Here is a 230,686-nt window from a genome sequence, read left to right on the forward strand (position 1 = left end):
TGCCGCTTGCGGCGAGCGGCTCGCCGATCACGTCACGCTCACGAAGCTCGACCCGCAATACCACGTCGTCTTCGAAGATGGCGGCAATGTTCGCGCCACGCCTGATCTCACGCGCCTTGCGGCAGAGATCGCGCGGATGGCGCCGCAGGATGCGGCCAATGTCGAACGGTTCTTTTCGGAGAATCGTCAGAAGCTCGATCTCTTCCGCCCGATCCTGGAGCGTCCCTTCGGCAAGCCGACCGACGTGATCTCCCCGGCCATGCTGCAGGCTTTGCCGATGCTGCGTCCGTTCTCCAGCGTCGACAAGGATCTGCGCCGCTATTTCTCCGATCCGCGCGTGCGGCTGACCTTCTCCTTCCAGACCAAATATCTGGGCATGTCGCCCTTTCAGTGCCCGAGTCTGTTCACGATCCTGAGCTTCCTCGAATACGAGCACGGCGTGTTCCATCCCACGGGCGGCTGCGGGGCGGTGTCGGAGGCGATGGCCAGGGTCGCGCGGCAACTCGGCGCCGATATCCGCCTCGGCAGCGGGGTCGACCGCGTGATCTACGAGAATGACCGCGCGGTCGGCGTGGAGGTGAACGGGGAGCACATCGCCGCTGATGCGGTGGTGATCAACGGCGATTTCGGCCATGCGGCGCGCAAGCTCATACCGGAGCAGTATCGCCCGCGCTGGAAGGATAAAAAGATCGAGAAGGCGCGCATCTCCTGCTCGACCTTCATGATGTATCTCGGCATCGAGGGCGATGTCGGCGATCTCGAACACCATACGATCTATCTCTCGAAGGATTACGCCAAGAACATCCGCGACATCAGCAATTGCCGCATTCCGGAGGATTTCTCCTTCTACGTCCAGAATCCCGGCCGCAATGATCCGTCGATGTCACCGCAAGGCCATACCAGCCTGTACGTGCTGGTGCCGGTGCCCAATCTGCGCTCGGGAACCGACTGGGCAACCTTCGCGTCGCAATTTCGTGCGAAGACGCTGGAGCGGCTGAAGCAGCTTGGTCTGGCCGATATCGAACAGCGCATCCGCTTCGAGCGGATCATCACGCCGGCGGATTGGGAGAATGATTTCGGTGTGAACGAGGGCGCGACCTTCAATCTTGCGCATGATCTGGGCCAGATGCTCTACTTCCGCCCGCATAACCGCTTCGGGCACGGGGTCTATCTCGTCGGCGGCGGCACGCATCCCGGTTCCGGCTTGCCGGTGATCTACGAGGGTGCGCGCATCAGCGCCAAGCTCCTGCTCGAAGATCTGGCGGAGCGTCGCGGGCGGACGGGCAAGGGAGCGGAAGGCGCGGCGACGGATCAAGCGCGCGCTGAAGCCGCTGAATGACGGTGATCGAAAGGATTGGCATGCAGGGACGGATTTCGACTTCGACGGCGAAGAGTGCACGCATTGCGGGCGTTGCGGCCCTCGCACTCGCAACGCTGATCGGCAGCGCCATGGCCGGACCCGCCTTCGCGCAGAGCGGCGAGCCCCGCACGGTGACCGTCACGGTCCGGGTCAGCGATGTCGAATCCGCCGAGGGTCAGGTCTATGTCGGGCTGTGCGATCGCGGTTTCTCGGAAGATCGCTGTCTCGACGGGCGTTTCCAGCCGGCGAGCCCGGGCACGATGCGCTTCACCTTCGAGAACGTTCCCGTGGGCATGTATGCGGTGGCTGCCTATCACGATATCAATATGGATGAGCGGATGGATTCGAATTTCATCGGCCTTCCGCGCGAACCCTATGGCTTCTCCAACGATGTCGGGCGTCGGGCGCCGCCGAATTTCTCGATGGCACGGGTGCCCGTTACCCCGCAGGAGGCCACCATCGATGTGCGCCTGGCGCGGATGGGCGGCAATTGAAGGCTCGATGCCGTCGATTTTGCGGCATCGTATCGATCGAACGGCCCGCTGCGGGCCCTGATATGACGAGGAGTGCGCCGTGAGCGGATCGACGAAGACAGTGGCGGTGATCGGTGGTGGTCTGGGCGGGCTCGCATCCGCCTGCGTGCTCGGGGCGCGCGGCCACAAGGTGACACTCTACGACAAGAACGACTGGATCGGCGGCAAGGCAGCCGTGTTCACCGAAGACGGTTTCCGCTTCGACATGGGGCCGACCATCCTCACCGTGCCGCGCGTGCTGGAGCGGATCTTCGCCGAGGCCGGGCGCGATCTGAACGATTACCTCGACCTGCGCCGCCTCGACCCGCAATGGGGCTGCTTCTTCGATGACGGCACCCGCTTCGATCTCGCCGAGAATGTCGAGGAGATGGCCGTCGCCATGGACAGGTTCGCGCCCGGGCGCGGCAATGGCGAGGGCTATCGCAAGTTCCAGGCGATGTCGGAAAACCTGCACGGCGTGTCCGAGCGCTTCTTCTTCTGGAAGGCGGTGGAGGATCTGTTCGACACGATCGACGTGCGCGCCAATCTCAACCCCGACACCCTGCGCGACGTGATGAGCCTGCGCATGGGCAGGACGGTCGCCGGCACCATCCGTTCCCATGTCAAGGACGAGCGCCTCGCCCAGATGCTCGATCATTTCACGCAATATGTCGGCTCCAACCCCTATGGCTCGCCGGCGGTGCTGTGCGCCATCGCGCACATGCAGGCGGCGGAGGGGATCTGGTATCCGATGGGCGGCACCCGCGCCGTGGCGGAGGCGCTGGCCAAGCTCGCCGGCGAGCTCGGCGCGACGCTGAAACCCTCGACCGAGATCACCGGCCTCGATATGGAAAACGGCGCGGTCAGGGGCGTGAAGCGGGCCGATGGCGGCATCGAACCCTTCGACTGCGTCGTCTCCAACATGGATTCGATCCGCACCTATCGCGAGCTCGTCGGCGGCGATGTCGGGGCGCGCTACGATCGCAAGGGCTTCGAACCAGCCTGTTCGGGCGTGGTGCTCTATCTCGGCCTGAACAGGCGCTACGACCACATCCTGCACCACGATTTCGTCTTCTCGCGCGATGCGCATGAGGAATTCGACTACATCTATAATAAAGGCGAGCCGGCGCCGGATCCAACCGCCTATCTCTGCGCGCCGAGTTCCACCGACCCCTCGGTCGCCCCCGAAGGTGGCGAAGCGCTGTATGTGCTCGTTCATACCCCCTATCTGCGCCCGCATCACGACTGGTCGCAGATGTTCCCGGCCTATCGCCAGGTGATCCTCGACAAGCTCAAGCGCACTGCCGGAATGGCGGATATCGAGGAACGCATCGTGGTCGAGCGCCACCTCACGCCGCAGGATATCCACGACCGCTACAAGGTGCTCAACGGCGCGATCTACGGGCTTGCCAGCCATGGCCGCTTCCTCGGCGCTTTCAAGCCGGGCAATCGCTCGCGCGATGTGAAGGGGCTTTATCTCGCCGGCGGCGCAGCCCATCCGGGGCCGGGCATGCCGATGGTGATGATGTCGGGCTGGATCGCCGCCGACGCGCTCGACCAGGACGCACGCGGGCCTGCTTTGCAGCAAGCGTCCTGAGGGCGCCATGGCGGCGGATGAACCAACCCGCGCGCGGCTGGATCGCCTCGCCGCGCGGCTGCCGGAGGCCACGCGCCCGACCCGGCGCCGCAAGCCGCGCGTGGTCAGTTTCTTCACGCGCCATTTCGACCGCTATTTCCGCCGCCACATGAACGCCCTGCGCCTCGCGCAATGGGGCGCACCGCCCGATCTGCGCGACGATGCGCCGGTGGTGCTCTATACCAATCACCCCGCCTGGTGGGATGCGGCGATCTATGTCCTGCTGTCCGAGCAACACTTCGGCAGGCGGGCGAGCTATGCGCCGATCGATGCTGAAATGCTGGAGAAATACGGATTCTTCGGGCGCATGGGCGCCTATGGCGTCGATCTGGAGAGCCGCAGGGGCGCGCAGGATTTCCTTGCCGCGAGCGCGGATATCCTCGCCCATGACGACGCGGTGATCTGGGTCACGGCGCAGGGACGCTTCATGGATGTGCGCGTGCGTCCGCTCGATCTCAAACCGGGAATCGCCCACCTCGTCGAGATCGCCCCGCATGCGCAATACGTCCCCGTCGCCCTCGAATACGGCTTCTGGGAGCAGCGTGGCGGCGAGGCTTTCGTGGCCTATGGCGAGGCGCTCTGCGGCGCCGATCTCGCCGGCATGGAGCGCGAGGCGCGTCTTGCGTATCTCCAAGACGCGCTGACACGGATCGCGGACCGGCTGAGCGAAGACGTGATCTCCCGCGATCCGGCGCGCTTCGATGTGCTCATCGAAGGCAAGGCGGGGGTTGGCGGCGTTTTCGATTTCACCAAGCGGATTCTCGCCCGCCTCAAGGGCGAGCGCTATGATCCGGCGCATGGAAGGCGCGATAAATGACATTCCTAAGCCATGTTGCGCTGACCCTCGCCGCCCTCTCGGCCCTGCTCGGTGCGCTGAATCTCCTGCTCCTGCGCAAACCGGCAGCGCGCAAACTCACGCCTGGAACGCAGGTCTCGGTTCTCATCCCCGCCCGCAACGAGGAAGCCCATATCGGTGATGCGGTGGAAGCGGCGCTGGAAAGCGTGGGCGTGCCTGTCGAAATCATCGTCATGGATGACGGCTCGAGCGATACGACGCCGCAGATCGTCACGGAGATCGCCGCGCGTGACAACCGTGTGCGCCTCGTATCGGCCCCCGCACTCCCCGCCGGCTGGACCGGCAAGGTGCATGCCTGCCATCGGCTCTCGGAAGAGGCGCGCGGCACGCATCTGCTCTTCATCGATGCGGATGTGCGGCTTGCCCCCGATGCCGCCGCGCTGCTGGTCGCCCATGCGCAGGGCAAGGGCCAGGCCATGGTGAGCGGGGTGCCGCGCCAGATCACGCGCAGTCTCGGCGAAGTGCTCACCGTGCCGATGATCAATTTCCTGATGCTCGGCTACCTCCCCTTCATCGGCATGCGCCTGACCAGACGCCCCAGCTTCGGCGCCGCCTGCGGCCAGCTGCTCATGACCAAGCGCGAGGCCTATCGTGCGGTGGGCGGGCACGGGGCGATTCGCGACAAGCTGCATGACGGCATCCAGCTCGCGCGCCTGTTTCGCCGCAACGGATACCGCACCGATCTCGTGGCGGGGCACGATCTCGCCGCATGCCGGATGTATCGCGGTTTTGCCGAGAGTTGGGAGGGCTTCATCAAGAACGCCCATGAGGGCATGGCAACGCCGGTGCAGCTTCCGGTCTGGACGATCCTGCTCGGCGGTGGCCACATTCTGCCGGTGATCCTCCTGCCCTTCGCGATTGCCGGCATCGCGCCTCCGGGGACCGTGCTGGCGGCCCTCGCCCTCTCCTTCGGCCTGCGCGCGGCGATCACGCTGCGCACCCGCGAGCGCGCGCTCGCGATCGCGCTCCACCCGGCCTGTATCGCCGTCGCACTTTCGATCCAATGGGCCTCGCTTCTGCGCACCAGCCGGGGCCGTCCTGCGGGTTGGAAGGGGCGCGTCTATCCGGCAGAGTGAGGCCATGAGCCGATCCGCTGCCATTGCACCGACAAAAACCCATCGCGACGAGAATTTTCCCGTCGCCTCGCATCTCATCGCCAGGCCCCTGCGGCGGGCGGTTCTGGCCTTCTACCGCTATGTCCGCGCGGCGGACGACATTGCCGATGACGGCGCACTTTCGAGCACGGAAAAGCTTGCCCGGCTCGACGCCTTCGAACGCGCGCTGGTCACCGGCGATGATAGTGAGCCCCTCGCTCTGGCGCTCCACGATGCCGATGCGCGTTTCGGTTGCGGCATCGAGGAAGCGCGCATGCTGCTCGACGCCTTCCGACAGGATGCGGTGAAGGCGCGCTACGCGGACTGGGCCGAATTGCGCGACTATTGCCGCCGCTCGGCCGATCCGGTCGGGCGGTTTCTGCTGCGCCTGCACGGCGAGCAGCGCCATCCCGATGGCGCGCAGGCGCAGGAAGCCGCAGATGCCTTGTGCACTGCCTTGCAGATTCTCAACCATTTGCAGGATCTGGAAAAGGACCGTGTCGTTCTCGGTCGTATCTACCTTCCCACCCCCTGGCTCGACCTTGCCGGCGGCGAGGCCGCCTTTTTCGATCCCGCCAACGGGGACGCGCGCCGCGCCTTGATCGATGCCGCGCTCGATCGCGTCGACCGACTGATCGACGAAGCCCGCTTTCTCCCCGGCCTGGTGCGCAGCCGCAGGCTCGCGGCGGAAAGCGCCGTGACACTGAAACTCGCGGCGCGACTCGCGGCCAGGCTGCGCCGGGGCGATCCCGTCATGACGCGGATCGATCTCGGCAAACCGGATTTTCTCGTCGCCGCCACCACTGCCCTCGCCTCGCTGCCCCGGCGCCGTCGCGACCCCGCCCCCGCCATCACCCGGCGGATCGTCGCCGCCTCGGGCTCCTCCTTCCGCATCGGCATGGCCGCCCTGCCGGGCGCACGCCGCCGCGCGATCCATGCCGTCTACGCCTTCTGCCGCGTCATCGACGACATCGCCGATGGCTGCGCTCCAATGGCGGAGAAACGGGTTTTCCTCGATGCATGGCGCCGGGAAATCGACGCGCTTCCCGATGCGCCCACCACAGCCATCGGGCGCGAGCTCGCAAGCGCCATGCGCGCTCATCATCTGCCCTGCGCGGAATTCCACGCCCTGCTGGACGGGATGGAGGCGGATGCGCGCCCCCGCGTGCGAATCGCCGACGATACCGCTTTCGACCTCTATTGCCGCCGCGTTGCAGGCGCTGTCGGGGTGCTTTCGATCCACATTTTCGGCGCCCCGCAGGCGCGCGATTTCGCGCTGACGCTCGGGCATACGCTGCAGATCGTCAACGTGCTGCGCGATGTCGCCGACGACGCCGCGATGGAGCGCGTCTACGTGCCGCTCTCGCGCCTCGCGGCGCACGGCCTGAGCGATGCGCCCGCGCGCGAACTCATCCGTGATCCGCGTTTCGGGCAGGTCTGCGCCGAACTCGCCGGTGAGGCCGAGGCCGGTTTCGTGCAGGTGGATGCCATGCTGGAGACGCTCGATCGGGCACGGCTGAAACCTGCGATCCTGATGATGGAGGGCTATCGCGCGCTGTTTGCACGCATGCATGCGCGCGGTTTCACCCAGGGCGGCGAGCGCCTGCGGCTCGGCTGGCGCGACAAGCTCGCGCTCGCGGCCAGGGCCCTGCGCCGGGCGCCGTCATGAGAAGCACGCGCGGATGACCGGCATCGTCCACATCGTCGGCGCCGGCATGGCCGGGCTCTCCGCTGCGGTTGCGGCGACAGAGGCGGGACGCACCGTACATCTCTACGAAGCCGCGCCCCAGGCAGGGGGGCGCTGCCGCACGGTGACCGGCGCTGACGGGTTCACCCATGATAACGGCGCGCATGTGCTGCTCTCGGCCAACCGCGCTGCGCGCGGTCTGATCGATCGTATCGGCGCGCAAGACGGCTGGATCGAGCCGGAACCGCGCGGCCTTCCCGTCTATGATGCACATGCGCAGCGGCTTTCGCGCATCGGCCTCTCGCCCTGGTCCTGGATGGCGCGCGACAAGCGTCCGCCCGGCATGGCGCTCGCCGATCTGCCGCGCCTCGCACGCCTCGCCGCACCGCTTGTCCCACCACTTGCCGACCGTCCGATCGGACCGATCTTCGCGGGAAGCGCGCTGCATGATCAGCTGATCGAACCGCTCACCGTCGCCGTGCTCAACACCCCCGTATCGCGTGCCTCCTCGGCCCGGCTCGGGCGGGCGCTGCGCCGCGTGATGCGCCCCGGCGGTGCGCGGCTGCTCATCGCCCGCAACGGCCTCGGCCCCGATCTCGTCGATCCGGCCATCGCCTGGCTGGCGCAACGCGGCGCGCATCTGCGCACGGGGATGCGCCTGCGCGCAGTGGAAGCGCAGGACGACCGGGCCGCAGCCCTCGTCTTTGCCGGTGGGACGATCCGGCTGAGCGGGGATGACCGCGTGATCCTTGCCCTGCCCCCCGCCGAGATCGCCCGGCTTTTTCCGCAAATCCACGCGCCGACGCGCTTCGAGCCGATCATCAACGCGCATTTCGCCCTCGCTGAACCGCTCCCGGCCGAGGCCGTGCCGCGCTTCATCGGCCTCGTCGGCACGCTCGCACAATGGGTTCTGGTGCGCGCTGATCATCTCTCGGTGACGGTCTCTGCGGCAGAAGATCGCATCGCCGACAATCCGGAGCCCCTGCTCGCGCGTATCGAAGCGGAGATTACGCCCGCGCTCGAAGCGGCGGGCGTGGCATGCGGGATCGGGGAGCGGCGTCGGCTGGTGAAGGAAAAACGCGCGACCATGACGCAGGATGCCGGTGGTGCGGTGTATCGCCCGCGCCCGCCCCTGCGCGGGCTTGCCTTCGCCGGCGACTGGATCGGCCCTCTTCCAGCGACCATTGAGGCGGCAATGCTTTCCGGGCGGGATGCGCTGGCGCAGATCGCGGAGGAGCGCCCATGAGGCGTCCGCTCACCGTCCTCCTGGCCAATCCGCGCGGCTTCTGCGCCGGGGTCGATCGCGCCATCGCGGCGGTGGAAGATCTGCGCGTGATGACGGAGAGACCGGTCTATGTCCGCCACGAAATCATCCACAACGCCCGCGTCGTCGACGACATGCGCCGGCGCGGCGTGCATTTCGTCGATGCAATCGCACAAATCCCCGACAATGCCGTGACGGTCTTTTCCGCGCATGGCGTCTCGCGTGCGGTCGAAGAGGAAGCGCAGGCGCGCGGGCTCGACGTGATCGACGCCACCTGCCCGCTGGTGCGGCGGGTTCATGTCGAGGGCCGCCGCCATGCCCGCGAAGGGCGCGCGGTGATCGTCATCGGCCATCGCGAGCATGTCGAGGTCGAGGGCATTCTGGGGCAGATCGCGGGGGAGACGCATGATGCAGAAACCCATGTCGTGGCGGGGCGCGCGGATGTCGCCGCGCTCGACGTGAGCGACCCGCTGCGTCTCGCCTATGTGACCCAGACGACGCTCTCCGTGGATGATACACGCGACATCATCGCCGCCTTGAAGGAACGCTTCCCCGCGATCATCGGCCCCGACATCAAGACGATCTGCTATGCGACGCAAAACCGCCAGGGCGCGGTGCGCATGCTCGCGGAGCGGGCCGAACGCTTCATCGTCTGCGGCGCGCGCAACAGTTCCAATACCAACCGCCTGCGCGATGTCGCCCGCTTCCTCAACCGCCCGGCCCTCCTGGTCGAGGAAGCGCATGAGCTCGACGCGGATTTCATCGCGCAGGCCGATACGATCGGCGTTACCGCCGGGGCCTCCGCGCCGGAGGTGATCGTGCAGGAGGTGCTGGAGAGGCTCGCCGACTGGCGGCAGATACATGTGGAAGAAGTGACACTGACGCGCGAGACCACGCAATTCGCGCCGGTCGAACTCCAGGGGCTGCGAAGCGATCCGGCGTGAACGCGCATGGCGCAGCTTTTCCCTGCGCGAAAAACTCATTCGCCGACACTCGTGCTGCGCCATGCGCGCGAGGCATTAGACTGGTGCGGGAATCAATACCATCCAGGCGAGGAAGAGCCCCATGTCCGAACTGAAATCACGCATCGCGCAGCGCATGGTCGCCGCGACGCTGAAAGCCGCCCGCGAAGCCTCGCTCAAGCCCGTGGCGGTCGCCGTCTATGATGCGCGCGGCGCGCTCAAGGCCTTCCAGGCGGAGGACGGCACCAGCCTCAGGCGCGGCGAGATCGCCATGGGCAAGGCCTATGGCGCGATCGCGCTCGGCGTACCCTCACGCACCGTCGGTGCCATGGCGGTGGAGCGCCCGCATTTCATCGCGGCTGCGAGCCATATCGTCGACGGCCCCCTCGTGCCCGCCCCCGGCGGCGTGCTGATCCGCGACAAGCGCGGGGCCCTGCTCGGCGCGGTGGGTGTCTCGGGCGATCTCTCCGACAAGGATGAAGCGGCGGCCCTGGCCGGCATCACCGCCGTCGGCCTCGCGGCGGATGCCGGGACCTGAGCGGACGGAGATTGCGTGATCCGTCCGGCGCAAATGCGTCTTCCCCACGGGTGAACCCCGGCCCAGTATGATGCGATCGCCTCTGGCGGCGGTATCGGGCGGGGCGAGGATGAGCGCGCAGGTTTCACGACCGGACGATCTGAACAAGGCCGTGCTCTACATGGTCTTCGCCGCGTCGCTGATCCCGATGCTGAATGCCAGTGCGAAATATCTGACCGGTGATTACAGCGTGCTGCAGATCACCTGGGCACGCTATGCCGGGCATTTCGTCTACATGCTGATGGTGTTCGTGCCCTATCGCGGGCTCGCACTCCTGCGCTCGCAGCAGATCCCGCTGCAACTCCTGCGCTCGAGCCTGCTCTGTATGGCGACGCTGATCTATATCACCGCGCTCGCCTTCGTGCCGCTGACCACCGCTGCGGCGATCAGTTTCACCGCCCCTTTCATCGTCACCGCCTTCGCGCCGTTCATTCTGGGCGAGCGGGTCAGTCTGCGCCGCTGGATCGCGATCACGGTCGGATTTGCCGGCGCGCTGATCGTGATCAGGCCGGGCGAGGGCATGAATCTGGCCGCGCTCCTGGTCTTCGGCAGCGCCGCCTCGGCTGCGTTCTATCAGCTGCTTTCGCGCAAGCTCGCCGCCGGCGATCCGGCGGATACCTCGATCACCTATATCGCCGTGACGGGATTCCTGCTCACCAGCCTGCCATTGCCTTTCATCTGGCAGACACCGGGAAGCCTCCTCGACTGGGTGCTCTTCGCCAGTCTCGGCTTCTTCGGCGGGTTCGGACACTACTTCCTCGTGCGCGCTTTCGAGGTTGCCCCCGCGCCCTTCGTCTCGCCCTTCAACTATCTCCAGCTCGGGGGCGCGGTGCTGCTGGGATGGGTGGTTTTCGGACAATTGCCGGATCTGTTCGTCTGGCTCGGCTCGGCCATCATCATCGGCAGCGGCGTCTATATTCTCTATTCCGAGCGCGCCAGGGGCATCCCGGTGCGCACCGGGCCGCTGCGCTGATCGGCGGCGCGGCGCACGATCAGGCCTTCACCTAAGGCAGCCATGCTGATCAGCAGAGTTCGCGGCAGGTACTGCTAAGACTGACTTAACGGAAAACATGCTTGGTTTACGCTTGTGAAAGCAATGACGCGAATCAGCTGCGGTCGATCGCCTGATCAGAACCGCATAATCAGGCCAGAACCGTGTGGAGCCCCAAAAAATGGATGCCTTGATTACAGCCGGGACCGGCAGCGCTACCGGAAAGCGCGAAGTGGCACCTGAAATGCTGGAGCAATCTTCGGATGCACTACCAGTCATGCGCTCCATCATACGCCGGATGAACGGCTTCCTCTATCGCTGCCGCAACGATGCGGATTTCACCATGATGTTCATGGAAGGCGCGGTCGACCGTGTCACCGGCTATGATCGTGATGTCTTTACCGGCCCGGAAAGACGTTCCTATGCCGGCATCATCCATCCCGATGATGCGCGGATGGTGGACGATGCCGTCGCCGCAGCCGTGGAATCGCGCGGTAACTGGGAGGTCGATTACCGGATCCGGCGCGCCGATGGCGGCGAACAATGGGTGCACGAGAGCGGGGGCGGCGTCTATGGGCGGGACGGGGCACTGTCGCATCTCGAGGGCGTCGTGATCGACGTCAACAGCAAGAAGACGCGCGAGCTCGAGAATTCCACCGTGCTGCTGGAGCGCGTCGGCCAGACCAGCCAGGAGATCATCACCAATACCGGTTCGATCCTGCGTATCCTGCACACTTTGCAATTGCTGGCTCTGAATGCACGCATCGAGGCCGCGCGCGCCGGCGAATACGGGGCCGGCTTCACCGTCGTCGCCACGGAAATCAAGGCGCTCGCCGATGAGAGCGGCGTTTCGGCGGGCCGCATCACGGAACTCTCCGAGGAACTCCAGAGCATCCTGCGCCAGAAAGCCTGATCGCAGGCAATGGTGGAAGGCTGCAACGAACGGGGATGAACGACGGTGCATTGATGCGGGAATCATTATAGCGTGCGCCTCAGGAAACCTCATGAGGCCGGGCAGCGTTTTTGCGCGGCGACCGGTCGCATCCCGCGCCACCCTTCATTGCGTCTTCATGATCAGCCCGCCACCTCCATCGAGATCACAGGCATGACCCAGGACCAGGGTATCTTTCTCGCCATTCTGGTGGCGACCGTCACGTTGTTCATCTGGGGGCGCTGGCGCCATGACATGGTGGCCGTCGCCGCGCTGCTGGCCTGTGTGGCGTTCGGCCTGGTCGACAGGGACACCGCTTTCGAGGGCTTCGGCCACCCGGCGGTGGTGACGGTCGCCTGTGTGCTGATCCTGTCGCGCGCCCTGCAGACATCCGGGGCCGTGGATGCGATTGCGCAAAGGTTCATTCCATCGGATGCAGGCATCTTCCTCACCCTCGCCGCCTTGACGACGCTCGGCGCGGTCTTGTCCGCCTTCATGAACAATGTCGGAGCGCTGGCGCTCCTGATGCCGATCGCCATCCAGATGGCGGCGAAGCACGACATCGCGCCCGGCAAGGTCTTGATGCCACTCTCCTTCGGCTCGATTCTCGGGGGGATGACCACGCTGATCGGCACGCCGCCGAACCTGATCGTGGCGGGCTTTCGCCGCGAGACGGGCGAAAGCGCCTTCAGCATGTTCGCTTTTACCCCGGTCGGCGTCACCGTCGCGGCCAGTGGCCTGATCTTCCTGCTGTTGCTGGGACGCCAACTCGTCCCGCAGCGTGGTGGTGGCAACGCAGAAGGCTTCGAGACCGATGCCTATCTGACCGAAGCGCGTGTTCCATCGAAGTCGAAAGCGGTCGGCATGACGCTCAAGCAGATCGAGAAGGAGCTCGACGAGGTCGATGCGATGGTGGTCGGCCTGATCCGCAACGAGGTGCGCATGCGCACCCCCGATCCCTGGCGCAAGCTCCGCATCGACGACATTCTCGTGATCGAGGCCGAGCCGGAGGCTCTCGCCGGGATCCTCTCGATGCTGGAACTCAAGCTCGAAGAGGACAAGCCGCGCGATCCCGATTCGCCGGAGGCGCAGGCCGATAAAGAGGATGAAGAGCAGCGTGACGACGAGATCACCATAAGCGAGATGGTGGTGCTGCCCAATTCGTCGCTGATCGGGCGCTCCGCCGCCGATATCCATCTGCGCACGCGCTTTGCCATCAACATGCTCGCGGTCTCGCGTCAGGGTCAGCGTTCGCGGGCGCGGCTGCGCACTCTTCGATTGCAGGCGGGTGATGTCCTTCTGTTGCAGGGCGCCCCGCAGCGTTTGTCCGAATTCGCGGCCCAGTTCGCGCTCGTGCCGCTGGCCGAGCGGTCCGTGCGTATCCCCGATACACGCCAGGCACTGATGGCACTGGGTATCATGGGCGTGGCCATTGCCGCTGCCGCCTTCGGGCTGTTTCCCGCCGCGATCGCCTTCGCCTTCGGCGTTCTCGCGGTCATGGCCCTGCGCATCATCCCCGCGCGCAACATCTACAATGCCGTCGACTGGCCGGTGATCGTCCTGCTCGGGGCGCTGATTCCCGTTGCCGGGGCGATGGCCACGACCGGCGCGGCGGAACTGGTCGCGCAGACACTGCTGGATTGGGGCGGCAGTTCGAGCAATGTAGCGGCGCTCGCCATATTCCTCGTCATCACGATGACGATATCGGCCTTCGTCAACAACGCAGCCACGGCTGCCGTGATGTGTCCGATCGCGATCAGCACGGCAAATTCCCTCGGCATCAGCGCGGATCCCCTGCTGATGGGGGTCGCGGTCGGCGCGTCCTGCGCCTTCATGACCCCGATCGGGCATCAGAACAACACCATCATCCTCGGCCTCGGCGGCTTCCGTTTCGGCGATTACTGGCAGCTCGGCTTGCCACTCCAGGCCGTTGTCGTGGCCGTCGCCGTACCGATGATTCCCCTGGTCTGGCCATTCTAGGGCTTGTCTTATTCTCGATTATGAGAAATATTCTCGTATATGAGAGAACGCACACCATATATCACCATGGACAGCCGCATTGCCACGCGGCTGCGTCAGCTTCGCTACGCCGCCAATCTGTCGCTGGAACAGCTCGAAACCGCCAGCGGCGTAAGCCGCTCGACGCTCTCGCGCCTCGAAAAGGCGCAGACCAGCGCCACGGCGGAGATGCTTGGGCGGCTTTGCGCCGTGTTCGGCCTGCCCGTATCGCGGCTCCTGCAGGAGGTCGAGGACACGCCCTCCCCGCATATTGCGCATGACGCGCAACCCGTCTGGCACGACCCGGCCACCGGCATGGTGCGGCGCGTGATCTCGCCGCCTGCGGATGGGCTCACCGGCGAGATCATCGGCTGTACGCTGCCGCCTGGAACGGTGATCGCCTATCCGGCCCCGCCACGACCGGGGCTGGAGCATCACCTCGTCCTCCAGGAAGGGGCGCTGCACGTCACGCTCGGCGACGAGGATCATCGTCTCGCCCCCGGCGATTGCCTGCGCTACCGGCTGCGCGGTTCGAGCCGGTTCGAAACACCGCCGGATCAAGGCGCCACCTATCTGCTCTTCATGCTCTGAGGCTGCCCCATGACCAACGCGCCCATACCACCCGCATCCGGGTTCAGCCTCATGCGGATCGAGGCTGCGGCGATGTCCGATGCGCTCGATGACCTCGCCGGGATCCTGCATGCCTGCGTAGCCGACGGCGCCGCCGTCAGCTTCATCCTGCCCTTCGCGCGCGACGAGGCCCGCGCCTTCTGGCGCGACAGCGTCCTGCCGCAGGTCGAAGCGGGCGCGACGATCCTGCTCGCAGCCCGAGACGAGGCCGACGGGGGCCTCATCGGCACGGTCCAGCTCGGCATCGACACACCGCCGAACCAGCCTCACCGCGCCGATCTGAAGAAGCTGCTCGTGCATCCGCGCGCACGCCGGCGCGGCATCGCCCGGGCCCTGATCGCGCGACTGGAAGGCGAAGCGCTCGCCTGCGGACGCAGCATGATCACCCTCGACACCCGCACCGGGGACATGGCGGAGCCGCTTTATCGGGCCATGGGCTACGAAGAAGCAGGCGTCATCCCCGATTACAGCCTCGACGTCACCGCAACGCAGCTGGACGCCACGACTGTGTTTTACAAGCGGTTGAGCGGGAAATAGTTTTCGCGAGCGCGCCATTCATGCCCGGACATGCATGGCCGGACATATGGCATGCATCCGCGAAGAAGGGGTATTGCGGCAAGGATTCATGGAAAACCAGGCCGCCGGATCCAGCCATAAGCAGCAGCTGTATCGCCCTGAATTTCGAGGATTTCGACGTTTTCAAGATGGTGGGCGCGGCTGGGATTGAACCAGCGACCCCTACGATGTCAACGTAGTGCTCTCCCGCTGAGCTACGCGCCCATCTTGGCCCGGCGTTGCGGCGCCGTCTGTGCAGCGCTGCCGTGGGAGCGCGTATAGCGAACCCGCTTCGGCGGCGCAAGCGGCTTGATCAGGAAATCTTCACGCGGCGAGGAGTTTTTCGACTTCGCCGACGAGATCCTTCAGATGGAAGGGCTTCGACAGCACCTTGGCATCCTTGGGGGTCTCCGCATCGGCATTGAGCGCGACCGCCGCAAAGCCGGTGATGAACATCACCTTGATATCCGGATCGAGCTCCGTCGCCCGGCGGGCGAGCTCGATTCCGTCCATCTCGGGCATCACGATATCGGTGAGCAGCAGCTCGAACGGCTCCTCGCGCAGCCGGTTATAGGCCGACAGCCCGTTATCGAACGAGGCCACGTCGTAGCCCGCATTCTGGAGCGCCTTCACGAGGAAGCGGCGCATGTCGTTGTCGTCTTCGGCGAGTAGAATTTTCATGGTGTCCCGCATTGCCGATCCCGGCTTACCTTCCATCTTTCCCATAAGGCCCTGCCCCGGTAAACATCGCGTGAAAGCAAATGTCGCGGCAGCAGGAAAACGGCGCAAAGACGCACATGCGCAGATGAACACGGCGCAGGCGCGGTGATATGGTTGCGACCGATATCGCAAAGATACGCTCTTGCCATCGGCGCGCTCGCGCGAAACATTGGCAGTGTTGATCAACAGGGCAAATGCTGGCGTGACGATACGGGCGAAGGGCTGTGCGCATTGAAGGACGCGACTGACATGACGGGCATCGAGGCTGGCGAGGCTGCCGGTGGCGACAGCGGACCCGCCGCCCTGTTCGATCCGCCTTTCGCGGTCGCTCTGCCCGACCGACCGGTCGGCGGCTTCGTTTTCGATTCGCCCCATTCCGGCGCGGTCTATCCGCAAGCCTTTCTCGAAGACGGGCGCCTGACCGCACATACGATACGCCGCTCGGAAGATGCCTATGTCGACAGGCTGTTCGCGCCGATGGTCGCCCATGGCGCCCCCCTGATCCGCGCGCTGTTTCCACGCGCCTATCTCGATCTCAACCGCGAGCCCTACGAGCTCGATCCGCGCATGTTTGAAGGCCGCCTGCCCGCTTTCGCCAATACCCGCTCGATCCGCGTCGCCGGCGGACTCGGCACGATTCCGCGCATCGTCGCGGACGGGCACGAGATCTATACCGGGCGCATCCCCGTGCGCGAGGGGCTGGCGCGGATCGAGACGCTCTACAAACCCTATCACCGCACCCTGCGGCGGCTGATCACCAGAACCCAGAACCGGTTCGGCTATGCCTGCCTGATCGATTGCCATTCGATGCCCTCGACCAGCCTCTCTGCCGAATCACTCGGCCAGGTCGATATCGTTCTCGGCGACCGCTACGGATCGAGCTGCAGTCATGTGCTGACGGATCTGGTCGAGGTGGCGCTCCGGGCACGCGGTTTCGGCGTGATGCGCAACAAGCCTTATGCCGGCGGCTTCATCACCGAGCATTACGGCGAGCCCTCAGGCCACCGCCACGCGCTGCAGATCGAGGTCAACCGCGCGCTCTACATGCACGAAGCGACGCTGACACCGCATGCCTGGTTCGACGAGATCTCACACGCGCTCTGCGCGGCGCTTGCCGAGGTGCTCGCTGCGGGCGGGGTTTTCGCCGCACGCCCCTTCGAGCCGCCGGCCATCGCGGCGGAGTGATCTGCCCCCATGCTGCAACAAAAAGCGGGACCAGCTGCCGCCGGTCCCGTCGAAGGTGGTACGGCATCCGCTCGGATCGGCTGCGGATGCCGCACGAGGGTCCGCCTCGAAACTTCCGATTAGAGCATCATGCCGTCAGGTGGATACTGGCTGACGGATTGATGCATCGAACAATGACCTGGAGCGCCCGGCCTGACTTTCGTCAGGTCGGAACGCGCTAAGGGATCACTTCTGCTTGACGATGATCGGCGTCAGCAAATCGCCCCAGTAGCCATCCTGGTGGTGATGGCGCGAGGCGCGCTGCAATTCGATGGAGAGGCCGGAATTCACGGCCTCCGCGACGGCTGCATTGAGGCGGTGGAGCTGGTTGGCGAGCATGCGGATCGCCGCCTGCTGCTGCTCGTCCATGGTGGTGGCCAGATCTTCGGCGCGTTCCTTGACGTTGGGCATGATCGTATCTCCCTGAGGATTGTTGCGGATGGCGGGCGGGGCTCATCCCCCACCCGACCGGAATGCTCACTCGGCTGCGTGCAGTTTCGGCTCGTCCTTGGCGAACTGGGCCGTCTCGGTGGAGGCGCCCATCGCCGTGGTCGAGGAGCGCCCGCCCGTGATCGTCATCGAGACCTGGTCGAAATAGCCGGTGCCGACTTCGCGCTGGTGGCGGGTGGCGGTGAAGCCGTTCGCCTCGGCAGCGAATTCCGCCTGCTGCATCTCGGAATAGGCGCCCATGCCGCGATCGCGGTAACCGCGGGCCAGCTCGAACATCGACAGGTTGAGCGAGTGGAAACCCGCCAGCGTGACGAACTGGAACTTGTAGCCCATCGCTCCGAGCTCGCGCTGGAACTGCTCGATCGTGTCCGGATCGAGATTCTTGCGCCAGTTGAACGAGGGCGAGCAGTTATAGGCCAGCAGCTTGCCGGGATATTGCGCGTGGATCGCCTCGGCGAAGCGGCGCGCCTCGTCGAGATCCGGCCGCGACGTCTCCCACCACAGGATGTCCGCCGTCTCGGCGAAGGCGAGGCCGCGCGCGATGCAGTGATCGACGCCGGTGCCTTCCTTGAGGCGGTAGAAACCCTCCGGCGTGCGGCTGTCGGGTTCGATGAAGGGGCGGTCGCGCTCATCGATATCGGAGGTGATCAGCCGGGCCGATTCCGCATCGGTGCGGCACATGACCATGGTGGGCACGCCCATCACGTCGGCGGCGAGGCGCGCAGCATTCAGATTGCGCTCATGCGCAGCGGTGGGGATGAGGACCTTGCCGCCCAGATGCCCGCACTTCTTCTCCGAGGCGAGTTGATCCTCGAAATGCACGCCCGCAGCGCCCGCCTCGATGAAGGCCTTCATGATCTCGTAGGCGTTGAGCGGCCCGCCGAAACCGGCCTCGGCATCGGCCACGATCGGGGCGAACCAGTCGCGCTGGGCACCACCTTCCGCATGCTCGATCTCGTCGGCGCGCTTGAGGGTGCGGTTGATCCGCCGACACAGTTCCGGGGCGCCGTTGGCCGGGTAGAGCGACTGGTCGGGATACATCTGCGAGGCAGTGTTGGAATCGGCGGCGACCTGCCAGCCGGAGAGGTAGATCGCCTTGAGCCCGGCGCGCACCTGCTGCATGGCCTGGTTGCCGGTCATCGCGCCCAGGGTGTTGATGAAGGGCTCGTCATGCAACAGCTTCCACAGCTTCACCGCACCACGCTCGGCGAGCGTGTGGGCGATGGGGAAGGAGCCGCGCAGCCGCAACACATCCTCCGGCGCATAGGGCCGGCGAATACCGTCGAAGCGGCCTTCCGGCGCGGCGGGAACGAGGTCCTGGAAGGTCGGCTTGCTCATCTGTGTCTCCTCAACATTCTCGACATGTTTTTTACAACTTTGGTCGTAGCGATCTGATTTCGTCTCTATTGACCGCTGGAACCTGTCTCAATTGATGCTATGTTGCGCTGCGATGGGCAAGACAGACAATTTTCGGAAAAAGTCGCAGTGTCGAAATGCGACTGCTGTTGATCTGTAAAATTGTCAAAATTTGTAAAAAGGCGACGCTGATGAGCGACGATGCAGCACGCAAGATCATGGCCGGCGGGCGCCTGCGCCGCCTGCGCCAGGAGCTCGGTCTCTCCCAGACCGGGATGGCGACGGAGCTCGGCATCTCGGTGAGCTATCTCAACCTGATCGAGCGCAACCAGCGCCCGGTGACGGCGCAGGTGCTGATCAGGCTGGCCGAGGTCTACGACATCGACCCCCGCGAATTCGCCCGCGAGGAGGAATTGCGCATTGTCGGCGAGCTGGAGGAAATCTTCGCCGATCCGCTGTTTCGCGATTCCCCCGTCCCGCGCGGCGCGCTGCGCGAGATCGCCGATACGACGCCGACGCTCGCCACCGCGATCCAGCGGCTCTACGCGGCCTATGGGCAGTTGCGCGAAGGCGGCCCGCTGGCGCACGGGCCCGGCGATGCGGACCGCGCCGAGGGCGCGGCGCCGGAGCAGCCCGTCGAGCGGGTGCGCGATTTCCTGCATGCGGCCAACAACCATTTCCCCGAGCTCGAGGCAGCAGCCGAGCGGGTGGCGCAGGAACTGGGCGAATCCGGCCCGAACCTGTTCTTCGCCCTGTCGGAGCGCCTGCGCGAGCGCCACGGCCTGCGCGTGCAGATCCTGCCCGTTGACGTCATGCAATCGGCCCTGCGCCGCTTCGACCGCCACCGCCGGCGGCTGATGATCTCGGAGCTGGTCGAGCCATCCGGGCGCACCTTCCAGGCCGCCTACCAGCTCGCCTTCGCGGAATGCGCCGAGACCATCGCGCGCATCGCCGATACGCTCGAATCACGCGACGGGTCGGTGCGGCGGCTGGTGCGGATCACGCTGGCGAATTACTTCGCCGCCGCCGTGATGATGCCCTATGCCCCCTTCCTGCAGGCGGCGGAAGCGCTCGCCTATGATGTCGAGGTCTTGTGCGCGCGTTTCGGGGCGAGCTTCGAGCAGGTCGCCCATCGCCTGACCACGCTGGCGCGCCCGAGCGCGCGCGGCGTGCCGTTCTTTCTGGTGCGGGTCGATACGGCCGGAAACGTGTCGAAGCGGTTTTCGTCGGGCTCCTTCCCGTTCTCGCGCTTCGGCGGCACCTGCCCGCGCTGGAACCTGCATCACAGCTTCCGCGCGCCGGGGCGCGTTTTGTGCGACGTGGTCGAACTGCCCGACGGCGCACGCTGGTTCTCGCTCGCGCGCACCGTGCGACGCAATGCACAGGCCTGGGGCGAGCCGGAGGCGCAGTTCACCATCGGGCTCGGTTGCGAACTGAAATATGCCAGCCGCCTGGTCTATGCGAAGGGGATGGACTGGAAGTTGCGCGAGCCGACACCGATCGGCGTCAATTGCCGGCTCTGCGAGCGGCAGAACTGCGCCCAGCGCGCCGCGCCGCCGATCCTGCGACAGCTTAGCGTCGACGAAACCACGCGCGGCGTCTCGCCCTTCGCCTTCGAGAACTGAGGCCGCAACGCGCGTGCCCGTGCCGCCTTGCACGAAAGGGCCTTTACCTGCCCGCCCGTGCGGGCATCATGACCCGATAACGAAGGAGCCCCGCATGGCGGCGGCAAATAACGGGGAGGATTGCATGCATGTTCTCGTGACCGGCGCCGCCGGAATGATCGGTCGTAAACTCGTGGAGCGCCTCGCCGAAGAGGGGCGCATCGGCGGCGCCGAGATCACCAGAGCCACCCTCCACGACATCGTCGCGCCGCAAGCCCCCTCCTTCGCGCCGTTCACGGTGGAGAGCATTGCCGCCGATTTCGCCGATCCCGCCGTGCCGGCGCGGCTGGTTTCCGGCAAGCCCGATCTGATCTTTCACCTCGCCGCCATCGTCTCCGGCGAAGCGGAGACCGATTTCGACAAGGGATACGCCATCAATCTCGACGGCACGCGGCGTCTGTTCGATGCGCTGCGGGCGCTCGGCGATGATGGCACATATCATCCACGCATCGTCTACGCCTCCTCCGTCGCCGCCTTCGGCGCGCCGCTGCCGGATCTGATCGACGACGAATTCCTGCAGGCTCCGCTGACGAGTTACGGCACGCAGAAGGTCATCGGGGAACTGCTCCTGACCGATTACACCCGCAAGGGCATCTTCACCGGCATCGGCATTCGCCTGCCCACGATCTGCGTGCGCCCAGGCAAGCCCAACAAGGCGGCATCCGGCTTCTTCTCGAATATTATCCGCGAGCCGCTGGCGGGCCATGAGGCGGTGCTGCCGGTGGATGAGAGCGTGACGCACTGGCACGCCTCGCCACGCTCGGCCATCGGCTTCATGATGCATGCCGCGACGCTGGACAGCGAGAAGATCGGTCCGCGCCGCAATCTCAACATGCCGGGCGTGCGCGCCACCGTCGGCGAGCAGATCGAGGCCCTGCGCAGGATCGCCGGCGAGAACGTCGTGGCCCGCATCCGCCGGGAGCCCGACGAGATGATCCGCGCCATCGTCGGAAACTGGGCGCGCGGCTTCTCGCCAAAGCGTGCGCTGGCGCTCGGTTTCACGGCGGATGAGAGCTTCGAGGCGATCATCCGGACCCATATCGAGGACGAGCTCGGCGGCGAATTCGTGCGCTGAGCATCACGCCGCAACGGCAGATTTTTTCGCCACTGCCCCTTGCCGTATGCCCGGAATTCGGCAACCTCCCGCATATCCGCCGGTCACGCCGGCACTCGACCGGATCCGCGCGCATCAGTCACGCGCAGGATCCGGCTGCGGAAAAGGTGCGATGGACGAAACAAATACGATCTGCCCGGTGATCCTGTGCGGCGGCGCGGGTACCCGTCTGTGGCCGTTATCCCGCAAGAGCTATCCCAAGCAGTTTGCACAATTGCTCGGGCGCGAGAGCCTGTTCCAGGGCACGGTGCGGCGCATGGCCGAGGCCGGTTTCGCGGCCCCGCTGGCGATCACGGGGGAGGATTTCCGCTTCATCGTCACCGAGCAGCTCGCCGCCGTCGAGCAGGTTGCCCGCGCCACCCTGATAGAACCGCAACCGCGCAACACCGCGCCCGCCATCCTCGCCGCCGCTTTTTGGCTGCGTGAGAGCGATCCCGATGCGCTGATGCTCGTCGCCCCGTCCGATCACGTGATTCCCGACACCCCCGCCTTCCGCGCGCGCGTCGAGGCTGCCATCCCGGCGGCGCGCGCGGGGACGCTCGTGAGCTTCGGCGTGACGCCGACGCGCCCGGAAACGGGCTACGGTTATCTGGCCCTGACGCCGGAGGCGGATCCGCAGGGGGTTGCGCCGCAGCCGCTCGCGGGTTTCGTCGAAAAGCCGGATGCCGCGCGTGCGGCACAGATGCTGACCGAGGGGCGTTTTCTGTGGAATGCCGGCATCTTTCTGTTTTCGGTCAAGGCACTGATTGCCGCATTCAGCCGCCACGCGCCCGATCTCATGGAGCCGGTCGCCGGCGCCGTGGCGCAGTCACAGGCCGATCTCGGCTTCACCCGCCTCGCTGCGGAGCCGTGGGCGCAGGCGCGCGATATCTCGGTCGATTACGCCATCATGGAAAAGGCGGAGAATCTCGCCGCCGTGCCGCTGACGGCGCATTGGTCCGATCTCGGCGGCTGGGAGGCCGTCTGGCAGGAAAGCGGGCCGGACGGGCAGGGTAACGTCGTCTCCGGCCATGCGCTCGCTCAGGATTGCCGCGACACGCTCTTGCGCTCCGAGGCGGAAGGGCTCGAACTCGTCGGGATCGGCCTCGACAATATCGTCGCGGTGGCAATGAAGGACGCCGTCCTGGTCGCACGCAAGGACCGGGCGCAGGAGGTCAAGGATGCCGTCGCAACGCTCAAGGCGCAGGGCGTGGCACAAGCCACCGCCTTTCCGCGTGATCACCGCCCCTGGGGCTGGTTCGAAAGCCTTGCCGTGGGAGAACGTTTCCAGGTGAAGCGCATTGTCGTCAAACCTGGCGGCGCCCTGTCGCTGCAAAGCCATATGCACCGCTCGGAACACTGGATCGTGGTTGCCGGTACCGCCCGCGTCACGATCGACGGGCAGGAAAGCCTCCTCGGGGAGAACCGGTCGGTCTATATTCCCCTCGGCTCCGTGCATCGCCTCGAGAATCCCGGCAAGCTGCCGATGGTTCTGATCGAAGTGCAGACCGGGGCCTATCTGGGTGAGGACGACATCATCCGCTACGAAGACATCTACGCGCGTCGCTGACGCCAACGGGAGGAAAGATCATGGACGAAGATCGTTTCAACATGGAAATGCGCAAGTTTCTCAAGGAAGTCGGCGTCACCTCTCAACGCGAGATCGAGCGTCTCGTGCGCGACGGCGCGGTCAAGGGCGGCGAATTGCGCCTGCGCATGACGCTGACGGCGGAGAATGCCGATCTCGAACATGTCGTCGAGCGCACATTGCCGGTGCCCGACGAATCGTGATCGCGCGCAGCGCCATCGTCGCCTCAGCGGTCCTGCGGCGGGATGTGCCTGATCCGCTCGACATGGGCCTTGATATCCTCGCAACTGAACTTGCTGTGGACCCGTCTGGTGGAAGCGGGATGGTATTGCAGGCCGAGGTTTCTGTCGGCGCGCCAGGCCCTCATCGGGCGAATCGGGCGCGGCACGAAACCGCCGCCGCAGGTCGGGCAGACATTATGAAGCACGTTCTCGACGCAATCGGCGCAGTAGGTGCATTCATAGGTGCAGATGCGCGCCTCGGTCGATTGCGGCGGCAGATCCTTGTCACACAATTCGCAATTCGGGCGCAATTCGAGCATCGGAACCTCCATCCGGGACATCTGTGCCGGTGATCTAACGGCTTGCCGGCATAGGCTTGTCATCATACGGCGCAATCTTGCATGAGCGAATGCAAAGATTGCGTGCCTTAAGTTTCGCAATGCATGCAACAGCAGATGCGCCATCCCATGTGGAATTTCGTCACCTGCGCGCTCGCGGGCGCTATCACGGCGGGCACGGACCGGCTATGCATTGAAATATGCGTGACAGCAGACGAGTCGATCATCAGGCGCTGACACAGGGCGCATTCTCGGGCGCGGTGGCCTTCGCGAAGGCCGCCCCGCTCGTCGTGCTCGACACGGTGATCCTCGCCGCGCTCGTCGATCTCGCCCGGCGGCTGCTGCTGCCGACGGGCTCCACCTCGCCCTATCTGGTCGGCACGGTCGAGGCGGTGCTTGGCGTCTTCGTCTTTGCGCCGATGATCATCGCTGCCCATCGCTACAGCGTGGCGGGGATGCTCACGCCGCGCCTCACCGGATCTCTCGCCGGGCCGATCTTCGGGCGCTTCGTCAAGACCTCGCTGATCCTGTCGCTGATCACCGTGGCGGGTTACGCGGGTGGCGCGTTTCTCTCCGAGGCGCTGGACCCGCCGCTCGGCACCGCCGTCTTTTTCATGGCCTTCGCCGCGACCATCGCCCTGTCGGTGCGTTTGGGCCCGCTGTTTCCCGCCATCTCCGTGAACGCGAACGGCGCGGGCTGGGGCGCCGCCTGGCGCGATACAGCCGGGTACGGCTGGCGGATCTTCTTCGTGCTCGCCATATGCAGCCTGCCCTTCATCCTTCTCGGCCTGCCGCTCGAAACCGCCATGCGCGAGGTGGAGATTCTGCGCGTCGCCGGGCTGATCCTGACCCTCTTGCGCGCCGTGATCGAAACCGGCTGGACGCTGGTACTCGCCTGCGCGGCGGGACTGATCTACAAGGAACTCGCGCGCGAATTGCTGCTCGCACCGCCCTCCGGGGGCGCATCGGGAGGCAATCATGGCTGAGGCGTCCGAGAAGACGGTGATGCAGGATTTTCCGGCAAAGCCTGATCTGGCCGAGTCGATTCGCGCCTGGCTCTCGCGCCTGGCGTTTGAGCGCCGCGCGGCGCCGAAGACGCTGCAGGCCTATGCGCGCGATCTGCGCCAGTTCACGCAATTCCTCGTCGAACATCTCGGCGAGCCGGCGGATCGCGCAGCCTTTGCCGCCCTCGCCCCCATGGATGTGCGCGCCTTCCTCGCCGCAAGGCGTCGCTCCGGGATCGAGAGCCGCTCGCTGATGCGCCAGCTCGCGGCGTTGCGCGGCTTCGCCCGCCATCTCGCGCAGGAGGGCTATGGCGACGCCGCCGCGTTCTTCGCCGTGCGGGGGCCGCGCACCGCCAAGACGCTCCCCCGCCCCATCGGTGCGGAAGACGCCCGCGCCACCGCCTCGACCGCGACGCGGGCCGGCTCACCCCGCGAACCCTGGATTCTCGCCCGCGACGCCGCCGTGCTCGGCCTGCTCTACGGGGCGGGGCTGCGCATTTCCGAGGCGCTCGGCATCCGCGCCGGTGATGCGCCCGTGGGCGATCGCGACAGCATCCTCGTCACGGGCAAGGGCGGCAAGCAGCGCGCCGTGCCGGTGATCGTGCCGGTGCGCGCGGCGATCGCGGATTATCGCGCGCAATGCCCCTATGTCCTGAACGATGACGAGCCGCTTTTCGTCGGCGCGCGCGGGGGGGCGCTTTCGGCGCGTGTCGTGCAGCTCGCCATGGCGGAACTGCGCGGCGCCCTCGGCCTGCCCGACAGCGCCACGCCGCATGCTTTGCGCCATTCCTTCGCGACCCATCTGCTGGCCGGCGGCGGCGATCTGCGCGCCATCCAGGAACTGCTCGGCCACGCCTCGCTTTCCACCACCCAGATCTACACCCGCATCGACGCCTCGCGCATCATGGAGAGCTACAACGCCATGCATCCGCGTGCGCGGCGCGGTGAGAGCGGCTGAGGGGCGGTGGCTGATCGTGGCTCGATGGGAGAGCGGGTGACTTTTGAATCAGGCCGAATGAAACGCTTTTCTGGCAAAATTCGCACCTGTACTCGGCCGGCCTTGGTACTGCCCACCGATGAGACCGTTCACGTAAACCTCGCGATGAAACCGCGTCTTGCTTGTATTCGCGATTTCCGGATTTTGCGATAGCGCCATACCAATAAGCGTCGTTTCCAGCCAATCGACGTAGCCATCGGAGTTCGCACGGCTTTTTGAAAGACGCCATGTATCAGAAACAAGGGGAAAAAGTAATATACACGGCTTTCCACGTCGATATGATTTTTCTTTGTCCTGCGGATTCAATATTTCAGTGTAATGCAAAATCTTATGAGGTGTAAATACTTCATCACGGAACCCGCCTTGGGCGAGCGTTTTTCCGACGTACCACGGCCTAACTTTCTGTCCATTGCTAATGCAGAAGGCGTAGCAACCAATACCCAAGTTGAACAGTTGAATTGGACGAAGCGGGAACATTTTTCCGTAAGCCATTGATGTTATTGAGGTGGGGTCGGTGGGCGTCAGTTTGTGTGGTGCTAAATAATGTAAGAATAGGCGTTTCATTGCTTGACGAATGGAGGTTTCTGAGATGCTAATTCGGCATGTTCGTGCGCGAGAAGACCATCAATGGCTACACCTACATCTACCTTGTGGAGAATGTCCGCGAGGGTGGCCGCACGAAGCAGCGCATCATCCGCAATCTCGGACGCAAGGAAACGGTTCTCGCCAGCAAGGATCTCGATCGCCTGGCCGCCTCGGTCGGACGGTTCACGGAACGGGCCATGGTCCTGGATGCCATCAACAACGGTGATGTGGCGCGATACGAAGCTCGTCGCATCGGCGGGCCGCTGCTCTTCGGGCGCCTGTGGCAGCAACTCGGCATCGATCAGGTGATCGCTGATCAGCTTGGGGAACGCGGCTTCGAATTCCCGGTGGAGCGGGCCGTGTTCACCGCGACGCTGCACCGTCTGTTCGTCTCCGGCTCGGATCGCGACTGCGCGTCCTGGATGCAGGATTACGACATTCCCGGTGCCGACGATCTGTCGCTGCACCATTTCTATCGGGCCATGGCCTGGCTCGGAGAAGATCTGCCAAAGGACGAGCAGAAGGATGCGACGCCCTTTTCGCCGCGTACCGTCAAGGACGTGATCGAGGAGGCGCTGTTTGCGCGCCGGCGCGACCTGTTTACCGATCTCTCCATCGTCTTCATGGACACGACCTCCCTGTCCTTCCACGGCGAAGGCGGCGAGACGCTGGGGGCACGGGGCTATTCCAAGGACCATCGCCCTGATCTCAACCAGATGATCCTCGCCGTCATCGTCGATGCCGATGGCCGCCCGGTCTGCACCGAGATGATGCCAGGTAACACCGCCGATGTCGCCATCCTGCTGCCGATCGTGCAGCGGCTGCGCAGCCGTTTCGGTATCACCCGAGCCTGCATCGTGGCGGATCGGGGCATGATCTCGCAGGCCACGATCACGGCGCTAGAGGAACAGGGTCTGGAATATGTGTTGGGTGTGCGCGAGCGCACCGACGCACGCATGCGCCGGGTTCTCGACGATCCGCAACCCCTCACGCCGCTCCTCGTCGAGCGCAGCCAGGGCGAGACGCAGCTCTTCGCCAAGGAGGTCGTCGTCGACGGGGTCCGCTACATCGTCTGCCGCAACGAGGCGCAGGCCGAGAAGGACCGCGAGGACCGCCAGGCCATCATCGCTGCCCTCGATACGCAGTTGAAGAAGGGCGACAAGGCCCTCGTCGGCAACTCCGCCTACAGGCGTTATCTCAACACCACGACGCGTGATGCCTTCGAGATCGATGCCGGCAAGATCGCCGAGGAAGCCCGCTATGACGGGATCTTCGTCCTGCGCACCAACGCGAGGATTTCTCCGCTTCAGGCGATGCTGCGCTACCGGGACCTGCTCACCGTCGAGACGCTGTTTCGTGTCGCCAAGGCGACGCTCTCGACACGTCCGATCTTCCATTCATCCGATGCCGCCATCCGCGGCCACGTCTTCTGCTCCTTCCTCGCCCTGATGCTGCACAAGGAGCTGTTCGACCGCTGCACCGAAGCCGGGATCAAACCCGAGTGGCGCCCGCTCCTGCGTGATCTCGACCGCCTGCAGAGCGGCAAAATCGAAAAGGACGGACGCAGCATTGCCATCCGTACCCCGGTAAGCGGTCAGGTCGGGCCGGTATTCCGCGCCGTCGGCGTGGCGCTGCCGCCGAACATCGCCGAAACCGAAGCTGCTTGACCGCACGACCCTCCGACCGTGGTGCTAAAAGCGCGAAGGCGCCCCCTATCCCATTGAAAATTCATAATTATCGGAAATCAGGTGTTTAAGTTGGGCAATAGCGTTACTTAGACCCTCCCAATAATTCTCTACAACCTGCCAGAACTCTTTCTGCCATTGACCAGTCCGCTCCCTCGGAAAAAGAAATGGTCCGCAGCTTTCAAAATTCATTCGTCCAGTCCTGATTGGCTCTCGGTGAGCTCGTTCACGCGACGCCCACGTTCCGCAGTTTCGTACCCGAACCACTTCACAATCGAATCATGCGAGTGCCCACTCATATTAGCAATCCAGGATAATTACGCAAGCATAATGTCAAACAAATCAAGCATTTTTGGTTGCGCCACAATTGTTTGCATAAAAGCATCCATGTTCGTCCGACGCCCGGCGCAGCCGAAGCTGCTGACGATCACACTCTCGACGCACGCCGCGTCGGCGCTATCTCATGATGCGTGAGCCACTTCGTGAGTGACGCCGTGACCGACGCCGAAACCGCCCCTCTCCCCGAATCCACCCGCGAAGCCGCCCTCGCGCGGCTCGACGCCTTCCTCCCGCGCGCCGGCAAGGCCTATGCGGCGGCGCGCAATACCGATCCCGGCCCTGAGAACCGCGACAACGTCTCCATGCTCTCGCCCTTCCTGCGCCATCGCCTGATCGGCGAGGACGAGGTGGTGGCGCGCGTGCTGTCGCAGCACAGCTTCGCGGCCAGCGAGAAATTCGTGCAGGAGGTGTTCTGGCGCACCTATTGGAAGGGCTGGCTGGAACTGCGCCCGGCGATCTACACGCGCTATCATGAGGGTCTGGCGCAGGCGCGCACGGCGCAGCACGCGGATCCGCGTCTCGATGCGGCGATCCGCGCCGCGACATCCGGCGAGACCGGAATCGAGGGGTTCGACGACTGGGCGCGCGAGCTCGTCGCGACGGGCTACCTGCACAACCATGCCCGGATGTGGTTCGCCTCGATCTGGATCTTTACGCTGAAGCTGCCCTGGGAGCTCGGCGCCGATTTCTTCATGCGCCACCTGCTCGACGGCGATCCGGCCTCCAACACCCTGTCCTGGCGCTGGGTGGCGGGCATCCAGACGCGCGGCAAGACCTATCTCGCGCGCCGCGACAATATCGAGCGCTTCACGCAAGGACGCTTCTCCCCCGACGGCCTGAGCCCCACAGCCGAACCCCTCGACGACGCACCCCCGCCGGCGCCGCAAGGAGCGCCGCGCGGCGATGATCCGCCCACGGGCAAGGTTGCGCTGCTCATCACCGAGGAGGATTGCCGGCCGGAGACGCTTGCCCTCGGCACAGCGGAAGTCACGGCGATCGGAACGGTGCAGGCCAGCGAAGGGCGCTCCCCCGGCATGGTCGACGACAAGGTGCACCGCTTCACCCATGACGCACTCGCCGACGCGCTCGCCCGCGCGAAAGCGCATTACAGCGCGCCGGGCGCCGCCTTCGCCTTCACCGCCGCCTCCCTCACCGAACTCGCCCGCGAAGCCGGCTCCGACACCATCGTCACCGCCCACGCCCCCATCGGCCCCGCCCGCAGCCGGCTTGATGCGCTGGAGCCGGAACTGAGGGAGGCCGGCCTGCGGCTGGTGCGGGTGCTGCGCCCGCTGGACAAAGCCGCCTGGCCCCATGCGACGCGTGGGTTCTTTCCGTTTCGGGAGAAGATTCCGCAGTTGATTGGGGAGTTTGGGTTGGTTTGAGGGGGGATGTGGGTCGCCCGCGTTGCCGAGCGCACCCGTTCCGCTTATCGAACGCATTCGCAATGCGCGCTAAGAGATGGTCGCGCAGTCCGACAAGGAGAGAAAGGACGTGCTGCGCAGGCTTAGGTTCTCGGAGGTGGAGGCAGGCCGGATCTTCGAGACACTACTGTGAGAAGACGGCCGCTAACCGGAAAGCATCTTCGAGCTTTGCACAGGAGTTCACCGTGGTGGTCTGGTCGAAGCCGCAGCCGAACCCGGCTGCCCATCAAGGGGAAGGCTAATGGTGTGTTGGAGATGCCAGTGCAAATTTAATCGCATGATTCCTCCCAAGCGAAGGGGCCGAACGATAGAAATGTCCAAGCCAGCCCGAACAGATCAACGTACGTCTCCGGGTAGCGATCGGTCTCATATACAAAATGAAGCGCAACAGAGTTGCGTGAGTCAGAGAACACAGCCTGCGGAGATTCGGCAAAATGGATACTAAGGTTCCGCGCATGGATAATACCATTGAGCGCCCGCCATAGATCTTTTTCGATCTTTTGCGAACCGTTCATTTGGTACTTCCAACGCCTCGCCACAATCTCGGCAGGCTCGCTGGCTACTTCGAAGCACCTGCGTGCATTTACCGCGAACGCAACCCCGATTTCCAGGATTTTTGCGGAAACTAAGTCATGAATTTCGTCAGGGTAAACCGCGCTAGAATATGCCAATAAATCGATCGCATTTCTTTGTGCCTCGGCCCTTGCCATTCGGAGTATTGCGTTCGGTTCCGGCATTTCTAGCCCCCGCATCGTTCAAATTACGCTTACTCTAAATTCCCTCAACCGTAAACTCCGGCGCACCCCGCCAAACCAGCCTCCACCCCGCCCCCGGGCGGACGTTCTGGATGATGCCGGGATCGAAGGCGACGAAGCATCGCCCGCCCGCATGGCGCACGGAGGGATAGATCAGGCCGCGATGGCCCTCTGATCGCAGGTCTGCGGCAAGGCGCTGCCCGGCCGGGTAGCCTCGGTCCGGGTCCGGATCGAGCGCGGGGTGCGCCATTCCGTGCAGATCAGGAAAATCGCCGATGAAATCCGCGAGCAATTCCACATAGCGCGCCTCGTCCTCATAGCGCCCGATGAAGCCGAGTTCGCGGGTTCGGTGGAAGCCCACCTCCTGCGCGCTCGTCAGCATATCCCAGGCGCAATACCACGCGCCGCGCGCGCCGGTGTTGAACCGGTTGCCGCTGGGGCGGGTATAGGTGAAAGCCGCGTTGATATGGCTCTGGCCATAGAGTTGCAGATCATGCGCCCGTCGCGCAAAGGCCAGTTCGCGGCGGTCGAGCGCGGGGCTGCCCTCGCGTTCCGCGATCAGGCGGGCGCTGGTCTCGCCCTCGATCCCGGCGAGAATCTGCGCCTCCTCGTCGCTGTCCACCAATCCCCGCAATACCGGGGGCTTGTGGCGAGTCTGCGGAATCAGCCGGACAAGCGCCCGGTCATTGACGGAGGTGATCCTCAAACCCCGCCCCGCAGCGCATCGACATAGCCCCGCACGCGCAGGATCTTCGGCAACCCGCCCGCGACCATGGCGTCCAGGGGCCGCGCGCCGTCGAATTCGGGGCCCCGGTTGGGCAGCTTCACCCAGTCCCGCGAGATCGGCTCGTTGAAGTAAAGCGCGAGCGACTTGTAGAGACCGACCAGCGCGCTCAGGCGCAGCATCTGGTCCCGCGTCAGATCCCCCGGAAAGCCAGGCTTCCTGGCCCGCTTCCAGGTGGAGTCCGACATATCCGCCAGCGCCGCCGCCTCCCGCAGCGTCAAGGACCACGCATCCGCGATACGCGCAAAGGCCTTGAGGGCAACACCCTGACGATCCGGTGCGGGGCGCTCCAGAACAGGCTCTTCCATCAGTTCGCGCTCCTTCATGAACTGCGCGATAAGATAAGACCACATGACATGTATTACAAGTCCATATGGTCACATCTGGCACCCTTGGGATGGCACCACCCCTCCACATTCCCACACCAAAACGCCCCGAATTTCATCATTTCCGCCCCCCCTCCCCGAAACCAATACGGGTTTTGCGGGGTTATCCAGCTGTTAGCGACGCGATAGCATCGCAGCGAATCATGCATTGCAGCACGCGCAGGAACGGAACCCTCCATGGCGAAGATCGTCACGCTGACCCTCAATCCCTCGATCGACGGCTCCGCCGAGGCGGAGAAGGTGCGGCATACCAACAAGGTGCGCACCTCGAACGAGCGGTTTGATCCCGGCGGCGGCGGGATCAATGTGGCGCGGGTCATCAAGGCGCTCGGCGGCGACGTCTGCGCGCTCTATCTCGCCGGCGGGGTCACCGGGGATGTGCTCGACAACCTGATCGACCAGCAGGGGGTCACCCGCAAGCGCATCCCGATTGCGGATGATACGCGGCTGTCGCATGTGGTCTATGAGCGCGAGAGCGGCAAGGAATACCGCTTCACGCCGGAGGGGCCGAAGCTCGCGCCCGATGAAATCTCGGCCTGTCTTGATGCCCTGCACGGGATGGATTGCGACTATCTTGTCGCCTCGGGCAGCCTGCCGCGTGGTGTCGAGGCTGATTTCTATACCCGCGTCGCCGATATCGCCCGCGAGAAGGGCGCGCATTTCGTGCTCGATACGTCGGGCGAAGCGCTGAAAGCCGCGCTGGAGCATGGCGGCATCCATCTGGTCAAGCCGAGCCATGGCGAGTTTCGCAATCTCACGGGTCAGGATTGTCATCACGCGGACGAGATCAGCGCGGCAGCAAAGCGCATGATCGATGACGGCCAGGCGGAGATGATTGCGGTGACGCTGGGCCACGAAGGCGCAGTGCTGGTCGATCGCGACGGCGCGTACGAGCAGGCGGTGCCCGAAGTCGAGGTCAGGAGCGCCGTCGGCGCCGGGGACAGTTTCGTCGCCGGCATGACCCATGGCCTGAGCACCGGCCTGTCCAACCGGGACGCCTTCCTGCTGGGAATGGCTGCCGGCAGCGCCACCGTGATGACGCCGGGGACGCAATTGTGCCGGCGCGACGATGTCGAGCGGCTCTACGCCCGATTGCACGAATCGCGGAAGGATGCAGCGCAATGAAAATCGGTTTCTTCTCTACCAAACCCTATGACCGCACCTATTTCGACGCGGCGAACCGCGAGGCGGGGCACGAACTGTCCTATTTCGAAGCGCCCCTGCGCGCCGAGACGGCGGTGCTGGCCGGCGATGCGCAGGCCGTTTGCGGCTTCGTCAACGACACGCTGGACCGGGCGGTTCTCGAAAAACTCGCTGATCAGGGGATCAGGCTCGTCACCCTGCGCTCGGCCGGGTTCAACCATGTCGATCTGGAAGCGGCCGAGGCACTCGGCATCACCGTGGCGCGGGTGCCGGCCTATTCGCCCCATGCGGTGGCCGAGCATACGCTGGCCCTCGTGCTTGCGCTGAACCGGCGCATCCACAAGGCGCATAACCGGGTGCGCGAGAACAATTTCAATCTCGACGGGCTGATCGGCTTCGATCTCAACGAGAAAACCGTCGGCATCATCGGCACCGGCCAGATCGGCGCCATCACCGCCGGGATCTTCCAGGGCTTCAACTGCCGGGTGATCGCTTATGACGTGGCGCCTGATCCCGATTGCGAGGCGCGCGGCATCGCTTATGTCGATCTCGATACGCTGTTTGCGCAATCCGACATCATCTCCCTGCATTGCCCGCTCACGCCACAGACGCGGCACCTGATCGGCACGGAGGCGATCGCGAAGATGAAGCCCGGTGTGATGATCGCAAACACCTCGCGCGGCGCGGTGATCGACACGCCCGCCGTGCTCGAGGCGCTCAAGGATGGCAGGATCGGCGCGCTCGCCCTCGATGTCTACGAGGAAGAAGGCGATCTGTTCTTCCGGGATCTGTCGAACGACATCCTCAGCGACGACGTCTTCGCCCGGCTCCTCACCTTCCCCAACGTGCTGATCACCGGCCACCAGGCCTTCTTCACCCACGAGGCTCTGACCAACATCGCCGAAACCACCCTCGGCAATGTCACCAGCTTCGAGAAGACCGGCGCGGCGGAGCATACGGTGTCGGTGGAAAATGTGGTCTGAGGGGATGGCGGAGGTGCTGCCGGCAATGTTGCGCGAATATGGATATTGCCGCATGAGCCGATGACGTTGCGGGCACAATTGATGCGGGAATTGCACAATTGAAGATTCTGTATACCATAGGGTTGTGCGGGGTCGGTGATCAGGACGCGAGCGACCCCGATGGGGGGATCACGCATGACCCGACAGATCGCGATCTTGCACGGCTGGGGCGACACATCCGCCTCGTTCCGCAAACTCGAGCGCTTTCTCGCTGCAGAAGGCTACGATATCACCCGGATCTGGCTGGGTGATTACATCTCGACCGATGACGATGTCCGTATCGAGGATGTGGCGCGGCGCATGCAGGCCGTCATCCGCGAGAAGCAGGATGCGGGCGAACTCGGGCCGCATTTCGATCTGATCGGGCATTCCACGGCGGGTCTCGTCATGCGCGAATGGGCCGTGCGCTATTATCCCGACGGCCAGAACTGTCCCGTCCGGCGCATGCTGATGCTCGCACCCGCAAATTTCGGCTCGCGGCTGGCGACGGTTGGTAATTCCTTCATCGGGCGCGCCACCAAGGGCGCCCTGAACGGCTTCCAGACCGGGCGCGAGATGCTCAATGCGCTCGAACTCGGCTCACCCTACCAGCGCAGCCTCGTCACGCGCGACCTGCTCGATCCCGACGGCGCCGGTACGGGTCCTTACGGCCCCGGCGGCATCTGGCCCTTCGTCATCACCGGTAGCCGCGGCTATCGCACTATCAGCCGCCGCCTCGTGAACGAGGACGGCAGCGACGGGACGGTGCGCGTGCCGGCCGCCAATCTGAACACTGCCGGCATCACCGTCGACTTCACCGGGAATATCGACATCCCGGAGGTTCGCGCCTGGGGCTCGCGCACGGGCGGCATGGCCCTTCCCTTCGCGGTCCTGCCCGATCGTGATCATACCCAGATCAAGTATCCCGGCGATTCCAGCGGCGCGGTGGCGGATCTCTCGAGCCGCCTCGGCGCCCTGATTCTCGAAGCCCTGGCTTGCGAGACCGCCGACGAGCATCAGCAGATCGCCGCACGCTGGCGGGAGGTTTCGGAGGAGACGGCGGCCCTCGCCGCCGATACCGCGCGCCGGCGCGGGCTGTTTCGCAGCCGCGCACCGCTGGCGCAGGAAATCCATCGCTATCTGCAGGTCATCACCCGTGTACGCGACGATCAGGATGAGCCGGTGAACGACTATTTCATCGAGTTCTTCTCGCCGGATGCCAGGAGCGACGCCAGCCTGCTGCGCTTCCAGAACGATGTGCTCGATCATGTCCACGTGAACAAGCTCGACCCGTCGGTGCGCTGCTTCTACATTGATCGCGACGATCTGATGGCGCGCTTCTACCGGCAGCGCGCAGGGAGCCGGGGCGACCGCCAGCTCGCTGCGAGCATCGTCGCTGCCAATCCGGGCCGCAACATCCGCTATTTCGACAAGGAGGTCGAGGGCGCGCGGGGGCACCTGCTGCTGCATTCCGACAGCGAACCCGAGCGCGCCGCGCTGGGCGCACGCCGCCTCCACCGCAACGCCACCCATTTCATCGACATCATCATCCCGCGCAAGGCGCTGGACCGGGTGTTCAGGTTGGGGAGATAGGTCTACCATGATCCGTATCGTCAAATCGGCAGAAGGGCTTTTCTGGATTAAGTGTCTAGCGGTAATCGCACTGGCAATTAATCCTGTTTCTGCAGTCGCGGACACATGCAACGATAGCATATTATCAAAAAACCCAGTCAATGGAGATGTATTTTTAAATTCTTCAAGAAACAAACTTCAAAAAATTGAAGAAAATCAATTATTACGTATAGAAAGAGATAAAGAAATTGAAATAACATACGTAATAAAATCAGAATCTCTCACAGTATATCGCGCAATTGCATTTCTTCGCAAAACAAGATCTTCGAATGAGGATGTTTTTCATCGCAATATCAGAATATACAACAATATTGTGCCGGGTGAAGAGAGAACAAGCAAAAAAGATTTTTATAAGCATCATAGAGACAGAAATGAAGTAACAAAGATTACGCGGCATTTTCATGTGCCATATAGCTTTTACCGCATAAATTCCTTTCAAAATTTAGAAGACACAAGCTCGTTTCAGGGATTCTTCGATGATTCCTCAATAAATTTTTATGGGAGAATTCAGAGATATAAAGGAATGAAATCAAATATAATGTGCGCGACAACAGTATTTTTTTCAGAAATTCCAGCTCAAGGAGTGGTTGATAAGGTATATTTTCGAGTTATCAACCTGTCAGAGGAAAATACGATTCCAAACTGGCATGATTTTGAACTGACCTTTGAGATTACACAATGATATTAAAATCCATTGATTATATAAGAAATATAAAAATATTTACAAATGTAAATCATGGCGCCAATGGACTTTTATCCATTGAGGGTTTTATTATCGTCCTTATTTCCGCATTAATGCTAAACGAAACAGATCAGTTTGCTGACGCAATGCGAAGCGCACTACAAAAAGATTTCATGAATTTGTCGGAAATATCGGTAATATTTTCATCAATCTCGCTTGGCTTAATGATTTTTATTTATCTCATAAATGCTTTCGCTGCACCAGACAAGGATCATGCTATCAATATTTTCTCTTGGAATATAATTATAATATTCCTTAGTTCATCTGCAGTATTTTTTACAACAGTGTTTGATGGCACATTAAGGAATTATTTTATCTATAATACAAAAACTTATGTTTTAATTTTTATTTTTTTAATATTGTCTATAATTATTGCTTGTGCAAAAAAGATAAATTTTTCAGATACTACTATATTTTATTTTATAAAATCCAATTTTAAGAGCATTTTAGCAATTTATGTGTCATCTGCACTACATATGCTAATATTTGTGCGCTAGCCGCCTTTATGCATCGCAGCCTGATCATGGGCGCGTGTCGCCGGGTGGTTGGATTTTTCGAGAAGCCGGCGCAGCGTGATCCGCCCCGCCGCTTTTCGGTGGCGGAGATGGTGTAAGGGGCGGGGTTTGCAGGTTGCGGTCGCGGGGTTCAAAAGGGGCGCCAACGTCCCCGGTGGCTACATGGCGAGACGTGGTATCCGGCTCAGCACGATGCGCAGGATCGCATGGTCGGGACATGATGTCGGCAGATGCAGGCAGATCCGCGTCTTCATTTCGACCACGCGGGCGGCGATCTTGATGAGGCGCACACGCAAGGTGTCGAACTGCGCCAGGCGCAAGGCCGCACGTTTCGGCATCGCCGCACGCAGCCCCCACATGAGCCAGTAGGCCCCCGCATGCAGGAACAGCCGGAACTGGTTTGCCGTCGCCTTGCTGCACGAGGTCCGGTCGGCGGCGAGATGGGTCTTCCAGGACTTGATGTGGTTCTCGGCCATGCCCCGGCGGCAATAGACACGCTCATACAATGTCCTGGCGCGTCCACCCGGGAGATTGGTCACGATGAAGCGCGTGTCGCAACCCTGCGACCCCACCTCGACACGGGCGATGATCCGCTCGGTACGGCTCCAGCTCGCCGCCCCGTCATGGAATTCCTTGAAGCGCCGGACCTTGGTCTTCGTCTTCGCCCTCTCGAAGCGCCGGGTCGTGCTGGCCTCGACGGTTGCCACGCGTTTGCGCAGCGTGCTGGTTGTCGCCACCCCGAAGATGAAGGCAATGCCGTTCGCCCGGCACCAGTCGAGCACCTCGGGAGCGCATGTTTGGATGCCCCCTTTGATGCAAGGATTTTTTTGCCTGTCTGAGCGCGTGATCGGGTGCGGTCATGTTTCAGGCCTCACAAGTGCGGCTTTCGCACGCCGCGGGCCGGGATGGTGATACGCGGATCAGGTACCAAATCAATAGGGCGAGCTCGAGGCTCGTTGCACTCCACTGGTTTACCCGACCCGGATCTGATCGATCATTTGCCCATTCAGGTCATTGCCCTCCTCACATCCCCGAGGCTCCGACAGCCGCGTTCAGCAGATCGCGCCGGTCGGATCCCTGTAATCAGTCTCGCCGGCGAGCATGGCCCAGATCATACGCGCCATTTTGTTCGCCAGTGCGATGGCGACCAGTTTGCGTGGTTTGCGTGCGAGCATGCGCGATAACCACGATCCCGGTCGGCCACCGTGCCGGCCCCTCCAATGCACGACAGACATGGCGCCGATGATCAGCAGGCGTCGAATATCGCGCTGACCCATCTTGGAAGTGCGGCCAAGCTTCTGCTTGCCACCGGAGGAGTGCTGTCGTGGAACGAGGCCAAGCCACGCTGCAAAATCGCGACTACGGCGGAATTCCCGCATCGCCGGTGCAAAGGATGCAATCGCCATGGCGCAGACCGGGCCGATTCCCGGCATGGTCTGCAGCCGGCGTGCTGTGCTGTTTTCCCTGGCTGCAGTTGTGATCCGCTTGTCCAGCTTGCCGATCTCGTCGCTGATCTGAGCAATCTGATCGAGGTAAAGCCGCCCGAGATCGCGAACCAGGTCCGGAAGCGTGTCCTGATCGAGACAGGCAGCAAAGCGAGCGATATTCCCAACGCCTTGACCGATGATGATGCCGTGCTCAGCAAGATGCCCGCGTAGTGCATTCACCAGACGGGTTCGCTGGCCGACCAGCAGGTCCCGGGTGCGGAACAGCATCGCCCGGGCTTGTTGGTCCGCGGTCTTCACCGCAACGGTACGCATGGTCGGACGCTGTGCTGCTTCCGCCACGGCCTCAGCATCAGCGGCATCGTTTTTTTGCCGCTTGACGAAGGGCTTCACGTAAATGGGCGGGATCAGCCGCACTTCATGACCCAGACGGGAGAGCTCACGACCCCAATAGTGCGCCGTTGCGCATGCCTCCATCGCCACCACACAAGGCGGCAGCGACGCCATGAACTTCGCAAACTGCGCCCGTGACAGCTTCTTGCGGAACAGCACCTGTCCATCAGCCGTTGCCCCATGAACCTGGAGAACCTGCTTTGCCAGGTCGACGCCAACGATGCTAATCTCACCCATGGATGCCTCCTCCTTCTGTGATGACTTCAGCATCACCATTTTGGCACATTGCGATGCCGTCGGGTGGGGGCATCCACTCCATCAATAGTGACTGTCACCCCTGATCAGGATCCGGGTATGGGGCCAGTGCCGGCGGATTGACCGGACGAAACGACCCTCGTCATCGAACACCACGATCGGCTGGAAGCCGTATGCATCGTGATGCGCGTTGAACAGCCGCAATTGCTGCTCCCCGTGAACGGTATCGAAGGTGTCGTCGATATCGAGCACGATCTGCGACGGCACTGTCCGGAACGAGCGGCAATACAGGCCGATCATGGCATGACCCATGGCCAGAAGCATGCGCCGGTCGGGCCGGTTCTCCAGGCGGCAGATTGTTGATTGGGAAGCAAGATCCTCATCACAGGGAAGTCTGCCCCCGGCCATCTTGAAGAGGGGATCGGTCCGCAGGCGGGAGGCGTCATTGGCATCTTCATAGCCGGCGGCGATCATGCCCATCCGGAAGCCGATCATCTCGTCGAGCCTGTGGGAGATCATATCGGGGCGCCGCGGATCATCGATACATGCAGCCAGCGTCGCGGCAACACGCAAGCGCTTGTCCACCTCCGCCAGAGCGATCAGGCCGCTATCCGATGACAGGCTGCCGCCGTCAAACCGGGCGACGATGGCCTTGCCATTCACGGGTGACAAACCCTCCAGCGGCAGCGTAGGATCATTCATGGCGGATGTGGCCTCCGTGAAACTGCAAGATTCGGCGTTAGCACCCAAATCTTACGCTATTTCAACGGCTTGCGCTACATCCGCCAGACCTCCGTGCATAATGCGGGCTAGCAGCCAGGGATTTTTTTGACCACCTCCCGGAACACATCCCCCCGGTGCTCGAAACTCCGGAACTGGTCGAATGATGCGCAGGCTGGAGAGAAAAGAATGACCGGCGCCTCATCCGCGCTCGCCTGCGCATCGGCCGCAGCGCGGGCCACCGCTTTCTCGAGGGTACCACAGCGCTCATAGGGCACGCGGCCCTCCAGCGTCTGCGCGAAGGCGTCGCTCGCCTCGCCAATCAGATAGGCGCGGGCGACCCGCGGGAAATATTCCGCAAGACTGTCAATGCCGCCTTCCTTCGGCTTGCCGCCGAGGATCCACCAGACGCGGTCGAACGAAGCCAGCGCGCGGGCGGTGGATTCCGCGTTGGTCGCCTTGGAATCGTTGATGAAGGTCAGCCCTTCCGGCCCCGGCACCTCTTCCATGCGATGCGGCAGGCCGGGGAAGGACGGCAGCGCCTGCGCGATCGCAGGCGTGCTCACCCCCGCATGCCAGCAGGCGGCGCAGGCGAAGGCCGTGTTCTGCGCGTTATGCGCCCCGCGCAGCGTCGATATCCCCTCGAGATCGCCCAGAGCCAGCGCCGTCTCGACATCCTCGCCGGCATTGCGCGCGAGAACCAGCCCGTCATGCACGAAATAGCCCCAGGGCAGTTCGCGCGTGGCGGATACGGGATAGACATCCGCGCCCTCCAGCTGCGACAGTCGGCGCCCGATATCCTCGCAATGTTCGTCGTCACGCCCGATCAGGGCGAGCTTCGCCTTTGCGACGAGCCGCTCCTTCACGTCCGCGTAGTGCTCCATGGAGCCGTGGCGGTCGATATGGTCCGGCGAGAGATTGAGCAGCAGACCGATCGTCGGGGCGAGAGAGGGCGTCAGATCGATCTGGTAGGAGGAGATCTCGACCACGTGGAAGCGCGCATCCGCCGGCGGCTCCAGCGAGAGGATCGCCGCGCCGATATTGCCGCCCATCTGCACGTCGCGGCCCGTCTCGCGCAGGATATGGGCGATCAGCGCCGTGGTGGTGGATTTGCCGTTGGTGCCGGTAATCGCGATGAAGGGCGCATCCGGCGCCAGCTTCGCCCGCTCGCGGCAGAACAGCTCGATATCGCCGATGATCTCGACCCCCGCCGCCTGCGCCTTCGTGACGCTCCAATGCGGCACGGGATGGGTAAGCGGCACGCCGGGCGAGAGTATCAGCGCGGCAAAACCCGCAAAATCCGCCTCGCGCAGATCCGTGATCGGGACGCCTTGCGCCCGCACGGCCTCGACCCGCTCGGCATTGTCGTCGAAAGCGTGCACCCGCGCGCCGCCGGCGATCAGCGCGCGGGCGGTGGCGAGCCCCGATCCGCCGAGGCCGAACAGGGCGACGTCGCGCCCGGCGAAGACGGTCGAGGGGGTCATGCCGATCTCCTCATCTCAGCTTCAGCGTCGCCAGCCCGATCATCGCGAGCACCACGGCGATGATCCAGAAGCGGATCACGATCTGCGGCTCGGTCCAGCCCAGCTTCTCGAAATGGTGGTGGATCGGCGCCATCTTGAAGACGCGTTTGCCCGTGAGCTTGTAGGAAGCGACCTGGATGATCACCGAGGAAGCCTCCAGCACGAACAGGCCGCCGACGATGGCGAGCACGATCTCGTGCTTCGTCGCCACCGCAATGGTGCCGAGCATGCCGCCGAGCGCCAGCGAACCGGTATCGCCCATGAAGACCTGGGCGGGCGGGGCGTTGAACCAGAGGAACCCGAGCCCGGCACCGATCAGCGCTCCGCAGATGACGGCGAGCTCGCCGGTACCGGGCACGAAATGGATCTGCAGATAATTGGCGAAGATCGCATTACCCACGAGATAGGCGATGAAGCCGAAGGTTCCTGCGGCGATCATCACCGGCACGATGGCCAGCCCGTCAAGACCATCGGTCAGATTGACGGCATTGCCTGCGCCCACGATCACCAGCGCGCCGAAGACGATGAAGAACCAGCCGAGATCGATCAACACATCCTTCAGGAAGGGCAGGGCCAGGCTGTTGGAGAGCGGTGGCGCGGCAATCTGCGCGATCGCAATGCAGGCGATCGCGGCGATCGCAGCCTCGATCGAAAGCCGGTACTTGCCGGAAAAGCCCTTGTGCGATTGCTTGGTGACCTTGAGGTAATCGTCATAGAAGCCGATCGCGCCAAAGCCCAGCGTGACCAGCAGCACCACCCAGACATAGGCATTGGCGAGATCGGCCCAGAGCAGGGTTGAGACCAGCAACCCGGCGAGAATCATCAAGCCGCCCATGGTCGGCGTGCCGCGCTTGGTCAGCAGATGTGATTCCGGCCCGTCATCGCGGATCGGCTGACCATGCCCCTGCCTCAGGCGCAGGGTGGCGATGATGGCCGGGCCGAACCAGATCACGAACAGAAACGCCGTCGCCGTCGCCATCCCGGTGCGGAAGGTGATATAGCGCAAGACGTTGAGAACATTCACATAAGCGGCAAAATCCGCAAGCCAGGTCAGCATCGCTCAAACTATCCCTCTTGCGCGAGCGCACTGCCTGTGCCCGCGCGTTTCTTCACCGCCTCGACGATGCGCTCCATGCGGATGCCGCGCGATCCCTTGACCATCACGACATCCCCGGCGCGCAGGGCGGCGACCACCACCCCTTCGAGCCCGGTCGCAAGGTTGGCGTAGCCGCCACGGCGCTCCGGGGGAAGGGCCGCCATCAGATTTTTCATCAGGGGCCCCGCCGCGAAGACGAGATCGACCCCGTTCCCGATCACGGAATGCGCGAGTTCGCCATGCGCGGCGGGGCCGGAATCGCCCAGTTCCAGCATGTCCCCGAGCACGGCGATGCGCCGCCCGCGAAAGCCGATCTCGGTCTGGCCGAGCGTTTCCAGCGCGGCGCGCATCGAGGCCGGATTGGCGTTGTAGCTCTCATCAACGAGCAGGAGCTCACCGCCATTGAACGCAAGAAGGTCACGCGCCCCGCGCCCCGTCGGCGGCGTCAGATCGCCCAGTGCCAGGGCCGCGAGCGCCAGATCGAGCCCCAGCGCGTGAATCGCCGCGACGAGGCCGAGCGAATTGATCGCCACATGCCGCCCGACCATGCCGACGCGATAGGTCAACGGCGTCTCGAAGACACGGGCATCAACGATGGTCATGTCCTGCTTCGCGATGATGCGCAAGGCACGCACATCCGCCCCCTCGCTCTCGCCGAAACAGACGACGCGCCCGGCATCGGAGGCGAGCGCATGCGCGCGCAGGCGCTCGAAATGCGGATTGTCGCGGTTGATCACGGCGACACCGCCCGGTTCCAGCCCGAGGAAGATCTCGCCCTTGGCGTCGGCGATGCCCGAGACGGAATGAAAATGCTCGATATGCACCGCCTCCACGGTCGTCACGATGGCCACATCCGGGCGCACCATGCGCGCCAGCGGGGCGATCTCGCCGGCATGGTTCATGCCGATCTCGAACACGCCGTATTGCGTATCACGCGGCATGCGCGCCAGCGTCAGGGGCACACCCCAATGGTTGTTGTAGGAAGCCGCAGAGGCATGCGTCCTGCCCGAGCGCGACAGCAGCAGCCGCATTGCCTCCTTCGAGCCGGTCTTGCCGACGGAGCCGGTAATGGCGATGATCCGCGCATCCGAGCGCGCCCGCGCCGCCCGCCCGAGATCCTCCATCGCGGTGAGCGTATCGGGCACGACGAAGAGCGCGCCGGGAAGGCTCTCGCAGGCGGTAGCCAGCGCCTCGGCCCTGTCGCGCGCGATCACGGCGGCAGCAGCGCCTTTCTCCAGGGCCTGGACCACGAAGTCATGTCCGTCGCGCGCGTCACCGGTGATGGCGAAGAACAGATCACCCGGTTTCAGGCTGCGCGTGTCGATGGAGATACCCTCGATGCGCGCAGGCAGCGGACCGATGCTGCGCGCCTGCATCGCCGCGCACGCTTCCTCGCCTGTCCATAGCGGCATCGATTGGGCATTCATCATCTCAACTCCGCGACAGCCTCTTGGCTATGAAAGGTTTGCGGCAATGGCCTGCCGGATGGTCTCCTGATCGGAAAACGGCAAGACCTGTTCGCCCACGATCTGGCCCGTTTCATGACCCTTCCCGGCCACCACGAGCACGTCGCCTTCGCCAAGCATGGCGACGCCCGCCCGGATCGCCGCGCCGCGATCACCGATCTCTTGCGCATCCGGCGCCTCGCTGCGAATGGCGGCGCGGATCAGCGTCGGGTCCTCGCTGCGGGGATTGTCATCGGTGATGATGACATGATCGGCGCGTGCGGTCGCGATCCGCCCCATGATCGCGCGCTTGCCGGGATCGCGATCACCGCCGCAGCCGAAGATGCAGATCAGCCGCCCGCGCGCGAAGGGACGCAAGGCGTCGAGCGCATGGGCCAGCGCATCGGGCTTGTGGGCGTAATCGACGACGCAGAGCCCGCCATTGACCTCCCCTACCCGTTCCAGCCGCCCGCTGACGCCGGTGAGCTGCGCAAGCGCCGCGAAGACGCGTTCAGGATCGCCGCCCGTGGCGATGACGAGGGCGGCGGCGACGAGGGCGTTCTCGATCTGGAAAGTCCCGATCAGCGGGATCGCCAGATCATGGCGCCGCCCCGCATGGACGAGACCCACGCCCTGCGCGAAGCCTTGCGTCTCATGCCGCTCGAGCCGGATGAAATCACCCGCAGTGCCCACCGTGAGCGGGAGGTGGCCAGCGGCGCGGATGGCGGTCATCGCCTCGCGGGCGTAATCGCCATCCGTATTGACGATGGCCGGCGCGCCGATCGGCAAGAGGCTGTCGAACAGGCGCATCTTGGCCGCGAGATAGGCGTCCATCGTGGGATGATAGTCGAGGTGGTCGCGCCCGAGATTTGTGAAGGCGGCGGCGGCGAGCCGCACGCCGTCAAGGCGGTGCTGGTCGAGCCCGTGCGAGGAGGCCTCCAGGGCAAGATCGGTAATGCCGCGATCCGTGAGATCCTGGAGCATGCGATGCAGGCCGACGGGATCGGGCGTGGTCAGCGCGCCATACTCGGCCCCCTGCCCCGTCACAACGCCGAGCGTGCCCAGGCTCGCCGCCGCATCGCCGAGGGCAAGCCTGATCTGGCGCACGAAATCCGCCACCGAAGACTTCCCCGCCGTCCCCGTCACCGCCACGATCCGCTCCGGCTGGCGCGGATAGAAGGCGCAGGCGGCACGCGCCAGCGCGAGGCGCGGATTGGCGACGCGGCGCCAGGCGATGTCATGGGCAAGATCATCCGGACGCGGCCCCGCCGCCACGATCGCCCGCGCGCCCCGCGCCAGCGCCTGCGGCACGAAACGCGCGCCATCCGCAATCACGCCGGGTATGGCGAAGAAGGCGAAACCGGGCGCCACGACGCGGCTGTCGGGGGTCAGGCCGGTGATCTCCAGGGCGTCGAAAGCGTCGCCCGCCGGGCCGAGGAGATCGGCGAGGCGGCGTGATTTCTCTTTCATATGCGCGCCATGCGACGCCGATTCGCTCATTGCGTACCCCAGGCCCCCAGCCGGGTCATCAACGGGAAAGGTTGCTCGGGAGGGTTAAACCGCGGCGGGATATCGAGCAAGTGCGCCGTGCGCTTGATGATGTTGCCCGCCGTCGGCGCCGCATTCCAGCCCGCCGTGTTGAAGCCGTGCGTGTCCGGCGTCGCCTTGGGCTCGTCCAGAATGGTGAGGAAGAGGTAACGCGGGTCGTCCGCTGGCGCGACGGCGAAGAAGGTCGTCAGCAGAACCCCCTCGACATAGCGCCCGTCCACCACCTTCTGGGCGCTGCCCGTCTTGCCGCCGACGTAAAATCCCGCGATCGCCGAATTGCCGGCGGAGCCGCGTTCGGCATTGAGGCGCATGACATAGCGCATCGCCTCGCTGGTCTCCTCGCTGATCACCCGGGTGGCGTCGCGGCGCGCTTCCTCTTCGGAGCGCTTGATGAAGGTCGGCGGGATCATCATGCCGCCATTCACCAGCGCCGCCGTCGCCATGGCCGCCTGGAGCGGCGCCACCGCGAGCCCGTGCCCGAAGGCGATCGTCGCGGTGTTGATCTCGGTCCAACGGCGCGGCACCAGCGGCGCGGCGTTTTCGGGAAGCTCCGTCTCCAGCCGCTCCAGCTGGCCGGTGCGGCGCAGGAATTCGCGGTGATGCTCCACCCCCAGCTCCAGCGCCATGCGCGCCGTCCCGATATTGGAAGAATGCACGAAGACTTCCGGAACGTTCAGAATACGGTCCTGGCCGCGATAATCGCGAATCCGCTGACGTCCGAATTGCAGTGGAGCGCGGGCATCGAAGGTCGAATTGATGTCGAACTCGCCGGATTCGAGGGCCATGGCGACCGTCAGCGCCTTCAGGGTCGACCCCATCTCGTAGACGCCGACATTGATGCGGTTGATATTGTCCGCTTCCTGCGCCTCGACCGGGTTGTTCGGGTCGAAATCGGGAAGCGAAACCAGCGCGACCACCTCACCAGTGCGCACATCGAGCACCAGCCCTGCCGCCGCGATGGCACTGAACGCCTCCATGGCCTTCAGGAGCTCGTCGCGCATGGCGTGCTGCACACGCAGATCGAGCGAGAGCTCGACAGCCCGGAGATCAGCCGCACTCTTCAACAGGCCGACACCTTCGAGATCCTGCAGACCCTGGCCGTCGACCCATTTCTCGATGCCGGCAATGCCCTCATTGTCAATATTCGCATAGCCCAGAACATGCGCCGCCGCGAATCCGTTGGGATAGACGCGTTTGTGCTCGGGGAGGAAGCCGACACCGGGAATGCCGAGCCGGTGAACTTCGGCACGCTGACGCGGCGAGATCTCGCGCTTCACGTAAATGAAGCCACGATCGGTGCTCAGCTGTTCGCGCAGGCGCCGTGAATCGAGATCGTGGAAGACAGTGGTGAGGAGCTCGGTGGCTTCGTCGGGATCAATGATGTTGCGCGGCTCGGCGAAGACCGAATAGCTCATCACGTCGGTCGCCAGAATCTCGCCGTTGCGATCAACGATATCCGGCCGTGCCGTGCCGAGAGACGAAACGGATGCGCGCCGCATCGCCTCCTCATCGTCGGCTGCAATTCCGAGCTGGACCAGCCTGCCGGACAAGGCTGCGAAGAGGATGGTGAATGCGAAAGCGGCAAGGCCGATCCGGGCACGCCCCTTGTCGCCGCGCAGGCGAAACAGTTCCCGCAATCCGGCAATGAACCCGCCGAACAGGCCACCCGGCGGCTCGCCCTCGGCAAGCGCCTCGGATTCGCTCTGGTCACGATCGGGACTGGACACGGGAGATCACCTCGTCGAACCGGTGGTGGTGGGAGTGGAGACCGCAGGGCGCGCTGTCCGGCCGGGCGTTGCGGTGGGCTCGGCGAGACCGAGCGCCTCGAGCTTGAGGGCGATCCCGTCATCGCGTTCACCGCGCTCAGGCAGGTCCGAGAAGCGGGTGATGCGGCGCGGATCCATCTCGACGATATCGTCGAGATGGCGCTCGGCCAGCGCCTGTACCCGGTCGGGCCGGTTGAGCAGGGTCCATTCCGCGCGCAGTACCGCGATGGCCGCACGCTCGCGGTCGACATCGGCCTGCAGGCGCGCGAGCTGCTCGGCCTGGACGATCGATTCATACTTGATCGTATAGGCATAACCCGCCGATCCGATCAGCGCCGCAATCGCCACGACATGGCTCAGACGGATCATCGCCGCCCCTTTTCTCGCGCCGTGCGCGGCAGGCTGGCAAGGGTGGTGATCGTATCCGATTCCGGCTGGGCCGGCGCATCGAGCCGCTCGCCCGCGCGCAGCTTGGCCGATCGCGCACGCGGATTGGCCGCGTTCTCCGCCGTACCGGGCTTCACCGGCCCCTTGGTCACGAGGCGGAAGCTCGGTTGCGGGCCGGGGCCGGCAACGGGAACATGCCGCGAGAAACCGCCGCCGCGCCCGGCACGCTGGGCCAGATATTGCTTGACGATACGGTCTTCCAGCGAATGGAAGGTCACGACGACGAGCCGCCCGCCGGGCGCGAGCGCCGCTTCGGCGCCGTGCAGCGCCCGGGCGAGTTCGCCGAGTTCGTCATTCACCGCGATGCGCAGGGCCTGGAAGGTCCGGGTCGCCGGATGCGGGCCATTGGGCTCGGCACGCACGAGGCCGGAGACGAGCTCGGCAAGATCGCGGGTGGTCTCGAAGGGGGCGCGGCGCCGGCGCTCGATGATGGCGCGGGCGATGGCGCGGGCGCGACGCTCTTCGCCGTAATGATAGATGATGTCGGCCAGAAGCGATTCGTCAGCCCCGTTCACGAGATCGGCCGCGCTTTCGCCCTGCCCCTCCATGCGCATGTCGAGGGGGCCGTCGAGCCGGAAGGAGAAGCCGCGCGCGGCCTGGTCGAGCTGCATCGAGGAGACGCCGATATCGAGCACGATGCCATCCAGCATACCGCATGTCCCCGTCTCGCGGGCAATCTGGACACAATCGCCGAAGCGCCCCGCGACAAGTTGCAGCCGCCCGCCCGATGCGGCAACCATTTCCTGCCCCGCCGCGATGGCGGACGGGTCGCGGTCGATGCCGATGACACGGTTATCGGGATGCGCGTCGAGAATGGCGCGCGCATACCCCCCGGCGCCGAACGTGCCGTCGAGGAAGATACCGCCCTCGCGGGCTCTCAGCGCCGTCAGCACCTCCTCCAGAAGCACGGGAACATGAGGGGCCGGTCCGCCAGCGGCAGGATTGTCTCCTTCACCGCGACCACTCATGATTCCCGCACCTCCGGCGAAGCTGGCTGCGCAATGGCTGCGCCCGTCATCGGCGCGCCGATGCCCTGCTTGAGGGCGCGCACCTTCGCGCGCGCCGTATCCAGATGCGCGCGAAAGCGTTCCGGCTCCCAGATCTGGAATTTCCGGCCGAGCCCCACGAAGGTCACGTGGTCGCTGATCCCGGCATGGTTCTTGACCATATCCGTCAGGACCACGCGGCCCTCCGCATCGATCCTGAGAATTTCGCTGGTTCCGAACAGGGCGGTGGAGAGCTGGTCGTGCTCGTCCGAATAGGGCGACAGCCCCGACAGCAGCGCGTCGATCGCCCCCAGAAGCGCGTTGCCCCCGGCATCGAGCGCCGGTGCATCCAGCGCCGGATGCACGTAGAGCCCCTCGAATCCATCCCGCGCGAGCACGGCACGAAAGGTCGCGGGGATCGATACGCGACCCTTCGAGTCCAATCGGTTGGTAAAATTGGACACGAAGCGGTTCATCGTCGGTGCCACAGCCCCCATGGATCGGTCGCCGGGCAGCGAAGCCCGCGCGGCGCGTCACTCCGTCGGCAGCGCAAATGCGCAGGAAGACACGATCACGGTTCTGGTAACCGCAACCGTTACGCATCGCTCTCGGCGCCGTGAACGGGATGATTTGGGATACCATGGGCTCTTTTGGGCGTCAACGGATTCCACGGGCAACGGGCGGAGGCTCCCCCACCTGCCATGACCACCATCAGAGCGCGTCCTGGTTAACGAAGCGTCAACGCGATGCGGTCCCGACAGGTTCATCCGCAGCATCGCACGCCCCGTTGCGATCGTTTCCGCAGGGATAAGCAGCGCCTGCCCCTTGCGCGCGGCTGCGCGCTCGGTGATCCTGTCGCCATGTTGCTCAACCTCTTTCACACCCTGCGCTCAGCCGGTGTTCCCGTCTCCCTCAGGGAGCATCTCGCCCTGATCGAGGCCATGTCGCATGATCTCGCCGAGAAACGCGTCGAGGATTTCTATTTTTTTTTCGCCCGCGCCGCTCATGGCGATCGGCGCGCCTCCTCACCTTCAATGTGGCTTTCGTAATAATATTCTGGTCAGCCCATTCCCAGCCAGCGGTATACTGGACTATCCTGATTGCGGAGAAGATTCAGCGCCATGGCGATGCACGTGACCACCAATAGCGGTCGAATGATCTTCGCTCCTCTCTTGATGGCAAGGCGAGAACCCAGAAGCGAACCGCATATCTGGCCGACACCCATGATGAAACCGACTTTCCAGAGAATTGCGCCGCTCACCAGAAACACCAACAATCCGCCTACATTGGAAGCGAAATTCACCACTTTGGTGTGGGCTGTCGCCTTGAGCATGTTGAAGCCGGCGAGCGAGACGAATGCGAGCATGTAGAACGATCCTGCTCCTGGCCCGAACAGCCCGTCATAAAAAGCAATCGCCGGAATAAAGGTCGCGCCGAAGACAGTGAAGGACAGGCGGCGCTGGCGATCGATGGCCCCGGCATCGGGTTTCACAGCAAAATATACCGCAATCACCACAAGAAGCAGCGTTAGACCGCCCTCCAGAAATTCGACAGGCAAGACAATTGCGAGCAGGGCGCCGAACACCGCCCCGACAAATGACAGGCAAGACATAGGAAAGACGGACTTGAACTCTACATAGCCCTTGCGCCGATACGCATATGCTGCGGAGCCGGAGCCGAACAACGCTTGAAGCTTCGCGGTTCCAAGGGTTTCAAGCGGCGGCAATCCGGCAAGCAGCAAGGCAGGAATGGCAATCAAGCCGCCACCGCCTGCAATCGAGTCGATGAACCCCGCGAGAAAGGCCGCAGCAAACAAGAAGAGAATCAGGTCCGGAGCAATTTCTGTCAAGGGAATGTCTCGCCAGAGAGAGGCAGGCAACTGCGATCAAGTTTTATATCTACCAATCAAGCAAAGACGTGACAGCCAACGGTGATTAAAGCGCTACACGCTCTAATGTTACTAAGTAGTTTGTCGTCGCTGGTGTGCCGGATAGCATCCGAGAATATGGATTTCGTCTGAATAGAAGGAAAGCTCTTCCAGTGCCTGGATGAAACCTTCGTCCTCGACATGGGCGGCAACATCGACCATGAATTGGGTGTTCTCGAAGTGTCCGTCGACCATATAACTTTCGATGCGGGTCAGGTTCAGCTTGTTGGTCGCAAACCCGCCAAGTGCTTTGTATAAAACAGCAGGAATGTTGCGTACTTTGAAGAGAACTGTAGCCATGCACTCCCCCCCCCCTCTCCGGCATGACCGGTTCCCGTGCGAGGATGACAAAACGCGTCGTATTGTGGGCCTCGTCCTCGATACATTCAGCGAGGATTGACAATCCGTAGATCCTGGCGGCTAACTGCGGTGCGATTGATGCTCGACGGAGATCCCCGCTTGACCAAACCTCTCGGGCCGAGCCTGCGGTGTCTCCGGTAACCACTGCTCGCAATCTGTGTTTCTGAATAAAGGTTCTGCATTGCCCAAGTGCATGAACGTGACTGTACACTGCCTCGAGATTCTCCATGGATGCGCCTGGGACTCCCATCAAATAATGGTGAATCCTCAAAAAATGCTCGCCTACTATGTGCAGGCCCGACCTCGGCAAGAGATGATGGACGTCCGCAACCCGACCCGCCACCGTGTTTTCGATTGCGATCATTGCATAGTCAGCGCGCTCCTCGCGAACCGCTGCCAGAGCGTCTTCAAAAGTTGCGCATGGTTGCGTTCTCGAGGTTGGGAAAACCTCGCCGCAAGCGATCTCAGAATTGGCTCCACGTTCACCTTGAAAAGCAATCATAGGGTCGGATATCCCAAATCTAGTCTGGACGCGTCGCATTCGAGGCGGGGTCAATCATGCTTGATCAAAGCTGGATCGGCGACTTGCCCAGTGTGTGTGCGTTCCCATTCCGGACCGTATTTGCCGCGCGACCATTCGATGAAGCCGATTGCAAAAATGTCTCTGTGACCATCACTTCCGCTGTCCTGAACCAATACCTGCGAGGCATCATGAAACAAACGAGTGTCGTCAATGATAATCGCTTCGCCTTCCTGCAGAGTTTCGCGAAAAACTATGGACTTGTTTTTATCGAATAACGTAGTTTCACCACCTACGACATTATTGCGCCGAACGCAAATCATAAGAATATAATTTGCGCCGTCACGGTGCGGGCCCTCCGGGACCGGGCTGCCGGGAATGCCAGGTTTAGCCACGACGCGGTACTGGTGTACGTTGATCTGCCAGTCGATGCACGCGTCCGGCTTGATGACATCGACTGCTTTTTTTAAAAATGGCGACACATCAACCTTGATCCCCCGAAAATACCGCAGGATGCCGCCAGCTAAAGGGTTGTTTAGCTTTGGTTGCAGAAATGGACGAAGCGGTAGTTTTTCGAAATTCCAAGCGTCGCCAGAATGAGACATCTTCAACTGACAAAATCGACGCTTGCGGATCCCGTTTGCGAAATACTCATCTCGATCGAGGTCATCGAAACTATTGGCGACTTCAGGAGAAACATTGATAGAAACCTTCTCAAATAATTTAGAATCAAACATTATATTTCCTTTCGTCCTTTTCTTGCTCTGCATTTTGAACACGCAGCCAATCGCGTCAAGCTGCAGAAGTGTTCCATCAATAATCTACTTTGCTGTTTTCCATTCTAAAGGCATAATAGCTGATGCGGAATTGGCGACTCGCACGAATTCCTTGTATCGGTCAAGGCCGTCTATGCGATGCGGCTCATTTTTGTAGCCTTTTTCGCGGGTAATCTGTCTTTGTCCAAGCTCGGAGAGATACCTTGCAAAGTCCGGATTTACAGGCAGGTCCAACCAATTCAATATTGCTGTCGTGGTTCCCTCTATATCTTCGACAAAGCGCTCGTAGGCAACCAAAAATTTCCGGTTTTTGGGAAGCTTTTCGTAAAATACCATCATTTTCTTGCACTCCTCCAGCCGAAACAGGTTGTTGGCTTCTTGCCAACCAGCGAGCGCCGTGGGGTCTATCCCGGTCTTTGCATGCGTCGAGTTGAGGGATAGGGATTGATAGGAACTGATGGACAGATCGGGGTCGCGAACGACAAAGATGAAGCGTGCGTCGGGTTGCCGCTCATAGAGTGCTTCGTAGAACTCGACACTCTCGTTTTCCTTCAGTAGAACAGGCTTCTCCATTGCACCGTTGAGATATTTTGACTTGTTGACAACATCTTCAAAAACTCTTTGAAGCCTTCTTGTCTCTGAGGCGGTTACATTCACAAAACTCAAGACACTTCTAAGAAGCTCGGGGATTGGAATCTAAGAAGCTCGGGGATTGGAAAACGCCGAAATACAAAGAAGTGATGATACATGCGCTCTTCGAGGAAAATGCCGTGCTCTTCGTAATCACCCAACTTGTGACTGTGAAGTTTTGAAGCAAGCGCGCCGGAGTCCGTCTGTGGCCAATAGTCGCGACGATGGACCCAGGGTTCGAGGCCGGTGAACCTCAGGCCCTTCCAGAGCCAGACGAAGGGATAACGCATTTCACAATGCCGAATTGAATGAAGATGCTCACAATTTGATAGAGTACGGTGTATGAAAGTCGTTCCGGAGCGTGGCTGCCCGACTAGGCAGACAGGGGCCGTATCCGCTTTATTTATGGCTCGGCCTACAACTAATTTATCCAGGTACCATGCAAGTGAAAGAAACGGGAAGGCTGCAAAATCCGAAAGGAGATATTGGATAAGCCTTGCCTTCGGACGACGACCAATTTCGCGAGAGGTGGCAACGCTTCGGAATACCGCGAAATAGCTTTTCCAGACAGGGAAGGGCGAACAAACGTAAAGCAACGCGATGCACGCAATGGCTCCAATAAAAATCATCGGAAGGCCTCCATACTTAGCTCTTTGCGACCTTTAAAAATGCCCAGCAAATGTCTTCATCAGGATTGCCAGTGACCAATTCGCGTCCCGTCGGTGCAACAAGTTTGCCCTCCGGGATCTGCTGAAAGGTAGGACTGTAATAAACAATTTCGACGATCTTCAGTCCTGCCCGTCGAATGGTCGTTTCCAGATCCTCTATGCCATAGAGTCGGCGGCCTCCGATTTTGAAAACGCCAGATCCCGGGACGACAAACGTTATGAACAACCCGATACCGTCGGCTTTCATCACTCTTGCTATCTCGGAGAGCACAGCATGATCAGCGTTGACATCGATCTCTCTACCATAGGCTGCAGTTCCCATCCAATGAAGAAGTTGGGGGAAGGTAACCGCGTCAAAACTATTGTCTTCAAACGGAAGTGACACGGCATCTCCGATGGTCATTTTAAACGGGAAATAATCCGCAAGCGGATGATCGCGCACATCCACCATATCCACCTCGTAATTAGAAGCTATACCAATTAACCAAAATATATTTGAGCCTATATCTAGAATACGTTTCGTATTTTGTTTATCACGAAGATTCCTGCTTATCCATCCGAGCCAAAACATTTGACGTTTTATTGTTTGAGATGGGTCGTATGACACAAAATCGATTTCTGTTTTTTCGTCTAAAATAGAAAAACTTCGTTCTTGAGCGTAAATCTCTTGATCCGCTGGTAATTTATTCATTGCAGAATACCCATTTCTTAAGAAGTCAGTTTTTTGGATCCTATTTTGTGAATCTGGCGAAATCAACCCATGAGTGCTTCACTTCGTGCTTCACATGACGTCGCAGATTGGCATTGGCGGCACCTCGTAAGGCGCTGATCAGAGCGGCGAGGGAATATGCGCGAATGGGGCCCGTCATCCGGGAGCAGCCATCCGCGGACCTTTCGGTTGCGCCCTTCAATCGGCTTGACGTCCGCGCGCCCGTGGCCAACACTGCCTCCATGCTGCTCGATTTCTTCACCACCCTGCGCGCCGCCAAGGTGCCTGTGACGCTACGGGAATACCTCTCGCTGCTGGAGGCGCTGGATCATGATCTGGCGGAGAAGCGCGTGGAGGATTTCTACTACCTCGCGCGCGCCATCATGGTGAAGGACGAGCGCAATCTCGACAAGTTCGACCGCGCCTTCGCCACCTGCTTCGAGGGGTTCGAACTGATGAGCGAGGCGCTTGAGGCGCAGGGCATCCCGGAGGAATGGCTGCGCAAGCTCGCCGAAAAGCATCTCAGCGAGGAGGAGCGGCGCGAGATCGAGGCGATGGGCTGGGACAAGCTGTTCGAGACGCTCAAGCAGCGGCTGGAGGAGCAGAAGAAGCGCCATCAGGGCGGCTCGAAATGGATCGGCACCGCCGGCACTTCCCCCTACGGCGCCTATGGCTACAACCCGGAAGGCATCCGCATCGGCCAGGACGGCAACCGCAATTTCCGCGCGGTGAAGGTCTGGGACAAACGCGAATTCCGTGATCTCGACGATACCCGCGAGCTCGGCACCCGCAACATGCGCGTCGCGCTGCGCCGCCTGCGCCGCTTCGCCCGCACCGGCGCGGCCGAGGAGCTCGATCTCGAGGGAACCATCCGCGGCACGGCGGAGAAGGGCTATCTCGACGTGAAGATGCGGCCCGAGCGGCGCAATGCGGTGAAGGTGCTGCTCTTTCTCGATGTCGGCGGCTCGATGGACTGGCATATCGAGCGCGCGGAGGAGCTTTTCTCCGCCGCGCGGGCGGAATTCAAGCATTTCGAGCATTTCTACTTCCACAACTGCCCCTATGAGGGCGTGTGGAAGGATAATCGCCGCCGCCGCACCGCGATCACGCCGACCCTCGACGTGATCCGCACCTATGGCGAGGATTACCGCCTCGTCTTCGTCGGCGACGCCGCGATGAGCCCCTACGAGATCGTCATGGCCGGCGGCTCGGTGGAGCACTGGAACGAGGAGGCCGGCCAGGTCTGGATGGAGCGGCTGCTGGGCCATTTTCACAAGGCGGCCTGGCTCAACCCGGTGCCGGAGGCGCATTGGGGCTACACCCATTCCATCGGCATCATCCGGCAGCTGATGGAGGGCCGGATGTTCCCGCTCACCGTCGCGGGGCTCGACCGGGCAATGAAGGCGTTATCGCGCTGAGGCGATCTGGCGCGCGCTCTCGCGTTGAGAATTTCGCGCATTGGGAATTCGGCACGCCGGGAATCAGCGTCCCGCGATCGGATCGGCGCCGAATCGGTTCGCGCCGGACGTCCCTTCGATAATGCCGAGATCGACGATGGCCCAGATCAGGCCGAGAACGGGCACGAACAGGATCAGCACCCACCAGCCGGACTTGTCGCGATCATGGAAGCGCTTGATGTGCAGCATGATGCCGGCGACCAGCAGCAGAATGCTGAGAATGAACGGGATCAGCCCGTCCACGCCGAACAGCGCGTTCAGAACGAGCCAGGCGCCGAACAGGATGACGACGCCGATCCACCAGCGCTGCCGCTCGATGCGCCCTTCCGGCGACGTGAAAAGATAAGCGAAATCCAGATTGCCCATGAGGCCCCCTGCTGTCCTCGTGCATTGACCGACATTCGTAACGCGATTCGATCACGGCGCGAAATGCCCGACGGAAATGCACGACAGGCAATTTTGTTCACAGGCCTGGATCATGTCCTGGAAGAAACGTCTCGGCCCGACCCGCCTCAATACTGCGCCGGACGCGGGCGCAAGCCGGCGAGGCGGAGATACCCGCGCTTCATCCGGCCGAAATCATCGGCGATGCCGAGCATGGCGGGGACGACGAAGAGAATCACCAGCGCCGCGACCGCCAGACCGAAGCTGAGCGTGATGGCGATGGGGATGAGGAACTGCGCCTGCAGGCTCTGCTCCATGATCAGCGGCGCCATGCCCCCCGCCGTGGTCAGCGAAGTCAGCAACACGGCGCGGAAGCGGTCCACGGAGGAGCCCACTGCCGCCGATTCATGCGCCTCGCCCTGGCGGACGCGCTCATTGTAGCGATCAACCAGCACGATCGAGCCGTTCACCAGAATGCCTGACAGCCCCAGCAATCCGATCATCGAAAGGAAGGCAAACTGGAAACCGAGCAACCAGTGACCGAGCACGGCCCCGATAAAGCCGAAGGGGATGATCGCCATCACCAGAAGCGGCTGCGTCCAGTTCTGGAAGACGAGCGCGAGGATCACGTAGATGGCCGCCAGCGCGATGATGGCGCCGAGACCGAGATCGGCAAAAGCGCGACCCTGCGTCTCCGCCTGGCCACCGGTCTGCGTCTGCACGCCGAAGCGCTCGCGGATTTCGGGGAGGATCTCCTCTTCGAGCGAAGCACGCACCTCGCCGGCGGGCGTGATGTCGGAATTGACGTCCGCAGTCACGGAAACCGCAATCTGTCCGTCGCGGCGCTGGATCAGGCCGAAGGCTTCGCGCTCCTCGATCGCCACGACGTCTCCCAGACGCACCATGGCGCCGGAGGGTGTGCGCAGGGTCATGTCCAGCAGGCCGGCAATATCGCCGATCCGATCGGGCTGTCGCACGCGGATGGTGACTTCCTCGTCCCCGGCGGCGAATCGCATCGCGACGACCCCCTGATAGGCGGCACGGACCTGTGAGGCGATCACCTCGGGATCGAGGCCGAGCGCCATGCCGCGCGGGGTCTGACGCAGAATCAGCTCGTTCTTGCCGAGCGGCGTATCATCCTTGATGCCCGATGCTGCGGGGTAATCGGCCAGACGGTCTTTCAGCAGATCCGCAGCCGCCTTGAGCGTCAGGAGGTCGGCGCCCGTCAGGCGGATATCGACATCCGAGCCCGGCGGGCCGGATGCGCGGGCACCGATGGAGAACTCGTCGAGACCGGAAAGCGGCGGAACCCCCTCGCGCAGATAGCGTATCACCTCGGGCGTGCGCAATGTGCGCTCCTCGCCGGGCGTGAGCTCGATATCGATCATGGCGAGATTGGAGCCACGGTCCTGCCCCGCCTGGCCGAGCCGCGCGTAATGGAAGACCACGACGCGCTCGCCATACTCCTCGCCGAGCCGCGCATCCGTCTCGTCGATCGCCTGTTCGAGGCTGCGCAGATGCGCGCGCATCCGCTCTTCCGACATGCCCGGCGCGAAGCGCATCTCCGCACTGACGAACTCGGCTTCCGGCGTCGGGAAAAAGGTGAACTGCACCCGCCCGCCGGCAATCAGCCCGACGGCCAGGATCAGCGCGCCGACGACCAGCGCGACAGTCGCGTACCGCCAGCGTAAGGCAATTGTCGCCAGACGGCGCACCGGCCCGTTACGGAAGCGATCGACGCCGCGCTCCATGCCCTTGCGGATACGCGCCCAGCGCCCGTCAGGCCCGGATCGTGCCCGTTCCTGCGCCGTGAGCGCATGGCGCAGATGGGTCGGCAGGACGATGAAGCTCTCGACCAGCGCCGCGCCCAGCGCCACGACCACGACCAGCGGAATCGCCATGATGATCTGCCCGACCACGCCGGAAATCATGAAAACGGGCAGAAACGCCGCCTGGGTCGTCGTGGTCGCGGCGATCACGGGGACCAGCATGCGCATGGCCGCACCCTCGGCCGCCTCCATGGGCGACTTGCCCTGCTCGTGCAGGGTCACCGCATGTTCGCCGACGATGATCGCGTCGTCGACGAGAATGCCCAGCACCAGGATCAGGCCGAGCAGCGAGATCGCGTTGATGGACTGCCCCGTCGCCCACATCAGGACGAAGGTCGCCAGCAGCGCCACCGGTATCCCCGCCGCCACCCAGAGCGCGACGCGCGTATTCAGGAAAAGCAGCAGCACCAGAACGATGATCGCCATGCCCATCAGCGCATTCGAACTCAGCGTGGCGATGCGCTGGTCGACCACCTCGGCGCGCACGTCGAACAGTTCCGCCGTCACGTTGGGCGGGAGGCCGGCGCGCAGGGTCTCGACGTAATCACGGGCCGCATTCATCGATTCGAGGGTATCGGCACTCTCTGCACGCTGGATATCGAGCAGAATGGCGGGCTGCCCGTCGTGAAAAAGCCGTACACCGCCGTCACGCATGGCGCTGCGCACCTGCGCGATGTCACGCAACAGGATGCGCTCGCCGTCGGGCCCTGCGCGGATCTCGATTTCGCCGATACCCTGGGGCCTGTCGGTTCGCGACAGCGTGCGCAGGGTGCGCTCCGCCCCGCCTTCCAGATTGCCCAGAGGCTGGTTCTGATTGATCGCGGCGATGCGGCGCGCGACCTCGTCGCCGGTCAGGCCGAGCCGGCGCAATTCCCGCGAATCCGCATCGACCCAGACCTCGCGGGCGCGTTTGCCGACAAAGCTGATCTTGTCGATCCCGGCATTCAGGAATCCGTCACGCGCTTCACGCGCCACCTCCTGCAGCGCGCGCTCTTCGATATCGCCATAGATGGCGAGCATCGCCACCGTTTCGAAGAATTCCACACGCGTGATCACCGGGCTCTCGGCGGCGCTGGGCAGGGTGGTGATCCCCGCCACCGCCTGCTCGACATCGGAGAGCGCCTTGGACATGTCGGCGCCCTCCTCGAATTCGAGGACGATGCGCGCCGAGCCCTCCACCGCATAGGAGGAAATGTTGTCCACCCGGTCGAGGAAGCGCAGTTCCGGCTCCATCACATCGAGAACGCCGGAGGAGATGTCGTCGGGGCTCGCCCCCTGCCAGGCGACCGTGACGAAGATGGTCGGGATCTGGACCGTGGGGAAGAACTGGGTGTTGAGCCGGCCCAAAGCCAGCAATCCCAGCAGACAGACCGAGATGGCGAGCAGATTCGCCGCGACGCGGTGATGCAGGAAACCGCGAATGATGCTCTGGAGGAAGCCGCCGCTCACTCACGCACCTCGACGAGCTGGCCGGAAGCCGCCGCACCGAGGCGCGACACCAGCACCGAAGCGCCATCGGGAATATCGCCCGCGACGATCACCCCCTCGGCGGCAAAGCTGAGCACGGTAACCGGCATGCGCTCCAGCCGGTCGTCGACAATCAGAAAGACGCTGTCTTCATACAGCGCATCAGGCGGGAGCAATATCGCATCCTCACGCAGGAGATCGGGCATCTCGACCTCGATGAAGGTGCCGGGGCGCAGAACGTCAAGCGCAGGGTCGTCGAGGGCTGTATCCTCGATATCGATCTTCGCAAAGGCGGCGAAACTCGCATCCGCGACCTGTGGCGCCACGCGTGTCACGGTCGCCTCGCGCGTGAGCATGCTGTCACCCGCGCGCCAGATCACCATCACGTCGCTTCCGGTGATCTCGTCATCCGCCGCAAGACGCGCATATTGGCTATCCGACAATGAAAAACGCGCTTCGAGGCGCTCCGTCGCGACCAGCGTGGCGATGCGTTCATTGCTGCCGATGATCTTGCCTTCCTCGGCCTGCGGCGCCGAGATCAGCGCGTCGAACGGCGCGCGCAGGACCGTATCGTCGAGATTGCGCTGCGCCTGGGCGACACCGAATTCCAGCCGCGCGATCGCCGCATCGAGCTGGTCACGCTGGGCTTCGAACACGGCGAGCTGGCTTTCACGGGCCTCCAGCGCCGATTCCGCCTGGGAGAGGCGCAGCAACGCATCGTCGAGTTGGCGCTCCGGCGCTGCGCCGCGCTCGGTGAGGGTGCGCAGCCGGTCGATTTCGCGTTCGGTGATCGTGAGCTGCTCGCGCGCCCGGGACATTGCCGCCTCTTCCTGAAGCACACGCGCATCCAGTTCCGCGATGCGGGCCCGGGTCTCGGCGAGATCGGCATTCGCGCGCACGAGCGCGCCCTCGAACGCGAACGGATCGATGCGCAGGAGTTCTTCCCCTTGCGCGATGCGCCCGCCCTCGACCAGCTGGTCCGACACCGAAACGACCTGGCCCGCCACCAGCGCGCGCAGGTCGACGCTGCGGCCCGCGACGATTTCGCCGTAAAGCGTCAGTGTCGGGCGCAGATCAGCCCGCGCGACCGTTACCGCATCGACGAAACGCGGCTGTTCCGGCTGACGCTCCACCGGCACCGTCGGACGCGTGGCCTGCATGTAGGCAAAGCCGGCAAATGCGCCGGCCAGCAGCAGCAGCGGCAGGACGATCATCACGACAAGCCGCGTCAGTCTCCGCATGCGCTTGCCGAGACCGGCACGCGGTGCACGCGTGTTCGCCAGAAAGGGAGGCTCTTCGCCCGGCCGCGCATCCATCTTCATCGCATCCAAATTACAAAGGGCGCCTGCCCCAGGGTCGCCGTTTTATGTAACCGCTTCGCCCAGTCTTCGCACCTGCAAAATCACGTAGCTCTACGCAGATGCGGGCCGCCCGGATCAATCTGCTCATATCGTCTGGTCGCGACAGAATGCAAGGCTTCGGCATGCGGGCAAGCGCTGGCGGCAAATGCCGCGCTGATGCGCGTCGTTCAGGGCCGCGAAAGTGTCCGATGCAGCGGCGCATCAACGCGCCCAGCGATATCCTTGACAATTTTCAGCTGTTTCATTCAAAATGAGTTTTTAGGTTTTTCATTTTTGGATTTTCACACTCATGAGTTTTTTTTTGCTTTAATGTCGACGCCGCTGCCGCAAAAGCGCGATACCACATACGATGCTACCGGTCGCGGCGCCCCCGCTTTCACCAATGCAATGATGACGAAGGGCGCGACCGGTGTGGTGGGGCCGATCCCCCTGCCCTCGCGGTCGGATGTCGATCGCGCGGCAGCACAGATGTATACCGTGTTCTTCGGCGATGGCGCCGATCATCTCGGCAATGCCGCGCGCCGCAGCTTCGAGCTGCCCTCGCCCCATATCCATCTCGACGGCGCCATTGTCGGGGTGGCCATCCGCTACCGCGATGAACTCGCGCACATGCGCGCGCAGCATTCCGATGAGGAATTGCGCGCCGTCACCCGCGCCGGGGCGCAGGCTGCGCTCATTGCGCTCGATCGCGGCGACACCATCGGATTCCTGGCCTCGTTCCAGGCCAACATCTTCACCGCCATGAATGGCAAGAGCGGCGAGATCCTGCACGATCGGAACATCGCCGCAAGCGGCAACCTGGTCGGGCCGGACAGGCTGTTCCCGGAATGGGACCCGGAAAACCGCACCCTCGGGCCGCAATCCCCGGGTCTCGATTTCGAGCCGGGCGGCTGGCAACCGGGTGATCTGCGGCCCGGTGAACTGCAGTCTGATCCGAGGCGGGAAAATCCCATGCCAGACAATTTCATGCAGATCGGCCCGTCGCAGTCGCCTCCGCAGAACGGTCTGCAATTCGATCCGCAGGAATTCCAATGGCCCGCGCCGGACGGCCTGACATGGCAGGATCCCTCACAAGGGCTGATGCGCCCTATGGAAGCAGCCGCGCGTGACACGCTCGAGCAACACTTCAGGCACATGGAAGACGCGGCGCGCGAGGCCATCGAACGCAGCCTCGGCAATTCGCCTTTCCTCACCGGCACCGATCCGATCGCGGAGGCAATCGAGGAGCACGGTCCCCTGATCGAGATCTTCCTGCACGCCCGGCGCGCGCAAGTCGCGCCCGGCCCGACCGGCGGCGCGCTCCCCACGCTTCCCGCTCCGTCGAGCGCGACGGCGAATGTCCTGCGCCGTCTGCAGCCGGCCATGGCGGCCATGGTTGTCAACCGGCTCGGGACGAGCCTCGGTGACGTTCCGCATATCTACCGCGAAGCACTGGCGCAGGCCTTGGTGAAGGGGGACCCGGAGGATCCGTTCATCGCGCGCGCATCGAAACTCCTCATCGCCACAGCCCGTGCCGCCACAGCCCCCGCATCCACCGCCCGGGACGCTGCGAACAGCGCGCCTCTCGACGAAGCCGAAACCGCTTTCCTGGATATCCAGATCCGCGAAGGCAGGCTGACGATGGAGCAATTCGCGCATTTCAGGGCCATGAATCCGGACCTGCGCCCCGCGATCCTGATTCACAGGATCGTCCGTTTCAATGCGGGGGAGGACGTCCCGGGCCTGCGCCTGACGGAGGCCGACCGCCTCCCGGAGATTGACCCCTCCGCCGATATCGCGCAGCCGGCCGATCTGGTGCATTCCTGGGGGGATATCCGGAGGGTGCTGGACGAACGCTATGGCATGCGCCTCACGGATGCCTCTCGCGATGCGGTCGTGCGTGGCCTCGCACGCCATTCCGAAGCGGAAATGTGCGCCATCGTCAATGCCGCGATCCCGTATCTGGACCGGATCGAGGCCGCTTATCCCGGCCTGCTGGGCGGGCTCTCCTTCACGCCCTATGCACCGAATCCGCCGGCGCCCTACCCGGAAGAACTGGGCCCCTATAATGGCCTCTCGAACACACGGAACGGTACCATCTTCCTGATGACTGTGCTCGATTTCTATCGACGCTCGGCAGATCACGAGACCGATGGTGAGACGAAGTTCATGCTCACGCTGTTTCACGAGATCGGGCACGCGATTGCCTCGAAGGCACCTGCCGAGGTGCAGGATTTCGGCCTCAATCTGAGTCCGGTCCTCGAAATCCGCAGTCTCGCCTCGACCAATGCGGGCGAAGACGCCATGCCGAAGGACGAGGCGCTGGAACGCCTGTTCCCGCATCTGCCACCGGAAAACCGGCTTGCACGGCTGTTCATGCATTACCACGTGCGCATCGACGATGCCGAGCGGCTCGCCTTCGAGCATGCCGGCCAGCCCATCCCGGATGCCGTGAGCTACGAGGGCACCTTGCAGGTCTATCGCGCGCTGCCTGTGGAGGTGACCGAGCTGTTGCCGATGCTCATTTCGAAATACTCGGGCACGAACAACGACGAGGCCTTCGCAGAGGCAGTTGCGCATCATTTCGCCGACCGGGGCTATGCCTCCTACCCGGACACCATTCTCCCACATTCGACCGAGCGCCCGCGCGGTCCGTTGCCCGGCAATCTGCAGATGCTTCTGGAGCGCACATTCTTCGTGGCAAGCCGTCGCGAGGGCGTGGCAGGCGCAGCCGCCTATCCGGAATTCTCCGGCGACCACGAGTGAGCCGACACCGCCAGCGCGCGCACGAAAAAGCGCCCCGGGATCGGTCCGGGGCGCTTTTCGTCGTGCTCAACCAGCCGGGACAGGCTTCACTGCGCCTCGTCGGGCTGCCATTCCGGGGCCCAGGATGATGTGGGACCGGTATTCCCTCGAGCTTCCCCCATGACATCCCCCGCCCGCTCGCGCAGAAAATCGGGCAGCGGGGCCCCGAGCGTGGTCGAGATGAAGGGCGCTCCCACCTCGGAGCGTGGTTCAACGGGTTCCCCGCGGAGGAAGAATGCCAGAGTCTCGGCCGCGAATTCGTTATCATTCGTGCGCGCATAGAATGTCGCGTATTCGTCTGCGCTATCGCGCGGCGCTTCACTCGGGCGCTGCATGATCCGAAGCGTGCCGGGATGCTCTCGCCATGTCTCCGGAATCCCCGACGCGTCAGTGATCTCCCCGGGATGCGGGCGCACGATATAATCGCGCCCCAGTCGCTCATATGCCTCGGCCATTGACAAGTCCGGGTAAAGGAAAGCAAGAGCCACATCGAGCGTTACCGCATCCTCGGAGGCATGGGTACTGAATTGCGTACCGACCTCGATGACGGTTTCGAGGCCTGCCTTGAGATCCTGCATGGCCGCAGGGGCAACAGAGGTCAGGGCGTGCCCGATTTCATGCGCATACGCATGCTCGGCCATATCGGGATGCGCTTCGCTCGTACCGCTAAGAATCTGCTGTATCCGCGTCGGTGTTTCGAGGAACATCAGCCCGATATCCGATGCCGTCAGTCCCAGATTGTTGCCCCGCTCCGACAGATCCGCCGGATTGGAGCCGCTCACGTCGATCTTGAGATTTCTGAGCGCGCCCGGAAACTGCTCTTCGATCCTGGAAAGCAGCGGGAGTAAGGCATTGCCCATCTCGATGACCTGCTCTTCACTGCGCGGGAAGACGATCTCGCGCCATTCATCGGGCAGATCCGGATTGCTGAGTATGTCGGTCAGAATGATACCGTATTCCCGCAGTGCCTCCTGGAGTTCGCCGACCGACTCGACGGTACGGGTCCCGTCCGCCCGTGAGGCATCGGAAACCGCGCCGGCGGGTCTAGCGGGTTGGGTCTCGACGGGCGGGAACGTCGTGCCCGGGGCAAAAACGCCCGGATCCGGCGGGATTTGTCGCTCTGGCTCGAATGACGGCGTATGGGGCTCGCGGTTAGCGGTATTGTTGTATGGTGGGACGCCTTGTGCCGTTTGCGGGAAACCCTCTGCATCCGCCGTCCGCCGCCCGTCAGGGCTGCTCGGCGTATCCGGCCCGAGCAGGCCTTCGCGGGTTTCTTCCATCGGAGGCGGCATGACGCTGCCATCACGCAGGATGGCGCGCAGTTCCTGCGGCACGCCCTCCAGCTCTCCGGCGTGCCGCAGGATGGCGCGCAGTTCCTGCGACACGCCGGAGAGCTGGAGGGCGGTCAGCAGCCCCATCGACTGACTCGCCGCCGTGTCTGCGTCGAAGAATCCGGCTTCATGCAGGTTTGCGTATTCCTCCCTGACCTGCGCGAGGGTCCCTTCGATGGTCAACAGCTGTGGCGCGCCGTCGGGATCGGTCGCCAGTGTCATGACCCGGATCCTGTCCTCCGGCCCGGCCCCGGCGTTGAAATCGGCGACATCGCGAAATGCGGCGCTGATCGCGGATGTCTCGGTCGGTTGACCGCCGCCAGCGCGGGTCTCGCGATCATATCCGGGCAGATCCGGAATGGTCAGGATGACACCGGGCGTCGTGGCGGGGAGGGTGTCGCCAAAACGATAATTCCCCAGGGTTTGCGGGGTCACGGCCGGGCGCGCCCCGGCTTGCGCGCCATCCGGGAGAAAGTCCGGATTGATGAAGAGGCTGCCGTCTTCGCGCAAGATGGCGATAATGACGTTGGGATCATCCGCCAAGACCATCATGCGCCGTCCGTCGGGGAGGGTCTCCCAGGCAATGTGACCGTCGAAGGTCACGCCCTCCTCGGCCAGGGCGCGCATCAGCGCGGCCATGTCATCCGGATTGGCGGTCGATTGCGCCATGGCGAGTTCGGTGAGAAGCGTCGCAACGCCGCCCGCGAGGCGCGCCGCACCGGCACCGAGCGGAACGGCCATGCCCTCCATGCCCAGCCGCCGCAGTGCTTCCAGAACGCCCTGCCCGACGAGTTCGCCCGCAGGCGCCGCAGCCTGAGCGACGAGCGGCTGGCCAGCCGTCGGGCTGGTCAGCGATGTTGGCCCTGCTGCCTTGGTCATGGATGAGGCAAACGCAGCATGAGAAGCACCGGAAGCGTCGGAGACCTTGCCGCCGGCAAGCGGGGAAAACGAAACGGATAATGTCATGAGTCTAACCAATTCAATGAATAAATAGTAGTATGAATTATAATTAATATAAAATCAAGAGATTCAATATGCTTTTTGAGCATGCATCAGAAAATTTCGAACCTCAGAAAATTTCGAACGGACGCGTCCTATCCGGCGCCGTGACGATCAATTGCCACGAAAATGGATATTTATATCTTAATTATATAATTAAAAATCATAGTTGATATTCTCTAATTATATTTTTATAGTTAACCAATTGCTATTTTTGAGTTCATGCATCCCGTTGATTCAAGCATTGCCCGGAGTTGCGACCATGGTGAGTATCGACCAGTCTATTTTTTCCCCCCATTCGCCCCATCGTCAGATGAACGGCCCTGACGAGGCGCCCTTCGGTCTTCCAGGGTCGACCGGGAAGGAGTTGTCGGGACCCGTTTCAGATCAACATCTGGCATTTGTCGGGCCCGGGGAACGCGCAACGAATCCCAATCTGTTTCATGGTCTCCTGAATCTGCTCGAGGCGGGGGCTCGGCTCACGGGTGCGCTTGCCGGCTACGCGACCGGCATCGGCTCGCAACTCCTGGAACAGCTTGTGTCCAATCCCACGGCGGATACCCGTGAGCTCGTCCGGATCATACGCGATCTCGAGGCGCGCGGGCTGGATATCGACAGTGCCGTCGCCCTGCGCGAGTTGCCGAACGGAGATATGGGCGTCTACGCCATACGCGACCCCGATGATCCGTTCCCGGAACTCCTCGCCACCATCAACGGGCAGACTGGCGAGATTACGGCGCAGCAGCCCGCCTCGGACCCTTCCGACCGGCTGGAGTGGAACCCCGACGACCGACCCGATCTCACATGGCAAGGGCTCGGTGTCCGGGGCGATGGCTGGCCACTCGACGAGATGCCTCCAATCGATTTCCCGCCAATGGACCCTAGGCCCCGATTTGATACTGCGGATTGGGAACGGCAATTCCCGGAAAGGTGGGACAACTTCTCACGGGACACCCGGACCTTCTCCGAAGACGCAGCTTCCTTCTTCGACCCGAAAACACGCGTCTTTGCCGGCGGTGGCGACTTTAACGTCTCTGGCGCTCCCGAGCTCCCCGGCTCAACACCACTGCATGGCGGATCCGCACAGAACGACGATGCGGTCGAGCGCCTGATGGAAGCTCTGGAAGCGGCACGGCGCATCACTCTCGATCCGGGCGGGTTCTTCGGCAACGGGGTCGATCCGCGCGATGCCATGTACGAGCGCTACGGCTATATCGGCCTCTTCGCCTATGATGTCGTGCAGGCGCAGAACAGCCCGCAGGACGGCTCGGGCGGCACTGCTGCGGCGGCCGGCGCATCCGCAGCCGTCGCGAATTATCTGCGCGTCCTCCCCGCAGAAATCGCCGCCGCCATTGTCAATAACCTCGCAGATCGCCTGGGCACGGTTCCGGACCTCTACCGCGACGCCCTCGCACAGGCCCTCGAGAAGGGTGATCCGGAGGATCCCGCGATTCAGCGGGCAAGACAGCTCCTGAGCGAAGCGGGCGCAGCCGATGATGCGCCCGCTGATGCCCTCCCGGCGCTCACGCCGGACGAAGAGGCCATCGTCACGCGTGAAATCCGGGCCGGCACTTTCACGCGCGAGGTCTTCGACGCGTTCCGTGAAGCCAATCCGGACATGCCCGTCGTGGAATTGGTGATCGAACTCTCGATGCTCATGCAGGGATACGATTCGCAACTGAACATGCCCGATCTCTATGGGCAGACATCGGAAGCGGGCGCCCCTGTCAATATCCGCGTATTCGGAGCGGATCCCGCTCTCGACGCCCGGACCATTGAAGAACTCGACCGCCTGATCGCACTCGGTGAATCCGGCGTTCCGCTCGATCCGCGCACCGAGGCTGCGGTGATGATCGCCGACCAGATTCGCAAGAATCTCGACACCATCGACCAGGCTCTGGTGATAACGGATGCACAAGGCCAACCGCTGGGCATGATGGTCTATACCACCTACCCCAATCCCGACGATCCGACAGGCCCGCGCGTCCTGTTCATTGAAGACATCGTCAGCTTCGCCCCGGGACAGGGTATCGGCCTCAAGCTGCTGCAGGAGGGATTCGCGCGCAGCGAGGGTATCCTCGAGCTGATCTCGCTGCCGGGCGCGGAAGAATACTATCTGAGCCTCGGTGCCGAGATCGTGCCGCCGGATCCCGATGCACCGTTCGCGACAAATTTCTATCCGCATCTGCGCTGGACGGATCGCCCCGAGCGTCGAGATGATGACGCCGGCGGCGCGTCCTCCACACAGGGCGCACCGGCTCCGGCTCAGGCAACAGGCGGAACCGGAACCGTCCGTCAGTATGGACAGGATCCTGCGTTGGATGCAGCGCTGATGCAGATGCTGGAGCAAGAGATCGCGATGGGCGACCCCACCGACCCCGACGTCACCGAATATGAGACGGACAGGGCAGAGATCGCCGCACAGATCATGACCAGCTTGCGAGGCAACGGCTCCGACGGGGCGCTGGTGCGCATGGATGACGATGGCCGACCGACGGGTGTCCTGCTCTACAGCCGTATCGCTCACCCCGATGAGTCCGGGCGCCCGAGCACCCTGATCGTGGACGACGTCATCAGCTTCTCCCCCGGCGCCGGCCTTGCCCTTTTGCAAGAGGCGTATGATCGCAGTGAAGGCTTCATGATGCTCTACGCCCTGCCTGGCGCTCTTCCCGCCTATCTCAGATATGGCGCGCAGGAGAGATCCGCTTCACCGGAGAACAACCAGCAGCTCCCCGCCGATTTCCGGGACAGCGATGATCCCATGCTCCTGTTCTGGCGACAGCGTCCGCAGCGAGCCGAGCAAGGTCAGTAACGAATGACGCTGACCGGCATGCCGGCCGACGCGGCAGCAACCCGCGCCGGTCGCAGCCGGGCAGCGTGATCCGGCGAGATGAGCAGATCATTTTTTCGAAGTGGACAAATCAATGGATTTCCCGGGCGTCCGGAACATGCAGGCAATTCAATCATCCGAAACACGCTCCCATGGAGCCGGGACTGCCTTCGCCGGTGCGCTGGGCGCGCCTGATGCGACGATGACCAAGGGCGCAGCCGGCGGCGCGACGATCATCCCCGGGATACTGCCCGCGCAGTCGCGGGTCGACTGGTTCACGGATCAGATCTACACGGTTTGCTTCGGCGATGCCGGCGACCATTTCGACAATGTCGTGCGCCGCACCGTCCAGCCACCGTCGCTCCGTTTCCATATTGACGGGGCGATCGCGGCAATGAGCATACGCTACCGCGATGAACTGGCCAGCATGCAAGAGCAGCATGCCCCCCGGGAGCTGCGCGACATCGCCCGTGCGGGCGCCGAGGTCGTCGACGAGGCCATTAGGCGCCGCGACATCATCGGATTCCTGGCCCAGTTCCAGGACAACATCTTCAGCGCCATGAATAAGAAGAGCGACGAGATCCTCCACGATCGCGGCATTGCCGAAAGCGGCAACTTCGTCGGACCGGACAGGCCGTTCCCGGAATGGGACCCGGAAAACCGCACCCGCGGGCCGCAACCGGGCGATCTGCAACCCGGTAATCTGCGGTTTGATCCGATGCCGGACATGCCGGACATGCCCGACGACTCCATGCAGAACGGCACGTCACTGCCGTTCTCACAGGGCAGCCCGCAATTCGACCTGCAGGGTTTGCAGGGTTTCCGGGAGCGTTACGACAACTGGGAACCGCCTCCCATCGGCACGCAGGATCCGAAGACTCGCTCCGCCTTCCCGGATAATGCCGTTGAGATCATGCGCAGTGACGGCGCCGGCGCCCCTGCCTTGCCCGGAACCATTCCGGTCGCGGGCACCGCGTCAGGCAGCGCTCCGGGCAATCCCCTCGAACAGGCCGAGCGGGCCGCGCGCGAGGCCATCGAGCGCAGCCTCGGCAATTCGCCCTTCGTCACAGGCACCGATCCGATCGCGGAGGCGATCGAGGAACACGGACTGCTGGCCGAGCTCTTGCTGCATGCCCTGCGCCCGCAATACACGCCCGGCATTCTCGGCGGTGCGCCCGGTTCACGGCCCGGCGTCTCGAGTGCGACGATCAACGCGTTGCGCAATCTCGATCCGCGTGCCGCAGCCGATCTGGTCAATGAGCAACTCGCCGACACGATCCGGAACGTACCGCCGAATTATCGCGATGCCATCACCGAGGCGCTGCAAAAGGGCGACGCGCAGGATCCCGACATCGCTCAGGCGCTCGCGCGTCTCGACGCACTGCGCAAGGCGGCAGGCCCCGATGCCGCCGACGGGCCGCCGGTGGTCACCAATGTTCCTGACGCCATACGGCTGCTGCAGGATCGTTACGGCATGAACGTCACCGATGATCTCGCGAATGTCGGCTCGGACCGCACCTATCACACCGAACAGACATTTCTGGAGGTCGTGAACCATGCCGTCCCGATCCTTGATCGCATCAATGAGCAATTTCCCGGTTCTCTGGCGGGGCTGGGACTCGCCGTCAAGAGCCCGAACACACGTGACGCGGAGCGTGGAGGCTACCTGCCGCTGGGCGTTTCATCGGGGCAGACCGGTGTGATCTCGTTGACCGCACCGTCCGAAATCGCCGGACACAACATCGCACAGGATCCGCATCTGGTCTTCCAGGGCACCGTCGCCCATGAGGTAATGCATGCCCTGATCGCCAAGGCCGACCCCATGCTCGTCAGGCGGTTCATGGAGAATTACCAGCCGGTCGCCACTGCATACGGACCCGGTACCGAAAACCCGTCTCCGGGCGCAATGAGCCGTCAGGATATGATCGATGAAATGTATTTCCCGGGGGCAAGCTGGGAACAGTTCCTGGACTGGGCACAGAGTCAGGGATACGTTGTTCAACCAAGCGGTCGGGAAATTCTCGAAAGCTGGGAAGAGACCGGCTACTCACCATACTTCGTTCCAGCCCGTTACGAAGGTGAAATAACGGTTCTGGAGGATGCGGGAGAGGCGATTGAAGAGATCATCGGCGAAACCGTGTCGCGATACGGTGGTTACGATGAGCACGAGGCTCTGTCCGAGACTTTCGCGGCAATGATTCTGGGTACGGTCGAACAGGGCGCTGCCGACGGAGCGATTCCCTACAATACAACCGGCATCAACCCCGACAACCCGCCACCGCGCTATCTGCTGGAGCATGTAAGGCATATCGCGCAATCCGCGATGCACGCACCCGCGCCCGACAGCTACTACATGCCGGAGGTGATTGATCCCGACACCTACGGGCGGGAGGAGTGACAAAGCACCACCGGGCTTATCGCTTGGCTTGTCGCCTGACCCCTGCTATGCCCGATGCATGATCAGAGAGGATCCCGCAGCCATGCGGGATTCCGTTCGTGCTCCGGGACACCATGACCGCCGAAACCCTCGACAACATCCGCAATTTCTCGATCGTCGCCCATATCGATCATGGCAAGTCGACGCTGGCCGATCGCCTGATCCAGCTGACGGGCGCGCTGACCAGCCGGGAGATGCAGGAGCAGATCCTCGATTCGATGGATATCGAGCGTGAGCGCGGCATCACCATCAAGGCGCAGACCGTGCGGCTGGAATATCCGGCCAAGGATGGCAAGACCTATATCCTCAATCTGATGGACACGCCCGGCCATGTGGACTTCTCCTACGAGGTCTCGCGCTCGCTCCAGGCCTGCGAGGGCTCGCTCCTTGTGGTCGATGCCAGCCAGGGCGTCGAGGCGCAGACGCTGGCCAATGTCTACCAGGCGCTCGACCAGGATCACGAGATCATCCCGATCCTCAACAAGGTCGATCTTCCCGCCGCCGAACCGGCGCGGATACGCGAGCAGATCGAGGAGGTGATCGGCCTCGACGCCTCGGATGCCGTCGAGATCTCGGCCAAGACCGGGCTGAATATCGAAGCCGTGCTCGAAGCCATCGTCACCCGCCTGCCCCCGCCGAAGGGTGATCGCAAGGCGCCTCTCAAGGCGATGCTGGTCGATAGCTGGTACGATCCGTATCTGGGCGTGGTCGTGCTGGTGCGCGTCATGGACGGCGTGCTCAGGAAGGGCATGGGCATCAAGATGATGGGCACCGATGCCAGCTACACGATCGACAAGGTCGGCGTGTTCCGCCCCAAGAAATTCGACGTCGCGGAGCTCGCCCCCGGCGAAGTCGGCTTCATCACCGCCGCGATCAAGGAAGTGGCCGATACCCGTGTCGGCGACACCATCACGGAAGAGAAGCGCCCCTGCGCGCAGATGCTGCCGGGCTTCAAGCCGGTCCAGCCGGTGGTGTTCTGCGGCCTGTTCCCGGTCGATGCCGGCGAGTTCGACGATCTGCGCAACGCCATGGGCCGCCTGCGGCTCAACGATGCCAGCTTCTCCTTCGAGATGGAGAGCTCCGCCGCGCTCGGCTTCGGCTTCCGCTGCGGCTTCCTCGGATTGCTGCATCTGGAGATCGTGCAGGAGCGGCTCTCGCGCGAATTCGATCTCGACCTGATCTCGACCGCGCCGTCGGTCGTCTACAAGCTGATCATGCGTGACGGCAGCGAGCAGGAATTGCACAACCCCGCCGACATGCCCGACGTGATGAAGATCGAGCATGTCGAGGAGCCCTGGATCCGCGCCACGATCCTGACGCCCGACGAATATCTCGGCGCCGTGCTCAAGCTCTGCCAGGAGCGGCGCGGCCTGCAGATCGATCTCAATTATGTCGGCAAGCGCGCCATGGTCGTCTACGATCTGCCGCTGAACGAGGTCGTCTTCGATTTCTACGACCGGCTGAAATCGATCTCCAAGGGCTATGCCTCCTTCGATTACCAGATCACGGATTACCGGCAGGAGGATCTCGTCAAGATGTCGATCCTCGTCAATGGCGAGCCGGTGGATGCGCTCTCCATGCTGGTCCACCGCACGCGGGCGGAGAGCCGCGGGCGGGCCATGTGCGAGAAGCTCAAGGAGCTGATCCCGCCGCACATGTTCCAGATCCCCGTCCAGGCGGCGATCGGCGGCAAGGTCATCGCCCGCGAGACCATCCGGGCCTTGCGCAAGGACGTGACCGCCAAATGTTATGGCGGCGACGCCACCCGCAAGCGCAAGCTGCTCGAGAAGCAGAAGGCGGGCAAGAAGCGCATGCGCCAGTTCGGCAAGGTGGAGATCCCGCAGGAAGCCTTCATCGCCGCGCTCAAGATGGACAGCTGAGGCCGGCCATGGCTATCCCCGGCGCTCCGCAGATCGGCGTCGAGACGGTCGCTGCAGGCTTCGCTGCCGACTTCCACACCGGCATGGTGATCGTCGGCGCTGGCGCCTGCGGCATGGTTGCGGCGCTGGCCGCCCGTGAGCGGGGCGCAGATATCCTCGTGGTCGAACGCGATGCCGCGCCATCCGGCTCGACGGCGCTCTCGGCCGGGCTTATCCCCGCCGCCGGCACACGCTTTCAGCGCGCAATCGGCATCGACGACGACCCGGAAACCTTCGCCGCCGATATCCAGCGCAAGGCCCATGGCGAGAATGATCCCGCGCTGGTCGAGAGTCTGGCACGCGGGTCTGCGTCGCTGATCGAATGGCTGTCGGATCGCTACGATCTGCCCTTCAGCCTCGTCGCCGATTTCGATTACCCTGGCCATTCACACCGGCGCATGCACGGCCTGCCGAGCCGCTCGGGCCGGGAGCTCGTCGACCGGCTGCGCACGGCCTGCGAGGATACGGGAATCGACATCATCACCGAACGGCGTGTCACGCATCTGCATGCGGATGTGTCCGGACGCGTCGCGGGCGTCACGATGCGGCGCCCCGACGGTGTGATCGAACGTGTCGGCTGCGACAAGCTCGTGCTCGCCTGCAACGGTTTCGGCGGTAATTCCGACATGGTGCGCGCATATCTGCCCGATATCGCCGATGCGCTGTATTTCGGTCATGGCGGCAACCAGGGCGAGGCGATGCTCTGGGGTGAGGCACTTGGCGCACGGATCCGCCATCCGGGCGCCTATCAGGGACACGGAAATGTCGCGCATCCCCACGGGATCCTGATCACCTGGGCGGTGATCGGCGCAGGCGGGTTTCAGATCGATCGCACGGGAAGGCGTTTCTGGAATGAGGCGCAGGGCTATTCGGAAGCCGCGCGCGCCGTGCTCGCCCGCCCCGGCGGCGAGGCTTTCAGCATCTTCGACGAACGCATCGCCGGCATCGCCGCACAATTCGCCGATTTCCGCGATGCTCAGAGCCAGGGCGCCATCCGCGAGGCCGCGACGATCGCGGAGCTCGCGCAGATCATCGGCGTGCCACGGGATGCTCTGGAGCAAACCTTCGACGAGGTCACACGGGCCCGCGAGGGTGGCAGCGATGTTTTCGGGCGCGATTTGAGCCACGTGCCGCCACTCGCGCCGCCCTATCGGGCCGTAAGGGTGACGGGGGCCCTGTTTCACACGCAGGGCGGGCTGGAGACCGATGGTGAGGGCCGCGTCCGCCATCGCGACGGCGGCTTCCTGCCCAATCTGCGCGCCGCAGGCGGCGCTGCCTGCGGGGTCTCGGGTACCGGTGATGCGGGATATCTCTCCGGCAACGGGCTACTCGCAGCCACCGTGCTCGGGCGCGCAGCCGGGACATGGCGGGATGCCTGAATCCGGAACCGGTGCCCGGAATCGCACGCGCCTTCGTGATAATCGCCATTGAATGCGCGCGCGAGCCGGGTACCCTTCATGTGTTCCGTCGAAGGAGGTTCCCGTGCTGTCCAATCTCGCCACCCGCGATGTCGAAACCCTGATCCATCCCTATACACAGCTCGCGGCCTTCCGCGAGACCGGGCCGCTCATCCTGGAGCGCGGCGAGGGTGTCTGGGTCTACGATACCGAGGGCAAGCCCTATCTCGAGGGCATGGCCGGGCTCTGGTGCACCTCGCTCGGCTATTCGAACCGGGAACTGGCCGAAGCGGCCTACGAGCAGATGCTCAAGCTGCCCTTCCAGCATCTGTTTTCCGGGCGCAGCCATGATCCTGCGATCGAGCTCGCGGAGAAGCTGAAGGAGATCGCGCCGGTGCCGGTCTCGAAGGTGTTCTTCACCTCGTCCGGCTCGGAGGCCAATGACAGCCAGGTCAAGCTGGTCTGGTATTACAACAACGCGCGCGGGCGCCCGCAGAAGAAGAAGATCATCGCCCGGCTCAAGGGCTATCATGGCGTTACCGTCGCCTCCGCCTCGCTGACGGGGCTGCCGGCCAACCATACCGATTTCGATCTGCCCATCGCCAATATCCTGCATACTTCCTGCCCGCACCATTACCGCTTCGCACATGAGGGCGAGAGCGAGGAGGAATTCTCCACCCGTCTCGCCGCCGAGCTCGAGGAGCAGATCCTGCGCGAGGGCCCCGATACGGTCGCCGCCTTCATTGCCGAGCCGGTGATGGGCGCGGGCGGAGCCGTGGTGCCGCCGGCGGGGTACTTCCCGAAGATCCAGGCGGTGCTTGATCGCTACGATGTGCTTATGATCGCCGACGAGGTGATCTGCGGCTTCGGGCGTCTGGGCGAGATGTTCGGCTCTACCGCCCTCGATATCCGCCCCGACAGCATCTCCGCCGCCAAGGCGATCACCTCAGCCTATGCCCCGCTGGGCGCGGTGATGCTCAACGAGGACATGTATCAGGCCATGCTGGACGAGAGCCGCAAGATCGGTGTGTTCGGCCACGGCTTCACCTATTCCGGCCACCCGGTTTCCTGCGCGGTGGCAATCAAGACGCTGGAGATCTACCAGCGTGAGGATATCGTCGGGAAGGTGCGTGCCCGCGCGCCGCATTTCCAGAACCGCGTCACCGCGCTGGAACAGCACCCCCTGATCGGTGAATCGCGCGGCATGGGACTGATCGCCGGGATGGAGATCGTGGCCGACAAGGCAACGAAGCGGCAATACGATCCGAAGAAAGGCGTCGCGGCGAAGACGGTGACCTTCGCCCAGGAGGAAGGCCTGATCGTGCGCTCGCTCGCCGGCGACCGCATCGCGCTCTGCCCGCCGCTGATCATCACCGAGGAAGAGATCGACGCCCTGTTCGACCGGCTCGAACGCGCCCTCGACAAGACCCTCGACTGGGTGACGCGGGAAGGTCTCACCTGAGCGGCACCGGGATTCCGACCCCACATCGCGCTTCGTGAAGCGCGCGGGCACGCCCGCGACGCCATCGCTGCACGCGTCGGGAAAGCGACAGCGGGTCGCATGGCCTTTTTTCGCCGCCTTCCGATATTTCAGAAATAACTGAAATTCCGGAAAGGCGTGAAACGCAAAAGGCCATGAACCTTCCCCCGCTGGTACAGACATTCGTTCTGCATTTCGGAGAAATGGGCTCGCGCTGGGGTGTGAACCGCACCGTCGGCCAGATCTACGCCCTGCTCTTCGTCTCCCCCGAACCGCTCAATGCGGACGAGATCGTCGAGGCACTTGGCGTGTCGCGATCCAACGTCAGCATGGGGCTGAAAGAGCTCCAGGCCTGGAACCTCGTGCGCCTGCGCCACAAGCCGGGCGACCGGCGCGAGTATTTCGGCACGCCCGAGGATATCTGGGTGATCGTGCGCACGCTGATCGAGGAGCGCAAGAAGCGCGAGATCGATCCGACGCTCTCGCTCCTGCGCGAAACCCTGATGGAGCGCCCGGAATCGGAATTCGAGCGGCATGCACAGGAGCGCATGCGCGAGATGCACGATCTCATCGACATGCTCACCGACTGGTATGCCGACATGCGCGCCATCGAGACCGAGCGGCTGGTGCAACTCATGAAGCTCGGCTCGAAGATTTCCCGCGTGCTGGAATTCCGGGACCGTCTCGGTTTTTCCGGCAAACGCAATGATCCCCCCTCCTCCGATGACGAGGAGCGTTCACGATGATGGACACTCTGATCCTGTCCCGAATCCAGTTCGGGGCGAACATCACCTTCCACATTCTCTTTCCGACGATCACCATCGCGCTCGGCTGGGTGCTGCTCTTCTTCAAGCTGCGCTACAACCGCACCGGCGAGATGGCCTGGATGGATGCCTACAAGTTCTGGGTGAAGGTCTTCGCCCTGACCTTCGCGCTCGGCGTCGTCTCGGGCGTGACCATGTCCTTCCAGTTCGGCACCAACTGGCCGGGATTCATGGAGAGCGTCGGCAATGTGGCCGGGCCGCTGCTCGCCTACGAGATCCTGACCGCGTTTTTCCTTGAGGCGACCTTCCTCGCGGTAATGCTGTTCGGGTTCAACCGGGTCTCGAACCGCATCCACACCCTCGCCACCGTGCTTGTCGCCTTCGGCACGACCATGTCGGCCTTCTGGATTCTCGTGCTGAATTCCTGGATGCACACGCCCCAGGGTTTCGAGATGCGCGACGGCGTGGCGTTCGTGACCGACTGGTGGGAGGTGATCTTCAACCCCTCCATGCCCTATCGCCTGACGCATATGCTGCTCGCCTCGGGCCTGACCGTCGCCTTCCTGGTCGCGGGCGTCTCGGCCTATCGCCTTCTGCGCGGGGACCGCTCGGAGGGCGTCGGCAAGGCGCTGCGCACCGGTGTTGTCATGGCCGCGCTGCTGATCCCGGCCCAGATCTTCGCCGGCGACATGCACGGTCTCAACACGCTGGAGCACCAGCCCCAGAAAATCGCAGCAATGGAGGGCAATTGGGAGACGCGCGGCAATGTGCCTCTCGTGCTGTTCACGCTGCCCGATGAGCAGGCCCGCGAGAACCGGTTCGAGATCGCGATCCCCAACGGCGCGAGCCTGATCCTCAAGCATGATCCCGCCGGCGTGGTGCCGGGGCTGAATGACTTCGTGCGCGAGGACGGCTCGGTCGCGCATCCGCCCGTGGCCCCCGTCTTCTTTGCCTTCCGGATCATGGTCGGGATCGGCATGCTGATGCTGGTCGCTTCCTGGTATGGCGGCTGGCAGCTCTATCGTCGCGGCACGCTCCCGCCCTGGATGCTGCGCGGCTTCGTGGCCATGACCTTCTCCGGCTGGGTGGCGACGGTGGCCGGCTGGTATGTGACGGAGATCGGGCGCCAGCCCTGGCTGGTCAGCGGTGTCCTCACCACGGCGGAAGCCGTCACCACGACGCCGGTCGGCATGGTGGCCTCGACGCTCGCCATGTATCTCGCCATCTACGCGGCGCTGACGGCGGCTTATGTCTGGACGCTGTTCCACCTCGCCCGCCGCGACGGCGCCTCGGCCACTCTCGGCCAGGCGGTGACCCCGGAGGTCCGCGTCGCAAAGGGCGGCGGTCGCATCGCCGGACCGGTTCCGGCGGAGTGAGCGTCCGATGCAATGGCCGGCAGACGCTTTTGGCGTCGCAATTGATGCCGGGGCTCCCCTCTCCCATGCGGAGAGGGGAGAGCGCGCTGCAGCAGACGGCCGGCCTGAATACGAATGTGAGAGGATGCAACAATGGACGCGTTATTCGGAGGTGAATCCTGGCTGCCCGTGGCCTTTGTCGGGCTGATGGGTGCCTCGATCCTGCTCTATGTTATCCTTGACGGATACGATCTCGGTGTCGGCATCCTGTCCGGGCTGACAAGCCAGCACAAGGACAGGATGATCGCCTCGATCGGCCCGTTCTGGGATGCCAACGAGACCTGGCTGGTGCTGGCTGTCGGGCTGTTGCTTGTCGCCTTTCCCTTCGCGCAGGGCGTTATTCTCGGGGCGCTCTACCTGCCGGTGGCGGTGATGCTGCTCGGGCTGATCCTGCGCGGTGTCGCTTTCGATTTCCGCGCCAAGGTCGATCCGGCGCAGAAAGTCTGGTGGGATCGCGCCTTCTTCGGCGGGTCGCTGCTGACCGCGCTCTCGCAGGGTTACATGCTGGGGCTCTACATCCTCGGCTTCGAGCGCACGCTGGTCAATGTCGCATTCGCGGGGCTCGTCGCAGTGGGGCTGGCTGCGGCCTATGCCTTCATCGGGGCTGGCTGGCTGATCCTCAAGAGCGAGGGCGCGCTGCAAGAGCGTGCGGTGGGCTGGGCCAGAGTCTCGCTGTGGCTGAGCGCCATCGGGCTTGCCGCCGTCTCGATCACGACGCCGCTCGTCTCCGAGCGCATCTTCGAGAAGTGGTTCGCCATGCCCTATCTTCTGATGCTCGCGCCGATCCCGCTGATCACGGGAGCGCTGATCATCGCCCTGCACCATGTGCTGAAGGTGCTGCCCAACCATACCGACCAGCTCAGCTGGGCACCGTTTTCCGGGGCGATCGCCGTGATCTTTCTCGCCTTCTACGGGCTGGCCTATTCGTTCTACCCCTATGTGGTGCCCGAGCAGATGACGGTGTGGGAGGCCGCTGCCGCCGATGAATCGCTGATGATCATGTTCATCGGCGCCTGCATCGTGCTGCCCCTGATCGGGCTCTATACGAGCTTCATCTACCGGATCTTCTCCGGCAAGACCCAGGATCTGCGCTATTACTGAGCCCCGCCATCATAGCGTTTGCCGTCGGCGAGCAGACCCGGCGTGCCGATGCGCTGGTTGAGCTCTGCGAAATCGAACATGTGCTCCGTGAAGGGCCGGTTCGAGCCGTTGGCCATCAGGCTGGCATAATACTGCTCCGCCGTGCGGGCCAACGCGCGCACGATGCCGCCGGGGAAGATCACGAGATCGAAGCCGAGCTTTTCGAGATCGGGGGCGGCGGTGATGGGGGTGTGCCCGCCCTCGACCATGTTGGCCATCAGTTTCGCGCGGCCCTTGAAGATATCGCAGATGCGCTGCAGTTCCTCGCCGGAGCGCGGGGCCTCGATGAAGAGCATATCGGCGCCTGCCGCCAGATAGGCCTCGGCGCGTTCGATCGCCGCCTCGAACCCCTCCACGGCGATGGCATCGGTACGTGCGATGATCAGCGTCTCGTCGCTTGCCCGCGCATCAGCCATGGCGGCGATCTTGCCGGCCATCTCCGAGGTCGCGATCAATGTCTTGTCGGAGAGGTGGCCGCAGCGTTTGGGATAGCTTTGATCCTCCACCTGCAGGGCGGAGGCGCCGGCGCGCTCATAGACGCGCATGGTGCGCTGGGCGTTGAGCGCATTGCCGAAACCGTTATCGGCATCGATGATCACGGGCAGCGCCACCCGGTCGCGGATCAGCGCCATGGTATCGGCCATCTCGGTCATGGAGGTAAGCCCGATATCGGGGCGTCCGAGCCGGGTATAGGCGACGGCGGCGCCCGACAGATACAGGGCCTGCGCCCCTGCCGCTTCCGCGAGTGATGCGGTGAGGCCGTCATAGACGCCCGGGGCGATCAGGATATCGGGCTGTCCCAGGCGCGTCTTCAAAGTGGGCGTGGTCATGGTTCATTCCCCAGCATGGCGAGCGTATCGACGCAGCTCATCACCTGCGTGACGCTGTCCAGCGAAACCAGCGTGGCCCCGTGCACCTCCTCGCGGAAGGCGGCGCAACCATCGCTGAGGAGAATCGTTGCGATATCACGCAGATGCGCGTCGCGCACGGTGCTGGCGACGCCGCCATTGGTGACGATGCCGCCGATGATCAGCGTGTCGATTCCCGCCTCGCGCATCACGAATTCAAGGCGGGTCTGGTAGAACGCGCTGTAGGCGACCTTCTCGATGGTGAAATCGGCGGGCGCGAGGGTCGCGACAAGATTGTGCCCGAAGGCGCCCGGCAGAAAGTCGCCCTTGCCGAGGAAGGGGCGCAGTTCCTTCAGATGGGCCGAGATCAGCGGCTCGCCGTCGCGTCCCGGCACCAGGGTGAACTGGGCCGAGATGTAGTGTCCGCCCGCCTTGCGCAGGCGATCGGCCAGCGGGCGGATGCGTGCCGGCAGGGCCGCGATCGCTTCCGAGCTCTGGCCGGCCCGGCCATAGGCGCCTTCCGGATGCAGGAAATCGTTCTGCAGATCGATGGTCAGGAGCGCCGTGCGGCGCGGGTCGATCGCGCTGATCCGTGCCATGGTCAGGCTCCTTGTGTATCGCTATCCGCCGCATCCGCGCGGCTGATCACGACATTGCCGAAGGTATCGACGCGCCCGCGATGATCAGGCTCGATGAAGATGGTGGTATCGGCCTGTTCCAGAATGGCCGGGCCGGTGATCACCGTGCCGACGGGCAGAGCCAGGCGATCGAGGATCGTCGCCTCGTGCCAGGCGCCTGCGGCAAAGACCGGTCGCGTGCCGCGCTGCGCCTTCCCGGCATCGGCATTGGGCCCGGGCGCAAGGGTGGCGAGATCGAATTTCGGGCGCTGCCCGATCACCGCGCTGCGCAGATTGAGCACCCGCGTCACCCCGCCGGGGAGGAGCCGCCCGTAGACGCGCTCGTAGGCCGTATCGAAGGCCGCCTGGATCGCCTCGCGCGTGGTCGGGGCGACGTTGTGAGCGGCATCGAGGGCAACCGGCAGCGGCACGGCGACGGTGTGGGTCTGGCCGAGATAGGCCATGTCGAGCTCGAAAATGATCTCGCGCCCGGCAAAGCTGATTCCGGCGGAATCGATCAGCCGCAGACCCGCATCCACATGCGCCTGCATCAGCGCGGCGAGCCCGTCCACATCAACCTGCGTGGTGAGCGCATTCACCGTCTGCACGAAATCCTGGCGCATATCGGCGATGACGCAGCCCATGGCGGAAGTCACGCCCGGATAGCGCGGCACGATGGCCCTGGCGAGCCCGACTTCGCGGATCAGCGCGCAGGCATGCAGCGCACCGCCGCCGCCGAAGGGCATGTAGGCGAATTGCTTGGGGTCGAAGCCGCGTTCGATGGAGACGAGGCGCATGGCGCCGGCCATGCGGGAATTGGCCACCGTGATGATCGCCTCCGCCGCCGCCTCGATATCCAGCCCGAGCGGCTTGCCGACATGTTCGGCGATTGCCGCGCGCGCCGCTTCGAGATCAAGCCTGGCGAGGCCGCCGCCGATCGGGCGTTGCGAATCGATGCGCCCCAAGACGATATTGGCATCCGTCACCGTGGGGCGGGTGTTGCCCCGTCCATAGGCGACGGGGCCCGGATCCGAGCCGGCACTTTCGGGGCCGATATTCAACAGGCCGCCCTTGTCCACCGAGGCGATGGAGCCGCCACCGGCGCCGATCGTGGCGATCTCGATCATGGGCGTGCGCACCACGAGGCCGAAATCGATGCTGGTCTGCGGGCTGAGCACGCTCTTGCCCTCGGCGATCAGCGAGACGTCAAAGGAGGTGCCGCCCATATCACCGGTGATCACATTGGGAAAACCGGCATTCTGCGCAATGTATCCCGCGGCGATCACCCCGGCGGCGGGGCCCGACAGGGCCGTGCGCACCGGCAGGCGGCAGGCGGTATCGACGGCCATGACGCCGCCATTCGATTGCACGATCAGGAATTCACCGCCGAACCCGCCCTCGTCGAGCGCCCCGGCGAGCCGCCCGAGATAGCCGGCGACCTCCGGCTGCAGATAGGCGTTGAGGGCGGTCGTGGAGAAGCGCTCGTATTCGCGGATCTCCGGCAGGATCTCGCTCGATGCCGAGACATGCGGGTTCGGCCAGAAGGCGCGAAGAGTCTCCACCGCCGCCTGTTCATTGGCCGGATTGGCGTAGGAATTGACAAAGAGCACGGCCACAGCCTTGCAGCCCTGCAACAGCAGTTGCTCGCCCGCCGCGCGCACGGCGTCGAGATCGACCACCTGCTCGATCGTGCCGTCGGCGAATGTGCGCTCGGGCACCTCAATGCGCAATTCGCGCGCCACCACCGGCTCGAAATTGCCCCGCAGGCCCCAGGTGCGCGGACGGTCGCGCCGGCGCATCTCGAGCACGTCGCGGAAGCCCTGCGTGGTGATCACGCCGATGCGCGCGCCCTTGCGCTCAAGCAAAGCATTCGTCCCCGCCGTGGTACCGTGGACGACGCTGGCCACCCCTTCCAGATCCTCGCCATGGGCGCGGATCCCGGCGAGGAAGCCACCGGACTGGTCGGGCCGTGTGGTCGGAACCTTCGCGACCCGGGCCTCGCCGCTGGCCTCGTCGAGGAAGAAGACATCGGTGAAAGTGCCGCCGACATCGACGCCGATCATGCGCGTGCGCTTCATTTCGCATACTCCCGCCAGCCGCGTCCGTAATCCGCATCGGCCCGTTCTTCGCTGACGAGCCCGCGCGCCACGTCGCGGGCGATGGCCTGCGGCTCGCGCTGACCGGGCGGGCCGTAGCCGCCCCCGCCAGGTGTTTCGAGCCGCACGCGCTGGCCGCGTTTCAAGGCGATACCGACGATCTTGGAGGCGAGCGGCGGTGTATGGAACCCGTCATCCTGCTGGTAACTGAACCGGTTGAGCGCTGCCTCGCCCCCGCCCGCGACGCCCTTGGGCGCAAAGCGCCCGCGTTCACCGAAGAGGAAGGCCTCGGCGCTCTGCTCCAGCAATTCGATTTCATAGATCGCCCCCATACCGCCACGATGGCATCCCGCGCCGGCGCTGTCGGGACGCAGCGCCCATTGCCGGAATGCGACCGGATAGGCCGCTTCCAGGATTTCCGCCGGCGGGATCGTCGCGGTCGAGATCGGCGCATTGCCGTGGTTGAGCCCGTCGCCCTCCGGCGTGCCGCCATGGCCGCCACCATAGAAGCTGAACATCACCCAGCGCCGCCCGTCGCCGCGATGCCCGGCAATGGAGAGCGCGTTGATCGTGCCATAGGCATTGGCGACGACGCGCTCCGGCGCGGCCTGCGAAGCGGCGGTGAAGATCACGTCGATCATGCGCAGGATGGTCTCGGTATAGCCCCCCGTCGGTGCGGGGAATTCCGCCGCGAGGATCGAGCCCTGCGGGATGGTGATGTCGAGCGGTCGCATCACCCCGGCATTGGCGGGCAGGTCCGGGAAGATATGCTTGATCGCCACATAGACGCAGGCGATGGCGGTGCCTTCCGAGATGTTGATCGGCCCCGCCGCAGCCGGGGCGGAGCCGGTGAAATCGAGGCTCAGCCTGTCGCCGGCGATCTCCAGCGCCACGCGGATCGGCAAAGCCGTGTCCTCGATCCCGTCATTGTCGAGGAAATCTTCCGCTTCCCAGCGTCCATCGGGGAGGTTTTCCACCTCCGCGCGCATCAGCGTCTCGGCCCGGTCGCTGAGCGCCGCGAGGGCGGCGCGCACCGTTGCGGCGCCGTATTCGGCCAGCAACGCATCAAGGCGCTTGACGCCGAGATCGAGGGCGTTGATCTGGCCGTTGAGATCACCCGAGGCTGATTGCGGCAGGCGGGTATTGCGCATCAGGATGTCGATCACGTCCTGCTGCATCACGCCGGCGCGGGCGAGCTTCACCGGCGGCAGCACGAAGGCCTCCTGAAAGGCCTCGCGGGCAGAAGGGTTGTAATTGCCCGGCACCGCGCCCCCGACATCATGCCAGTGCCCCACCGAGGCGAGATAGCAGAACAATTCGCCTTCATGGAAATACGGGCGCACCAGCCGCATGTCGGAGAGATGCGTCCCGCCCAGATGCGCATCGTTGAAGATATAGATGTCGCCATCCGCGAGATCGCCGTCACGCGCCGCCTTGTCGATCACGGCCTTCACCGCGAAAGCCATGACGCCGACGAAGATCGGCAGGCCGGATTTGCCCTGCACCAGGGTGTCGCCTGTGGCGGCGTGATAGATCCCGTGGGAGGCGTCATGCGCCTCGGCGATGATCGGGTTGAAGGCCGAGCGGAACAGCGTCGCATCCATCTCGTCGGCGATCTGCTCCATGCGCCCGGCGAGGACGGCGAGCGTGATCGGGTCGATATCGCGGCTCATGCGCCCGCCCCCTTGCCCTGATGCGCGACCACTTCCGCAATATCGTTCCAGACCTGCTGGCGGGCGATGCGCCCCTCCGAGATCTCGAACCGGTCGATGAAGCGGATCCCGGAAAACGCCTCGCCATCCGGCCATTCGCCGTGGAGCGTGCCGAAGCAATAGACAATCGCGACATCGCCGCCCGGCACCGGATCGAAGCGCTCGTAGGTCTTCTTCACGAACCGGTAGCGCGGTCCGGCAAAGGCGACGAGTTCTTCAAGCGTGGTCATGCGTGCATCGCCGGGAAACACCATCTCGAAGCCTTTTCCGAGAAAGCCTTTCGCCCGATCGAGATCGCGCGCCTCCATGGCGGCGAGAAAATCGTGGACGATCTGTGCCGGATCGGGGCGCGGCGGGCCGGGATTGCGATGCTCGCCGCCGCGCAGATAGTTCTCGCGCGCCACCTCGTCGATGATCACGGTGACGGCTTCCGCCGGTGCGGCGACGACGGAGCGCACCGCATCTGTCGTCGCCTTGCCGAGACGACGACGCGTATCCGCGTCATAGCCTTCGAGCACGGTCACGGTCACAATCGGCATGGCTGTCTCCCTCGTCACCGCCGGCGCGGCGTTATCCTGTCTGGTTTATAATACAGATCATATCGTGATAAAAAAGACATTTTACGCAAGTCGGATGATACAAGATACTTGCATTCCTGCTTTTGCGGGATACCATGAGCGTTGCGAAATCCATGTCGGGCAGACGAGCGCGAGGGTGTCAGGTGGAGCAGGCAGGGGCGATTCTCACGCCGGATGGCGGCAAGGCGCAGCGGGTCTACCTGCTCCTGCGCGACGAGATCGTCAGCGGCACGCATGCTGCCGGTGCGGCTCTGCCGGGTGAGTTGAAGCTCGCCGAGCTCTTTGCCGTCTCCCGCGTCACCATTCGCCGCGCCCTTGACGGGCTGGTGGCGGACGGGCTGGTCGAGCGGCGCGCGGGCAGCGGAACGATCGTGCGCGCACGCGAGCCTCATCAGGCGATCACGGCGGATTTCGCCACGCTGATGCCGCAGGTCGTGGCCATGGGCCAGGCGACGACGGCGCGGCTTCTCGCCTTCTCCTATTGCACGCCGCCGCCCGCCATCGCCGAGGCGCTGCATCTGGGGCCGCAGGAGCGGGTGCAGCGGGCCGTGCGCGTGCGCATGATGGAGGGCGCGCCGTTTTCGCATCTCACCACCCATGTCCCCGAGGATGTGGCGCAGAATTATTCCGAGGCCGATCTCGCCACGACGCCGCTGTTTCGCCTGCTTGAGCGCTCCGGCGTGCGGGTCGATCACGCGACGCAATCGATCTCGGCGACGCTCGCCACGCCGGATGTCGCCGAGGCGCTCGATCTCGCCACCGGCGCCGCGCTGATCGCGCTCACCCGCGTCGTGCATGATGCGCAGGGCCGCGGCGTCGAACATCTGAGCGCACTCTACCGGCCCGATCGCTACCGCCTCGAAATGACCCTCGACCGGGTCGGCGAGCCCGGCGCACGGCGCTGGTTGCCCGTCACCACGCCGCAGCAGGGGATGAGTGCTGCCGGCAAGTCATCGATACAGAGCGGGGAGGCTGCCGAATGACTGCCCCTCTGACCCTGTTCGACAAGATCTGGCAGGCGCATGAAATCCATGCCCGCGAGGATGGCGCGTCGCTGCTCTTCGTCGATCGGCATTTCGTGCATGAGGGCTCCCACCACGCGTTCCGCAAACTGGCCGAGCGGGGCCAGGGCGTGGCGCAGCCGGATCTGACCTTCGGCGTGGCCGATCACTACGTCCCCACGCGCGGGCGCGGTCGGACGATCGCCGATCCCGCCATCGCGCGCATGGTCTCGACGCTGGAGGAGAATGCCCGCCGGCATGGATTCCGGCTGTTCGGGCTCGACGATCCGCGCCAGGGCATCGTGCATGTGGTGGGGCCGGAACAGGGGCTGACCCTGCCTGGTCTCGTGATCAATTGCGGCGACAGCCACACGGCCACGCACGGCGCTTTCGGCGTGTTCGGCTTCGGCATCGGCGCGACGGAAGTCGCCCATGTGCTCGCCACCCAGACGATCTGGCAAAAGAAACCGGCGCGCATGCGCATTCGTTTCGAAGGCGCGCTGTCGCCGGGCGTCGGGGCCAAGGACATGGCGCTGGCCTGGATCGCACGGCTCGGCACCGATGGCGGGCGCGGCGCGGCGATCGAATATGCCGGCTCTACAGTCCGTACGCTCTCCATGGAAGGCCGCATGACCCTGTGCAACCTCTCCATCGAGGGCGGTGCGCGCTGCGGCATGGTGGCGCCGGATGCCACCACCTTCACCTATCTGGAAAACCGCCCCTTCGCCCCGCAGGGCGCGGCGCGGGAACAGGCGCTCGCGGATTGGGCCGCGCTTGTCTCAGATCCCGATGCCGTCTTCGACCGCGAGGTGGTGATCGATGCGCAGGACATCGCTCCGATCGTCACCTGGGGCACCAGCCCCGAGGATGCGCTGCCGATCACGGAATCGGTGCCCGATCCGGCGCGGGCCGGTTCCGCATCGGAGGCGCAGCGCATTCGCGCAGCACTCGATTACATGGCTCTGCGCCCGGGCATGAACTTGTCCGAGATCGCCGTCGATCAGGTCTTCATCGGCTCCTGCACCAATGCCCGGATCGAGGATCTGCGTGCGGCTGCCGCCGTGCTGTCAGGGCGCCGGGCGCAGGTGCCCGGGATGGTCTCGCCGGGTTCGAGCCTCGTCAAGGCGCAGGCCGAGGCGGAAGGGCTCGACCGGATCTTCACCGAGGCCGGGCTTGAATGGGTCGCGGCGGGGTGTTCGATGTGCGTGGGCATGAACGGCGATATCGTCGCACCCGGCAAGCGCTGCGCCTCCACGACCAACCGCAATTTCCGCGGCCGTCAGGGGCCCGGCGCGCGCACACATCTGATGTCGCCGGTCATGGTCGCTGCTGCCGCCGTGACCGGGCATCTCGCCGATGTGCGCCCGATGCTCGCAGGGAGGTTGTGATGGCGGGATGGACGCGGCATCAGGGCCTTGCCGTCGGGCTGCCCTTCGAGAATATCGATACCGACCAGCTCATCCCCGCGCGCTTCATGTCTGCGCCGCGCTCGGAGGGCTACGGCAAGTTCCTGTTGCATGATCTGCGCCACGATGGCGATGGGGCGACGATCCCGGATTTCCCGCTCAACCACCCCGCCGCGACGGGCGCCTCGATCCTCGTCGCACGGCGCAATTTCGGCGGGGGCTCCTCGCGGGAGGCGGCGGTCTATGCGTTGGTCGATGGCGGCTTTCGCGTGGTGATCGCCCCGAGCTTCGGCGATATCTTCGCCGGCAATGCGGTCAATAACGGGCTCCTGCCCGCCCGCCTCACCGAGGCGGATGCGGATGCGCTGCTGGCGGCGATGCCGGGTGATCTCGCAATTGATCTGGATCGCTGCACCGTCACGGCGGGCAACATGGTCATCGATTTCGAGATCGATCCGGTCTGGCGCACCAAGCTGATCAATGGCTGGGACGATATCGATCTGACCCGCGCCCATGAACGCGAGATCAGGGATTTCATCGCGGCGCGGCGCGCAGCCCGGCCCTGGGCCTGGCCGCGCGAGGTGGGTGCGTAAGGGGATTTCGACCGGGGCCACGGCTCCGGCGCGGACGGGGAGCGCGATGGGCGCGTTCCTCATCAAGAACGGGGCGCAAAGCCCCTGACTGGGAGTAGACCATGAAACACGTTCTTGCAGGCGCCGCCGTCGGTATGGCTGCGCTGATGACTTCCGGAGCCATGGCCGAGCAGCGCATCAGCGCCGTGCACGCCTTTCCCGAAACCCTGATCTACACACAGAGCTTCCTCTCCTTCGTCGACATGGTCAACGAGCGCGGCGAGGGCGTGATCCAGATCGACGTGCGTGGCGGTCCCGAGGCGATCGGCATGTTCCAGCAGGCCGATGCGGTGCGCGACGGGATCGTTGATATGGCCTATTCGCCCGGCAGCTTCTATGCCGGCGCCTTCCCCGAGCGCGATGCGCTGGTGGCTTCCAACGTCACCGCGATCGAGGCGCGCGAGAATGGCGGCATCGATCTGGTCAACGAGATCCATCAGGAGAAGATGGGGGTCTATTATCTCGGCTGGTTCGATTCGGGCGTGACCTACAATCTGTGGACCGTCAACGAGCCCGCGCTCGATGCCGAGGGCAATCTCGACGTCTCGGGCATCCGCCTGCGCGGCAACCCGGTCTACAACGCCTTCTTCACCAACTATCTCGGCGCACAGGTGATCGATATCCAGACCACGGATGTCTATTCGGCGCTCGAGCGCGGCACTGTCGATGCCACGGGCTGGACCCAGATCGGCCTCGTCGATCTGCGCTGGGACGAGTTTCTGAACTACCGCATCGAACCCTCCTTCTTTTCCACCGATCTCGGCGTGATCGTCAATCTGGAGAGCTGGAACGAACTCACCCCGGAGGCGCAGGAAATCCTGCAGCAGGCGGCGATCGAGCACGAGCGCGCCAGCGTCGAGGCCCTGCGCGAGAAACGCGACGAGGACTTTGCCATTCTCGAGGAGCGCGGCATGACGACCTTCTCGCTCGAGGGCGACGCGGCGGCGCGCTATCTCGAAGCGGCCCGCGAGGAGACCTGGGCGCGCATGCGCGAGCAGATGGAAGAGCATCCGATGGGGCTCACCCATTACGATACGCTGATCGAGCGTTTCTACGATCTCGAAGCGGCGCAGTGAGCCGCGCCGGTATTTATCGCTGGGCACGCCTTGTGCCCGGCGAATTCCCCTGACAAATCTTCGAGGTGTGTTTCATGTCGGGCGCCTTGCGATGGGTCGTGCGCGGCTATGATGCCTTCGTCACGCTGATGGCGCTTGTGGCCGCCGCCATGCTCACATGGCTGATGATCTCGATCATCGTCAGCGTCGGCATGCGCAATCTCGGCCTCCAGCCGATGGCCTGGCTGTTCACCTCCTCCGAATACGCGCTGCTCTACATGACCATGCTCGGCGCGCCCTGGCTGGTGCGGCGCAAGGGGCATGTGCATATCGAACTCGTCACCGCCGCCCTGCCGCCAAAGCTGCGGCGGGCCCTGAGCCGGCTGGTCGCCTTCGGCTGCCTCGTCGTCTGCGCGATTCTCACCTGGAAGGGAATCGACCTCGTTCAACTCAACCTTGCGCGCAACGATTTCGACGTGCGTGCCTATTTCTTCCCGCGCTGGCTTCTGACCATCGCCTTTCCAATCAGTTTCGGCCTGATGGCCGTGGAATTCGCGCGTTTCGCCTTCGGGCGGGAATTGCTGCATTCCGGCGAAGCGGGGATCCACGAATGATGGAATGGTACGAGGCGCTCGCCCTGCTTCTCGGCACGATCATCGTCCTGATGGCGCTCGGCATGCCGGTGGCGCTCGCCTTTCTCGCTGCGAACATCTTCGGCGCGTGGATCTTCATGGGCGGCGAACGCGGCGTCATCCAGCTGCTCAATAACGGGCTGGGTGCGCTGACCTCGTTCGCACTGGTGCCGATCCCGCTGTTTCTCCTGATGGGCGAGGTGTTCTTCCATACGGGACTCGGCCGGCGCATGTTCAACGCCATCGACGGTCTGCTCGGGCGTCTGCCGGGGCGCCTGTCCTATGTGACGGTTCTGGGCGGGACGGGCTTTGCCACCCTGTCGGGATCATCGATGGGCGCCACCGCCCTCCTCGGCTCGCTGCTGGTGCCGGAGATGAACCGGCGCGGCTACAAGAACAACATGTCGATCGGGCCGATCCTCGGCACGGGCGGGCTCGCCATCATCATCCCGCCCTCGGCGCTCGCGGTGCTGCTGGCGACGCTGGCCAAGATCGATATCGGCGCGCTTCTGATCGCGGGAATCATACCGGGTCTCCTGCTCGCGAGCCTCTATCTTGCGACGATCTGGATCCAGACGAAGATCGACCCGAGCGCCGCGCCGCCCTATGAGGTGGCGCCGCTCACGGGTCGCGAGAAGCTTGTGCTGATCGCCCGCGACATCCTGCCGATGGTCGGCGTGATGATCGTGATCGTCGCGATGATGATGGGCGGGATCGCCACGCCTTCGGAGGCGGCCGCCTTCGGCGCACTTGGCGTGATGATCCTCGCGGCGATCTTCCGCAGCCTGACCTGGCAGGCCCTGAAGCGTTCCCTCGAAGGCGCCCTCAGGGTCACGCTGATGGCCTATCTGATCGTCTTCGGCTCGGCGACGTTCAGCCAGCTGATGGCCTTTTCAGGCGCCTCGCGCGGGCTGATCAACTGGGCGACGGGTTTCGATCTTGAGCCGGTCTTCATGCTTTTGGCGATGTTCGCGGTGCTGCTGGTGCTGGGCATGTTCATGGAGCAGATCTCGATGATGCTGCTCACGGTGCCGATCTTCTTCCCGCTGGCGCTGAGCCTCGGTTACGATCCGATCTGGTTCGCACTGATCATGCTGCTCGCGCTGGAGATCAGCTTCACCACGCCGCCTTTCGGGCTGCTGCTCTTCGTGATGAAGGGCGTCGCTCCCGCGGGCACGACCATGCGCGACATCTATCTCGCGGCAATCCCCTTCATCTTCTGCTCGCTGATCCTGGTTGGCCTCCTGATCCTGTTTCCGTGGATCGCCTTGTGGCTTCCGCAGGGATTCTAGCGCGACGCCCTTCCTTGTTGAATCGCGGTGGGGGATTCCCAAATCGGTGATGAACTGATCCATTGTCGCCACGACGGAAATCGGGACGGCGATGATGGGAAAATCACTTTCGATGGATTTGCGGGCGCGGGCGCTTTCGGCGGTTGATGGCGGCCATAGGGACATCCCCATGGCTCGCACTTCAACAGGCTGGCTGACAAGGCGGCGCTCACCCTAGGCGTACGGGCAAAAATCGCATCATGTGAATTCTAGACGTTATGACCGTGGTGCGAGGGGCGGCCCGCCCTTAGCCTTTGCGCGCTTGAGCATACGGGGGTTGCTCGAATGGCCGAGCCGAGCCCCAAGCAAAGGAGGGCGGACCATGGGAGAGGATAGCATCGTCTACGTCGGTGTCGATGTTTCGAAGAACAAGCACGCCATCGCGGTTGCGGAGGGCGGTCGCACAGGCGAAGTGCGGTATTTCGGCGAGATCGAGACAACGCCGGCCTCTGTCGAGCGCCTCGTGCGCAAGCTGGAGAAGAGGTACGGGCGCCTGCACGTCTGCTACGAAGCGGGCCCGACGGGCTATGGCCTGCATCGGCAGATCACCGCTATGGGGCACGTCTGCGAGGTCGTCGCACCCTCGTTGATCCCGAAGCGGGCTGGCGAACGGGTGAAGACGGACCGGCGGGACGCGGTCACCCTCGCGCGGCTGCTGCGTGCGGGCGAGCTGACGGGCATCTGGGTGCCCGACGACGTGCACGAGGCGATGCGCGATCTCGTGCGCGCCCTTGAAGCGGCGAGCGATGACCTGCGCAAGAAGCGCCAGCAGCTGCAGTCCTTTCTCCTGCGCCACGGCCGGATCTTCACGGGCCGGAAGCACTGGAGCGCCGCCCACATACGCTGGCTTGCCGCCCAGAAATTCGAGCCTTCGGCCCAGCAGATCGTCTTCCAGGATTACGTCGACGCCGTGCGCGACGCCCGCGAGCGGCTCGAGCGCTTCGACACTCACATCGAGGAGCTGGTGCCGGCATGGTCAATGGCGCCGCTGGTTGCCGCCTATCAGGCCATGCGCGGCGTCTCAATCCTCGTCGCTGCTACTTTCGCCGTCGAGGTCGGCGACGTCCGCCGCTTCGATAGTCCACGCCAGCTCATGGCCTTTCTCGGCCTGGTGCCCTCCGAGCGCTCGACTGGCGAGAGCGTCAAGCGCGGCGGCCTCACGCTCGCCGGCAATCGTCGGGCCCGCCGCGTTCTTGTCGAGGGCGTCTGGAGCTATCGCCATCCGGCGCGCGTCACCGAGACGATCCGCAAGCGCCTGGAGAACCTGCCCAAGGCCGTGCGCGACATAGCCTGGAAGGCGCAGGTCCGTCTGAGCAAGCGGTATCGCCGGATGACGACAGGTGGCAAGAAAGGCCCGGTTGTAATCGCCGCGATCGCCCGCGAGATGGCCGCCTTCCTCTGGGCGATTGGCCGCGAGGTCGAGCCGCGCCCGATTGCATAACGGAGGACCCGATGGTCACAGCACCGATCGCTCAGTCGACAACATCGGTGTCTCGGGCCCCACCGGGATTGTGACCGCTGATGCCAATTGCGGCAGCGAGGCGACGGGACGTCCACGGTGGGGAACTCCCGTATCCACTATGTGGCCGAGCACCAGCTCGACGCCCGACGCTAGACAGGGATGGCCCGAGACGGATTACGGAAGTGCGGTAACCAACCTGCGGATAAGAGCTTGATCGACCGTCGTCTTCAGGACCGTCCCGTCACCTCGCTGCCGATCAACGACGATCAGATCCTGCGCAGGGACGCGGGGCACGAGCCGCTTGATCTTTACCCTTGACCACGGTCATAAGAGTGGATTGACCGATACATATGCGTCCTGAATCAGGAATCCATTTGAGCGTGTCGCGTGCGAGTCTGCGGCATGCTAACAGGAATTTCCATCACGCTCAGCGACGACGACAGACGCCGTCCTGAGGCCATCACCGCAGACCGCAACGCGCCGCAGAAGCATGTTTGGCGCGCCCGGATCGTGCTGCTGAGCGGGGACGGCGCCGGCACGAACGCGATCATGGCCGCGACCGGCACGGCGAAGACCACGGTCTGGCGGTGGCAGGAGCGATATATGGCGGAGGGCCTCGACGGCCTTCTCCGCGACAAGACCCGACCGCCCGGCAAAGCGCCGGTCCCGGACGAGCGCGCTGCGAAGGTTGTCGAAATGACGCTGAAGCCGCCACCACACGAGGCCACCCACTGGACTGCGCGGGCGATGGCGAAGGCCACCGGCCTCGCTGTCTCGACGGTGCAGGGGATCTGGAAGTCGCATGGTCTGGCGCCGCACCGCTGGCGCAGCTTCAAGCTCTCCAACGATCCCGCCTTCGCCGGGAAGCTTCACGCCATTGTTGGGCTCTACGTCGCACCGCCCGCCCATGCCGTCGTCCTCAGTTTCGACGAGAAGTCCCAGATCCAGGCGCTTGACCGCACACAGCCGGGCCTGCCGATCAAGAAGGGCCGCGGCGCGACCATGACCCATGACTGCAAGCGCCACGGCACGACCACGCTCTTCGCCGCGCTGAACGTCCTGACCGGCGAGGTGTTCGGCCGAAACATGCAACGCCACCGGCATCAGGGGTTCATCCGCTTCCTCAACGCCCTCGAACGCGACATCCCGGTCGGGAAGGTCATCCACGTGATCATCGACAATTATGCCGCTCACAAGCACGCCAAGATCCGCGAATGGCTTGCGCGCCATCCCCGCTGGACCTTCCACTTCACGCCCACCTCCAGTTCCTGGCTCAACGCCGTCGAGGGGTTCTTCGCCAAGCTCACCCGCAGGCGCCTCAGGCATGGCGTATTCCGCTCAGTCACCGAATTGCAGGCCGCCATCAACCGGTTCATCGCCGAGCATAACGAGCAGCCCAAGCCGTTTGTCTGGCGAGCCGACCCGAACGCCATCATCGCGGCACGCTCACGAGGGTTCCAAGCGTTGGAGTCAATGCAGTAGTATACGTGTCAAAGGGTTACCCCCTTCTCATCGTGACGGCGGATGCCTTCAGCGAAGAAAAACCGAACCATATGCGCGCGCTCGGCGCCGAACTGATCCTGATCCCGAGCAATGGGGGAGGGAGCACCAAGGCGTTGTTTACGGAAATGATCGAGAAGGCGCGCGAGCTCAGCGAATTGCCGGATACCTATGGCACCGATCAGATGAACAATCAGGACATGCTCGCCGGATACAATAAACTGGGCGAGGAAATCTGGCAGCAGACCGGCGGGCATATATCCGCTTTCGTGCATTCCGTCGGGAGTTGCGGATCATTGCGCGGCGTCGCCACCGAGTTGCGAAGGTGCGATCCGAATATTTCGGTGATTGCGGTTGAACCGACAGAATCTCCCGTTCTGTCGGGCGGTCAACCGGGCAGTCATTCGATCGAGGGGATGGGAGCGGGATTTATCGTCAATCATTGGGACCCGGATCTGGCCACGGAAATCGTCACGGTATCGACCGCGGAAGCCTTCGCAGGCGCCCTCTCTCTGGTGAAAGCGGAAGGCATATTCGCCGGGCCATCTTCAGGGGCCAATCTGGTCGCCGCGCTGCGCGTCGCCAGGCAGCTGCCACCGGATGCGGCGGTCGTCACCCTTCTTCCGGACTCCGGGTTCAAGTATCTCAGCACGCCGCTTTACAAGCAGACCGGCTGACCCGGAGCCCTCTTGCCTGTACCGCGTACCCCTCAACACCGGTGAATTGAATTGTCCGAACCGCGCCTGAATCCAGATCCAATTCCAAGGGAACGACCGGACCCGATCAGATCTTTTCGCTCCCGCGTTGTTTGACCTCGCCTCAGCACGTTCCCCCTTCCTGCACCGGGACGCAAGCAAGACCAAGGACCTCACGATGACGATCGCTCCGACACTCGATACGCTTCGGGCAAGTTTGCCCGGCCTGTGCGAAGAAGCACGTCGCCGCGGGCGGGAATTCGAGGATTCTCGGCAGCTTGCCGATGACTTTACGGACCGGCTGAAAGCTGCGGGCGCCTATCGGATCTTGTACCCGTCCGAGTTCGGTGGCCTCGGGGGGGCGCTTGTCGACTGGTTCGATATGGGTCTGGCGCTTGCCGAAGCCGATGCCTCGACCGGATGGACGGTGATGCATGGTGCCGGTGCCAATGCAATTGTCCAGTCACTCGGGGACCGTGGCTTTGCCAGGGACGTCCTCTCCGATCCCGGCGCATGCTGCGCGTGGAGCAACGCGCCATCTTCGGTCCAGGCGGAGAATACGGCCGACGGTCTTCGCATCAGCGCACGTTGGAGTTATGTGACAGGTTGCATGGCCGCGACCTATGTCGAGGTCTCGTGCCGCTGGCCGATGAAACCGGCGCCATTCGGCCCGTGGCTGCGCTCGTCCCGGCCTCTTCTGCACGCATCGATACGACCTGGGACGCCATGGGTCTTTCGGGGACGGGCAGTCATGACGTTATCCTTGAAGATGTGACGGTTCCTTATCGAAACACCTTCGAATGGCCGGATGGGAAGGCGATCGGTGTTTTTCCCTGGGCCATATGCTCGCCCGGAATATGGTTCATTTCGACCTCTGCCACGGTCGTTCACCTGGGACTGGCGCGACGCATGATCGATGAAGTACGGCGTGAACTTGGTGGAAGAAGAGACCGCCACTCGCAGCAGCCCTTGCTTTCACATCCCGCCATTCTGCGCGTGCTGGAGAGAGCCGAGGGCACTTTGCAGCTGGCGACCGCCGGAATGCGCACGACGCTTTCCGAGCTGTGGGAACGCGGGAAGACGGGGGTACCGCTTTCCGAGGCTGAGCGTCTCATGGCACGCAACACGACAACGGCAGGCGTTTACCTCGGCACGGATCTCGCGCGGGCCGTATTCGACGTCGCAGGCACCTCGGCAATCCGGCGCGGCGGAGAATGGTAGCGTCCAAGGAGCTGGTGTAATTTCAGTGCCGTCAACGGTGTGATCCTGGGTGGCCATCGAGGTGTATGGTCGAGGTGGAGTTTGCTGACTTCAACCCCGGACCACATGGAGACCCCGATGACCAAGACGAACATGGACCTGTCCGAACTTCTGGCCAAGCACGATCAGGGAGACTTTCTGCGCAGCGTTGCCGAGGCCGTCCTGCAGCTGATCATGGAGGCGGATGTCGAAGGCCTGATCGGCGCTGGCAAGCACGAGCGCAGCGGCGAACGCACAACGTGGCGTAACGGGTATCGAGAGCGCGCTCTCGATACCCGTCTGGGCACGCTGAACCTGCGGGTTCCCAAGCTGCGTCAAGGCAGTTACTTCCCGGGCTTTCTCGAAGCGCGCAAGACCTCGGAACAGGCGCTGGTGGCCGTCATCCAGGAGGCGTGGATCAGTGGTGTCTCGACCCGTCGCGTCGATGAGCTGGTGCAGGCCATGGGGCTGAGCGGCATTTCGAAGAGCACGGTGTCGAAGCTGTGCAAGGACATCGACGAACGTGTCGGCGAGTTCCTGAACCGCCCGCTCACCGGCGAATGGCCCTATCTCTGGCTCGACGCCACCTATCTGAAGGTGCGCCAGGGCGGACGGATCGTACCAGTCGCCGCAATAATCGCCGTGGCCGCCAACACCGAGGGACGCCGTGAGATCATCGGCCTCGGTATCGGCCCGTCCGAGGCCGAGACATTCTGGACCGAGTTCCTTCGATCCCTGCGCGTTCGCGGCCTGGGGGGCGTCAGACTGGTCATCAGCGACGCGCATACAGGCCTCAAAGCCGCCATCGCCCGGGTCTTCGAAGCAACCTGGCAACGCTGTCGCGTCCACTGGATGCGCAACGCCCTGGCCCATGTCTCGCGTGGTCAGCATACTGTCGTCGCCGCTGCCATCCGACAGGCCTTCGATCAACCCGACCGCACCCATGCCGGCGAAACCTGGCGCAAGGTCGCAGAGCAACTGCGCCCGCGCTGGCCAAAACTGGCCGATCTCATGGATGCCAGCGAGCACGACGTGCTGGCCTACATGTCATTCCCGCGCCAGCATCGCACCAAACTGCACAGCACGAACCCAATTGAACGTCTGAACAAGGAGGTCAAGCGACGCGCCGACGTCGTCGGGATCTTCCCCAATGAAGCATCCATCATGCGTTTGATCGGCGCCGTGCTCTTCGAGCAGAATGACGAATGGCAGACATCAAGCCGCTACATGATGGTCGAGGCATTCGCACAGATCGACAAGGAGGAGATCGATCCCATCCTCAGCATAACCACAAAAGCCGCCTGATCATGACCTCAGGCCATCCAGAAAATTACACCAGCTTGACGGACGCGACCTTGGCGGCAGCGGCAGGAGGGTGATGTTTTGCGGGATCTCGAGGCCTTTGGCCATGTGCCATCCGGCCTGATCGAGAATGAGGATGGCGTGTTTGCCCGGGGCGACTGCGGCGGCGATCTCCACGAGATGAAGGTTCATGGCTTTTGTGTCGCAGCGCGGCAGGACGAGAGCCGCCCCTTTTCCCTCCTGCGGGCAGATCGCCCCGAAGATGTAGGTCGAGGCGGTGCGCTGATCGTGCGGCGCCGAGGGGCGGGTTCCGCGCTTGGCCCAGCGTCGGGTGATCTTGTTCTTCTGGCCGATGCGGGCCTCGTCGGCGAACCAGACCTCTATGTCATCGGGCGCGAGGCTCTGGTGGGCGGCGATTTCGTCCAGGCGGGCGGGGAAACTTTTTTAAAATCCTCGATGGTATGCGTGTCCTGCGCATGATGGCGCGGCCTCGCCGAGAGCTTGCGATAGCCCATCTTGCGCAGGGCCCGGCTCACCGTGTCCTCGCTCGCTGCGATGCGGAACTCCTCGTAGAGCCATTGCGCGAGATCGACGATCCGCCAGCGCACCACGCCATGGACGGACGGGATCGGTCCTTCGTCCACCCGCCGTGCCAGGGCCGCCAGATGATCGGGGCCGAGCAGAGGAGCCTTGCCCGGCGCCTTGCGGTCGACGAGCCCCTCCGGTCCCTCTCGGTTGAACCGCTCAACCCAGTCGCGGACGATCTGCGCCGTCACGCCGCCGAGCCGGGCCGCCTCCGCCCGGCTCGATCCCTCATAGATAGCCGCGATAGACAGAAGCCGGCGCGTTTGCGCCCCATCCTTCGAGCGCCGCGCCGCCGCACGGCAGCGTTCCGCGTCAAAATCATCCCGCAAGGGCAAAGCAGCCATGGCGAACTCCTCCGTTCGCCACCTTGAATCTGATTTGCGCCTCGGAGGGAATCCCCCGAGTCAATTTCAATGCGGATTGGTATTACGGGCTTCTTTCGGCGGTTAACCTTGGAGGCATGATCCTCGCCGGATATCTATCGGATCGCGTAGACAAGGTCTTCCTGCTTTCCTCGATTTACGCATTGCGCGCGGCCACGTTCGTCATTCTTATGATGCTGCCTGATCTGACGATCGAATGGCTGTTCGTCTTTGCTGTCATGTTCGGCGTCGTTGATTATTCAACAGTCCCGGTCACCGCAGGCCTGGTCGCTTCGCATCTGGGTGTAAAGGTCATGGGCGTGGCAATGGGCTTGTTGTCGGGCGGGCATGCTCTGGGTGCCGCTGCAGGTGCTTTCGTGGGCGGGTACCTTTTTGACGGTTTCGGAAGCTATGTATACGTATGGTTCACCGCCTCGGCGCTATCAGCACTTGCTGCAGTGTTCGCCATTTATGTGCCGCGCGAGACCATCGGCCTTGGAAAGGTGGCGTGATGATGGCGGCGTTCATTTGCGATTTGACCCGGACCGGCGCAGTCAGTGCCTTGGCCTTGGTCTTTCACTGATCCTGAAGAATGGAAATCAAGATGAGCATTCGCGTCGGAATTGTCGGAATCAGTGGGTTTGGCGGAGGCGAGGCGCTGCGCCTGATCGCGGGCCACCCGCATTTCGAGCTGGTCTACGCTGCGGGTGAAGGAAGCGCTGGCAGCCGTTTGATCGATCACTTCCCCGGGTTGCCGGGCAAGCTCGCCGAGTTGGTGATCGAGAGGTGGGACCCCGTGGCCTTGCCCGAGATTGACGTGCTGTTCGCTTCGTTGCCGACAGGCGCATCGGCCGACGCGTTGGCGCGCGTCTCCAGGGACGTAAAGATCGTCGATATTGGCGGAGACCACCGCTATGTCGATGGCTGGACCTATGGACTGGCAGATGTCTGGCCAGATGAAATTAAAGGCCAGACCCGCGTTGCCAACCCGGGCTGTTTCCCGGTGGCCACACAAATCGCCTTGGCGCCGTTGCTGGTCAACGGTTTGATCGAACCGGGAAACATCGTAGTCGATGCAAAGACGGGCATCTCCGGTGCAGGCCGGGGAGGAGGAGGCGGGTTCTCCTTTGCGGCGAATAACGAGAATCTCGTGCCTTACGGCTTGCTGAGGCACGTCCACATGCCGGAGATGACAACGACGATAGAGCGGCTGAGCGGCGCAAGCGCCGCCGGATTGGTGTTTGCGCCGCATCTGGTGCCCATGACCCGCGGCATCCTCGTCACCATGTACTGCCGTGGCAGTGCGACCACAGATCAGTGTCTGGACGCCGCCCGGCGCTTCTACAACAATAGTGCCTTCGTGCGCGTCATCGACAAGCCGCCGCAGACCAAATGGGCAAGCGGTTCGAACCTTGCCTTTGTCAGCTATGCTGCCGATCCAGAGCGCAACCTGGTGATCGCACTGGGCGTGGTTGATAACCTCGGCAAAGGGGCGGCCGGCCAGGCGGTGCAGAATGCGAACCTGATGTGTGGCCTCGCGGAAACCGCGGGGCTAGAGGGCTTGCCCATCTGGCCATGAACGTTCGATTTAGCAAATGAGTTTTGAAACGCCCGTGGTTTGCCGGCAACTGTAATCAGATTTCCGGGGCTGCGCGGTCGTCGACGCCGTTTGCGAGCATCGCGCTGACCACGCTGAGGAGCTTGCGGGCAGCCGCAGTGATGGCCGCCTCGACCGGCTTGATCTCTCCACTTGCGAACATATGTCCACTGGGGGCCTGTCACTGTCTTGCCCTTGGCGAGCACCGGAACCGTGGTGTCGTCGCCGTGCAGCCGCTGCGCCGCGCAGACTTCGACCTTGCACAGACGTGGGCCTCGACAAGATCGTGGACAGGCCGCGGCACCGACCTGGTCGGCGGCGGTGGAGAGGCTCACCTCCAGGCCCTCGCGGGCGAAGCGCTCGCATTGGCGGTTCAGCGGCTGATGCTGCCCAAGATTTGCTATGCGGACCTTCGGTTCTCGAAGACGATGCTCGCGGGCAGGTTCGGTCCCGCCCACCTGCCATAGTGATAGCCATAGGGACATCCCCATGGCTCGCACTTCAACAGGCTGGCTGACAAGGCGGCGCTCACCCTTAGGCGTACGGGCAAAAATCGCATCATGTGAATTCTAGAGCCCGGTGCGGCGATGCTTGCAGATTTGCTTAACCTCGGCCTGCACCAGCTCTTCGCGTTTTGCGAGCATCAAAAAACCTTCTCGCGCTGGGAGATTGACTTGACTGCTGCAAGCGATCAGCGATCCGCACTGCCGTACCGGCGGCTAGCGACCAGATAATGTTACACCGTTTTGATTCGCCGCCCCAATCCCGTCCCAATGAAGACCGAATCAACCCGCGACAAGCCTAAGTCATTGAAAACGTTGGTAGCGGAGGAGGGACTCGCTACTCCCAATGCGTATGCCCCGGAAAATGAAGGGGTTTTTCAACGGTTCTCATCAGCTCGAACCATCACATTGATACTACGCCATCCAGCCGAGCGGTCAACATCGATCGATCGGCCCGCCGGGTGGTCGGCACCGAACCATATCCGGTGGGTAGACCGAAATCATTTTACGATAGAGCGTGAGGTGGCCGTCCTGCCGAGCGAAGAACCGGGCAACCAAAACTTAAAACAATCTTTGATAAATATATTCTGACGGAATGACGATGTAAGAAAATTAAACCTAACAGGTACTTTGGTTGAAAATCGTGCTTTTGCTTCTCTCATACTGGCGATGATCAACGGCTCAAATGCCATATGCATAGCTCAAACCAGCAAAAACACCTACGAAATACCCTCGATAACTCCATTCTGATCACGTCCGGCGGCATCGGGAAGGCGATTTCCCGAACGGACCCTGGTCGCTGGAACCACTTTCATTGGCACTCGACAATGCCCCGCCAAAGATCATCGTGGCGACCAGAATGGTTTTCCATCCCTGGCTTGGTCAGGCAGCCCCTTGGCTTGACGTAGCTGTCGATCCGACGCTTCGGAGATTCGTGCCAGTTGATGTTGAAAGCCCAGTATCGCGGGAAAAAGTATAGGCTTGAATAGGGCAGATGGTCATGAATCCACCAGGCCAGTTTCTGCCAATCCCCCTCCTGTTGGAAACGATCCCAGAAACGAGGCAAGACGATGCACGCGGTAGCACCCATTTGGCCGCCTGCATCTCGTCGATCCCAGATATGGCCTGCTGCGTTGGCCTCGTTCGATGAGCAATTATATCCTTTAGCGTTGCCGAGACCATTTACTTCAGGCGAACGATAAGCAGATCGGATTGCAATTCGGCCAAATCTATCCTGAAGAGGTTCCAACAGGTCCTCGCAGAGCCTCATACCCACCGCAATCGCAAGATCGGGATCATCAGGGACGTTTGATAATCCGTGGATCGCGGCAATATCCGAAAAGAGAAAATCCCGCATGAAAAAACTTGAGGAAAGCCGTACGCGGCCAAGCTCTGTCAATTGATCAACTGATCCGGGTTTTCTCATTCGCTCGTCGCCCTCTCGCAGTCATCCCCGAAAATGAAGAGCTTTTTCAACGGTTTTGATCAGTTCGAACCATCACATTGACACTACGCCATCCAGCCGAGCGGTCAATATCGATAGATCGACCTCGACGGGCGATCGCCACCGAACCATATCCGGTGGGTAGAGCGGATGCATTATTGCGTTTGAGCGTGAGGGCGCCCCTTCTGCCCAGCGAAGAGTCGAGTAATTGAAACGAAAAACAACCTATGGTAAATAATTTCTGACGGGATAACGATGTAAGAAGATTAAATCTAACAGGTACTTTACTTAAAAGCAGGTCGCCAATCGCAATCTGAGCCTTATCGCACAAGCGTTTGAGTTCCTCACCCATGCGATGTTCATGTTTTGTTATAACACTCTTATAGTCTACGTTCTAGAGCCTGATCCTGTAACCTGTCAAAATAGCATTTATGCGGCTGAACCAACACGGATAACGGAAAATCGGCTCATCCGAGACGGCACACGTCACGCAAAACCCAGAGTAATCGGCAGGCCGGAAGGTGTTCATGCAATTTCCCTGGCGAGGACCTCGGCTTGCTGCACGACTTTTTTGATCGCCTCAGATTGAAGATCTGGTGGAAAGCCGTGCTTTCTCAAGATGCGTCGGATGCTGACACGCATCTTTTTGCGCACATCATCGCGTCGCCACCAATCCACCCGGGCGTTCTCGCGCACGGTCATGACCAGTTCCGTGGCGATGATGCGCAGCTCTTCGTTACCCATCAACTCCACGGCACTCTCGTTTGAAGCCAACGCATCGTAGAACGCGACCTCTTCTGGGGACAGCCCGTCTTCCGGCTGTTCTTGCAGCTCTTTCGCGATGGCGATGAGCTCCTGGATCACCTGCAACGCATCGACACTGCGATTGTGATATCTCGCCAGGGCCTCTTCGAGACGTTTCGAGAATGCTTCCTTCTTGGTCGTGTTCGTTTTTGTCCGTGTGCGGATCTCGCCATTCAGCAGCTTCTTCAGAGCTTCCACGGCAAGGTTCTTGTGGGGGGTGTTTTTCAGCCCCATCAGGAATTCGTCACTCAAGACGCCTATATCGGGGCGATCGATCCCGGCTGCTTCGAGGATATCAATGATCTCGGTCGAGGCGACAGAGCGGTTCAGAAGCTGGGATATTGCAAGTTCGACCTCATCGATGCTGCGTCCACCACGAACACCGGCATCCATTTTTCGGATTGCGGCCTGTATGGCCGTGAAGAAGCCGACCTCGTCCTTGGCCTCCTCAGCTTCTGGAGAACCTGAAGCGATGCGAAAGGCTTTCACCAGGCCGGCAACAGCCGTCATGAACCGCTTCTTCGATTCCGTGCGATCTTTGGGGACCTCGCCGTCCACCTTGAGGTTCAGCACATGCTCGATTGCGACTGGCAGCATCCTGATGCGATCCTGCGGCGTGCCGCGTACCGCTGCCATGTAATCGATGCCGTGGAACAGGCCCCGCATGATATCGAGCTGTGTCAGGAACGCATGAACGGCTTCTCCTTGATCGATCCCTGTCTGCTTGCGATCGGCATTCGAATAATGATTCAGGGCAGCCTTCAGATCAGCGGCGAGCCCGATGTAATCGACGACGAGCCCCGAGGGCTTGGCGCCAAAGACCCGGTTGATCCGCGTGATAGCCTGCATCAGCCCATGACCCTTCATGGGCTTGTCGACATAGAGTGTGTGCATGCACGGAGCGTCGAAACCCGTGAGCCACATGTCGCGGACGATGACCAGCTTGAACGGATCTGCAGAATCCCGATAGCGGGTTCGCAGCGTCTCCAGACGGGCTTTCGATCTGATATGAGGCTGGAACTCTGATGGGTCCTGGGCAGCCCCGGTCATCACGACTTTCACCTGACCTTCGCCATCCTCGTCAGCATGCCAATCTGGACGGGCGGCAACGATCCGTTTGTACACCTCGACGCAGATCCGCCGTGACATGCAGACGATCATTGCTTTCCCGCCATCCATGGCCTCAAGGCGTGCGTCGAAATGCCTGAGAATATCCTCGACCACCTTGTCGATACGGGTTTCAGAACCGACCAGAGCTTCAACACGTGACCATTTCCGGGTCATCGCATTGCGGGTCTCATCGTCGATCTCAAGCCCCTGGTCTTCGGCGTCTTCGAGAATCTCGTCGTACTCGGCGTCGAGGAATTCTCCAGCTTCCTCGCCGAGCTCGATCCTGGCCACCCGGCCCTCGTAATAGATCGGGACCGTGGCTCCATCTTCCACGGCCTGAGCGATATCGTAGATGTCGATATAATCGCCGAAAACCGCCTGCGTGTCGGCGCCGACGAGCGAGATTGGCGTGCCGGTAAATCCAACGTGGATCGCTGATGGCAAGGCCTGACGAAGATAATGCGCAAAACCGTAACGGGTCTCACCCGTCTTCGCGTCCACCTTAGCCTCAAACCCGTACTGCGTCCGGTGCGCTTCGTCGGCGAAGACAATGACGTTCGATCGGTCTGTCAGCTGACCAAACTCTGTTTCTCCCTTGGCCGGACGAAATTTCTGCATCGTTGCAAAGATTACGCCGCCAACCTGTCGCCGACCGAGCTTTTGACGCAGATCCGAAATGTCCTCCGCCTGTTCGGGTGTTTCACCGAACAACTCTTCACATCGCGAAAATGTAGCGTAGAGCTGATTGTCCAGATCATTCCGGTCCGTGATGACGACGATGGTTGGGTTTTCAAGCTCGGGATGGCGCATCAACCGGCCTGCGAGAAACGCCATCAGAAGAGATTTTCCCGAACCCTGCGTGTGCCACATCACACCGCCGCGTCCATCGAGCTGCCTGGCTCGCAGAACGGAACCGACCGCCTTTCGGACGGCATGGAACTGATGATAGCCGGCAATCTTCTTGATCGGCCCTTTTCCTTCATCCTCAAACACCATGCAGAACTGCATGAGCTCAAGGATCGTGGCCGGCGTCAGGAGACCGTGGATCAGGGTCTGGAGAGCGAGATCAGTCCCGTCTTCAACCCGGTTCTCACCATCCACCGTCCGCCAACGCATGAACCGGTCGAAATTCGCCGAAATCGAGCCGTAGCGAGCGGTTACCCCCTCGGAAATTACATTGAAGGCGTTCGTCCGAAACAACGCCGGAATATGAGCCTTGTAGGTCTCGATCTGATTATAGGCACCTTTCAATGTGCCGGTCTCGGTCCCTTTGAGCTCAACCACGATGGTCGGCAATCCATTGAGGAAGATCACGATGTCGGGGCGTCGTGCCGTCTGTCCGGCAACCTCGAACTGGTTCACGACCAGCCAATCATTTTGGCCATCATCCCAATCGACGAGACGGGCAATCGCGTTGCGTTCTTGGCCATTCTCAAACCATGTCACCGCAACCCCACCCACGAAGAGGGCGTGAAGACGGCGGTTTTCGGAGATCAGGTCGCCTGCAAACTCCGTGTCGCGGACCCGGTTCAGTACCGTCTGGACCGCTTCGGGCGGAAGAGAAGGATTCAGGCGTCGAATCGCGGCGTCGAGCCGAGGCAACAAAATGGTGTCGTGATAGCTTTGCCGGGCCGGATTGTCGGTTTCAGGGGATAATTCGGAACCGTGAGAATAGGTGAATCCCAGCCCCTGTAGTTCAGCGAGGGCCCATTGTTCGAGGTCGTCTTCCGTTGCGAATGCCATCAGGACGCCTCCTCATGCTGCTCGGTTTCGCTCACCCGCAAGGATCGGTTGAGGCGTGCAAGCGGCTCCCGCATGGCGGTCTCCAGTTTGCGGATATGCGTGGAGAGCCAGTCGATCATGGCGGGCCAGTTTTCGCGGTCGAACCCGTCGAAAGGCTTGGCGTAGACGATTCGGCTCGCCTTTTTGTCATCCATCCGCCGCCAATCGAAACTGTCCCCGAAAGCCGCCTCGATCCGGTCCTTCTCCATATAAAGCTGGTCAAAAAGCCATTTGTTCTCGGAGGTCTCCATACGCTGGAGATTCAACTCGACCCGTGCCTCGTCGCGGGAAAAGACCATTTGATAGGGGCAGGATCCGACGCCTGAACCCGCACTCAGCCAATGATCGCGTGTCGGATTGATGTTGCGAAAAAGCACAACCCCGTCAGCCCGCAACTGATCGAGGGCCTGCGTCCAAAACTCCGCCCGGATATTCTGGAGCTTCTTCTGCGCGTTCTGCGTGACCTTCTCGTCCGTCCCCTTCGATGTCATCCCGATCATGTAGTCGGCGGCCTCGGGTGTCGGGATGATCTGCTGAACATCGATGAACAGCTCTTCACCGAAGCTGTACGGGACGACCTTGAAGCACTGGGCCCGAATGCCCCGGCTCAGGAGCCAGAGTACGGTCGCCGTCACCTCGCGGCGAAAATTCGCCGCGATGAAAATCATTCGCTGATCATTGCCCGGGTTGAGGACCGTTTCTTCGAGTTCCTCCGCCCCCATAAACTCGCAGATCCGCTCGACAGCATTGCCGCCCCCTTCGTGACGATCGAGATACTGCTGGTAGATATCGACGATCTGGGTTTTCGTCAGGCTGGAAACATAGGCGGTGTATTTCAACGCCTGCCAGGTCACATCCCTGCCGGAATCGTCGAGCTTGTTCTCGATGACGACGAGATTCCCATCCTTGTCGATGGCAAGAAGGTCAAGACGCTCCCGGGTATCGGTGAAACCGTCAAATTCTTTCTGGATGATGAGCAATTCCTCGCCCAAGGCATCGGGCTGGTTGGCAAGCCATTCCTGCAGATGGTCCCGCTCGCGTAGGTTCAGGTCGGAAAACCGTTTCTGAACGAGACGGGAGAGGCGGTTTTGGGAACGGTCAACTCGAAACATCAGGCCACCTCCTCGATCTGCTCCTTCGCCTCGCCGACACGAAGTTCGCCGGACATCAGCTTGGGAAGGAGGGTATCGCGGAGGATGGTGAGAGTTTGATTCTCAGACCTGAGCCCCTGAGATCTCTTGAGCCAAGGGTCTGTTTGGCTATTGAACGCATGAATAAGTGGGAGTTCTGGAGCCGGAAAACTGAGAGCTTCTGCAGCATCGGCAGGAAGGAAAAGGACAGTCGTTCCTGTTGCAAAACCTTCCGCACGCTCCCGAAATTCAGGCTGCAACAGTTGGAAGAAGATAAACCTTGTCCATATTCGGCTCTCATTCGAGGTTGGGCGTCCCGCAAAAACATGATGGCTGTATAGAAACGCTTCATTGGGTTTGCCCTCAACAATATGTGGACTCCCAAGGATCAAGCGATTTTGCGTCATGTCTGTGTTGGCGAAGACTAGATCGCCTGGCTGAACCCAGTTCCTCTCTTTTGTCTCTCCTGAATAATTTTTGATCTTGGTTGGATCGAATCGTCCGCCACCTATGAAACAGCCAAGGTTGATCATTGGGGACCCTGACTCAGTCAAAAATTTTCCCTTATATGAGAGGCCACGCTGGAACTTGAAGAAATCACCCAAACTGCGTAGCACCCACCCTTCCGGAAGCCCATTATCCCCGAAACGGTTCGGGAAGAGAGCAGCAGTTTCCTCATCCATGAATGCCGGCATCTGGCCATCAGCTTTGGCCTTCACGGGATCAAAATCGACGAACCAGGACCGGTAGAGCGCCCGGGCCATCTCTTCCAGCGTCGCCGCCATTCGACGGTTCAGTTCGATCTTGTCGTCGAGGGCGCCGAGGATGGCGTTGATAGTCAGTCGCTCCTCCAAAGGTGGGATCGCCACTTTGATTTCAGATAGGGTTCGCTTATTCAGTTTTGGTTGCGCAGCACCTGTGATGTATGGAGACAAATCTGTTCTATTCAGAGACCATGAAAGATAACGAAGGATTCCTGGTTCGCGTTCGTCCAGAATATGAGCATGGTTGTTTACCCAGTATTTCCCGCTCGCGATAAAGGCTATGGGAGAGTTCCGGGAACGCAGGTTTTCCCCGTCTTCGGAGATTAGCAGGTACTCCCCGTCAAAAATGTAATCATCAACCCAATCGACAATCCCTGATGCACCATAGTACGGGTATGGTCCTTGTCGCTTTGCGCGATCAGCTGCTTTCACGGGTTTGCGACGTGCATTCAAGAATATGGCGACGTCATCTATCTTTCTGAGGGGCCAGCTCATACCAGTCCCCCCAGTTTCAGCTCAATCTCAACCTCCAGCCGGCGCCCTTCTGCGAATTGCTCCCTGAGCTCTGCCATCAACCGATCGAATTTCTCCGGAAAGGGCTCGTCGTCCTCCTCTGCCGCCCCGGCTCCGACATAACGTCCCGGGGTCAGAACGAAATTGTGCTTCTCAATCTCATCGGTTCCCGCAGCCTTGCAGAACCCCGGCTCATCCGCATACGCGTCCTCTCCGTGCTCGCCTCTCCAGGCGTGATAGGCATCCGCAATCTTTGCGATCTCGTCCTCTGACAGTTGCTTCTGCTTTCGGCTCCCCGGGATCAGAGCTCCCATCTTGCGGGCATCGATGAAGAGGACTTCATGCCGGCGATCACGCAGGGTTCGTCCCAGGACCTGACCGTTCGATTTATCCTTCGCGAGGATCCAGAGGCAGGCAGGGATCTGGGTGCCGAAGAAGAGCTGCCCAGGGAGAGCGACGATCGCATCAACTGCATCCTGCTGAACCATCGCCTTGCGGATGTCGCCCTCGCCGGATTGCATCGAGGACATGGATCCGTTTGCCATCACCACACCAGCAATTCCATTTGCTGACAGATGATGATGGACATGGGAGATCCACGCAAAATTCGCATTGCCGACCGGTGGCGTTCCGAACCGCCAGCGTTGATCTTCACGCAGTTGATCACCATCCCAATCAGAAATGTTGAACGGCGGATTTGCCAGGATGAAATCAAACCGCTCATCCGGAAAGGCGTTGCGTTTGAGCGTACCTTCCTGGTTCCAGCGGATATCGCCGAGAATCCCACGGATCGCGAGGTTCATCCGGGCGAGACGGAATGTGGTGTGATTTCGCTCTTGACCATAGACGGCAATATCGCCGATCCGCCCTTGATGGGCTTTGATGAATTTCTCGGACTGAACGAAGAACCCGCCCGTCCCGCAGCATGGGTCGTAGACGCGGCCCGATGTCGGCTCCAGCATCTCGACCAGGATCGAGACGACGGTTTTGGGAGTGTAGAACTCGCCCCCACGCTTCCCCTCAGACGATGCAAACTCTCCGATGAAATACTCGTAGATGCGGCCAATCAAATCGAAATCCGCACTGGTGCCATGGAGCTGCAGGTTGGTGAACATCTCGATCAGACCGGTGACAATTGATCGATCGAGATTGGCCCGGCCGAAAACCTTCGGCAGAGCGTCCTGCAGAGGCAGGTTCGCACGCTCGATCTCACGCATCGCGTCATCGACCTGGACACCTATATCGTGAGCTTTGGCATTCGCAGCGAGACGATCCCACCGAGCCCCTTCGGGCACCCAGAATACACTCTCGGCTTGGTATTCCTCCGGATCTTCCAGATCAATCAGCTCATCCTCGGCGAACTCCGCTCGCTTCGCCTCGAAGGCGGCGGAGACATAGCGAAGGAACAGAAGACCGAGGGCGACATGCTTGTACTCTCCGGGATCCATTGCCCCACGCATCTTGTCGGCAGCTTTGAAGAGGGTTTTTTCGATTGCTTCTGTCATTCTTCTAGATCCGCTTCAGCGTGCAAAACGCTTATGGGTTGAATTCTCTGTTCGGCCAGAGCCCACGATAGCCATGATGAAAGCCGGTGAGAAGTTCGCAGATCGCTGCGACCGTTGATTTCCAACAAGATTCGGCAGACTCGACTGGGCTGCGATGTACGGACCCGGGAGAGGGCGTGATGGGGCGGGCCCGATGGAACACTTGGCGATGTTTCGTGTGGGCTTGTCCCGAATGCGCTGCTCAAATCGTCGACCTACAGACACCCGTCACGAAGCAAATTGCCGACACCTCATTGAATTGAACGCTCACGGAAAAGTTCTGCTGGCCTTCCGGATCGAGCACAAAGCGCTTCCCAACGTCGCTTCCGCAGAGAGCCTATTTTTGCCCTCGTCCAATGAAAGACATGCTTAAACCATTGAAATCACGATATATTTTTGAGAATATTGAAGTCGCCAATCCTCCATATGCCGCTGATGTCCCGGCTTCAAATATCCGTGCTTGAAGCATTTTCTTTTGCGCACATGGAGGCTTCGTAAAGTATTCCAATCGTACGCGATCGACTTCATATTAACCATAAATGTATTCGCTGGAGTTTTGTTATTGCAATTTCTCGGAAGATAGGCTACATCTACTCATGTTACGGTTCGCAATCGTGCGGACCGGACATGGCGGTGGCCTGAGCTTTTGTAAGCGGTCGCCGATGCTGGCGGGAACCGGCATCGACGACCTGGCCATCTCAACCTGGCTAGAGGTTAAAATGGTTACGCATAGCGATAGCATGCCCGGCGCGGCATGCAACACCGACACGTATGTCGGTTTTTCTCCTGCCCAAAAATCCTGTTCGACGCCCGATCCGTTTCGGGGCATGTGTCGTGATTTCGATGGCGTGATGCTTGATCGGGTCATCCGCGTCTTTGCCGCGATCGATGAGCACGGCGGATCACGCGAGCTCGGCGATCTCATCGCGGTAATCAATGATGTGAGAAGCCCGATGCGCATCATCATGACGATGAGCAAATTCGGCCTGATTCGCTTTGACGGCGGCAAGCCGTTTGACGCGAATCTGCTGGTTCATCGCGTCGTCTGAGCACTTCCCCAACGCTTCAACTCCTTGAACGCTCTTACCGCGTCGTCGGATCGCGGCGTGCCTTTGCGCATGCCGGTTCCTGATCGCGTCAATAACAGGATCGAGACATGAAATACAGCAAATCCAAGATCTCAGATGAGATCGCTCTCTCATATACGAGAAGCCTGGACGGACAGCTCGTAGCTTTCGAGCTGAACGACACTTTCGACTTCGTTACCTTCTCCAATGCGACGCCGATCTCAGCACAGCCTGGGATCTATATCATCACTAACCCCGCTGGCAAAAACTATGTCGGGCATGGCGGTGTTCTTCGGCAACGCATTGCTCAGCATAGCTTCGGCGTGATGCAGCCATTGCGGATCGTCGCGATTGTCGGTCAAGCGAAGCCGCTCGATCGAGAGGAAGCTGCTGCGCTCGAACGCATTGTCGCTCAATCCCTTTGGCCGTCGAGCGATCTTCCCGACCGGAATCAACATTACCCGAATGGTGCCCGTGTCGACGACGATCAATACGCAACTCTGCAAGCCGGCTGGGCATCTCTTTGTGTTGCCTTCCGCAACACGCTTCCCGCTCTCGCGAGGCCGTGGGTGGGGCCCGAGTACGCGCAGATTCCTGTCCCGGGAGACGGTGATTTGCTGATTGGTGGCCGACGAACCGCACAGCGGCGCGGTTTGAAGGCTTCGATCGTAACGATCAATGGGGGCTATGTGATCGAGAAAGGGAGTGTCGTCAGAGCCGAGCCGCACGATCAAAAGCGGCGGCTATTTTGGGCGACACGCAGCGAAGGTCGCTATGCCGGGATCCTCGTGCCGGACGACGCCGGATTGAAGCTCACACGTGGCGTTTATTTCAAGACGATCGCGGCGTGCTCGCGGTTTGTGTTCGACACAACGGAAACTGCGATTTGGCAATCGCCTGACGATTTCGGCGACTGGCCGACACAAAAGGGGGCATGATCATGACACATGAGAATCGAGACGTGACCCGCGCCTCGGCTTCTGATCACGATCATCCGGCTGTGCCGGATGATCACCCGACAGACAACGCATCCACCGGCTCGGAATCTGAGACCGCCGAGGATGTCCTGGCGCTTGCCAATCAGCACTTCTCGCGTGGTCGTGATGCTGATTATGACGACGACAACGATGATGATGACGCGCATGTGGCTGAAGATGCGGAGGAGGAAGCTGCGGCAAAGCCGCCAAAAACATCGCGACGTGTTATCGCGAACTGGGTCATCGCGAAGCGTTTGCACGATGTACTCAAACCGATTCGGGAAAAGAGACCATTCTGTCTCCTCATCGAAGTGCCAGAAGCTTCGTGGTCCGAGCCGATTGCCGACGCGATCGGCGACCTGACGGGTCAGCTGAGCTTGTTTCGCAGCATGCGAGATCGAATCGTGACAGTCGACGATGTGCCGCGTCGTAGTTCGAACGAAAGGCTTCGCGAGAAGTGCCTCCACCCGCTTGTTATACCAACCCGCAATGATCAGAACCGATGAGCCCAGTCTCGCAGCCCGATGGCCATGATGCGCCATGGCTGGTCGATGATGGCGTTCCAGGCCTGGCAGCACAGGTCGAGGAGTTGGTCATAGGAGGCGAAGACTCGGTTGGAGAGGAGATTGTCGCGCATGAACTGCCAGAGGTTTTCGACCGGATTCAACTCGGGCGATTTTGGCGGCAGCGGCAGGAGGGTGATGTTTTGCGGGATCTCGAGGCCTTTGGCCATGTGCCATCCGGCCTGATCGAGAATGAGGATGGCGTGTTTGCCCGGGGCGACTGCGGCGGCGATCTCCACGAGATGAAGGTTCATGGCTTTTGTGTCGCAGCGCGGCAGGACGAGAGCCGCCCCTTTTCCCTCCTGCGGGCAGATCGCCCCGAAGATGTAGGTCGAGGCGGTGCGCTGATCGTGCGGCGCCGAGGGGCGGGTTCCGCGCTTGGCCCAGCGTCGGGTGATCTTGTTCTTCTGGCCGATGCGGGCCTCGTCGGCGAACCAGACCTCTATGTCATCGGGCGCGAGGCTCTGGTGGGCGGCGATTTCGTCCAGGCGGGCGGGGAAACTTTTTTAAAATCCTCGATGGTATGCGTGTCCTGCGCATGATGGCGCGGCCTCGCCGAGAGCTTGCGATAGCCCATCTTGCGCAGGGCCCGGCTCACCGTGTCCTCGCTCGCTGCGATGCGGAACTCCTCGTAGAGCCATTGCGCGAGATCGACGATCCGCCAGCGCACCACGCCATGGACGGACGGGATCGGTCCTTCGTCCACCCGCCGTGCCAGGGCCGCCAGATGATCGGGGCCGAGCAGAGGAGCCTTGCCCGGCGCCTTGCGGTCGACGAGCCCCTCCGGTCCCTCTCGGTTGAACCGCTCAACCCAGTCGCGGACGATCTGCGCCGTCACGCCGCCGAGCCGGGCCGCCTCCGCCCGGCTCGATCCCTCATAGATAGCCGCGATAGACAGAAGCCGGCGCGTTTGCGCCCCATCCTTCGAGCGCCGCGCCGCCGCACGGCAGCGTTCCGCGTCAAAATCATCCCGCAAGGGCAAAGCAGCCATGGCGAACTCCTCCGTTCGCCACCTTGAATCTGATTTGCGCCTCGGAGGGAATCCCCCGAGTCAATTTCAATGCGGATTGGTATTAGGGGGGAGCCGCTCGTGATTGTTCTGAATCAGCCATTCAACCATCTCCCGAATGACATCGTTGGGTTGATCGATCATCATGCCGTCCTGCGCCCGCTTGACACGAAGGATCTGTCGGCAATCATCGAGGAAATCACGCAAACGAGCCTACCCGTGATCGCCGATGATCTCACCACGGGCCTGACCCTGGATCAGATCGCAGGGGCTATTCGTCTTCGTGATAACCCAGCCGCCATGATCCGGCGTCTTCATGCGCTGCGGCAATCGGCAAATCGAACTCGTTCGATTGCGGTTCCAAAGCTGCAGGATTTGTCAGGCTATGGGGAAGCAAAAGCCTGGGGATTGATGCTGTCGCGTGAGATTGATCGGTATCGAGCGGGTGAAATCACTCTTGCCGATCTGCCGAAAGGCTTGCTGCTTTCCGGTCCGCCAGGCTGTGGGAAAACGTTGTTTGCTCAGTCACTTGCCGTCACTTGTAACATCCCCATCGTACCGTCGAGCGTCGCCGATTGGTTACAGAATGGCGACGGCCATTTGGGCGATGTCATGCTTGCGGTGAAGAAAGTCTTCGACACAGCGCATCAACAGCAGAAACCGGCGGTGTTGTTTCTCGATGAATGCGACGCCTTCATCGATCCGTCTAAGACACGAGATCGGTCGAATTGGTGGCAGACCTTACGCGCGGGGGTTCTCTCATCAATCGATGGAGCATCAACTGAACCCGGGCTGATCATTTTGGGGGCTTGTAATTACCCCGAGCTGGTCGATCCGGCATTACGCCGTTCCGGTCGTCTCGATCGCCATATTGAGATCCCGCTTCCCGACGCGGATGCACTCGCATCGATGCTGCAATCGGCCCTCGCAGACGAGCTACCTGATGCCGACTACCAGCGTTACGGAAAGGACATTATCGGTTCGACGGGCGCAGACGTCGCCCGCTTCGTGCGGGAAATCCGTGCTCGTGCGCGTGATCACGGTCGCAACGTTACAGCCGACGACGTGAAGGCGGTATTGTCCCCGCCTGATCAGCGGCCTGCGGATCTGATCCGGCGGATCGCATTTCACGAGGCCGGGCACGCGGTTGTCGCGTCACTCCTCGACCGAGACGTCAAGGCTGTGTCGTTGTCGAAAGCTGACACAGGATTCGGGGGGTACGTTCTCGCGACGAGACCTATGATCTTCACACATGCTTCAATTGAGGAGGAGGTTCTGATCGGTCTTGCGGGGCGAGCCTCAGAGGTCATGTTCGGGCTGGCGGCGTCGAGCGGAGCCAGCGCGGATCTTGTCGAAGTTACACGGCTGCTCGTGCGAGCGCATGCCAGCTATGGATTCGGATCATCGCTGTCGAGCATTGATGAAACAGCCGACATCCAACAGCTTTTCATCGTCGATACGCGGCTGAAACAGATCGTCGACAACGATCTCGATCAACTTTGGCGGCGTACGATCATGATCGTCGAACAGAACGCGCAAGCGATTCGGTCTGTTGCCGAGCGGCTGATTGAACGCAGGCATCTCGAAGGTGATGAGATTTCGCAGATCGTCGCGATGTGCCGTTCAGGGCCGGCATTGGTTACCGAGTAACGTCGTTGGAGTAATCCGTGAGTGCGACGTTGAATCCGTTATTCTAGAAATGCGGATGACCCCGTCCGAGAAAATTCTCGGACGGGGTCATCCGAATGTGGAGCCGCATCGCGTCGGTCACCTGAAGCTACTCCTCAACACGACGGTTTCAGTTCCATTCGGACGTGCAAGGTGGCATTTGCCGTACGCCTTGTTTGATCTCTCGGTTTATCAGCGTGGTCTCGGCGGGAACGGGGCCGGAAGCAGACCATCCGCTGGCGGGAGCAGCAAACGGAAAGAAAACGTTACTGCCGCATAAGCCGTCATTATGGCAATAACGTCAATTCGGTTCCAATGACGGCTTTCTCGAAATCCGTGATGAGGATGTCGAGCGTCATGTCCCATACGCCACCGGGAGGGAGATGTATCGGGCCGGCCCGCCAAATCCCGTCATCGTCCTTCTCGGCCCGGATCTCAATCGGCTCCAGCCCGTCCGTCGGGCGCGCGAGGAAGACGGTTACCTCCAACGGCGTCATCGGTGCGAAATTGCCGTCGAGCGGCGTGATCGTGATGTGGTTAGCGCCCGCACGACCGGGGGTCATGACAATGTCCGCCATCGCAGTTGGTCCGTGCAGATGGGCCTCTATCGCCGTTTCGACAGACGGGGGCATTGCCCGTGGTGGCGGAAGAATCCGGAAGCCGGCAGTCAGGGCGAGGATCACGAGCATCGCCACGATCTCGATCCGGATCGAACGTACGAGCTGCGGGAGCGCCTCCTGCGGTGACGCAGCCATTGCTGGGGTAAGGACGAAGCGATGACGCAGAGCGAGAAGCAATACTCCTAAGACGACGGCGATCTTCGCCATCAGAAGCATGCCGTAAGGCGTTTCGATGAGCCCCGTCGTCGTTTCAACCTGGCGTATAGTAAGCGCGATGCCCGTGCCGACGAGCACCAGCACCAATGGTAGAGCCGGCCGCGAGAAGCGTTGCAGCCGCTGCACGGCATCCGGGCGGCTCAACTCCGAGATCAAAACCGGCAGAGCTCCGACCCAGAAGATCATCGCGAGCGCGTGGGCAAAAACCAGCGGGGCCATGACCATGACGGGTTCGGCCCGCGCCGCATGCCCTGCAACCGCAAAGGAACCGGCTGCGAGAAACCAGGCGATCGCGGCGAGGTAGGGTCGACTGCGCAACAGCGCAATCCACGCGGCGAGCCCCGCAAAACCTGCCAGGATCGCCGCATAGCCATAGGGGCTCATGATGGTGTTCGACCAATTCGCGAGATCGGTCAGCGCTCCTATACCGCCTCCGATCAGATCCATGACCTGGGCAGCGAGAAGCAAGCCGGCGGCTGGAAGCGTGCTCAATGCCAGCCACCGCGCCGGTCTCGGCGATGCTGCACCTGAAGTCACTCTCCAGAAAGCCCCTCCGACGCCGAAGGCGAGCGTGATCGTCAGGAGACCCCGGGACAAGACTGCCGGCCAGGCGGTGGCCTGTTCTGCGATCTCCGCAGGCTCGGAAACCGTTCCGATCGAAAAGACATGCGTTCCCCCGACCGGGTGACCGTCTGCGGAGACGACGCGCCAGCTCAAAACATGCGTGCCTTCGGGAAGTGTTTCGGGAGGCGTGACGATCAGCGTCGCGTCGGATGCCCGTGCCTCGACATCAACGGGCTCGGAGGTGCCAGGCAGAAACCATCGCGCTTGTAATGGGCCGATGGGCTCGTTGAAGGTCAGCCGCACATCCTCGGGCGGGTCATCGAGAACAGTGCCGGCGGGCGGCTCGCCCGATCGCAGCTGCGCATGGGCAAAGGCGGGTGTTGAAATGGCAAGGGCTGCCGCAAGAGCAACGGAAAGCGCTACCAAGATCAGCAGCACAGCTTTTATTGATCGCGAGGAACCCTTGTTCATGCTCTTACCCCGTACTCTGCCCGAACAGGCGGCGGAGATCGCTCTCCGCCGCCGCTTTCGTGTCAATTGTGGGAATGCCCGTGTGAATGACTGTGCGAATGGCCGTGGCCATCGGCAGGAAGGACCATCACGCCGGGCGCCGGATAGCGCAGATCACTGCGGGTCTGGTTGCCGGTCGGGATTTCGATCCAGCGCTCGCTCGCGCTCGCACATTCCTGAACCACGGGGATGAAGAGCATCTCGTTGGCCGGAAGCTGATCCGTGAAACGCGCGCGGAAGATGAACTCGTCATAATGCTCATCGAGCAATTCACCTTCCCAGATGATCTCCTTCACGCCCTCAGTAATCTCCCGGCCATGGCTGGTGAAGGGCTGCGACAGCGGCCCGGTCACGGTCGTCAGTTCCCAGCCGGCCTTCGGCATCGGCCTGACCCCGACAACGCCGTCGGGAATCGCAATTCGGACGCGCAAGGTCGGCTCACCAGCGCAGCCGTGTGGGATGCGGGTGACCATGCGGACCGTGTTGTTTTGCACGACTTCCCGGTTCTCGAAGGTCGCATGCGCATGAGCAGCCTCCTGCATGGCGAAGGTTCCCGCGAGAAGCGTCAGCGCACCCAGACCATAGGCGAGGTATTTCATTGTGTTTCCTTCCTGTTTTGCGAGGGATGATCGAGCTTTTCGGGCATGATGCGCCCGGCTCGGGCCGGGTGTCCCTCCGGCCATGGGTCTGCGAAAGCCGGATTGCTGGTAAAGCGCTCGTCGGTAAGGCTTTCGAGAAAGGCGATCAGATCGGAGACTTCCGAGTCCGAAATCGTGAATCCGGGAACGAGCGGGTCACGGTTGGGATCGTAATTCCCTTGCCGTGCTGCGTCGCCCCCAGCGGCATAGTGCCGGATGACCTCTTCCAGCGTGTCGAAGCGGCCATCGTGCATATACGGTGCGGTCAATTCGACATTACGTAGCGAGGGGGTTCTGAAACGCCCCTCGTCGCGGGACGAAAGCGTGAATTCTGCAAGGCCGCCCATAACGCCGAGACCGGTATTGTGGAACGAGGTCTGCGCGAACGCACTGCGTGACGTCACCAGATTGTTGGTGAAATTGAACCCGGCATGGCAGTGATAGCATTCGAGCCGGTGATCGAAGAACAGCGCTTCGCCCCGCAACGCTTCGACCGAGAGGGCCGAACGATCACCACCGTATTTGTAGCGATCATAGGGGCTGTCGGCGGTGATTAGCGTTCGCTGAAAAGCGGCAAGGGCCCGCGTGACCGTATAGAGATTTGCCTCCGGCGTATCCGGAAAGGCGCTCGGGAACGCTTCCTGGTAGTATGGATCCGCCATGATGCGCTGGAACAATTCGTCTTCACGCCCGGCATTGCCCATCTCTTCCGGATCACTGCCGAAGAGCGGGATCAAGGCATGAAATTCGAGCGTCTCCACCATGGGGTTGGCCCAGGTGAGTGTCGACATATAGGCGACATTTCCGAGCGAAGGCGCGTTAAGGAAGCTGCGCTGTCCTCCAATTCCGATGGATTTGGCCCGCCCGTCAGAAAACGCGCGGGATTGTTCATGGCAGGATGCGCAAGCGATCGTTCCGTCTGCGGAAAGGCGCGCGTCATAGAAGAGATGGCGACCGAGCGTGACACGCTCGACCGTCATCTTCGATCCCGACGGCACGGCAGGCGGTGGCAGCCAGTCCGGCATCTGCCAGACAAAGACCCGGTCTTCGGCATAGGATGCCGTTACCGCCACGCACACAGCCGCGACCGCCGCAAACAGCAGCGGACCACGCATTTTGATTACCGCATGGTCGCAAAGAGCTGTTCGCCTGCCGGCAAGTCCCTGAACGGCAGGCCGAGCCTGCTCATCACCGGCACACAATCATCGTCGTTTGCGAAAGACATGCATCCTGGCGAGGTGCCCGGGGTATTGTAGTCGACATCCGCCTCGGCAAGGACGGGAACCGGATCGAACACAACCACGTTCGATTTCGGATCGAATTCAGCGAATCTCACCGAGACATGATTGGGGTTGGCGCAAGCTTCGACGGGTGGTGTCGTGCGACTCTCGGATGCGCATCCGGTCGAGCCGAGATGCAGGGACCAGCCACGGGCACGCGGTCGCTCGTCAGCGCTTCCGCCGACGTGGTCGCCGGTCGTTTGAACGGTCTCGATGGGCATTCCGGCCGTTGCCATGTCCAGGTTGATGAATTTGTAGCCGCCCTGCCAATTCCAGAACATGGCGGTAAGATTCAAGGGCGATGCGGCCAGGGTCGGATCATTGTGGTTCAGGGAAAACGGCACGCCGATATCGAATGCCAGACCGGTATAGTCGCCCTCGGGCGCGGTGCCGTGGACGCGCGTATTGATCTGCGGGGTCCCATTGACGCAGGTCCCGGTTCCGTCGGAAAAATCAAGCAGTGCGACATTCTCGTACTGCCACTTCCCGTCTTGCTCCAAGGCAAGTGGTGTTTCTGTTCCGTCAGCTGCTAAAAGCTGCAGGTTTGTCACAAAAACCCGAAAATCGGCGATCTCCACGTTTGATTGCGTGACGCCGATCCCCTCATAGGCCTGCGCACAAGAGAACGGGCTGCCGTCTATCTCGGCCGCAAAGCGGATTTCGACAGGCTTGGTCGGTGCTTCGGATGCGGCGTATGACGGTTGCACGGCAAGAATGGCGGCAACACATGCCGTCGCGGATACAGCAGCTTTCGCTGCGAATCTAATGGCATTCATAGGATTTCTCTTCGATTGATATGCCTGCAAGCAGGCGTTCAGACCGCAGGAGCGGTCCGTTTGATCATCAAACGAAGGAAAGAGGAGGACCTCGGGCCGGCGGGGCGCGTGGATCGAACTGCGCGACGCGCGCCGGAACAGCCGGCCTATGCGCGGCGATCACATCATAGCTGACGACCAGAGCGGTCGTGCCGACGCCGGGGATCGTGATTGCACCGGCCAGCATGCAGGCCGGGCAATCATAAGCCGGCCAGCCCGTCGGGGCCTCGCCATTGTCTGCCATCTCGGTCAGGCACAGATCGTCGAGCGATCCACCGAGTTCGAGATAGGCGACGAGATCCGGGTCACGTTCAGGCGCTTTATGGTGATGGTGACCGAAACCGAGCAGAGCGATCGCTAGCGCGAGAAGCGCTATCTGAACGCGTACCAATGCTCGGAATCGATTACTCATAGGAACGATCTAGCCTCGACTCAAAGCGCCAGTCAATCACTTAAGTGTGATAGTGTTACACAATTCGGCTCGGATACAAGTGTCATTTCGGTCGCGTCCGTCAAGCTGGTGTAATTTTCTGGATGGCCTGAGGTCATGATCAGGCGGCTTTTGTGGTTATGCTGAGGATGGGATCGATCTCCTCCTTGTCGATCTGTGCGAATGCCTCGACCATCATGTAGCGGCTTGATGTCTGCCATTCGTCATTCTGCTCGAAGAGCACGGCGCCGATCAAACGCATGATGGATGCTTCATTGGGGAAGATCCCGACGACGTCGGCGCGTCGCTTGACCTCCTTGTTCAGACGTTCAATTGGGTTCGTGCTGTGCAGTTTGGTGCGATGCTGGCGCGGGAATGACATGTAGGCCAGCACGTCGTGCTCGCTGGCATCCATGAGATCGGCCAGTTTTGGCCAGCGCGGGCGCAGTTGCTCTGCGACCTTGCGCCAGGTTTCGCCGGCATGGGTGCGGTCGGGTTGATCGAAGGCCTGTCGGATGGCAGCGGCGACGACAGTATGCTGACCACGCGAGACATGGGCCAGGGCGTTGCGCATCCAGTGGACGCGACAGCGTTGCCAGGTTGCTTCGAAGACCCGGGCGATGGCGGCTTTGAGGCCTGTATGCGCGTCGCTGATGACCAGTCTGACGCCCCCCAGGCCGCGAACGCGCAGGGATCGAAGGAACTCGGTCCAGAATGTCTCGGCCTCGGACGGGCCGATACCGAGGCCGATGATCTCACGGCGTCCCTCGGTGTTGGCGGCCACGGCGATTATTGCGGCGACTGGTACGATCCGTCCGCCCTGGCGCACCTTCAGATAGGTGGCGTCGAGCCAGAGATAGGGCCATTCGCCGGTGAGCGGGCGGTTCAGGAACTCGCCGACACGTTCGTCGATGTCCTTGCACAGCTTCGACACCGTGCTCTTCGAAATGCCGCTCAGCCCCATGGCCTGCACCAGCTCATCGACGCGACGGGTCGAGACACCACTGATCCACGCCTCCTGGATGACGGCCACCAGCGCCTGTTCCGAGGTCTTGCGCGCTTCGAGAAAGCCCGGGAAGTAACTGCCTTGACGCAGCTTGGGAACCCGCAGGTTCAGCGTGCCCAGACGGGTATCGAGAGCGCGCTCTCGATACCCGTTACGCCACGTTGTGCGTTCGCCGCTGCGCTCGTGCTTGCCAGCGCCGATCAGGCCTTCGACATCCGCCTCCATGATCAGCTGCAGGACGGCCTCGGCAACGCTGCGCAGAAAGTCTCCCTGATCGTGCTTGGCCAGAAGTTCGGACAGGTCCATGTTCGTCTTGGTCATCGGGGTCTCCATGTGGTCCGGGGTTGAAGTCAGCAAACTCCACCTCGACCATACACCTCGATGGCCACCCAGGATCACACCGTTGACGGCACTGAAATTACACCAGCTCCTTGGACGCTACCTTTGTCCCTATCTCATTGAATTCATTAAGAGAATTTTTCAGCATACAGTGCGTAGCAATCTCTAATGTCATTATATACTATTGATTGTACGATATCATTGGATTTGGGAGGCCGATATGCGACAGGCTCAAACGCTGAACGATGCCCAATTGAAGCGGGTCCTCAATCACATCACCACGCGAAAACATCCACAACGTGATCGCACGATCGTACTGGTGAGCGTGTATGCTGGTTTGCGGGCAAAGGAGATCGCAGGCTTGAAACACGGTGACGTGTTCGATGCTGATGGCCGAGTGAGGGAGCAATTCATCCTCACCGCCGACCAGGCCAAAGGTGGCCACCGACGAACTGTGTATTTGAGCCAGCGCTTGCGAAAGGCGCTGGCTGACTATCGGACCAGCATTCCATCGACCGATCCGAATCCGCCCTTGTTCGCCAGTCAGAAGGGCGGACATTTCTCTCCCAACACCATGTGCCAGCTGTTTCTCTCTATCTACAAGGCATGTGGGCTCAAAGATGCCAGCAGTCACAGTGGCCGTCGCACCTACATTACCCGATTGGCGAACAAGGGCGTCGGCGTTCGCTTGTTGGCTGCACTGGCCGGCCATCGCCACATCGCCACCACCCAACGCTATATCGACGTGAACACCGATCAGCTGACTGAGGCAGTGGAGCTGCTCTGATCCGTTTGCTGATGGCCCATTAGCCTCAGCAATCCATTCCCAGTTAGTTTGCCCTGCCCAAATGCCTGCAATGCGCGTTGCCGCAATCTTTCGGACAATTCAAAACCGGGTTTATCGACACCCAACGCAGCGATCAGCCCATTCTCAGAAAGCCTTCCATCTTCAAAGAGATCGAAGGCCATCTCTGCCGATGATTTCGACCCATTATCGGCAGCCGATGCCTCCTTTGGCAGTGACACAGATTCTGATCCAGCTTCGGCATCGCCCTCATCCGGTTCGGCTGGCAGTGCGTCATCAACATCATCATCATCGGTGACGGCTTTGTTCAATTCGGCAGGATCGATTTCCATACCGCTGATAGCCTGCTTCTGTCGATATTCCTCAGCCGTCAGCTCATAGCGCTTGCCGGTCAGCGCCTCCTTCTTCAGACGTGGTGTGAGATGGCTGTAATGCTGCTCGATCATCTGAATGCTGGTGCCCATCTGAATGGCGAGCGTGTGGATATCGAGTCCATCGTTGACCAGGCCAAACGTCGCATAGGTATGACGTAAGCTATAGAGTGTGCGATTGCGCCCAGTACGTGGGCACTTGAGCAAATCCGTATCCTCCATCAGACGCCGAAACGTCTGACGAAGGTTCATCGTCGTCGTTCCATCAGGCAATCGAAACACCGGCGTGTCGATCTTGCGCTTCAACAGCTCCTCAAATGGAAAACCAGCGATATCTGCGCAACGTGACTGAATGCGCTTGAGATAGTTTTCCGTACCAGATCGGCAGATGATATCACGCCTGCCGGTTTTGCCATCGACCGACATCTCCAAAAACGTCTTTCCCTTATCGGTGAACAGGTTGACGTGTTTCCAATGCAGATTGTCGGCTTCGGTGCCATGTCTGATGCCGGTATTGGCCAGGATGAGGATATAATCACGCAACAGGTGGCGCATATCACGTGATTTGCCCTTTCGACCAGCGTTGATCCAATGAGGCAGATGGCCGAGCAGCTTGCGGTATTCATCTTTGTCGAAGTCAGGTCGGCGCTCGCTGTCCTTGCCCTTGTTGATGAGCAACGGCACGTGCGAACGATGGATATAGCCCTGTGCAACGGCCTCATCGAAAACACGGGCAATGGCCGCATTATGGGTGTTGAGGGTGGAGGCTTTGGGCTCTTTGCCGATCTTTTCCACCCGCCATTTTGAGAATGCCTGCAGGTCGGCGAAGGTGATGGTGTTGACGTGCTGATTCTGAAAATACGGGATGAAATAGCGTTTGAGGACGGCGATATAGTCCTTGTAGCTCTTTTTGCCCGTACCGGCTGCCAGCTGGTTTTGCATATCGGCGATGCATGTGGCGGCAACGTCGGCGAAGCGCTTTGTGACGACGGGCAGATTGTTCTTCAGCCGAAGCTGATACTCCATGTACTGCTCACGTGCGCGTCTTTTGGCATCGTCGAGTTGGCGGCAGCCGGTGCTGATACGAACGAGTCGCTTGCCGGCTTTGAAGGCGGCTTGCCACGCTCTGCTGTTGGGGCGACGGGTGAGCCGAATATCCCCATCAAGTATGGTCTCTGTCGCTGAACTGAGCTTGGGCATGGCCCCCCTATCGCATCATCGAACCCGAACTTTTTTGGCGAGACCCAAAACGTCGAACGCTTTGGCCACCACAGCGATTCGCATCACTATGGCCGACACAGTATGTGGGCAAAACGCTCAGAAAACGAGTGGCCACCGTCATTTGACGTTCTATGTGTTGGTTTGTATATTCTGAAGCGTTAGCGAGGGAAGCATGCATACGCTATACTGTCTGACGGCAATTGCAACACTTCTAATTGTAATCGCTACTCCGCTTGAATCTCAATCTTTAATAGAAGGTCCAGTTAAAAGACCGGGTGATCCGGCGAGCGGATATCCGTCTGTCTCTGGTGAAGAGGATATACCGGCATATGGCAGAGCCTTTCTCAGTCAACCCGAGTCAATTCGAAAAGCTATACAGGTAAAACTGCATGAATTAGATCTGTATCAGTCCACTATAGATGGACTGTGGCATACCAGTACAAAAAATGCGATAAGGGATTTCGCTGACAAAACCCAGCTTAGCTTTACTCTTTACGGTGAGTCTGTTTCGCAGAGCCTTCTCGAAACTATTTTACACTCAAATGTAGAATCTTTTCATGCGAAAGGGCACTCGAATGTGAGTTCGACCGATTTATTTTCTCCGTCAAATTCTCAGAACAATCAAAGCTCTGATGATATAACATCGCCCTTGCAATCACATAATTCAAAGAAACATTTTCCGTCGAATTTGGAAGTAAGAGAAAAAATACTACGCAGTGAAAATGATATAAAATTATGCACAAGGGCATTGGATGCCGATAATCAGCGGGTGTGGGGTAGTGATAAATTGGCGATTGCGGTAGCGAGTGATCGCGGCCTTGATTTAGCAACATGTCAATTAGTCCTCGAATATCAAGCTGACTCAAATCAAGTTGCTCAGCTGGAAAAAGAAAAAGTCGCAAAAGCGGAACAAAACGAAAGAACGCGACTGCGCAATGAAACGTTTTCCTCAGCTGCTGCTTTACTGCAGCCTGGGGATGTTTTTAATCCTCCGGATCCCCCAACACCGGTATGTGGGGAAAGCTTGTCACCGCAAAGAATTGGAGATACTTTTTGGTGTACGAACTCAGTTGTGAATGGAGATATTGACCTGAGTGTGCATAGTACGCTTCAATATCGGGAGGACAGAAAATTAATAAGTGCTGTAGTTGGAATCAGAAATTTATTTTCGAATATGGAGGATGCGAAGAATGCTGTTGAAGCAGAATTCTCTGATTTAGAGATGAATCATTATGATGAGATAGTCGATGATGCTGACAACATGTTCAAGGCTTTAGCTGCTGGTATGCGCACATTTGGCGGTCGAGCGAAAGGTGAGCCGCCAGTTGCGGGATGGAGGCAGGTTAGATATTCATTCGGATGCGATGCGTACATGCGCGAGAATCGCCGAAGGCGAGATCGCAATGAAGATAATTGGATCAACGTTGATAGTTATATAAGTCCGCTAAGTGCTCACACTGACGTTGTTGGTTACAATTGGATAAATTGGGATGTTCTTCTTAATGGACTTGGTAGGGAACTAGATCGGACTGAGTTATCAAGAAACGACCAAGGCAGGTGCGTTCTTGCTAGTATTGTTTCAGTCTCTCATAAACAAGTCGACTTCATTAATCCAGCGGCTGAGGTCGTAGAGATTCTTATCGGTGATATAAAATTGGATCGAATAAATTAATAGATCTTATTGCAAGTCATTTTGATGAATTCAATTTTTGCCTATCATCAAAAAGTCCCAATGCGTCGATGGCCCAACGTTGTTTTTGTTGCATTGTTGGTCGGCTGACGTTCGGCACTAAAACACATTCTTTGCGTTGATTTTGAATCTAAATTATTAGCACGCTCTGCTGTTGGGGCGACGGGTGAGGCGAATATCGCCATCCATTATGGTCACCGTCTCTGAACTGAGCTTGGGCATGGCCCTCCTGTCGCATCATCGGACTCGAACTTTTTGGCGAGACCCAAAACGTCGAACGCTTTGGTCACCACAGCGATTCGCATCACTGTGGCCACCACAGTATGTGAGCAAAGCGTTCAGAAAACGAGTGGGGCGGTGTGTTACAGGTGTGTTACGAATATGATAGGCTGCAAGTTCCATTTTCGAAAAATACGTCTTCACTTATTCCAAAAAAATATTAATCAGCGTGTCTAGCAGTCTGTGTAATTGCTGGACATGCAACGCTGTGCACGAGATTGTGCTTCCGCAATTTGTTCATTCGTCATGCTTTCTGAAATTCGGTTTCGATACTCAATGGCATTGGCATCTCCGTTTGCTGCGGCTATATTAAACCACATATGAGCAACGGTATTATTTTGCAAAATTCCGTCTCCGCTCGCGTAAATAACACCCAAATTAAGTTGTGATTGCGCATCACCTTGCTTAGCGCTGCGCTTATACCAACGAACCGCGTCTTTATTACTTTTTTCAACACCTTCTCCTAAAGCATAACTCTGGCCTAATCTGAATTGTGCGTGCATGTTACCAGCCAACGCGCTCAACAGAAACCAGCTTCTAGCTTCAGCGTAATTTTGTAATACGCCGCTACCTTCGGCATAGCTTATGCCCACATTGAGTTGAGCATACGCATTTCCCTGATCGGCACTCAGTTTATAAAAATAAAAAGCTTTACTGTCATCCTGTTTAACTCCACGGCCACTTGAATACATTGTACCTAAAGCCAATTGCGCCCCATCATTGCCTTGTTCTGCGCTCAATTTATACCAATAAAAGGCGGTTGCATCGTCCCGCTCAACACCTAAGCCTGATGAATAAAAAAAACCTAATACCCCTTGAGCGGTAGCGTTTCCCTGTTCCGCTGCTTCTTTGCAATAATCGTAAGCTTTATCGTAATTACGCGTACTAACATTAGACCAACACATTTCGAAATCAGCCACAGCGCCGTTCGCGACCAAGCTAAACACGCTCGCAGCCAGAACCATCAGCACTTTTTGCATTCCGCTAACCCCTATCTCACCTAAATCGCACAATGATCTAGAATACGTCACGCACAGTCGACCGGCAAACACCGGCGCATAGGCTCTCCTTGCCCCCAACCAAAAGACGGCAGATCTGACCCCACTACGCCAACCTCCGAAGAATATGCTCGTTGAGGCAAGCGAATCAATGCAGAGCGCCCTTGTACATTTGGCTGAACCCAAAACGTCGAACGCTTTGGCCACCACAGCGATTCGCATCACTATGGCCGACACAGTATGTGGGCAAAACGCTCAGAAAACGAGTGGGGCGGTGTGTTACAGGTGTGTTACGAAAATCAGCGCTGGCTGAAATTTAAAAATCAGCCTAAATCTTTGTTTTATAAGAGAAAAAGTGGTAGCGGAGGAGGGACTCGAACCCCCGACACAAGGATTATGATTTGAGCGTTGGTATTTTTTCACAACATTATCAATGACTTATGCTGGCACTCCTCCGGTGTGTTAGAAAATGTGTTATGAACGCGTGTGGGGAGGCTCGCAGCGCAACCTAGTAGCCATGTATGATCAGGCCAAAAACGGATGCTGCGAGCGCGCCTGCGACTACGAAGGCGAGCAACTTGCCGAGTGTGCGAAGGATGTGCATTCGTAAAGCTCCATAATGACATGCGGTCACGTTTTCGAACCTGTTTTGAGACTTAACGCTGGCTCAAGTTTGCCTTCACCAATCAGCGGACATGGCCCCACCGAACTACTCGCCCAAAACATGCGCAATCCCAAACGCAGTGGCAACCGAAAAATGCCCCAACCTAACGTATGTGGTTGAATCCGCTTGTCAATTTTTGCTATATTAAATCATATGCATCTGTATCACACCACTCTGCGATTGCGCTGCCTAATGACAAGCCCTGCCCAATCGCTTTCCCAACGCGCAAAGATCGACGCCGACTTGCTTCAACGCCCTATGCGGGCTTTGGGCGAGCTGGCTTGCGCACGTTGTGATGCGCACACAGCAGTTGCGAATAGCAGCTGCACTTGGGTCACGCCGTTTATGTCTCAGCACGCGCAGATAGCTCTCTTCGCGTCCAAGCCATTGCGTGACGAACTCGCTTCGATGCTGAACCAGACCGATGCGCTTCAACTCGGCGAATGCCGATTCAATCAATTCGTTTTCGTTCATAATCAGCCTTTCTGTATAAATACACGGAATAGAAAGTGGCGCCGCCACTCACATATTTATAGGAGACCCGATGAAAATTTCAGACGTATTACAAACTGCCGATCAGCTGAACGCACGCAAACAGTGCACGGCTGCATTGATACACATACTCGACCGGCATGTGCTCAAGTCACAGCGCAAAGCCAAGTCAGGCAAGTGCAAGTGCGAACGCTGCAAGCCGAAGGCCGACGAATGATGGAGGCAATCCATGCCGACCATCGCCAGGTCATGCGCCAATGGCTACACGGTCAAGCTGCCGATTTCGACGTTGCCGTTTGCCTGTGCTTCCCCGTTGAAATGAAACAGGCAGAGCGTGGCTATGATGATCGTTGGGCGCAGCGTCATATCGGCCGCTTTTTCAATCGCATCGATCGCAGACTGTTCAAAAACGAGCACAAGCGGAAGGGCAAGCGCATAGAACGCTTGGTCGTGCTTGAGCATGCATCGACAATCGGCTGGCATGCCCATATCGCACTGCCCTGTCCAAGCGATTGGACCAGCTTCAGTTTTGCAAACTTGTTGCGCAGGGAATGGTTCGATGAGATCAAGCCCTATGCACGCAGCCTCAACATCGAGACCTATTGCTGGGTCAAGCCCATTGAGGGGCATTACGCGGACTACACGCTGAAATGGATCAGCCCGCATTTGAATGACGAAAAAGTTGATGAATTAAGCCGTTGCGCCCGTTTCGACGAGCTCAACTCTCATTTTTCAAATGACCACATAACACCTGACGAAGGGCGACAAGCCCTGTAAAAGCCAAGCGTCGTTTGGTTGCCTTAGCCGTTTCGCCCTCAGTGATGTGATTGCTGGGGTAGCGTATATTATTATCTATTCAAAATATTATAATTATATATAATACAAATTATAAAAACAATCACATGAATCAAAACATAATGAATGAGAAACATAACACGATAAATGAATCAAACACAAAACATACATGAGAATGATCTATTTCATTAATTGCAATAAACCAAAAATCAATCAAAGATAGCTAAATAGATTCAAACAAAACTCACATGAACGAAACCAAATGCATCTGATCGATCTCCCAACCAAAAACACGTTCACACATAAACGACACAGAGGTTGGCTGATCGGCCTGATTGCTCGTCAACTACCCATATCGCTATTCAGCTGTTGATGCACGTGTATGCCCCCTCAATTCCGATCACAGAACCCATCAGGCATAAGGCTACGATTCAGCTCGTCAGATGGCGATCACACATCGTCAGTCATGCCTTCATAGTCCTTTATAGCAATAATGAACATATTCGATCTCAGGTAGCAGCTTCACCTGATATCACTGGCTATCTGTTAGTATGGAAATCCCTCATTGGTGAGATCAGGTCATTTGGTCTTTTCAATCATTCATTGTCCATTTGATGCATTGAGCTTATTTTAGCAATCCAAGATATTCATAGGAGTAGCCATATGGGCCAACTGAACAAACTCGCACTGCGCAATGTCCATCGACAGGTGCATGTCGATCCAATCACAAGCCGGCGTGAGAAGCTCGTCAGAGCCATTCATCTGCAAAAGCAGGTACTGGCAGCACGTCTCAAAGGCGAGACCTACACGGTTGAACGCCGAAAGCGTGTTCGAAACACAGAAGGCGAACTTGTGTGGGCCAACACACAAAAGCCGGTGAGAGCTTGGTTCTTCGAACAGGATGGCGGCTGGTACGTACAGTGCCGTTATGGCGCACGTGTTCTGCTCGTTGATGGCAAACACAATGCCGTGTTCGTACCCAAGCTTGATCAGGAGCTATGCGGGATTTTGGGTGATACGGCCTGATCAGGCGGCGCGGTTTTCGGTACCGTTTACGGCGACACCGTTGGTGAATCTGACACCTTCGATGACCATTGGCAACTGCTTCGCGCCCTTCAGGCGGCGCCATGTCTTTGCGGCGGCCTGAACGAGCTTGAAGACCATGAGCTTCGCGGTCTTCTGCGACAATGCTCCCTTGGTCCGCACGGTTCGATGCCTGACGGTGGCGAACACGCTCTCGATCGGATTGCCGGTGCGCAGGTGATCCCAGTGATCGGCGGGGAAACCGTAGAATGCCAGCAAGGCTTCGCGGTCTTTGGTGAGACAGGTCACGGCCTTCTCGTATTTGGCGCCGTATTTCTCGGCGAAGGTGTCGATGGCGGTTTCCGCCGCGGCGCGGGTTTCGGCCTGCCAGATCTCGCGCAGATCGGCCTTCACCGCCGGCTGCATGGATTTCGGGAACTTGTTCAGGACGTTAGCCGTCTTGTGAACCCATGTATGGATGCCCCCGTTCGTGCAAGAGGTTTCTGCTCGGCTCAAGCGCGTGATCGGGTGCGGTCATGTATCAGGCCTTGAGATGCGGCTCTGAACGGACCGCGGGCCAGTATGGAGATACGCGGATCGAGTGCACATCAACAGCGCGAGCTCGAGGCTCTTTGGGTTCAAATGCTTTTCTCGATCCCGATCTGACCGATCGTTTGCCCTTACCTTGCTGTCGACTTCCTCACACGCCCAACGGCCCGGCTGCCTCGGCTGATGTCGTCATCAGACCGCGGCGACCGGACCCCTGAAGTTCTCTCCCCGCGTCGACATCGCCCAGATCCCGCGCGCCATCTTATTGGCCAGCGCGATGGCGACGACCATGCGTGGCTTGCGGGCCAGCATGCGTGCGAGCCAACTGCCTTCCGGCGCGCCCTTCCTGACGGCCCAGCGGACCACCGACATCGCGCCGATGATCAGGAGACGCCGTATGTCGCGCTGCCCCATCTTGGACGTTCGTCCGAGGATCTGCTTCCCACCGGTCGATCGCTGGACAGGGACGAGCCCCGTCCAGGCTGCGAAGTCGCGTCCACGCCTGAACGTCTCCATCGGCGGGGCGAAGGTCTGGACCGCCATCGCAGTCAGCGGGCCCACGCCAGGCATGGTCATCAGTCGTGCGGTGTCTTCTTCCCGCGCCGCTTCGCGCTTCAGCACCTTGTCGAGATCCGCGATCCTGCCGGAGAGCAGTTCGATCTGCTCGAGATAGAGGCGCCCCAGCTCGATCACGAGCGTCTCGAGACGCGAGCCGGCTGCCTCCAGCGCGTCCGCCAGCACCTTGACATGAGCCGGCCCCTGCGGCGCTATGAGGCCGTGCTCGGCGAGGTGGCCCCGCAGTGCGTTGATGAGCTGCGTGCGCTGCTTGACGAGGAGGTCCCGCGTCCGGAAAGCCATCGCCTTCGCCTGCTGCGCCTCGGATTTGACCGCGACGAAGCGCATGGTCGGGCGACCCGCCGCCTCGGCTATCGCCTCTGCGTCGGCCGCGTCGTTCTTCTGCCGCTTGACGAACGGCTTGACGTAGATCGGCGGGATCAGGCGGACCTCGTGACCGAGCTCGCCGATCGCGCGGCCCCACTCGTGGGCCGTCGCACACGCTTCCATAGCAACGATGCAGCGCGGCTGCTTGGCAAAGAAGCCGAGAACCTGCGAGCGACCCAGCTTCTTGCGGAAGCCGACGCTACCGTCCGCTCGCGCGCCGTGCGCCTGGAAGACCCGCTTTGCGAGGTCAAGGCCGATGATGCTAATGTTGTCCATGGATGCTTCCTCCTCTCGTGAATGACCTGCAGATCACCACGTTGGCACATTGCGATGCCGTTGGGAGGGGGCATCCAATCCATCAACAGCGCTGATGATGCGTTCCCGGGAAGACCTCGTCGAGGGCCTTCCAGAACCCCATGCCGCCATCGCCCACGGCGATCTCGGGCGGCACCTTGAGGCCGCGGGCCTTGATGTCGACCAACAGTTCGCGCCAGCTCTGCGCGCTCTCGCGCATGCCGACCTGGAAGCCGACGAGCTCCTTCTTCCCCTCCGGCGTGGCGCCGAGAATGACCAGTATGCACTCGGCCTGCGGTTCCATGCGGGCCTGCAGATAGACACCGTCGGCCCAGATATAGACATACCGCCGGGCCGAGAGATCACGGCCCTGCCAGCGATCGTATTCCTGCTGCCAATCGCCCGTCAGACGGGAGATGACACCAGGCGACAGGTTCGGTGCATCTACCCCGAGCAACGCTGACAGCGCTTCCTGGAAATCGCCGGTGGAGATCCCGCGCAGATAGAGCACCGGCAGCAGGGCATCGAGGCTTTTCGACCGCCGGGCCCATTTCGGCAGGATGCTTGAGGTGAAGCGGACCTTCTTCTCCGCGGGCATATCGGTGGCCCGGTCGCGGACTTTCGGGCGGCGCACGTCGAGCGGACCGATGCCGGTCTGAATGCTGCGCTGTGGCCCATAACCATGCCGGACGATCCGTTGCCGGCCATCCGGCAAAGCCTCCTCGGCATATTGCTCCACAAAGGTATCGGCTTCGGCCCGAAGTGCCGCCGCAAGCATCCTGCGGGCGCCGTCACGGGCAATTTCTGTCAGAGGATCCGCAACAGATCCGGGCTGGTACAGCGGGGTAATCGTGATATCATCTTTCATAGGCGTATCGTTCCTTTTGGAAGTTCTGGCAGGCTTCAGCACCCGCCACGATACGCCACCTCCTCAAACTGCGTCACCCAGATTCGCGTATAGCTCCTTGATCAGGTGGCCGGTGTGCTTGATGCCTTCGCTTCTGCCACAAAGGCCGGCGAACTCGATTCAGCCATTGCACAAGCCAGCAAGCGCAAGCCCAAAGAAGCAGGCAAGCCCAATGAGCAGTGAGCGAATCCGCCAACTGAATGATTCCGTTCGGCACACATTCAGTGGAGCCCGCATTCTGGTATCGAATGGGGTAGCAGCACTCGGCGACGACGCACTCGGAGAAATCCTTGCCCTCGTTCACACCTACGACCATTTCACACCCGCCAATGACCCGTTCGGCGAACACGACTTTGGCTTGATCAGTTGGGACGGGCACGACCTGGCTTGGAAGATCGACTATTTCGATATGGATCTGGCCATGCACTCACCTGATCCTGCCGATCCCACCGTTACTGCGCGTGTGCTGACCATCATGCTGGCAGAGGAGATGTGACGTTGCGTCCCTTCCAAAAATTATGCAAGATGGCTCAATCGAAAAATATTGAAGCAAGAATGTTGACGTCGACATAAGCTGACTGCGCTCTGTAGGAATAGGAGATGGTTCGATGTTTGGATTTTTTAAAAAAAAGCCAGAAATTAACGACAGAACCCATGCCGCTATTTATAATGAGATAATATTATTATCAAACAATCAATACGCTGATGTTGTGAAAGATACTTTCAATCATATGGATGATGGAAATCGTGCATTTACACTTATAGCACACGTAAATCTGATTCCAATGCTGTCGGGCCAATTTCTGGCTAAGCAAAAACGAGGAGAAAATTTTACGATAGAAGAATTTATTCCTCAACTTGGTGAGCGATTAGATGAAGCTGCTGGCGATCAAGTTAAAGTCCGTCGTTTAACTTGGTTTCTTTTTGCAGCAATGCTTGCAAGATTAGAAAAACTTTCATATTCTTCTCCGGAATTTATAAGTGTTGGCGCAGAAATTTGGTGTAAAATAATCGGCGCGTCACCTTTTTTAAGAAATATGCTCGTAAATAATATTGTTTGGAGCGAGGAAGAGCTGGCTTGGTTTGATTTAAGTAAATCTGATTCTAAATTTATGGAGATAGCAATGAATCATTATATTCCTCCAATTTTTGCTAAACACCCATGTGTTAAAAAATTTGCTGAGAATAAACACATTTTGTACCTACCGTCTTATCATTTGGGAGCGGTTCCATAATTACTTTGCATAACAATTTATATTTTAATATTTATTTGAAAATCTGAATATATAGATCCTAAGCCTTTCATGTCTGCTCCGATTTGACATAATTCGTTATCTCTCATCGATCTTAGAATATTATTTAAAAAAATGTTTCCGAAATTTCGGCATTATAATAAAATATACATTCTGTGATATTAGTTACTATCCATTTGAATTCATTGAGTTAATTTTTTAGAACGCGCTGCGTAGGAATCCCAAACATCATTATATACTATTGATTGTAGAGCATCATTAGATTTGGGAGTCCGACATGCGACAGGCTCAAACGCTGAGCGACGCGCAATTGAAACGCGTCCTCAATCACATCACCACCCGAAAACATCCACAACGTGATCGCACCATCCTGTTGGTGAGCGTGTATGCCGGTTTGCGGGCAAAGGAGATCGCAGGCTTGAAACACGGTGACGTGTTCGATGCTGATGGCCGAGTGAGGGAGCAATTCATCCTCACCGCTGACCAGGCCAAAGGTGGACGCCGACGAACTGTGTATTTGAGCCAGCGCTTGCGAAAGGCGCTGGCTGACTATCGGACCAGCATTCCATCGACCGATCCTTTTCGGCCCCTGTTCGCCAGTCAGAAGGGCGGACATTTCTCTCCCAACACCATGTGCCAGCTGTTTCTCTCTATCTACAAGGCATGTGGGCTCAAAGATGCCAGCAGTCACAGTGGCCGTCGCACCTACATTACCCGATTGGCGAACAAGGGCGTCGGCGTTCGCTTGTTGGCTGCACTGGCCGGCCATCGCCACATCGCCACCACCCAACGCTATATCGACGTGAACACCGATCAGCTGACTGAGGCAGTGGAGCTGCTCTGATCCGTTTGCTGATGGCCCATTAGCCTCAGCAATCCATTCCCAGTTAGTTTGCCCTGCCCAAATGCCTGCAATGCGCGTTGCCGCAATCTTTCGGACAATTCAAAACCGGGTTTATCGACACCCAACGCAGCGATCAGCCCATTCTCAGAAAGCCTTCCATCTTCAAAGAGATCGAAGGCCATCTCTGCCGATGATTTCGACCCATTATCGGCAGCCGATGCCTCATTTGGCAGTGACACAGATTCTGATCCAGCTTCGGCATCGCCCTCATCCGGTTCGGCTGGCAGTGCGTCATCAACATCATCATCATCGGTGACGGCTTTGTTCAATTCGGCAGGATCGATTTCCATACCGCTGATAGCCTGCTTCTGTCGATATTCCTCAGCCGTCAGCTCATAGCGCTTGCCGGTCAGCGCCTCCTTCTTCAGACGTGGTGTGAGATGGCTGTAATGCTGCTCGATCATCTGAATGCTGGTGCCCATCTGAATGGCGAGCGTGTGGATATCGAGTCCATCGTTGACCAGGCCAAACGTCGCATAGGTATGGCGTAAGCTATAGAGCGTGCGATTGCGCTCAGTACGTGGGCACTTGAGCAAATCCGTATCCTCCATCAGACGCCGAAATGTCTGACGCAGGTTCATCGTCGTCGTTCCATCAGGCAATCGAAACACCGGCTTGTCGATCTTGCGCTTCAACAGCTCCTCAAATGGAAAACCAGCGATATCTGCGCAACGTGACTGAATGCGCTTGAGATAGTTTTCCGTACCAGATCGGCAGATGATATCACGCCTGCCGGTTTTGCCATCGACCGACATCTCCAAAAACGTCTTTCCCTTATCGGTGAACAGGTTGACGTGTTTCCAATGCAGATTGTCGGCTTCGGTGCCATGTCTGATGCCGGTATTGGCCAGGATGAGGATATAATCACGCAGAAGATGCCGCATATCGCGTGACTTGCCCTTCCGACCAGCGTTGATCCAATGAGGCAGATGGCCGAGCAGCTTTCGATATTCATCTTTGTCGAAATCCGGTCGGCGCTCGCTATCCTTGCCCTTGTTGATGAGCAACGGCACGTGCGAACGGTGGATATAGCCCTGTGCAACGGCCTCGTCGAAAACACGGGCAATGGCCGCATTATGGGTGTTGAGGGTGGAGGCTTTGGGCTCTTTGCCGATCTTTTCCACCCGCCATTTTGAGAATGCCTGCAGGTCGGCGAAGGTGATCTTGTTGACGTGCTGATTCTGAAAATACGGGATGAAATAGCGTTTGAGGACGGCGATATAGTCCTTGTAGCTCTTTTTGCCCGTACCGGCTGCCAGCTGGTTTTGCATATCGGCGATGCATGTGGCGGCAACGTCGGCGAAGCGCTTTGTGACTGTGGGCAGATTGTTCTTCAGCCGAAGCTGATACTCCATGTACTGCTCACGTGCGCGTCTTTTGGCATCGTCGAGTTGGCGGCAGCCGGTGCTGATACGAACGAGTCGCTTGCCGGCTTTGAAGGCTGCCTGCCATGCTCTGCTGTTGGGGCGACGGGTGAGCCGAATATCCCCATCCATTATGGTCACCGTCTCTGAGCTGAGCTTGGGCATGGCCCCCCTATCGCATCATCGAACTCGAACTTTTTGGTGAAACCCAAAACGTCGAACGCTTTGGTCACCACAGCGATTCGCATCGCTATGGCCGACACAGTATGTGGGCAAAAGGCTCAGAAAACGAGTGGGGCGGTGTGTTACAGGTGTGTTACGAAAATCAACGCTGGCTGAAATCTCGAAATCAGCCTAAATCATTGTTTTATAAGGGTAAAATGGTAGCGGAGGAGGGACTCGAACCCCCGACACAAGGATTATGATTCCTCTGCTCTAACCTGCTGAGCTACTCCGCCCCGTTACGCGGCCTGCTTTGCCGACGCGCGTCATCGGCACGGCGGATATACGGAGCGCGGGGCGGGGTGTCAAGCGAGGCTGCGCACACGGTTCCGGATTTTCAGCTGCGCTTGACCAGACGCATCAGCTTGAACCAGCCGGCAGGGAAAAGCGGCGCGATTTCGGTCAATTCCACATCGCCGCGCGCCTCGGCCCAGGCCTTGATCCGTTCAATTCGAAAAGCCGAACTCCAGCCCACCTTCTTCATGAGCGGCGCCACCCATTCCTCGATCTTCGCCATGGCGCCCGTATCATAGCCAAGTTTCGAGGAGATCACGATCGCACCGCCGGGCTTGAGAACCCGCATCGCCTCGTCGAGCGCACCTTCAGGATCAGGCACGAGGGTGATCACGAAGGGCACGGCCACCGCGTCGAAGCTTTCATCGGCAAGACCCAGCCGGCAGGCATCCATGGCGGCGACGAGGCGCGTCTGTGGCGCAGCACCCGAGAGCATCTTGTCGCGGGCGCGCTCCAGCATGTGAAAGGAGAGATCGACGCCGATCACCCGCGTTCCCTCCGGATACCAGGGCAGCACCAGCCCGGTGCCGACGCCGATCTCGAGGATATCCGGCCCGGCCTTCGCGGCGGCGCGCGCGGTCTTCGCATGCGCATCGGCGAGAAGCTTGTGATAAACCCTGTCGTAATACGGGGCCCAGCGCTTGTAGGCGCGTTTCTGTCCTTCGAGATCGTAGGCGACGGCCATCGTGTTTCCGTTGGTTCTTGCGCGATGCCGCTCAGACGGCGCCGATCCTGCGTGCGGGCTCTGCGCCGATAAGGTCGAGCCGCGGAGCGCCGACGCGGGTGGCGATGGTGCCGCCGCCGAGCACGCGCGCGCGGGGATCGTCGCTCTCGTAGAAGACACAGGCCTGGCCGGGCGAGACCCCGTCCTCGGCCACGAGCAGTTCGACCTCGGCCGCGCCGTCCTTCATCCGCAGGATCGCCGGGCCGGGCGCACGCGTCGAGCGCACCCGGGCGCAGATCTCGATACCGGCCTCACCGATCCGGGAAAGCGGCACCTCGCCGAGCCAGTTGACGTCGCGCAGGATGATCTTGCGGGTGGCAAGCGCCTCGCGCGGGCCGACAATGACGCGCCCGCGATCGGCATCGAGCGCCACGACGAAGAGCGGCTCGCCCACGGCGATGCCGAGCCCCCGGCGCTGGCCGACCGTGTAATGGATGATCCCCTCGTGGCGACCCAGAACGCGCCCGTCGAGATGGACGATATCCCCCGGCTCAGCCGCATGCGGCTTCAGCTTGGCGATGACATCAGCGTAATTGCCGTTGGGCACGAAGCAGATATCCTGGCTGTCGGCCTTTTCGGCCACGACCAGCCCGAGCTCGCGGGCGAGCGCGCGCGTCTCGCTCTTCTCCTGCTCGGCCAGCGGAAAGCGCAGCATGGCGAGCTGTTCGGGCGTCGTGGCGTAGAGGAAATAGCTCTGGTCGCGGGAAGGATCGAGGGCGCGGTAGAGCGCCCGCCCGCCATCGGGCAGCGCCCGGCTCGCGACGTAATGGCCGGTGGCGAGCACATCAGCACCGAGCTCCTGCGCAGTCGCGAGGAGGTCCCTGAACTTGATCGAGCGGTTGCATTCGACGCAGGGGATCGGCGTCTCGCCGGCGAGGTAGCTGTCGGCGAAATTGTCGATCACCGCCTCGCGGAAGCGCGATTCGTAATCGAGCACGTAATGCGGGATGCCGAGCATCTCCGCCACGCGGCGCGCATCGTGGATGTCCTGTCCGGCGCAGCAAGCGCCCTTGCGATGCACGGCGGCGCCGTGATCGTAGAGCTGCAGCGTGATGCCGATGACGTCGTAGCCCTCGCGCTGCATCATCGCGGCGACGACGGAGGAATCGACACCGCCCGACATGGCCACGACGACGCGCGTCTGCGACGGCTCCTTCGCGATATCCAGGCTGTTGAGCATGGGCTCCTCGTCTGATGGTTCGATTGCTACGGCGCGTCCCCCGCGTTTCCATACACGGGATGGCCCATGATTTCCAGCGCTGCCGGGCGACCACCATGAGAAACACGCGCAGTCTCATGTGGGGCACGCAGTCCTTCGCACCGGATCCGCGCGAGCGGGGACCGCCCTGCCTTCTCGCCCGGCCTCCCGTTGCGCTCGATTCCCGTCGCGCTGAACACCTGCCAAGTTCAAACCCTTCCAAGTTCAACACCTGCCAAGTTCAAACCCGGCCACGCTCATTCTGCAAGGCTGCAACGCGCTGCGCGAAACGCTGCTGCATCACTTCGATCGGCTGCGGTGCAAGCAACGCCTCGCTCGCGGGAGACAGTGCCCGGGGTTTGCCGAAGAAGCGCTCGGCTTCCTCCTCCGCAAAGCCGGCGAGCCGGACGGCTTCGTGAAAGGCTGCGGCGCCGTCGGCGCGCTTCATCAAGGCAGCGAGTGCCCGCGAGGGCGTGGCGGAGAGGCCGAAATGCAGGCGGATCGCCGCCATCAGCCGCGCCTCGACCTGCTTGTAGGTATCGCCGATCACCGCCTTGAAGGGGGAGATCATGTCACCGATCACGTATTCCGGCGCGTCATGCAGCAGGATGCCGAGCCGTTCCCCGGGTGTCAGCGCCTGCGCCATATCTGCGGCGACCGTCTCGACCAGCAGTGAATGCTGGGCCACCGAGAAGATGTGTACGCCATGCGTCTGCCCGTTCCAGCGCGCGACACGGGCGAGGCCGTGGGCGATGTCTTCGAGTTCGATATCGAGCGGCGAGGGATCGAGCAGGTCGAGCCGGCGTCCCGACAGCATCCGTTGCCAGGCGCGCGCGGGTCGATGTGTCGATGATTTGCGGCTCATGCGCCTGCCCCGTCGATCCGGATATCGGCAAGCGCAGCGCATTCGGCATGACGAAAGCAGCCGGTGAGATGATCGTTCGTCATGCCCACCGCCTGCATGAAGGCATAGACGATGGTAGGCCCGCAAAAACCGAACCCCTCCGCCTTCAGCGCGCGCGACATGGCCTGCGATTGCGCATTCTGCGTCGGCACGGTTTCACGGGTCTGGTATTGCGGCTGCGCCGGGCATCCATCAACGAATTTCCAGAGAAAATGCGCAAACCCCTCCCGCTCCTCAATGGCGAGCCAGGCGCGCGCCCCGGCGATGGTGGCGACGATCTTGGCGCGGTTGCGCACGATACCGGCATCATTCATCAGCGCCCCGATGCGCGCCTCGTCAAATCGCGCAATGGCCTGCGGATCGAATCCGGCAAAGGCTGCACGGAAGGCGTCGCGTTTGCGCAGGATGGTGATCCAGGACAGCCCGGCCTGGAAACCGTCGAGAATGAGCTTCTCGAACAGCGCCCGCCCATCCGTCTCTGGCACGCCCCATTCGGTATCGTGATAGTCGACATAGAGCGGATCACACCCCGGCCACCAGCAACGGGCCAGTCCGTCCGGGTGCACGATCAGGGACGGGCCGGGCGCCATGGCCGGGCTGGTCAGCGCATATCGGCGCTGAAGGAGTAGGACAGGCCGAAGCCGGCGGAAAACTGGTTGGGCGAACCATGCGTGCGCACCAGCGGCGACTTGCGCACATCGCCAGCGAGGCGGTCATAGCGGGCAAAGGCCCGGACCGTCCAGTCGGGGGTAACGGCATAGCTGGCCGAGCCGACGACGCCGAAAGCACGGATGCCCGATCCCGGCGAATACAGCGCGAGTCGCGAACCGGCTGCCTGCTGTTCGCGGCTGACGCCGAAATAGGTACGGTTGTATTCGGCATTGGCCCAGGACAGGCGCGGTCCGACCGAGAGCGTCCATTGCGTATCCGGACGCATGACGAGATCAGCCCCCACATCCGCGAGGACGCCGGTATGGCCGCCGATCCCATGGCGCATCTCGGCGCTCAGCCGGAAATTCTGGGTCGCCCAGATCTCTGCGAAGCCGCCGATTTCCGCCGTGAAGCCGACATTGCCGAGCCCCGTGAGAGCGGCAGCATCGCTTTCGGCCCGGCGCCCGCGGAACTTGCCCACGGCGCCAACGCGAACATTCTCCACCTCGATGAGGCCGATACGGATGCCGTCATCAGGCGCACGGAACCGGGTCGGCGAGCCGGAGCGGCGAATGGAGAAGATCGGCATGGGGCGCACGCGATAGGTCTTGGCACCCTCGAACTGTGGCAGGAGGCGGGCTTCTGCCCCGATCGTCATGGTCCAGCTGCCGGCGAAGACATTGGTGGTCTGGGCCTGCGCGGGGGCGGCCGACATGGCATGCACACCCGCAGCGAGACCGGCACCGAGAACCACACCGGAAAGGGTGTGGCGGCTGAGCGGATGAAAACGCGATTTCAGGGTCATCATTGATCCGATGGTTACGCAACTCTGACTGAGTAGCGATAATGCCGCGTAAACGGTCAACGCATTCTTAACGGCGCTTTCGTTTAGCGCCGCTACCGCTCGCTGTCGAGCCCGTATGCGGCATGCGGGAGGGAAATGCCCAGCCAATCGGGCTGAATCAAGGCAAGCCGGGCCTGACCGGATTCAAGGGCTGCTCCGGCATTCAGCGCGTCGGCCACCCGGTCGAGCCGCATTTTCGCCATGGCACGATCCTGCGTCGCGCTGACGCAGGTCCCGACCACCTTGCCCCCAGCGGTGATCTCCGCACCCGGCTCCGGCAAGGAACCGGCCAAAGCCGTCACGGGAACGAAACGCGTGCGCGCCGTACCGCGATGCTGCATCCGCGAAACAACCTCCTGGCCAACATAGCAACCCTTGGCGAAATCCACCCCGCCATTTTGATCCATCAGCGCCTCGTGCGGGAAGGTTTCGCCGAAAGCGTAGTCCAAACCGCCCTCGGGCATGCCATGCGCCATGCGATGGGCCTTGTAATCATCGCCCGACGCGTCGCCCACCGGTGCATCGCCCGCCGTCAAGATCGCCCGCCAGCCGAGAGCGGCGAGGCGCGGATCGGGGCCCGCGACACGTGCCGTCTTCGGAACCGTAGCATCGTCCCAGCCGGCGATGACGGCGAAATCTTCGGCGCGCTCATCCAGCGTGACCTTGGCGCGCAGGCGGTAGAATTTCAGCCGTCTGGCGAGTTCGGAAAGCAGGTCGCGCCGGCAATCGAGATAGAATCCGCCCTCCGATTCGGGCGCGACATGGAGGAAGAAATCGAACAGGATCTTCCCCTGGGGCGTGAGCAGCGCCGCGAAGATCGGCTTGCCCGGCTGCGCATTGTCCACATCGCTGGTGATCAGACCGTCGAGAAAATCATGCGCCGCCTCGCCGGCGACATGCAGAACCGCGCGATCATCCAGTCTCGCCAAAGGCATGTCGTGCTCCCGTTTCAGGAAAATGGCCGCGAGCAACCCCGCTCAGGCTGGAGATAGCCTCGCAGGCGCCTGCACTCAAGGCATGCCGGTGATGACAATGCCCCGGTTTTGTCGCATCACTAGGCGCAATCAATTCTGCGATAAAGAAAAGCGAGGCATGCGATGGCGGTTTTCGATCTGATTCTCAAGGGCGGCTGCGTGGTCAATCACGATGGCGAGGGCATCCGCGATATCGGCGTGCGCGCCGGCGCCATCGCCGAAATCGGCGATCTCTCGCAGGCCTCCGCCGAGCGCGTGGTTGATTGTACCGGTCTCCATATCCTGCCCGGCGTGATCGACAGCCAGGTGCATTTTCGCGAGCCGGGCCTTGATCACAAGGAAGATCTCGAAACCGGCGCCCGCGCGGCCGTGATGGGCGGCGTCACCAGCGTCTTCGAGATGCCCAATACCAATCCCCAGACGACGACACCGGAAGCGCTGGCCGACAAGATCGCTCGCGCGACGAACCGCATGCATTGCGATTTCGGCTTCTGGGTCGGCGGCACGCACGAAAATGCGAAGGACATCCCCGAACTCGAGCGCCTGCCGGGCGCCGTGGGCATCAAGGTCTTCATGGGTTCGTCCACCGGCTCGCTGCTGGTGGAGGATGATGGCGGCGTCACCGAAATTCTGAAACGCACCCGCCGGCGTTCGGCCTTCCATTCGGAAGACGAGGAGATGCTGCGCGAACGCAAGCCCCTTCGCGTGGAGGGCGATCCGCGTTCGCATCCCGTCTGGCGCTCGCCGGAAGTCGCCCTGAAATGCACCGAGCGGCTGGTGCGCATCGCCCATGCGACGGGCGCAAAGATCCATGTGCTGCATATCTCGACGAAGGAGGAGATGGATTTTCTCGTCCATCACAAGGACGTCGCCACCGTCGAGGTGACGCCAAACCATCTCACGCTCACCGCGCCTGAAGCCTATGAGCGCCTCGGCGCGCTCGCCCAGATGAACCCGCCGGTGCGCGACGAGGGCCATCGCGAGGGCATCTGGCGCGGTCTCACCCAGGGCATCGTCGATGTGCTCGGCTCCGACCATGCGCCGCATACGCTGGAAGAAAAGCAGAATGCCACCTATCCGAACACGCCCTCGGGCATGACCGGGGTGCAAACATTCGTGCCGGTGATGCTCGATCACGTCAACAAGGGCCGGCTCTCGCTGATGCGCTTCGTCGATCTCACCTCGGCGGGCCCCCAGCGCATTTTCGGCATTGCCCGCAAGGGACGCATCGCAGCCGGCTATGACGCCGATTTCACCATCGTCGATCTGAAGAAGCAGAAGACCATCAGCAATGACTGGATCGCCTCGAAATGCGGCTGGACGCCTTATGACGGGGTCTCCGTCACCGGCTGGCCGGTCGGCACGATGGTGCGCGGCAACATGGTGATGTGGGAGGGCGAACTCACTGCGCCGGGCGCCGGCGCACCGGTGCGTTTCGTCGATACGCTGGGGGGGCTGAGAGCATCATCCCGTCAGGTGGATACCGGCTGACGGAAAAGGATTCGCGAAACAACGACCTTGAGCGCCCGGCCTGACCCCGTCAGCTCGGAGCGCTCCACTGGTCATTGCGCGGGCACATGATCCGGGTCGACGGGGCGATACACGCCGTCGACCCCCGCTCTCATGTCGATGCGGCGCTCGTGGAAGGCGATGAGCGTGGAGCGGTGGCCGATCGAGATCAGGGTGGTCCCGGGCAGCTCCTCGCGCAGCACCTTGTAGATCGCGGCTTCCGTCGGCTCGTCCATGGCGGCGGTCGCTTCGTCGACGAGAAGCCAGTCGGGCTGTTCGAGCAATGCGCGCGCGATCGCAAGGCGCTGCTGCTCGCCGAGCGAGAGCGTCTGTGCCCAGGAGCGATCCTCGTCGAGCAGCGGCACGAGATGGGCAAGCCGCGCCTTCTCCAGCGCCGCGCGCAGCGCGTCATCCGAATAGAGATTCTCCAGCGCCGGATAGGCCACGACCCCGCGCAGGGTGCCCACCGGGATGTAGGGCCGCTGCGGCAGGAGCATGAGCTTGCGCCCGGCGGGTTTATGCACCACACCCTCGCCGAAGGGCCAGATGCCCGAGATGGCGCGAAACAGCGTCGATTTACCCGTCCCCGACATCCCGGCCAGAAGCACCGATTCGCCGGGTCGGAAGGTAAGCTGCGAGGCCCCGGCGATGGGGGTACCATCGGGCAGGCGCACGATCACGTTCTCGAGGCGCAACGTATCGCCCTCATGCTCGGTGATGACGATCTCGCCGGTCTCGCGCCCGGCCTCGCGGGCGCGCTGCATCGATTCCTCGAAGGAGGTCAGGCGGTCGACCACGGCCTTGTAGGAGGCCAGCCGCTGATAGGCGTCGATGAAGAAGGAGAGCGCACTCTCCACCCGTGCGAAGGCGCCCGCCGTCTGCGTCATCACGCCGAGCTGGATCTGGCCGGCAAAATAGAACGGTGCCGCGATCACGTAGGGTACCACGGAGTTCGAATAATCGTAGAAACTGGTAAAGGCGATCAACCGCTTGTTGATGCTCACGCGCCTGAAGAAATTGTCGACGATGCGTGCGAATTGCGTGCCCAGCCGTTCGCGCTCGGCCCCCTGCCCGCGCAGCAGCGCGACCTGCTCGCCATATTCGCGCAGCCGCGCCAGCGAGAAGCGGAAATCCGCCTCATAGCGCTCCTGCAGGAAGTTCAGCCGGATCAGCGGACGCCCGATCAGATGCGTCGCATATGTCGCGATCACGGCGTAGACCAGTGCGATCCAGAACAGCAGACCCGGCACCACCACCTCGGTCCCCGGGAAGGTGAAATCGGAGGAGATCGTCCACAGGATCACCGAGAAGGAGACGAGCGTTGAAACCTGCGACAGCATGCCCAGCGTCAGGCCCATCGTATCGGTGGTGAACTTGTTGATATCCTCCTGGATGCGCTGGTCGGGGTTGTCGGTCTGGACGCCGAAGACCTGCATCCGATAGGGGATCGCGCCCGAAAGCCAGCGGCGCGTGTAGAATTGTGTCATCCAGTTGCGCCAGTGGATATCCAGCGTCATGCGCACGGCATATTGATAGATCGCCATGGTCACGGCGATGGTGACCCAGAATACCCAGACCGTGAGCAGAAGCCGCCAGAACTCGTCCGCATTGCTTTCCTGGATGGCGTTGAACCAGTCGCGGTTCCAGTAGCTCAGCCGCACCGAGATGGCGACGAGCGCGAATTGCATGATCACCACGATCGAGAGCAGGACCGTGCCGATGACGCGCTCCTGGGCCCGGAATTCCGGGAACGGCCAGATCTGCACGACACCCGTCTCGCGCGAGACGAAGAACGGATCGGTCAGTTGCGCGATGGTGCGGATCACCGGAATGCGCCCGACGGCGAGCATGGCGAGCGCAAAGATCGCCGCCGCCACCGGCATGGCCAGCGGCGGGGTGAATCCGTCCATCGCCGCAGGCGTATAACCGTGGTTGTCGACCAGATAGAGCACGCCGAGCAGGGTATGCGCGAAGGCGATCAGCCCGATCAGGATGCGCAGGTAAACCGCCGTATCACGCGAAAACCGCAACGCCGCGCCGATGGCGATCGTGGCGATCGGCAAGAGCAGCGGTATGGTTTCGCCCAACAGCGCGCCGATGAGGAGGAGCGCGCCCGCAAGCGCGAAAACCAGCGAAGCCCTTTGCATCAGATGCACGCCCTCAATTGCCACTCCTCACGATTCGCCCGACTCCCTGCCGGCACGGCGATGATGCGCGATAGCGCGCATCGAAGATAGGCACAATAACGCGCCGCGACAGATGTGCAGCGCCATTGTCAAGCAGATGTGATCCGGGCTGCCCTCATGCGGCGGCATCGGCCTGAGGGTTGCGCTTGAGAACGGCGAGATTGAGCGCGAACGCGTAGCTGCCCCAGAGCAGATACGGCACGAGCAGCGCGGCAGCGAGCCCGTCGATCGCGGCGAAAGCCGTGATCGTGGCGGCGAGCGCGACCCAGAGCAGGCCGATCACGATTGCCGCGGCGCGCATTCTGTGCAGACCGAAGAAAACCGCGGACCACAGGGTGTTCAGGCAGATCTGCAGGCTCCACAAGGCCAGCGCCAGCGCGCTGTCCGGCTCCCCCGCCACCCGCGCGACGGCGACCGCCATCATCAGATAGAGCACACTCCAGATGATCGGAAAGGCGATGTTCGGTGGCGTCCATGACGGCTTGTCGAGACCACGATACCAGGCGCCGGGCTTGAAAAGCACACCCGACGAGGCCGCGACGGCACAGGTGGCGAGAAAGACGAGGAAGACGGCGAGATCCATCAGATGCTCCCGGAACAGAACGCTGCGCGAGCATAGGCGGCTGATCCGTATGCGGCAATGCTGCCTGTTCCTGCGGGAAGCCCTCCGGCGAGACGCATTCCGGGGACACGCGCTCCGGGGGCACGCTCTCCGGGAACACGCGCTTCGGGGGCAAGCGTTGCGGCGGCCATGCATATGCACCCTCGAAATCGGCTTTGCCGTTGCGGCGGGGCACGCGGCGCGTTATCTCCCGAACATGACCGATACAAACAGCCTCGCCATAGCGCTCGCGCAGCTCAACCCCATCCTTGGAGACGTCTCCGGCAATGCCGGCAAGGTGCGTGCCGCGCGCGCCCGGGCAGCCTCGCAAGGGGCGGATCTCGTCGTCTTCTCCGAGCTCTTCCTGTCCGGGTATCCGCCGGAAGATCTGGTGCTCAAGCCGGCCTTCCAGGATGCCTGCCGCGCAGCACTCGATCAGCTCGCGCGTGAGACCGATGACGGCGGCCCCGCCATGCTCGTCGGCCTGCCCTGGGCCGAGGATGGAAAGGTGTACAATGCCGTCGCCCTGCTCGATGGCGGGCGTATCGCGGCGGTGCGGTTCAAGGTCGACCTGCCCAATTACGGCCCCTTTGACGAAAAGCGCGTCTTCGCTTCCGGCCCGATGCCGGGGCCGATCGTGGTGCGCGGCGTCCGGGTCGGCGTGCCGATCTGCGAGGATATCTGGGGCGAGGAAGTCGTCGAATGCCTGGCCGAGACCGGGGCGGAAATCCTGATCGTGCCCAATGGCTCGCCCTTCTGCCGCGGCAAGAGCGACGAGCGCTTCAACATCGCCGCCGCCCGCGTCACCGAAAGCGAATTGCCGCTGATCTACCTCAACCAGATCGGCGGCCAGGACGAGCTCGTCTTCGACGGCGCCTCCTTCGTGCTCCAGGATGATTGCGCGCTGGCCTGCCAGCTTCCCGCTTTCGCCGAGACGGTCGCGCTCACCCGCTGGAGCCGCGAGGCCGGCATCTGGCGTTGCGTCGAGGCGCCGCGCGAGACGGTGGTCGAAGGCGAGAAGGCCGATTACGCGGCCTGCGTTCTGGGGCTGCGCGATTACGTGGAAAAGAACGGCTTCCCCGGCGTGGTACTCGGCCTGTCCGGCGGCATCGATTCGGCTTTGTGTGCGGCGATTGCCGTCGATGCGCTGGGGCCCGATCGGGTGCATTGCGTGATGCTGCCCTATCGCTACACGGCGCAGACCTCCCTTGATGACGCGGCTGCCTGCGCGCGGATGCTGGGCGTGCGCTACGACATCCTGCCCATCGCCACCGGGGTCGAGGGTGTGGAAGCTGCGCTCGCGCCCCTGTTCCAGGGCACCGAGCCGGGCGTCACCGAGGAGAATATCCAGAGCCGCGTGCGCGGCACGATTCTGATGTCGATCTCCAACAAGTTCGGCGCCATGGTCGTGACCACCGGCAACAAATCCGAAATGTCGGTGGGTTATGCCACGCTTTATGGCGACATGAATGGCGGCTTCAACCCGATCAAGGATCTCTACAAGCTCGAAGTCTACCGGCTGTCGCGGCTGCGCAACGGCTGGAAGCCGGATGGCGCGCATGGTCCCGACGGCATGGTGATCCCTGAAGACATCATCACCCGCCCGCCAAGCGCGGAGCTGCGCCCCGACCAGACCGACCAGGATTCGCTGCCCCCCTACGAGGTGCTCGATGCCATCCTCGCAGAGCTCGTCGAGAAGGAGACCCGCGTCGACGAGATTGTCGCCATGGGCCATGACCGCGACACGGTGACCCGGATCGAGCGGCTGCTCATCCTCGCCGAATACAAGCGCCGGCAGGCCGCGCCGGGGGTGAAGGTGACGGCGAAGAATTTCGGGCGCGACCGACGCTACCCGATCGTCAACCGCTATCGCGACAGGGGCGAGCCGGCCTATGCGCCCGATCCCGAGCTCTACAAGCCTTCGGGGTCGCTGCGCGCGGATCTCGATTTCTGACCGGGGCGCAGGGCCACACCTCGACGCAGGGCACTTGCCGGACCATATTGACGGCAATGGCTCATGCCACCGAGGAGGTGACGATGTTTTCGTTTTTCAAGCGCACCAGCCTGCCGGGCGCCGGGGAGGCCCTGCCCGGTCGGCCCGATCCGATCCCGACCGCGACGCACCACCATGTCAACGGCGTGCCGCTCGCGGGCCCCTATCCGGATCATATGCGCAAGGTGGTCTTCGGGCTCGGCTGCTTCTGGGGTGCCGAGCGGCTGTTCTGGCAAATGCCGGGCGTGCATGTGACGGCGGTGGGCTATGCCGGTGGCACGACGCCCAATCCGTATTACGAGGAAGTCTGTCGCGGCGAGACCGGGCATACCGAGGCGGTACTCGTGGTCTATGATCCGTACGAGGTCTCCTTCGAGAGCCTGTTGCGCACCTTCTGGGAAGGCCATGATCCCACCCAGGGCATGCGCCAGGGCAATGATGTCGGCACGCAATACCGCTCCGCCATCCATGTCTTCGACGATGAACAGATGCAGGCGGCAACCGCAAGCCGGGATGCTTTCGCAGCGGCGCTGAAGCAGCGCGGTTTTCCCGCGATCACGACCGAGATAGCCGAAGCCGGACCGTTCTATTTCGCCGAAGATTACCACCAGCAATATCTGGCAAAGAATCCCGGCGGTTACTGCGGCCTCGGCGGCACCGGTGTTTCCTGCCCGCTTCCCGCCACCGCCGCGACGCCTTCCGGCTCCGCAGCCTGAGCCTGAAGACGCGCTCGTCGCTGTGCGGCGAGCGCCACGAGGCCGATGAGGATGATGTCGGTCAGGCACAGGGCCACGAGTATCACGAGCAGCAGATCGGGGCCGAACGCATCGATGATCCAGGCTGCAGCCAGCGGTGAGAGCGCGCCAAGAAGCAGGATCGGCGCAGCCAGCCGCCCCATCATCGTGGCATAGATTCCCGGATCAAACAGCGCGAGCGGCAGGGTGCCGCGCACGATCGAGCGGATCCCGATCCCCGCCCCGTAGAGCATGAGCGCGAGCGCGATCAATGGCGCATGGCCGGCAAGCAGGGTGACCCCGGCGAAGATCAGTATGGCGGAGACGGCCGCCGTCCAGAGCGGATGAAACTTTCGCCCGATCAGCATTTCGAGAATCCGCCCGCCGACCTGGCTCGGCCCGACCAGCGCGCCGAGCCCCACCGCCGCCGCCAGCGCGATGTCGCGCGCCTGCAGCACGGTGAGCAGATGCACGGAAAGCACCGCAGAGGCGATGCCGCCGATGGTGAGGCCCGTGGCGAGCAACGCGAAGACGAGCCGATCGCTTTCCGGCAGGGTGATCCGCGCGCCGCTGCTTTCGCGCCCGCGCAGCAACGCGGTCAGGACCTCCCGCCGGGACTGGCGGGGGCGCGCCGGATCATCGGGCGCGAAACGCGGCAAGGCGAAGACATGCAGCGGTAGATTGATGAACAGATGAATGCCCGCATAGGTCAGGCAGGCGCCGCGCCAGCCCAGCGTCTCGACGAGAAAGGCGCTGAGCGGCCAGCACAGGGTGCTGGCAAAGCCGCCATAGAGCGTCAGCGCCGTAATCGCGCCACGCGCATCCTTGCCATAGAGCCGCCCGAGCGTGGCGAAGGCCGCGTCGTACAGCCCCGCCCCCATGCCGATCCCGAGCAGGACCCAGACGGTGAAATAGAGTGCCGGGTGATCGACGAAGGCGAGGCCTGCGAGCCCCGTCGCCATGATCAGCGAAGACGCACTCATCACCGGACGCCCGCCCGTGGCCTGGATGGCGTTGCCGACGCGCGGCGAGACCACACTCGCCGCGATCAGCCCGAGCGTCAGACCGCCCACCACCATGGTCAGCGGCCAGCCGGTTTCGCGCGCAATGGGTTCGGCCAGAACGGCAAGCAGGTAATAGGTGGAGCCCCAGGCCAGGATCTGCGTGATGCCCAGAGCCGAGATCACCACGGCCCGCGGCGGGGTCATCCGCGTCATGCATCACCATCCGCCACAACGGGCGCGACAGGCAGCGCCCGCGTGCAGGAATCCGCGCAGCATTCATCGTTGAGAAAGCCGACAAGCCCGTGCATCGTTTCGAAATCGGCCCGGCAGATCAGCGTCGTCGCCTGGCGTTCGCGGCTGACGAGGCCCTGCGCGGTCAGCTTGGCCAAATGATGCGAGAGCGTCGAAGCGGGAATGCCGAGCGCCTCCTGCAACCGCCCCACGGGGATACCCTCCGGGCCGGCGCGCACCATCAGGCGATAGAGCGCAAGCCGTGTGGGATGGCCGAGCGCTTCGAGCTGCGCGGCCATCGTGGCGAGATCGACATCGGGAAGCGGCGTCTTCATCTGCATCATGGCGCCACAATGCGGGTACCTAAAACCCGCGTCAATCATTATTCGAACCATATCGAAATAGCAGAATTTGCACCATGACCGGGCAGGATTTGCAGGAAATTCGGGCTCCCCTTCCCCAGGGAAATGGGTACATTCGACGGAGGGTGAGGCGCGATTTCCATCCCCGCTGGGGAGGGCGGTTACGGCGCGCGCTGCATGGAGGGCATGCGCAAAACCAAAAGTTTCGAGAGGTATTCCTTGGGCATTCTCATCATCGGCGGAGCGGGTTTCATCGGGCTCAACCTCGCGGAGCAACTGCTTGCCGCAGGCCGCGCCGTAACCATTCTGGATCGTGCCCCGCCGCCGCGATCGGCCCGTGACGCCTTTGCCGCCCTGCCGGGCGGGCTTATCGTCGAGACCGGCGATATCGCCGATCATGCGCATCTGTCCACCCTGATCGCGTGCCATCGTGACGGCGTCATCTATGGTGCGGCGATCACGGCGGGGCCGCAGCGCGAGGCGCGTGACGCGTCGACCATTCTCGCGGTCAATCTTGGCGGGCTCGTCGCCACCCTCGAAGCCGCGCGCGAAGCGGGGGTGCGCCGGGTGATCAATCTGTCCTCCGCCGCCGCTTGGGGCGCGGCGGGCACCCGGCACGCGCGCCTGATCGAGGATGAAACCCCGGAGGATCCGCGCGCGCTTTATCCGATCACGAAATTCGCCGGCGAGCGTTTCTGCGCGCGGCTCGCCGGTTTATGGGGCGCGGATATCCGCTCCGTGCGACTGTCGGGCGTGTTCGGCCCGTGGGAATACGATACCGGCCTGCGCGACACGCTGAGCCCGCAATGGCAGATCCTGAAGGCGCTCGACGCCGGCGATCACGCCATCCTGCCGCGCGCAGGCCATCGCGACTGGCTCTATGCCCGCGACGCCGCCCGCGCCGTGATCGCGCTGCTCGATGCGCCGAAACTCACGCATGACCTCTATAACATCGCCCCCGGCGCCCCCACCGCCTTGCTCGACTGGGGCCGGATGGCGGCAAAGGCGCTCGGCCTTCCCGAGACGCGATGCCGCCTTGCACAAGCCGGCGAAACGGCCACGATCGATCTGCACATGCCGCGTGATCGTGCGCCAATGGACATCACCCGGCTGGTGGCCGATACGGGCTTTGCTCCCGCCTTCGACGATGCGGCGTCGGTGGCGGATCTGCTCGCATGGCGCGCCGCTATTGCTGCGGGTGCGGCCCCGGAGGAACGAGAATGAGGATGGAAGAGACCGCTCTCGCGCAGCTCGAAGCGCAGGTTCGCGCTGATCTGGCCAAGATCGCGCATCCGCGCATGCAATGGCTGGAGCCGGTCATCGCCCCGGATGGCCGCCCGGCCCATGACGTCGTGATCGTCGGCGCCGGCCAGAGTGGCATCGCCACGGCTTTCGGGCTGATGCGCGCGCGGGTCGAGAATATCCGCGTCATCGACAAGGCGCCGCGCGGGCGGGAAGGGCCATGGCTGACCTATGCCCGCATGCACACCCTGCGCAGCCCGAAGGATTTCAGCGGCCCCGATCTCGACGTACCGAGCCTGACCTATCAGAGCTGGCACGAGGCGCGTTTTGGCGAGGCCGATTGGGAAGCGCTTGCGCTCATCCCGCGCGAATACTGGGCGGAGTATCTCCTCTGGGTGCGCGACCGGATCGGCATCCCCGTCGATAACGAGACCGCACTCACCGACATCGCCCCTGCCGGTGAGCTGCTAAGGCTCACGCTGAAGAGCTCTGCGGGCGAGGAAATCGTCCATACCCGCAAGCTCGTCCTCGCCACGGGCCAGGAGAGCACCGGGCGCTGGTGGATGCCGGAATTCGTCGAGAAACTGCCCGCGCGGCTTCGCGCGCACACCGCCGACGCCATCGATTTCGAAGCCTTTTCCGGCAAGACCGTGGCCGTGCTTGGCGCCGGCGCATCGAGCCTCGACAATGCGGCGACGGCGCTCGAAGCGGGGGCGGAATCCGTGCATCTGTTTTGCCGGCGCGCAAGCCCGCAGGTGGTGCAGCCCTATCGCTGGGTGACCTTCGCCGGCTTCCTGCGCAATCTCTCCGATCTCGACGATGCCTGGCGCTGGCGCTTCATGCGCCGGGTCCTCTCCCTGCGCGAGGGCTTTCCGCAGGCGACCTGGGATCGCTGCGCCCGCCACGGAAATTTCCACCTGCATACAGGCGCCGCCTGGCAGGATGCGCGGGTCAACGCCGACGGGCGCGTCGCGCTCACCACGGCGCAGGGCCCCTTCACCGCCGATTTCCTGATCTGCGGCACCGGCATCGAGAACGATTACGCCGCGCGCCCGGAACTGTCGCGCTTTGCCCACAATATCCTGAGCTGGGGCGAGGCCTATGATCCGCCGGAAGCCGAGCGCGATGGACGGCTCGGGCGCTTCCCCTATCTCGCGCGCGATTACAGCTTCATGGAGCGTAAGCCCGGCGAGACCCCGTGGATCCGCCATATCCACCTGTTCTCGATCGCCTCCACCATGAGCTTCGGCGCCTCCGGCTCCTCGATCAACGCCATGACCAGCGCCGTGCCCAAACTCGTCAACGGCATCACCGGCGGGCTTTTCCGCGACGATGTCGAAAAGCACTGGGCCAATTTCGAGGCCTATGACGTGCCGCAGGCGGTGATTCGGGGGGTGGAGTGAGGGGGTGCGGGCTTCGTTATCTGCATGAGATGATCGCGATCCAGGATGGCGAGAAATTACCTCATGACTACGGAAGATAAGCCGTCAGAAAAAACGCTGGCCCAAACGGCTTCCGCCGAGCGCCCGGCCTTCGCGCCGACCCGCATCGAGGATGCCTTCGGCTGCCTCGTCTATACCGGCCCCGCGCGCAGCATCGCGGAGATGGACGAGGCGGTCTTGCGCAAGGCGGCGCGTCGCTACGCTGCCAGCCGCACCCGTTGAGCCTCTGCAGCGGGCGCACCAAAGCCGCATATGACAGGGCGCGGGGGGCTGCTATAAAGCGGCAAAAGCCATTCGCGGAGGAGACCCTGCCATGATTCCCAATGCTGCGCCCGCCTTCAATTTCGACCTTGGTGACACCGCCGATGCCATCCGCGAGACGGTCGCCGCCTTCTCGCAGGAGAAGATCGCCCCGCGTGCCGAGGCGATCGACCGGGACAACCAGTTTCCCCGCGATCTCTGGCCGCAGATGGGCGAGCTCGGCCTGCACGGCATCACCATCGCGGAGGAGGATGGCGGCACGGGGCTCGGCTATCTCGACCATGTCGTGGCGATGGAGGAGGTCTCGCGCGCATCCGCCAGTGTCGGTCTTTCCTACGGCGCGCATTCCAACCTGTGCATCAACCAGATCGGCCGCCATGGCACGGCGGCGCAGAAGGCGAAATACCTGCCCGGACTGATCAGCGGCGAACATGTCGGCGCGCTCGCCATGTCGGAGCCAGGCTCCGGTTCGGATGTGGTCTCGATGCGCACCAGGGCCGAAAAGAAAGGCGACCGCTACGTCCTGACCGGCAACAAGATGTGGATCACCAACGGCCCCATCGCCGAGACGCTGGTCGTCTATGCCAAGACCGACCCCGATGCCGGCCCGCGCGGCATCACCGCTTTCCTGATCGAGAAGGGCATGAAGGGTTTCTCGACGCATCAGAAGCTCGACAAGCTCGGCATGCGCGGCTCCGATACCTGCGAGCTCGTCTTCGAGGATTGCGAGGTGCCGGAGGAAAACGTGCTCGGCCAGGTCGGCAAGGGGGTCAACGTGCTGATGTCGGGCCTCGATTACGAACGCGCCGTGCTCGCCGCCGGGCCGCTCGGCATCATGCAGGCCTGCATGGATATCGTCATGCCCTATGTGCATGAGCGCAAGCAGTTCGGCCAGCCGATCGGCACCTTCCAGCTGGTCCAGGGCAAGGTCGCGGACATGTATGTCGGGATGAATGCCTGCAAGGCCTATGTCTATGCCGTCGCCAAGGCCTGCGATCGCGGCCAGACCACCCGCGAGGACGCCGCCGGCGCCATCCTCTATGCGGCGGAGAAAGCCACGCAGATGGCGCTCGACGCGATCCAGCTGCTCGGCGGCAACGGCTATATCAATGAATATCCCACGGGTCGCCTCCTGCGCGACGCCAAGCTCTACGAAATCGGCGCCGGCACCAGCGAGATCCGCCGCATGCTGATCGGTCGGGAATTGTTCGACAAGACGGCGTGAGCGTTGCAGACTATGCTCCTCGGGCGCGCTCGCATTCGGGCGCGCCCTTTTTATTGCAGGGTTGACTAAATTAGTTTTAACTAATATATCGATTGTCAACGCGACCGGGAGGTCGCCCGGGCCGCGCTTTCGCGGGGTTCCGGGGCCTCCGCATGGCCGCATGATGAGACACCGATCAGAAATTACAAAGGGAGTTCACCCCATGCAGAATCGTCTCAAGGAGCGCGTCGTCCGCCATTCCCCCTCGCGCGGTCCCGGCAGCCCCGATGTCTGGGGCATTTACGAGCCCGATACCGGCTCGATCCAGTACATCGCCGCTGATCCGGCAACCCGCAAGGCGGCTGTAATCGATGTGGTCTGGAATTTCGATCCCAAGCATTACCGCCTCGATACCGGCTCGATGGACCAGGTGCTCGACATCGTGCGCGAGAACGGCCTCACCGTCGAATGGGTGCTCGACACCCATCCCCATGCCGACCATCTGATGGCTGCGGCCAATCTCAAGCAGAAGACCGGCGCGCCGATGGCGATCGGCGAAAAGGTGCGGGACATCTCGAAGATCTGGGCGGAAATCTACAATCTGCCCGATGCATTCGATCCGACCCGCGATTTCGACCATCTGTTCAAGGAGGGCGAGACCTTCAAGATCGGCGAGATCGAGACCCGCGTCATGCTCTCACCCGGCCACACGCTCGGCTCGATCACCTATGTGGTGGGTGACGCCGCCTTCGTGCACGACACGCTGATGTATCCCGATGCGGGCACCTCGCGGGCCGATTTCCCCGGCGGCAATGCCTCGGAACTGTGGGACTCGATCCGGGCCATTCTCGATTTGCCCGGCGAGACGCGGCTTTTCGTGGGCCATGATTACGGCACCGCCGAGCGCAAGGAGCCGATGTGGGAGGCGACCGTCGCCGAGCATCGCGCCTCCAACATCCACGTCAAGGACGGGGTGACCCGCGAAGCCTGGATCGACCGCCGCGAGGCCCGCGACAAGACGCTGGCCCTGCCCGACCGCATTCTGGCGGCGCTCCAGATCAATCTGCGCGGCGGGCGTCTGCCGCCGGCGGAGAATGACGGGCGCCATTATGTGAAGCTGCCGCTCAACCGCTTCTGAAACGAGACGGGCCGGATCATTGCGATCCGGCCCGGTTTCGTTCTGCATGAGGCGCCCGCCCGACCCGTTTCAGGTTCCTCCGGCGCGCGTTTTCTCATTCCGCCGCGTGCTGGGCGTGCAGCCCCTCGCCGCGCGCCATCAGCTTGTTGAGCGCCGAGAGATAGGCCTTGGCCGAGGCGACGAGCGTATCGGGATCGGCGCCGCGCCCGGTCACCGAGCGCCCATTGGCATGCAGCCGCACCGAGACCTCCGCCTGCGCATCGGTCCCCTCGGTCACGGCGTGGACCTGATAGAGCTCGAGCACCGCCTCATGCGGGACCAGGGTGCTGATGGCGTTGAACACGGCATCGACCGGTCCGTTGCCATCAGCCTCGTCGGCCCGGATATCGCCGCCGATATCGAGCTTGAGCAGCGCCCGCTGCGGTCCGCGCGTGCCGGCGATCACGGTCAGCGAGACGACGCGGATGCGCTCATGCGCCTCGGCCAGCTTCTCGTCGACCAGCGCCTCGAGATCCTCGTCATAGATGGTCTTCTTGCGGTCGGTCAGCGCCTTGAAGCGCACGAACACGTCCTGAAACTGGTTGTCGGACAGTTCGTAGCCCATCTCCTCCAGCTTGTTCTTCAGGGCGGCACGGCCGGAATGCTTGCCGAGCACCAGCGAGGTCTTGGAGACGCCCACCGATTCCGGGGTCATGATCTCGTAGGTCTGGGTATGCTTGAGCATGCCGTCCTGGTGGATGCCGCTCTCATGCGCAAACGCGTTGCGCCCGACGATGGCCTTGTTGTACTGCACCGGAAAGGAGGTCGCGTGCGCCACCGCTTTGGAGGCCTTGGTCAGCATCTCGGTGACGATGCCGGTCTCGTAGGGGAAGGCGTCATTGCGGGTCCTGATCGCCATCACGATCTCTTCAAGCGCCGCATTGCCGGCGCGTTCCCCGATACCGTTGATGGTGCATTCGATCTGGCGCGCGCCGCCGGCGACGCCGGCCAGGGAATTCGCCACAGCCATCCCGAGATCGTTGTGGCAATGCACCGAGAAGACCGCCTTGTCGGAATTCGGCACGTTCTCGCGCACCTTGACGAACAGGTCGCGATACTCTTCCGGCGTCGTATAGCCCACCGTATCGGGGATGTTGATCGTGGTGGCGCCGGCCTTGATCGCGGCCTCGACGCAGCGGCAGAGGAAGTCGAATTCCGTGCGCGTGCCGTCCTCTGCCGACCATTCAACGTCGTCAACATGGTTGCGCGCCCGGGTGACCGACGAGATCACGTGCTCCAGCACGGCTTCCGGCTCGAGCTGCAGCTTGAACTTCATATGTACCGGCGAGGTGGAGAGAAAGGTATGGATACGCGGGCGCGCAGCGTGGCGCACCGCTTCCGCCGCCCGGTCGATATCCTTGTGCGCGGCGCGTGAGAGACCCGCCACGGTGGCGTTCTTCACGAGCGATGCGATCTTCGAGACCGCCTCGAAATCCCCGATCGAGGCGATCGGGAAACCGGCTTCGATGATGTCGACGCCCATCGTGTCGAGCAATTCGGCGACTTCGAGCTTTTCGCCCAGCGTCATCGTCGCGCCGGGGCATTGCTCGCCGTCGCGCAGGGTGGTGTCGAAAATCAAGACGCGGTCTTTGGCGGTGTTCTGATCGGCCATGTCATCGTTCCTTGGTCGTATTGCCCGTGATTCTGCTTGTGCGGGCGAAATCCTTCGGTGGCGGAGCATCACCTGTCGCGGGATGCGTCACGTCACGGTGGCAATCGGTCTCCCCTGAAGGCCAAGGCGCAAAGCCCTGCCGGCCCTCAGGGGCTGATAAGGAGAAGCAGGCCGGGAAGAAGCGCGTCGGCGGCGAGCGGCGCGCAGGCGGGGGCGCGGACAGGCACTGCAATGCAGGCGCTGCCTTCGATCGTCTCGCGCTGTGAGCCGGCCATCGCCAAGGCTCGTCTCCCGTTTCTCGTCGCATCCGGATCATGCCGGAATATTACTGCTCCTCTGTAAACCTTTCGTGAGCGCGGCTCAAGACGCAATTTTGATGCAGGACCCGCCGCTGATGACGATAGCGGGTTGCCAAGCGGCGAAATCTCCCCAAAGTTGTCGGATCGACAATGACCGCCACGCTGGCGGGCGTGGCTGGATTGCCACGTCTCGCAGGCGTGCGCGGAGCTGCCGAACGGGGTCGTCATGAGTGCCGAGGTCAGAAGCTGGTTCGGTCCTGCCGTCGCCAATGTCGCGACCCATCCCGGCGTGCGGGCCCTCGTCGCAAAATGGCTCCAGATCCGCGCCGAGCGCGAGCCGCTGTTGAGCGACTTCTGGAACAGGGCCGATCAGCAGATGATGGATTCGTCGATGCTGTTCATGAAGCTCGACGATGATTACACCTATCTGCATCACGGGCGCTATCTGTGCGAACGGATCGGCTTCTCCATGCAGGGCCTGTCGCTGCGCCATCTGCGCACCCGGGTGCGCAACCAGCTGATCGCGCTCTATGACCGGGCGACGAGCGAGTTCGATCTCGTCTATTTCCAGTCCTTTGCCGATTTCGCCCAGGACGTCGTGCTCTGGGGCCGGTTATGCCTGCCCTTGCGCATGAAGGAGGGTGATGATCGCGTCCTGCTGCTGGTCTTCTGCCACATGATCGAGGACAAGGCCTCGCTGTTCAGGACGCTGTTCACGCATTCGCGTTACGGCATCATCGTCACCTGGCCGATCTACAATGCCAAGCGTCAGATCGACGATGCCTGGATCATCAACCAGAATGCGGCGGCCATGCCGATTACCGGGGTTCAGGATCACACCGAGGACGACCTGATGCTGCGGGCCGGGCCGGTTTTCTCCGATGATGCGCTCTGGCGCCATTTCGCGCGCGGCGTGCAAAACGGCATGGTGTCGGCCGAGATCAGCGTCAGCACCTCCGCAAGCCGCTATATCGCCTCGGGCGAGCTGATCGACGATTACCTCGTCTTTCATTTCGCCGAACAGAAGCCCTCGGATGAGAGCTTCGTGATCGGGTGAGCCGGCGCGGCCCAGGCGCTTGACTGTCACGCCCCGATGGTTTCGGCTGTGATCCGCGATGAGGAGAGCAAACGATGATTCACCATGCCGAAAGCGGTCACAAGCGCGGTTTCATGTGTGCTCTGGGGCTGGCTTGCCTGTTGCTTGCCGGTTGCAACACGCCCGGCCAGCCGGAATCCGTTGCTGCGAGCATGACGGGTGGCGAGGCCGAGATCGTGGCGGTCGCAGCGCCGCAAACGCCCGATACGGCCTGTGGACGCGCCATCGACGATTTCGCCGGCCTGCTCTCGCGTGATCTCGCCAATGGCATGGTGGCGCAACGGGTCCATGACGAAGCCATGTCGGATCTCGAAGTGGCGGCGAGCGCCTGCCGCGCCGGTTCGCAGGATCAGGCCCTGTCCGCCCTGCGCGCGACCCGCATCCGCCACGGCTATCCCGCCGGGTAGATCCCACCGGCACCCCCCTTCCAATCGGGCGTCAGGGCAGCGTCCCGGTGAAGGCGCGGGCGAGATAGGCGCGCATGAAATCCGGCAGGGCGGCGTCCGTCAGATCATCGCCTTCGCCGATCACTTCGATTCCCGCGAGTTCCGGCTCCGGCATGCTCTTGCGCGCCTCTTCGCCGTGCCGCGCGAGATCCGCCGCCGGCAGAGCGAGCATGCAGACGCGTATCAGCGCCAGATGGCCGCCACGGCGCAGCATGTGCCAATGCGGATCGAGCACGCTGCGGTCAGGCGCGAGCCCGGTCTCCTCGGCGAGTTCGCGCAGGGCTGCGGCAGTGAGATCGATGCGCCCGTCATCCGCGACATCCCCGGGATCGGGGGTGCCGGTGGCGAAATAGAGCGCGCCGGCATTATCCGTATGGCCGCCCATCCGCCCGACGAGGTAGCGCCCGGCCCGGTCACGCGGCGCGATGGCGGGAAAGACGTTGACGGCGAACCCGTCGGGAAAGCCGGCGGCCTTGAAGGCGCGGAAAGCGCTGTAGCGCACGGGCATGAAATCGAGCGCGAGCACGCCGTCGCACCCCGCCGATGCGGATACGCGATGGGCGAGCAGCACTTCGCCGTCGAACAGATGCGGATTGCCTGCCCGCGCGGCGCGCCATTCCTGCGCGATCATCGAGGCATTCCGCTCTGCCCAGGGCCAGCGCGCGGGAACGAGGCGCGCGCGGATGGCGGCAATGCGCGCGATTGAATAGCCAGAATCCTCGCGCGATTCCGTCACGGCAAGAGTTCACCGCGTGCCACGAGCACCGCATCGCCACCGATTTCCGCGCCGACGAGCGCCCCGTTTTCGATAATGAGTTGCAGCCGGATGAGGCTGGGGCGGCCCATCGCATAGCCCTGCTCGATGACGACATGATGCGTGCCGTCGCCGAGCGGCTCGTATTCCATCAGGGCCCCGGCCAGGGCCGCTGCAGCGGAACCGGTGGCCGGATCTTCGGCAATCCCCATGCCCGGCGCGAACATGCGGCTATAGAAGGAATGCGCCGGATCGACCGTGCCGGCACTGTAGAGGTAGACCTCCCCGGCATCGCCATCACGCCCGAACACCTTGTCGAAATCGGGCCCGGGACGCGCCCGTTCCACCGCGTCCCGCGAAGCGAGCGGTACCAGATCGAAGGGTACGCCGGCGGAATGGCGGCTCGGCAGATGGCGGTCGAAACCGATATCGGCGGGATCAAGCCCCAGAGCCGCAGCCGCCGCTTCCGGCGCCGGCCCCTCCCCCAGATATTCCGGCAGGCGCGGCAGCCGGAACCGCGCATGGCCGTGATTCTCGCCCCGCTTCTCCATCACGCATGAAACGATGCCGACACGCTCCTCCAGGCCGAAGGCGTGGGCGGGCACCTCGTCTGCCGAATCGCTGCCGTCATCCATCAACCCGAGCAGCACGGCGGTCCCCACCGTCGGGTGGCCGGCGAAGGGCAGTTCGCGACCCGGCGTGAAGATGCGCAGACGCGCCTTGTGGCGCGGCGATTCGGCGGGCAGCAGAAACACCGTTTCCGAGAGATTGAATTCCCGCGCGATCGCCTGCATCCGGGTCGCGTCGAGATCATCGGCCTCGTGCACCACGGCGAGCGGGTTGCCGGCGAACGGCGTGTCGGTGAAGACGTCGAGGATGCTGTAGGGGCGGGGCATGAAGGGCTCTCCTTGGAAAAAGTGAACGGGCGGGAATGTGGCGCAAGCGGTCGGAGCCTCAGCCGGGACCCGGGACTGATCCGGCCTGATTGCCACGGCGCGTTTGCGGAATGGTGAGACTGACGGCAACCGGGCAATGGTCGCTCGCCTGCGGGCGCAGCCACCCGATACGCGGATAGCGGTCGGCGCGGGTCGAGAGCCAGGCGATCGAGCGGTCTGGATGGGTCGGGTCGAGGGGCGTGGCATAGCCGAGCCCGCGGCGCACGATCTGCGGCTGCGGATCGGGATTGGCGGCGGCAAGTGCCGGCGAGATCAGAATATGATCGAGCTGGACATGATGCTCGACCGGCACGCCCTCCGGGCCCTCGCGATCGCGGTGATACAGCGTCCAGCGTTCGATTTCCGGCAGGCCGGCGGTGACATCGACGGCGAAATCCTCGAAGAGCGGATCGATCCCGGAGGGCAGTGTCGGCTCGATCGCACCGCCCCGTCCGATCGTGAAGCGGTGATCGTTGAGGTCGCCCAGCACGATCCAGTTCGCGTCACGCCAGCCATTACCGAAACGCGCCTGGACGATGGCCCGGATCGCGCACGCCTCGGCCCGGCGCAGGATCCGGGTCTGGTCGCGGCCGTCGGCGGCATAGCCCATGGATTTGAGGTGACAAATGAACAGGGCCAGATCACGATCGCCCAGATCGATGGCGATCTCCAGGCAATCCCGGTTGAACACCCGGTCATCCGGTCCGATACCGAAATGCGCGAGTGCCGGGTCGTAGACGCCGAGAGAAGCGAAGCTCGCCTGCGCGTACGACGTCGCCACGATCGCATGCTCGTCGGCGACGAGGCCCCTGCGGGCAGCAAAGGCGCAGTCGATGCCGCGCGGATCGTTGCCCGACAGAAGCCGCAGATGGCCGTAGCGGATATCTGAGACCGCATGCACGTAGTGCTTCATGAAAGGCGCGAGCACGCCGATATTCTCGACTTCCTGAAGCGCGAGAATATCGGCTCCCGTCTCGGCGATGGCGAGCGCCGTAGCCTGGCGGTCGTCATCTTCCAGCGTCATCGCCATCGAGGCCTGGGCCTGCGCGCGCATGGCCGGGTCGGCGAAATCGAACATCGCGAGCGCCGGGGCGGTCTGGGGCCGCCGGCGCGGTCCGTAGACGTTGCGCGAGACGAGATTTTCGACATTGAAGGTCGCGATGCGCAGTTTCATGGGCCGATCCTGACGCGATCCGCGCGGGATCGCATCAGGAATTTTGCGGCATTCACCGCTGCGGGATCACTCTTCGAGCGAAAGCGCCACGAAACGCACCTCGCCCTGCGCATTGGCGATCAGGAACAGCGCCGAACGCCGCCCGTCTTCGCTGATCGCCGCAAGCCGGTCGAGCACCTCGGCGGGGGTCACGACAGGCTCCTGGCCGACTTCGAGGATGACGTCGCCCGGCTGAATGCGCCGGTCGGCAGCGGCGGAATCCGGGTCTATCTCCGTGACCACGACGCCCTCGACACCATCCGCGATGGAGAAGCGCTCACGCAAGGCGTCGCTCATCATCATCATCTCCATACCCAGCGCATCGGCATGCGCTTCGGGTACGTCTGCGGGCGGGCGATCGCCGCGCGTGGCCATCTCACCTTCGGCCAGACGTCCGATCTCGACCTGAATGGTGATCTCTTCACCACGGCGAATCACCGCGACATCGACCTCCTTGCCGATCGGCGTGGAGGCGACGATGCGCGGCAATTCGCGCGAGGATGCGACATCCTCACCATCGAAACGCACGATCACGTCACCGGTCTCGATGCCGGCGTCACTGGCCGGCCCTTCCGGATCGACTCCGGCGACGAGGGCGCCGCGCGCCCGCTCGAGGCCGAGCGCTTCCGCCGTGGTCTCGTCGACATTCTGGATGCGCACGCCGAGCCAGCCGCGCCGGGTTTCGCCGAATTCACGCAATTGCGTGATGATCGGCTCGGCCAGCGAGGTCGGGATCGAGAAGCCGATCCCCACGGAACCACCCGTCGGCGACAGGATGGCGGTGTTGATGCCCACCACCTCGCCATTCATGTTGAACAGCGGCCCGCCGGAATTGCCGCGATTGATGGCGGCATCGGTCTGGATGTAATTGTCATAGGGACCGGTATCGATATTGCGCGCCCGCGCCGAGACAATACCGGCGGAAACAGAACCGCCGAGACCGAACGGATTGCCGATCGCCACGACCCAGTCACCGATGCGCAGGTCCTCCGATTCACCGAAGCTCACCGCCACCAGCGGCTCCTCGACCTCGACCTGGAGCACGGCGATGTCGACCTGCGGATCGCGGCCGATCACCTCGGCCTGGCGCGTCGTGCCGTCGGCCCAGATCACCTCGATCTCGTCCGCCTCGCCGATGACGTGGTTGTTGGTGACGACGATGCCTTCCGGATCGATGACGAAACCCGAACCGAGCGAGTTAGACCGACGCTGGCGCGGGGGTGGCGCCTCCTGACCGCGCCGGTTGAAGAATTCCTCGAACAGATCCTCGAAAGGCGTGCCGGGCGGCAATTGCGGGAAAGTGCGCCCGTCGGCCTGCGTCGTCGTCGCCGCAGAGATGTTGACCACGGCCGGCATCACGCGCTCGACCAGATCGGCGAAGGATTCGGGCGCGCCGGGGCGCGGCACGGGAGACAGCACCTGCGCCTGTTGCGCCGGAGGCGTCGCTTCGCTGGTCTGCGCGAAGCCGGGCACGGGCAATACGGGCATGAGTGCGAGTGCCAGCATGCCGGCGAGCAGCGCACGCGCATGTCGCTGCAGCGGCATCCTGGGATGTGCGGCTTTGGGTCTCTGGATCATCGAATCCCTCTGTCTCGTTGAGCGGTGAAGGGTTGGCGCAGCCCCGAGGCCGCAGCGGACGCCCCGACAGCGTGAGCGCATGGCCTGCATCATTGCACAGATCGGCAGAATAACGGCAACCGTGTCGCAAACGTGCAAAAGATTGTTTCGTTCCACATGACGTCCTGTCCGCCGTGCCGTGCCGATCCGGTTCCACCGGACCTGGTCAGTGTCGAACCTGTGTCCACCGGGAACGGATTGCAAGCACCCATCGATCCGCGTGATCAATTGCGACACCCTTGTCAGGGGCCCTCATAACTGCCATATCGCGATCGGGAGGTTGGCGAGGGACGTTTCACTCGCCAACCGGGTCAGGTCCGGAAGGAAGCAGCCCTAACGAGACCGAGCGGGTTCTCGTCCAACCTCCCACCTGTTTCCCCGGCGGATTCGGTGGCCGAAACGGTTTCGGCTTGAGCCCGGGCCTCGCCTCGTGTCCAATAGGCGCATGAACGAATTCGAGCCCGGCGCGACAGATCCTTCCGGCGAAGCCGAGCCGGCACTCGCCGGCCTCGCGCCGCCGCGCCGCGGCGAGGCTGCTGGCTACCGCGTCCTCGCCCGCAAATACCGCCCGCGCGATTTTGACGATCTCATCGGCCAGGAAGCCATGGTGCGCACGCTCTCGAACGCGTTTCGCACCGGGCGCATCCCCCAGGCCTGGATGCTCACCGGCGTGCGCGGTGTGGGCAAGACCACGACGGCGCGCATTCTCGCGCGCGGCCTGAATTATCAGCGCCCTGGCCATGCGGACGGCCCGACCATCGATCTGGCCGAGCCCGGCGAGCATTGCGAGGCGATCATCGAGGGCCGCCATATCGATGTGATGGAGATCGACGCCGCCTCGAACAACAGCGTCGAGAATGTCCGGCAGATCAACGATGCCGTGCGCTATTCGCCGGTCTCGGCGCGCTACAAGGTCTATATCATCGACGAGGTGCACATGCTCTCGGGGGGCGCCTTCAACGCCTTCCTGAAGACGCTGGAAGAGCCTCCGCCGCATGCGAAATTCGTCTTCGCCACGACGGATATCCACAAGGTTCCCGTCACCATCCTGTCGCGCTGCCAGCGTTTCGACCTGCGCCGGGTGGGCGCCGACCGGCTGGTGGCGCATCTCACCCGGATCTGCGGGCTGGAAGGGGTCACCGCCGATCCCGAGGCGCTGACCGCGATCGCCCGCGCCGCCGAGGGCTCGGTCCGCGATGCGCTGTCGCTGCTCGATCAGGCGATTTCCCACGGCGCCGGCACGATCACGCCCGATACCGTGCGCGACATGCTCGGCCTCGCCGATCGCGCCAGGGTGATCGATCTGTTCGAAGCGGTGATGCGCGGCGATATCGTGCAGAGCTTCGCGCTTCTGGCCGATCAATACGGCGCCGGCGCCGATCCCGCCGCGATCCTGCGCGAACTCGCCGGTTTCACGCATCTGGTGACGCGGCTCAAGCTGGTGCCGGACGCCGCCTCCGACCCGGCCCTGACCGAGGCCGAGCGCAAGCGCGGAGCCGAGCTCGCGCAGGATCTCTCGGTGCGGGTGCTGTCGCGCAACTGGCAGATGCTGCTCAAAGGCGTCGCCGAGGTTGAATCGGCGAGCCGCCCGATCGCCGCCGCCGAGATGGTGCTGGTCCGCCTGGCCCATGTCGCCGATCTCCCCACGCCCGACGAAGCTTTGCGCATGCTGCGCGAGGATGCCGCCGGCGCGCCGGCTGGCGGTGGCGGCAGGCCTTCGGGCGCGCCACCGGGAAGCAGCGGATCGCAAGAAAGCGGGTCGCAAAAAAGCGGGTCGCAAGAAAGCGGATCACAGGGGGGCGAAATGCATGGCGGCGGAATGCATGGCGGCGGCGCGCATGCCGGTTCGTCATCGGGCACGCCCGCTCCCGTTTCTACGCCCTCCGCTGCGGACGATCCCGGCGCGGCCCGCATGCTCGCGGGCGATGCCGGCACCGCGCCGTCACCGGCTCGGCCTCACCCGCAGCCGCAGCCGCAGGCCGATGATGCGGTAACCCAACCCCGCCCCGCGCTCAGCGCCGTCCCGGCCTCGTCGCCTGCGCAGCGCGATGCCGCTGCCCGTGCCGCAGCGGGGCGTGCCGGCACTGCCCCCGCCGCCGGGCTGCATCTCGCGCGGTTCGAGGATCTCGTCGCCCTCGCCGAAGAGAAACGCGACATCGTCATCAAGGCGGCGCTGGAGCGCGATGTGCGGCTGGTGCATTTCGAGGACGGGCAGATCGAATTCGCCCTCGCCGAGGGGGCCCGCCGCGACCTCGCCCCGGAACTGATGCGCAAGCTCGCGGACTGGACCGGTCGGCGCTGGGTCGTGGCGCTTTCCTCACAGCCGGGCGCGCCGAGCCTGCGCGAGCAGGCCGAGGCGGCGGAGCGCGAACGCAAACGCGGCGCGGCGGATCATCCGCTGGTGCGCTCGGTGCTCGACAATTTCCCCGGCGCCCGCATCGTCGATGTGCGCGCCCGTCCCGGCGCCGATGCCGACCTTGAAACGGCAGAAACGGGCCTCGCGGAAACCGCCCCTCCCCCGCCGGAGGACGATGATGACGAGGACGGCGCTGCGCTTTTATAGAACGGGCGCGCCCCGCGCCCCGCTCAATCGAAGCGATAGGCGATCTTGGTCAGGCGGGTACCGGCCACGGTTTCGCTGCGGCTCGCGATGCGCTGTCCGCCCATGGCCTCATAGAAACCACAGGCGCGCGCGTTTTCCGCAAGCGACCAGACGAGCACCGGGCCCGCATGGCGGTTGCGCAGATCGGCGCGGATCGAGCCGAACAGGCGGCGCCCGAAACCGAGGCCCTGATATTCCGGGCGCAGATAGAATTCGTCGATCTCACCGGCGGCGGCAATGGAGCTGTCGCGGCAGCGGCCATAGCAGGCATAGCCGGCAATCTGCTTGCGGATCTCCAGCACGGCGACCGGACGGGGGCGCTGGAGCGTCCGGCGCCACCAGAGCGGCCCGCGCCGCTGCACCAGGCGTTCGAGCTGAATCCCGGGTATCACCCCGCGATAGGCTTCCCGCCAGGCCTGATCAAAGGTCTGGGAGATGCCGCGACAATCGGCGGGGCCGGCAATGCGGATGGCGGTGACGAGTTCGCTCATGGCAACAGATTAAGCCGGCACAAGCTTGTGCGAAAGCGGATTCTGTGTGCAGAAGCCGGATTGCGGCGCCGGTCACGCCCCCTGGTCGTGACCGGCACCGGCTCACCACGCTCAGGCCGGCTTTACCGCCTTGGCCAGCATGGTCATTTCCGGGATCATGGTCTCGACCGAGGCGTCCCTGAAGCCGTGACGCTCCATGGATTCGACCAGCCAGGCATCATCGACGGAGCGGGCCTGCGGCGTGAACGCCGTGTGCTGCAACTGCCACAGGGCGGCGAGTTTGGGCCCGGTGCGATCAGCGCAGACGATGAAATCATGGATCAGCAGCGTACCGCCGGGCGCCAGATGATCATAGGCGCGCTTGATCAGTCCCTCATGGGTCTCACCGGGTATGCCGGAAAGCAGATACGACATCAGGATCACATCCTGATTGCGCGGCCAGTCGGCCTTGAGACCGTCAGCCTCGATGTAATGGATGCGGTCACCCAGACCCGCCTTGTCGACGAATTCACGCCCGATCGCAGCCACGTTGGGGAAGTCGACCACCGTTGCGCCGAGTTCGGGAAAAGCCTTGCAGAAGGTGATCGCGAAGGCGCCGGTACCACCGCCCACATCGAGCATGCGCTTTGCACCCGACAGATCGAGCGCCTTGACCAGTTGGCGCGCGGGCCCGAGCGAGCCGGCATGCTGGCTCTCGGAATAGAGGCGTGCTTCCGCCGGATCGGAAAACCATTCGGCATAGGAGCCCGTCGCCTCCGCCGGGAGATTGCCGCTCAGGGCGTCTTCGACCTGATCGAGCAGGCCGTACATCTGCTGACCGACCTGGCGGCGCAGGTAATCACCGAAATCGTATTTCGCACCCTTGACCAGAAAGGCCTCGGAAGCGGGTGCATTGGAGAACTTTCCGTCATCCACCGCGACGAGACCGAGTCCGGCGAGTGCGGTCAAAAGGGTTTCGGCACGATCCGGATGCAAACCGGCAGCCTTGCCGAGTTCGGCGGCAGTCTTGGGCCCATCGTTCAGATGCGTGAACAGGTCGAAATGCAGCGCGGAAAACAGCGCCTTCGACGCCATGAAACCAAAAGCAATTTCCGAAATTTCATCGGCACGGGTGCGAAGCATCCCTCCATCTCCTCGATTGTTGCTGATGCCGCATGGTAGTGCGCTGCGACAAAAAATACCAGCAAGCATTTCGGGAAAACATACAACCGCCTTTGCGGTTGCATTTCCAATGCAATCACAACAATATGAAATCCCCCCGCCACCATGCCGGGGCGGTAGAGATGCTTGTGAGGCAAGGCGTCGGACGAATCTCAGGCGCGCGCCACGACCAGTTCGGGCATGCAGGTCAATGTCTGGAAGACGACGCAGCGCGCACGGGTGGCGGCGATCAACGCGTCAAGAGTCGCATCATCGGCGTCGCTGGCGATCCGAAAGACCAGCCGGATCGCCGAGAAGCCGACCGGGGCATCATCGGCGATGCCGAGCGTGCCGCGAAAATCGAGAACCCCCTCCGCCTCAATCTGCGCATCATCGAGGACAATCCCCTCCCTGGCCGCAATCGCCTTCAGAGTCACGCCGGCACAGCCGACCAGCGCTTCCAGGAGCATGTCCTCCGCTGCCCGATCGGCACCGGTCCCGCCCGTGGCGCGATGCAGGCCCGTGACGGTGATGCCGTGTCCGGTTTCAACCCGGCAGGCCACGCCTTCGGGATCGACGCGCCCGCGCGAGCGGAAAACGACCTGTGCCGAAGCCGGATTCGCGCTGTACTTGCGCTCCAGCGGCCTGCACCGCGCCAGCAGATCGGAGGCTTCCATCATCAGGGCCCTTCAGCAACCAGAAATATTAATGTTTCAAAATTTGAGACCAGCCTCGCCGATCCGTCCAGCGGAATTCATGCAGGGCGCGCAAAGGCATATGCGCATGGAATTGTCCGGACAACCCTGTTTCAGCGGACCAGACATGCAAGCGTGCGTGCATCACTGCACGCACGCATTGCAGAATCATGCATTCCTGATCAGAGCTGGCCGAGCACCACGTCGGCACTGGTGGCATCCGCCTGGCCCGGCGCCGGCTCGACCGCCATCCAGGTGACGGTGCCGTCCTCGACGATCATGGCATAGCGCTTCGAACGGATGCCGAGCCCGCCGCCGGTCGCATCGAGTTCGAGACCGGTCGCCTTGGCAAATTCGGCGCTGCCATCGGCGAGAAATTCGATCTTGCCTTCACCGCCGGACGATTTCGCCCACGCATCCATGACGAACACGTCATTGACGGCCGTCACCGCCACGGCATCAACGCCCTTGTCGCGGATGGCGTCGAGATGGCTGATGAAGCCCGGCAAGTGGTTCTTGTGGCAGGTCGGCGTGAATGCGCCGGGGACGGCGAAGAGCACGACCTTGCGGCCCTTGAAGACCTCTTCGGTCGTCTTCGGCGCCGGTCCTTCGGCGGTCATGGTGCGGAATGTCGCGGCGGGGAGCTTGTCGCCAACCTGGATGCTCATGAATCTCTCCGTGATCTGCTCGCGCAGGCATGATCGCATACGCGCAATCGCTTACAGGAATCTACGTAATCATTTTCATGCCGGGTGGAAACCCCGCAATCAGCTGATGCGCATGCGCGTCGGCGCTCAGCCGCCATCGACCGCGTCGGCGTCCCTGTCTCGTGGCGGCGGCGCTACGCCACGCGGATGGCGCAGCAGCCGCTGGTAGAGCAGGCCGACCCCCATCAGCACCAGCCCGAGTGCGATGAAGGATGCCGCACGGATCGGCCCGCCGAGCCCCGAGAGATCAACGAAGAAGACCTTGGCCGCAGCAAGCGCGAGATAGGCAGCGGCAATAAGTCGCAGCCAGGGCAGATTGCGCCACAGACCGAAGGCGAGCGCACTGATTCCGACGATGAGCAACATGGCGGAATAGGCCCACAATTCCGCCTCTCCCGTCGCGCGGAACAGACCGATGCGCGGCCCCTGGAATGCCATCCTTATCGCCGCGATGCTCCATATCGCCTGGAGCAGGAAGGCGAGAACCGCCATCGCGAGCGCCTGCAATTCCATCAGGCGCCTTGCGCCGGGACCACGCGCGCCCTGCTCTGGCCCTGTATCGGCCGCTGCCTTTGCCCGGGCGCCGCGGCGCAGCAGCACCGCGATGGTCCCCGCCACGAGAGCGGGAAGCAGATAGGCCGGCAGAAGCGCGTTGATGAAACGCCCGCCAGCCACGGGCGCATCGATGATCAGCGGATTGACGATGAAAACCAGTCCCGTGCCGGAGATGAAGAGTGCGATCAGCCCGAAGATCCGCGCGCCGATCCGGGTGACGGGATCGGGGCGCCCGGAATCGATTCGCAGCAGGATCAGCGCGGCGCACAGGACAGTGAGCACCGCGAGACCGGCATCGAGCAAAGCATCGAAACCCACCGGCGGCATGCCGCCATACAGGGCATGGCGCAGCTGGAAGAAGACCAGCAGCACGGCAAAGACGATGCCGAGCGCCTCCGAAAGCCGCGCCGTCGCATCGCGCGCGTCACGGCTGAGCCAATGCGCAGCGGCGAGGAAAGAGGCTGCCGGCACGCCGTAGCCCCAGAGCAGCCAGTTGAAGAAGATAGTCCGCCCGGGATCCCCGGAGACGATGCCGGGATCCCAGAGCAGGCGCAGGCCCACCAGGACCGCCAGCGCCCCCACCGCGTATCGCAGCATGCCGATCCCGGTGCGATGCGCCACGAAGGCTGTTCCGGCGCCGGTGAGCGCGAGAGCCACGGTGAGCATGCCGCGATCGAGCCAGAATGTGAGCGCCAGGGCGAGATTGCCCAGCGCCGCAACAGCCGACAGGCTGCAGATCAGCATCATGGCTGGAGCGTCGTGGGGCGCGGCACCATCATGCGCGGTATGGCCGTCGCGGCTGTGCGCCGCCCGCCCGTGATGGCGCGTCGCAAGCGCGGCATAGGCGCTTGCCAGGAGCGCTGCCGCAACGGCAAAAGCGGGTTCGGCGACCCCCGTCATGAGGTTGATGGCGCCGGTCATCCGCCAATTGACGGCGATCAGCACCACGACCGGCGCGGCAGCGAAGACCAGAGCGTAATCAGCGATGATCGCGCCCGGCATCCCGGCCGTCCGGCGCAGACGCCAGTAGCCGAGTGCAGCCGCAGCTGCCGTCGCCGTTGCCGCAAAGGCGACAAAGGACCGCAAGGCCTCCGGCCAGGGCAGATTCCCCGCCGGCCCGGGCAGGACCCGTATCGGCCCGCCGAGCGCCTCGCCCGCCAGGGGCCAATCCAGCAGCGTCACGATCAGCGCGGCGACGGCCATGACGCAGACGCTGGACAAGGCCGGCACGGCGCCGGCAAGCAGCATGAGGACGATCATCAGCCCCGGAAAATACAGCGCCGGCGCCCCTCCCGGCAAAAAGCTCGTGGCCAGGACGAAGACCGCCAGAATGCCCAGAAACACGGCCCGCCCGCCCGTATCGACCCGCTGCGCGGAGAGCGGCATCGCATGATACGGCAAGTAGGCGAAGACGAAGACGGCCAGTGCCGTCTGGACCAGGAGATGCAAGCGGGCCGGCACGGGCGGGCCGTCGAGCATCAGCATCGTCCAGAAAACGGCGAGCACCGTCGCCGCGATCGCCAACCGGCGCCAGCCGCGCAACCATGCCAGCGCCTGCGCTGCGGCTGTGACGACGAAGAAATACGGCACCAGCGGCCAGGTCTGCCCGCTCTCCCCGCCGGTCAGGATCGGAACGGCGAAGGCGCCGATCAGCCCCATCGCGGCCAGCAATTGCCCGTGCAGGGCTGCGGCCAGCATGGTCGCGAGCCCGACGGCACCCAGCAGCAGGAAGGCGGAGCCCGGGGCGAGAAATCCGTAGAGTGCGAAGGCCGCATATACGGTTGCGAAGGCGCTGGCGGCGCCGGCGGCGGTCAGGGCAGCAGGCACGTGTCCGGGGCCGATACCGGGCAGGGCGAGGGCGTCACCACGCCGGCGCAGGATTTCACCGCCGATCAACAGGGCCAGCGTGAAGGCCGTCGCGAGCCCGATCCGCGCCGCCGGCCCGAGCAGCCCCTGCTCGATCGAGAAGCGCACCAGAAAGGCGCCGCCGAGCCCGAGCGCGAGCGCACCAATCCAGACGGCCCAGCGCGTCCCGAGACGTTCCTCGAGGCTCGCCTCCTGCCGAGAAGGAGGCTCTGCCGCAGCAGGCGGTGCGGATGCGGGGGAAGCCGGCGGGGCTGGCGGTGGCGGTGGCGGTGCAGCCTGCTTGTCCTGCCCGGTCACGTCGTCAAACGGCTCGGCCTCGGCGGCTTCTTCGTGAAGCGGTTGCTCGGATGCGGGTTCTTCCGGCGTGTCTGCTTTCTGCGGCCCTTCTTCCTGCGCTTCCTGTTCGGGAGCCGCCTCTTCCGGCGCGGCCTGCTTCGGCGCCGCCTGCTCGGATGCCGCTCCTTCGGGCGCCGCCTCGCCCGACGCCTCGCCCGTTTCCGGCGCCACATCCCGATATCGGGTCCGCAAGAGCCATTCGATGCGCGCGATTCGGCCCTGCAATCCAGCGACGTCCCGGACGGCGCGGCGCGCCGTCAGGAGCCCCGCCAGCGCGATGATGGGAACAGCGATCGAAACCAGCGCGGAAATGATCAGAATGAAGGTCAAAGCGGCCAATACCTCAACTCCGGAATGCACCCCTCGGATCGGTCACACCGGCATGGTTGCCGAACCTCGGGAGGAGCGTGCCAGCAGGCGCACGTCAGCGCCGTCATGCCTCACGGCCTTGGACCCGGGGGGTCTTTGCGCGCACGATCGTTTTCTGCGGATGCCGCACCGGATTTCCCGGCGGCAGCATCCTCCGGGTCATACAACAGCGCCTTACGGTCATTGATCCTGACCGAAAACCGATCGATCCGGGCCTGCAATTGCGCCACGAGGCTCGCAAGCTCGCGCACTTTCACGAGCGCGATGATGGCGATGACCGGCGCGGCCAGGAAGAGCGCCGTTGCCATGAACATCAGGAAGAAATAAGCCATCAAACGCCCGCTCCGGATTCTCGTTTCGCTATCTTCTATAGGAGAGATTACGGAAATGCCACCATCGCCTGATCCGTTTCGCCGTGCGATGGCGCGCCTCACGCGGCAATCTGCCGGCCCGGCACGCGCAGCGCGAAGGACACGCCGGTCGAAACCTCGCACCCGCGCCCGATTCCTTCGATCGCAGCGCGCATGCGCCCGTCACGCGCGAGGAGATCATCGGCGAGCGCCACCAGACGCGCATTCGGCGTCGCAAAGGGTGCCTGTTCGCGCAGATGCGCGGCAATCATCGCCTCATCCACCTCGGGCGCGAGCGCACAGGCGGCGATAAAGGCAGCGGCGGGGGAGCGGCTCACGCCAAACCAGCAATGCATCACAAGCGGGCGCAGGCCCGGCCAGCCCGCCACGAATGCGACGAGCCGTGCGACATCCGGTTCCTGTGCAAGCACATACCCTTCCCGTGGCGCGGTGATGTCATTGATGCCGAGGCGCAAATATTGCGTGCCGGCAATGGAACGACCTGCGATCTCCGGCATTGACGGGGAAACGAGGCTGACGACATGCGAGGGCTGCTGCGCGCCCACGACATCATCAAGTTCAGCGAGCGGGCAGACATGAATGACAGGCATGATTCGTCTTATCTGCGACGGCTCTTTGCCAGTCAAGCGGCGCTCTGGAGCTCAAATAACCGTGCCGCCTGGAGCGTCTTTGGAGAAATATACGAGGACAGGAATACCCGCTCACGAAATCGTCAACTTCCAACAGCCAAGTCACAATCGTGCCACAATTCCGCCACTGCTTTGAACCTCCTTATGGTTAATCAGTTATGAACGTTGCTTCTTTGCAACGAATGCTTTGAAATACGGAAAATTTACGCTTTTCCCACTTCTCGGATCCATCATGCTGCGTTAGCTTGCAGCGAACTCGAAACAAAGGATGTTCCCAATGAAGCGTACTCTCCTTGCTTCCACCGCCCTGGCGTTTCTCGCCGTCCCCGCCTTCGCAGCTGACCTTCCGTCAAGCGAGCCGGCTCCGGCACCGCAGACCTACACCGCCCCGCCGGTCTTCACCTGGACGGGCTTCTATGCCGGTGTGAATGTCGGCTGGAACCAGAACGAGATGGATGTGCGCAACCGTGGCTTTACCGGGACAACTGGAAGCTACAACCCGTTCTCGGAGAAGAAGAACGGCTTCATCGGCGGCTTCCAGGTCGGCTATAACCAGCAATTCGACATGTTCGTCGCTGGTGTCGAGGCTGATCTGAGCTATCTCGGCAATCGCCGTGCGAGGGCTTCTACCGGCGTGACTAATCCTGCGGGTGTCACCGGCGTTCAGGGCACCAGCCGCCTCGACTGGCTTGGCACGTTGCGCGCCCGCGCCGGCGTCGCGATGGATAACGTGTTCGTCTACGGCACCGGTGGTCTCGCCTTCGGTACCCCGGATCAGCGCCTGACCCTGACCAATGCTGGCGGCACCGTCACGCATTCCGGCACGAAGGACGATACGCGCTTTGGCTGGACAATCGGTGCGGGCGCCGAGATCGCCGTGATGGACAACCTGTCCTTCAAGGCGGAATATCTTTACTACGATCTCGGGCGCAACACGGTCCGGGCAAATGCGACCGCTGCGGGGCCTGCCGGCACCGCAAACTCCGCCCGTTTCGAGAACAACGGACACATCGTTCGCGCCGGCATGAACTACCGCTTCTGAGCGATCTGAAAACCCGATACGAAAAGGCCCGGAGTGATCCGGGCCTTTTTTCGTTTGCGCCATCTCGTTTCACTGCTCAGGCGCTCATGCGCCGCTGGCCCGGATCGGGAACCGTGACGCCGGCGGAGCTGTATTCGTTGAGCTTGTTGCGCAGGGTGCGGATCGAGATGCCCAGGATCTTCGCCGCATGGGTGCGGTTGCCGACGCAGTGATCGAGGGTGTCGAGAATCAGATCCTGCTCGACCTCCGCCACCGTGCGCCCGACCAGCGAACGCGTCACCGCTTCCGCCGTGCGCGCCGCGCGCGCGGCGGAATCGTCGGGCGCCGTCTCGAGCCCCTCGCCATCGGGGCTGCGCAGGGCATCGGCCTCGATCTCGGCCCCGCTCGACAGAAGCACCGCGCGATGGATCGCGTTTTCGAGCTCGCGCACATTGCCGCGCCAGGGTGCCGCGACGGCGAGATCGCGCGCCTGCGCCGAGAGCGGGCGCAGGGGAAGTCCGTTCTGCTCGGCATATTTCTCGGCGAAGAACGCGGCCAGCGCGAGCACGTCTTCCGGCCGCTCGCGCAGGGCCGGCAGCTTCAGATGCACGACGTTGAGCCGGTAGAACAGATCCTCGCGGAACGAGCCGTCCTTCACCGCCTCCGCGAGATTGCGGTTGGAGGTGGCGATGATGCGGATATCGACGGGGACGGGTTTCGAACCGCCGACCCGGTCGATCACCCGCTCCTGCAGGGCGCGCAGCAGCTTGGCCTGGAGGCGCGGATCCATCTCGGAGATCTCGTCGAGCAGCAGGGTGCCGCCGCTGGCTTCCTCGAACTTGCCGATCCGCCGCGCCGTGGCGCCGGTAAAGGCGCCCTTCTCATGACCGAACAGCTCCGATTCCAGCAGATTATCGGGGATCGCCGCGCAATTGAGCGAGATGAAGGGCTTGTTGCGCCGGCCCGAGCGCTGGTGCACATGGCGCGCGAGCACTTCCTTGCCGGTACCGCTCTCGCCGGTGATCAGGATCGAGGCCTCCGAGCCCGCCACCTGTTCGGCGAGCTTCACCACCTTCTCCATGGCCGGGTCGCGCCAGATAAAGGAGCGGTTATCGGCAGCCACCGCCTCGATCACGGCGGCGATCATGTCGGCATCGGGAGGCAGCGGGATGTATTCCTTCGCCCCCGCCTGGATCGCGGCGACGGCGGCGCGCGCATCGGTCCCCGTCCCGCAGGCCACGACGGGCAGACGCATGCGCTCGCGGGCAAGCGTCTCGACGAGTTCGGCGACGGGCAGGGAGACGTCGATCATGACGAGATCGGCACCCTTGGCGCGCAGGACGTTCATCCCCTGATCGAGCGCCTCGGCATGGGTGACCGCGGCACCGCGATTCATCGCGATGCGCGAGGCGTTGATCAGTTCGCCATTGAGCGTGCCGATGATCAGGAGGCGCATGGACATGTCGTTTCGATCCCTTGTCTTTCCCAGCGACTCAGCTGTCGTTCTTGATGATTTCGGTCATGGTCACGCCCAGCCGGTCCTCGACGAGCACCACCTCGCCGCGCGCCACCAGGCGATTGTTGACGAAGATGTCGATCGCCTCACCGACCTTGCGGTCGAGATCGAGCACGGCGCCGGGGCCGAGCTGCAACAGGTCCCCCACCGGCATGCGCGACGAACCGAGGATCGCCGAGACGGTGACCGGCACGTCGAAGATCTGCTCGAGATCCGCAGCCGAGCGCTGCGATACCGGCGCATCGCGGGTGGAGAGCGGCGCATTGGCATCGGCATCGAAATCGATATCCGAATTGTTCAACTGCGGCAGGTCGAATTCGTCGCTCATTCTCTTCGCCTTCTGGTTTGCGGCACCACCTTAGCGGCGCCGTGATGACAATCTGCCCCGTCAGGGCATTCTTCCCTCCCGCCCCGCCTTCAGGCGGGACGGATGGCATCGGCAACCGATGCTCCGATCTTCGCGCCTTCGCGCACGATGCCGCCATCGGCCCATTCGAGCCGTGCATCCCCCGGCTCGATTTCGGGCTCGCCCATGATCACGAGGCGTCCCTCGAAACCACGCTCACGCGCGATCTTCTGCATCAGCGTCTCGGTCTTCTCGACGAGCGCCTCGTTCACGCGCACCACGAGATGCGGCACGCCACGCAGGTGTTCGAAGGATTTGCGCGCCAGCTGGCCGATCGCATCCATCGGGTAATGCGCCAGCGCGTCGCCGGCGAGTTTTTCAGCGAGCGCCGTGGCGAAGGCGACGGCTTCGTCCTCGAAGGCAGCGCGGTCCGCATCGGCGCGCGCGAGCAGGGCAGCAACATCCTCGGCGATGCGCGCGAGCATCTGCTGCATCTGCGCATCGGCCTCGACGCGCGCCTGTGCCTGCCCCTCGGCAAATCCGGCTTCACGCCCGCGCTTCTCGGCCTCGGCCAGGGCCTCGCGCCCCCTGGGCGTCTGCTCACCCGCCGGAGCCGCGAAATCCCGCTGGAACAGGAACTTGCGCGCCTCGGGCGGCTTGCCGCCGGATCCGGTTTTCTCATCCGCGCTCATGGATCCACTGCCTCAGGACGGAAACGGTTTCCGTGGGACTCTGCTGGACGAGATCACCGACGCGATCCAGCGATTGCTGCTGCACCTCGCCGTTGACCTTGGCCATTTCGATCATTTTCGAGGCCGGATTCTCGCGTTGCTGCAAGGCGGGATAATCGCTCTCGTCAGACGACCCGCCATCCGTGACGGCCTTGCGCTTCTGCGGCGCCTCGTTCGCGAGGATCTGGCGCACGAGCGGGCGCACCACCGTGAACAGCACGATCAGAACCAGCAGCGCGATCACGGCGAGCTCGATGATGTAGAGAATGTCGGCGGGCGTCGGGTTCAACAGGTTCTCGACCAGGCCGGGCTCCTCGAAGGCGACGGGAGCCGGCGTTTCGGCGAATTGCAGATTGACCACCTCGACCTGGTCGCCACGATCGGCATCGAAACCGATCGCCGTGCGCACCAGCGTCGCGATCTGTTCCAGCTCCTCCTGCGGGCGGGGCTCATAGACCATTTCGCCGTTCTCGTCCGGCACATAGCGGCCATCGACCAGCACCGCCACCGAGACCCGCGACAGACGCCCGCCCTCGATGGTCTCCACCCGGGTGGTGCTCGAGATCTCGTAATTGATGATCTCCTCGTTGACGGCCTGCTCGTCGCGCTGGCCGGCATCGGCGTCCTGCTCGTCGGCGCCGGGCAATTCGTTGCCGACGGTCACCTGGCCGTCATTGCTCGCGCTCGTCGCGGTCTCATTGCGCGACTGGGTCGAGCGGATGACGCGGCCATCCGGATCGAAGGTCTCCGAGCGGCTCTCGACGCGATTATGGTCGAACTCCGCCGCGACCTGCACCCGCGCGCGCTGCTGCCCGACGACACCGGCGACGATATCCTCGATCTGACGCTGCAGGCGTCGTTCCGTGGCGGTGCGGCGTTCATCGGCGGCGAGCCCTCCGGCCATGCCGTCGGCATCACCCGCGCCATCGGCGAGCAGGCGCCCGCGCTCGTCGACGATCGAAACCCGATCGGGATTCATGCCCTCGACGGCAGAGGCGACGAGATGACGAATGGCGCGGACGTGGCTCGCTTCGAGATCGCCACGCAGCTTGAGCACGATCGAGGCGCGCGGCTGTTCGCGATCACGCTCGAACAGACGGCGCTCCGGCAGGGCGAGATGGACCCGCGCCGCCTCGACGCGCTGCAGCGAACCGATTGTGCGCGACAACTCGCCTTCGAGCGCACGCAGGTGGTTGATGTTCTGCACGAAACTCGTGGCGGAGAAGGTGTCCCCCTCATCGAAGATCTCATAACCCACGCCGCTACCGACCGGGATGCCCTGTCCGGCGAGGTCCATGCGAAGGCGCGCCAGGTCACTGCGCGGGGCCAGGATCGTCTGGCCGTCGCCGCGTGTCTCATACGCGATGCCGCGGGTTTCGAGCTCGCGCACGACCGCACCGGCATCCTGCAGGGAGAGATCGGAATAGAGCACGCCCATGGCCGGCTCGCTCATCCGCATCATCACGAAGGCGAAGAAGATCACCATCGCCAGCGTCACCGCACCCATGGCGGCGATGCGCTGGGGTCCAAATCGTCCAACGAGTTCGATGGCCTGGTTCACGCTGCGAAATCCTGCCTGTACGACCGATGCCGGGCAATGTCGCCCGGCCACTAGGCAAGAATTTCCCAGCCCATGGTTAGCAGGAAGTTAACGCGCGCAAAGATCGGCGTGTGAGCGTGCTCAGACAACGAAAAGAGCGCCGCCCGAAACGGGAGACGCTCTCGTCTTTCCACCCTGACGGCGGAGAATCAGTTGCGATAATGCTGGATTCGCGTCGTGCGCAGACCGGCAAGACCATGCTGATCAATCGATTGCTGCCAGGCCAGAAACTCCTCTGTGGTCAGCGTGTAGCGCTGACAGGCCTCCTCGAGACTCAAGAGCCCCCCGCGTACCGCGGCAACGACTTCCGCCTTGCGACGGATCACCCACCGGCGGGTATTCGTCGGCGGCAGATCCGCGACCGTCAGCGGGCTGCCATCCGGTCCGATTACATATTTCGCCCTCGGGCGATTAAGCTCGGTCATGATACTCTCACACACTCGACTGACCAACGTCTGTGAGAACACTACCCCCTTTCTTTTAAGAATTGCCTAAATGGACGGCGACGGATTTTAGGCATTTGTTAATCGAATTTTCGCGGTCGCTGCCATCGACTGAACGCGTCATCATCGCATCGCGCCCTTGATCTGCGAGAGCGGCACCCGTTGTTCGCCGATCAGGAGAACCGGCTCCTGGCCTTCCAGATCGAGCGCATCGACAACGCCTTCGACTTCCGTCTTCACCGATATCGGTTGCCCGGAACCGTCCTGCGCATTGATGTCGACCGTATAGCGGCCGGGTTCGGCAAACTGACCGGAGGAGGTCATCCCGTCCCATGTAAAGATCTGACGCCCGGCGGAGAGCGCCCCGGAGCGTGTGGCGACGACATTGCCGGCCTGATCACGGATCTCGATCGTCGTACGCGCGGCGTTGACCGGCACATCGAGGGTCCATTCCGCCTTGCCGTCGGCGAGCTGCGCTTCCTTGCCGTCGGCGCGCACCGACATCCCGACGAAGCTTGCTGCCGTGGCGACGTTCTGGGCCCGGGACGTCGTCAACAGCGCCTCGAGCGACTCGTTCGACTTGATCTGCTGCTCGACCGACGCGAACTGCACCAGTTGCTGGGTGAACTGGTTGGTATCCAGCGGATCGAGCGGGCTCTGGTTCTGCAACTGCGTTGTCAGAAGTGTCAGAAACGCATCGAAATTGTCGGCGATACCGCCGCCTGCTGCGGCGGCGGCCTCCTTGCGGGCATCGGCCTTCTGGGCGCCGCCCTGTCCGGCGATAATGTTTTCGATACCTGCTGCCATGACGGCCTCACTTCCCGATCCTGTTTCAAATGCTCAGATCGACGCCGCCGAGCGCGCGCCGCAGCGCCTGGCGGGCCAGCAGAGTCTCGCGGGCGAGTGCCCGGATCTCCGCTGCCGCCAGACCTTTTTCACTCTCGTCACCGTCGCGACCATGCCCGTCACCGGGCATGCGGCTCCGATCTGCCTCGGCATCACCCCAGTCCCCGCCGGCATGCCGGTCGCCGTCATCGCGCAGCGACAGATCGATCCCGTCTTCCGACGGCTTGAGACCGGCCTGCTCGAAAGCCCGCTCCAATGTGCGCGCATCGCGCTGCAGGAGTTGCAGCGTCTCGACCCGGTCCACCACGAGCCGCGCCTTGACGGTGCCCTCGTCGTCGATGTCGAGACTCACCGCGATGCGTCCGAGTTCAGCCGGGTCAAGACGGATGTCGAAGCGGCTCGCCCCGCCCATCGCCTTCATCCCGAGCGTCACCGGCACGGCGGAGAGCGGTGTGTTGATCAGCACCGAGCCGTTCGTCTGCGTTGCCGCAGCGCCGGCCTGACCGGTCGTATTGGCCTGACCGCTCGCCGTCGTGCTCGCTTCCGCCGCGGCCTGGGCCGCCCCTTGCGACGCCCCCTGGATCTGCATCGGGGAGCCTTCGGCGCCGACCTGCATCATGCGCGCTATCTGTTCGCCGGTCCGGCTTGCCGTCTGCGCAGCATCTCCCGATGCCGGGCCGGCACGATCGACCCCCGCCTCACTGCCGAGCGCCCGACGCAGCGCCTCCAGCGCAACGCCCGAGCGGTTCTCGGCGCCGGCTTCACCCTCACCCTGGCCACCGCCCTGACCCCCATCCTGCCCACCATTCTGCCCCCTTGCATCCGGGTTCGAACCGGCGGCGGCTGTATCACCGGTCGCGGCGATCTGCGCGGTGCCGGACGCCGCTGCCGCATTGCCTTGCGGCGCACGCGGAGCATCACCGGTGACCGGGCTCGCCGCAACCGGACCGCCGTCACGGCGCGCAGGCTGCGAGGCTTGGTCAGCGCCAGTCAGCTGCGCGGGAATGGCCGCTGTGGCCTGCTGCGATTCGTCACCTTCCTGCGTATCGGACTGCCCCTCCTCCGACGCGTCATCCTGCACGTCGTCCGGCGCCCCGCCGGAAATGGCCTCGATCAGCCTCTGCCCGACCTCTTGCGCTTCACCTTCGGTCCGGTCGCCGCCGGCTTCGGCGACGGCGATCGCCTCATCCGCGTCGGCCGCGACATCCGCATCGCCGGCCTCCATGTCTTCTTCCGCCTCGGCATCGGCTTGCGCGGCGTGTTCGGTTTGCGCAGCGAGTACGGCCCGAATTCCCGAGGGCGTGCCGTCGGCGGCTTCGCCCGCCTCGGCGACAATGCCCTTCTCGGCCTTACCATCCGCGCCGCCATCCGGCTCCGCTTCGCCGGCAAGCGCATTCAGGATGGCGGCAAGACTATCGGGGGACAAGGATTTGCCGGCGCCCTCGACCGTCTCGCCCCGGCCCTGCATCAGCGCCGCCGGTGAGGTCCCCGATCGCGCATCCCGTGCACGCGCCGCGTCTTCCTGCGCCGCACTCGCGCCGGCACCGCTGCGGGCGGCTCCGCGCGCCCGCTCAGGGCGATCCGCTGCTGGCGCAAGCGTGAAGCGCGGGCGCGCGTCATCACTGCGTGACCCGCCGCTGTCGGCCGCGTCCCGGTTGGAGGCGCCCGGGTTTGACATGTCGCGCGCACGCGTCGCGTCGCGCGCGGATCGGGCACCGGAATCACCGGCCGGGTCGCGACGCGCAGGCGCAAGATAATCCGTCAGGTCATTACGCATGGTCACTCATCCTGTCACGGAGCCGGAACAAGCAACAAAACCCGGCTGCGCGGGATTTTTTGCAAGAGTCGGGCCAGAAACCGGGCCGGATGCATGTCCCGGATCCGGATGTGCGAAAGCGCGGCTACTACGGAATTAATACATCGAAATCAGAACCTTATCTGGAGGCCGCCGCTCCCCTCGCCTCATCCCGCGCGAGCTGCTTACGATCACGGGCGGCAGGAATTGACAGGGCAACCCCGGCAGGACGGCAGATTCTGCCGGGCGCAACAGCCGGGCGCGACAGCCGGGCGCAACAGCATTGTGTAAACCGGTTCTCACCGTTGACTTCACGGCATATCTCACTACGATGTTCGATGGCTCATGATCCTCGCGGGAGAGATCGGTCCGTCCGACGCCGAAGGCGCAACCGCCCCGGAAACGCTCAGGCAAAAGGACCGCGAGGAGCTGGCACTCTGGAAAGAGGCAGGTCGAGACAGGCCTGCCCACCGAAGGGCGTAACTCGGCAGTTTCGAAACCTGGTTTCGAGGGTTCCGAGGAAATCTCTCAGGTTACGGGACAGAGGGGGCGCATGTGATGTCGGCGAAAGCCGGCGCCGCACGCCCCGCGACACCGAATCTGACGAGGACGCCATGGCCGTATCCGGCGCAACGCTTCTGAAGACGCCGCTCCACGCCCGGCACGTCGCCGCCGGCGCGCGCATGGTGCCTTTCGCCGGCTACGACATGCCGGTGCAATATCCCCTCGGCATCCTGAAAGAGCATCAATGGACCCGCGAGAAGGCGGGTCTGTTCGACGTGTCGCATATGGGCCAGGCCTGGCTCATCGGCCCCGATCACGCGACGACGGCGAAGGCGCTGGAGACACTCGTCCCCGCCGACATGCTCAATCTCGCGCCCGGCCAGCAGCGCTATACCCAGCTCCTCACCGAGGAAGGCGGCATCATCGACGATCTGATGGTGGTGCGCCCCGGCGATCCCGCTCATGACGGACGCCTCTTCCTGGTGGTCAATGCCGGCACCAAGGAAGGCGACTATGCCCATATGGCGGCGCGTCTTCCTGCGGATGTGCGTCTCGAGCGGCTCGATGATCGCGCGCTCGTCGCGCTGCAGGGCCCGCAGGCCGTGGCCGTGCTTTCCGGCCTCGCTCCCGAGGTCGCCGAGATGACCTTCATGACCGCACGCTACGTCGATCTCGACGGGATCAGTGCCCATGTCACCCGCTCCGGCTATACCGGCGAGGACGGCTACGAAATCTCGGTTGCAGCAACCGATGCCGAGGCCCTGTGGGACAAGCTCACCGCGCATGAGGCGGTGGAGCCGATCGGGCTGGGGGCGCGCGATTCGCTGCGGCTCGAGGCCGGCTATTGCCTTTATGGCCATGATATCGACACGCAGACCTCCCCGATCGAGGCGGCGCTGAACTGGTCGATCCAGAAGCGCCGCCGCGAGGAAGGCGGCTTCCCCGGCCATGCGCGCATCATCCGCGAAATCAGCGAGGGCCCGGCCCGGCGCCGCGTCGGCATCCTGCCCGAAGGCCGTGCGCCGGCCCGCGAGGGCACGGTGATCGCGACGCCCGGCGGCACCGAGATCGGCATCGTCACCTCGGGCGGTTTCGGACCCAGCGTCGGCGGCCCCGTCGCCATGGGCTATGTCGCGACGCCGCATGCCGAACCCGGCACCGCCCTTCATCTGATCGTGCGCAGCAAGGCCCAGCCGGCCAAAGTCGCGAAACTCCCCTTCACGCAACACCGCTACAAGCGCTGACCAGACCACGCCGCAGGAGGCTCGACCCATGTCCACGACCCGCTACACCAAGGACCACGAATATATCCGCATTGATGGCGATACCGGTATTGTCGGCATCACCGATTACGCCCAGAGCCAGCTCGGCGATGTGGTCTATGTGGAGCTTCCCGAAGCCGGCAAGGCACTCGAGAAGGGGGGCGAGGCGGCCGTGGTCGAGAGTGTGAAGGCGGCGAGTGAAGTCTATGCGCCGGTCTCGGGCGAAGTCCTCGAAGTCAATGGCGATCTCGAAGCCGCGCCCGGCACCATCAACGAGGATCCTGCCGGCGCCGGCTGGTTCCTGAAGCTGAAGATCGCCGATACCTCCGAGCTCGACGAGCTGATGAGCGAGGAAGACTATCAGGCCTATGTGAAGTCGATTTCCTGATCGGCGGACACTGAGCCCTGATCCGTCGCGGGCAATCATCGCACTTGACCCTGCGGCGGGCTACGACATCTGACCGTGCGAGCGGCCCTTGCGCCAGACGGCGCAGACGAGACCTCCATATCGGAGAGGAGACACCATGCGTTATCTGCCCCTGTCCCCTGATGATCGCAGCGAGATGCTCGCGAAGATCGGCGTGGATGCGATCGACGATCTGTTCGCCGATGTCCCGGCGGACAAGCTCCTGACCGAACCGCTGGACCTGCCGCGCCGCAAGGGCGAGATGGAGGTCGAGCGCATTCTGGGCCGGATGGCCGGACGCAACGTGACGGCGAGTTCCGTGCCCTTCTTCGTGGGGGCCGGTGCCTACAAGCACCATGTGCCCGCGACCGTTGACCACGTCATCCAGCGCTCGGAATTCCTCACGAGCTACACCCCCTACCAGCCGGAAATCGCGCAGGGCACGCTGCAATACCTGTTCGAATTCCAGACCCAGGTGGCGGCGCTGACCGGCATGGATGTGGCCAACGCCTCCATGTATGACGGCTCCACTGCCGCCGGCGAGGCCGTGCTGATGGCGCACCGCGTTACACGGCGCGGCAAGGCGGTGCTCTCGGGCGGGCTGCATCCCCATTATGCCGATGTGATCGAGACCCTCTCGCACATGTCGGGCGACAGGGTCGTCTCGCTGCCCGCCGATCCGCGCGCCGACGAGGACATCATCGCCGCCATCGACGACGAGACCTCCTGCGTCGTGGTACAGACGCCGGATGTGTTCGGCAATCTGCGTGATCTGACGAAGATCGCCGAGAAGGCGCATGCCCATGGCGCGCTGCTCATCGCCGCCTTCACCGAGGTGATGTCGCTCGGCCTGATCAAGCCGCCCGGCGCGATGGGCGCCGATATCGTCGTCGGCGAAGGCCAGTCGATCGGCAACAGCCTGAATTTCGGCGGCCCCTATGTCGGGCTCTTCGCCGCGCGCCAGAAATTCGTGCGCCAGATGCCCGGTCGCCTGTGCGGCGAGACGGTGGATGCCGAGGGCAAGCGCGGTTTCGTGCTGACGCTCTCCACCCGCGAACAGCATATCCGCCGCGACAAGGCGACGTCGAATATCTGCACCAATTCCGGCCTGTGCTGCCTCGCCTTCACCATCCACATGACCCTGCTCGGCCAGACCGGTCTGCAGCGGCTCGCGCGCGTCAACCACGCCAATGCCGTGGCGCTCGCCGATGCGCTCGCCGGCGTGCCGGGCGTGGAGGTGATCACCGGTGCGTTCTTCAACGAGTTCACGCTGAAGCTGCCTAAAGACGCGGCGGCCGTGGTCGAGGCGCTGGCCGACAAGGGCGTTCTGGGCGGCGTGCCCTATTCCCGCCTCGCCCCGGATGCCGATTGCGACGACCTGCTGCTGGTCGCCTCCACCGAGGTCAATACCGACGACGACCGCGCGGCATTCGTGGCGGCGCTGAAGGAGGTGCTGGGGTGATCGACGCGACCGGTACTCTGCCAATCACGACCATTCCTCCCTCCACCCACGGAGACACATCATGCTGAACCGCCAGGGACGCCCCACTTCGGCCGGCGACGGCGCGATCACCGCCGATACCGGAACCTTCACCGGCAACCGCGCCCTCTTGCAGGAAGAGGCGCTGATCTTCGAATCCGGGCGCTACGAGACCACCGGCGTCGATTTCGACGAACCGGAGAATTTCTCCCCGCGTCTGGGCGGGCTCGCCCGCGAAGGCGATATCGGCCTGCCGGGGCTCTCGGAGCCCGAGACGATGCGCCATTTCGTGCGCCTGTCGCAGAAGAATTACGGCATCGATACCGGGCTCTTCCCGCTGGGCTCCTGCACCATGAAGCACAATGCCCGGCTGAACGAGCGCATGGCGCGGCTCCCCGGCTTCGCCGACGTGCATCCGCTGCAGCCGGTCTCCAGCGTGCAGGGCGCGCTCGAACTGATGGACGAACTCTCGCGCTATCTCGTCACGCTCACCGGCATGACCAGCGTGGCGCTCTCGCCCAAGGCCGGCGCGCATGGCGAATTGTGCGGCATGATGGCGATCAAGGCCGCGATCGACGCCAAGGGTGAAGGCGAGACCCGGCGCACGGTGCTGGTGCCGGAATCCGCGCATGGCACCAACCCGGCCACGGCGGCGCTGATCGGCTTCAAGGTCAGGACCGTGCCTGCCGATACGGATGGCACCGTGCGCGTGCAGGCGGTGAAGGATCTGATCGGGCCGGATACGGCGGCGATCATGCTCACCAATCCCAATACCTGCGGCCTGTTCGAGCCGGAAATCGTCGAGATCGCCAGGGCCCTGCATGATGCGGGGGCGTATTTCTATTGCGACGGGGCGAATTTCAACGCCATCGTCGGCAAGGCGCGGCCCGGCGATCTCGGGGTCGATGCCATGCATATCAACCTGCACAAGACCTTCTCGACGCCCCATGGCGGCGGTGGTCCGGGCTCTGGCCCTGTGGTGCTGTCACAGCGCCTTGCGCCGTTTGCGCCGGTGCCCTTCGTCACGCCGGGCGCAGAGGGCCTCATCCTCGTCGAGCACGAGAAGGACGCCGACGAGAAGCCCTTCGGGCGCATCACCGCCTTCCACGGCCAGATGGGCATGTATGTGCGCGCGCTCGCCTACATGCTCTCGCACGGCTCCGACGGCATGAAGCAGGCCTCCGAGGATGCGGTGCTCAACGCCAATTACATCCGCGCCGGCCTGCGCGACCTGATGAGCCAGCCCTTCGGCGACAAGCCCTGCATGCACGAGGCGCTGTTCGACGACAGCTGGCTCAAGGATACCGGCGTCTCCACCCTCGATTTCGCCAAGGCGATGATCGACGAGGGCTATCATCCGATGACGGTGTATTTCCCCCTCGTGGCGCACGGCGCCATGCTGGTCGAGCCCACCGAATCGGAATCGAAATCGTCGCTCGATCTGTTCATCGCCTCCATGCGCGATCTCGCCCAGGCGGCAAAGCGCGGCGAGAGCGAACGCTTTGCACAAGCGCCCTTCCACGCACCCCGCCGGCGTCTCGACGAGACCCGCGCCGCGCGCCAGCCGATCCTGAAATGGACGCCGCCGGAGCCGATGCGCGAGGCGGCAGAGTAAGGCACGGGCGCAGTGTCTGTCGCGTCATCGTGATGGACACGGGCGGGCCTCGCGGTCCGCCCGTTCGCGTATGAGGCGTATCACCGGGGCAGGACCGGGGCAGAACGCCGCCACGGTCGCACCTGCCGCGCCTTCTGCACGCCTGATCCCGCCGATATTGCATGACCCAAGTTGAACAGTTGAATTGGACGAAGCGGGAACATTTTTCCGTAAGCCATTGATGTTATTGAGGTGGGGTCGGTGGGCGTCAGTTTGTGTGGTGCTAAATAATGTAAGAATAGGCGTTTCATTGCTTGACGAATGGAGGTTTCTGAGATGCTAATTCGGCATGTTCGTGCGCGAGAAGACCATCAATGGCTACACCTACATCTACCTTGTGGAGAATGTCCGCGAGGGTGGCCGCACGAAGCAGCGCATCATCCGCAATCTCGGACGCAAGGAAACGGTTCTCGCCAGCAAGGATCTCGATCGCCTGGCCGCCTCGGTCGGACGGTTCACGGAACGGGCCATGGTCCTGGATGCCATCAACAACGGTGATGTGGCGCGATACGAAGCTCGTCGCATCGGCGGGCCGCTGCTCTTCGGGCGCCTGTGGCAGCAACTCGGCATCGATCAGGTGATCGCTGATCAGCTTGGGGAACGCGGCTTCGAATTCCCGGTGGAGCGGGCCGTGTTCACCGCGACGCTGCACCGTCTGTTCGTCTCCGGCTCGGATCGCGACTGCGCGTCCTGGATGCAGGATTACGACATTCCCGGTGCCGACGATCTGTCGCTGCACCATTTCTATCGGGCCATGGCCTGGCTCGGAGAAGATCTGCCAAAGGACGAGCAGAAGGATGCGACGCCCTTTTCGCCGCGTACCGTCAAGGACGTGATCGAGGAGGCGCTGTTTGCGCGCCGGCGCGACCTGTTTACCGATCTCTCCATCGTCTTCATGGACACGACCTCCCTGTCCTTCCACGGCGAAGGCGGCGAGACGCTGGGGGCACGGGGCTATTCCAAGGACCATCGCCCTGATCTCAACCAGATGATCCTCGCCGTCATCGTCGATGCCGATGGCCGCCCGGTCTGCACCGAGATGATGCCAGGTAACACCGCCGATGTCGCCATCCTGCTGCCGATCGTGCAGCGGCTGCGCAGCCGTTTCGGTATCACCCGAGCCTGCATCGTGGCGGATCGGGGCATGATCTCGCAGGCCACGATCACGGCGCTAGAGGAACAGGGTCTGGAATATGTGTTGGGTGTGCGCGAGCGCACCGACGCACGCATGCGCCGGGTTCTCGACGATCCGCAACCCCTCACGCCGCTCCTCGTCGAGCGCAGCCAGGGCGAGACGCAGCTCTTCGCCAAGGAGGTCGTCGTCGACGGGGTCCGCTACATCGTCTGCCGCAACGAGGCGCAGGCCGAGAAGGACCGCGAGGACCGCCAGGCCATCATCGCTGCCCTCGATACGCAGTTGAAGAAGGGCGACAAGGCCCTCGTCGGCAACTCCGCCTACAGGCGTTATCTCAACACCACGACGCGTGATGCCTTCGAGATCGATGCCGGCAAGATCGCCGAGGAAGCCCGCTATGACGGGATCTTCGTCCTGCGCACCAACGCGAGGATTTCTCCGCTTCAGGCGATGCTGCGCTACCGGGACCTGCTCACCGTCGAGACGCTGTTTCGTGTCGCCAAGGCGACGCTCTCGACACGTCCGATCTTCCATTCATCCGATGCCGCCATCCGCGGCCACGTCTTCTGCTCCTTCCTCGCCCTGATGCTGCACAAGGAGCTGTTCGACCGCTGCACCGAAGCCGGGATCAAACCCGAGTGGCGCCCGCTCCTGCGTGATCTCGACCGCCTGCAGAGCGGCAAAATCGAAAAGGACGGACGCAGCATTGCCATCCGTACCCCGGTAAGCGGTCAGGTCGGGCCGGTATTCCGCGCCGTCGGCGTGGCGCTGCCGCCGAACATCGCCGAAACCGAAGCTGCTTGACCGCACGACCCTCCGACCGTGGTGCTAAAAGCGCGAAGGCGCCCCCTATCCCATTGAAAATCCATAATTATCGGAAATCAGGTGTTTAAGTTGGGCATGAGAAAGGGCTCCCCCCGCCTTTTCCTCGCCTGCGGATCGGCCTAGACTTCCGGACTCTGCTGCATCACCCTGGAAAGCCGTTCATGACACCCGCCTCGCCCCTGCAATCCGCGTCTTCGCAAAATGCCGCCCTGCATGAACCGCAATACGCGTTGCACGTGGAGGATCTCACCGTCGCCTATACCGAGGCCCCGGTTCTGTGGGACATCGATATCGACATTCCCCCCGGCGTGATGGCGGCGATCGTGGGGCCCAACGGCTCGGGCAAGTCGACGCTGATCAAGGCCAGCCTCGGCCTCGTCACTCCGGTAGCCGGGCATGTGCGCTTCTTCGGCCTGCCGCATCGGGCCGTGCGCCGGCGCATCGGCTACGTGCCGCAACGCTCCAGCGTCGACTGGGACTTCCCCACCGATGCCCGCGACGTGGTGACAATGGGGCTCTATGGCGGGCTCGGCTGGTTCCGTCGGCCCGGTGCGGCGGAGCGTGAGCGCGCCATGGCAGCGCTGGAACAGGTCGGCATGCAGGATTATGCCGATCGCCAGATCGCCGAACTCTCCGGCGGCCAGCAGCAGCGTGTGTTCATCGCCCGCGCGCTCGCCCAGGACGCCGATCTTTATTTTCTCGACGAGCCCATGGCCGGCGTCGACGCCACCACCGAGCGGGTGATTGTCGATGTGCTGCAGGGGCTGCGCAATGCCGGCAAGACGGTCATCGTCGTGCATCACGACCTGCAGAGTGTGGCGCGGTATTTCGACTGGCTGATCATGCTCAACACCCGCGTCATCGCGCAGGGGCGCGTTGGCGAGGTCTACACGGCGGAGAACCTGCGCGCGACTTATGGTGGCCAGATCGCATTGATCGAGACGGGCGGCTGATCCGGGCAAAGCGCTCAGATGGAGGATGAAGGCGCTCACACGGCGTCTGCTTGCGCGGTTGCGCGGGCGGACATAGGCTCGCGGCGCCACCAGAGACCCGAAAGCGCCCCATGTCCACGATCCGATCCGCCATCGACGACACCCTGCATGCCGCCCTCATGCAAAAGCTCGGGAGCGACCGGCTGCGCCTCGGCAACGACATTCCCGAAAGCCATGCGGCGGATGCGGCGGGGATGGCGCCCTGCCCGCCTGGCCTGCTGATCCTGCCCCGCGACACGCAGGAGGTCTCGCAGGCACTCGCGATCTGCCATGCCCATGGCGCGCGGATCGTGGTGCAGGGCGGCATGACCGGGCTTACCGGCGGCGCGCATCCGCAAGCCGGCGAAGTCGCCCTGTCGCTGGAGCGCCTTGCGGGGATCGAGGAAATCGACACGCTCGCGGGCACGCTGACGGCGCGCGCGGGCACGAAGCTCCAGGAGATCCAGGAAGCGGCGCAGGCGAAAGGCTTCTTCTGCGGCATCGATCTGGGTGCGCGCGGTTCCTGCACGATCGGCGGCAACATCGCCACCAATGCCGGCGGCAACCAGGTCCTGCGCTACGGCATGGCGCGGCGCAACGTCCTCGGCCTCGAGGCCGTGCTCGCCGACGGGACCGTCGTGACCAGCCTGAACAAGATGCTCAAGAACAATGCCGGCTATGACTGGACGCAGCTCTTCATCGGCTCGGAAGGCACGCTCGGGATCGTCACCCGGGTGGTGCTCGGCCTGCATCCGGCCCCGCGCGGCGTGCGCTCGGCATTGCTTGCCTTCTCGCGTTTCGAGGACGTGCTCACCGTGCTGCGCCGTTTCGACGCTGCCCTGCCGGGGCGGATGATCGTTTTCGAGGCCATGTGGCGCGAATATCTCGACACCGCGACCGGCCCCGGCGGGCTCGTACCGCCCTTCGGGACGATGCCGGAAATCGCCATTCTGATCGAGGCGGCCATGGGAGAGTCCATGGGGGAAGAATCCGGCGCCGATCCGTTCACCGATACGCTCGCGGGTTTCCTTGAGGAAGGCCTCATCGACGATGCCCTGGTGGCGCAATCGGAGGCCGACCGGGCGCGGTTCTGGAGCTATCGCGAGGCGGTCTACGAATTCCGCCGCATCATCGATGCGGGCACGAATTTCGACGTCTCGATCCCCATCGCCCGGCTCGACGAGGCGGTGGCGCGCCTGCGCGCGGGGGCGCGCGCTTTCGGCGAGGAGACGCGGCTTCTGGTCTTCGGCCATGTCGCCGACAGCAACATCCACATCTCCGTGAGCCATCCCGACCATGATGCACCGATGAGCGAGGCCATCCAGGCCATGGTCTACGATATCGTTGCGGCCCTGTCGGGATCGGTCTCCGCCGAACACGGGATCGGCATGCTCAAACGCGGCTATCTGCACAAATCGCGCAGCGATGCGGAAATTGCGCTGATGCGGCGGATCAAGCAGGCGCTCGATCCGCACAACATGCTCAATCCGGGCCGCGTTCTGGCCGGATGAGGCTCCTTATCCGCGCAGGGGATAATTCGGGCTCTCGCGGGTGATCGTCACGTCGTGGACATGGCTCTCGCGCAGGCCGGCATTGGTGATACGCACGAATTCAGCCTTCTCGCGGAAGTCCTTCAGCGAAGCCGCGCCGACATAGCCCATCGCCGCGCGCAGGCCGCCGGTGAGCTGGTGCAGGACCGCGCCGACCGGGCCTTTGTAAGGCACCTGGCCCTCGATGCCTTCCGGCACGAGCTTCATCTGGTCCTTGATATCCTGCTGGAAATAGCGGTCGGCGGAGCCGCGCGCCATGGCGCTGACCGAGCCCATGCCGCGATAGCTCTTGTATGACCGGCCCTGGTAGAGAAACACCTCGCCGGGCGCTTCCTCGGTGCCCGCGAGCAGCGAGCCGACCATGGCGGTTGAGGCGCCGGCGGCCAGCGCCTTGGCGAGATCGCCGGAGAACTTGATGCCGCCATCGGCGATGACGGGCGTATTGGTCGATTGCGCGGCTTCAGCCGCATCCATGATCGCGGTGAGCTGCGGCACGCCGACACCGGCGACGACGCGCGTGGTGCAGATCGAGCCGGGGCCGATCCCGACCTTGACTGCATCCGCACCGGCATCGATCAGCGCCTTTGTCCCGTCACGGGTGGCGACATTGCCTGCGATGATCTGGACCGCGTTGGAGAGCTTCTTCACCCGGGTGACGGCTTCGAGCACCTTGGCGGAATGGCCATGCGCGGTATCAACCACGATGACGTCGCAACCGGCATCGATCAGCATCTGCGAGCGTTCGTAACCGGCCTCGCCCGTGGTGGTGGCCGCAGCCACGATCAGCCGGCCCTGCCCATCCTTGGCGGCAAGCGGGTGGGCGACCTGCTTTTCCATGTCCTTGACGGTGATCAGGCCGATGCAGCGGAAATGATCATCGACGACGAGCAGCTTCTCGATGCGCCATTGATGCAAAAGCCGGCGCGCCTCATCCTGGCCGACACCCTCGCGCACGGTGATGAGCCGATCCTTGGTCATCAGTTCGCAGACGGGCTGGGCCGGATTGTCCGCGAAGCGCACATCGCGGTTGGTGAGAATGCCGACGAGCTTGCCCTTCTGACCCGCAGCACCGCGTTCGACCACGGGAATGCCGGAAATGCCATTGCGCTTCATCAGGTCGAGAGCGTCCGCGAGCGTCTCGTCGGGATAGATCGTGATCGGATCCATCACCATGCCGCTCTCGTATTTCTTGACGAGCCTGACCTGCTGGGCCTGTTCCGGCGCGTCCAGGTTGCGGTGGATCACACCGATCCCGCCCATCTGCGCCATGGCGATGGCCATGCGCGCTTCTGTCACCGTATCCATGGCCGAGGCGGCGATGGGCATGTTCAGGGCGAGCTGCTGCGTCAGCCGTGAGCGCACATCGACATCGGCGGGCAGGACTTCCGAGGGCCCTGGACGCAGCAGCACGTCATCAAAGGTGAACCCATCGCTGAATCGATCTTCGACAATCCGCGCCATCGCCAACTCCTTTTCGAAACGGATCCGGCGGGTTCTTTCGATTCGGGGGAAGCCGCGAATGCGCGCCGGGAGTTGACGAGGGCCCGTAGCATGCACACGGTCAGCCGTCGAGTGGGCATTTCGCCCGGCGCGCAGGTTTTCTGCCGCAGCGCGAAAGAGCAGGCCCGTCCCGCGCCTATTGCACGCTCGGAATCGTCTTCAGGAAGCCCGCAAAGCGCATCAGCCCCTCGGGCCAGGGGCCAAAACCGGCTGCGGAATCAATCGCCCCGGATTCCCCCGCATCGACGAATTCCGCCCCCCATGCCCGCGCGAAGGCGCGGGCGCGCTCCGGGGAGCAATGGGGATCGTTGCGTGCCGCGATCAATGCGGCGGCAAAGGGCAGTGGCGTGAGCGCGGGTGCCCCGAAGGCCCGATGGGCGGGAGCCGCGTCGGCGGCTTGCGGATCGGGCGCCGCAACGAGATAGGCGCCTGCAACGGGGCCGAGATCGATACCGGCCTTGACCGCATGCGCGACCACATGGCAGCCGATCCCGTGCGCGACGAGGATGACCGGACGCGTCGCCTGCGCCACCGCCCCGCCGAGGCGCGCACTCCATTCCGACGCGTTCGGGGCATGCCAGTCCGGCTGTCCGACGATCTGCGCCGTGGGCAGCTTGCGCTCCCAACGCGTCAGCCAGAGATCGTCATCGGGGCCTTTGAGGCCGGGCAGGATCAGAATATCGGCTTGGGACGTCTTCATGACGCTTCGGTAAACGAGGCGCAAACTCCGTTCAAGCGGTTTTCACGCCGGCAAACGGTTCAGAACGCGACAGCCGTCGGTGCGGCGTGTTACCGAAATCTTCAGGTTTGCAAAGCCTTAATGTTGCCCAGTTTCGCGCGCGTGTCAGTCGCCATGGCCATCCTCCATCATTATCCGCTCTGCCCCCATTCCCGTTTCATCCGTCTCGTCTGTGCCGAGCTGGGGGTTGCGCTCGACTTCGTCGAGGAGCGACCCTGGGAACGGCGCGAAAGCTTTCTGGCGCTCGATCCGGCAGGCAATACCCCGGTTTTCGTCGCCGCTGATGGGCTGATCGTACCCGGTGCCGGCACCATCGCGGAGTATCTCGACGAGACGCGCGAGCCGGGTATGGAACGCCTGATGCCGGGCGATCCCGCCGGACGGGTGGAGGTGCGCCGCCTCATGGCCTGGTTCTCGGAAAAATTCTTCGCCGAGGTGACGGGCTATCTCGTGCATGAGAAGGTCTACAAGCGCTTCGTGCCGGCCAGCGCCGGTGGCGGACCGCCCGACATGCCGGCGATCCGTGCAGCGCGCGCGAATGTGCGTTACCATCTGCGCTATCTGGGTTACCTGATCAACCAGCGCAAATGGCTGGCCGGCGACGCACTGACCTATGCCGATCTCGCAGCGGCAGCCCACCTTTCCTGCGTCGATTATCTGGGCGATGCACCATGGAACGAGGACGAAACGGCGAGAGACTGGTACGCGCGAATGAAGAGCCGTCCGGCCTTTCGCGCGCTCCTGGCCGATCGGGTGCCGGGAATGGCGCCGCCGGATCACTACGCCAATCCCGACTTCTGAGCGCCCTGCGCGAGCGCGCGCACGGGCTCGGCTTCGATGGGCTCAATGTCACCACCCCCGATGCGATCCCCCAGGCCGGGGCCGACCTTGCCGCCTGGCTGGAGCGCGGCTACCAGGCGGATATGGACTGGATGGCGGAGACCGCGCCGCGCCGCGCCGATCCGAAAACCCTCTGGCCGGAGGTGCGCTCGATCATTCTGCTGGGCATGAATTACGGCCCGGATTGCGACCCGCTTGAAGATCTCGACAAGCGCGACCGCGCCACCATCTCGGTCTATGCCCGCAACCGCGATTATCACGACGTGATCAAGGGCAGGCTCAAGGAGCTCGCGGGTTTTCTCGTGGCGCGGGCGGGCGGGGACGTGAAGGTCTTCGTCGATACCGCCCCCGTGATGGAAAAGCCTTTGGCCGAGGCCGCCGGTCTCGGCTGGCAGGGCAAGCATACGGTGCTGGTCTCGCGCGAATTCGGCTCCTGGCTGTTTCTGGGTGCGATCTTCACGACCGCAGAGCTGCCTCCGGATGCGCCCGAGAGCGACCATTGTGGCTCCTGCCGGCGCTGCCTCGATATCTGCCCGACCAACGCCTTTCCCGCGCCCTATCAGCTCGATGCGCGGCGCTGCATCTCCTATCTGACCATTGAGCACAAGGGCCATATCGATCGCGACCTGCGCCCGGGTATCGGCAACCGCATCTTCGGCTGTGACGATTGTCTGGCCGTGTGTCCGTGGAACAAGTTCGCGCAGGATGCGCGTGAGGCGAAGCTGCGCCAGCGCGAGGATCTCGCTCGGCTGCCGCTGGCCGAGCTCGCATCCCTCGACGATACCGCCTTCCGCGCGCGCTTTGCGGGGACGCCGATCAAGCGTACCGGGCGCGATCGCTTCCTGCGCAATGTGCTGATCGCGATCGGCAATTCCGGCATGCCGGCTCTGGCGCAGCCGGCGCGGGAACGACTCGGCGATGATTCGCCGCTGGTGCGGGCCATGGCAATCTGGGCGCTGTCGCGGCTTTTGCCGCGCGCGGATTTCATCGCGCTCGCGGCGCGCTATATCGATGGCGAGTCCGATGCGGCTGTCCAGGCCGAATGGCGAATGGGTTGCGAGGAGAAGACGGTTTGATCGATCTGTTCTGTTTCGGCTACGGCTATTGCGCCCGCCATCTCGTCGCGCAGGACCGGGCAGCCGGTGATGACGCAATGTTTGCCCGGGTCACCGGCACGACCCGCGATCCCGGCAAGGCGGCGGCGCTCGAGCGTGAGGGCATCGTCGCGCGTATCTTCGACGGCGCCGGCGGGGACCCGCCGATCCCCGATGATCTGGGCGCATCAGATGCGCTGCTTACCTCCATCGCCCCCGATCAGGACGGCGATCCGGTCCTGCGCCATTATGAACGCGCCATCACCGATGCGCCGCGCCTGTCCTGGATCGGCTATCTGTCCACCATCGGCGTCTATGGCGATACCGGCGGCGAATGGATCGACGAGGAGACCGAATTCGAGGCGGTTTCCGCCCGCGCGAAGGCGCGTCGCGCCGCCGAGGAGGCCTGGCTCGCCCTTGGTGAACGCACCGGCAAGGCAGTACAGATCTTCCGGCTCGGCGGGATCTACGGGCCCGGACGCTCGGCCATCACCCAGTTGCGTGCCGGCAAGGCACGGCGCATCGTCAAGCCGGGTCAGGTCTTCAACCGCATCCATGTGGCGGATATCGCCGCCGTTTTGCGCGCCTCGCTGGCAAAGCCCGATCCGGGCCGGATCTACAATCTCGTCGACGACCACCCTGCCCCGCCCCAGGACGTGATCGCCCATGCGGCGGAACTGATCGGCATGGAGCCGCCGCCCGAAATCCCCTTCGCGGAGGCCGAAATGTCGCCCATGGCACGCGCATTTTACGCCGATTGCAAACGCGTGCGCAGCCGCCGCATCCGCGAGGAGCTCGGCGTCACCCTGCAATATCCCGATTACCGGGCGGGGCTCGCGGCGCTGGCGGCACAGGAGGAGTGAACCCGCATCGTCGTTACCCTGACGCCCAATCCCCGATGGAGGCCGCAATGACCGAACTGCCCCGCGAGAATGTCCAATCCTATCCGCGCCCGCCGGCGCTGGAGCCCGTCGCGCTGCCCATCACGATCAGGCTCGGCGGCGCGCCCGTCGCACAGAGCAACGCGGCCTACCGCGTTCTCGAAACCCATCACGCGCCGACCTATTACATTCCGCCGCAGGATGTGCAGGCCACGCTGCGTCCGGCATCGGGGTCGAGCTATTGCGAATGGAAAGGCGCGGCGCGCTATTTCGATGTGGTGGTGGATGGCGCGGTCGCGCAGCGCGCGGCCTGGTGCTACGACGCGCCGACGGAGCATTTTGCGCCGCTGGCCGGTTATCTCGCCTTCTATGCCGGCCAGATGGATGAATGCCGCGTCGGCGACACCGCAGTGATCCCCCAGCCCGGCGATTTCTATGGTGGCTGGGTCACGCCCAATCTCGATGGCATCGTCAAGGGTGGGCCGGGAACGCGGGGGTGGTGAGGCCGTACGGCGCGCCACTCACGGCGCCGCAAGCACCCGCACAGGCTCTCCCGCCTGCCAGGCCCGTATCGCCTCGACCGTGTCGCGATAGAAGAGCGCGAAGGGTTCGATCTGCGCAATGAGGGCGCCTTCGTCCCTGAGAGCGCGTTCCGACCTGACGGAGTCAGGCCGGGCGCCCCAGGTCATTGTTTGGCGCATCATTTTCTTCGTCAGCCGGTATCCACCTGACGGCATGATGCTCTGGCGTATCGCGAAACACGCTGATCGCGCCCAGTCCCGACCAGCCGGCGCGTTGCATCGCCACGCCGGCATGATCGTCGAGAATCGCGATCGTTATCGGCATCTCGTCTCCCACCTCACTTGAATCGCCAATCCGGCCGCATTTCGCGCACCATGACCATTTCCCCGATATTCTCCGATGTGAGCAATCCGACGAGGTGGCCCGCACGGTCGAGCACGAAGAGCGCCGGGGCGCGGGTTTCCATCAGCCGCTTCATGCCGTCATCGAGGGGGGCATGCGCGCTGATCGTGGGGACCTCGCGCATCATCACGCTCTCGACCGGCTCGTGGGAACTGCCCTTCGCAAGAGCCGGGATCAGGATGTCGCGCGTCATCAGGCCGTGCGGATAGCCGGCATGATCGACCACGGGGAACTCCTTCTGGGCCGTGCGCACCAGCGCTTCGACCGCATCGGCGAGCGTCGCACCCGGCGGCAGGGTCTCGATCACGGTGACCATCGCATGCTCGACGCGAATCCCCTGCGCCACATCCTTCACCGCCGTCTGCTCCACCTCCGCCGAGGCGGCGAGATAGACGAAGACCGCGATGATGATCAGGATCGGGTTCCAGAACAGGCCGATGATCGCGAAGGCGAAGGCCGCCGCCTGGCCGATCCGCCCGGCGATCCGCGTGGCCTTGGGCGCCGGCATGCGCATGGCGAGCAGCGCCCGCAGCACCCGCCCGCCATCCATCGGAAAGGCGGGGATCATGTTGAACACGACGAGGATGATATTGACCGCCATCAGCCGCGCCGCGAGCCCGATCGCAGGATTCTCGATCTGCAGGATATCCTCGAAATCGATGGTGGCGCGCAGGATGAAGAAGAGAACGATCGCGATCACCACGTTCACCGCCGGCCCGGCGAGCGCCACGATCAGTTCCTCGCGCGGCTTGTCGGGCATGCGCTCGAGATTGGCAATGCCGCCGATCGGCGAGAGGATCACCTCTGGCGTACGGATGCCATATCGCCGCGCGGCGAAGATATGGCCGAATTCGTGGGCGACCACGCAGGCGAAGATCAGCACGATCAGGATGACGAGATCGAGCGCGGCCTCGAAACCGGCCATGGTCCATTGCATGCCCGCCAGCCAGACGAGGAAGAGAATGAAGGTGATGTGCAGCTTCACCACCGTCCCGGCGATCACGCCGATCGGTATCGACCAGAACATGCGCTCAAACCCCGCGCGTTGCGCTTGTGTATTGCCTTATCCGCAGATGGGGCGCCGGCAGCCATACGCAAGGTTACGCAGCAATATGGCCAAAGCGCCGTGGCATCTCACCCGCGCGTTGTCCGCGCCCGGCTGGCCATGCGCACGATCACGACGACGAGCGCCGCGACGATCCAGGTCACGGCATCGATCTGCTCTCCATTGAGGAAGGCCGCGATGATCAGCGTCACGAAAATCTGCAGCAGCTGCACCTGGCTGACACGGGAGACGCCGCCCATGGCGAGGCCCGCATTCCAGGCGAAGAAGGCGAGATACTGGCTCATCAACGTCACATAGGCAAAGCCCCACCAGCTCGCTTCCGGCACCATCGCCATATCGGCCGGCCAGAGCGCGATTGCGGCAGGCACCGCGATCGGCAAGGCCAGAACGAGCGCCCAGGAAATCACCTCCCAGCCCGGCATCGTGCGCGCCAGCTGTCCCGAGAGCGCATAGCCCAGCGCACCGCTGACGATCGTCCCCGCGAGCCAGAGCTCGCCGAAACCAACGCCGCTGATGCCGTCGCGCAGGGCAAATCCCGTGACGATCGTCGCGCCCGCGATTGCCGCGATCCAGAAGGCGGGCGCCGGGCGCTCGCCTGCCACACGGATCGCGATCACGGCGGTGACAAGCGGCAGGATGCCGAGCACCACCCCGCCATGCGAGGCCTCGACCCGCGTCATCGCGAGCGCGGAGAAGGCAGGAAAGCCGGCGACGAGACAGAGGGAGATCAGCGCAAGGATGCGCAGGCTGCGCGCATCGGGCAGGCGACGGCGCGTGGCCAGCAGCACCAGGGCCGCGAGAACGCCCGCGATCGCCGCACGCCCCACCGTCACGAACCAGGGATCGAGCCCCGCCACGGCGAGCCGGGTGAAGGGCAGCGTTCCGCCGAAGATGACGACACCCACCGCCCCGAGCATCAGCCCGAGCCCGATCCGTTCGACCCGCTCTGCCACCTCACGCCCCCCGATATTCGTTGACGGCAAGCAGAACATGTCGGCCAGCCCCGGACCAGAGGCCGCAAAGGCCAAAGCGGATGCGTTCGCGCGCGCCGCCGGTGCCGACCCTCACGCTTTCGTGAGGCCGCGAAGGATTGCCGGAGAGCGTGTATGGGCCAGTTTGTCGCAGACCAGCACGCGTTCACAACAAGGGACACGACAATGATGACGGGACGTCTTTTGCTCGCAGGGTCGCTCGCGGCTCTGATCGCAGGAAGCGCGGCAGCGCAGGATGTGACTTACGAGGTAGGCGGTGAGAGCTTTGAGGGTTACTTCGCCGCTGCCGAAGAATCGCGCGGTCTGGTTCTGATCGTGCATGATTGGGACGGGCTCGACGATTACGAGCGCCGTCGCGCCGACATGGTCGCCGAGCTCGGCTTCGATGCCTTCGCCGTCGACGTCTATGGCGCCGGCAACCGACCCGAGACGACGGAAGCGCGCATTGCCGCGACCCGCACGGTCCTCGGCGATGCCGAACGCATGCAGGCGCTCATGCTGGGCGGGCTGGAAGAAGCCCGACGGCACAGCGACGCGACCGATGTCATCGTCATGGGCTATTGCTTCGGCGGCACCGTCACTCTCGCCATGGCGCGCACCGGCGAGATCGAAGACAGTGTCGGTTATGCCAGCTTCCATGGCAATTTCCCCGACGGCCCCGCCTGGCCGGCGGATACGGCGCCGCTCCTGATCATGCATGGCGGCGTCGACCAGAATCCGAGCATGAGCGACCTCGCCGAATTCGTCGCGGAAGCCGAAGAAGCCGGCCTCACCTATGATGTCGAGATCTATGCCGGCGCGGACCATGCCTTTACGGTCTTTGGCGGCGGTCGCTACCAGGAACGCGCCGATACCCGCTCATGGGCGGCATTCGGGCGCTTCCTCGACGCGCGTTCCGGCAGTTGAGACGGACTGCGTGACAGGCCGTCAGTTGCGGCGCGCCACTGTGAAATGCGCCGCATCGCAAAGCGTCTGCGCCTTCGCGCCGAAAGGTGCGAGGGCGGCTTCGGCCTCGGAGACGAGACGCGCACATTCGCGCCGGGCACCGTCGATGCCCAGCGCATCGACGAGCGTGCCCTTGCCGGCCGCCGCATCCTTGCCGACGGCCTTGCCCATCGCCTGCGCATCAGCCTCGCGGTCGAGCATGTCGTCGGCGATCTGGAAGGCCGCACCCAGCGCCTTGCCATAGGCGACGAGGCGCGCACGATCCGTCGCATCGGCGCCGGCGACGATCGCCCCGGCTTCGGCGGCGAAGGTGAGGAGCGCGCCGGTCTTCATGGCCTGAAGCGTGCGGATGTCGTCCTGTGCGAGCACGCCGGTTTCTCCGTAGCGCCCTTCCGCTGCGAGATCGAGCATCTGCCCGCCGACCATGCCGCCGAGCCCGGCGGCGCGGGCGAGGCCGAGGGTGAGTTCCCCGCGGATCGCCGGATCAGGATGGGTCTGCGGCGCGGCCATGACCTCGAAGGCCAGGGTGAGCAGGGCATCACCGGCGAGGATGGCCGTGGCCTCGTCGAAAGCCTTGTGCACGGTGGGCCTGCCGCGCCGCAGATCGTCATCGTCCATCGCCGGGAGATCGTCATGGACGAGCGAATAGCAATGCACCAGCTCGATTGCCGCGCCGGCCCGCAGAGGTGCTTCGCCCGCGATGCCGAAGAGCCGCGCCGCCGCTGCGGTCAGAAACGGTCGCAACCGCTTGCCACCACCCAGCGCACCATGGCGCATCGCTGCGATCAGACGCGGCGGACGCCCGATCTCGCCCGACTGCACATCCGGTCCGAGCAGCCCTTCGAGACAGCCCTCGACGGCTTCGGCATGACGCAGCAACTGATCGACGAAACTGGACGTATCCGTGCTCATATCCGATCTTCCTTTATGGATACGGGTTGCAGCAAAGCGCGCTTCGGGTCAAGTGAGGGCCTGCCTGGATGAGACAAGCACAAAGCGAGCGGCCCATCGCGGGCCGGTGACGGATGGAGGCGATGGCGCGACGCAGGAAAAGGGATCTCTCGACGGAAGAAAAGCGCCTGTGGGAGCATGTCGCGCGCCATGTGACGCCGCTGCCCGGGCGCGGCGCCGATCGCTCGCGCGCTTCCGGTGACGGCGATGACGGCCTGATGCATTCGACGGCTTCGTTTACGGCGCATGGCACGTTGCCGGACGTTGCGGCGGTGCCGCGCTCCGGCAAAGGGCAGGTGCGCGGCGAGAGGCAGTCGCTGGGCAAGATAGAAACGCACGGCAAGGGCGGGATGCGTGCCGAAGGTGATGGCCCCGCCCCGAAATCCGACCAGCCCATCCCGGCCCGGCCCACGCTTCCCGCCTATATTCCCCCGGTCTCACGCAAGGGCGAGACGCTCGCGGCCGGGTCCGGCGGGCTCGATCGCAAGGAGAGACGCTCCCTGCGCCGGCGCGTGCGCGATGTCGACGACCGCCTTGATCTGCACGGCATGCGCCAGGAAGAAGCGCATCGCGCGCTGATCCGTTTCCTGCAATCGGCCAGCGGGCGCGATTGCGCCATCGTGCTCGTGGTGACCGGCAAGGGTGGCGTCGGTGGGCCCGGCTATGGCGACGAGCGCGGGGTCTTGCGCCGGATCACGCCGCATTGGTTGCGTGCGCCGGAACTGAAGCCCTTCGTCGTCGGTTTCGAGGAAGCCGCAGCTCATCATGGTGGCGCCGGGGCACTCTATGTTCGATTACGCAGGCGGGGCCGATGAAGCAGACAACCGGGACCGATAAAGACGAGACCGATCCGGTGATCGACCCCGCCCTGACGCCCTTCGGCGCACGGGTGCGGGCGCTGCGGCGTGAGCGCAATCTGCAGCTCAAGCACATGGCCGCCTCGCTCGGCGTCTCCAGCGCCTATCTCTCGGCGCTCGAGCGCGGCGAGCGCGGGCGCCCGACCTGGGCGCTGATCCAGGCCACGATCCATTATTTCGGGGTCATCTGGGACGAGGCGGACGACCTGCAGCATCTCGCCGAAATGTCGGAGCCGCGACCCCAGATCGACGCGCGCGGCACGGGCCCGCAGGGCATCTATCTCGCCAACCGCCTCGCCCGCGATTTCGCCGCGCTCGACCCGGAAGATCATCAGGCGATCCTCGCCATTCTCGAGCGCCGCAAACCCGGTCGGGTTGACCCCGAGCGCCTTTCGGGGTGACAAGACCCCTCCTTTCGACATGTTTCACCACACACAAGGAGCAGTGATTTGTCTTCCAGCCTCGATCTTCTCGCCCTCGGCAATGCCATCGTGGACGTCATAGCGCATACCGAAGATGATTTTCTTGTCGCACGCAACCTGCACAAGGGCTCGATGAATCTGATCAACGAGGAAACCGCGCTTGAACTCTACGAAGCCATGGGTCCGGCGACGATCATTTCTGGCGGCTCGGCTGCGAATACGATTGCGGGCGCGGCCTCGCTCGGGCTGAAGACCGGCTTCATCGGCAAGGTTCGCGATGACGGCGCCGGCGATCATTATCGCCACGACATGCGCGCCATGGGCACCGCCTTCGACACCCCCGCCGCCACCGACGGCCCCGCCACGGCGCGCAGCTTCATCCTCGTCACGCCGGATGGCGAGCGCCCCATGAACACCTATCTCGGCGCTTGCCAGGGCCTGTCCACCGCCGATGTCGAGGCCGAGAAGGTCCGTGCGGCGGCGATCACCTATCTCGAAGGTTATCTGTGGGACCCGCAGGACGCCAAGGACGCCTTCCGCAAGGCCGTCGAGCTCGCCCATGGCGCAGGCAACCGCGTGGCGCTGACGCTTTCCGATTCCTTCTGCGTCGACCGTTTCCGCGACGAGTTCCTCGGCCTGATGCGCGAAGGCCATATCGACATTCTCTTCGCCAATATCCATGAGCTCAAGGCGCTCTATCAGACCGCCGACGACGATACGGCGCTCGCCGCCCTGCGCGACGAGAACCTGCCGCATGACCATTTCATCGGCGCGATCACGCGCTCCGAGGAAGGCGCGCTCGTGGTGACGCGGCAATCGACCCAGAGCGTCAAGGCGCATCCGGTCGATCGCGTCGTCGACACCACCGGCGCCGGCGACCTGTTCGCTGCTGGCTTCCTCTCGGGCCTGACCAAGGGGCTCGACCACGTCACCTGCGCGCGGCTGGGCGGCATGGCGGCTGCCGAGATCATCTCGCATCTCGGCGCCCGCCCGGAAGCCGATCTCGCCGACATGGCACGCCAGAACGGCCTGATCTGAAGGCGGGATCAGCACTGGATGTGAATCTGCGAAGGGCGGCGTCTCGCGAGGCGCCGCCCTTTCTGCTTCACGACCGCAGACGCCAGCCGGTGCGAATCCGCTTGATTTGAGGGTCGCGAAATGCCACCTTTCGCGTCAGGAGGCGCGCAATGTCCAGATCCGTGAAATTCGCCGATGACGCGCTGATCGAAGACGCGCGCGCCATGGCCGAGATCCAGAGCCGGTCGCTGGCCGGCCAGATAACGCATTGGGCACGGATCGGGCGTGCCATTGAGCGCTCCGGCTGCCTCGACCACGCGAAACTCGCGCGGGTGCTGGCAGGCGAACTGGAAACGACCGCCCTCACAGCCGAGGAAAAGGCGCTCTGGTCGGACCGGTTTGCGGCAAAGATGGCCGAGCCCGGACCGGATGAGGAAGCGTTCTTCGCGCGGATGCGCAAGAGTGGCCGGGCAGTCGGCCTCGACGCCGGCGGAAGGATCGTGCACGCCGACACCCAGCATGAAGAATGAGCCCCACGCTGATCCTGATTGCCGGCCCGAACGGTGCCGGAAAGTCGACGCTTTATGAAACGCGTGTGGCACCGGCTTTTGCCGGCCCGTTCATCAATGCGGACGTCATTCAGCGTGAAGAGCTCCGTGATGCCAGTCCCGAGGCCGCCTACGAAGCGGCGGCGATTGCGACCAGGCGACGGACCGAGGCGCTCTCCATGGGCCGCGATTTCGTCACGGAGACGGTTTTCTCACACCCTTCCAAACTCACGCTGGTGAATGAAGCACGGGCGTTGGGCTTCAGCGTATGGGTTCTGCATGTTGGTGTGGACAGCCCGGATCTGTCGGTGGCGCGTGTTGCCTACCGGGTCGAGACCGGTGGGCACCCTGTTCCAGAGTTGAAGATACGAGAGCGCTACGAACGATCAGGCCCACTTGTCCGCGAAGCCGTGAGGCTCGCCGATACAGGCCTCGTCTACGACAACTCCGTCGCGGGACATCCGCCGAAACTGGTTCTGACCTTCGATCGTGGCTCTCTGACCAAGGCAAGACCCGCGCCTCCGGCATGGATCAGACGCGCTTATGCAGAAGAGCTGGAACAATGGGCGGGGTGAATTGCAGGTGATCCTTCCGCGCCCCGTTCCCGCCCTTTCTGATTCACGACCGCAGACGCCAGCCGGTGCGGAATATCCACCAGATCGCGGCGAGGCAGATCACGGTGAAGACGGCGATGGCGAAGAGGCTGAGCGCGATGGGAACGTCGGCCTGTTCGAAGAACGACCAGCGAAAGCCCGAAATCAGGTAATGCATGGGATTGAGCAAGGTCAGCCCCTGCCAGAAGGGCGGCAGCATCGTCGTCGAATAGAAGGTGCCACCCAGGAAGACGAGCGGTGTGATCACCAGCAGCGGAATCAGCTGGAGCTGCTCGAAATTCGCCGCCCAGATCCCGATGATGAAGCCCAGCAGCGCGAAACTCGTGCAGGTGAGCAGCAGGAAGAGGATCATCGCGAAGGGCCGCGCGATCGACAGATCGATGAACAGATGCGCCGTGGCCAGAATGATCAGACCGACCATGAAGGCCTTGGTCGCGGCTGCGCCGACATAACCGATGACAATCTCGAACGCGTTCACCGGCGCCGAGAGCACCTCGTAGATCGATCCGAGGAATTTGGGGAAGAAGATACCGATCGAGGCGTTCGAGGTCGCCTGCGTCGTCACGGTCAGCATGATCAGGCCGGGCACGATGAAGGCGCCATAGGCAACGCCCTCGACCTGGTCGATCCGCCCGCCGATGGCGGCGCCGAACACCACGAAATAGAGCGAGGCGGAGATCACCGGGGCGAGCATGGATTGCAGGATGGTGCGGAAGAAGCGGCCCATCTCGTAGAGATAGATCGCGCGGATGGCTTGCAGATTGGGCCGTGACATCAGTTCTCGTCCTTGACCAGCCCGACGAAGATCTCTTCGAGGCTGCTTTGCCGTGTGCGGATATCGGCGATGGGAAGGCCGGCGGCCTGGATATCGGCCATGAGCGCGCCGACACCGGTGCTCTGCGCCCGCCCGTCATAGCCGTAGACGAGCCCGCGCCCGTCGGCAGACAGGGTCAGCGCATGCGCCGAGAGGGATTCGGGAACCGCATTGAGCGGCGCCTCCAGCATGATCTCGAGTTCCTTGCGCCCCATTCGCGCCATCAGATCACCGGTCTTCTCGACAAGCAGGATCTCGCCGCGATTGATCACCGCGATGCGGTCGGCGATCGCCTCGGCTTCCTCGATGTAATGGGTCGTGAGGATGATGGTGACGCCGTCGCGGCGCAGCTCCTTCACCACATCCCACATCTCGCGGCGCAATTCGACATCCACACCCGCCGTCGGCTCGTCGAGGAAGAGCACGCGCGGCTCGTGCGAGAGCGCCTTGGCGATCATGACGCGGCGTTTCATGCCGCCGGATAGCTCGCGGTTGCGCGCGTTCTTCTTCTCCGACAGGCTGAGTGCCGCGAGCAGGCGATCGATCCGCGCCTCGTCGGGCGGTTGCCCGAACAGGCCGCGCGAGAAACGCACCGTATTGGCGATCGTCTCGAAGGGCTCCAGGCTGATCTCCTGGGGCACCAGGCCGATCATGGCGCGCGCGGCGCGATAATCACTGTGAATGTCATGGCCACCGACACTGACGCTGCCGGCGGTGGAGCGGGTAATGCCGCAGATGGTGGAGATCAGTGTGGTCTTGCCGGCGCCGTTCGGCCCCAGAAGCGCGATGATCTCCCCTTCCTCGATATCGAGATCGACGCCCTTCAGGGCCTCGAACCCGCTGTCATACGCTTTGCGCAGGCCGCGCACGGCGATGATGCTGGTCATGCTTGTTCCTTCTTGTCGCAGCCTAACTAGTGCGCCGTCGCTGCGATGTGAACCGGGAATGCCGCAAGCCGGCGCTTGCGTGCGGTTTCTCCAACGGGCGTTTGGGCCGTTCTTCGCATCCGATCCACCCGGCAGCCCGTCATCGCGCTTGACCGGATAGACCCTGATCGCCGTTACTGGCAATCCAAGCCGGCTGGCAGCGAAGGGAGAGTAGCGGGGATCATGCGCATCGCAGCCGATATCGTTCTCACCAACGGGCGCGTCTGGCGCGGCCTCGGTCACGGCTTTGCCGAGGCGATCGCCCTGTGGGGCGGCAAGGTGCTCGCAACCGGCCCGGCGCATGAGATCGCGGATCTGATCGGACCACAGACGCAAGTGATCGATCTCGCCGGGCGCCTCGCCACGCCGGGCCTCAACGATGCGCATATGCATCTCCTGCCCCATGGCGCGGCCATGGAGGAGGTCGATCTGCGCCCGCGCGCCGCGCCGACCCTCGAAGCCCTGCTCGATGCGCTGCGTGCCCGCGCCCGCGAGACGCCGCCCGGCGAATGGGTGATCGGGCGCGGCTACGATCATTTCCGCCTCGATACCGGGCGTCATCCCACACGCGACGAGCTCGATGCCGCATTGCCCGATCATCCGGTCTGGATCGTGCGCACGGACGGGCATCTCGCCGTGGCGAATACGATGGCGCTCGCGCGGGCGGGCATCGACGAGAACACCCCCTCCCCGCCAGGCGGGCTGATCGAAAAGCGCGACGGGCGCCTCACCGGGCTGCTTGCCGAGACCGCGCGCGCGCCCGTTCTGGCGGTTCTGCCGCGTGCGGATAGCGAGGCGCTGATCGGGTTCATCGAACGCGGCGGGCGCGATCTGCTGACCCATGGCATCACCTCCTGCATGGAGGCGGCGGTCGGGATCCGCGACGGCTGGCTCGAAATGCAGGCCTATCAGAAGGCGCATCGCGAGAACCGGTTGCCGCTGCGCGTCTATGCCTGTCTGATGGGCGACGTCACCCGCAATCTCCTGCCCGAGGCGGAGGCGGCAGGGATGTGCACCGGGGGCGGCGATGCGCGGCTGCGGACCGGCCCGGTCAAGATCTTCACCGATGGCAGCGCCGGCGGGCGCACGGCGGCGATGACAAAGCCCTATCTGGGTGGCGGACCGGACGACAAGGGCATCCTCTGCCTGTCCTCGGATCAGCTCACGCAGATGGTCCATGACGCCCACCACGCCGGCTGGCAGATGGCGATCCACGCCATCGGCGATGCGGCGATCGACCAGGTGCTCGACGCTTACGAAGCCGCGCTCACCGCCCTGCCCGACCCGCAGCGGCGCCATCGGATCGAGCATTGCGGCTGGCTGCGGCCCGACCAGATGGCGCGGATGCGGCAGATGCACATCCTGCCCGCTCCGCAACCCGCCTTCATGTACTGGTTCGGCGATCTCTACCTGACCCTCGCCGAGCCCGAGCGCGTCGCCGCCTCGCATCCGATGCGCACCTGGATCGAGAACGGGCTCGAGCCCTCCGCCTCGACCGATTGTCCGGTGGTGGAGATCGACCCCTTCGCCAATCTCTACACGATGATCACCCGCAAGACCGCTTCCGGCACCGTTCTCGGTGCGGATCAGGCGCTCTCCCTCGAGGAAGCCCTGCACGCCTATACCCATGCGGGCGCCTATGCCGCCCGCGAGGAGGCGATCAAGGGCCGCCTCGTCCCCGGCCAGCTTGCCGATATCGCCGTGTTCGACCGTGATTTCTTCACCGTGTCGCCGGAAGAGATCCGTACCGGGGCCTGTGACATCACCATTCTCGACGGGCGGATCGTGTACCGCCGGGAGGAGGCCGCCGGATGAGCCCGCCCGCTTCCTCGCGATTCCAAACCAGCAATCCGGAGACGATCATCCCATGCCGCGCACCACCCTGATCAGGAACGCCTCCTTCCTCGTCGCCTATGACGCAGCAACGGACAGCCACAGCTATCGCCGGGATTGCGACATCGTCTTCACCGATGACCGGATCGTTCATATCGGCCCCGGCTTCACCGGTCATGTCGACGAAACCATTGACGCTTCGCGCCTGATGGTGATGCCCGGCCTCGTCGACATCCATTCGCATCCGGCCTCCGAGCCCCTCAACAAGGGCTGGAACGACGAGCTCGGCTCGGCGAAGCTCTGGGGCTCCTCGCTCTATGAATTCATGCCGCTGTTTCGCCCGGATGCACAGGGGATCCCGGCCTGCGCGAGCGTGGCCTATTGCGAATTGCTGATGTCGGGGGTAACGACGCTCGTCGACATGTCCGGCGCCTGGGAGGGCTGGCTCGATCTGTTCGCGCAAAGCGGGCTGCGCGGCGTCGTCTCGCCGATGTATCGCTCTGCGCGCTGGTACACGAAGGACGGCCATGTGGTCGAATACGAATGGGACGCCGCCGGCGGCGAGAAGGCCATGGCGCAGGCCATGGAGGTGGTCGATGCCGCCGCGCGCCACCCTTCCGGGCGCCTGTCGGGCATGGTCGCGCCCTCGCAGATCGATACCTGCACGCCGGAGCTGATCAGGGAGAGCTTCGCGGAAGCCGAGCGGCGCGACCTGCCCTTCCAGATCCATGCGGCACAAAGCGTCGTCGAATTCCACGAGATGACCCGGCGCCACGGCATGACGCCGATCGAATGGCTGGAATCGCTCGGCGTGCTCTCACCGCGCGCGATCATCGGGCACGGCATCTTTCTCGACCACCATTCCTCGGCTCTGAACTGGCCCAGGCGCGACGATCTCGCTTCCATCATCAACAGCGGTACCACGGTGGCGCATTGCCCGGTGGTCTTCCAGCGGCGCGGCATCGCCATCCAGTCGGTGGGCGGCTATCTGCGCCGGGGCGTGAAAATGGCGATCGGCACCGACACCTTCCCCCACAACATGCTGGAGGAGCTGCGCGCGGTGGGGATCGGCTCGCGCATGGTCTCGGAAGACGTCTGGGACCTGCGCCTGTCGCAGATCCTCGATTGCGCCACCCTGGGCGGGGCACGCGCGCTCATGCGCGATGATATCGGGCGGCTCGCCGTCGGGGCGAAGGCGGATATCGTCATGGTCGATCTCGACCATCCGATGATGCGCCCGGTCCGCGACCCGCTGCGCAGTCTCGTCTATGCGGCGGCGGAACGGGCGGTGAAGACCGTCTTCGTCGATGGCGCCAAAGTGGTCGATGACGGGCGCGTCCTCACTCTCGATTACGAGGCGGCCAGCGCGGCGCTGCAGGAGGCGCAGTACCGGGCCGAGGGCGCGGTCGCGGCTGCGGATTGGGCGGGGCGTTCGAGCTACGAGATCTCGCCCCATACCTATCCGCAGGCCTGAACCGGCAAAGCCGGGAACGGCTTCTCCACCAGTAATCGCGCCGTGATCGCGGCTGCGCGCTTGCTCTTGCCGATAAAAGCTTGTTAAACCCGCCCCGCCGCCACAGCGAGGCGCCAGACTGCCTTGCAAGCACTCGCCGAGAAAGCCGATCCGCCATGAAACTCGTTGCCGGAAATTCCAACCGTCCGCTCGCCGAAGCCATTGCCGCCTATCTCGGCATTCCGCTGGGCAAGTGCCAGGTGAAGCGCTTCGCGGATATGGAAATCTTCGTGGAATTGCAGGAAAACGTCCGCGGTGAGGATGTCTTCATCCTGCAATCGACCTCGTTTCCCGCCAATGACCATCTCATGGAGATGCTGATCCTGATCGATGCGCTCAAGCGCTCCTCGGCCAAGCGGATCACGGCGGTGATGCCCTATTTCGGTTACGCGCGGCAGGATCGGCGCACGGCCGGGCGCACACCGATCTCGGCCAAGCTGGTGGCCAATCTGATCACCGAGGCGGGCGCCGACCGTGTCCTCACCCTCGATCTGCATGCCGGCCAGATCCAGGGCTTCTTCGACATTCCCACCGACAACCTGTTCAGCGCGCCGGTCATGGTCCGCGACATCAAGGAACGCATGGCCAATGGCGACAAGGTCGTGGTCTCGCCCGATGTCGGTGGCGTGGTGCGCGCCCGCGCGCTGGCCAAGCGGATCGACGCCCAGCTTGCCATCGTCGACAAGCGCCGCGAACGCCCCGGTGAATCGGAAGTCATGAGCATCATCGGTGACGTGGCCGGGCGCAGCTGCCTGCTCGTCGACGACATCGTCGATTCCGGCGGTACCCTGTGCAACGCCGCCGAGGCGCTTCTGGAGAAAGGCGCGACGGAAGTCTACGCCTTCATCACCCACGGCGTTCTCTCCGGTGGTGCGGTGTCGCGCATTGCCAATTCCAAGCTGAAGGAACTGGTCATCACCGATTCCATCATGCCCACGGAAGCGGTGAAGGTGGCCCGCAATATCCGCGTACTCTCCATCGACAGCCTGATGGGGGAGGCGATCGCGCGCACGGCTTCCGAATCGTCGGTTTCCAGTCTTTTCGACTGACCTTCGTGATTTTTTGATCGCAGCCGGTGGACATCGGCGTCCGCTTGCCCTTGATTGCTTTTGACGTAATTGCAATCGAAGGCGGCATATGGGCGAAATCGCGCGAGGCACGGCGGTCGACGGGGGCGAAAGCGGCTTCGTCGGCGCGGGCGCGCGCGCGGACCATGATCAGACGGATCACGCCGATTTCCGCCACGCCGAGCGCATCCTTGCCGCATGCGGCGCCTGGCTTCGCGCATGCCTTGCCGAGGAAGTCTCCCGTCGCCGGCTGTTTCCGTGGTGCGCCGTGGCTTTCGGGCTGGGCATTCTTCTCTTCTTCGCGGCTCAAGGGCGCCCGCATGCGGCGGCACCGCTGGCCGGGCTCGCTCTGTGCGGGGTCATCGCCTGGCTGGGGCGCCATGATCACCGCATCCTGCGCATCTCCATTGCCGTCGCCATGGTGTTTGCCGGCTTCACTGCCACGATGCTGCGTTTCGAGCGGGTCAATGCGCCGATCATCGACGGGATCCGGATCGCGCAACTCACCGGCAGCGTGATCAGCATCGAGGAACGCACCAGCGATGCACGACTCGTGATCCGCGTCGTGGCCATCGATGATCGCGCGCGCGATGCCCTGCCGGCGCGGGTACGGGTGACGACGCGCGCTGCGGGCGATCTGCGCGCCGGCGATACGATCAGTGCCCGGGTGCGGTTGATGCCGCCGCCGGAAGCGGCCTGGCCGGGCGGCTATGATTTCGCCCGCAGCGCCTGGTTTGCGCGCATCGGCGGTGTCGGCTCGATTCTGGGGGATGCGCGCATCGTCGCGCCGGAGACCCCGCCGGGCTTCGCCGAGCGTGTGCGCGCTGCAATCGACAATGCGCGGGTCAGCACGACACGCCGTATCTTCGACGCGATCGGGGGCCAGCCTGGCGCGGTCGCCGCAGCGCTGGTGACGGGCAAGCGCGGGCTGATCACCGAGGAGACCAATGCCGCGCTTCGCGCTGCGGGAATCTATCACATCGTCTCGATATCCGGCCTGCATATGGTGCTGGCGGCCGGAACCATCTTCTGGCTCACCCGCGCCGGCCTCGCCCTCGTGCCGACGCTCGCGCTTGGCTGGCCGATCAAGAAGATCGCGGCGGTGGCAGCGATCATGGGTGCTGTCGGCTATTGCATCTTCTCCGGTGCGCAGGTCGCCACGATCCGCGCCGTGATCATGACCGGGGTGATGCTCGGCGCCGTCTTGTTCGACCGACCGGCGCTGAGCATGCGCAATCTCGCGATTGCGGCGATCCTCGTGCTGGCCTGGCAGCCCGAGACGCTGCTCGGCCCCTCCTTCCAGATGTCTTTCTCCGCCGTCGTCGGGCTCATCGCCGGCGCGGAATGGATGCGCGCGCGGGAAAACCGGCCCGGGCCGACGCCCGGCGCGGCGGGCCGCTTCCTGCGCTGGCTCGCCGCTGGCATGCTTGGCATTCTCACCACCACCATCATCGCGACCATCGCGACCGGCCCGTTCGCGGCCTATCATTTCCAGATCGCCAATCCCTATGGTCTGATCGGCAATGCCCTGGCTTTGCCCATCGTCTCGCTCGTGGTGATGCCGGCGGGCGTGATCGGCGTACTCCTGATCGGCTTCGGCCTCGACCATTTCGCCTGGCAGGTGATGGGCTTCGGCATTGCGAGGGTGCTCGACGTGGCCCGTTTCGTCGCGGGTTTCGAAGGATCGAACCTGCCCGTCGCGGCTTTCGGCAGCGGCGCGCTGGCACTGATGGTGATCGGCTTGCTCATGGCGACGCTCTTCGTCTCGCCACTGCGACGGCTGGCGGTGATCCCGGCAGGCATCGGCTTTGCGCTCGCCATGACACCGGATCGGCCCGATCTCTATGTCGATCGCAACGGTGCGGGCGCCGCAATCAGGGGCGCGGATGGCAGGCTCGTGCTGCTGGGCCGTCCGAGCGCCTTCGTCACCGCGCAATGGCTGAAGGCCGATGGCGATGCGCGGCTGATGACGGATGCTCCGGAGGATGCCGACGCGTCCCTGCATGCGGGGGTGAACTGCGATCCCCTCGGCTGCACCAAGATTTTCGTCGGCGGGCATGCGGTCGCTTTCGTGATGGATGCGCGCGCCTTCCTGGAGGATTGCACACGCGCGGCGATCATCATTACACCGCTGGAAGCCCCGCCCTCATGCGCCGCGCCACGCGTGATCGATCGCATGACGCTGCAGCGCCATGGTGCAGTCAGTGCGCATTTCGCCAAGAATCTCGGTGCGGATAGGACGCAATTCGCCGCCATGCCGGACGCGCCTGCGGGGAGAGACGGGCCATCCGAGCGGCGAATCGCCGATTCCGACGCCCACCATTCCGATTTCGTGAATTCGCCCTCAGGTGCGGCGCCATTCGAGGGCGTGGTGGTAAGCGGGGGAGCTGACGCAGAACCAGAGCAGGAGACGATCCGGGAAACGACCAGCGGGATGGCTGGGGTCAGGGCGTGGGAGGGGCCTGCCGAGGGCGTCGGCGACAGGCTCGGCGCGGGGCTTGGCGCGGGGCTTGGCGCGTGGCTTGGCGCGTGGCTTGGCGACAGACCTCGCGAAGGGCCCGGCGAGCCGCCTGACGGTCGCGTTGCCGAGACGGGGGTGGCGACGGATGGCGTTGCGGGCGCACCTCGCGCCGATCCGATCAGGCGCTTGACGGGCGTTCGCCGCGCGAACGAAACCCGCCCCTGGCTCTTGCGCAAGACCGATGAATGAGCCCGCGACGACCGCGCGGTCCGAGCCGATAGACTGAACCCATGAAGCTGCGGGCAGCATGCGCTGCGCCAGCACGATGCGCCCGGATCAGCCTGCAGAACGAGTTATCACCCGCGGGCGCCACCCTTTCCCCGGGCGGAGGCGGCGCGGGGCGCCGCTCTCAATAACGGCGCACCAGCGAAACCAGCCGCCCCTGAATCTGGACGCGATCAGGCCCCAGCACGCGTGTTTCATAGGCCGGATTCGCCGCCTCGAGCGCGATCGATGAGCCGCGTCGCCGGAAGCGTTTCAGGGTCGCTTCCTCCGCATCGATCAGCGCAACGATGATATCACCGGTATTGGCGACATCCTGACGCCGGATGACGACGATATCACCATCGAGAATACCCGCCTCGATCATCGAATCGCCGCGCACTTCCAATGCATAATGCTCGCCGCCGGTAATGAAATCGGGCGAGACCGCGATGGTATGCATCGGGTTCTGGATCGCTGAAATCGGCGTGCCCGCCGCAATGCGCCCCATGACGGGGATGTTCACCGCACGCTCGTAATCCTCGTCGGCGAGGGGATTGGGAATATCGGCTTCATCAACGAGACCGCCTTGCCGTGCGTCGTCATGATCACGCCCTTTGCCAACCCCAGCCTTGCCGCCCTTGACCTTGCCGCCCTCGACCTTGCCGCCCTCCCCCTTGCCGCCCTCGACGACACTCGGCGAGAACCCGCCGCGCGGAGCGCCGACAGCGGAACCGGCGCCTCCGAGCGGACGCTGCAAAGTCTCGGGCATGCGCAGAATTTCGAGCGCCCGCGCGCGATAGGGCAGCCGCCGGATGAACCCACGCTCTTCCAGCGCCGTAATCAGACGGTGAATGCCGGATTTCGACTTCAGATCCAGCGCATCCTTCATCTCGTCAAAGGATGGCGGCACGCCCGATTCGCGCATGCGTTCATGGATGAAGGTCAGCAATTCGTGCTGCTTACGCGTGAGCATGGTTCCGCCTTGCGATTCGAGATCAAACAAATCACGAACACATTACGGGTTCCCACTGTGTTCCGCAAGTCTCACCCACCCGATGTTACGCATTTTTTGCAAAAAACAATTCAAGATCAAAAATCTGTAACAGCCCGGGATTGATGGAGTGGATGCCCCCACCCGACGGCATCGCAATGTGCCAAAATGGTGATGCTGAAGTCATCACAGAAGGAGGAGGCATCCATGGGTGAGATTAGCATCGTTGGCGTCGACCTGGCAAAGCAGGTTCTCCAGGTTCATGGGGCAACGGCCGATGGACAGGTGCTGTTCCGCAAGAAGCTGTCACGGGCGCAGTTTGCGAAGTTCATGGCGTCGCTGCCGCCTTGTGTGGTGGCGATGGAGGCATGCGCAACGGCGCACTATTGGGGTCGTGAGCTCTCCCGTCTGGGTCATGAAGTGCGGCTGATCCCGCCCATTTACGTGAAGCCCTTCGTCAAGCGGCAAAAAAACGATGCCGCTGATGCTGAGGCCGTGGCGGAAGCAGCACAGCGTCCGACCATGCGTACCGTTGCGGTGAAGACCGCGGACCAACAAGCCCGGGCGATGCTGTTCCGCACCCGGGACCTGCTGGTTGGCCAGCGAACCCGTCTGGTGAATGCACTACGCGGGCATCTTGCTGAGCACGGCATCATCATCGGTCAAGGCGTTGGGAATATCGCTCGCTTTGCTGCCTGTCTCGATCAGGACACGCTTCCGGACCTGGTTCGCGATCTCGGGCGGCTTTACCTCGATCAGATTGCTCAGATCAGCGACGAGATCGGCAAGCTGGACAAGCGGATCACAACTGCAGCCAGGGAAAACAGCACAGCACGCCGGCTGCAGACCATGCCGGGAATCGGCCCGGTCTGCGCCATGGCGATTGCATCCTTTGCACCGGAGATGCGGGAATTCCGCCGTAGTCGCGATTTTGCAGCGTGGCTTGGCCTCGTTCCACGACAGCACTCCTCCGGTGGCAAGCAGAAGCTTGGCCGCACTTCCAAGATGGGTCAGCGCGATATTCGACGCCTGCTGATCATCGGCGCCATGTCTGTCGTGCATTGGAGGGGCCGGCACGGTGGCCGTCCGGGATCGTGGTTATCGCGCATGCTCGCACGCAAACCACGCAAACTGGTCGCCATCGCACTGGCGAACAAAATGGCGCGTATGATCTGGGCCATGCTCGCCGGCGAGACTGATTACAGGGATCCGACCGGCGCGATCTGCTGAACGCGGCTGTCGGAGCCTCGGGGATGTGAGGAGGGCAATGACCTGAATGGGCAAATGATCGATCAGATCCGGGTCGGGTAAACCAGTGGAGTGCAACGAGCCTCGAGCTCGCCCTATTGATTTGGTACCTGATCCGCGTATCACCATCCCGGCCCGCGGCGTGCGAAAGCCGCACTTGTGAGGCCTGAAACATGACCGCACCCGATCACGCGCTCAGACAGGCAAAAAAATCCTTGCATCAAAGGGGGCATCCAAACATGCACTCCCGCTGATCGTCGCACCAGTTTGTTCACCGCGGCAGCGCTTTCCGGCTTTGAAGAATGCGCATTCGATTCTATTCTGGGCTGATGAACGACAGTCCAGCAACCTCCACCGCGATCAGTCGCGACTCGGCGATGACCGGCGACGCCCCGGCTTTCACCGGCACCGCTGGCACGCGCCGGCATCTGTTTCAGGCGCTGGTCGACGCGAAACGCGCCTTTGGCGGCAAGACCGTCATCCTCGAAGACGCCCAGCGCCAGCCACTGACCTATAGCCGCCTCGTGATCGGCGCCCGCGCCCTCGGGCGCAAGCTCGTTGCGGATACGCAACCGGGCGAGCGGATCGGCGTGTTCCTGCCCAGTGTGCAGGCCACGGCCGTCACCTTCTTCGGCCTGCATGCCTTTGCCCGTGTGCCGGCGATGCTGAACTTCACCGCCGGCCCCGCCAATCTGAAAGCCGCCTGCGAGATCGCCGCGATCGGCACCATCGTCACGTCGCGCAAGTTCATCGACGAAGGCAAGCTCGACGATGCCCTCGCGGCGATCGCGCCGGGGCGGCGGGTGATCTATCTTGAAGACATACGCGGTCAGGTCAGCAGCCTCGACAAGGCGCGCGCGGCAGCCGAGAGCCTGTTCGCCGGAGCGCTGGCGAAGCGAACCGGGCCGACCCCGGATGACGAGGGGGTGATCCTCTTCACGTCGGGCTCCGAGGGCAGGCCGAAGGCCGTCGTGCTCTCGCATGCCAATCTTCTGTCGAATGCGGGCCAGGTGATGCAGCATGCCGAAGGCGTGCTCAGCCGGGACGATATCTTCTTCAACCCGCTGCCGGTGTTCCATTCCTTCGGCCTGACGGCGGGACTGATCCTGCCCGTGATCCACGGCATCCGCGCCTTCCTTTATCCGAGCCCGCTGCATTACAAGCAGGTGCCCAGGCTGATCGAGAGCGCGAAGGCGACCTTCCTGCTCGCCACGGACACGTTCCTGCAGGGCTATGCCCGCGCCGCCGGCGATGTCGACATGTCCTCGGTCCGTTATATCGTCGCCGGAGCCGAACGTGTGCGCGAGGAGACACAGCGGCTGTGGAAGCGTTACGACGCGATGATCCTCGAGGGTTACGGCGCGACGGAATGCGCCCCGGTCATCGCCTGCAATCTGCCCCAGCGTCACCGGCACGGCTCGGTCGGGCCCTTCCTGCCGGGCATCCGCTGGAAACTGACGCCCGTGGAGGGCATCAAGCGCGGCGGACGACTTTCGATCGCCGGCCCCAACGTCATGGCCGGCTATATCGATCCGGATGATCCCACGCGGCTGATCCCGCCGGAAGACGGCTGGCACGATACCGGGGACATCATCCTGATCGAGGATGGTTTCGTCACGATTCGCGGGCGGGCCAAGCGCTTCGCCAAGATCGGCGGCGAAATGATCTCGCTCGCCGCCGTCGAGACGATGATCCAGGAATTGTGGCCCGACGACACCCATGTCGTCGTGGCCCTGGCCGACGAGCGCAAGGGCGAGCAGCTGATCCTGGTCACCGAGAAAGCCGATGCCGATCGCGAAGCGGTGGTCGAGCATGGCCGCGACAAGGGCTTTTCCGATCTCTGGCTGCCGCGCGCGGTGCTGGTGGCGCAAATTCCTGTTCTCGGATCAGGCAAGATCGATTATGCCGGAACCGAAGCGTTGGCAGCCAAACTGCGCGCGATGATGTAGGGGCGGGCGCGCGCGCCCGATCGGAGCCGGTATGACCCTTTTCGAAGCGGCGCTTCCGGGCATCGTCCAGGGCGTATTCATGTTCGTGCCGGTCTCGTCGACCGCGCATCTCGCGCCATCCGGAATCTCCTGAGCGCGCAGATGATCCTGTTCGACCTGATCGTGCATGTCGGCACGCTGGTCTCGATCATCGTGGTCTTCCGCAAGACACTGGCGCAGTTCCTCGGCGGCTCGCTCACCGCTGCACGCGAGATTGCGCCGGAGCGCCGAAGTGTATCTCGGCGGCGCAGCTTTGCGCATCAACTGGGCCGCCGCCAGTGTCGGCTTCGTCGTCTCGGCGCTGGTCGGCACCATCGCACTCCAGATCGTGCTGAAGCTGCTCTATCGTGCCAAACTGAAATATTTCTCTTTCTATCTCTGGGGCATGGCCCTGCTCGTCGCCTTCGGCGTGGTCGAATTCGGCAAGTGAGACGAGAGCCTCACGATGCACGATCCGGTCTCGCCGCGTGATGCAACGCGACGCGCCCTTGAGCAGGGCGGCGTCATCAGCCTCGTGCGCCGACACCGGCATTGAACCGCAACCTGCGCCTCACTCCGCGGCATTCCGGCTTTCTCTTGCGCGGTTCTCGTCGCGCAGGCGCTCATCCGGCTTGATCAGCCTGAAGCGACAGGTTTCACCGGGTGCGAGATCGCGGTAATGCCCGCGATAGGCGAGCTTGATCGAACTGGCACTGTAGGATCGGCTCTCGATGACGAGTGAATCGTGGTTCACGTCGACATCGAGCACCTGTCGGCGATAGCGCAGGCGGACCCGGATGCGCTTGATCTCGTCAGGCAGGGCCGGGTCGAAATGCAGGGTGTTGCCACGCATGTCGATGCCGACAAAGCAGCGCTGCACGAGGTCGATCGTTCCCGCCATGGCCCCGGTGTGAATGCCTTCCGGCGTGGTGCCACCCTGCACATCGGCGATGTCGCTGTCGAGCGTGTGCTGGAAATGCTTCCAGGAGCGCGGGCGGTCGGAGCGTGCCAGAACCCAGGCATGGGCAACGCCGCTGAGCGTCGAGCCGTGCGAGGTCCGCGCCATGTAGTATTCGACATTGCGCCTGAGATGCTCCGGCCCGAACGGGTAACCCAGCCGCTCGAAGATCTGATAGAGTTCATCCGCCGTGAAGAGATAGAACAGCATCAGCACATCGGCCTGTTTCGAAGCCTTGTACCGGTTCACCGCATCGTCTTCCGCCTCCAGAATCCGGTCGAGGCGCTGGATGTCGTCGTATTTCTCGCGATAGCCGTCCCAGTCGAACTCCTCCAGATCGTCATAGCCCTCGAACTGGCTGATGATGCCGTCATCGTGGAAGGGGACGCGCAGCTTGCGGCTGATCTCGTACCAGCGCTCACGCTCTTCGGGCGACAGGCCCATCGTCTCGCACAGGCGCTGGGCCTGCGCCGTGGGAATGGCATCCAGCACATCCTCGGTGCGCGACATCAGCCAGGCGACCATGACATTGGTATAGGCGTTGTTGTCGATGCCGCCTTCCGCGCTCGCATCAATGCCGGGATACGCGGTATGGTATTCGTCCGGTCCCATCACGCCCTTGATCTCGTAGCGGTCGATTTCCGCATTGTATGTCGCAATCGAGGCCCAGAACCGGGCGATTTCCAGAAACATCTCCGCACCGAAGGAGGTGAGGAATTCGTAATCGTCGGTGGCCTCGTAATATTGCCAGATATTGAAGGCGATGGCCGCGTTGATATGGCGCTGGCGGTGGGTATTGTCCGGGTTCCAGCGGCCGGATTCCGGATTGAGATGCAGCTTCTGCGTTTCCTCGCGCCCGTTCGAGCCGCTCTGCCAGGGAAACATCGCGCCTTCGAAGCCTTCCTCGCGCGCCGCCCGTTTCGCCTCGGGCAGGCGACGATAGCGATAGCGCAGCAGCGCGCGCGTCAGCGTCGGCAGACGCAGACTGAGGAAGGGGAAGATGAAGAGTTCATCCCAGAAGATATGCCCGCGATAGGCCTCACCGTGCCAGCCGCGCGCGGGGATGCCGACATCGAGATCGATGGAATGCGGTGAGGCGGTCTGCAGGCAATGGAAGATGTGCACCCGCAGCTTCAACTCGGTAACGGCCATGTCGCCGTCCGTGAGCTCGATGTCGCAATCTTCCCATAAATGCCGCCAGGCGATTTCGTGGGCAGCCTGCAATTGCGCGAAATCACCGGCATGGCCCAGCGTGCGCTTGGCCTCAAGCCCCGCCTCGGCAATCGCCCAGTCGCGTGAATTGTGCAGGGCGACGACCTTCTCGGCCGTGATCGGCGCGCCTTCGCGCGCCTCACAGGTGACGATCTGCCAGATCCGCCGGTCGGAGCCGTGGGTTTCATATTCCGGATGCACGTCACAAACCTCGCAATGCACGAGGGTGCGCGCCGCCATGGCGAGTTCGATACGTGACTGGTTGGTGCGTGCACGCAGATAGAGCGTGTCGGCCCCGAGATGATCGAGCTCGAGAATGTCGAGATGCTGCGAGGCCAGCTGGCGGTAACGCGCCACACCGTTATTGCTGACACTGCCGTCGAGGCCGGAGCGGAACTGCATCTTGCCGGACCAGTTTTCCGGCGTGATCGTGACCGAGAGCGCCGCAAGATGGCGCTCGGCCATGGAGACGAGCCGCTTCTCGCTCCAGCGGGTGATGCGCCCTTCAGCATCGCGTGCCCGGATCTCACGCAGGAGAAGACCGCGCTTGAGATCCAGCGATTGGCTGTAGGAGAGGATCTCGACCTCGTCGATATGGAACCATGGCCCCTCGCCGATGCAAAAGCTCAAGGGCAGCCAGTTCGGCAGATTGACGAGATCCTCGTTTTCGACCTTGCGGCCCGAGACCTCGCTGGTCAGGCGGTTATAGCCGCCGGCGAGATAGGTACCCGGATAATGCGTGCCGTCATCGGCGGTATCGGGGCTCGCGCCGCGCGTGGCGAAATAACCGTTGCCCAGCGTACACAGTGCCTCGTGAAGGGCTTCGCGGTCGGGATCGTAGGAATCGTAGGTCAGCACCCAGCCGAGGGTCTCTTCGCTCATGCGGTCCTTCCAGGGTCGGCATTGGCAGGTCACGACGCGAACGCGCCGCACGGGCTCGCGGTTCCGGCACCGAATGCCGCAACGCGTGCCGATTATGCCCGTCTTTGCACCCGCACCATATGCGGACTGCCCCTTACGAAGAGCCTTTCCGCCTGCCTCGGCCCCGCCATGAGCGACCTTCAGTCCAGTTTCTGCGCCACCGCCGCTTCCGCGAATGTCGCCATGCCGGCATGGCAATGGGCCGCGGCCTTGATCAGCCCCATCGCCATGGCCGCGCCCGAGCCTTCGCCCAGGCGCATGTCGAGGGCGAGCAGCGGCACCTTGCCCAGACGTTCGAGCACGTCGCGATGGGCGCCCTCCGCCGAGAGATGACCGAAGACGCAGTGATCGAGGGCGCGCGGATCGATCGCGTGCAGGATCGCCGCCGCCGCCGTCGCGACATAGCCATCGACCACCACCGGCACGCGTTCGCTGCGTGCAGCCAGGATCGCCCCGGCCATGGCCGCGATCTCGCGCCCGCCCAGACGCGCGAGAACCGCGAGCGGATCATCGAGATGATCGCGATGCAGCGCGATCGCCGCCTCCACCGCCGCGACCTTGCGTTCAAGCCCGGCATCATCGACGCCGGTGCCGCGCCCCACCCAATGCGCCGCCTCGCCGCCATAGAGCGCGGTGAAGATCGCCGCCGCGATGGTGGTGTTGCCGATCCCCATCTCGCCGATGCCGAGCAGATCCGTACCGCCGGCGATCGCCTCCATGCCGAAGGCCATGGTCGCCACCGCATCCTTGTCGCCCATGGCGGGCTCACGGGTGATATCCCGGGTGGGCATGTCGACCGCGAGGTCGAAGACCTTGAAGCCGAGCCCGTAGGCCGCGCAGATCTGGTTGATGGCGGCGCCGCCATTGGCGAAATTGCCCAGCATCTGCTGGTTCACCGCATCGGGAAAGGCCGAGACACCCTGCGCGGTGACGCCGTGGCTCCCGGCAAAGACGGCGACGAGGGGGCGGGCGATGACGGGCTTCTCCTTCGCCTGCCAGGCGGCGAGCCATTCCACCAGCCATTCCAGCCGCCCGAGGCTGCCGGCGGGCTTGGTGAGCTCGCCGTTGCGCGCCCGCACGGCCGCGACCGCCTGCTGATCCGCCTGAGGCATCGCGGCCACGATCTGGCGGATATCGTCGAAGGGATGGCCGGAATTGTCGGTCGCGCTCATGGCAGCTTCTCCTCGCGGGGGATTTTCAAGGGGTTCGGTTGGCGGCGCAGCTATAGCGGGCTATGGGGACGGGGTGAAGGTATTGCGGCGTGACGGGCGCGGAAAGGTGTCGTTGATGGATCGGGATGGTCATGAGTGATGAATCACGCGATCGCGAACCGGATCGGCCCGAATCCGGGCCGCGCGCGCTCGCGCTTGATCTCGCCCGGGCGCTGCGCTTCTTCTCCCGTCTGCCTGTGCCGGCCCTGCCCTTCGAGCGTGATCCGCACGCCTTGCCCGATTTCAGCCGCATGACGCGGATGCTGCCGCTTGCCGGCGCGCTGATCGCCCTGCCCGGGGCGCTGCTGCTGCTCGTCGCCCTCGCTCTCGGCCTGCCGGCGATACCCGCCGCGACACTTGCCGTGGCAGTCACCCTGATCGCCAGCGGCGGCCTGCACGAGGACGGGCTCGCCGATTGCTGCGATGCGCTCGGTGCGCGCGGTGACCGCGATCGCCGGCTTGCGATCATGAAGGATTCGGCCATCGGCAGTTTCGGCGCAGCCGGGCTGACCCTCGTCCTGATCATGCGGGTGAGCCTGGTTGCCGGCATTGCCGATCTCGCCGGCATAGCCGCTGCCGCTGCGGCGCTGGTCGGCATGGCAGGGCTGTCGCGCTGGATCGCCCTGTGGCTGATGCTGCGCCTGCCGCCGGCGCGCAAGAGCGGTGCCTCCGCCTCGGCCGGGCGGGTCCGGGCGCGTGATTTCGTCATTGCCGGCGTGATCGCGGTCGTATTGGCCGCCCTGCTGCTGCTTTCCGCCGGTCACGGCCTGTTTGCCATCCTCCTCGTGCTGCTGCTCGCCGGCACCACCGTCGCGCTCTGTCAGATCCTCGCGCATCGTCTGATCGGGGGACAGACGGGCGATGTCATCGGCGCCACGCAGCAATTGTCCGAAATCGCCGCACTCACCGCCCTCTTGATCCTGATACCCGCCTGACCCCATCTACCACCTGTCCTGAACCCGCGCCGGAGCCCGTTTCCGATCATGTCATCTGCTTCTTCTCCCTGCATCAAGGTCTGCCTGATCGACGACGAAACCGGTCTGTGCGAGGGCTGCGGACGCACGCGCCACGAGATCGCAGGCTGGGGGCGCCTCTCGGAGACAGAGCGTCTTGGTATCATGGCCGGGCTGGAAGCGCGCATGCGCAAGGCCTTTCTGGGTGAAGATGCAAGCGTAGAGCAGGAGCCGGGCAGCGCAAGGCGGGATGGCTGATCATGCCCGGCGCGATCGGTTTCGGCATTCTCCTCGTCGGACTCGCGATCCTCGTCTTCACGTTCGGCGAGCGCGATATCCTGGGGATGACGCCGGACCAGTTCGCCCGCGTGACGGCGCTGTCGGCGCTGCTGCTGCTGCTCTCCGGGTCAGTCTTCGGACGCTATCGCGGACGGTTGTCGGATGCGTTTCGCGCCGTCGTGATCTGGGTCACGATGATCATCGCCCTGATGGCGATCTACACCTACCGTTTCGAGCTCGAGACGGTGGTCAGCCGTGTGCTCGGTGAGGCCGCGCCGGGCATGACGCGGGTGACAGAGCCCGGCGAGGTGATGGTGACGCGTGGCGGGACCGGCGGATTCGTGCTCGACGGGGCAGCGAACGGGGCTTCCATGCGCTTCATCTTCGATACCGGCGCGGATGTGGTGGTGATCACCATGGATGATGCGCGGCGTATCGGATACGAAGCGGATGATCTGCGCTTCGTCGTGCCGGTCGTTACCGCCAACGGGCGCACCATGACGGCGCCGATCACCCTCGACAGACTGACCATCGGCGACATCACGCAGCGCCGTGTGCGCGCCCTGGTCGCCCGGCCCGAAGCATTGTCGCACAATCTTCTGGGCATGAGTTACCTCGACGGGCTCGCCTCCTATGAGGTGCGCGGCAACCAGTTGATCCTGCGCGGGCGCTAGAGTGGCGCCCGGGACGCGAAGCGTTGCGTCAATGGCGCCCCTTGCGTCGTATCCTTGCGGATTTCACGGAAATTCCGGCTGATTTCCCGGAACAGCTTGACATTTCCGGGCGTTGGGATCATGCCCGCTCCGTCGCAGCTCGGCGATGCCTATCCAATAGAGAGAATGATGGACGACAGCCCTAGTCGGCGCTTCTGCGGAAGCGCCATGAATTCAGATGCGCAAGCTGCGCAGGCGGGTAACCGCACCGGCATGACGGTTCTGTTCGGCTGATCGCCGTTCGACCAGCTCACGCCGGTGTGCATACCGGCGAGGAGGTGGTCATGACGAAAAACCAGGCTCTTCTCGATCTCGAGATCGATCGCAACGTCCTCGCGGACGACGAAACCCTCGCTATCGTGGCGCAGGCGCTGCGCACCTGTCTCAGGGACGGCGACAAGAAGACATTGCGGGCCTTCCTCGACTCGCAGGAACCGGCGGATATCGCCACCATCCTCGACACGCTCGAAGCCGCAGAGGCGCTCGCCGCCATGCGCCATGTCGATCTGTATGAACAGGCGCAGATCTTCGGCTATCTGGATCCCGAATACCAGATCGAGCTCTCCGATCTCATGGGCCGACGCGAATTGGCACGGCTGATGAGCGCGATGAGCCATGACGAGCGCGTCGATCTGTTCAAGAATCTTGACCCCGTGGCCCGGGAAGCCGTGCTGCCCGGCCTCGCCAAGGCCGAGCGTGACGATCTGCGCAAGCTCGCTTCCTATCCGGAGGACACGGCGGGCTCGATCATGACCTCGGACTACGCCACCCTGACGCCCGACATGACGGCCAAGGAGGCGATCGAGGCCCTGCGCAACCAGGCGCTCGATGCCGAAACGGTTTATCAGGCCTATATCATCGACGAAGAGCGCCAGCTTGTCGGCGTGATCAGCCTGCGCGACCTGATCGTGGCGCGGGCCAATGCGCGCGTGCGCAATCTGATGGATACCAATCCGGTCTTCATCCGGGCCGAGGCGGATCGCGAGGAAGCCGCCCAGATCATCTCCCGCTACGACCTGATCGCCCTGCCGGTGATCAACGGCGGCGACAAACTCGTCGGCATCGTCACCCAGGACGACGCCATGGACGTGCAGGAACAGGAAGCCACCACCGACTTCCACAAGGTCGGTACGGTGTCCGGGCTGAAGGCGAATGTGCGCGATGCGAGCATCTTCGTGCTCTATCGCGCGCGCATCGTCTGGCTGGTGCTGCTCGTTTTCGGCAACATCTTCTCCGGCGCCGGCATCGCCTTCTTCGAGGATACCATCGCGGCGCATCTCGCGCTTCTGTTCTTCCTGCCGCTGCTGATCGCCTCGGGCGGCAATGCCGGTGCGCAATCCGCGACGCTGATGGTGCGGGCGCTGGCGACGGGCGATGTGCGGATGAGCGACTGGGCCTCCGTGCTCGGGCGCGAATTCGCCACCGCGCTCCTGCTCGGGCTGACCATGGCCGCTGCGGTCTCCCTGATCGGGGTGCTGCGGGCCGGGCCCGACATCGCTCTCGTCGTGGCCTTGTCGATGGTGGCGATCGTGCTGGTCGGCGCGATGATCGGCATGTCCCTGCCCTTCGTGCTCTCCCGTCTCAAGCTCGATCCCGCCACCGCGAGCGCGCCACTGGTGACCTCGATCGCGGACGTGACCGGGGTGTTGATCTATTTCACCATCGCGACGCAGGTCCTGGCGATGCAGGCGACGTAAGGGTTCCGGCCCCATTGATGCCGCGCCGCGACGAGTGCGGCAATATGGTCACAGGCAGGGGCTTCCGCTCGAGGCGTGGTCAGGCGGAACTTGGCGATTCGATGGCAATGCCTTAGGGGTTCTACGGGGTCGGTATCCTCCGCCCGAATCACGTTTTGACGGATTGCTGTCGGCCATGATCGCTTCACGTGCCCTGAAGGGCCTCGCCCGGATCGCCACCGCGCGCCTCTCCCTGCTCGCCGCCCTCGGCCTTCTGGTCGCGGCCTGCCAGCCGCATGAGCCCAACCCGGCGATCCAGGCCGATACGGGTCATCTCAATGCCTGGTATTCCGGCCTGATGGCGGATGATCCCTATGACGTGCCTCTGGTCAACAAGGCGTTGCTTGATCGTAAATTCCACCGCCAGCGCGTGGATTATCCGGGCCGCGAAGCGCCGGGCACGATCGTGGTCGATATCGACAATCGCTTCCTCTATCTCGTCGAGGATGGCGGCAAGGCCATGCGTTACGGCATCGGCGTCGGCCGCAACGGCTTCGCCTGGCGCGGCGATGCCCGCATCGCACGCACCGGCGTGTGGCCGAACTGGAGCCCGACCGACAACATGCGCCGGATCGATCCGTCGCTGCCCGTGCATATGGAAGGCGGAATCGAGAATCCGCTCGGCGCCCGCGCGCTCTATCTGTATCAGGGCAGCCGCGACACGCTGTTTCGCATTCACGGCACCAACGAGCCCTGGTCGATCGGCGAGGCGGTCTCCTCGGGCTGCGTGCGCCTTCTCAACGAAGACATCGTCGATCTCTACAACCGCGTGCAAGTCGGCGCGCGCGTGACGGTACGGCGCGGCGGTCTCGGGGCGTAACATCGGCCTGATGATGATCGGGAGCGAAGGGAGCGGCGTGCCGCTCCCTTTTTCGTTCCGGCGTCAGGCATTGCCTGCGAGGATGCCGAGCGCCGCCTCGACACCGCCGCCACGATGCGGGATGCCGGCCTGTTTCAGGCCGAGTTCCACGCCGGCGATCGTGCCGGTGACGGATGCATCGCTGAAATCGCCCAGATGCCCGATCCGGAAGACGCGATCGGCAAGCGGGCCGAGCCCGTTGCCGAGCGACATGTTGGCGCGCTCCAGGATGGTCTCGCGCAGGGCGTCGGCGGAATGCCCCTCGGGCAGGCGCACCGCCGTCAGTGAGGCAGAATGGCGGGCGGGATCGGCGCATTGGGTCTCGAAACCCCAATGCGCCACGGCGGCGCGGGTGGCCCGGGCCGCACGCTCGTGCCGGGCAAAGACATTGTCCATCCCCTCCGCCTGGAGGAGTTCGATCGCCACTTTCAGCCCCTGAAGCATGTTCGTCGCCGGGGTGTAGGGGAACACGTTCGAGGCATTGGCCGCGATCATGTCCTCCCAGTCCCAGAAGGCGCGCGGCAGCCGCGCCGTAACGGAAGCGGCCCGCGCCTTGGGCGAAACTGCATTGAAAGAGAGCCCCGGCGGCAGCATCAGCCCCTTCTGCGAGCCCGCCACGGTCACGTCGACCCCCCAGCCGTCGTGATCATATTCGATCGATGCGAGCGAGGAGATCGTATCCACCATCATCAGGGCAGGGTGGCCCGCAGCATCGATCGCCTTGCGCAGGGCGGGTATGTCGGAGGCGACGCCCGTCGAGGTCTCGTTATGCACCACGCAGACCGCCTTGATCGCATGGCCGCGATCCGCGCGCAGCCGCGCCTCGATCGCTGCTGCATCGACGCCCCCGCGCCAGTCGCCCGGCAGGATCTCCGCCTTCAGCCCGAGCCGTTCGGCGAGCTTGCGCCACAGGCTTGCAAACCAGCCGGTCTCGAACATCAGGACATGATCGCCCGGCGAGAGCGTGTTGACCAGGGCGGCTTCCCAGGCGCCTGTACCCGAGGCGGGAAAGATTATCACGGGCTCGCACGTGCCGAAGATCGGGCGGATGCCTTCGAGAACCGTCCCGGCGAGGCGCTTGAATTCCGGCCCGCGATGGTCGATCGTCGGACGCGCGATTGCTTCCAGCACGGGCAGCGGACAATTGGTCGGTCCGGGAATCTGCAAAAAATGGCGACCGGTGGCAATTGACGGCATGGCGGGCTCCTCCTCCGGGACGATCGCGCGTCGACCCTGCCGATGCATCGCAAAGCCATCCGGCGCTGACAAGCGCGCCGCTGCCGTTTGCCCCTTTGGCCAGATGCCCGAAGCCGCCCGTTCCAGGGAGGCGCCCGCCGCGTTGCGTCGCCCGTGCTACTGCGCCGTCCAGCCGCCATCGACGGACAGATTGGCCCCCGTGATCTGGCTGGCCGCATCCGAGCAGAGAAATACTGCCATGGCACCGATCTGGTCGACGGTCACGAATTGCTTGGTGGGCTGCGCCTTGAGCAGCACGTCCTCGATCACCTGCTCCTTCGTCAGCCCCCGCGCCTTCATCGTATCGGGGATCTGGTTTTCGACGAGCGGTGTCCAGACATAGCCGGGGCTGATGCAGTTCACGGTGACGCCCGCCTGCGCCGTCTCGAGCGCCACGGTCTTGGTCAGGCCCGCGAGCCCGTGCTTGGCCGCGACATAGGCGGCCTTGTAGGGCGAGGCGACGAGGGAATGCGCCGAGGCGGTGTTGATGATGCGGCCCCAGCCCTTCTGCTTCATGCCGGGCACGGCGAGGCGGATGGTGTGAAAGGCGGAAGAAAGGTTGATCGCGATGATCTGGTTCCATTTCTCGATCGGGAATTCCTCGACCGCCGAGACATGTTGAATACCGGCATTGTTGACGAGGATGTCGATCGTGCCGAGCCTCTCCTTCGCCTCCGCCATCATCCGCGCAATCGCATCGGGATCACACATATCGGCGGGCGAGGTATAGGATTTGACCTTGCAGTTCTGCGCGATGTCATCGGCGATCTGCGCATTCTCCTGCGGATCACCCAACCCGTTGATCACCACATCGGCGCCCTCGGCGGCGAGCGCGCGGGCGATGGCGAGGCCGATCCCGGAAGTGCCTCCGGTCACGAGGGCGGTCTTTCCTGCAAGGCTCATGATGGTCTCCGGGTTGGTTGTGGGTCATGGGCTGTCTGGTGGTGCTTTCGGCAGCGCGCCCGACCGTACTTCTCGCGCATGATAATACAATCCCCCGCCCGGATTGGGAGGGTCAAGATCGCCCGGTATGAAGGCCGCACCGGGACTCCCCTCTTCCCGGTGGAGAGAGGCTGGGGGTGAGGGGGTATCAGAATTCTGCGCGGCGTCGATGAAGCGTACAGCCGCCATCGACGCCGGAGATTGTTCTGCACCGCCCCTCACCCCCGACCCCTCTCGACGGAGGGAGAGGGGAGACGGGCCGCCCCCCTCACTTGATGCGTTCGAGCACCGAGACGTAATTGGCAACCGCCGCGCCGCCCATGTTGAAGATGCCGGCAAGCGTTGCGTCCTTGATCTGGATGCCGCCCGCCTCGCCGGCGAGCTGCATGGCGGAAAGCGCGTGCATGGAGACGCCTGTGGCGCCGATCGGGTGACCCTTGGCCTTGAGGCCGCCCGACGGGTTGACCGGCAGCCTGCCGTCTTTCTGCGTCCAACCCTCCTTGACGGCGCGGGCGCCCTCGCCCTCGGGGGTGAGCCCCATCGCTTCGTATTCGATCAGTTCGGCAATGGTGAAGCAGTCATGCGTCTCGACGAAGGAGAGATCGTCGAGGGTAATGCCGGCATCCGCGAGCGCGCTGGCCCATGCCACGCTGCAACCCTCGAATTTGAGGATGTCGCGCTTCGACATGGGCAGGAAATCCTGCTTGTGGGCGGTGGCGCGGAAGGCGATGGCGCGCTTCATGCGCAGACCCGTCTCGACATCGGTGATGACGAGCGCTGCCGCACCATCCGAGACGAGGGAGCAATCGGTGCGCTTGAGCGGGCCGGCAACGAAGGGATTCTTCTCCGATTCGGTGCGGCAGAACTCGTAGCCGAGATCCTTGCGCATCTGGGCATAGGGGTTGGCGACGCCGTTGGCGTGGTTCTTGGCCGCGATCATGGCGAGCGCGTCGGACTGGTCGCCATGGCGCTGGAAATAGCCGGCGGCGATCTGACCGAACACACCGGCAAAGCCGCCCTCGATCTCGCCATCCTCGGGCAGATAGGAAGCCTTGAGGAGGTTGCGGCCGATCTCCTTGCCCGGCGTCGTCGTCATCTGCTCGACGCCGACCACGAGCACGATTTTCGCGCGCTTCGCCTCGATCGTCTTCACCGCCTGCTGCACGGCGGCGGAGCCGGTGGCGCAGGCATTCTCGACGCGGGTCGCAGCCTTGAAGCGCAGGGCGTCATCGGCCTGGAGCACCAGCGAGGCGGTGAAATCCTGGGCGCTGAACCCCCCGTTGAAATGGCCGAGCACGATCTCGTCGACATCACCGGCCTCGATACCGGCATGGGCAATCGCCTCGCGGGTCACCCGCACGACCATGCTCTCGACGGTCTCGGTATCGTGCTTGCCGAAAGGCATATGGGCCCAGCCCACGATGGTGGCGGTCATGATGAAGCATCCTCCGGATTTTCCTATGCGACCGACTTGCAATGCCGCCGGTCGATTGATGCCAATGTGGCCCCGCGCGCAGGCAAGAGCAAGAGCAAGAGGATGGCGCCCGCCCGGGCGGGCGCAGAATGCCGGAATCATTTCGCGGGAAAAGCGGAGAGGCCCCTAGCCTCACCGTGAGAGATGTTATAATAGAACATTCATGAGTGATCCCCACAGCCATCAAGCAGCAGGTCACGGCCATGCGCCGCGCGCAAGAGCGCTGGCGCCGAGCTGGTCGCTGATGCGGCTGTCGGCCTTGCAGCGCCTTGCCGGGGCGGGCCTCCTGCTCGCACTGGTCTGGCTGACACTGGCCCGACTGATCGGCTGGATCTGAACATGACGGAACCGATGACGCACATGACGACACAGGCAGCAATCCGTTTCGACGATGTGACGCTCGGCTATGACCGCCACCCCGCCGTGCATCATCTCGACGGCGTGATCGCACGCGGCAGCCTGACGGCGATCGTCGGCCCCAACGGCGCGGGCAAATCCACGCTTCTGAAGGGGATCGTCGGCGCGCTGCGTCCGCTGGGCGGGCGCATCGAGATGCCGCGTCGCGCGACGGTGCAGCAGGACGGGACAGCGGCACAGACCCGCATCGCCTATCTGCCACAGGCTGCCGAGCTCGACCGCAGCTTCCCGATTCCCGTCTATGACCTCGTCGCCATGGGTCTGTGGAGCCGGCGCGGTCTGTTCGGGGGGATCCGCCGCGCGGATCATGCCCGCATCGCGGAAG

Annotated in this window: 200 protein-coding genes, 2 tRNA genes, 1 other RNA gene, 7 pseudogenes and 2 riboswitches (2 of these 212 cut by a window edge); of the genes and pseudogenes, 108 read left to right on the forward strand and 102 right to left on the reverse strand. The window is 63.1% G+C overall.

Annotated features, from left to right (window positions below):
• From GA0071312_RS01080 to GA0071312_RS01145, 14 genes are all read left to right on the forward strand, one after another.
• Positions 1-1,339, forward strand: the 3' portion of a protein-coding gene (locus tag GA0071312_RS01080) for a phytoene desaturase family protein (RefSeq protein WP_083204199.1). The gene continues 290 nt to the left of window position 1, outside the view; only the last 1,339 of its 1,629 coding nucleotides appear in the window; its start codon lies beyond the left edge, outside the window; its stop codon occupies positions 1,337-1,339.
• A gap of 20 nt (positions 1,340-1,359) precedes the next feature.
• Positions 1,360-1,854, forward strand: a complete 495-nt coding sequence (locus tag GA0071312_RS01085) for a DUF2141 domain-containing protein (RefSeq protein ID WP_165603929.1) — start codon at positions 1,360-1,362, stop codon at positions 1,852-1,854.
• Between the two features lie 79 nt (positions 1,855-1,933).
• Positions 1,934-3,469: a phytoene desaturase family protein gene (locus GA0071312_RS01090; RefSeq protein WP_074443273.1), complete on the forward strand. Its 1,536-nt coding sequence runs from the start codon at positions 1,934-1,936 to the stop codon at positions 3,467-3,469.
• Positions 3,470-3,476: 7 nt separating this feature from the next.
• Positions 3,477-4,325 carry a lysophospholipid acyltransferase family protein gene (locus tag GA0071312_RS01095; protein ID WP_074443274.1) on the forward strand — a complete coding sequence of 283 codons (849 nt, stop codon included), beginning with the start codon at positions 3,477-3,479 and terminating at the stop codon, positions 4,323-4,325.
• Complete coding sequence (locus tag GA0071312_RS01100; RefSeq protein ID WP_074443275.1) at positions 4,322-5,440, forward strand: glycosyltransferase family 2 protein; 1,119 nt, start codon at positions 4,322-4,324, stop codon at positions 5,438-5,440. Before GA0071312_RS01095 ends, GA0071312_RS01100 begins: the two co-directional genes overlap by 4 nt.
• A gap of 4 nt (positions 5,441-5,444) precedes the next feature.
• Positions 5,445-7,127, forward strand: a complete 1,683-nt coding sequence (locus tag GA0071312_RS19830; RefSeq protein ID WP_074443276.1) for a squalene/phytoene synthase family protein — start codon at positions 5,445-5,447, stop codon at positions 7,125-7,127.
• A gap of 13 nt (positions 7,128-7,140) precedes the next feature.
• The gene (locus tag GA0071312_RS01110; RefSeq protein ID WP_074443277.1) at positions 7,141-8,391 is read left to right on the forward strand and encodes a hydroxysqualene dehydroxylase; all 1,251 of its coding nucleotides are present in this window, start codon (positions 7,141-7,143) and stop codon (positions 8,389-8,391) included.
• Positions 8,388-9,353, forward strand: coding sequence for a 4-hydroxy-3-methylbut-2-enyl diphosphate reductase (gene ispH, locus GA0071312_RS01115; RefSeq protein WP_074443278.1), 966 nt, complete (start codon positions 8,388-8,390; stop codon positions 9,351-9,353). The genes GA0071312_RS01110 and ispH overlap by 4 nt, the downstream gene beginning before the upstream one ends.
• A 121-nt stretch (positions 9,354-9,474) precedes the next feature.
• The gene (locus tag GA0071312_RS01120) at positions 9,475-9,909 is read left to right on the forward strand and encodes a GlcG/HbpS family heme-binding protein (RefSeq protein ID WP_074443279.1); all 435 of its coding nucleotides are present in this window, start codon (positions 9,475-9,477) and stop codon (positions 9,907-9,909) included.
• 109 nt (positions 9,910-10,018) lie between these two features.
• Positions 10,019-10,921: a DMT family transporter gene (locus GA0071312_RS01125; RefSeq protein ID WP_165603930.1), complete on the forward strand. Its 903-nt coding sequence runs from the start codon at positions 10,019-10,021 to the stop codon at positions 10,919-10,921.
• Positions 10,922-11,120: 199 nt separating this feature from the next.
• Positions 11,121-11,852 carry a methyl-accepting chemotaxis protein gene (locus GA0071312_RS20425; RefSeq protein ID WP_083204205.1) on the forward strand — a complete coding sequence of 244 codons (732 nt, stop codon included), beginning with the start codon at positions 11,121-11,123 and terminating at the stop codon, positions 11,850-11,852.
• Between the two features lie 192 nt (positions 11,853-12,044).
• Positions 12,045-13,850, forward strand: coding sequence for an SLC13 family permease (locus tag GA0071312_RS01135; RefSeq protein WP_074444091.1), 1,806 nt, complete (start codon positions 12,045-12,047; stop codon positions 13,848-13,850).
• Between the two features lie 66 nt (positions 13,851-13,916).
• Entirely contained in the window at positions 13,917-14,459 is a 543-nt protein-coding gene (locus tag GA0071312_RS01140) for a helix-turn-helix domain-containing protein (protein WP_238947045.1), read from the forward strand.
• Positions 14,460-14,468: 9 nt separating this feature from the next.
• Positions 14,469-15,035: a GNAT family N-acetyltransferase gene (locus GA0071312_RS01145; RefSeq protein ID WP_083204206.1), complete on the forward strand. Its 567-nt coding sequence runs from the start codon at positions 14,469-14,471 to the stop codon at positions 15,033-15,035.
• Positions 15,036-15,203: 168 nt separating this feature from the next.
• On the opposite strand, the gene GA0071312_RS01150 is transcribed toward GA0071312_RS01145, so the two are convergent.
• Together GA0071312_RS01150 and cpdR are read right to left on the reverse strand one after the other, a co-directional pair.
• Positions 15,204-15,278 (reverse strand) — tRNA-Val (locus GA0071312_RS01150).
• 99 nt (positions 15,279-15,377) lie between these two features.
• Positions 15,378-15,734, reverse strand: coding sequence for a cell cycle two-component system response regulator CpdR (gene cpdR, locus GA0071312_RS01155; protein ID WP_074444092.1), 357 nt, complete (start codon positions 15,732-15,734; stop codon positions 15,378-15,380).
• A 288-nt stretch (positions 15,735-16,022) separates the two neighbouring features.
• On the opposite strand from cpdR, the gene GA0071312_RS01160 reads away from it, so the two are divergent.
• Positions 16,023-16,958 carry an N-formylglutamate amidohydrolase gene (locus tag GA0071312_RS01160; protein ID WP_074443283.1) on the forward strand — a complete coding sequence of 312 codons (936 nt, stop codon included), beginning with the start codon at positions 16,023-16,025 and terminating at the stop codon, positions 16,956-16,958.
• A gap of 225 nt (positions 16,959-17,183) precedes the next feature.
• Here the strand turns inward: GA0071312_RS01160 and GA0071312_RS01165 are convergent, their stop codons facing one another.
• Together GA0071312_RS01165 and aceA are read right to left on the reverse strand one after the other, a co-directional pair.
• Positions 17,184-17,408, reverse strand: a complete 225-nt coding sequence (locus GA0071312_RS01165; RefSeq protein WP_074443284.1) for an SMc00767 family acetate metabolism repressor — start codon at positions 17,406-17,408, stop codon at positions 17,184-17,186.
• 66 nt (positions 17,409-17,474) lie between these two features.
• Positions 17,475-18,785 (reverse strand): isocitrate lyase, encoded by a 1,311-nt coding sequence (gene aceA, locus GA0071312_RS01170; RefSeq protein ID WP_074443285.1) that lies wholly within the window; start codon positions 18,783-18,785, stop codon positions 17,475-17,477.
• Between the two features lie 209 nt (positions 18,786-18,994).
• Between aceA and GA0071312_RS01175 the strand changes: the two genes are divergently transcribed.
• From GA0071312_RS01175 to GA0071312_RS01190, 4 genes are all read left to right on the forward strand, one after another.
• Positions 18,995-20,428 carry a helix-turn-helix domain-containing protein gene (locus GA0071312_RS01175; protein ID WP_074443286.1) on the forward strand — a complete coding sequence of 478 codons (1,434 nt, stop codon included), beginning with the start codon at positions 18,995-18,997 and terminating at the stop codon, positions 20,426-20,428.
• Positions 20,429-20,552: 124 nt separating this feature from the next.
• On the forward strand, positions 20,553-21,542 hold the full coding sequence (gene denD / locus GA0071312_RS01180) for a D-erythronate dehydrogenase (protein WP_074444093.1): 990 nt from the start codon (positions 20,553-20,555) through the stop codon (positions 21,540-21,542).
• Between the two features lie 151 nt (positions 21,543-21,693).
• Positions 21,694-23,130, forward strand: a complete 1,437-nt coding sequence (locus GA0071312_RS01185; RefSeq protein ID WP_074443287.1) for a mannose-1-phosphate guanylyltransferase/mannose-6-phosphate isomerase — start codon at positions 21,694-21,696, stop codon at positions 23,128-23,130.
• 20 nt (positions 23,131-23,150) lie between these two features.
• Positions 23,151-23,351 carry a DUF6494 family protein gene (locus GA0071312_RS01190; RefSeq protein WP_074443288.1) on the forward strand — a complete coding sequence of 67 codons (201 nt, stop codon included), beginning with the start codon at positions 23,151-23,153 and terminating at the stop codon, positions 23,349-23,351.
• Positions 23,352-23,374: 23 nt separating this feature from the next.
• On the opposite strand, the gene GA0071312_RS01195 is transcribed toward GA0071312_RS01190, so the two are convergent.
• On the reverse strand, positions 23,375-23,689 hold the full coding sequence (locus GA0071312_RS01195) for a DUF1272 domain-containing protein (RefSeq protein ID WP_074444094.1): 315 nt from the start codon (positions 23,687-23,689) through the stop codon (positions 23,375-23,377).
• A gap of 218 nt (positions 23,690-23,907) precedes the next feature.
• On the opposite strand from GA0071312_RS01195, the gene GA0071312_RS01200 reads away from it, so the two are divergent.
• Both GA0071312_RS01200 and GA0071312_RS01205 read left to right on the forward strand, forming a co-directional pair.
• A complete protein-coding gene (locus tag GA0071312_RS01200) occupies positions 23,908-24,693 on the forward strand; it encodes a hypothetical protein (RefSeq protein WP_074443289.1) in 786 nt (261 codons plus the stop codon).
• Complete coding sequence (locus GA0071312_RS01205) at positions 24,686-25,669, forward strand: tyrosine recombinase XerC (protein ID WP_420819942.1); 984 nt, start codon at positions 24,686-24,688, stop codon at positions 25,667-25,669. The genes GA0071312_RS01200 and GA0071312_RS01205 overlap by 8 nt, the downstream gene beginning before the upstream one ends.
• Positions 25,670-25,717: 48 nt before the next feature.
• Here GA0071312_RS01205 and GA0071312_RS19475 read toward each other — a convergent pair whose 3' ends face one another.
• Positions 25,718-26,200, reverse strand: a complete 483-nt coding sequence (locus GA0071312_RS19475; protein ID WP_131817665.1) for a hypothetical protein — start codon at positions 26,198-26,200, stop codon at positions 25,718-25,720.
• A 110-nt stretch (positions 26,201-26,310) separates the two neighbouring features.
• Here GA0071312_RS19475 and GA0071312_RS01210 point away from each other — a divergent pair, with 110 nt between their 5' ends.
• Complete coding sequence (locus GA0071312_RS01210) at positions 26,311-27,960, forward strand: IS1634 family transposase (RefSeq protein WP_074443290.1); 1,650 nt, start codon at positions 26,311-26,313, stop codon at positions 27,958-27,960.
• Positions 27,961-28,460: 500 nt separating this feature from the next.
• On the forward strand, positions 28,461-29,699 hold the full coding sequence (locus GA0071312_RS01215; protein WP_238947047.1) for an FAD-binding domain-containing protein: 1,239 nt from the start codon (positions 28,461-28,463) through the stop codon (positions 29,697-29,699).
• Between the two features lie 308 nt (positions 29,700-30,007).
• Here GA0071312_RS01215 and GA0071312_RS01220 read toward each other — a convergent pair whose 3' ends face one another.
• The 3 genes from GA0071312_RS01220 to GA0071312_RS01230 form a co-directional block, all read right to left on the reverse strand.
• Complete coding sequence (locus GA0071312_RS01220) at positions 30,008-30,475, reverse strand: hypothetical protein (RefSeq protein ID WP_131817666.1); 468 nt, start codon at positions 30,473-30,475, stop codon at positions 30,008-30,010.
• 34 nt (positions 30,476-30,509) lie between these two features.
• On the reverse strand, positions 30,510-31,115 hold the full coding sequence (locus GA0071312_RS01225; RefSeq protein WP_476707469.1) for an RES family NAD+ phosphorylase: 606 nt from the start codon (positions 31,113-31,115) through the stop codon (positions 30,510-30,512).
• A gap of 80 nt (positions 31,116-31,195) precedes the next feature.
• Entirely contained in the window at positions 31,196-31,630 is a 435-nt protein-coding gene (locus GA0071312_RS01230) for an antitoxin Xre-like helix-turn-helix domain-containing protein (RefSeq protein ID WP_238947048.1), read from the reverse strand.
• 210 nt (positions 31,631-31,840) lie between these two features.
• Between GA0071312_RS01230 and GA0071312_RS01235 the strand changes: the two genes are divergently transcribed.
• The 5 genes from GA0071312_RS01235 to GA0071312_RS19485 all read left to right on the forward strand — a co-directional run bounded on the left by GA0071312_RS01235 (position 31,841) and on the right by GA0071312_RS19485 (position 36,678).
• Entirely contained in the window at positions 31,841-32,788 is a 948-nt protein-coding gene (locus GA0071312_RS01235) for a 1-phosphofructokinase family hexose kinase (protein WP_074443294.1), read from the forward strand.
• On the forward strand, positions 32,785-33,789 hold the full coding sequence (locus tag GA0071312_RS01240; protein WP_074443295.1) for a 2-hydroxyacid dehydrogenase: 1,005 nt from the start codon (positions 32,785-32,787) through the stop codon (positions 33,787-33,789). Before GA0071312_RS01235 ends, GA0071312_RS01240 begins: the two co-directional genes overlap by 4 nt.
• 174 nt (positions 33,790-33,963) lie before the next feature.
• The gene (locus GA0071312_RS01245; RefSeq protein WP_074443296.1) at positions 33,964-35,400 is read left to right on the forward strand and encodes an esterase/lipase family protein; all 1,437 of its coding nucleotides are present in this window, start codon (positions 33,964-33,966) and stop codon (positions 35,398-35,400) included.
• Between the two features lie 7 nt (positions 35,401-35,407).
• Complete coding sequence (locus GA0071312_RS19480; protein WP_131817667.1) at positions 35,408-36,121, forward strand: hypothetical protein; 714 nt, start codon at positions 35,408-35,410, stop codon at positions 36,119-36,121.
• The gene (locus tag GA0071312_RS19485; protein ID WP_131817668.1) at positions 36,118-36,678 is read left to right on the forward strand and encodes a hypothetical protein; all 561 of its coding nucleotides are present in this window, start codon (positions 36,118-36,120) and stop codon (positions 36,676-36,678) included. Before GA0071312_RS19480 ends, GA0071312_RS19485 begins: the two co-directional genes overlap by 4 nt.
• A 176-nt stretch (positions 36,679-36,854) precedes the next feature.
• Here the strand turns inward: GA0071312_RS19485 and GA0071312_RS01250 are convergent.
• From GA0071312_RS01250 to mraZ, 11 genes and pseudogenes are all read right to left on the reverse strand, one after another.
• Positions 36,855-37,484 (reverse strand): annotated as a pseudogene (locus GA0071312_RS01250) (transposase); the annotation flags it as partial.
• A gap of 264 nt (positions 37,485-37,748) precedes the next feature.
• Positions 37,749-38,771 (reverse strand): IS110 family RNA-guided transposase, encoded by a 1,023-nt coding sequence (locus tag GA0071312_RS01255; protein ID WP_074444097.1) that lies wholly within the window; start codon positions 38,769-38,771, stop codon positions 37,749-37,751.
• Between the two features lie 84 nt (positions 38,772-38,855).
• Positions 38,856-39,491: pseudogene (locus GA0071312_RS01260) on the reverse strand (transposase); the annotation flags it as partial.
• A gap of 107 nt (positions 39,492-39,598) precedes the next feature.
• On the reverse strand, positions 39,599-40,993 hold the full coding sequence (gene murD / locus GA0071312_RS01265; RefSeq protein WP_074443297.1) for a UDP-N-acetylmuramoyl-L-alanine--D-glutamate ligase: 1,395 nt from the start codon (positions 40,991-40,993) through the stop codon (positions 39,599-39,601).
• A gap of 10 nt (positions 40,994-41,003) precedes the next feature.
• The gene (gene mraY / locus GA0071312_RS01270) at positions 41,004-42,089 is read right to left on the reverse strand and encodes a phospho-N-acetylmuramoyl-pentapeptide-transferase (RefSeq protein WP_074443298.1); all 1,086 of its coding nucleotides are present in this window, start codon (positions 42,087-42,089) and stop codon (positions 41,004-41,006) included.
• Positions 42,090-42,097: 8 nt separating this feature from the next.
• Positions 42,098-43,558 (reverse strand): UDP-N-acetylmuramoylalanyl-D-glutamyl-2,6-diaminopimelate--D-alanyl-D-alanine ligase, encoded by a 1,461-nt coding sequence (locus GA0071312_RS01275; RefSeq protein WP_275261834.1) that lies wholly within the window; start codon positions 43,556-43,558, stop codon positions 42,098-42,100.
• A 24-nt stretch (positions 43,559-43,582) separates the two neighbouring features.
• Entirely contained in the window at positions 43,583-45,043 is a 1,461-nt protein-coding gene (locus GA0071312_RS01280) for a UDP-N-acetylmuramoyl-L-alanyl-D-glutamate--2,6-diaminopimelate ligase (RefSeq protein ID WP_074444099.1), read from the reverse strand.
• A gap of 26 nt (positions 45,044-45,069) precedes the next feature.
• On the reverse strand, positions 45,070-46,848 hold the full coding sequence (locus GA0071312_RS01285; protein ID WP_074443299.1) for a peptidoglycan D,D-transpeptidase FtsI family protein: 1,779 nt from the start codon (positions 46,846-46,848) through the stop codon (positions 45,070-45,072).
• Between the two features lie 6 nt (positions 46,849-46,854).
• The gene (ftsL, locus tag GA0071312_RS01290; RefSeq protein ID WP_074443300.1) at positions 46,855-47,256 is read right to left on the reverse strand and encodes a cell division protein FtsL; all 402 of its coding nucleotides are present in this window, start codon (positions 47,254-47,256) and stop codon (positions 46,855-46,857) included.
• Entirely contained in the window at positions 47,253-48,302 is a 1,050-nt protein-coding gene (gene rsmH, locus GA0071312_RS01295) for a 16S rRNA (cytosine(1402)-N(4))-methyltransferase RsmH (RefSeq protein WP_074443301.1), read from the reverse strand. The genes ftsL and rsmH overlap by 4 nt, the downstream gene beginning before the upstream one ends.
• Positions 48,299-48,796 carry a division/cell wall cluster transcriptional repressor MraZ gene (gene mraZ / locus GA0071312_RS01300; RefSeq protein WP_074443302.1) on the reverse strand — a complete coding sequence of 166 codons (498 nt, stop codon included), beginning with the start codon at positions 48,794-48,796 and terminating at the stop codon, positions 48,299-48,301. The genes rsmH and mraZ overlap by 4 nt, the downstream gene beginning before the upstream one ends.
• A 384-nt stretch (positions 48,797-49,180) precedes the next feature.
• Between mraZ and GA0071312_RS19490 the strand changes: the two genes are divergently transcribed.
• The gene (locus GA0071312_RS19490) at positions 49,181-49,369 is read left to right on the forward strand and encodes a hypothetical protein (RefSeq protein WP_131817669.1); all 189 of its coding nucleotides are present in this window, start codon (positions 49,181-49,183) and stop codon (positions 49,367-49,369) included.
• Between the two features lie 11 nt (positions 49,370-49,380).
• Here the strand turns inward: GA0071312_RS19490 and GA0071312_RS01310 are convergent, their stop codons facing one another.
• The 5 genes and pseudogenes from GA0071312_RS01310 to GA0071312_RS01335 all read right to left on the reverse strand — a co-directional run bounded on the left by GA0071312_RS01310 (position 49,381) and on the right by GA0071312_RS01335 (position 53,892).
• The gene (locus GA0071312_RS01310) at positions 49,381-50,169 is read right to left on the reverse strand and encodes a TSUP family transporter (RefSeq protein ID WP_074443304.1); all 789 of its coding nucleotides are present in this window, start codon (positions 50,167-50,169) and stop codon (positions 49,381-49,383) included.
• 111 nt (positions 50,170-50,280) lie between these two features.
• Positions 50,281-51,121: pseudogene (locus GA0071312_RS01315) on the reverse strand (prephenate dehydratase).
• 38 nt (positions 51,122-51,159) lie between these two features.
• Entirely contained in the window at positions 51,160-51,864 is a 705-nt protein-coding gene (locus GA0071312_RS01320; protein ID WP_074444100.1) for a 2OG-Fe dioxygenase family protein, read from the reverse strand.
• Positions 51,865-51,948: 84 nt separating this feature from the next.
• Positions 51,949-52,560: a sulfotransferase family protein gene (locus GA0071312_RS01325; RefSeq protein ID WP_238947118.1), complete on the reverse strand. Its 612-nt coding sequence runs from the start codon at positions 52,558-52,560 to the stop codon at positions 51,949-51,951.
• Between the two features lie 618 nt (positions 52,561-53,178).
• Entirely contained in the window at positions 53,179-53,892 is a 714-nt protein-coding gene (locus GA0071312_RS01335) for a class I SAM-dependent methyltransferase (RefSeq protein WP_083204211.1), read from the reverse strand.
• 260 nt (positions 53,893-54,152) lie between these two features.
• On the opposite strand from GA0071312_RS01335, the gene GA0071312_RS01340 reads away from it, so the two are divergent.
• Complete coding sequence (locus tag GA0071312_RS01340; RefSeq protein ID WP_074444101.1) at positions 54,153-55,328, forward strand: vWA domain-containing protein; 1,176 nt, start codon at positions 54,153-54,155, stop codon at positions 55,326-55,328.
• Between the two features lie 63 nt (positions 55,329-55,391).
• Here GA0071312_RS01340 and GA0071312_RS01345 read toward each other — a convergent pair whose 3' ends face one another.
• From GA0071312_RS01345 to GA0071312_RS01355, 3 genes are all read right to left on the reverse strand, one after another.
• Entirely contained in the window at positions 55,392-55,733 is a 342-nt protein-coding gene (locus tag GA0071312_RS01345; RefSeq protein ID WP_238947049.1) for a DUF805 domain-containing protein, read from the reverse strand.
• 146 nt (positions 55,734-55,879) lie between these two features.
• Positions 55,880-59,029, reverse strand: coding sequence for an efflux RND transporter permease subunit (locus GA0071312_RS01350; RefSeq protein ID WP_074443308.1), 3,150 nt, complete (start codon positions 59,027-59,029; stop codon positions 55,880-55,882).
• A complete protein-coding gene (locus GA0071312_RS01355) occupies positions 59,026-60,363 on the reverse strand; it encodes an efflux RND transporter periplasmic adaptor subunit (RefSeq protein WP_131817671.1) in 1,338 nt (445 codons plus the stop codon). Before GA0071312_RS01355 ends, GA0071312_RS01350 begins: the two co-directional genes overlap by 4 nt.
• 354 nt (positions 60,364-60,717) lie before the next feature.
• On the opposite strand from GA0071312_RS01355, the gene GA0071312_RS01360 reads away from it, so the two are divergent.
• A complete protein-coding gene (locus GA0071312_RS01360; protein WP_074443310.1) occupies positions 60,718-63,153 on the forward strand; it encodes a hypothetical protein in 2,436 nt (811 codons plus the stop codon).
• 86 nt (positions 63,154-63,239) lie between these two features.
• Here the strand turns inward: GA0071312_RS01360 and GA0071312_RS01365 are convergent, their stop codons facing one another.
• A complete protein-coding gene (locus GA0071312_RS01365; RefSeq protein ID WP_074443311.1) occupies positions 63,240-65,402 on the reverse strand; it encodes a hypothetical protein in 2,163 nt (720 codons plus the stop codon).
• Positions 65,403-65,835: 433 nt separating this feature from the next.
• Between GA0071312_RS01365 and GA0071312_RS01370 the strand changes: the two genes are divergently transcribed.
• The 8 genes from GA0071312_RS01370 to GA0071312_RS01405 all read left to right on the forward strand — a co-directional run bounded on the left by GA0071312_RS01370 (position 65,836) and on the right by GA0071312_RS01405 (position 78,865).
• A complete protein-coding gene (locus GA0071312_RS01370; protein WP_074443312.1) occupies positions 65,836-68,334 on the forward strand; it encodes a hypothetical protein in 2,499 nt (832 codons plus the stop codon).
• 136 nt (positions 68,335-68,470) lie between these two features.
• Positions 68,471-70,750, forward strand: coding sequence for a hypothetical protein (locus tag GA0071312_RS01375; RefSeq protein ID WP_131817673.1), 2,280 nt, complete (start codon positions 68,471-68,473; stop codon positions 70,748-70,750).
• A gap of 113 nt (positions 70,751-70,863) precedes the next feature.
• The gene (gene lepA / locus GA0071312_RS01380; protein ID WP_074443314.1) at positions 70,864-72,669 is read left to right on the forward strand and encodes a translation elongation factor 4; all 1,806 of its coding nucleotides are present in this window, start codon (positions 70,864-70,866) and stop codon (positions 72,667-72,669) included.
• Positions 72,670-72,677: 8 nt separating this feature from the next.
• Positions 72,678-74,087: an FAD-dependent oxidoreductase gene (locus GA0071312_RS01385; RefSeq protein ID WP_420819943.1), complete on the forward strand. Its 1,410-nt coding sequence runs from the start codon at positions 72,678-72,680 to the stop codon at positions 74,085-74,087.
• A 103-nt stretch (positions 74,088-74,190) separates the two neighbouring features.
• Entirely contained in the window at positions 74,191-75,567 is a 1,377-nt protein-coding gene (locus tag GA0071312_RS01390) for an aspartate aminotransferase family protein (protein WP_074443315.1), read from the forward strand.
• A gap of 173 nt (positions 75,568-75,740) precedes the next feature.
• The gene (locus tag GA0071312_RS01395; protein ID WP_074443316.1) at positions 75,741-76,331 is read left to right on the forward strand and encodes a GbsR/MarR family transcriptional regulator; all 591 of its coding nucleotides are present in this window, start codon (positions 75,741-75,743) and stop codon (positions 76,329-76,331) included.
• The gene (locus tag GA0071312_RS01400) at positions 76,331-77,725 is read left to right on the forward strand and encodes a cytochrome ubiquinol oxidase subunit I (RefSeq protein WP_074443317.1); all 1,395 of its coding nucleotides are present in this window, start codon (positions 76,331-76,333) and stop codon (positions 77,723-77,725) included. Before GA0071312_RS01395 ends, GA0071312_RS01400 begins: the two co-directional genes overlap by 1 nt.
• A gap of 132 nt (positions 77,726-77,857) precedes the next feature.
• Complete coding sequence (locus GA0071312_RS01405) at positions 77,858-78,865, forward strand: cytochrome d ubiquinol oxidase subunit II (RefSeq protein ID WP_074443318.1); 1,008 nt, start codon at positions 77,858-77,860, stop codon at positions 78,863-78,865.
• On the opposite strand, the gene GA0071312_RS01410 is transcribed toward GA0071312_RS01405, so the two are convergent.
• From GA0071312_RS01410 to GA0071312_RS01430, 5 genes are read right to left on the reverse strand one after another with little or no spacing between them, the layout of a single operon-like run.
• Positions 78,859-79,734, reverse strand: a complete 876-nt coding sequence (locus GA0071312_RS01410; RefSeq protein WP_074443319.1) for an isocitrate lyase/PEP mutase family protein — start codon at positions 79,732-79,734, stop codon at positions 78,859-78,861. The two genes, GA0071312_RS01405 and GA0071312_RS01410, sit on opposite strands and share 7 nt — an antisense overlap.
• Positions 79,731-80,351, reverse strand: a complete 621-nt coding sequence (locus tag GA0071312_RS01415) for a cysteine hydrolase family protein (protein WP_238947050.1) — start codon at positions 80,349-80,351, stop codon at positions 79,731-79,733. The genes GA0071312_RS01410 and GA0071312_RS01415 overlap by 4 nt, the downstream gene beginning before the upstream one ends.
• 2 nt (positions 80,352-80,353) lie before the next feature.
• Positions 80,354-82,447, reverse strand: a complete 2,094-nt coding sequence (locus GA0071312_RS01420) for a hydantoinase/oxoprolinase family protein (RefSeq protein WP_074443320.1) — start codon at positions 82,445-82,447, stop codon at positions 80,354-80,356.
• Positions 82,444-84,138, reverse strand: coding sequence for a hydantoinase B/oxoprolinase family protein (locus tag GA0071312_RS01425; protein ID WP_074443321.1), 1,695 nt, complete (start codon positions 84,136-84,138; stop codon positions 82,444-82,446). The genes GA0071312_RS01420 and GA0071312_RS01425 overlap by 4 nt, the downstream gene beginning before the upstream one ends.
• Positions 84,135-84,716, reverse strand: a complete 582-nt coding sequence (locus GA0071312_RS01430) for a tautomerase family protein (RefSeq protein WP_074443322.1) — start codon at positions 84,714-84,716, stop codon at positions 84,135-84,137. Before GA0071312_RS01430 ends, GA0071312_RS01425 begins: the two co-directional genes overlap by 4 nt.
• Positions 84,717-84,898: 182 nt before the next feature.
• Between GA0071312_RS01430 and GA0071312_RS01435 the strand changes: the two genes are divergently transcribed.
• The 11 genes from GA0071312_RS01435 to GA0071312_RS01490 all read left to right on the forward strand — a co-directional run bounded on the left by GA0071312_RS01435 (position 84,899) and on the right by GA0071312_RS01490 (position 97,013).
• The gene (locus GA0071312_RS01435) at positions 84,899-85,738 is read left to right on the forward strand and encodes a GntR family transcriptional regulator (RefSeq protein WP_238947051.1); all 840 of its coding nucleotides are present in this window, start codon (positions 84,899-84,901) and stop codon (positions 85,736-85,738) included.
• Complete coding sequence (gene leuC / locus GA0071312_RS01440; protein WP_074443323.1) at positions 85,735-87,144, forward strand: 3-isopropylmalate dehydratase large subunit; 1,410 nt, start codon at positions 85,735-85,737, stop codon at positions 87,142-87,144. Before GA0071312_RS01435 ends, leuC begins: the two co-directional genes overlap by 4 nt.
• The gene (gene leuD, locus GA0071312_RS01445; protein WP_074443324.1) at positions 87,144-87,755 is read left to right on the forward strand and encodes a 3-isopropylmalate dehydratase small subunit; all 612 of its coding nucleotides are present in this window, start codon (positions 87,144-87,146) and stop codon (positions 87,753-87,755) included. Before leuC ends, leuD begins: the two co-directional genes overlap by 1 nt.
• Positions 87,756-87,856: 101 nt before the next feature.
• Positions 87,857-88,870 (forward strand): TRAP transporter substrate-binding protein DctP, encoded by a 1,014-nt coding sequence (gene dctP / locus GA0071312_RS01450; protein ID WP_074443325.1) that lies wholly within the window; start codon positions 87,857-87,859, stop codon positions 88,868-88,870.
• Between the two features lie 74 nt (positions 88,871-88,944).
• Positions 88,945-89,463, forward strand: a complete 519-nt coding sequence (locus GA0071312_RS01455; RefSeq protein ID WP_074443326.1) for a TRAP transporter small permease — start codon at positions 88,945-88,947, stop codon at positions 89,461-89,463.
• Complete coding sequence (locus tag GA0071312_RS01460; RefSeq protein ID WP_074443327.1) at positions 89,463-90,773, forward strand: TRAP transporter large permease; 1,311 nt, start codon at positions 89,463-89,465, stop codon at positions 90,771-90,773. Before GA0071312_RS01455 ends, GA0071312_RS01460 begins: the two co-directional genes overlap by 1 nt.
• A gap of 361 nt (positions 90,774-91,134) precedes the next feature.
• Positions 91,135-92,253, forward strand: coding sequence for an IS110 family RNA-guided transposase (locus tag GA0071312_RS01465; protein WP_074443328.1), 1,119 nt, complete (start codon positions 91,135-91,137; stop codon positions 92,251-92,253).
• 423 nt (positions 92,254-92,676) lie between these two features.
• Positions 92,677-93,756, forward strand: a complete 1,080-nt coding sequence (locus GA0071312_RS01470; protein ID WP_074443329.1) for an IS630 family transposase — start codon at positions 92,677-92,679, stop codon at positions 93,754-93,756.
• 5 nt (positions 93,757-93,761) lie between these two features.
• Complete coding sequence (locus GA0071312_RS01475) at positions 93,762-94,451, forward strand: PLP-dependent cysteine synthase family protein (RefSeq protein WP_074443330.1); 690 nt, start codon at positions 93,762-93,764, stop codon at positions 94,449-94,451.
• Between the two features lie 654 nt (positions 94,452-95,105).
• Positions 95,106-95,690 carry an acyl-CoA dehydrogenase family protein gene (locus GA0071312_RS19070; protein WP_165603931.1) on the forward strand — a complete coding sequence of 195 codons (585 nt, stop codon included), beginning with the start codon at positions 95,106-95,108 and terminating at the stop codon, positions 95,688-95,690.
• A gap of 117 nt (positions 95,691-95,807) precedes the next feature.
• The gene (locus GA0071312_RS01490) at positions 95,808-97,013 is read left to right on the forward strand and encodes an IS256 family transposase (protein WP_074444054.1); all 1,206 of its coding nucleotides are present in this window, start codon (positions 95,808-95,810) and stop codon (positions 97,011-97,013) included.
• Between the two features lie 45 nt (positions 97,014-97,058).
• Here GA0071312_RS01490 and GA0071312_RS20530 read toward each other — a convergent pair.
• A pseudogene (locus tag GA0071312_RS20530) lies at positions 97,059-97,939 on the reverse strand (IS630 family transposase); the annotation flags it as partial.
• Positions 97,940-97,962: 23 nt separating this feature from the next.
• Here GA0071312_RS20530 and GA0071312_RS01505 point away from each other — a divergent pair.
• Together GA0071312_RS01505 and argC are read left to right on the forward strand one after the other, a co-directional pair.
• Positions 97,963-98,469: an MFS transporter gene (locus tag GA0071312_RS01505; protein WP_074443335.1), complete on the forward strand. Its 507-nt coding sequence runs from the start codon at positions 97,963-97,965 to the stop codon at positions 98,467-98,469.
• A gap of 92 nt (positions 98,470-98,561) precedes the next feature.
• A complete protein-coding gene (gene argC, locus GA0071312_RS01510; protein WP_074444106.1) occupies positions 98,562-99,536 on the forward strand; it encodes an N-acetyl-gamma-glutamyl-phosphate reductase in 975 nt (324 codons plus the stop codon).
• 55 nt (positions 99,537-99,591) lie between these two features.
• Here the strand turns inward: argC and GA0071312_RS20430 are convergent, their stop codons facing one another.
• From GA0071312_RS20430 to GA0071312_RS01540, 8 genes and pseudogenes are all read right to left on the reverse strand, one after another.
• On the reverse strand, positions 99,592-99,717 hold the full coding sequence (locus GA0071312_RS20430) for a hypothetical protein (protein ID WP_275261945.1): 126 nt from the start codon (positions 99,715-99,717) through the stop codon (positions 99,592-99,594).
• A pseudogene (locus GA0071312_RS19305) lies at positions 99,689-100,011 on the reverse strand (IS66 family transposase); the annotation flags it as partial. The pseudogene GA0071312_RS19305 and the gene GA0071312_RS20430, both read right to left, overlap by 29 nt.
• 857 nt (positions 100,012-100,868) lie before the next feature.
• Entirely contained in the window at positions 100,869-101,483 is a 615-nt protein-coding gene (locus tag GA0071312_RS01520) for a hypothetical protein (RefSeq protein WP_074443337.1), read from the reverse strand.
• Positions 101,484-101,529: 46 nt separating this feature from the next.
• Complete coding sequence (locus tag GA0071312_RS19495; protein ID WP_131817675.1) at positions 101,530-101,853, reverse strand: hypothetical protein; 324 nt, start codon at positions 101,851-101,853, stop codon at positions 101,530-101,532.
• 173 nt (positions 101,854-102,026) lie between these two features.
• Complete coding sequence (locus GA0071312_RS01525; protein ID WP_074443338.1) at positions 102,027-105,158, reverse strand: type I restriction endonuclease subunit R; 3,132 nt, start codon at positions 105,156-105,158, stop codon at positions 102,027-102,029.
• Entirely contained in the window at positions 105,158-106,309 is a 1,152-nt protein-coding gene (locus tag GA0071312_RS01530) for a DUF4268 domain-containing protein (RefSeq protein ID WP_074443339.1), read from the reverse strand. The genes GA0071312_RS01525 and GA0071312_RS01530 overlap by 1 nt, the downstream gene beginning before the upstream one ends.
• Positions 106,309-107,586 carry a restriction endonuclease subunit S gene (locus tag GA0071312_RS01535; protein WP_074443340.1) on the reverse strand — a complete coding sequence of 426 codons (1,278 nt, stop codon included), beginning with the start codon at positions 107,584-107,586 and terminating at the stop codon, positions 106,309-106,311. The genes GA0071312_RS01530 and GA0071312_RS01535 overlap by 1 nt, the downstream gene beginning before the upstream one ends.
• The gene (locus GA0071312_RS01540) at positions 107,583-109,109 is read right to left on the reverse strand and encodes a type I restriction-modification system subunit M (protein WP_074443341.1); all 1,527 of its coding nucleotides are present in this window, start codon (positions 109,107-109,109) and stop codon (positions 107,583-107,585) included. The genes GA0071312_RS01535 and GA0071312_RS01540 overlap by 4 nt, the downstream gene beginning before the upstream one ends.
• A 701-nt stretch (positions 109,110-109,810) precedes the next feature.
• Between GA0071312_RS01540 and GA0071312_RS19500 the strand changes: the two genes are divergently transcribed.
• The 3 genes from GA0071312_RS19500 to GA0071312_RS01555 all read left to right on the forward strand — a co-directional run bounded on the left by GA0071312_RS19500 (position 109,811) and on the right by GA0071312_RS01555 (position 111,698).
• The gene (locus GA0071312_RS19500; RefSeq protein ID WP_131817676.1) at positions 109,811-110,197 is read left to right on the forward strand and encodes a hypothetical protein; all 387 of its coding nucleotides are present in this window, start codon (positions 109,811-109,813) and stop codon (positions 110,195-110,197) included.
• Between the two features lie 107 nt (positions 110,198-110,304).
• Entirely contained in the window at positions 110,305-111,153 is an 849-nt protein-coding gene (locus tag GA0071312_RS01550) for a GIY-YIG nuclease family protein (RefSeq protein WP_074443343.1), read from the forward strand.
• 2 nt (positions 111,154-111,155) lie between these two features.
• Entirely contained in the window at positions 111,156-111,698 is a 543-nt protein-coding gene (locus GA0071312_RS01555) for a hypothetical protein (protein WP_131817677.1), read from the forward strand.
• Here the strand turns inward: GA0071312_RS01555 and GA0071312_RS19075 are convergent.
• A protein-coding gene (locus GA0071312_RS19075; protein ID WP_420819944.1) for an IS630 family transposase occupies positions 111,686-112,746 on the reverse strand; the annotation gives its coding sequence in 2 pieces (ribosomal slippage) (positions 111,686-112,257 and positions 112,257-112,746; 1,062 coding nt in all). The two genes, GA0071312_RS01555 and GA0071312_RS19075, sit on opposite strands and share 13 nt — an antisense overlap.
• 99 nt (positions 112,747-112,845) lie before the next feature.
• On the opposite strand from GA0071312_RS19075, the gene GA0071312_RS01570 reads away from it, so the two are divergent.
• Positions 112,846-114,414 (forward strand): AAA family ATPase, encoded by a 1,569-nt coding sequence (locus GA0071312_RS01570; RefSeq protein WP_165603932.1) that lies wholly within the window; start codon positions 112,846-112,848, stop codon positions 114,412-114,414.
• A 305-nt stretch (positions 114,415-114,719) separates the two neighbouring features.
• Here the strand turns inward: GA0071312_RS01570 and GA0071312_RS01575 are convergent, their stop codons facing one another.
• The 6 genes from GA0071312_RS01575 to GA0071312_RS01600 form a co-directional block, all read right to left on the reverse strand.
• On the reverse strand, positions 114,720-116,369 hold the full coding sequence (locus GA0071312_RS01575; RefSeq protein ID WP_131817678.1) for a copper resistance CopC/CopD family protein: 1,650 nt from the start codon (positions 116,367-116,369) through the stop codon (positions 114,720-114,722).
• Complete coding sequence (locus GA0071312_RS01580; protein WP_074443347.1) at positions 116,366-116,941, reverse strand: YcnI family copper-binding membrane protein; 576 nt, start codon at positions 116,939-116,941, stop codon at positions 116,366-116,368. Before GA0071312_RS01580 ends, GA0071312_RS01575 begins: the two co-directional genes overlap by 4 nt.
• A complete protein-coding gene (locus GA0071312_RS01585; protein ID WP_074443348.1) occupies positions 116,938-118,095 on the reverse strand; it encodes a methanobactin export MATE transporter MbnM in 1,158 nt (385 codons plus the stop codon). The genes GA0071312_RS01580 and GA0071312_RS01585 overlap by 4 nt, the downstream gene beginning before the upstream one ends.
• A gap of 5 nt (positions 118,096-118,100) precedes the next feature.
• Positions 118,101-119,036 carry an MbnP family copper-binding protein gene (locus tag GA0071312_RS01590; RefSeq protein ID WP_083204218.1) on the reverse strand — a complete coding sequence of 312 codons (936 nt, stop codon included), beginning with the start codon at positions 119,034-119,036 and terminating at the stop codon, positions 118,101-118,103.
• A 67-nt stretch (positions 119,037-119,103) separates the two neighbouring features.
• Positions 119,104-119,466, reverse strand: coding sequence for a hypothetical protein (locus GA0071312_RS01595; RefSeq protein WP_074443349.1), 363 nt, complete (start codon positions 119,464-119,466; stop codon positions 119,104-119,106).
• Between the two features lie 160 nt (positions 119,467-119,626).
• A complete protein-coding gene (locus tag GA0071312_RS01600) occupies positions 119,627-120,832 on the reverse strand; it encodes an IS256 family transposase (protein ID WP_074444054.1) in 1,206 nt (401 codons plus the stop codon).
• Positions 120,833-121,070: 238 nt separating this feature from the next.
• Here GA0071312_RS01600 and GA0071312_RS01605 point away from each other — a divergent pair, with 238 nt between their 5' ends.
• A complete protein-coding gene (locus tag GA0071312_RS01605; RefSeq protein ID WP_074443350.1) occupies positions 121,071-121,637 on the forward strand; it encodes a tyrosine-type recombinase/integrase in 567 nt (188 codons plus the stop codon).
• Here the strand turns inward: GA0071312_RS01605 and GA0071312_RS01610 are convergent.
• The gene (locus tag GA0071312_RS01610) at positions 121,607-123,226 is read right to left on the reverse strand and encodes a tyrosine-type recombinase/integrase (RefSeq protein ID WP_074443351.1); all 1,620 of its coding nucleotides are present in this window, start codon (positions 123,224-123,226) and stop codon (positions 121,607-121,609) included. The two genes, GA0071312_RS01605 and GA0071312_RS01610, sit on opposite strands and share 31 nt — an antisense overlap.
• Before the next feature lie 193 nt (positions 123,227-123,419).
• On the opposite strand from GA0071312_RS01610, the gene GA0071312_RS19505 reads away from it, so the two are divergent.
• Positions 123,420-124,919: a hypothetical protein gene (locus tag GA0071312_RS19505; RefSeq protein ID WP_131817679.1), complete on the forward strand. Its 1,500-nt coding sequence runs from the start codon at positions 123,420-123,422 to the stop codon at positions 124,917-124,919.
• 470 nt (positions 124,920-125,389) lie between these two features.
• On the opposite strand, the gene GA0071312_RS01615 is transcribed toward GA0071312_RS19505, so the two are convergent.
• Entirely contained in the window at positions 125,390-126,196 is an 807-nt protein-coding gene (locus GA0071312_RS01615) for a tetratricopeptide repeat protein (protein ID WP_074443352.1), read from the reverse strand.
• Positions 126,197-127,067: 871 nt separating this feature from the next.
• Entirely contained in the window at positions 127,068-127,352 is a 285-nt protein-coding gene (locus tag GA0071312_RS19510; protein ID WP_131817680.1) for a DUF6626 family protein, read from the reverse strand.
• Between the two features lie 231 nt (positions 127,353-127,583).
• Between GA0071312_RS19510 and GA0071312_RS19515 the strand changes: the two genes are divergently transcribed.
• On the forward strand, positions 127,584-128,147 hold the full coding sequence (locus GA0071312_RS19515) for a hypothetical protein (protein WP_131817681.1): 564 nt from the start codon (positions 127,584-127,586) through the stop codon (positions 128,145-128,147).
• Between the two features lie 681 nt (positions 128,148-128,828).
• Complete coding sequence (locus GA0071312_RS01630) at positions 128,829-129,191, forward strand: hypothetical protein (RefSeq protein ID WP_074443355.1); 363 nt, start codon at positions 128,829-128,831, stop codon at positions 129,189-129,191.
• Here the strand turns inward: GA0071312_RS01630 and GA0071312_RS01635 are convergent.
• The 3 genes and pseudogenes from GA0071312_RS01635 to GA0071312_RS01645 form a co-directional block, all read right to left on the reverse strand.
• A pseudogene (locus tag GA0071312_RS01635) lies at positions 129,192-129,659 on the reverse strand (transposase); the annotation flags it as partial.
• 270 nt (positions 129,660-129,929) lie between these two features.
• Positions 129,930-130,955 (reverse strand): IS110 family RNA-guided transposase, encoded by a 1,026-nt coding sequence (locus GA0071312_RS01640; RefSeq protein WP_074443356.1) that lies wholly within the window; start codon positions 130,953-130,955, stop codon positions 129,930-129,932.
• Between the two features lie 85 nt (positions 130,956-131,040).
• Positions 131,041-131,841: pseudogene (locus GA0071312_RS01645) on the reverse strand (IS256 family transposase); the annotation flags it as partial.
• A gap of 211 nt (positions 131,842-132,052) precedes the next feature.
• On the opposite strand from GA0071312_RS01645, the gene GA0071312_RS01650 reads away from it, so the two are divergent.
• The 3 genes from GA0071312_RS01650 (at position 132,053) to GA0071312_RS01655 (ending at position 133,977) form a co-directional block, all read left to right on the forward strand.
• Entirely contained in the window at positions 132,053-132,376 is a 324-nt protein-coding gene (locus GA0071312_RS01650) for a DUF3768 domain-containing protein (protein ID WP_074443357.1), read from the forward strand.
• Positions 132,377-132,488: 112 nt separating this feature from the next.
• Positions 132,489-133,115, forward strand: a complete 627-nt coding sequence (locus GA0071312_RS19520; RefSeq protein ID WP_131817682.1) for a hypothetical protein — start codon at positions 132,489-132,491, stop codon at positions 133,113-133,115.
• A gap of 295 nt (positions 133,116-133,410) precedes the next feature.
• Complete coding sequence (locus GA0071312_RS01655) at positions 133,411-133,977, forward strand: tyrosine-type recombinase/integrase (RefSeq protein ID WP_074443358.1); 567 nt, start codon at positions 133,411-133,413, stop codon at positions 133,975-133,977.
• Here the strand turns inward: GA0071312_RS01655 and GA0071312_RS01660 are convergent.
• From GA0071312_RS01660 to ygfZ, 8 genes are all read right to left on the reverse strand, one after another.
• Entirely contained in the window at positions 133,947-135,566 is a 1,620-nt protein-coding gene (locus GA0071312_RS01660) for a tyrosine-type recombinase/integrase (protein WP_074443359.1), read from the reverse strand. The two genes, GA0071312_RS01655 and GA0071312_RS01660, sit on opposite strands and share 31 nt — an antisense overlap.
• A gap of 216 nt (positions 135,567-135,782) precedes the next feature.
• Positions 135,783-135,859, reverse strand: a tRNA-Met gene (locus GA0071312_RS01665).
• Between the two features lie 101 nt (positions 135,860-135,960).
• Positions 135,961-136,602 carry a class I SAM-dependent methyltransferase gene (locus GA0071312_RS01670; RefSeq protein ID WP_074443360.1) on the reverse strand — a complete coding sequence of 214 codons (642 nt, stop codon included), beginning with the start codon at positions 136,600-136,602 and terminating at the stop codon, positions 135,961-135,963.
• Positions 136,603-136,633: 31 nt separating this feature from the next.
• A complete protein-coding gene (gene mnmA / locus GA0071312_RS01675) occupies positions 136,634-137,821 on the reverse strand; it encodes a tRNA 2-thiouridine(34) synthase MnmA (protein ID WP_074443361.1) in 1,188 nt (395 codons plus the stop codon).
• Positions 137,822-138,080: 259 nt separating this feature from the next.
• Entirely contained in the window at positions 138,081-138,704 is a 624-nt protein-coding gene (locus GA0071312_RS01680) for an HD domain-containing protein (RefSeq protein WP_074443362.1), read from the reverse strand.
• Positions 138,701-139,333, reverse strand: a complete 633-nt coding sequence (locus GA0071312_RS01685; protein ID WP_074443363.1) for a DNA-3-methyladenine glycosylase I — start codon at positions 139,331-139,333, stop codon at positions 138,701-138,703. Before GA0071312_RS01685 ends, GA0071312_RS01680 begins: the two co-directional genes overlap by 4 nt.
• A gap of 11 nt (positions 139,334-139,344) precedes the next feature.
• Positions 139,345-140,199, reverse strand: coding sequence for a MipA/OmpV family protein (locus GA0071312_RS01690; RefSeq protein ID WP_165603933.1), 855 nt, complete (start codon positions 140,197-140,199; stop codon positions 139,345-139,347).
• Between the two features lie 92 nt (positions 140,200-140,291).
• Positions 140,292-141,173: a CAF17-like 4Fe-4S cluster assembly/insertion protein YgfZ gene (ygfZ, locus tag GA0071312_RS01695; protein ID WP_074444110.1), complete on the reverse strand. Its 882-nt coding sequence runs from the start codon at positions 141,171-141,173 to the stop codon at positions 140,292-140,294.
• Between the two features lie 162 nt (positions 141,174-141,335).
• Between ygfZ and GA0071312_RS01700 the strand changes: the two genes are divergently transcribed.
• Complete coding sequence (locus tag GA0071312_RS01700; RefSeq protein ID WP_074443364.1) at positions 141,336-142,703, forward strand: dihydroorotase; 1,368 nt, start codon at positions 141,336-141,338, stop codon at positions 142,701-142,703.
• 71 nt (positions 142,704-142,774) lie between these two features.
• Here the strand turns inward: GA0071312_RS01700 and GA0071312_RS01705 are convergent, their stop codons facing one another.
• Both GA0071312_RS01705 and tspO read right to left on the reverse strand, forming a co-directional pair.
• On the reverse strand, positions 142,775-144,868 hold the full coding sequence (locus GA0071312_RS01705; RefSeq protein WP_238947053.1) for an ABC transporter ATP-binding protein/permease: 2,094 nt from the start codon (positions 144,866-144,868) through the stop codon (positions 142,775-142,777).
• Positions 144,869-145,022: 154 nt separating this feature from the next.
• Complete coding sequence (gene tspO / locus GA0071312_RS01710; protein WP_074443365.1) at positions 145,023-145,490, reverse strand: tryptophan-rich sensory protein TspO; 468 nt, start codon at positions 145,488-145,490, stop codon at positions 145,023-145,025.
• 235 nt (positions 145,491-145,725) lie between these two features.
• Between tspO and GA0071312_RS01715 the strand changes: the two genes are divergently transcribed.
• Both GA0071312_RS01715 and msrA read left to right on the forward strand, forming a co-directional pair.
• On the forward strand, positions 145,726-147,462 hold the full coding sequence (locus GA0071312_RS01715; RefSeq protein ID WP_074443366.1) for an NAD+ synthase: 1,737 nt from the start codon (positions 145,726-145,728) through the stop codon (positions 147,460-147,462).
• Between the two features lie 83 nt (positions 147,463-147,545).
• The gene (gene msrA, locus GA0071312_RS01720; RefSeq protein ID WP_074444112.1) at positions 147,546-148,217 is read left to right on the forward strand and encodes a peptide-methionine (S)-S-oxide reductase MsrA; all 672 of its coding nucleotides are present in this window, start codon (positions 147,546-147,548) and stop codon (positions 148,215-148,217) included.
• Here msrA and GA0071312_RS01725 read toward each other — a convergent pair.
• Together GA0071312_RS01725 and GA0071312_RS01730 are read right to left on the reverse strand one after the other, a co-directional pair.
• A complete protein-coding gene (locus GA0071312_RS01725) occupies positions 148,139-149,452 on the reverse strand; it encodes an MFS transporter (RefSeq protein WP_074443367.1) in 1,314 nt (437 codons plus the stop codon). The genes msrA and GA0071312_RS01725 overlap by 79 nt on opposite strands.
• Positions 149,449-149,814, reverse strand: a complete 366-nt coding sequence (locus GA0071312_RS01730; RefSeq protein WP_238947054.1) for an ArsR/SmtB family transcription factor — start codon at positions 149,812-149,814, stop codon at positions 149,449-149,451. The genes GA0071312_RS01725 and GA0071312_RS01730 overlap by 4 nt, the downstream gene beginning before the upstream one ends.
• Positions 149,815-150,051: 237 nt before the next feature.
• Here GA0071312_RS01730 and GA0071312_RS01735 point away from each other — a divergent pair, with 237 nt between their 5' ends.
• From GA0071312_RS01735 to GA0071312_RS01755, 5 genes are all read left to right on the forward strand, one after another.
• Positions 150,052-151,056 carry an NAD-dependent epimerase/dehydratase family protein gene (locus GA0071312_RS01735; RefSeq protein ID WP_074444114.1) on the forward strand — a complete coding sequence of 335 codons (1,005 nt, stop codon included), beginning with the start codon at positions 150,052-150,054 and terminating at the stop codon, positions 151,054-151,056.
• 2 nt (positions 151,057-151,058) lie between these two features.
• Positions 151,059-152,477 (forward strand): FAD/NAD(P)-binding protein, encoded by a 1,419-nt coding sequence (locus tag GA0071312_RS01740; RefSeq protein ID WP_074443368.1) that lies wholly within the window; start codon positions 151,059-151,061, stop codon positions 152,475-152,477.
• 63 nt (positions 152,478-152,540) lie between these two features.
• Positions 152,541-152,738 carry a hypothetical protein gene (locus GA0071312_RS01745; protein ID WP_074443369.1) on the forward strand — a complete coding sequence of 66 codons (198 nt, stop codon included), beginning with the start codon at positions 152,541-152,543 and terminating at the stop codon, positions 152,736-152,738.
• 91 nt (positions 152,739-152,829) lie between these two features.
• Positions 152,830-154,002: an isovaleryl-CoA dehydrogenase gene (locus GA0071312_RS01750; RefSeq protein WP_074443370.1), complete on the forward strand. Its 1,173-nt coding sequence runs from the start codon at positions 152,830-152,832 to the stop codon at positions 154,000-154,002.
• Between the two features lie 202 nt (positions 154,003-154,204).
• Positions 154,205-155,119, forward strand: coding sequence for an MBL fold metallo-hydrolase (locus tag GA0071312_RS01755; protein WP_074443371.1), 915 nt, complete (start codon positions 154,205-154,207; stop codon positions 155,117-155,119).
• A 94-nt stretch (positions 155,120-155,213) separates the two neighbouring features.
• Here the strand turns inward: GA0071312_RS01755 and GA0071312_RS01760 are convergent, their stop codons facing one another.
• Positions 155,214-156,770: a 2-isopropylmalate synthase gene (locus tag GA0071312_RS01760; protein ID WP_074443372.1), complete on the reverse strand. Its 1,557-nt coding sequence runs from the start codon at positions 156,768-156,770 to the stop codon at positions 155,214-155,216.
• 146 nt (positions 156,771-156,916) lie between these two features.
• Positions 156,917-157,045 (reverse strand): hypothetical protein, encoded by a 129-nt coding sequence (locus GA0071312_RS20435; protein ID WP_275261835.1) that lies wholly within the window; start codon positions 157,043-157,045, stop codon positions 156,917-156,919.
• Between the two features lie 250 nt (positions 157,046-157,295).
• On the opposite strand from GA0071312_RS20435, the gene GA0071312_RS01765 reads away from it, so the two are divergent.
• The gene (locus GA0071312_RS01765; RefSeq protein ID WP_074443373.1) at positions 157,296-158,126 is read left to right on the forward strand and encodes a hypothetical protein; all 831 of its coding nucleotides are present in this window, start codon (positions 157,296-157,298) and stop codon (positions 158,124-158,126) included.
• Positions 158,127-158,200: 74 nt separating this feature from the next.
• Positions 158,201-158,572: a hypothetical protein gene (locus GA0071312_RS01770; RefSeq protein ID WP_074443374.1), complete on the forward strand. Its 372-nt coding sequence runs from the start codon at positions 158,201-158,203 to the stop codon at positions 158,570-158,572.
• A 31-nt stretch (positions 158,573-158,603) separates the two neighbouring features.
• Here the strand turns inward: GA0071312_RS01770 and GA0071312_RS01775 are convergent, their stop codons facing one another.
• The 4 genes from GA0071312_RS01775 to GA0071312_RS01790 form a co-directional block, all read right to left on the reverse strand.
• On the reverse strand, positions 158,604-159,347 hold the full coding sequence (locus GA0071312_RS01775; RefSeq protein WP_074443375.1) for an NUDIX hydrolase: 744 nt from the start codon (positions 159,345-159,347) through the stop codon (positions 158,604-158,606).
• Positions 159,344-160,261, reverse strand: coding sequence for a PhzF family phenazine biosynthesis protein (locus tag GA0071312_RS01780; RefSeq protein ID WP_074443376.1), 918 nt, complete (start codon positions 160,259-160,261; stop codon positions 159,344-159,346). Before GA0071312_RS01780 ends, GA0071312_RS01775 begins: the two co-directional genes overlap by 4 nt.
• A 58-nt stretch (positions 160,262-160,319) precedes the next feature.
• Entirely contained in the window at positions 160,320-161,474 is a 1,155-nt protein-coding gene (locus GA0071312_RS01785; RefSeq protein ID WP_074443377.1) for an endonuclease/exonuclease/phosphatase family protein, read from the reverse strand.
• A gap of 66 nt (positions 161,475-161,540) precedes the next feature.
• A complete protein-coding gene (locus GA0071312_RS01790) occupies positions 161,541-163,091 on the reverse strand; it encodes a DegQ family serine endoprotease (RefSeq protein WP_074443378.1) in 1,551 nt (516 codons plus the stop codon).
• A gap of 313 nt (positions 163,092-163,404) precedes the next feature.
• On the opposite strand from GA0071312_RS01790, the gene ffs reads away from it, so the two are divergent.
• Positions 163,405-163,501, forward strand: an RNA gene (gene ffs, locus GA0071312_RS01795) — signal recognition particle sRNA small type.
• A gap of 74 nt (positions 163,502-163,575) precedes the next feature.
• Entirely contained in the window at positions 163,576-165,693 is a 2,118-nt protein-coding gene (locus GA0071312_RS01800; RefSeq protein ID WP_074443379.1) for a DNA polymerase III subunit gamma/tau, read from the forward strand.
• Positions 165,694-165,716: 23 nt separating this feature from the next.
• Here the strand turns inward: GA0071312_RS01800 and GA0071312_RS01805 are convergent, their stop codons facing one another.
• The 7 genes from GA0071312_RS01805 to GA0071312_RS01835 form a co-directional block, all read right to left on the reverse strand.
• Positions 165,717-166,223: a GNAT family N-acetyltransferase gene (locus GA0071312_RS01805; protein ID WP_074443380.1), complete on the reverse strand. Its 507-nt coding sequence runs from the start codon at positions 166,221-166,223 to the stop codon at positions 165,717-165,719.
• Between the two features lie 111 nt (positions 166,224-166,334).
• Positions 166,335-167,345, reverse strand: coding sequence for a methyltransferase (locus GA0071312_RS01810; RefSeq protein WP_074443381.1), 1,011 nt, complete (start codon positions 167,343-167,345; stop codon positions 166,335-166,337).
• Between the two features lie 191 nt (positions 167,346-167,536).
• Positions 167,537-168,043, reverse strand: coding sequence for an OsmC family protein (locus GA0071312_RS01815; RefSeq protein ID WP_338056784.1), 507 nt, complete (start codon positions 168,041-168,043; stop codon positions 167,537-167,539).
• A 197-nt stretch (positions 168,044-168,240) separates the two neighbouring features.
• Complete coding sequence (locus GA0071312_RS01820; protein ID WP_074444116.1) at positions 168,241-168,726, reverse strand: peroxiredoxin; 486 nt, start codon at positions 168,724-168,726, stop codon at positions 168,241-168,243.
• Between the two features lie 126 nt (positions 168,727-168,852).
• Positions 168,853-171,861 (reverse strand): DUF2339 domain-containing protein, encoded by a 3,009-nt coding sequence (locus GA0071312_RS01825; RefSeq protein ID WP_074443382.1) that lies wholly within the window; start codon positions 171,859-171,861, stop codon positions 168,853-168,855.
• 101 nt (positions 171,862-171,962) lie between these two features.
• Positions 171,963-172,325 (reverse strand): hypothetical protein, encoded by a 363-nt coding sequence (locus tag GA0071312_RS01830; protein ID WP_131817683.1) that lies wholly within the window; start codon positions 172,323-172,325, stop codon positions 171,963-171,965.
• Positions 172,322-172,852, reverse strand: a complete 531-nt coding sequence (locus tag GA0071312_RS01835) for a tyrosine phosphatase family protein (RefSeq protein WP_074443384.1) — start codon at positions 172,850-172,852, stop codon at positions 172,322-172,324. Before GA0071312_RS01835 ends, GA0071312_RS01830 begins: the two co-directional genes overlap by 4 nt.
• A gap of 316 nt (positions 172,853-173,168) precedes the next feature.
• Here GA0071312_RS01835 and GA0071312_RS01840 point away from each other — a divergent pair, with 316 nt between their 5' ends.
• On the forward strand, positions 173,169-173,933 hold the full coding sequence (locus GA0071312_RS01840) for an outer membrane protein (RefSeq protein ID WP_083204227.1): 765 nt from the start codon (positions 173,169-173,171) through the stop codon (positions 173,931-173,933).
• A 76-nt stretch (positions 173,934-174,009) separates the two neighbouring features.
• Here GA0071312_RS01840 and flbD read toward each other — a convergent pair whose 3' ends face one another.
• From flbD to GA0071312_RS01875, 7 genes are all read right to left on the reverse strand, one after another.
• The gene (gene flbD, locus GA0071312_RS01845) at positions 174,010-175,368 is read right to left on the reverse strand and encodes a sigma-54-dependent transcriptional regulator FlbD (RefSeq protein ID WP_074444117.1); all 1,359 of its coding nucleotides are present in this window, start codon (positions 175,366-175,368) and stop codon (positions 174,010-174,012) included.
• Between the two features lie 37 nt (positions 175,369-175,405).
• Positions 175,406-175,756, reverse strand: a complete 351-nt coding sequence (gene fliN, locus GA0071312_RS01850) for a flagellar motor switch protein FliN (protein ID WP_074443386.1) — start codon at positions 175,754-175,756, stop codon at positions 175,406-175,408.
• Positions 175,757-175,845: 89 nt separating this feature from the next.
• Positions 175,846-176,466 carry a FliH/SctL family protein gene (locus GA0071312_RS01855; protein WP_074443387.1) on the reverse strand — a complete coding sequence of 207 codons (621 nt, stop codon included), beginning with the start codon at positions 176,464-176,466 and terminating at the stop codon, positions 175,846-175,848.
• The gene (fliF, locus tag GA0071312_RS01860; RefSeq protein ID WP_074443388.1) at positions 176,453-178,066 is read right to left on the reverse strand and encodes a flagellar basal-body MS-ring/collar protein FliF; all 1,614 of its coding nucleotides are present in this window, start codon (positions 178,064-178,066) and stop codon (positions 176,453-176,455) included. The genes GA0071312_RS01855 and fliF overlap by 14 nt, the downstream gene beginning before the upstream one ends.
• A gap of 188 nt (positions 178,067-178,254) precedes the next feature.
• Positions 178,255-178,530 (reverse strand): CtrA inhibitor SciP, encoded by a 276-nt coding sequence (gene sciP / locus GA0071312_RS01865; protein WP_074443389.1) that lies wholly within the window; start codon positions 178,528-178,530, stop codon positions 178,255-178,257.
• 141 nt (positions 178,531-178,671) lie between these two features.
• Positions 178,672-179,355: a flagellar hook assembly protein FlgD gene (locus GA0071312_RS01870; protein WP_074443390.1), complete on the reverse strand. Its 684-nt coding sequence runs from the start codon at positions 179,353-179,355 to the stop codon at positions 178,672-178,674.
• Between the two features lie 25 nt (positions 179,356-179,380).
• Positions 179,381-181,171 (reverse strand): flagellar hook-length control protein FliK, encoded by a 1,791-nt coding sequence (locus GA0071312_RS01875; protein WP_074443391.1) that lies wholly within the window; start codon positions 181,169-181,171, stop codon positions 179,381-179,383.
• Positions 181,172-181,534: 363 nt separating this feature from the next.
• Positions 181,535-181,621, forward strand: a riboswitch (glycine riboswitch).
• A 1-nt stretch (position 181,622) separates the two neighbouring features.
• Positions 181,623-181,737: riboswitch (glycine riboswitch) on the forward strand.
• A gap of 66 nt (positions 181,738-181,803) precedes the next feature.
• Here GA0071312_RS01875 and gcvT point away from each other — a divergent pair.
• From gcvT to GA0071312_RS01910, 7 genes are all read left to right on the forward strand, one after another.
• Positions 181,804-182,937, forward strand: coding sequence for a glycine cleavage system aminomethyltransferase GcvT (gene gcvT / locus GA0071312_RS01880; protein WP_074443392.1), 1,134 nt, complete (start codon positions 181,804-181,806; stop codon positions 182,935-182,937).
• A gap of 28 nt (positions 182,938-182,965) precedes the next feature.
• A complete protein-coding gene (gcvH, locus tag GA0071312_RS01885) occupies positions 182,966-183,343 on the forward strand; it encodes a glycine cleavage system protein GcvH (protein ID WP_074443393.1) in 378 nt (125 codons plus the stop codon).
• A gap of 136 nt (positions 183,344-183,479) precedes the next feature.
• A complete protein-coding gene (gene gcvPA, locus GA0071312_RS01890; protein ID WP_074443394.1) occupies positions 183,480-184,823 on the forward strand; it encodes an aminomethyl-transferring glycine dehydrogenase subunit GcvPA in 1,344 nt (447 codons plus the stop codon).
• 61 nt (positions 184,824-184,884) lie between these two features.
• Positions 184,885-186,456: an aminomethyl-transferring glycine dehydrogenase subunit GcvPB gene (gcvPB, locus tag GA0071312_RS01895; RefSeq protein ID WP_074443395.1), complete on the forward strand. Its 1,572-nt coding sequence runs from the start codon at positions 184,885-184,887 to the stop codon at positions 186,454-186,456.
• Between the two features lie 328 nt (positions 186,457-186,784).
• The gene (locus GA0071312_RS01900; protein ID WP_074443290.1) at positions 186,785-188,434 is read left to right on the forward strand and encodes an IS1634 family transposase; all 1,650 of its coding nucleotides are present in this window, start codon (positions 186,785-186,787) and stop codon (positions 188,432-188,434) included.
• Between the two features lie 182 nt (positions 188,435-188,616).
• Entirely contained in the window at positions 188,617-189,408 is a 792-nt protein-coding gene (locus GA0071312_RS01905) for a metal ABC transporter ATP-binding protein (protein WP_074443396.1), read from the forward strand.
• 110 nt (positions 189,409-189,518) lie between these two features.
• A complete protein-coding gene (locus tag GA0071312_RS01910; protein WP_074443397.1) occupies positions 189,519-190,937 on the forward strand; it encodes an FAD-binding oxidoreductase in 1,419 nt (472 codons plus the stop codon).
• 6 nt (positions 190,938-190,943) lie between these two features.
• Here GA0071312_RS01910 and guaB read toward each other — a convergent pair whose 3' ends face one another.
• Together guaB and GA0071312_RS01920 are read right to left on the reverse strand one after the other, a co-directional pair.
• The gene (gene guaB / locus GA0071312_RS01915) at positions 190,944-192,437 is read right to left on the reverse strand and encodes an IMP dehydrogenase (RefSeq protein ID WP_074443398.1); all 1,494 of its coding nucleotides are present in this window, start codon (positions 192,435-192,437) and stop codon (positions 190,944-190,946) included.
• A 175-nt stretch (positions 192,438-192,612) separates the two neighbouring features.
• Complete coding sequence (locus GA0071312_RS01920) at positions 192,613-193,176, reverse strand: RBBP9/YdeN family alpha/beta hydrolase (protein ID WP_074443399.1); 564 nt, start codon at positions 193,174-193,176, stop codon at positions 192,613-192,615.
• Between the two features lie 153 nt (positions 193,177-193,329).
• Between GA0071312_RS01920 and GA0071312_RS01925 the strand changes: the two genes are divergently transcribed.
• Genes GA0071312_RS01925 through GA0071312_RS01940 form a run of 4 tightly spaced genes read left to right on the forward strand, consistent with a single transcriptional unit; the run spans position 193,330 to position 196,533 of the window.
• Positions 193,330-194,016, forward strand: a complete 687-nt coding sequence (locus GA0071312_RS01925; protein ID WP_074443400.1) for a glutathione S-transferase family protein — start codon at positions 193,330-193,332, stop codon at positions 194,014-194,016.
• Between the two features lie 5 nt (positions 194,017-194,021).
• On the forward strand, positions 194,022-195,131 hold the full coding sequence (gene queG / locus GA0071312_RS01930; protein ID WP_238947120.1) for a tRNA epoxyqueuosine(34) reductase QueG: 1,110 nt from the start codon (positions 194,022-194,024) through the stop codon (positions 195,129-195,131).
• Complete coding sequence (locus GA0071312_RS01935) at positions 195,131-196,012, forward strand: SDR family oxidoreductase (protein WP_074444119.1); 882 nt, start codon at positions 195,131-195,133, stop codon at positions 196,010-196,012. The genes queG and GA0071312_RS01935 overlap by 1 nt, the downstream gene beginning before the upstream one ends.
• Positions 196,013-196,059: 47 nt before the next feature.
• Entirely contained in the window at positions 196,060-196,533 is a 474-nt protein-coding gene (locus GA0071312_RS01940) for a DUF427 domain-containing protein (RefSeq protein WP_074444120.1), read from the forward strand.
• Positions 196,534-196,696: 163 nt separating this feature from the next.
• On the opposite strand, the gene GA0071312_RS01945 is transcribed toward GA0071312_RS01940, so the two are convergent.
• The 3 genes from GA0071312_RS01945 to GA0071312_RS01955 form a co-directional block, all read right to left on the reverse strand.
• The gene (locus tag GA0071312_RS01945) at positions 196,697-196,876 is read right to left on the reverse strand and encodes a hypothetical protein (protein WP_131817684.1); all 180 of its coding nucleotides are present in this window, start codon (positions 196,874-196,876) and stop codon (positions 196,697-196,699) included.
• A 13-nt stretch (positions 196,877-196,889) separates the two neighbouring features.
• The gene (locus GA0071312_RS01950; RefSeq protein ID WP_074443402.1) at positions 196,890-197,981 is read right to left on the reverse strand and encodes a site-2 protease family protein; all 1,092 of its coding nucleotides are present in this window, start codon (positions 197,979-197,981) and stop codon (positions 196,890-196,892) included.
• A gap of 107 nt (positions 197,982-198,088) precedes the next feature.
• Positions 198,089-198,973 carry a DMT family transporter gene (locus tag GA0071312_RS01955; RefSeq protein WP_238947055.1) on the reverse strand — a complete coding sequence of 295 codons (885 nt, stop codon included), beginning with the start codon at positions 198,971-198,973 and terminating at the stop codon, positions 198,089-198,091.
• 204 nt (positions 198,974-199,177) lie between these two features.
• Between GA0071312_RS01955 and GA0071312_RS01960 the strand changes: the two genes are divergently transcribed.
• Positions 199,178-199,918, forward strand: a complete 741-nt coding sequence (locus tag GA0071312_RS01960) for a dienelactone hydrolase family protein (RefSeq protein WP_108721778.1) — start codon at positions 199,178-199,180, stop codon at positions 199,916-199,918.
• 21 nt (positions 199,919-199,939) lie between these two features.
• Here GA0071312_RS01960 and GA0071312_RS01965 read toward each other — a convergent pair whose 3' ends face one another.
• Positions 199,940-200,869 carry a polyprenyl synthetase family protein gene (locus GA0071312_RS01965; protein ID WP_074443403.1) on the reverse strand — a complete coding sequence of 310 codons (930 nt, stop codon included), beginning with the start codon at positions 200,867-200,869 and terminating at the stop codon, positions 199,940-199,942.
• Between the two features lie 122 nt (positions 200,870-200,991).
• Between GA0071312_RS01965 and GA0071312_RS01970 the strand changes: the two genes are divergently transcribed.
• From GA0071312_RS01970 to GA0071312_RS01990, 5 genes are all read left to right on the forward strand, one after another.
• Complete coding sequence (locus GA0071312_RS01970; protein ID WP_083204365.1) at positions 200,992-201,723, forward strand: Smr/MutS family protein; 732 nt, start codon at positions 200,992-200,994, stop codon at positions 201,721-201,723.
• On the forward strand, positions 201,720-202,166 hold the full coding sequence (locus GA0071312_RS01975; RefSeq protein WP_338056785.1) for a helix-turn-helix domain-containing protein: 447 nt from the start codon (positions 201,720-201,722) through the stop codon (positions 202,164-202,166). The genes GA0071312_RS01970 and GA0071312_RS01975 overlap by 4 nt, the downstream gene beginning before the upstream one ends.
• Before the next feature lie 48 nt (positions 202,167-202,214).
• Positions 202,215-203,225, forward strand: a complete 1,011-nt coding sequence (locus tag GA0071312_RS01980; protein ID WP_074443405.1) for an adenosine kinase — start codon at positions 202,215-202,217, stop codon at positions 203,223-203,225.
• Positions 203,226-203,374: 149 nt separating this feature from the next.
• Positions 203,375-203,734: a TA system antitoxin ParD family protein gene (locus GA0071312_RS01985; protein ID WP_074443406.1), complete on the forward strand. Its 360-nt coding sequence runs from the start codon at positions 203,375-203,377 to the stop codon at positions 203,732-203,734.
• Positions 203,731-204,327 carry an ATPase gene (locus GA0071312_RS01990; RefSeq protein WP_074443407.1) on the forward strand — a complete coding sequence of 199 codons (597 nt, stop codon included), beginning with the start codon at positions 203,731-203,733 and terminating at the stop codon, positions 204,325-204,327. The genes GA0071312_RS01985 and GA0071312_RS01990 overlap by 4 nt, the downstream gene beginning before the upstream one ends.
• Before the next feature lie 43 nt (positions 204,328-204,370).
• On the opposite strand, the gene GA0071312_RS01995 is transcribed toward GA0071312_RS01990, so the two are convergent.
• Positions 204,371-205,141 (reverse strand): ABC transporter permease, encoded by a 771-nt coding sequence (locus GA0071312_RS01995; RefSeq protein ID WP_074443408.1) that lies wholly within the window; start codon positions 205,139-205,141, stop codon positions 204,371-204,373.
• On the reverse strand, positions 205,141-206,067 hold the full coding sequence (locus tag GA0071312_RS02000; RefSeq protein ID WP_074443409.1) for an ABC transporter ATP-binding protein: 927 nt from the start codon (positions 206,065-206,067) through the stop codon (positions 205,141-205,143). Before GA0071312_RS02000 ends, GA0071312_RS01995 begins: the two co-directional genes overlap by 1 nt.
• 222 nt (positions 206,068-206,289) lie before the next feature.
• Between GA0071312_RS02000 and GA0071312_RS02005 the strand changes: the two genes are divergently transcribed.
• The 4 genes from GA0071312_RS02005 (at position 206,290) to GA0071312_RS02020 (ending at position 213,229) form a co-directional block, all read left to right on the forward strand.
• Positions 206,290-207,921: an amidohydrolase gene (locus GA0071312_RS02005; RefSeq protein WP_074443410.1), complete on the forward strand. Its 1,632-nt coding sequence runs from the start codon at positions 206,290-206,292 to the stop codon at positions 207,919-207,921.
• Positions 207,922-207,973: 52 nt separating this feature from the next.
• The gene (locus GA0071312_RS02010) at positions 207,974-209,413 is read left to right on the forward strand and encodes an amidohydrolase family protein (protein WP_074443411.1); all 1,440 of its coding nucleotides are present in this window, start codon (positions 207,974-207,976) and stop codon (positions 209,411-209,413) included.
• A 155-nt stretch (positions 209,414-209,568) separates the two neighbouring features.
• Entirely contained in the window at positions 209,569-210,501 is a 933-nt protein-coding gene (locus tag GA0071312_RS02015; RefSeq protein WP_074443412.1) for a ribose-phosphate pyrophosphokinase, read from the forward strand.
• 88 nt (positions 210,502-210,589) lie between these two features.
• Complete coding sequence (locus tag GA0071312_RS02020; RefSeq protein WP_074443413.1) at positions 210,590-213,229, forward strand: ComEC/Rec2 family competence protein; 2,640 nt, start codon at positions 210,590-210,592, stop codon at positions 213,227-213,229.
• 160 nt (positions 213,230-213,389) lie between these two features.
• On the opposite strand, the gene lexA is transcribed toward GA0071312_RS02020, so the two are convergent.
• Complete coding sequence (gene lexA / locus GA0071312_RS02025; protein WP_074444124.1) at positions 213,390-214,217, reverse strand: transcriptional repressor LexA; 828 nt, start codon at positions 214,215-214,217, stop codon at positions 213,390-213,392.
• Between the two features lie 225 nt (positions 214,218-214,442).
• On the opposite strand from lexA, the gene GA0071312_RS02030 reads away from it, so the two are divergent.
• The 3 genes from GA0071312_RS02030 (at position 214,443) to GA0071312_RS20210 (ending at position 217,901) form a co-directional block, all read left to right on the forward strand.
• Positions 214,443-215,465: an IS110 family RNA-guided transposase gene (locus GA0071312_RS02030; RefSeq protein ID WP_074444125.1), complete on the forward strand. Its 1,023-nt coding sequence runs from the start codon at positions 214,443-214,445 to the stop codon at positions 215,463-215,465.
• A 395-nt stretch (positions 215,466-215,860) separates the two neighbouring features.
• Entirely contained in the window at positions 215,861-217,432 is a 1,572-nt protein-coding gene (locus GA0071312_RS02035; RefSeq protein ID WP_074443414.1) for an AMP-binding protein, read from the forward strand.
• 271 nt (positions 217,433-217,703) lie between these two features.
• The gene (locus GA0071312_RS20210) at positions 217,704-217,901 is read left to right on the forward strand and encodes a hypothetical protein (RefSeq protein ID WP_074443415.1); all 198 of its coding nucleotides are present in this window, start codon (positions 217,704-217,706) and stop codon (positions 217,899-217,901) included.
• A gap of 120 nt (positions 217,902-218,021) precedes the next feature.
• On the opposite strand, the gene GA0071312_RS02045 is transcribed toward GA0071312_RS20210, so the two are convergent.
• Together GA0071312_RS02045 and cobT are read right to left on the reverse strand one after the other, a co-directional pair.
• The gene (locus tag GA0071312_RS02045) at positions 218,022-220,502 is read right to left on the reverse strand and encodes a glycoside hydrolase family 65 protein (RefSeq protein ID WP_074443416.1); all 2,481 of its coding nucleotides are present in this window, start codon (positions 220,500-220,502) and stop codon (positions 218,022-218,024) included.
• A 179-nt stretch (positions 220,503-220,681) separates the two neighbouring features.
• Positions 220,682-221,713: a nicotinate-nucleotide--dimethylbenzimidazole phosphoribosyltransferase gene (gene cobT / locus GA0071312_RS02050; RefSeq protein ID WP_074443417.1), complete on the reverse strand. Its 1,032-nt coding sequence runs from the start codon at positions 221,711-221,713 to the stop codon at positions 220,682-220,684.
• Positions 221,714-221,844: 131 nt separating this feature from the next.
• On the opposite strand from cobT, the gene GA0071312_RS02055 reads away from it, so the two are divergent.
• From GA0071312_RS02055 to GA0071312_RS02075, 6 genes are all read left to right on the forward strand, one after another.
• On the forward strand, positions 221,845-222,687 hold the full coding sequence (locus GA0071312_RS02055; protein WP_074444126.1) for an adenosylcobinamide-GDP ribazoletransferase: 843 nt from the start codon (positions 221,845-221,847) through the stop codon (positions 222,685-222,687).
• Positions 222,688-222,735: 48 nt separating this feature from the next.
• Positions 222,736-222,963, forward strand: a complete 228-nt coding sequence (locus tag GA0071312_RS02060; RefSeq protein ID WP_074443418.1) for a DUF1289 domain-containing protein — start codon at positions 222,736-222,738, stop codon at positions 222,961-222,963.
• 2 nt (positions 222,964-222,965) lie between these two features.
• Positions 222,966-223,658, forward strand: coding sequence for a retropepsin-like aspartic protease family protein (locus GA0071312_RS02065; RefSeq protein WP_074443419.1), 693 nt, complete (start codon positions 222,966-222,968; stop codon positions 223,656-223,658).
• Between the two features lie 120 nt (positions 223,659-223,778).
• Positions 223,779-223,931, forward strand: a complete 153-nt coding sequence (locus GA0071312_RS19835; protein WP_165603934.1) for a hypothetical protein — start codon at positions 223,779-223,781, stop codon at positions 223,929-223,931.
• Between the two features lie 50 nt (positions 223,932-223,981).
• A complete protein-coding gene (gene mgtE, locus GA0071312_RS02070; protein WP_083204366.1) occupies positions 223,982-225,394 on the forward strand; it encodes a magnesium transporter in 1,413 nt (470 codons plus the stop codon).
• A 175-nt stretch (positions 225,395-225,569) separates the two neighbouring features.
• Positions 225,570-226,253: a L,D-transpeptidase gene (locus GA0071312_RS02075; RefSeq protein WP_074443420.1), complete on the forward strand. Its 684-nt coding sequence runs from the start codon at positions 225,570-225,572 to the stop codon at positions 226,251-226,253.
• A gap of 63 nt (positions 226,254-226,316) precedes the next feature.
• Here the strand turns inward: GA0071312_RS02075 and GA0071312_RS02080 are convergent, their stop codons facing one another.
• From GA0071312_RS02080 to GA0071312_RS02090, 3 genes are all read right to left on the reverse strand, one after another.
• Positions 226,317-227,489: a pyridoxal-phosphate-dependent aminotransferase family protein gene (locus GA0071312_RS02080; RefSeq protein ID WP_074444128.1), complete on the reverse strand. Its 1,173-nt coding sequence runs from the start codon at positions 227,487-227,489 to the stop codon at positions 226,317-226,319.
• 156 nt (positions 227,490-227,645) lie between these two features.
• Entirely contained in the window at positions 227,646-228,431 is a 786-nt protein-coding gene (locus tag GA0071312_RS02085) for a 3-hydroxybutyrate dehydrogenase (RefSeq protein WP_074443421.1), read from the reverse strand.
• 307 nt (positions 228,432-228,738) lie between these two features.
• A complete protein-coding gene (locus GA0071312_RS02090) occupies positions 228,739-229,905 on the reverse strand; it encodes an acetyl-CoA acetyltransferase (protein WP_074443422.1) in 1,167 nt (388 codons plus the stop codon).
• A 202-nt stretch (positions 229,906-230,107) separates the two neighbouring features.
• Here GA0071312_RS02090 and GA0071312_RS19840 point away from each other — a divergent pair, with 202 nt between their 5' ends.
• Both GA0071312_RS19840 and aztA read left to right on the forward strand, forming a co-directional pair.
• Positions 230,108-230,281: a hypothetical protein gene (locus tag GA0071312_RS19840; RefSeq protein WP_165603935.1), complete on the forward strand. Its 174-nt coding sequence runs from the start codon at positions 230,108-230,110 to the stop codon at positions 230,279-230,281.
• Positions 230,282-230,283: 2 nt separating this feature from the next.
• On the forward strand, positions 230,284-230,686 hold the 5' portion of the coding sequence (gene aztA, locus GA0071312_RS02095) for a zinc ABC transporter ATP-binding protein AztA (protein WP_238947056.1). Its footprint extends 389 nt past the window's final position; the window shows 403 of its 792 coding nt (coding positions 1-403); the start codon lies at positions 230,284-230,286; its stop codon lies off the right edge, out of view.

It is taken from the genome of Saliniramus fredricksonii, assembly GCF_900094735.1.
Lineage (GTDB): Bacteria > Pseudomonadota > Alphaproteobacteria > Rhizobiales > Beijerinckiaceae > Saliniramus > Saliniramus fredricksonii.

Excerpts from the sequence above, each read along its gene's own strand:
- GA0071312_RS01135 (WP_074444091.1), top strand. The coding sequence starts at position 12,045 with ATGACCCAGGACCAGGGTATCTTTCTCGCCATTCTGGTGGCGACCGTC.
- GA0071312_RS01415 (WP_238947050.1), bottom strand. The coding sequence starts at position 80,351 with ATGGCACGGATCAGCGCGATCGACCCGCGCCGCACGGCGCTCCTGACC.
- guaB (WP_074443398.1), bottom strand. The coding sequence starts at position 192,437 with ATGGCGCGGATTGTCGAAGATCGATTCAGCGATGGGTTCACCTTTGAT.
- GA0071312_RS01195 (WP_074444094.1), bottom strand. The coding sequence starts at position 23,689 with ATGCTCGAATTGCGCCCGAATTGCGAATTGTGTGACAAGGATCTGCCG.
- GA0071312_RS01940 (WP_074444120.1), top strand. The coding sequence starts at position 196,060 with ATGACCGAACTGCCCCGCGAGAATGTCCAATCCTATCCGCGCCCGCCG.
- GA0071312_RS01585 (WP_074443348.1), bottom strand. The coding sequence starts at position 118,095 with ATGCGTGGTCCGCTGCTGTTTGCGGCGGTCGCGGCTGTGTGCGTGGCG.
- gcvT (WP_074443392.1), top strand. The coding sequence starts at position 181,804 with ATGGCCGTATCCGGCGCAACGCTTCTGAAGACGCCGCTCCACGCCCGG.
- GA0071312_RS19840 (WP_165603935.1), top strand. The coding sequence starts at position 230,108 with ATGAGTGATCCCCACAGCCATCAAGCAGCAGGTCACGGCCATGCGCCG.
- GA0071312_RS19495 (WP_131817675.1), bottom strand. The coding sequence starts at position 101,853 with ATGGGTGAGGAACTCAAACGCTTGTGCGATAAGGCTCAGATTGCGATT.
- GA0071312_RS01165 (WP_074443284.1), bottom strand. The coding sequence starts at position 17,408 with ATGCCCAACGTCAAGGAACGCGCCGAAGATCTGGCCACCACCATGGAC.
- GA0071312_RS01630 (WP_074443355.1), top strand. The coding sequence starts at position 128,829 with ATGGGCCAACTGAACAAACTCGCACTGCGCAATGTCCATCGACAGGTG.
- GA0071312_RS01805 (WP_074443380.1), bottom strand. The coding sequence starts at position 166,223 with ATGAGCGAACTCGTCACCGCCATCCGCATTGCCGGCCCCGCCGATTGT.
- GA0071312_RS19505 (WP_131817679.1), top strand. The coding sequence starts at position 123,420 with ATGCATACGCTATACTGTCTGACGGCAATTGCAACACTTCTAATTGTA.
- GA0071312_RS01985 (WP_074443406.1), top strand. The coding sequence starts at position 203,375 with ATGTCCAGATCCGTGAAATTCGCCGATGACGCGCTGATCGAAGACGCG.
- GA0071312_RS01385 (WP_420819943.1), top strand. The coding sequence starts at position 72,678 with ATGGCTATCCCCGGCGCTCCGCAGATCGGCGTCGAGACGGTCGCTGCA.
- tspO (WP_074443365.1), bottom strand. The coding sequence starts at position 145,490 with ATGGATCTCGCCGTCTTCCTCGTCTTTCTCGCCACCTGTGCCGTCGCG.
- GA0071312_RS01715 (WP_074443366.1), top strand. The coding sequence starts at position 145,726 with ATGACCGATACAAACAGCCTCGCCATAGCGCTCGCGCAGCTCAACCCC.
- GA0071312_RS02045 (WP_074443416.1), bottom strand. The coding sequence starts at position 220,502 with ATGAGCGAAGAGACCCTCGGCTGGGTGCTGACCTACGATTCCTACGAT.
- GA0071312_RS01370 (WP_074443312.1), top strand. The coding sequence starts at position 65,836 with ATGAACGGCCCTGACGAGGCGCCCTTCGGTCTTCCAGGGTCGACCGGG.
- GA0071312_RS01145 (WP_083204206.1), top strand. The coding sequence starts at position 14,469 with ATGACCAACGCGCCCATACCACCCGCATCCGGGTTCAGCCTCATGCGG.
- GA0071312_RS01605 (WP_074443350.1), top strand. The coding sequence starts at position 121,071 with ATGCGACAGGCTCAAACGCTGAACGATGCCCAATTGAAGCGGGTCCTC.
- GA0071312_RS01995 (WP_074443408.1), bottom strand. The coding sequence starts at position 205,141 with ATGTCACGGCCCAATCTGCAAGCCATCCGCGCGATCTATCTCTACGAG.
- GA0071312_RS01975 (WP_338056785.1), top strand. The coding sequence starts at position 201,720 with ATGAAGCAGACAACCGGGACCGATAAAGACGAGACCGATCCGGTGATC.
- GA0071312_RS01810 (WP_074443381.1), bottom strand. The coding sequence starts at position 167,345 with ATGCTTCGCACCCGTGCCGATGAAATTTCGGAAATTGCTTTTGGTTTC.
- GA0071312_RS02000 (WP_074443409.1), bottom strand. The coding sequence starts at position 206,067 with ATGACCAGCATCATCGCCGTGCGCGGCCTGCGCAAAGCGTATGACAGC.
- rsmH (WP_074443301.1), bottom strand. The coding sequence starts at position 48,302 with ATGAGTGGTCGCGGTGAAGGAGACAATCCTGCCGCTGGCGGACCGGCC.
- GA0071312_RS01365 (WP_074443311.1), bottom strand. The coding sequence starts at position 65,402 with ATGACCAAGGCAGCAGGGCCAACATCGCTGACCAGCCCGACGGCTGGC.
- GA0071312_RS01320 (WP_074444100.1), bottom strand. The coding sequence starts at position 51,864 with ATGTTTGATTCTAAATTATTTGAGAAGGTTTCTATCAATGTTTCTCCT.
- GA0071312_RS02075 (WP_074443420.1), top strand. The coding sequence starts at position 225,570 with ATGATCGCTTCACGTGCCCTGAAGGGCCTCGCCCGGATCGCCACCGCG.
- GA0071312_RS01970 (WP_083204365.1), top strand. The coding sequence starts at position 200,992 with ATGGCGCGACGCAGGAAAAGGGATCTCTCGACGGAAGAAAAGCGCCTG.
- murD (WP_074443297.1), bottom strand. The coding sequence starts at position 40,993 with ATGACCCCCTCGACCGTCTTCGCCGGGCGCGACGTCGCCCTGTTCGGC.
- cpdR (WP_074444092.1), bottom strand. The coding sequence starts at position 15,734 with ATGAAAATTCTACTCGCCGAAGACGACAACGACATGCGCCGCTTCCTC.
- GA0071312_RS02035 (WP_074443414.1), top strand. The coding sequence starts at position 215,861 with ATGACCGGCGACGCCCCGGCTTTCACCGGCACCGCTGGCACGCGCCGG.
- leuD (WP_074443324.1), top strand. The coding sequence starts at position 87,144 with ATGGCGGGATGGACGCGGCATCAGGGCCTTGCCGTCGGGCTGCCCTTC.
- GA0071312_RS01835 (WP_074443384.1), bottom strand. The coding sequence starts at position 172,852 with ATGCCTGTCATTCATGTCTGCCCGCTCGCTGAACTTGATGATGTCGTG.
- GA0071312_RS01410 (WP_074443319.1), bottom strand. The coding sequence starts at position 79,734 with ATGACCACGCCCACTTTGAAGACGCGCCTGGGACAGCCCGATATCCTG.
- GA0071312_RS01900 (WP_074443290.1), top strand. The coding sequence starts at position 186,785 with ATGTTCGTGCGCGAGAAGACCATCAATGGCTACACCTACATCTACCTT.
- GA0071312_RS01525 (WP_074443338.1), bottom strand. The coding sequence starts at position 105,158 with ATGGCATTCGCAACGGAAGACGACCTCGAACAATGGGCCCTCGCTGAA.
- GA0071312_RS01770 (WP_074443374.1), top strand. The coding sequence starts at position 158,201 with ATGATTCACCATGCCGAAAGCGGTCACAAGCGCGGTTTCATGTGTGCT.
- GA0071312_RS01110 (WP_074443277.1), top strand. The coding sequence starts at position 7,141 with ATGACCGGCATCGTCCACATCGTCGGCGCCGGCATGGCCGGGCTCTCC.
- GA0071312_RS19830 (WP_074443276.1), top strand. The coding sequence starts at position 5,445 with ATGAGCCGATCCGCTGCCATTGCACCGACAAAAACCCATCGCGACGAG.
- GA0071312_RS01590 (WP_083204218.1), bottom strand. The coding sequence starts at position 119,036 with ATGAATGCCATTAGATTCGCAGCGAAAGCTGCTGTATCCGCGACGGCA.
- GA0071312_RS01210 (WP_074443290.1), top strand. The coding sequence starts at position 26,311 with ATGTTCGTGCGCGAGAAGACCATCAATGGCTACACCTACATCTACCTT.
- GA0071312_RS01555 (WP_131817677.1), top strand. The coding sequence starts at position 111,156 with ATGACACATGAGAATCGAGACGTGACCCGCGCCTCGGCTTCTGATCAC.
- GA0071312_RS01965 (WP_074443403.1), bottom strand. The coding sequence starts at position 200,869 with ATGAGCACGGATACGTCCAGTTTCGTCGATCAGTTGCTGCGTCATGCC.
- GA0071312_RS02030 (WP_074444125.1), top strand. The coding sequence starts at position 214,443 with ATGGGTGAGATTAGCATCGTTGGCGTCGACCTGGCAAAGCAGGTTCTC.
- GA0071312_RS02090 (WP_074443422.1), bottom strand. The coding sequence starts at position 229,905 with ATGACCGCCACCATCGTGGGCTGGGCCCATATGCCTTTCGGCAAGCAC.
- GA0071312_RS02080 (WP_074444128.1), bottom strand. The coding sequence starts at position 227,489 with ATGCCGTCAATTGCCACCGGTCGCCATTTTTTGCAGATTCCCGGACCG.
- gcvPB (WP_074443395.1), top strand. The coding sequence starts at position 184,885 with ATGCTGAACCGCCAGGGACGCCCCACTTCGGCCGGCGACGGCGCGATC.
- GA0071312_RS19510 (WP_131817680.1), bottom strand. The coding sequence starts at position 127,352 with ATGAACGAAAACGAATTGATTGAATCGGCATTCGCCGAGTTGAAGCGC.
- GA0071312_RS01670 (WP_074443360.1), bottom strand. The coding sequence starts at position 136,602 with ATGGCCGTCGCCTACGATCTCGAAGGACAGAAACGCGCCTACAAGCGC.
- GA0071312_RS01345 (WP_238947049.1), bottom strand. The coding sequence starts at position 55,733 with ATGGGCAATCTGGATTTCGCTTATCTTTTCACGTCGCCGGAAGGGCGC.
- GA0071312_RS01240 (WP_074443295.1), top strand. The coding sequence starts at position 32,785 with ATGAAAATCGGTTTCTTCTCTACCAAACCCTATGACCGCACCTATTTC.
- lepA (WP_074443314.1), top strand. The coding sequence starts at position 70,864 with ATGACCGCCGAAACCCTCGACAACATCCGCAATTTCTCGATCGTCGCC.
- GA0071312_RS01425 (WP_074443321.1), bottom strand. The coding sequence starts at position 84,138 with ATGAGCCGCGATATCGACCCGATCACGCTCGCCGTCCTCGCCGGGCGC.
- GA0071312_RS19490 (WP_131817669.1), top strand. The coding sequence starts at position 49,181 with ATGTTGCTCAACCTCTTTCACACCCTGCGCTCAGCCGGTGTTCCCGTC.
- GA0071312_RS01990 (WP_074443407.1), top strand. The coding sequence starts at position 203,731 with ATGAGCCCCACGCTGATCCTGATTGCCGGCCCGAACGGTGCCGGAAAG.
- GA0071312_RS01280 (WP_074444099.1), bottom strand. The coding sequence starts at position 45,043 with ATGAAAGAGAAATCACGCCGCCTCGCCGATCTCCTCGGCCCGGCGGGC.
- mraY (WP_074443298.1), bottom strand. The coding sequence starts at position 42,089 with ATGCTGACCTGGCTTGCGGATTTTGCCGCTTATGTGAATGTTCTCAAC.
- GA0071312_RS01780 (WP_074443376.1), bottom strand. The coding sequence starts at position 160,261 with ATGCCCCGCCCCTACAGCATCCTCGACGTCTTCACCGACACGCCGTTC.
- gcvH (WP_074443393.1), top strand. The coding sequence starts at position 182,966 with ATGTCCACGACCCGCTACACCAAGGACCACGAATATATCCGCATTGAT.
- GA0071312_RS01335 (WP_083204211.1), bottom strand. The coding sequence starts at position 53,892 with ATGAATAAATTACCAGCGGATCAAGAGATTTACGCTCAAGAACGAAGT.
- GA0071312_RS01760 (WP_074443372.1), bottom strand. The coding sequence starts at position 156,770 with ATGGCCGATCAGAACACCGCCAAAGACCGCGTCTTGATTTTCGACACC.
- GA0071312_RS01430 (WP_074443322.1), bottom strand. The coding sequence starts at position 84,716 with ATGCCGATTGTGACCGTGACCGTGCTCGAAGGCTATGACGCGGATACG.
- GA0071312_RS01375 (WP_131817673.1), top strand. The coding sequence starts at position 68,471 with ATGCAGGCAATTCAATCATCCGAAACACGCTCCCATGGAGCCGGGACT.
- GA0071312_RS20430 (WP_275261945.1), bottom strand. The coding sequence starts at position 99,717 with ATGTTCGCAAGTGGAGAGATCAAGCCGGTCGAGGCGGCCATCACTGCG.
- ispH (WP_074443278.1), top strand. The coding sequence starts at position 8,388 with ATGAGGCGTCCGCTCACCGTCCTCCTGGCCAATCCGCGCGGCTTCTGC.
- GA0071312_RS01185 (WP_074443287.1), top strand. The coding sequence starts at position 21,694 with ATGGACGAAACAAATACGATCTGCCCGGTGATCCTGTGCGGCGGCGCG.
- mgtE (WP_083204366.1), top strand. The coding sequence starts at position 223,982 with ATGACGAAAAACCAGGCTCTTCTCGATCTCGAGATCGATCGCAACGTC.
- GA0071312_RS01875 (WP_074443391.1), bottom strand. The coding sequence starts at position 181,171 with ATGCGTAATGACCTGACGGATTATCTTGCGCCTGCGCGTCGCGACCCG.
- GA0071312_RS01680 (WP_074443362.1), bottom strand. The coding sequence starts at position 138,704 with ATGAGCCGCAAATCATCGACACATCGACCCGCGCGCGCCTGGCAACGG.
- GA0071312_RS19515 (WP_131817681.1), top strand. The coding sequence starts at position 127,584 with ATGATGGAGGCAATCCATGCCGACCATCGCCAGGTCATGCGCCAATGG.
- GA0071312_RS01660 (WP_074443359.1), bottom strand. The coding sequence starts at position 135,566 with ATGCCCAAGCTCAGCTCAGAGACGGTGACCATAATGGATGGGGATATT.
- GA0071312_RS01095 (WP_074443274.1), top strand. The coding sequence starts at position 3,477 with ATGGCGGCGGATGAACCAACCCGCGCGCGGCTGGATCGCCTCGCCGCG.
- GA0071312_RS01200 (WP_074443289.1), top strand. The coding sequence starts at position 23,908 with ATGCGTGACAGCAGACGAGTCGATCATCAGGCGCTGACACAGGGCGCA.
- GA0071312_RS19835 (WP_165603934.1), top strand. The coding sequence starts at position 223,779 with ATGCCCGCTCCGTCGCAGCTCGGCGATGCCTATCCAATAGAGAGAATG.
- GA0071312_RS01950 (WP_074443402.1), bottom strand. The coding sequence starts at position 197,981 with ATGTTCTGGTCGATACCGATCGGCGTGATCGCCGGGACGGTGGTGAAG.
- GA0071312_RS01490 (WP_074444054.1), top strand. The coding sequence starts at position 95,808 with ATGACCAAGACGAACATGGACCTGTCCGAACTTCTGGCCAAGCACGAT.
- GA0071312_RS01455 (WP_074443326.1), top strand. The coding sequence starts at position 88,945 with ATGTCGGGCGCCTTGCGATGGGTCGTGCGCGGCTATGATGCCTTCGTC.
- GA0071312_RS01685 (WP_074443363.1), bottom strand. The coding sequence starts at position 139,333 with ATGGCGCCCGGCCCGTCCCTGATCGTGCACCCGGACGGACTGGCCCGT.
- GA0071312_RS01255 (WP_074444097.1), bottom strand. The coding sequence starts at position 38,771 with ATGGGTGAGATTAGCATCGTTGGCGTCGACCTGGCAAAGCAGGTTCTC.
- GA0071312_RS01460 (WP_074443327.1), top strand. The coding sequence starts at position 89,463 with ATGGAATGGTACGAGGCGCTCGCCCTGCTTCTCGGCACGATCATCGTC.
- fliN (WP_074443386.1), bottom strand. The coding sequence starts at position 175,756 with ATGAGCGACGAATTCGACCTGCCGCAGTTGAACAATTCGGATATCGAT.
- GA0071312_RS01740 (WP_074443368.1), top strand. The coding sequence starts at position 151,059 with ATGGAAGAGACCGCTCTCGCGCAGCTCGAAGCGCAGGTTCGCGCTGAT.
- GA0071312_RS01790 (WP_074443378.1), bottom strand. The coding sequence starts at position 163,091 with ATGATCCAGAGACCCAAAGCCGCACATCCCAGGATGCCGCTGCAGCGA.
- GA0071312_RS19485 (WP_131817668.1), top strand. The coding sequence starts at position 36,118 with ATGATATTAAAATCCATTGATTATATAAGAAATATAAAAATATTTACA.
- GA0071312_RS01160 (WP_074443283.1), top strand. The coding sequence starts at position 16,023 with ATGACGGGCATCGAGGCTGGCGAGGCTGCCGGTGGCGACAGCGGACCC.
- GA0071312_RS19520 (WP_131817682.1), top strand. The coding sequence starts at position 132,489 with ATGTTTGGATTTTTTAAAAAAAAGCCAGAAATTAACGACAGAACCCAT.
- GA0071312_RS01610 (WP_074443351.1), bottom strand. The coding sequence starts at position 123,226 with ATGCCCAAGCTCAGTTCAGCGACAGAGACCATACTTGATGGGGATATT.
- dctP (WP_074443325.1), top strand. The coding sequence starts at position 87,857 with ATGAAACACGTTCTTGCAGGCGCCGCCGTCGGTATGGCTGCGCTGATG.
- GA0071312_RS01745 (WP_074443369.1), top strand. The coding sequence starts at position 152,541 with ATGACTACGGAAGATAAGCCGTCAGAAAAAACGCTGGCCCAAACGGCT.
- GA0071312_RS01275 (WP_275261834.1), bottom strand. The coding sequence starts at position 43,558 with ATGATGAATGCCCAATCGATGCCGCTATGGACAGGCGAGGAAGCGTGC.
- GA0071312_RS01920 (WP_074443399.1), bottom strand. The coding sequence starts at position 193,176 with ATGAAGACGTCCCAAGCCGATATTCTGATCCTGCCCGGCCTCAAAGGC.
- GA0071312_RS01535 (WP_074443340.1), bottom strand. The coding sequence starts at position 107,586 with ATGAGCTGGCCCCTCAGAAAGATAGATGACGTCGCCATATTCTTGAAT.
- argC (WP_074444106.1), top strand. The coding sequence starts at position 98,562 with ATGAGCATTCGCGTCGGAATTGTCGGAATCAGTGGGTTTGGCGGAGGC.
- GA0071312_RS19475 (WP_131817665.1), bottom strand. The coding sequence starts at position 26,200 with ATGGCTTACGGAAAAATGTTCCCGCTTCGTCCAATTCAACTGTTCAAC.
- GA0071312_RS01520 (WP_074443337.1), bottom strand. The coding sequence starts at position 101,483 with ATGAGAAAACCCGGATCAGTTGATCAATTGACAGAGCTTGGCCGCGTA.
- mraZ (WP_074443302.1), bottom strand. The coding sequence starts at position 48,796 with ATGAACCGCTTCGTGTCCAATTTTACCAACCGATTGGACTCGAAGGGT.
- ftsL (WP_074443300.1), bottom strand. The coding sequence starts at position 47,256 with ATGATCCGTCTGAGCCATGTCGTGGCGATTGCGGCGCTGATCGGATCG.
- GA0071312_RS01550 (WP_074443343.1), top strand. The coding sequence starts at position 110,305 with ATGAAATACAGCAAATCCAAGATCTCAGATGAGATCGCTCTCTCATAT.
- GA0071312_RS01820 (WP_074444116.1), bottom strand. The coding sequence starts at position 168,726 with ATGAGCATCCAGGTTGGCGACAAGCTCCCCGCCGCGACATTCCGCACC.
- lexA (WP_074444124.1), bottom strand. The coding sequence starts at position 214,217 with ATGCTCACGCGTAAGCAGCACGAATTGCTGACCTTCATCCATGAACGC.
- GA0071312_RS20435 (WP_275261835.1), bottom strand. The coding sequence starts at position 157,045 with ATGGCCGGCTCACAGCGCGAGACGATCGAAGGCAGCGCCTGCATTGCA.
- GA0071312_RS02060 (WP_074443418.1), top strand. The coding sequence starts at position 222,736 with ATGTCATCTGCTTCTTCTCCCTGCATCAAGGTCTGCCTGATCGACGAC.
- GA0071312_RS01700 (WP_074443364.1), top strand. The coding sequence starts at position 141,336 with ATGGCGGTTTTCGATCTGATTCTCAAGGGCGGCTGCGTGGTCAATCAC.
- GA0071312_RS01420 (WP_074443320.1), bottom strand. The coding sequence starts at position 82,447 with ATGAAGCGCACGCGCATGATCGGCGTCGATGTCGGCGGCACTTTCACC.
- GA0071312_RS01540 (WP_074443341.1), bottom strand. The coding sequence starts at position 109,109 with ATGACAGAAGCAATCGAAAAAACCCTCTTCAAAGCTGCCGACAAGATG.
- GA0071312_RS01405 (WP_074443318.1), top strand. The coding sequence starts at position 77,858 with ATGGACGCGTTATTCGGAGGTGAATCCTGGCTGCCCGTGGCCTTTGTC.
- GA0071312_RS01705 (WP_238947053.1), bottom strand. The coding sequence starts at position 144,868 with ATGCAAAGGGCTTCGCTGGTTTTCGCGCTTGCGGGCGCGCTCCTCCTC.
- GA0071312_RS19500 (WP_131817676.1), top strand. The coding sequence starts at position 109,811 with ATGCTGGCGGGAACCGGCATCGACGACCTGGCCATCTCAACCTGGCTA.
- GA0071312_RS01245 (WP_074443296.1), top strand. The coding sequence starts at position 33,964 with ATGACCCGACAGATCGCGATCTTGCACGGCTGGGGCGACACATCCGCC.
- GA0071312_RS01340 (WP_074444101.1), top strand. The coding sequence starts at position 54,153 with ATGCTGCTCGATTTCTTCACCACCCTGCGCGCCGCCAAGGTGCCTGTG.
- flbD (WP_074444117.1), bottom strand. The coding sequence starts at position 175,368 with ATGCGCCTCCTGATCATCGGCACGCTCAATGGCGAACTGATCAACGCC.
- cobT (WP_074443417.1), bottom strand. The coding sequence starts at position 221,713 with ATGAGCGCGACCGACAATTCCGGCCATCCCTTCGACGATATCCGCCAG.
- GA0071312_RS01730 (WP_238947054.1), bottom strand. The coding sequence starts at position 149,814 with ATGATGCAGATGAAGACGCCGCTTCCCGATGTCGATCTCGCCACGATG.
- GA0071312_RS01725 (WP_074443367.1), bottom strand. The coding sequence starts at position 149,452 with ATGACGCGGATGACCCCGCCGCGGGCCGTGGTGATCTCGGCTCTGGGC.
- GA0071312_RS01100 (WP_074443275.1), top strand. The coding sequence starts at position 4,322 with ATGACATTCCTAAGCCATGTTGCGCTGACCCTCGCCGCCCTCTCGGCC.
- GA0071312_RS01655 (WP_074443358.1), top strand. The coding sequence starts at position 133,411 with ATGCGACAGGCTCAAACGCTGAGCGACGCGCAATTGAAACGCGTCCTC.
- GA0071312_RS01360 (WP_074443310.1), top strand. The coding sequence starts at position 60,718 with ATGTCGACGCCGCTGCCGCAAAAGCGCGATACCACATACGATGCTACC.
- GA0071312_RS01800 (WP_074443379.1), top strand. The coding sequence starts at position 163,576 with ATGAACGAATTCGAGCCCGGCGCGACAGATCCTTCCGGCGAAGCCGAG.
- GA0071312_RS02020 (WP_074443413.1), top strand. The coding sequence starts at position 210,590 with ATGGGCGAAATCGCGCGAGGCACGGCGGTCGACGGGGGCGAAAGCGGC.
- GA0071312_RS01600 (WP_074444054.1), bottom strand. The coding sequence starts at position 120,832 with ATGACCAAGACGAACATGGACCTGTCCGAACTTCTGGCCAAGCACGAT.
- GA0071312_RS01615 (WP_074443352.1), bottom strand. The coding sequence starts at position 126,196 with ATGCAAAAAGTGCTGATGGTTCTGGCTGCGAGCGTGTTTAGCTTGGTC.
- GA0071312_RS01945 (WP_131817684.1), bottom strand. The coding sequence starts at position 196,876 with ATGCCGATAACGATCGCGATTCTCGACGATCATGCCGGCGTGGCGATG.
- GA0071312_RS01175 (WP_074443286.1), top strand. The coding sequence starts at position 18,995 with ATGAGCGACGATGCAGCACGCAAGATCATGGCCGGCGGGCGCCTGCGC.
- GA0071312_RS02055 (WP_074444126.1), top strand. The coding sequence starts at position 221,845 with ATGAGTGATGAATCACGCGATCGCGAACCGGATCGGCCCGAATCCGGG.
- GA0071312_RS01815 (WP_338056784.1), bottom strand. The coding sequence starts at position 168,043 with ATGATGGAAGCCTCCGATCTGCTGGCGCGGTGCAGGCCGCTGGAGCGC.
- GA0071312_RS01220 (WP_131817666.1), bottom strand. The coding sequence starts at position 30,475 with ATGCCGGAACCGAACGCAATACTCCGAATGGCAAGGGCCGAGGCACAA.
- GA0071312_RS01190 (WP_074443288.1), top strand. The coding sequence starts at position 23,151 with ATGGACGAAGATCGTTTCAACATGGAAATGCGCAAGTTTCTCAAGGAA.
- GA0071312_RS02005 (WP_074443410.1), top strand. The coding sequence starts at position 206,290 with ATGCGCATCGCAGCCGATATCGTTCTCACCAACGGGCGCGTCTGGCGC.
- GA0071312_RS01905 (WP_074443396.1), top strand. The coding sequence starts at position 188,617 with ATGACACCCGCCTCGCCCCTGCAATCCGCGTCTTCGCAAAATGCCGCC.
- GA0071312_RS01925 (WP_074443400.1), top strand. The coding sequence starts at position 193,330 with ATGGCCATCCTCCATCATTATCCGCTCTGCCCCCATTCCCGTTTCATC.
- GA0071312_RS01230 (WP_238947048.1), bottom strand. The coding sequence starts at position 31,630 with ATGTGGTCTTATCTTATCGCGCAGTTCATGAAGGAGCGCGAACTGATG.
- GA0071312_RS02065 (WP_074443419.1), top strand. The coding sequence starts at position 222,966 with ATGCCCGGCGCGATCGGTTTCGGCATTCTCCTCGTCGGACTCGCGATC.
- GA0071312_RS01140 (WP_238947045.1), top strand. The coding sequence starts at position 13,917 with ATGGACAGCCGCATTGCCACGCGGCTGCGTCAGCTTCGCTACGCCGCC.
- GA0071312_RS01960 (WP_108721778.1), top strand. The coding sequence starts at position 199,178 with ATGATGACGGGACGTCTTTTGCTCGCAGGGTCGCTCGCGGCTCTGATC.
- GA0071312_RS01205 (WP_420819942.1), top strand. The coding sequence starts at position 24,686 with ATGGCTGAGGCGTCCGAGAAGACGGTGATGCAGGATTTTCCGGCAAAG.
- GA0071312_RS01690 (WP_165603933.1), bottom strand. The coding sequence starts at position 140,199 with ATGACCCTGAAATCGCGTTTTCATCCGCTCAGCCGCCACACCCTTTCC.
- GA0071312_RS01640 (WP_074443356.1), bottom strand. The coding sequence starts at position 130,955 with ATGGACAACATTAGCATCATCGGCCTTGACCTCGCAAAGCGGGTCTTC.
- mnmA (WP_074443361.1), bottom strand. The coding sequence starts at position 137,821 with ATGCTCAACAGCCTGGATATCGCGAAGGAGCCGTCGCAGACGCGCGTC.
- GA0071312_RS01530 (WP_074443339.1), bottom strand. The coding sequence starts at position 106,309 with ATGTTTCGAGTTGACCGTTCCCAAAACCGCCTCTCCCGTCTCGTTCAG.
- GA0071312_RS01400 (WP_074443317.1), top strand. The coding sequence starts at position 76,331 with ATGGACACTCTGATCCTGTCCCGAATCCAGTTCGGGGCGAACATCACC.
- GA0071312_RS01580 (WP_074443347.1), bottom strand. The coding sequence starts at position 116,941 with ATGAAATACCTCGCCTATGGTCTGGGTGCGCTGACGCTTCTCGCGGGA.
- GA0071312_RS01755 (WP_074443371.1), top strand. The coding sequence starts at position 154,205 with ATGCAGAATCGTCTCAAGGAGCGCGTCGTCCGCCATTCCCCCTCGCGC.
- GA0071312_RS01650 (WP_074443357.1), top strand. The coding sequence starts at position 132,053 with ATGAGCAGTGAGCGAATCCGCCAACTGAATGATTCCGTTCGGCACACA.
- GA0071312_RS01235 (WP_074443294.1), top strand. The coding sequence starts at position 31,841 with ATGGCGAAGATCGTCACGCTGACCCTCAATCCCTCGATCGACGGCTCC.
- GA0071312_RS01125 (WP_165603930.1), top strand. The coding sequence starts at position 10,019 with ATGAGCGCGCAGGTTTCACGACCGGACGATCTGAACAAGGCCGTGCTC.
- msrA (WP_074444112.1), top strand. The coding sequence starts at position 147,546 with ATGTTTTCGTTTTTCAAGCGCACCAGCCTGCCGGGCGCCGGGGAGGCC.
- GA0071312_RS01870 (WP_074443390.1), bottom strand. The coding sequence starts at position 179,355 with ATGGCAGCAGGTATCGAAAACATTATCGCCGGACAGGGCGGCGCCCAG.
- ygfZ (WP_074444110.1), bottom strand. The coding sequence starts at position 141,173 with ATGCCTTTGGCGAGACTGGATGATCGCGCGGTTCTGCATGTCGCCGGC.
- GA0071312_RS01120 (WP_074443279.1), top strand. The coding sequence starts at position 9,475 with ATGTCCGAACTGAAATCACGCATCGCGCAGCGCATGGTCGCCGCGACG.
- GA0071312_RS01750 (WP_074443370.1), top strand. The coding sequence starts at position 152,830 with ATGATTCCCAATGCTGCGCCCGCCTTCAATTTCGACCTTGGTGACACC.
- gcvPA (WP_074443394.1), top strand. The coding sequence starts at position 183,480 with ATGCGTTATCTGCCCCTGTCCCCTGATGATCGCAGCGAGATGCTCGCG.
- sciP (WP_074443389.1), bottom strand. The coding sequence starts at position 178,530 with ATGACCGAGCTTAATCGCCCGAGGGCGAAATATGTAATCGGACCGGAT.
- GA0071312_RS01465 (WP_074443328.1), top strand. The coding sequence starts at position 91,135 with ATGGGAGAGGATAGCATCGTCTACGTCGGTGTCGATGTTTCGAAGAAC.
- GA0071312_RS02010 (WP_074443411.1), top strand. The coding sequence starts at position 207,974 with ATGCCGCGCACCACCCTGATCAGGAACGCCTCCTTCCTCGTCGCCTAT.
- GA0071312_RS02085 (WP_074443421.1), bottom strand. The coding sequence starts at position 228,431 with ATGAGCCTTGCAGGAAAGACCGCCCTCGTGACCGGAGGCACTTCCGGG.
- GA0071312_RS19480 (WP_131817667.1), top strand. The coding sequence starts at position 35,408 with ATGATCCGTATCGTCAAATCGGCAGAAGGGCTTTTCTGGATTAAGTGT.
- leuC (WP_074443323.1), top strand. The coding sequence starts at position 85,735 with ATGACTGCCCCTCTGACCCTGTTCGACAAGATCTGGCAGGCGCATGAA.
- GA0071312_RS01085 (WP_165603929.1), top strand. The coding sequence starts at position 1,360 with ATGCAGGGACGGATTTCGACTTCGACGGCGAAGAGTGCACGCATTGCG.
- GA0071312_RS01910 (WP_074443397.1), top strand. The coding sequence starts at position 189,519 with ATGTCCACGATCCGATCCGCCATCGACGACACCCTGCATGCCGCCCTC.
- aceA (WP_074443285.1), bottom strand. The coding sequence starts at position 18,785 with ATGAGCAAGCCGACCTTCCAGGACCTCGTTCCCGCCGCGCCGGAAGGC.
- GA0071312_RS01840 (WP_083204227.1), top strand. The coding sequence starts at position 173,169 with ATGAAGCGTACTCTCCTTGCTTCCACCGCCCTGGCGTTTCTCGCCGTC.
- GA0071312_RS01765 (WP_074443373.1), top strand. The coding sequence starts at position 157,296 with ATGAGTGCCGAGGTCAGAAGCTGGTTCGGTCCTGCCGTCGCCAATGTC.
- GA0071312_RS01355 (WP_131817671.1), bottom strand. The coding sequence starts at position 60,363 with ATGGATGCGCGGCCGGGCGAAGAGCCTCCCTTTCTGGCGAACACGCGT.
- GA0071312_RS01785 (WP_074443377.1), bottom strand. The coding sequence starts at position 161,474 with ATGAAACTGCGCATCGCGACCTTCAATGTCGAAAATCTCGTCTCGCGC.
- GA0071312_RS02015 (WP_074443412.1), top strand. The coding sequence starts at position 209,569 with ATGAAACTCGTTGCCGGAAATTCCAACCGTCCGCTCGCCGAAGCCATT.
- GA0071312_RS01855 (WP_074443387.1), bottom strand. The coding sequence starts at position 176,466 with ATGAGCGCGGATGAGAAAACCGGATCCGGCGGCAAGCCGCCCGAGGCG.
- GA0071312_RS01395 (WP_074443316.1), top strand. The coding sequence starts at position 75,741 with ATGAACCTTCCCCCGCTGGTACAGACATTCGTTCTGCATTTCGGAGAA.
- GA0071312_RS20425 (WP_083204205.1), top strand. The coding sequence starts at position 11,121 with ATGGATGCCTTGATTACAGCCGGGACCGGCAGCGCTACCGGAAAGCGC.
- denD (WP_074444093.1), top strand. The coding sequence starts at position 20,553 with ATGCATGTTCTCGTGACCGGCGCCGCCGGAATGATCGGTCGTAAACTC.
- GA0071312_RS01470 (WP_074443329.1), top strand. The coding sequence starts at position 92,677 with ATGCTAACAGGAATTTCCATCACGCTCAGCGACGACGACAGACGCCGT.